The sequence below is a fragment of the Mesorhizobium temperatum genome (genome assembly GCF_002284575.1).
In the GTDB taxonomy this organism is placed as follows: domain Bacteria; phylum Pseudomonadota; class Alphaproteobacteria; order Rhizobiales; family Rhizobiaceae; genus Mesorhizobium; species Mesorhizobium temperatum.
Genome location: NZ_NPKJ01000022.1, coordinates 1 through 230686, shown reverse-complemented (window position 1 = coordinate 230686; position 230686 = coordinate 1). Strand labels below are relative to the sequence as shown.

The window sequence follows — 230686 nt, the reverse complement described above, 5'->3', positions numbered from 1 at the left end:
TCGCGAAATGGTTCAGTAACACCAAAAGCGCTGCAAAAATGCGCAAGAAGTCCATGACGTGGTAGTGGACATTGCGTTCCATATAATGTTTCCGAACCTTGCCAGAGGCCAAGGTCGAATACTATCGTGAAACGGTCAGTACACCTGCTACTACATTCGGACATAAGCCGAATTGATTAACCGTCGGATATGACCTGTTTCCTGCGGCAGATCCACCGATCTGCTACGCCTGGCCTTCTCCAGGTGAGGTTTGATAACTTATGGATTGTTCGGCGCCTTAATACGTTGAGTAGCGTTGCGACCGATCCTCCGATCATTGCTATTGACTGCGAATGCTACGCGCCGCCTTCAAGGCCGCATGGCTGTTGCTCATCGCCATCTTGGCCGCGACGATTGTTCCGATTCGCAAGCGCCCCATCCAGGCCATGGCCGGCTGGCTGCATCCTCGCAAGCTGGTTGAGACGGTGGATTGCGGTGACGCTCCCTCTGCTCCTACGGCTCCACCCGCTCTACTCCTAATTGGTGTCGCGCCCCTAAATGATGCCGTGCTAATGTTCTGGTCGGCTTGGGAGGTTCCGATCGACCTCATTGCGAATGTGTTCGCCGGCGCGTGGGCTGCCGGAGTGCTTGCCGCCATCTGGTATGTCCGGATGCGGCCCTCGCCGCCCATTGCCGAAAGTCAGCAAGACCGCGATTTGCGGGAATGGCTGGGCGGCCAACTGTAAAGATCGCTTCTGGCGATTTCCCACAGGGCCCAACGTCGCCGTTCACCGCCGCCCGGCAGGGATCGTTGTCGGTTGCGGGTCGCGTTCGGCCTCGTTGTCTGTGGGTCCACACTCATTGCGGCGCGAAGAGGTGCCTCCTGCGCTTGCGGAGTCGACCGGCTTAGCGACCTGGTGGCCGCGATGGCCGACCGCGCGCCTGCCCTTCCAGATCGGCATCAGCCTGATGCGGGTGTTGGCACTTCGCCTGACGGCGGTGCAATTCACCCTCGACAAAGCGATGGCGCCGGCTGGCGGCTGGGCGCCGCTTGGCCCGCGACTCTGGCCCTACGGTTCCCGACGGGGAGATCGCGACGCTGGCCGAAGCCGCCCGCACGGCCTTCCCCGAATGGTGGCAGTGACCGCGGTTAATCGAGTGCGCCTGCCGGCCCTGATCCAAAAGGAACAACAATGGCCTTTTCCGAATTTGACGCATGGCGGACTCGTGGTCATGCTGGGCCGATGACAAGGGGTGTACTGCTGGACCTCGCAGGCGTCATCTACGATAGCGAGATCGCCATACCAGGCGGGATCGACGCCGTCGCGCGTTTGCGTCAGGCCGGTTTGGCCATACGCTTCATAAGCAATACCACGCGCTCGTCGAAACAGAGGGTTCTCGAACGTCTGGAGGCGATGGGACTCACCGTTACCAATGCAGATGTTTTCACGCCGGCGCACGCTGCACGCGAATGGCTGCTTCGCAATGGCCGCGCGCCATACTTGTTGGTTCACCCCGGCCTTGCGCCGGATTTTTACGACCTGCCGGATCGCGACAAGCGCGCCGTCATCGTCGGCGATGCCGGAGAGGCCTTCACATATGCGGCGTTGAATGACGCGTTCCGCGAACTGAGCGCGGGGGCCGAATTGCTGGCCCTTGCCACCAACCGGACGTTTCGGGATGCTGACGGCGAGCTCAGCCTCGATGCAGGGCCATTCGTCGCGGCATTGGAATTTGCCTCCCTGAAACGCGCAACCGTTCTCGGCAAGCCCTCGCCGGAATTCTTTCTGTCGGCGCTGGCAAGCATGGACTGTCCGCCAGATCAGGCGATCATGGTCGGCGACGACGCCGAGGCCGATATAGCTGGCGCCCTGCGCGCCGGACTTTCGGGCGCGCTGCTGGTGCGGACAGGCAAATACCGGCAGGGCGATGAGAAACGGTTTGATCCGCGCCCGACCGCAACCGTCGCCGATCTCGCGGCGGCAACCGACTGGATCATTGCGCGCCGAGACTGATTGCGCGGGCTGAACCGGCCGTACAGCGGGCGCTTCGCTAGGTGATTTGGCGCTCCATTTCCACCTCGGCCCCTAGACTTTCGATGTCGCGGAAGATCGAAGCGACAGCCAGCGGGCGCCCTTCGCGCTTGAAGCGGAGCAGGCAATCCTTGGCAACGATGTCTCCATCGATCGCAATCTCGTCCCATTGCACGGCATGGCCGACGTAGTTGATGGGAACATCGTAATGCTGGCTCCAGAAGAACGGCACGGCGACGAATTTCTCGCGATGGCCGAGCATGTTGAGGGCCGCGGTTCGCCCCTGCCTCTCGGCAACTACCCAATGCTCGACCCGAATGTTCTCGCCACTGTGAGGATCTGGCCACCGCGCAATGTCGCCGGCCGCGAAGATGCCTGGTGCGCTCGTCTCCAAAAAGGCGTTTACTACGACACCGCGGTCAAGGATGAGCCCCGCTGTTTCGGCAAGCCCTGTCCGCGGTCGCACGCCGATGCCGGCGACCACGAAATCCGCCACCAACGTATCGCCACTGCTGAGTTTCACCTTGCTGCCTTCGATGCTGCTCGCGGTGTCCTCGAGATGGAATACGACACCATTCTCCTCATGGAGGACGCGGATGAAGTCGCCCATTTGCGGACCCATGATCCGTTCCATGGGCCGTTTTTCCGGTGCCACGACATGAACTTCGATCGCGCGCGAGCGCAGCGCCGCGGCAACCTCCAGGCCAATGAAACTGGCGCCAAGCACGACGGCGCGGCGGGCAGTCGTGGCTCGCTCGATGATCGCCTTGCAATCTGCGAACGAGCGCAGCGTGTGAACATGTGGTTGGTCGGCGCCGGGTATGGTCAGGCGAACCGGTTCGGCTCCGGTCGCAAGCAGCAGCCTGTCGTAAGCAGTCCGGGCCCCGTCCGCGAGTACAACTTCGCCAGAACGTGCATCGATGCTGGCGACGTTCGCATTGAGGCGCAGATCGATATCGTTCTTCGAGTAGAAGCTTTCTCGGCGCAGCGGAATCCAATCCTCCGGTGCTTTGCCGGCGAGGTAGTCCTTGGAAAGATTGGGCCGATCAACGGGCGGCGCTTCGTCGTTGCTGAGCATGACAAGGCTGCCTTGATAATGTTCGCGCCGCAGTGTTTCTGCCGCCGCGAAACCGGCCGCGCCGCCACCGACAATGACGATCTTCTCCGGAACCTGGCCGGAGCCTCCATCGCGCTGCTTGGGTGCCGTCCGTTTGCGCTTCTCGCCCACGAATATCCAATCATCGCGTTGTTCCACCGACCAGCAAGCGAGTGGACTGAAAGCTGGAGCGCGCAAGGCCTCGCCTGTACGCAAATCGAAGCACGCGTGATGCCAGGGACACCGGACGGTGTCTCCCACCACAAGACCGTCGACGAGCGGCCCGCCATAATGTGTGCATGTCGCCCCGATGGCGAAGATCTCGGCCCCGCGGCGCACCAGCAGCACCTGCTCATCGCCGCAATGGCCGAGGAGCTTTGCGCCATCGGCAAGGTCGGATAACGCGATGCCCTCGACCAGATCCGGCCCGGTTGGTTTGGTATGACCTTCAGCCATTTTCCTCTCCCTTGGCGCGATCCAGTGACAAGATCGCCTGTACGGCCGAGAAGCGGGAAATCTTCAGGTCACCAGCCTCGGAATACCTTCTGCCGGGCTGGCGCGCCTTCAGGTTCTCGGACACCGCTGGTGCCCAAACGTCCGGCCGCGCCATTCGTTGCCGGTTGGGCAGTACGCGCCGTCGATTTTCCTGGCGTTTTTGGTTCGCTGCGACGCCTGCTGCCAATTGGAAGGGCGATTCTCATCGGCGCTTTGTCGAAACCAGGTGGCGCTCATCACTCGTTGCCGCGGCTGCAACGGTCGGTTGTCGAGCGCATCGCGGGACTGAAGGAATGACGCCGTCGCGTAAACTTTTTCGCCGGACATGCGTTGTTCGTTCTCCAAGCCGAGGAGACAGCCATGCAGATGAAATCGGAAATCGCCGGTGAAGCCGCCAAGCAACGCCACATCCAGCGCGGCATCGATGCCAAGGACAAATCGAGGGGCAAGGGCAAGCAACAAGGCGCCATGCAGGCCGGAGCACGCAAATATCCCGAGCCGCCCTTTCCCGAACAGCATCAGCCGAAGCCGGGGCACGAATGGGCGATTGAGCCGGCGCCGCTTTATGACGCGCCCTTCTATATCGGATCGAAAAAACTCGATGGCAAAGTGGCCGTCATCACCGGCGGCGATTCCGGCATCGGCCGAGCCGTCGCCGTGCTTTATGCGCGCGAAGGCGCGGATGTGACGATCGTCTATCTTTGCGAGGACAAGGATGCCGAAGAGACGAAGAAGGCCGTCGAAGCCGAGGGCCGGCGCTGCATGCTGGTCAAGGCCGACGTCAGCGAACGCCGCCACTGCCACAAGGCTGTGGCTGAGGTGGTGAAGGCATTCGGCCGGATCGACGTGCTGGTCAACAACGCCGCTTTCCAGGTCCATTCCAGCGACTTCAGCGAGCTGACCGAAGAGCATTTCGACACGACGCTGAAGACCAACCTTTACGGCTACTTCCACATGACGCAGGAGGCCGTGCCGCATATGAAGCCCGGTTCGGCGATCATCAACAGCGGCTCCGTAACCGGCATCGAGGGCTCGAGGCAGCTGGTCGATTATTCGATGACCAAGGGCGGCATTCATGCCTTCACGCGCGCGCTCTCCGGCAACCTCATCGAAAAGGGAATTCGGGTGAACTGCGTGGCGCCGGGCCCGGTGTGGACGCCGCTCAACCCGTCGGACAAGCAAGCCGGTGACGTTTCGAAATTTGGCGCGGACACGCCAATGAAACGGCCCGCACAACCGGAGGAGATCGCGCCGGCCTATGTGTTCCTCGCCTCGCCGCATTGTTCAAGCTACATCACCGGCGAGATACTGCCGATCATCGGCGGCTACTAAGTTACATTTCCGATTTGGTGGCGCGACACAATTAGCGCCGCCAAACCGATCGGCAGAAAGACACAACGCAAAGGCAGACTTGCGTCTGGAGTGAAATCATGAAATCGCAACTCATCGCCGAAAGCGCCGGACAAAGGACATTCGTGGTGGTGCTTGATCCTGGCGAGGAAGCGTTCGCGGCGCTTACCTCTTTCGCAGTCGATCAGGACATTGGCGGCGCCTCGCTGACTGCGCTCGGCGCCTTCGAAACGTCGACCGTCGGCTGGTTCGACTTTGGGCAAAAGACCTTTCGCAAAATCCCGGTCCGCGAACAGTGCGAGGTGCTCAGCGCTATCGGCGATGTCGCGATAGGCGACGACGGCAAGCCCAGCCTTCACATTCACGCGGTGCTCGGGTTGCGCGATGGCACCACGCGGGGCGGACATCTGCTCGAAGGCATCGTTCGGCCGACACTCGAAGTCACATTGGTGGAAGCGCCCGGCCACCTGCGCCGCAGGAAGCGTCCGGAACTCGGCGTCGCCTTGATCGATCTGGATGCCTGAAGCCGGCCGCGGATCAAGCCAGGTCCGCTGAATTGCGATCTGGGCCGATTATCCCTTTTGTTTGATTTGTTCGACGTCCGCGGGGGCCTCGGGTGCGGCCTCCCAGCCGAACACGCTGCGACCGCCGAGCAGATGCGACTGATCGAACTCTCCGGCGACAATTTCTTTCAAGCTGGGACCTGTGACATAGCGTTCGACCTGCCGTGACTGGTCGTCGAGCCGCTTCAAGGCGCCGATTTCTTCGTCGCGTCCGAGCCTGGCTTTGTGGACGGCCGACTTCAGCACGCCGATCGTCTCGTCATAGACCTTCAGCGGCACAGGGAATGGATGCCTGTCCTTGCCGCCATGCGCCAGCGAGAAGCGGCCGGGATCGGAAAACCGGCATGGCGCGCCATGCAGAACCTCGGCGACCAGCGCCAGCGCCCGCACCGTGCGCGCACCGACGCCGGGGACCAGGAGAAGTTCGGAGAAATCGGCGGGGCCACGCTCGGCAGCTGCAGCCATGTTGCCATGAAGACGGCGCATGACGACATCGCTTTCGCGAACATCGTGGTGCGCCGGCATGACCAGGTGTGGCAGCATCGGCTGCTCGGGCTCCGGTTCCGTAGTCACGTCACGCTCGAGCGCGGCGAATTCCCTCAGGATGCGATCCGGTCCGAGGTCCTGCAGCAGCTCCAGCTGCCCCTTGCGCGACGCGTCGGCGCGGTGGTCGGTCAGGTTGACGATCTCGCCCTGGTTGGCGCCCTCGATGGCGGCATGCGGCTGGTTGACGAAACTCTTCAGGCCTTCGGACAGCCAGTGATAGCGGCGCGCCACTTTGCTGTCGCCGTTCATGCCCTGCTGCACCACGACCCAGTCGCCGTTGTCGGTCACGATGAAGCCATGCAAATAAAGATCGAAGCCGTCCTGAACGGCGGCGCTGTCAACCTTGGCGACGAGCCGGCTGGCCGTTGCCAGGCCTGTTCCGTCGAGGCCGACGCGCTCGCCGATGACGGCAAGCTCGTGCGGGGTCTTGCGTGAATGGGCGCCGCGGCCGCCGCACACGTGAATACCGAGTTCGCCGGAGAGCGGAGTCAAACCACGTTTCAGGGCGCCGATGACGCTGGTCGTGATGCCGGATGAATGCCAGTCCATTCCCATGACGGCGCCAAACGACTGGAACCAGAAGGGATGCGCCAACCGGCGCAGCAGCTCCTCGCGACCGTAGTGGTGAATGATCGCCTCGCACATGACCGCGCCAAGACGCGTCATACGGTCGCCGAGCCATTTCGGCACGCGTCCGCCGTGAAGTGGAAGGTCTGCGCTTCCCGATCGTTGTGCCAAATCTTGCCGCCTGTTGCCGATCTATGCCTGCGCTCAACAGATAGGTATCGAAAGCGGGGTGAAGAAGCGATGATGCCCGTTTCGAGCTGCCGATGCTGCCTGCTTGGTGCCAGGCCCGCTTGGCAATCAGTGTAGCGGTTATCAGGTAGATTCGCTGACGAGATTAAACTTCTCGATTTCGCAATGCTCACCTACCAGTGTCAATAAATCCGTCGGCGGCGGTCCCTTGTCAGACCGCCTCCAGCTGATGTCGAACGACACCACGGGGCTGTCGCGATCTGGGCGCCGCTCCATTCCAACCAGGCGCGCTCGATAACCGGAGGGCCCGATGATCGCGTCGAGGTCGTCATGATCCGCCGCCTTCCAGGTGAGCGCCAACACGGCGTGGTGTTCGCGCGGTATCACCAGATCGACCCATTTCAACACGAGCAGAATGATTAGCGTCAGCGCCGTCCCGGCTGCGCCCAAGGCGTATTGGCCACCCCCGAAAGCCAATCCGATCATCGTCATCATCCACAACGTGGCTGCTGTAGTGACACCGCTGACAAGACTGCCCCGGCGAAGAATGGCGCCGCCACCGATGAAGCCGACGCCTGTCAACACGCCCAGGGGAAAGCGAAGAACGTCCATACGGACGAAGGAATTCGGAGCTTTGCCGCCAACCTCCAGCAGAATGGTGGCCTGTGTCATTGCGATCGCGGCGGCCAGCCCGACCAGGATGGTTGTCCTGAGGCCGGCCGCCTGTCCGCGCGCCTCCCGGTCGAGGCCAATCAATGAACCGGCGAGCACGGTCAGAAGCAGGCGTGCCGCGATGTCTTGCCAAACCGGAATAAGAGACATCGGTAAACCCTGATCGCCGCTGGTGTTTGGATTACGAACTGATCGCAATTCAATTCGGCTAGGGCCATTCGGGTTCCATCGGCGGCGTTTTGCCGGTTACCGATCGGCTGGATTTCCGACTGCCGGATCGCGCCGTCTTGAATATCTTCCCACACGCGGCAGATCGTCACGAAATTCCACCCACGGCAGCTTCATATCCCAATAGGCATGGGCCTGCGGCGCAAAGCGTTCGGGGTGGTCGAAGAAGCCGATCGTCACATAGAGTTCTTCCGGAAGCCCTTGGTCGAGATAGGCTATGGATGTGCCGCAATCGGCGCAGAAGGTGCGGAGCACACCTCGGGTCCTTGAGAACGTTTTCGGCGTGCCGGTCAGCAGTCTGAATTGGGTCGGTCGATAGCCGACCCAGACGGTCAGCGGGCTCCCTATCGCCTTGCGGCAATCGTCATCGTGATCGGAGCAAATCCAAAACGGGTCGCCATCCATCTCAGCCGTTATCGAACCGCAAAAACAGGAGCCGGTCTCGATCCTGGTCATCGAACCACCACTTCTGACCGAAGCGACCGTTTCGGCCTCAGGGTCCGCAGGGTAATCGAATAGCGATGCTCGACAACCGGCGGGATGCTGTGCTGCCATTCGGTGCGCGCCGGTCCCGTCATCAGGTAAGCCGACCTTGGCTCGACGATGATGGTCTGGCGATCCCATCTCGTGCCGTTCTTCCGGCGGAGCCGAAAGCTGCATGGTGCAAGAAGAGAAACGCCGGCCACGACATCGAAATGCGGCTTGTCGCGATGCCAGCCGATACCCGCGCCGGGTCGGTACTCGTTGATCAAAACTTGCACGAAAGCATCGGCGGGCAGCCGCGCAAATGCCGCCACCTTGTCTTTGAGCGGCATCAGAAAAGCAGGGATCGCCGGCGCCTCGACGACTTTGCGTCGGTCAAAATCGTAGCGAAGGCCAAAACCGGCGACGCGCCGGTTTGCGAGATGGCCATGAAAGTCGAAAGGCTGGAAGGCGAGACTTTCGAGCTGCCGCACCAGCTCGGCCTCTTCCTCCGCCGTGATCAGCTCCGGCTGGTAGTGAAATCCTTCCGGCAGATCGTTGGGCGCGCGAAACAGGTCGCCTTGCCCAGCGAATTCCGGCTGCTTGGTTTTGAGCGATGGCATCAACCGTAATTGGTGAAGCCGGCCGGCGGCGGCAAGGTCTTGGAGGCGTCGAGCCGGCCGGATCACCGCCTCCATATCTCGGGCGAGACGGAACCTGGCTTGCCGGGGTGGGTTATTGCCCAGACGCGTCGAGTGCTGGGGTCGAGTGTTGGGAAATGCCTTCAGCTGCTATCCAACGTATGAATTACGATCCGGCGACAAGGACCCTCTCCGTATGGTTTGTCCCAAGCGGAAATCGCTACGATTACGACGACGTGCCGCCGCAGACCTACGCTGCATTCCGCAACGCCTCGTCAAAAGGCCGGTTCTTCAACGCTTTCATCCGAGACCGGTATAGCTATCATCTGGTCGAGCAGAGCCAGTCGGGGTGAGATCTTTTGCCCTTGTCGCGCGTAATGCATCCGGGAGAATCCGGTCGGCCGGCCGATCCCTCATTGCGCCGGCGGCGTTCCAGGTTGATCGCCGCCCGTGGTCGTCTTGGGCGTCGGATCCTTGTCGACCTCGGGATTTCGGACGGTGTTGGTGTTGTTCTGTGTCGGTTCAGTGCTGCTGGTGTTGCCCTGTGTCGGTTCGGCCTCGTTGCTGCAACCCGCTAAAGCCAGAGCCGACAAAACGATAGTCTCGTCAATAATGATCCCGTCATGGCCAACCGCTCCCATCGTGCTCGACAACGGCGGGTCGTGAATTTGGTTGCAGCGGAATGGTTCGGCTGTGGGCCAGGCCTTCTGATCCTCGCCGTGTAGGCGCCAAAGGAACAAATCTGCGCGCCGCCACGTTGCATTTCCAGTGCAATGCTTGTGACAGTGAGGCTGTTGTCTTGGCGCCGAGAGCAAATTGGAAGGGCTTCCTGAAAATTGGAGAACTTAGCTGTCCGGTCGCGCTCTATACGGCAGCCTCGACCTCCGAGCGGATCGCCTTCCACACGATAAACCGCACGACGGGCCATAGGGTGCATCGCGCCTTCGTCGACAGCGATAGCGGCAAACCGGTCGAGAAGGACGATCAGGTCAAAGGCTATGAGATCAGCTCGGGTGAGTACGTCGTGCTCGAACCGGATGAGGTCGCAGCCGCTGTCCCCGAGAGCGACAAGACGCTGTCGGTCTCGGCCTTCATCGGCTGTTCCGATGTCGACGACGTGTATTTCGACAAGCCGTATTACCTGGCCCCGCCGGACAAACACGCGGAAGAAGCGTTTGGGCTGATCCGCGAGGGCATGCGCAGGAAGAAGGTCGCCGCCATCGCCCAGACCGTCCTGTTCCGGCGCGTCCGGACCCTGCTCATCCGCGCCTATGACGAAGGCCTGGTCGCAACGACGCTGAACTTCGACTACGAAGTACGCTCGGCGGAGGAGGCCTTCGACGACATCCCAGACATGAAGATCGAAGGCGAGATGCTCGAACTGGCCGAACACATCATCAAGACCAAGAAGGGCAAATTCGATCCGACCAAATTCGACGACCGTTATGAGGCGGCCCTGGCCGAGCTTGTGAAGGCAAAGCTCGAAGGCAAGAAGATCGCCATTCCGAAGCCGGCCAAGCGGGAGAAGGTCGTCGATCTTATGGATGCGCTGCGCCAGAGTGCCGGCGTTGGCGGCAAGCAGCCTTCGACAAGAAAGCCCGCGGCAAAATCAAAGCCGGCGCGCCACGCGAAGGCGAAGGAGACGGCGCCGCGTCGGAAAGCCGGCTGACCGATGGCGCTCGAGACCTACCGCAAGAAGCGCGATTTTTCCGTCACCCCGGAGCCGCAGGGCCGCAAGGCGCCGAGGACCGGGAACAGCTTCGTCATACAGAAGCATGATGCGAGGCGGCTCCACTATGATTTTCGTTTGGAAGTGGACGGCGTCCTGAAGAGCTGGGCCGTCACAAAAGGGCCGAGCCTGATCCCCGGCGAGAAGCGCCTTGCCGTCCATGTCGAGGACCATCCTTTGGAATATGGCGGTTTCGAAGGCACCATTCCGAAGGGCGAATATGGCGGCGGCACCGTTATTCTGTGGGACAGAGGCACCTGGACGCCAATCGGCGACGCGCATCGCGGCTATGCGAAAGGCCATCTCGATTTCGAACTTCACGGCGAGAAGCTGGGCGGCCGCTGGCACCTTGTCAGGATGGCCGGAAAGCCGCGGGAGAAGCGCGAGAACTGGCTGCTGATCAAGGGTGACGATGACGCCGCGCGCACGGAAGACGACCCCGACATTCTGGACGAGCGGCCGGAATCCATTGCGACCGGCCGCAAGCTCGAGGATGTCGCCGGCGAAGAGCCCGGCTGGTCGTCCAAGACGGGGCGCATTGGCAAGCGCCGCGGCGGCCGCACGCGGGCAACTCAACCAGAAGAGCAGCCTGCCACCGTAAGCGTTCCCGAACCGTCAAAGATCAAGGGTGCCAAGAAGGCAGCGCTCCCCGATTTCGTCGAGCCGACGCTGGCGACCCTGGTCTCGTCCGCGCCGTCCGGCGAGCGCTGGCTGCACGAGATCAAATTCGACGGCTACCGGCTGCAGGCCAGGGTTGAAGCCGGCCGCGTCAAACTGTTGACGCGGAGCGGTCTCGACTGGACGAAGAAATTCGGAAAGGCGATCGTTTCGGCGCTGGCCGATCTCCCTGTCGGGACGGCGCTGATTGATGGTGAACTCGTGGTCGAGACATCCGCCGGCGCGTCGGATTTCTCCGAGCTGCAAGCCGATCTCAGCGAGGGCCGCAGTGACCGCTTTCGCCTGTACGTTTTCGATCTGCTCCATCTCGATGGATACGATCTGCGCGACGTTGCGTTGATCCAGCGCAAGGAACTGCTGGAAAAGATCATCGGCGGCGATAACGGCATCATCAGCTACAGCGGACATTTTGAGGAGGATGGCGCCCTTGTCCTGAGACACGCCTGTCGGCTGAGCCTGGAAGGCGTCGTCTCCAAGCTTCGCGATGCGCCTTACCGCTCGGGCCGCAGCAAGAACTGGGTGAAGTCGAAATGCTCGGCGCGGCAGGAATTTGTCGTGGCCGGCTATGTTCCCTCGACAACCTCGCGCAATGCGATCGGGTCGCTTGTCCTGGGTGTCTATGACGACGGCAAGCTCCATCATGTCGGGCGCGTCGGCACCGGCTACACGGCAGCGGTGGCCCAGAGCCTCTTCAAGAAGCTCGAGCGGATACGCATTCCATCGAGCCCGTTCGACGATCGGCTGAGCGCAGAGGAGGCTCGGCAAGTCCGCTATGTCAGGCCGGAACTCGTCGCCGAAATCGAGTTCCGCGCCTGGACCGCCGACGGCAATCTGCGCCACGCCTCGTTTCGCGGGTTGCGCGAAGACAAGCCGGCGAAAGAGATCGTGCGAGAAACACCGAAGACCAAGGCAGCAGCGAAACCTCAGCGCCGGACCGTCAAGCTCACCCATCCCGATCGCCTCTACTGGCCGGACCAGGGCGTGACCAAGGAAGGTCTCGCCGACTATTATACCGAGGTCTGGCGCTATGCATCGCCCTATCTCGTCGGCCGCGCACTGGCATTGCTGCGATGCCCCAGCGGTATTTCGGGTGAGCGGTTCTTCCAGAAGCACGCTTGGAAGGGTCTCAACCCCAACATCGTGCTGGTCCATGACCCCAAAGATCCGCCCGACGAGCGGCTGATCAGCATCAATGATCTCGATGGGCTGATCGGTCTCGTCCAGTCGGCGGCGCTGGAGATCCACCCCTGGGGTTCGATGGTGAGCGATTGGGAGCGTCCGGACACGATTATCATGGACCTCGATCCCGGCGAGGGCGTTACCTGGGAGGCGGTGATCGAAGCCGCCGTCGAAACCCGTGACCGGCTGAAGGATGCGGGGCTGGCCCCCTTCATCAAGACATCAGGCGGCAAGGGTCTGCACGTCGTGGCGCCATTGAAGCCGAAGGCCGAGTGGCCGGCGGCGAAAGCCTTTACCAAGGCGATAGCAGACTCCATGGCCGCCGACAGCCCCGGCCGCTACGTCTCGACCATCACTAAATCCAAACGGCGCGGAAAAATTCTCGTCGACTATCTGCGCAACCAGCGCGGTGCGACCGCAGTCGCACCCTATTCGACAAGAGCACGACCCGGTGCGGCGGTGTCGATGCCGCTTGCCTGGGACGAACTCGGCCCCGGCATCGGACCGGCCTATTTTACCGTAGAGAACACGCCGACCCGGCTTGCCTCGCTATCGTCGGATCCCTGGCAGGATTTCCGTGCCGCCGCAGTGCCGATCGAAGACCGTGCAAACCGGCGAGAGAAAGCGGCTTGAGGACGGCTTTACGAGGTGCATGCATCGGAATAATCAGGCGATCTGCTCGAACGTGCATTGCTCCGGTGCCTTGTCCGGCCGCCAGCGCAGGAACTTGGTGCCATGCCGGAAACGGTCGCCGGTGACGTGATCGAAGCGTACTTCGACCACCAATTCGGGCCGGACCGGCTCCCAGTCGCCGCTGCGCTCGGTGCTCCAGCGGCTCGGCCCGCCCGGTGCCTTTCCGGTAAATCCGGGTGGCTGTCGCATCGCTTCGAGTTTGCGGGTAAGCTCGGCCCTATCGTCCTTGGCAATGGTCGAGGTGAAGCCGACGTGATCGAGCTTGCCGGCCTCATTGTACAGACCCAGCAACAATGAACCGACCTGCCGGCTGTTGCTGAGATAGCGAAAGCCGCCGACCACGCAATCGGCCGATCGCAGCCGCTTTACCTTCACCATCGCGCGCACGCCCGGCTGGTATGGATCGTCCAGCCGCTTGGCGACCACGCCGTCCGTCTCGCCATGTCCGGCATCCCCTAACCAGGAGCGGGCTTCCTTCATATCGCGCGTGCAGTGCGAGAGAACAATGTTCTTGCGCTCTGCCGAAGTGACGAAAGCCTCAAGGATCGCTCGTCGTTCTTCCAGTGTCCGGGCCAACAGGACGGTTCCGTGCTCGTCGCAGAGCATGTCGAACAGGACGATGTGCGCCGGGGTTTCCGCGGACAGCTTGTGGATCCTGCTCTCGGCCGGATGAAGTCGCATCTGGAGAGCGTCGAACGACAGCTTGCCGTCGACCGAGATGACGATTTCGCCGTCGACGACAAAGCGGGACGACGGCAGTTCCCTCAGTGCCGCGACGAGTTCGGGAAAATACCGTCCGAGCGGCTTGCCTGACTTGGCGCGCAACTCCACCGCGTCACCCTGCCGGAATGCCAGGCAGCGAAAACCATCCCATTTGCGCTCGTATTGCCATCCAACTCCTTCGGGAATCGCATCAGCCGCCTTGGCTTCCATAGGAGGCGTGTCGAGCGGCAGGGCGAAGCCGCCGTCGCGGGGGATGACCTTCATTGTGCTGCCTTTGTCCTCCCGACCAAGCCTGCTCCCAAGCGCCTATTTCCGCTTTCCGGCCTCCGAGCCGATGCTCTTGCGCAGTGCATCCATGATGTTGATCACGTTGCTGGGCGGTTGCTCGGCCTTGGCCTTCGCCTTGGCCGGACCCTTCTTGCCCTTCTTCTTCGAGGCAATGATCTCGAGCAGCCGCGCCTGGACCGGATCTCCGGTCATGGCGGGATCCCACTGCCTGGTTCGCTCATCGATCAGGGTCGAGACCATATCCATCAGTTTCGGGTCGGGTTTGACGTCTTCGATCTTGCCGAAATAATCCTCAGGATCGCGAACCTCGTCGCCATAGCGCAGTGTCCACAGCACGATGCCCTTGCCTCGTGGTTCAAGCATGACGGCGCGCTCGCGGCGGTACATGACCAGTCGCGATATTCCGACTGTCCCTGTCGATTTCATCGCGTCGCGAATGACCGAGAATGCCTCCTCCCCGACCGGGTCGTCAGGGGTGAGATAGTGGGGCTTGTCGTACCAGATCCAGCCGATGCTGTCGGCATCGACAAACATGTCGATATCGATGGTACGCGTGCTCTCCAGCGCAACTGCGTCGATCTCATCGTCCTCGAGCAGGACGTATTCGTCCTCGCCGCGCTGATATCCCTTCACCTCGTCGTCTTCACCAACTGGCTTGCCGCTGACGGCATCGACATATTGGCTGACGACCCGATGCCCGCTCTTGCGATTCAGCGTACGGAACCGGACCTTTTCGCTCTCGGTGGTAGCGGGCGTCATCGCGACCGGACAGGTCACCAGCGAAAGCTTCAGATAGCCTTTCCAGAAAGGACGTGGCGCCATCGAGGACCCCGACAGGAGTAAAACAGTCGAACGCACCAAGGTGATCGATTGTTCCAGCAGCATTTTTTTCGCGCGCCCCAGGCTCGCCAGTAAGAATCCATCATTTTTCCGGTTCGAGACGGAACCGATCAGCGCAAGCGCAGTTCGGGACAGACAAACAGCCCGGCGGCAGCAAGGACCATTTCAATGTCGGAAGCGATCCGGATCGCAATTGGCGCGCCATTATCGGGAAATGCGGCAGCGCTTGGCGCCGAGATGAAGCAGGCGATCGAGCTCGCGGTCGAGGAGCAGAACGCCGACGGTGGCATTGCAGGCTTTCCCGTCATGGTTGAGGGTGCGGACGATCAGGGAAAGGTCGAGACCGGACGGCAAGTCGCGGACGACTTTTGCAACCGGCCGGATCTGCTTGGCGTCGTTGGCCACTACAACAGCAATGTCACCATCGCCGCGGCGGAGATTTATGCCGCCAACGACCTCGCGATGATCACGCCGATCGCTTCCGACACGGCGCTCACCGAGCGCTCGCTGCCGAATGTCTTTCGCTTCACCAATCGCGACGACCAGACCGGGGCAGCCATTGCCCGTCATCTCTACGACGTCACGGGCAAGCGCCGCGCCGTCCTGGTCGAAACTGAAACGATGTATGGCCACAGCATGGGCATCGCGTTCTCGCGGGCATTTCTGTCGCTTGGGGGACGTATCGCAGAGCGGCGGACGGTTCGCGAAGGGAGCCGCGATTTTGACCCCCTGGTCGCATCTCTGCGGGCCGATTTCGATCTGCTGTTCTACGGCGGCAGCTTCGAGGGTGCTTTCATCCTGCGCGCGATGCGCCGTGCAGGTCTCGGCCAGCTTTTCGCCAGCGGCGACGGCTGTTGGGACGCGGTGAATTTCCTTGAGCCTGCGGGAGAAACCGCGACATTGGGCGAAGGCGTTCTTGTGCTGTCCGCCACGCCCGAACTGGGTAAAGTCGCTGGTTCAAGCGATTTCGCCGGGCGCTATGCGGCGGTGTTCGGACCGATCGGCAACTATGCCGTGAACTCCTACGATTCAGCCCGTGTGCTGATCGCTGCAATCAAAAACGCGATCGCTGAATCCAAGGGAAATCCGAGCCGGCGCGACGTTCTGACAGCGATGCGGAAGCTCCGCTTCCAAGGCATTGCCTATAGCGATCCCGTGCAGTGGGACGAAAAAGGCGACAATTTGGCCGCCGTCACGGCACTCAATGTCGTGGAAAATGGCCGATTTCGACAGGTTGCCGAAATCCCGCAGATGCAAAGGGTCGGATAGCTGTGGCCTCACGAGGGCCGCGGCGCTTCGTCATCCCAGGGTCTCCGCGACGGCGCTTCGCTCCTGCTCCGCCCTAGGATGACGAAGGCGTGGTAGCCTGTGGCCAATCGCTAGCGTTGGCGATAGCCCACGGGATAACCCTTTGCCGGAGAGCATCCGGGCCCAGAACCGGGTTCTCAATCGCATCGTTCGCCACTTTTTACCAAGGGTTGATGAAACAATTGCCTCCGATCGCCGTTTCGCCAAGAAGGTGAATTTGGGCGAGGAGGAGGCCTGAGCAGCACCGATGCCAGGTCTCGCCCTTGCAAAGGTGAAGCCAATGATTTTTGACGCGCCGAAATTCAGGGATCGAACGGATGCGGGGCGCCAGCTTGCCGCCGCTTTGACCGGGTTCGCGGCAAGCGATCCACTGGTGCTGGCGCTGCCGCGTGGCGGAGTGCCGGTTGGCTTCGAAGTGGCGAAGGCACTCCGTGCCCGGCTCGACGTGCTGCTTGTGCGCAAGATCGGCGCGCCGGGCCATTCCGAATATGGCATCGGCGCGGTCGTCGACGGGGAAAATCCGCAGCTCGTCCTCAACGAGGAGGCGATGGCTTTGGTCCAGCCGTCAGACGAGTACGTCGAAGCAGAAAAACGGCGGCAACTGCTCGAAATCGAGCGCCGCAGAAACCTCTATCTCGGCAGCAGGCCTGCGGCTTCGGTCCTGGGCCGGACAGTCATCGTTGTCGATGACGGCATAGCGACCGGAGGCACGGTCAGAGTGGCGCTCAAGGCGCTAAGAAAGGATCGGGCCGCGCATGTTGTCTTGGCCGTTCCGGTAGCCCCCCAGGACACGCTGGACCTGATAAAAGCCGATGTGGACGAAGTGGTCTGTCTCGCCACGCCGGAGCCGTTTGTTGCGGTGGGCCGGTATTATAAGAATTTCGCGCAGACCACGGACGCGGAGGTGGTCCAGCTGCTGCAGCAGGCAGAGCAGTTCGAGAGCAAATCATCGATGCGATCTGCCGGTTAGCTCATCGCCGACAGCCGAAGGAGGCACGCCATGGCTAGCAAGGACCGACAACAGATGGAGATCGTCGAGCGCGGCGATATTTTCTTTCTCTACCGGCCCAGGGTGGGCGAAACCGATCCAGAAAGTCTTTCCGACGTGCAGCGCTTCTTCGTTGTGCTGCGGCCGGAGCACGCGACGAAGGTGCGGCTTCTCGTTATCGGGCGCAAGCGGCTGCCCGATGCGCATGAGCACGAGCGTAACTGGGGTTTCGTCGGCGCGATTGCGGGTTCCGCCGCCGCGTTGGAAAAGGGCCTCCGCGAAGAAACGTATGACACCAAGACGCGCGGCCGGCAGCATCTGCCTGCGGCGCGCCCGGCGGGCGAAGGCCGTTATCTTGTCACGCTGCTCAATGGACAATTGCATCTCAGCTACGCACTCGAGCTTCCAGAGCGGCCATCCGAGGTGCAACGCGACTTCAACATCGCACCACAGGCAAGCTTCGCGCTTTCGGTGAAGAATCCCGAAAAGCCCAGCCCTCCAGGTCTTGGATTGGGACAAGCCCAGGAGCCCGACTATCCAGACAGGCTTCAGCGGGAATTCCGCGGCCGCAGATTTGCTCGCGAGGACATAAAGCTGCTTGATGTGCAGGGCGCTGAATTCATCCTGGTCGGCGCGCGAACCGATCCGGAAAAGGCCTACAATGTCGAGCTCGACGTCGAGAAGGAGGATGAGCGCCATTCCGAGATGCTGCGCGAACTCAAAATGGCCAAGTCACGCCATCCGATAGAACCGCTTTTCAGTGGCGAATGGGCCTGAGCCGCACCGCCCTCCCCTTGAGCTTGCAGCCAACCTGAAAAGAGGGCCGCACGACCGCGCCCTCAGCGGCGGGTGAGCCGTCAGTCCCGCAAACGATTGGCAGCGTGATCCTGGCGCTGCTCGGTCGCGACCTGCTTGGAGTCTAGGCCGCGTTCCTTCGTATGCTGGGCCTTGTCGCGGTTGGACAGGACTTTGTTTTCCTCGAGCTTGTCCTTTGGGGTGGTGGTCATGGCGCCTGCACCGGAACCCTTTCCCCGTGAACCCGCTCCGATGTGCTTCTTGCTACCTTTTGCCATAGGCGTGCTCCAATTCTTAATCGTCGGGACGTTTCTTGTGATGAACGCTCTCCTGATTTTCTCCGCGAAGGATATTGCGGTCATCAGGGTCGACAAGATCGGGTGTCTTGGACCTGATTTCCGATCCTTTGCGCAGCGCTTCACGTTCGGCTGCTGATCGCTTCAGGTCCGCCTCTGCGTCGAAATCCTTGCCGGCGTTCTTCGTGTTCTCCCGCTTTTCAATGATGCGCATTTGCTGCTCATGGGTCTTGCGTCCAGTCATTGTTTCCTCCAGGTGCCTTGCATCCGGTTTGATGCCCAGATCGCCGTCGGCAATCGTCGATCTCCTGGTGATTGCAGGGGCCACGGTGTGCTTGCCGAGCGGACCGATCGGGGGTCAGCACGATCTGTGCCTGTCTCATGGCGATAATGGCAGGGCGGCGGGTTCGTTCCGAAACGGCGGTTGAAATAAACTGTCCATCGCCCTTCGGCTCCGGCTGCTCATCCACACCTGCCGTGATCCGTCAGTCTTTCTCCTCCTCGCGATACAGGCGCTCGGTCGCCCGCTCGCTCTCCCTGCGTTCTGCGGGACCGCGGCGGCGTCGCGTGAGGAGTGCGTAGGCGATCAGGATTGCCAGTATCAGAGGACCGCCTGCAACGACGAGCAACCACATGCTGTTCTCAAACATGGACCATCTCCTTTCCCTCACAACCGAGAAGGCGCCGTAACCGTTCCTGGGTTCTGCCGCCAATCGCCAATGTCTGCGATTGGCTGCCGCCCTAAGCCTTCGACCGCGGGAGCACTGCCGCGAGGTAACGACCCGCCGCCGAGGCGGGTTTTTTGTTTCGGCGCTATCTTGACGTCGCCGTTAGCCACTTCCGAGAAACCGAGATTGTGGCTTGCCGCTGCCGAGTCGCAACTCCTGCCGTTCCGATGGAACATCCCGGCATCTCCGTCGTTCGGCGACTGATCGCCGATGTCCACGCCTGCCGCCGCACGCCGCAGCGAGAGCGTAAAGCTGGAGGCCCAGGACAAAAGCAATACCAGACACAGGAGGCAACCATGCCCAACACTGCCGAGATCCTTGTCGACACATTGATCGCCTGGGACGTGCGTGTGATCTTCGGCCTGCCGGGGGACGGCATAAACGGCATCATGGAGGCGCTGCGCACAAGGCAGGACAAGATTCGCTTCGTACAGGTGCGGCACGAGGAATCCGCGGCCTTCATGGCGACGGCCTATGCCAAATGGACCGGCAAACTCGGTGTCTGCCTCGCCACCTCGGGGCCAGGAGGCACTCATTTGCTCACCGGTCTTTACGACGCAAAACTCGACCAGGCGCCGGTCCTTGCCATAACCGGCATGCAATTTCACGATCTGATCGAGACGTTCACGCAGCAGGATGTCGATCTCACCCGTGTTTTCAGCGACGTCGCCATCTTCAACACGCAAGTGACCGACGCAGCGCATATGGAAAACGTTGCCGGCCTGGCCTGTCGTTCCGCGCTTGCGGGACGCGGCGTCGCCCATCTTTCGATTGCAAGCGACGTGCAGGAGCAGACGGCGGCAAAGCGCTCGCCCCGTAACATTCCAAGACACACGCCCGAACGGTGGTTCGAAGGGGACAAGCGACCCGACGAAGCCCAGCTTGCTCTTGCAGCGGACATCCTCAACACAGCCTCAAAGGTGGCGATACTCGCCGGGCGCGGGGCGCTGCATGCCCAGGCCGAACTCGAGAGGACGGCGGAGCTCCTCGCCGCACCCGTCGCCAAGGCCTTGCTCGGCAAAGCCGTCCTGCCGGACGATCACCCACACGTCATGGGCGGAATAGGAATATTGGGCTCGCTGACCTCGCAGGAGATAATGGAGGAATGCGAGGCGCTGCTGATCGTCGGCTCGACCTTCCCCTACATCGAATACTACCCCAAGCCGGGCAAGGCGCGCGGCGTGCAGATCGACCGCAATGCGGAGCGCATCGGCCTTCGCCATCCCGTCGAGGCCGGTCTCGTCGGAGATGCGGCCCTCACGCTGCAGTTGCTCAACGAAAGGCTGAAGCCAAAGCAGGACAGATCCTTTCTCGAAGATGCGCAGCAGAGCCTACAACGCTGGCGCAAGATGATGGCCGAGGCGGAAAGCAGGGACGACGTGCCGCTCAAGCCGCAGCGCGTCGTTAAGGCATTCGGCGACCGAATACCGGCCAATGCGATCCTGGCTAGCGATTCCGGTCAGAACACCGAACTTGCCGCCCGTCATGTCGATATCAAGGCAGGACAGGATTTCGCCGTCTCCGGCTCGCTGGCATCGATGGCCTGCGGGCTGCCCTATGCGATTGCCGGCGGGATCGCCTTTCCGGGCCGGCCGGTTTTCGCGGTTGTGGGCGATGGCGGGCTGGCAATGCAGCTTGGCGAATTTTCGACGGCCGTGCGTTACAAGATTCCGCTCAAGCTCCTGGTGATCAAGAACAACATGCTCAACCAGATCGCCTGGGAGCAGATGATGTTCCTCGGCAACCCGCAATTTGCCTGCGAACTCCAGCCGATCGATTTCGCTTTGGCCGCTGAAGCCATGGGCGGCATCGGCTACAGCGTCACCCGGCCTGAGGACGTCGACGGGGTTCTTGATGCCGCTTTTGCCGCGGAAGGTCCGGTGATCATTGAGGCGGTCGTCGACGCGTATGAACCTATGCTGCCGCCGCGCATGCCGGACGAATATCGCAAGAACATGCGCACAGCGCTGCGGCAAACGCCAGGCCGTAAGGAGATTGAAGCAAACCTCGCTCGGGAGCCGCTGAAGACGATGATGGGCTGACTGCAGGTTCCCTGGGCCGGTCAGCCCTTGACGTAAGCGCCTGGCTGGCGGCGGCTCTTCGGAGCCTTAGCGTCCTTGGAACGCTCGGCGATCGACGGACCGGCGCCGGATGTCTTTTCGCTCTCGGCACTGGGCGTGGGCTGCCGGGGCGGGTTCTGCCCTTCGGACTGACGGGTCTTGTCCTCCGCCTCGTTCCTTGACCGTGTCAGGCCCATCCCGCCGGCAGGCTTCTTGTTGGCGGCCGCCTCTTGGGAGAATTGATCCGACGCGTCCGCATCGTTCTTGGCCGGGTACTTGGTCGCACCATGTTCGTAACGGGTCTCGTTTTCAGTCATGGCGTTTCTCCGATTGCCTCCTGCATGGCGGTTAAACAGTCCTGCGACGGTCCGAGTTCCAACTGCGCTAGAGCGGCGGCCGCCATAAGCGATGCGTGCAGCACCGCACCGTCAAACGGACGCGGCTGCCGATATTCGGCGACGCTCAGGCGTCCTGCGTCAGTCAGGCCTCTTGCCATGGCGTGTGAATGATATCGGCGCCCGGCTGCTCGTCGAACAGGACCGCGCAGCCGCGCTCCAGCGCCACCGGCGACAGGGCGTTGGCCACGATTTCGTCCGGCGAGATGAAATCTCCGGTCAGCACGCGCAACTCTTCCACGGCTTTGGCCATCGACACCAAACGCCCTACGGCGCGGCCGGTCGTGCAGGCATCGATGACGGAAACGAGATCGATCATATCGAAGTGGCCCATTATAGGCTCCGCAAACAGCATCCCTTCCCGGCTATGAACGCCGCAGCGATCGACAATGTTCCCGGCCGGGCCGAATAGAGCGACGTTCCGAATTTGCCGTCAACCACTCGGCTTCAAGCGCGGAGCATCACATCGCCTTTCAGAATTGCCAGCGCATACTCGCTAAATCTTGTCCATTCCGTCCTTGAGCTTGCTCAGGAATGCCACCAGGGCATCCTCCGGCCGATCGGCCTCCTCGGTCAGCATGTCGATGCCCCAGCGTCCGAGGACCGCTTGCTGGACAACGCTCGGTTGCGGCATGAAGACGAACGATTTCGGACGGTTCTTTTCGTAGCCAGACCGGCGCCACGTTTCCCAAAGCTGATACAGCAACAGACGGATGTTCATGTCGGACATGCTGTAGCCGATGAACAGGATGGTGCGCCCCAGTGCGTCGGCAAGAAACTTCACGTCCAATGGCGACTCGAACGAGAGCCGCTCGAAATAGTCGGATTCTGCCAGAACCAGGGACGCATCGTCGTCGAAATCGCCGTGGTATTTGATGATCTGGGTAACCTCGCCGTTCACCTTGGCGATATCCTTGGCATTGGCCACTTTTACGAACGGACGGTCGTAGATTTCGAATGCAACCTCGAGGTTCCGATCATAGTTGGTGGTGTAGATGATCGGGAAATCGAGTGACACGATCAGCTCGTGGATCGCCGATCCCTGGACTTTTTCCCGCGAGACGCTCCATTCGCGATCCATCCAGCTGCGCAAGGGGCCGATACTCCCATGCTTTAGCCGGTAATATTCGGCAAGAGCCTGGTAGCTGGGTTCAGGCATGTCGACCATGTCGCGGTCGAGGCCGAGTTCATCCTCCATATGCTCGATGAGCTTCTGCCAGGATGGCAGGCCGACGCTCATCGATACCCCGGCCCCAACGAACAAGATCGCTCGTCGCTCTTTCACGGATTGAGCCAATTGCTCGAGTGCAGACGGCATAGCCAACCACCAGGCAATGATCCAACACAACTGCGAAAGGCGTCCTCTGTTCCGGAGAGCCCCGGATCACTGCCAAGTGTGTTCGGCAAATGGGGTGTGTTCAGCAAATGCGGCGCAGACTGGAACCGCTGAGGCAGATTGAAGTTTGGTTGCCAGGGAGAAGACCATGATGGCCGCACAACGAGATCAGACGCCTGCCAAAGCGAGAGGCGCTATTCAGGGAGGGGCGACGCGGGATAAAACCCCGGGGTTCGACCCTGCCGCTGCACCTGAAGAGACCGACGCAGAAGCGGCAGGTGTGCCAAATCCTGTCGCCGAGGCTCGTCCACGGCGACAGCCAGAGTTCACGAATGAAGCAAGCTTCGCCAATGCGATGCGGCCGGTAGAAGGCGCGCCTGATCTTCAGCCTCGCAATAACTGGCCGCTGTTGGTGATTGCCGCAGTCGTCCTCATGGCGGCCGCGGTCTTCGTGATAGCAGCCATGCTGGGCTAGCGAGGCACGTTCCAGAGCTTATTCGTATCCGAGGGCAAAATCATTGTGCGACATCTGTCCGCGGCAAGGCGTTACCACTCGATCGCCGGTCGCGCGATCATCAGCCAGAAAATCCCGAGGACGGCAGCAAAGGCGGGAAAGCCGAAGGCGAACCACAGCCAGAAAAGCCTGATATACCGGGCCGGCAGAGGGCCCCCCGTTTTGGCGGCTTCGGACGCCAGATTGCGCATTTCCATCTGCATCCATACCACCGGCAGCCAGAACATTCCGGTGACGATATAGAGCGCGATGGACAGCACGATCCAGCCTTCGGAGAGCGAGTAGCCCGCCAGCCAGGCGAGCGCGACGCCGGTTATCGGCTGCGCCACGACGGCGGTTGCCGTGAAGAGAAAGTCGGCGACCACTACGATGCGCGCCACTGCCGCAATTGTTGCCGCATTGCCGGTCCTGTGGGCGAGAAGCATGAAGAAGGCGATGCCGGCGCCGGTGCCAAGCAGCACGCTGGCACCGATGACATGCAGGAACTTCAGCACGAAATAGAGCATCAGCGCTCCTCCAGGATCGCCAAGGCAACAAAGTGAAGGACGATGATCGGCAAGACCTTCAGGAATGGCCCAAGTGGTTCGTTCCACAGGTCCGGGCGCAGGAAAGTGCCCACGATCAGATAGAACAGCGAGAGCGCGATGCCGGCGTAGAGACCTTTTCGCGCCGTTGGCCGCCAGGCTATGAGTGCGCCGACGACGATGTCGGCAAGAGCGCCGGCGATCACGGCAGGCGCCGACAACATGCCAGCCCCCGTGCTTTGCATGAGGCCGATGCCGTTGCCGTAGCCAGTGGTCAGCGACACAACGCCCGTCATGATCCAGAAGAACGGCAGCACGACGAAGATTGCAGGCTTGGTGACATAAAGCCCGGCAAACCATTTTTCCTGCACCGTCGCAGGATTGAGCGCGAGGAACTGCGCCAGGCTTTGTGGCCGCATGCCGGTCAGGGAAATCCAGTCCGAGGGATCTCCGAGCGCGCCCCGTGCGATCTCCCTGGCGGCATTGGTGCGCATTGGGGGCCGCCAGCCGAGCATCGCGGCAAAATCGCCGAGGCGGTAGAGAATCCGCGCACCCCATCCCGGCAAGGCAAGCCTGGGCACGGGAGTCCAGCCGAGCCAGCGGCGGAAAGTGCCGACAATCTCGTCCATGGTCAGCTGTTCTGGGCCTGCAAGTTCCAGCGCCAGACGAGACGGACTGCCGGGATTGAGAAAGAAGAGCACCGTCGAGACCACATCCTCGAGCTGCACAACCTGCAGCCGGCCGGTATCCGGCATTGACGGCAGGACCGGCAGCGAGGCCAAGCCGCGAAACAATGCACTGGCCCCAAACACGGGCCGGCCGAGCACCACCGAAGGGCGAAGGATTATCCAGTCCAGGTCAAGCGCCATCAGCGCCTGATCGCCGGCATATTTCGTCGCCGAGAACGACGAAGGCTGTGCCCGATCCACACCCATTGCCGAGAAGTGGATCACCTTGGCAACGCCTGCGCGCGCGCAGGCGCGAAAAAGAGCCGCCGCCGCATCGCGATGGACTTGCCCGGTCTTTTCGCGCGGGCTGTCCTGCAGAACGCCGGCACAGTTCACGACGGCATCGACGCCAGTCAGATGCGGCAGCCAATCTTCTGGGCGTAGCGCGGCGGCCATATCCAGCACCAATGTCTGGTAGTCGCGGGCTGCATTTGCCCGAGGGCAACGGGCGATGCCGACCACCTCATGTCCTTCGGAAACAAGGCGGGCGCAGATCGAAGCGCCGATCAAGCCGGTGGCGCCAACAACGAGAATTCTCATCGGACCCCGATCTCCGGTGCCGCAGGGATATTGTTCATCCTACGCTCTGACTTGCGAATGTTCGACGTGCCCGCTCGCGCGAGAACCGTCGGGCAGCGCGGAACAAACCATCGATCGCGGGATTAGGAAAGCACCAGGAGGTCTATCATGGACAGGGAAGAGCGTATCAGGCGGCGAGCCCATGAAATCTGGGAGCGTGAAGGCCGTCCGGAAGGGCGGGAGCGCGAGCATTGGGATCAGGCCGTGCAAGAGATCGAGGCAGAGGATTCCGAAGCAGAACGTGGCCCGGTCGTGCCTGACCCGACCGTTGGCGCCGGCTCCGAACCCGATACGGGTGGCGCCCGAGGTAACGGCAAGCCGATGTCTTGACCGGTTGTTCGGCACGGAAAGGAAAATGCCATGCCTCGTCTGATCGCCTGGATCGTAATCGTACTGTCGGTACTCTTCATCGGTTGGCTATGGGTCGACCAGCCCGGCCGTACGAGCGACGGGACTCAGCCTGCGCCCCATGCAATAGACCAGGACGGATGACGACGGCAGTTGGAACTCCATTCCGGGCAGGACCTGCAGGTTTTCGCAGTGGATGCGATCCTCGCCTAGCTCGAGGGCGCGGGATCCTCGTTCCTGTACTCGTGAATGAGGCCGAGGATTTGCGATCGGACCAACTCGCGAGCCTCTGGCTGAACGAACGGCATCAAGAGTTCGACCCGCTCCTCGACCTTCTCGGGAAGATCCGCAGCAGGATCGATGAGGTCGTTGCCGTGCGCGTAGAGATTTTCCGTCAGCTTTTTGTCGAGGTCGGAAAAAATGCCCATTCATCTGCTCCAGGCCAGCTTCTCTGGTTAAATTGATAGGCTGACGAAAATGTTCCCCGGATGATCACAACAGCTGCTTCTCCGGCCGAAACGCGGGGCTAGTCCAGCTCTAGTGGTAGAAATCTGACGCTTGGTACGTGATGCGGATTACCTGTTCGACCCCAAACGGAAGTTCGCCTCCGCTCAGTCGAACTCACGCCCATGACCCTCGGTGACCTTCATTGTCCGCGTTGCGAATGGCAGCAATGCGCCGCATCTCAGCCGTTCGTCGACGCTCAGCTCGATCCCGAATCCCGCCGTTCGCTCAATCGTTTGTGATGGGCTCGAGTCAATACCGTGCAATCCAATGGATTGGCGGCTATCCGCCGGCATGATCCCGCCGCAGGAGCGAAGTCCGCCTCACGCAAGAAACGCGCCGGCCGATGAAGGCTGGCTCCCCGAGTTGGATTCGAACCAACGGCCGCCCGATGAACAGTCGAGATCTCAACCGGTGGGCTATCGGGGAGCTGCTGATACCAAACTCAACTTAATTTCGGATCGGGCTACAAGGCATTTGCCGAATATGGTGGCGGCGTGCGTGCTGCCCTATTTCACCAAGGACGGGGCCGCCGGAATGAAGGCCAGCTTTCGGGGACCGGCAAAGAGCCAGTCAGCGACTGACACTAGGTCATTGCCGGAATGCCGCCGTCGAAGAACGAGAAGGCTGGGTGTTGATGGCCACATCGGGAGGTGAACCCATGGAACCGCGCGCCAAGGAACAGGAGAATCTTTCCCGACTCGAACGGGCCGCGCAACAGACTGCTGATCCAAAAACTATGGAACAGAAGGCGAAAAAGCCCGAGGAAAAATTCCGCTTCAGCCTTCGCAAGGAAGACGTCTGGTGGACGGTTGGTTTCGCTGCCGCTGCCTTGCTGCTTTTTGGCATCCAAGTCCTGATCAATTGGCGCTTAGAATGGCTTGACGCGCCTTTGCGCGTTCGCGTGCTGAACTACGTCAGGGGCGGCCTTCTCATTTTCGTTATGCTGACCGTTGCGAATGTTATCGAAGTCTTTCTCATTGGCCGAATTCCCAATCGTGTTTCACGCTTCAACTTGCAACGTATTTTTCGATTAGTGGTCGTCGTCGCCATCATCTTCGTGGCCATTTCAGTCTTATTTGTAAACTGGTACGCTGCGGTTGTTTCACTCGGCCTGATTTCACTGATTCTCGGCTTTGCGCTGCAAATGCCGATCTCCAGTTTCATCGCGTGGATTTATATTCTGGCCAGGGCGCCTTATCGCGTTGGCGACCGCATTCGCATCGGCGATGCCCATGGCGATGTCATTGATGTCAGCTATCTCGACACGACGTTATGGGAATTCGGCGGCGAACATCTTTGGACCGATCATCCGAGCGGACGCGTCATCAAGTTTCCGAACTCCACCGTGTTTGACACGCCGGTCTTCAACTATTCCTGGCCGCTGTTTCCCTATGTCTGGAACGAAATCAAGTTCCAGCTCGCTTATGAAAGCGATCTGGAATTCGTAGCGAAAACCATGAGAGCGGTCGTCGACGAGCAGATCGGCGACATCATGAGCCAGAAGGTGAAGGTCTATAAGCACATCCTGTCGCAAACGCCGGTGGACGAACTCGAAGTGAAGGAGCATCCCGTGGTTCATTTTCGCGTCAGTGAAAACACCTGGCTCGAGGCCATCGTGCGTTACCTCGTGCCGCCGAAGGAAGCGGGGCGCACCAAAACACGCTTGATCAAGGAAATGCTGGCGCGAATGAATGCAAAACCCGATCGCGTGCTGTTTCCGAAGAGCAATTTGAGGTGAACTTCCTCAGGCCACGCCCGCGCGGAGCCACCCCCGCCCGCGTCGCGGCAGGCTGATGCATCTGGAGCGCCTATGATGAAGCCGACCGGATCCACCGAGGCAGTGAGGATCGAGGACCTTGACGACGCGGGGCTGGTTGAACACGCGCGACAGCGTGACCCCGCCGCATTCTGGTTAATTATCAAGCGTCACAATCAGCGGCTTCACCGGGTCGCCCGCACCGTCCTGAATGACGACACCGAGGCGGAGGACGTACTTCAGGAGACCTATATCCACGCCTTCACCCATCTGGCCGAATTCCGCGCGGAGGCGCGGCTGTCGACCTGGCTCACCCGGATCGCGCTGAATGAGGCGCTGGGACGCCGCCGGAAAAGGCGGCCCACCATCGACGTGAAAGCCATCGAAGGCATGGTCGCTCCGTTCAGCGCCCACAAGCCTGATCCCGAAGAGGCGGCCGCTCTCGCTGAAATCCGCAGCCTCCTGGAGCGAGCCGTCGGTGGCTTGCCAGAGCCCTTTCGCATCGTCTTTGTCATGCGGGACGTCGAGGAAATGAGCATTGAGGAAACGGCTTTTCTTTTGGCATTGCGACCTCAGACAGTGAGCACCCGCCTTTATCGCGCACGCCGGCTGCTCCGCGAGGCGCTGCGGGACGAACTCGCCACCGTGTTCACGGATACGTTTCTCTTCGCTGGCGCCCGTTGTGACCGCCTCGCGCAATCAGTCCTCGATCGGCTCGCAATCCGCCTAGCTCGAAAGGACACTCATTAGTTGAACGCGGCGACTGAGCGCACGTAGACGCCGTCCACGCCGAGATTACGCCGGCTCGTTTCGCGGAGCTCTTCTAGCGGGACGCGGGAATATTTTGGCGGCCCGGACCATCTAATCGTCAGGCAAATGCACTCGGCGCCGCGGTGCTGACAGCGGTGTTGAATCAACAAACATAGGAGACCGCCATGCAGGGCGCACTTCACCTATCCCGGCGTCAGTCGCTTCAGGGACTTGTCGTACTCGGTGCCGGAGCGGCACTCGGCGGAATCGCACGGCCTTCTCCGGTATTGGCACAGGACATATCGGACGAGGACATTTTCCGCTTTGCGCTCAACCTCGAATACATGGAGGCTGAATACTACCTCCGCGGCACCACCGGAATGGGCATCGAAGCAGCCGATGTCGGTTCGAAACCCGGCGACGTCGTTGGTGGAAAGCAAGTCTCGTTCGAGACGCCGGCCATCGGCGAATTCATGCAGGAAGTCGCGGAAAACGAACTCGCGCACGTCCGCTTCTACCGCAAGACGCTTGGAACAGACGCTGTTGACCGGCCGGCCATCGATTTCGATGCGGGGTTCAAAGCCGTCGCGGAAGCAGCGGGCCTCGGGCCGGACTTCGACCCCTTCGGCAACGAAACGAACTTCGTTCTCGGCGGGATGCTGTTTGAGGATGTCGGCGTCACTGCCTATGCCGGCGCGGCGACAGTTCTGAAAAACAAGGACTTCCTTGCGGCCGCCGCAGGCATTCTGGCAGTCGAGGCCTACCACATGGGGATGGCGCGATCTACGCTATACCGGAAGGGAGAGGAAGCCTGGAAGGCCGCCAATGCTGTCTCCGATGCCCGAGACAAAATCGACGGATCGGACGATAAGGACCAGGGTATTCAGGCGGACGGCAAAGCCAACATCGTTCCGTCGACGCCCGATGCGATCGCGTTCACCAGAACGCCGCAGGAGGTGCTCCGGATCGTCTACCTCACCGACAAGGATGGAGTGAGCAAGGGCGGCTTCTATCCGGAAGGGATGAACGGCACGCTCAAGAGCACCTGAGCCAGTTGCGACGAGTGACGATGCGCCGCCGGAAACCGAGCGGCCTCGCAGTGGCTGCTCTTCGAGAAAGACCATGAGTAAAGATGATGATGTGAACCACGGATCGGCAGCTTCAAGCCGAGTGCTGTCTCGCCGCAATTTCCTGAAGTCTCTGTGACCGGTGCGGCGATTGCCAGCGCCGGCGGCCTTTCAGCCTGTATGACTGGACCGATGGCAGCCGGAAAGACAACCAAGGCGCTGGCGCTGTACCAGGACACCCCAAATCGTGGCCGACGCTGCGGTGGGTGTACTCACTTCCGAGAGCCAAACGGGTGCGAGATCGTTGCCGGTGCAATCAGCCCAAATGGCTGGTGCCGTTTCCACGAGCCGCTGCCGGCTTGATGCAACAAATTGCGGTCTCCCGCCTTACGTCTCGGGCGGGAGCAACGTGACGTCAGCTTCCACGTCCAGAGCGGACGTTGGCCGGCCGGCGGTAAGGCATCTGCTTAGGGTCATGGGCGTGAATTCGTTCTCGGAGAGCGAACGTCCGCCATTGGGTCGATCAGCGGAATGGCCGCTTGTCTGTAACTTCGTCCCGAAAGCGGAAGGGCAGGTTTCGGCCCCCGTGCCGCAGGCAAGATCTGTGAGACGAAGCGTCCCGGCCCCTCGGCCATCAGGACCCGATGCAGCAGCCCATAGACCTCGCGATTGGCCATATTATTGGCTCCGATGACTTTCTGGTTGGCCGCCAGCCCGTTGGCGAACAACTCCTGATTGGATGCCATTTGCCGCCCGGGCTTGGAAAGTTGACGTTCTCCCGCGCAGTCCCATCCAATTGCCGCCCGCGTAGGTAACGCGGATATTTCACCAGGTCCCGAAATCAAATGATGCGCAGCCGCCGTCTCTGTCTGATCTTTGGAACTTAATCATATCAGTAGAAAATAACCGTAACCATCTTTCATCTTGCCGCGTATGGTCCGATCATCTGCCGGTGCTGGTTTGGGGACATGCAATGAAGAAGGTCGCTGCTCTCCTGGTACTTTCTCTCGTTACCATGCTGCCCGCCATGGCAGCCGCGCAGTCCTACGTGCCGGAGCTTGGGCCATCGCCGCCGCAGGATGCTATGCAGCTGTATCCGGGCGGCGTCGAGAAGGCGCTGGCCGCCCTGCCGGACATCGTCAAGAAAGTCAAGGAAGCATCCAACATTCCCGGCTTCGCCGTGGCGGTGGTGCATGGCGGCAAGATGATCTTTGACGAAGGCTATGGCCTTCGCGACAACCGGGACGACACATCTAAGGTCAGCAGCACCACCATCTTCCAGGTCGCCTCGGTGTCGAAGTCGATCTCGGCTACGGTGGCCGCCATCGCCATGACGAAGGACCGCAGCTTCGACTGGGATACCCCGGTCGGCAAGGTCTGGGACGGCTTCCGCCTCGATCTCGACTATGTCTCGGGCAACGCCACCATCGGCGATTTCTTCGCCCATCGCTCGGGCCTTCCGATGGCGGCGGGCGACGAGCTCGAGGATCTCGGTTTCCAGCGCAAGCAGATCGTCGGGAGCCTGTGGATGGTGCCGCTTGATCCCTTCCGCATCTCCTATCACTACGCCAACTTCGGCACGACGATCGGCGCCGAGGCGGTGGCCCATGCCGAGAAACAGGATTGGGAGCCGCTGGCCAAGAGCCTGCTGTTCGATCCGCTCGGCATGCGTTCGAGCAGCTATCTGCACAAGGACTTCATTGCCGCCGGCAACGACCGCGCTCTGCTGCATGCGCGCGTGGCGGACAAAGTCTTCGAGCCGCTCTACGACCGCGATCCCGACCAGCAGGCGCCGGCGGGCGGCGTCTCCTCCAGCGTCCAGGATCTTGCCAAGTGGATGATCCTGCTGCTTGCCGACGGCACCTATAACGGCCAGTCCATGATCGACCCGAAGATCCTGCAGCCCGCCATCACACCGCAGATCGTGACCTACCGCGGCGAGACGCCCGATACGCGGATCAGCTCCTATGGTTATGGCTTCAATGTCGGGGTGAACACCAATGGCCGCACCACCATGGGCCATTCTGGCGCCTTCCTGCTCGGCGCCGGCACCACCTTCCAGATCTTGCCCTCGGCCGATGTCGGCATCGTCGTGCTCACCAACGGTGCCCCCGTCGGCGCCGCCGAGGCGGTCGCCGCCAGCTTCATGGACATCGTGCAATATGGCCAAGTCACCCGCGACTGGTATCCCTACATCAAGCCGCGGTTCATGGTCTACTACAAGCCGGTGGGCGACCTCGCCGGCAAGGGCAAGCCGACGAACCCCGCCAAGGCGCGCAGTCCCTCCTTCTACGCCGGCCAATATACGAGCCACTATTTCGGCACCGCCACCGTGCTGGCCGATGGCGAAAAGCTGGTGCTCGAACTCGGCCCCAAGCCCATGCAATTCACGCTCGAACACTGGGACGGCGACACCTACGCCCTCACCCCCCGCGGCGAGAACGCCCCCATCGGCTCGCTGTCATCGGTGACGTTCGTCGGTTCCTCCGGCGGCGTTCACGCGCGGGTGATGACGGTGGACTATCTGAATGAGAACGGGTTGGGGCATTTTCAGAGGTAAGGGGTGGAGGCGTCGGGTGCTCCATACACCCCATGCCGTCGAAAAGCCGGACCGGCCATCTGCAAGGTGATGCCTGAGATGGCGGATCTGTGACGGTTCGCTTCCGAGCGTAGCAATTAGGAAGCCGGCATTTGCTCGGGAGCTTCCGACAAGCTATGTCCGCTTTGGCCAGCCGCTGATCCGAAGCAGACCGACGGCTCCCGGCCCAGACTGCAGGGCGGCAATGCCTCTATCTCTGCCGGAGAGATCACCTTTGCCGCTTCCTGAAAGCAGACATAACCAGCGACCACGCTGGAGGTCATGGATGCGCCAACTTCGGTCGTTCAGAGCGGCCGCTACAATGTCGGCTGCTGGGGCATTCATGACATTCAGTCAAAGAGAAGCGCGCGGCGATTTGGATCAATTCTGACCAGGACGGTACGTCACCTGAACGCACGTACAGCAGGCTATCCAATGGCGATTGCCATGACGCCTCGCGTGCAATAGGCCTTTGCCGGAAAAGCGCAGGGAGGATTGTCGTGAGAGAAACAGCCGGGACATGGCGCGTCGGTATCCTTTTTTCGCGCAGCGGCATCACCTCGGTCACCGAAAGCGAGCATTTCTATGGAACCGCGCTCGCCATTGAGGAGATCAATGCCAGCGGCGGCGTGCTGGGCCGGCAGATCGAGCCGATCGCCTACGATCCTGGCAGCGACCCCGAGGCGTTCCGCTCGCTGGCCCGCAAGCTGCTGACCGAGGACGATGTCAACGTCATCTTCGGCTGCTCGATGTCGGGCAGCCGCAAGGCGGTGCTGCCGATCGTTGAGCGCTACAACGGCCTGCTCTGGTACCCGTCGATCTACGAAGGCTTCGAATATTCGGAAAACGTCCTCTACACCGGCGCCACGCTCAACCAGAACACCTTCGCACTGGCCGACTTCATCCTGCAGCGTTACGGACCGCGCGTCTTCATGGCCGGGTCCGACTACATCTATCCGCATGAATCCAACCGGGTGATGCGCGACCTCCTGGAATGCAAGGGCGGCATCATTGTCGAGGAACAGTATGTGCCGCTCGACGCTGATGAACGCCGCATGCGCCGGCTGATGGCCGACATCGAGAAGGCCGCGCCGAACGCCGTCTTCTCGACCGTTATCGGGCGCAGCGCACAGATCCTCTACAGGCTCTATGCCGAAGCCGGCATCGACCGGACACGACGGCCGATCGCCAGCCTGACTCTCGCCGAAGGCGAGATTCGCGTGATCGGCGCCGAGCACTGCACCGGACATGTGCTGGCCGCCCCCTATCTGGCGAGCGTCGACAGCGGCGAGAACCAGCGCTTCGTCGGCGAGCTCGCTCGCCGCTTCGGCGACCGCACGACCGCGACCATGTGGTCGCAAACCGCCTATACGCAGGTGCATCTGTTCGCCCGCGCGCTGGAGAAGGCGGGAACCCTCGACACGTTCCGCCTCGGGCAGGCAGCCCTTGCCGTCGACTACGCGTCGCCGGAGGGCAGGATGATGTTCGATCAGGAAAACCGCCACGTCTGGTCGACGCCGCGCATCGGCATCGCCAACGCCACCGGGCAGTTCGACATCGCCTGGCAGTCGCAGGTCGCGATCCGGCCAGATCCCTATCTTGCTGCGACCCATTTCGAAGAGCCGTGGCTTTAGATGACGGCGACGCTCAAACGCATCCTCAACGACCTCCGGCAGGCGAAGATCCTCGTCGTCCACCCGAAGGACGAGGATGGCGCCGCCCTCGTCGATCACCTCAGGCGCCTTGGCTGCGAAGTCAGGGCGGCGTGGCCGCCGCCGGCCTCGATCCCGGGCGACATCGACACGGTGTTCGTGCAGGTGGGCGAGGCGCCGACCGACGCGATGGTGTCGCTCATCGAGGGCGCCAACGCCGCCGTGGTCGCCATCGTCACTTATGAAAGCCCGACCTCGATCAAGGCGATCATCGACCTCAACGCCCATGGCGTCATCACCAAGCCGCTCAGGCAGTTGGGCGTGCTGACGCAGTTTGCACTGGCCCGCTACCGCTACGGCTATGAAGGTCGACTGGCCAACAAGGTACGCAAGCTGGAGGATACGCTGAAGGGACGCCGGACGATCGAGAAGGCGGTGAAGGTGCTGGTCGAGATGAACGGCGTCGACGAGGAAACCGCCTACAAGCTGATCCGCGACCAGGCGACATCGAAGCGGGTCGCCCTGGTTTCGGTTGCCGAAGGCATCCTGGCCGCACAGGAAGCGATGCGGACTTTCGGCTTCGGGATTACCGCGCAAGGCAATCAGAAATAGCTGGACAGCCGACAGCGCGACAAGATTATCGCATCAGAAATTTCCTCCAACTATCTGTTTTTATAACTCTAACAGCCATTTCTTGTTCCGCAGACTGCCGGACTCTTTGGCCCTTGACGCGGCCTCCCGGCTGTGCAACTTCTTAAAGCACGAGCAGGTTTGCTCATCGGCAGGAGTGCCGTTTCACATTGATGGCTATGTAGCCCTTGGCTCGCGGATGACGTCCGCGCCAGGGGTTTTTTGCGTTTGGAGACTGGTCTTGGCAATACCTGAGAAAGCATCTGCGGACCTCCGTCTGGCCTGCATCCAATTCCAACCGGCCATCGGCCGGTTGGACGACAATCTCAAGTCGATGGAGCGGCTGATCCGCCAGGCCGCCGGGCTCGGCGCAACGGTGGTGGTGCTGCCGGAACTCGCCGACAGCGGCTATGTCTTCGACAGCCGGGAAGAGTTGGCCGCAATCGCCGCCCCCATCCCTGCCGGACGCAGTGCCTTGCTGCTGTGCTCGCTGGCACACGAACTCGGCATGCACATCGTCAGCGGCCTTGCCGAGCGCGATGGCGACCGGTTCTTCAACGCAGCCATGCTGTGCGGGCCGTCCGGCCCTATCGGCACTTTCCGCAAGCTGCATCTGTGGAACCGAGAGAAGCTCTATTTCCAGCCGGGCAATCTCGGCCTGCCGGTGTTCGATACAGCGATCGGCAGGATCGGCGTGGCGATCTGCTACGATGGCTGGTTCCCCGAGACTTACCGGCAGCTGGCGCTGAAGGGTGCCGAGTTGGTCTGTGTGCCGACCAACTGGGTCCCGATGCCCGGCCAGGGCCATCACCTCGAGCCGATGGCCAACATCCTGCACAAGGCGGCCGCCCACAGCAACGGCATCTACATCGCCTGCGCCGACCGCGTCGGCACCGAGCGCGGCCAGGCCTTTGTCGGCCGGAGCCTGATCGTCGGGCCGACCGGCTGGCCGATCGCCGGCCCGGCCAGCGAGCAAGACGAGGAAATCCTCATCGCCACGATCAGCCTCGGCGACATCGCCAAGAGCCGGGCGCTGAGCGAGCGCAACGACGCTATCGGTGACCGCCGCACCGACGTCTACGGATAACCAAGAAGAAGCCGGCACTACCCGGTACGATCAACACTGAGAAAGGGGAATACCATGAGAAACAGAACAGTGATCCTTGCATTCGTTAGCGCCGCCTTGGCCGGCGTCGCCCTGGCGACCACCGCCTTCGCCGAGGACGGGCCGATCAAGATCGGCATCCCGGTCGGTCTCTCCGGCGCCAACAGCGTCGTCGCGCCCTCGGTCGTGCAGTCGGCCGAACTGGCGGTCGCCGAAATCAACGCCGCCGGCGGCGTGCTGGGGCGGCAGCTCGCACTGGAAATCGCCGACGACGCCTCCGGTGCTGCCGGCGCGCAGAAGGCCTTCGATGCGCTGGTCTTCCAGAAGGAGGTCAACGCGGTCATCACCATGGAGACGAGCGCGGCGCGCAATGCCGGCCTGCCGATCATCTCCAAGGGCGACATCCCCTACATCTACACCTCGTTCTACGAGGGCAAATCCTGCAACGCCAACTTGTTCGTCAACGCCTGGGTGCCCGAGCAGCAGGTCCCGCCGATCGTCGACAATTTCATCAAGTCGCAAGGCGCCAAGAAGTTCTTCCTGATCGGCTCGGACTATGCTTTCGGCCGCGGCATGCTGGAGTTCGCCAAGGCTTACATCGAGAAGTCGGGCGCCAGCATCGTCGGCGAGGAATACCTGCCGATGGAAGGCAGCGACTGGACGGCGATTATCTCCAACCTGAAGAGCTCCGGCGCCGATGCCGTGATCACCTCGACGGCGGGCGGCGCGCCCAATGTCACCTTGACCAAGCAGTTGCGCGGGGCCGGTGTCACCATCCCCTACGGCAATCTGGCCGTCGATGAAGGAACCGCCAAGAGCATGGGCGCAGATGCGGCCGGAATCTTCATTTCCGCTTCCTATGTCACCAGCATCGACAGCGACGCCAACAGGAGCTTCCTTGTCGCCATGCAGAAGAAGTTCGGCGCCGAACTTCGCACGCCGAACGACCTTTCGGTGCCGGAATATGAAGGCATCTATCTCTACAAGGCCGCAGTCGAGAAAGCCGGGTCGACCGACACCGCCGCTGTGCTCGCAGCCCTCGCCGAGGTATCCTTTGTCGGCCCGCGCGGCACGGTCTCGATGAGCAGGCAGCACCATGCTCCGCTGACCATGTATCTCGGCCAGGTGAATGCGGACGGCTCGGTCACGGTGGTCGACACCTTCAAGGGCGTCGACCCCGGCGAACAGTGCCCGAACTTGTAGTCGCGCCTGCAATCGCTACGGGGTGGCGGTCGTCCGCCGCCCCGTTCCACATGATCGGGGACTTGCCATGACGCTTCTCCTGGACGTGGTGACGACAGCGGCGATCCTGTTCATCGTCGCCGCCGGCCTGCTGGCGATTTTCGGCGTGCTGAAGATCATCAATTTCGCGCACGGCGCCTGGCTGACGATCGGCGCCTATTGCGCGGTGGCAACGGCCGGCCTTGGGCTCAACCCATGGCTGGCGCTGCCGATCGCTTTTGCCGTGGGAGCGATCCTCGGCGGGATCACCGAGTTGGTCATCGTGCGACCGCTCTATCGCCGACCGCTCGACGCCATCCTGGCGACCTGGGGCCTGGGCATTGTCATCGGCCAGTTGATCACGCTGTGGTTCGGGCGCGACGTGCAGTTCACCCCCAACCTCCTGTCGGGCACCGTCGATGTCTTTGGCGTCGGGTATTCGCTCTACCGGCTGTTTGCCGTCGCCGCCGCGCTGGTGATCGGGCTCGCCTTCACCTTTCTTCTCGAAGGAACGCGGCTCGGCCTGTCGGCGCAGGCAGTGATCATGAACGAGATGCTGGCGCGCGCGCTCGGCATCGATACCGCGCGCGTACGGCTGGCTACCTTCATGGTCGGCACCGGACTGGCGGCGCTGGCCGGCGTGCTGTTGACGCCACTGACCAGCGTCGATCCCAACATGGGCGTCGCCTGGCTGATCGGCTCGTTCATGCTGGTCATGGTGGCCGGCTCGTCCTTCTCGACGTTGGCCATCGCGTGCCTCGTGTTCGGCGGCGCCCAGGTTCTGGTCAGCACCTTCGTCAGCCCCATTTTCGGCGGCATCACGGTGGCGGTCCTATGCGCCCTGGTGCTGCGCATCAGCCCGAAGGGATTTGCCCGTGCATGAGAACCGTTCCACCCCCGCGAGGGTCTGGCTGCTTGCCGCACTGGCGCTTGCGGCAGCGGTCGTCGTCATCATCGGGCCGGCGCTGTTCGACCGCTTTACGCTGAACGTGCTGACCCGCTCGATGATCTACGCCATGTTGGCGGTGACCGTTGACATCCTGTGGGGCTACACCGGCATCCTGACCTTCGGGCAGGCTGCGTTCTTCGGCACCGGCGCCTATGCCAGCGCCATGGTGCTCAGCCATCTCGGCGCCTCCCCGGCGCTGATGGTCCTGGCGCTTGCACTGGCGATCATCGTGCCGGTGTTGCTCGGTGCCTTCGTCGGCTGGTTGTCATTCGGCCACGGCTCGACTCCGCTCTATGCGACGGTGATTTCGCTCGTCGTGCCGATCGTTGTCACGCAGCTGGTGTTTTCGGGTGGCGTGTGGACCGGATCGAGCAGCGGGCTGGTCGGCTATTCCGGCCTGCCGCTCGGTCTGCCGGGCTATTTCCGGCTGACCGGCATCTGCCTCATCGTCACCACCGTTGTCGCCCTGGTCTTCACCCGCTCGGATGCAGGCAAGCTGCTCGTCGCCATTCGCGACAATGAAGCGCGCTGCGCCTATCTTGGCCTCAATCCGCAGCGGTTGAAGATCGTGCTGACAACGATCCTCGCCGGCGTCGCCGGCATTGCCGGCTTCCTCTATGCCAACGCGTCGGGCGTGGTGGCACCTGAGAACACCGGCTTCGTCTTCGGCACCGAGATCGTCATCTGGACGGCGCTGGGCGGCCGCGGCACGATCATCGGGCCGGTGATCGGCGCGATCGGCATCGATTACCTCAGCGCCCAGCTTTCCGGCGACCTGCCCTTCCTGTGGAACCTGGTGGTCGGCGCGCTGTTCGTCGTGATGATCATCCTGTTGCCGAACGGGCTGGCGCAACTGGCCAGGATGGTCCTGCCGCGCCGCAATGAAGAGCAGGCCAGCCCATCGGGCAGCCCTACCCTCGCCGCCGAACCGGCCGGCAACGGATCGGAGGCCGGCAACCGCGTGCTCGCCGTCAGCGGCCTCGGCAAATCCTTCGGCAGCCTGCAGGTGCTGCAAGGGATCGACCTCGACGTTCACCCCGGTGAGCTGGTCAGCCTCGTCGGTCCGAATGGCGCAGGCAAGACGACGCTGCTGCGCTGCCTGAGCGACGGCACCGAAGCCACGACCGGAACCGTCACCATCGCCGGCCAAGACATCAGCGGCATGACGCCGGATGAAATCGTCGCCCTCGGGGTCGGACGCAAGTTCCAGGTGGCGAGCGTCTTCGACAGCCTGACCGTCGCCGACTGCCTGCGCATGGCACGCGCCTCGCGCAACGCGCCGAGCCTGCTGCGCCGCTCCGCCACGCTTGGACTGCCGGCGGCTGCGACCGACATTCTGCGCTCCACCGGGCTCGACCGCATGCTGCTCGGCCGGCCGGTGTCACTGCTGTCGCATGGGCAGAAGCAGAGCCTCGAGCTCGCCATGGTCGTTGCGCTCGAGCCAAAGCTCATCCTGCTCGACGAGCCGACGGCCGGGCTGACCAAGGTCGAACGCACCACCATCGGCGCGACGCTGCAGAAGCTGACCGGCGAGCTCGGCTTCGCCGCCATCCTGGTCGAGCACGATCTCGATTTCGTCCGCGACATCTCGACCAGGATCGTCGTTCTTCACCAGGGCAAGCTCGTCCTCGACGGCAGCGTCGATCAGGTCGTCAATTCTGAAGTGGTGAGGACGATCTATTCGGGAGGCGCCCATGCTTGAGGCAAGACAGGCGGAGACCAAAATCATGGCGCCGAAACTGTCGCTGTCGAATGTATCGAGCGGCTACGGGCCGGTTGCCATCATCGAGGCGCTGTCGCTGGCCATCGCGCCCGGACAGATCTTCGCGCTGATGGGTAAGAACGGCATGGGCAAGACCACCGTGCTGAAAACCATCCTCGGCTTCGTGGCGCTGCGCTCGGGCGACATCCGCCTCGATGGCGCGTCCATGTCAGGTGTCTCGCAGGCCTCGCTGATCGCGTCCGGGGTCGGCTACGCGCCGCAGGAGCAGGCCCTGTTCCAAGATCTCAGCGTGCGCGACAATCTGCGCCTCGCCTTGCGCTCGGATCGCGGTTTTGCGCAAGCCGTGGAACGGGTTTACGGGCATTTTCCGTTCCTCAGGGAGCGCCTGTCGCAACGGGCCGGAACGCTGTCCGGCGGCGAGCAGAAGATGCTCATTCTCGGCCGCGCGCTGATGCTGCGGCCGAAGCTGTTGCTGATCGACGAGATTTCCGAGGGGCTGCAGCCCTCAGTCGTCGAACGCATCGCCGCGGCACTCAGGGAGGAGCGCAGGACGAACGGCACGACAATCCTGATCGTTGAGCAGAACCTGCCCTTCGCCCTCGGCATCGCGGACAGCTGGGCGGTGCTGAAGCTCGGCCGGATCGACGATGCCGGAGATGTGACGGCGGGCACAGCGGCCCGAGTCCTTCAGCACCTGAAGATCTAAGACACGTGCATCCGGAAGCGAGGTCGCGGCAACGGGAATGTCCGAACCGGCAACCAGGACGATAGTCCGGTTCGGGGCGCATTCCGGCCTTTCAGTCTGGAGATCCGAACGTCCGACTAGGGTCAGCTCACGACGACGCCCGCGCAGCAGGATCGATGAGGTCGTTGCCGTGTGCGTAGAGATTCTTCGTCAGCTTTTTGTCGAGGTCGGAAAAAATGCCCATTGATCTGCTCCAGGCCAGCCTCTCTGCTCTAATTGAAGGCTGACGGAAATGTTCCCGGATGATCGATCACAACAGCTACTGCTCCGGCCTAAACGCTGGGCTAGCGGTCAAAATCTGACGCTTCGTACCTAGGTCGGTTGTGTCTCCGGCTGGGTTGAGCAATGACTTAATCATCGTCATCGTCATCCTCATAGCGGCCACGGTCCCACTCGCGGTCGTGATCACTGTTCCAATCCTCGACAAAGACCCGACGCTTAACGTAGCGCTCGCAATAGCCGTCTTCGCAATAGGTTTCGACAATCCGCTCGCGCACCACGCCGTTGTTGGATGAGCTGTTCGAACTCGTATTCGACGATTGGCTCCCCGCCTGGGCCGAGCTGGTCGCCAAGGCCGCAACAGCAAACAGGACAAATTCGATACGCATGGCTCTCTCCTTCGCTAGCTATCACATTAGGCCATCGACCCTGAACCGTCGATGAACCGCGGCGGACGCCGGGACGATCCACTAGACCCTGACGCAATCCGCCATTTCCCAAGAGTTGGGCCAAGGGCTGCTAACCACCCTGAGCGGTCCTACGGCTCCGGTACCAAGCGTCAGATTTTGACCCCCTAACTATAGAATTGCGCCTGAGCTATTAACGGTTACCTTTAGTTTTGTACGCAACTCATCGATTAATGAAGGGTTCCGTAAAAAGGTCCGAAATGTTTGCTAGAAGGTTCCGAGCGGCATCAGATAACTACGCTAGATTAAACGGATATTAAATCGCGCTCATCAAAAGCCACGAACAGGCCCAGGGCAGTAGCCGCCTCGGCGATAGCCTCGGTTACCTCGTCGTTGGATGCGACCAAATCAGGCGCAGCCTGCCGAATTTGGTTCAATGCCGCTTTGATTGAGACGGTGTCCCCATGGTCTGCCCTATTGAGGATTGCAGTAATCGCCTGATCTAGGTCGTGAGGCACGTACCTTCGAAAGGATGAGTTCGGCTCTCAAAGGACGAACTTACAATGCCGATCGGCGGCCTCTAAGCTCGCTTTGACGCGCTCTGCTCAAAAACGGGTCCCCTTGCTGAGATCGCAATGCCCGGCGCAAGAGATCACTTCTCGAAGGCTATCAAATGAGTGATTTCGACTTACGAAGGCCCAACGCTCTAAGCTTCTTCCGGCTATTCTTTGCGTCGCTTGTTATTATATCCCACTCGCCGGAACTTATAGATGGGAACTCGAATCGTGAGGTGCTGAAGAACATCTTCGGTACGTTGACCTCCGGCCAGGTAGCTGTTTACGGCTTCTTCTTCATTAGTGGCTTCCTCGTGCTCGACAGCGCGATGCGAAGCAGCATCTACGCCTTCATGTCCAGACGTGTACTTCGTATAGTTCCGGGATTTGTTGTGGCATACTTGATCAGCATTAGTCTGGTATTTTGGCTGGGAGGTGGTTACTTTGATGAACTATCTCCGAGCCAGTGGGCGGCTAAGCTTTCCAAAATGGCGCTCTTGCTGAATCCGGCGCAGGTAGGATCGGCGTTTGCCGGGTCCCATGCACCAGATGTTAATGGATCACTATGGACTATAGCATACGAATTTCGTTGTTATGTGCTTGTGGCAATTGTGGTATTCTGTCTCGGTCGCGCCACGCTTGTCTTTTCGATCATGTCAGTGTCACTGGCCATAATCCTCGTTAGTTCCATTTCGCAAGGTGTCTACTTTCGCTACGATCTTGGAAACTTTGAGCCCATCGGTAACGTGGACGATGCCGTACGTTTTACGATGATATTTTCCATTGGGGCGTTGTTTCAGCTGCTCAAGGAGAATGTGAGGAGGAGCAATCGGGTAGCGCTTTTGTGCTGTATCCTTCTCATAGGCGGGATGTGCTCGGAACGGCTAGCGCCCCTCGCAGTGGGCGTGTTTGGAGGTTATCTGCTCCTGTATTTGGCGTTTCTAAACGAGAACAGCGTCTTAAATTCGATTAACCGAAGGAATGATATATCGTACGGCGTGTATCTCTACGCATGGCCGATTCAGAAGCTACTGATCATGTGTGTTCCGGCAATCACGCCTACGCAGCTAACGATCTTGACCTTGCCTATAGCAGTCTGCGCGGGCTTTCTCAGCTGGCATCTTGTTGAGAAACGCGCGATCCATATGCGGCTGGCGATCCTCCGCACTGCATAGTTCGGCTGTCGTTGGGCCGGTGCCCATGTTTGAAGACGACCTCGGTCGGAGGCGACGGCTCCGCCCGTCGGATAGACGCGGTTTCGCTCGCCGGACCGCCAGCACATGCTCGACGTGCCAGTTCCCATTGGCGTAGGAGGCGGGCAGAATGGTTACCCATAGTCCATCGATACCATAAACGACGCGATCGCCCGGGCCTTCCGCTGAAGCCCCTCGCGCCTGGCGTCGTCGAGTTCATAGATCACCTGTGGACGGTGCGCACTTAGCGTCTCACTCATGCCTTGAAGCACATCCATTTCCGCGCCCTCTACCTCGATCTTGACGAACGATGGCCCTCTGAGTCCGCGGATCCTGATCGCATCGTCGATGGTGTTCACGACCACGCTGATGCGGCCGGTCATGTCCGGCGGCGCGGCGGCTGTCGACAGCGCGGCGCCTCCGATGTGCCGTGCTAGAAGAAGTTCGTCGTGACCGCTTACCGGACCGGCCGCTTCGGCGAACACGCAGATGGTGTCGAACCTGTTGGGCCGAGCGCTCTGCTCAATCGCGGCAGCGCTTTGCGGCACCGGTTCAAATGCGTAGACGCGCCCTGCCGCCCCCACGCGGGCGCCGCAATCGATGTCGTAGACATACGTAAGTAGCTGCTGAATCGGCGGCTCGTAGGCGCCCCGCGCAAAATCTGGGTCGCCGCCTCGCGTTACGATCCTGAGGCCACCCGCCTCGCCACCAGCAATGCGTTGCGATTTGGAGAACAGGTTGCGGAGCGTTACAGCCAGGTTCACTCGGCCTCCTTCACTCCGCCCTTTGGGCTGGGTGCACCTGACGGCCATCAGGGGAGAGAACGGCGGGCCTGACGGGCCCATTCCAATCCGACATGGGTTGGCCGTAGACCGATACTCTCACCGGGTTGAGCGCTACACTGAGGGTCGCCGTATGCGCATCACATCGGCCTACAAGCTGCGAGGCACTTGGCGATCGCTGCCCACCGCTAAGGCTCAATGGCTCATGATTTTTGTGGAAACATGGACCCGTGTGCCTGGGCGCAGTTTCTGATAGACGGACTTGAGCCGTTCTGCGCGCGCCTCCCACGAATACAGCTCGACGGCACGCTTACGCCCTTCGCTTCCCATTTCGCTTGCCCGGACCGTATCCTCCAGCATCGTGATCAATGCCTGGGCGAGTTCGCCAGGAGCATCGACTTCGACCAGCATCCCGGTGCTGCCAGCTAGAATGGATTCACACATCCCGCCCACGCGCGTTCCCACCACCGGTATCCCGCAGGCCATGCCCTCCACGACCGATATTCCGAAGCTCTCGCTGAGTGACGGATTCACCACAATGTCGGCTTCATGGTACGTCGCTACGAGGTCCTTGTGGGGCACGTTGCCCACGAAGTGAACTCGATCACGTAACCCGTGGCGCTCGATGAGTTCCTCTAAGTGTTCCCGATATTTGCAATTGCCCCAGCAATCGTAGAAACGGCTCAACGCGGTAACCGGCGGATCCGACGAGAGGCTGGTCACGAAGTCCACCGGAAGCGGAGAATGCGGCCCGGCGATCCGAAGTTCCACGTCCGCGAACCTGGCCGCAACCTCACTGAAGGCCTCGATCAGTGTGTGAAGCCCCTTCTCTGGCGACACCCGCCCAACGAACAGGATGACACGTCGGGTTCTGGTGGATGCGGAAGCCCGCTGCTCGCTCGGCCGAAAGTAAGAAACGTCCACGCCGTTACCGACAGTGGCAACGACGCCAGGATAGTCCGGGAATGCAGAACGAAAGGTCCTTGCTATGTGGTCGCTGACGGCGACCACCGCATCCACCACCTTGAGCTGACGGGCCACCTGATCGCGGTCACGCTGTGACAGCCACTCACACTGCATCTCAAGCACGAGCCGATGAGATGAGCTGGCTGCCTTCAGTTCCCGGCACCATGCCCAGTAATTCATCAAATGGACGATATCTGGTTGATCTACGGCGAGGTAGCGACGAATCTTGTTACGATATTGCGAGTGGTCATCGGCCTTCCGATCCAGCCGCAGCCAGCGCGCCAGACGCGGAAACTGGTGGATGATCCGCTGCAGCGCGCGGTCACGCCGCGCCGGAGCCCGCCGCACCGCGAACGGCAGGTCCGCGGGCACCGTGTCGTCTCGGTAATGCTTGCCATAGAGCGTAATCTGCAGGCCTTCGCCAAGCCGCAGCGCCGTATTGTAGACGATCAGACCGATTGAGTTTTGAACAGGCGGAAAAAGTCTATCGTACGGCTGACCGACGTATACGAGCTTCATGTCACTCCCCACCGTCAGCTCGTTTAGGCGACTCTTCTAAGTGCAGGGCGGTCTTCCGGTCGGGAGAGGTGGTCGGCGAGGCGGCGAATGCCCTCTTCGAGCGGCACCAGGGGACGGTCCAATATAGCCTTCATCTTGTTCGTGTCAGGACAGCGGCGCGTCATGTCGCCCTCCGCAAGGGGCGGTCGGAATTCCAATTTCGATGACGAGCCCAGCACTTCGATGACAAACTCGGCCAGCTGTCGAATGCTCATTTCGACGTCGCTGCCCACGTTGATCACTTCGTTCTCGTGCGCGCGCGTTCGATGAACCGCGATGCAAGCGTCAACCGTATCGTCGACATAGCAGAAGGTGCGGGTCTGCGAACCGTCCCCGTAAATCGTCAGGGGCTCGCCGCGCTGGGCGGCACGCACAAATCGCGGCAGAACGAAATCCTCGCTCTGACGTGGTCCGTAGGTGTTGAAGAAGCGAAAAATGGTAAATGGCAGTCCAAACTCACGCTGAAAAGTGCGCAGATAGACCTCTCCGAGATTCTTCACCACTGCATACGGCAGACGAGAGTTAAGCGGCGTGGTGCTCTCGTTTTGAGGAATCTCGAAAGGCTCGCCATAGACCTCCGATGACGAAGCGAAGTAGACACGCTCGGCGCCGGTGTTCTTGCATAGCCTCAGCACGTTCTCGATCCCGGTGATGTCGCGCAGCACGAGCAACGGATTTGCCAAAGTCCGCTGCACACCGACCACGGCCGCGAAGTGGAAGACGTGGGTGAAATGGAAGCGGTAGAACAACGATGAGATGTCGTCGAAATCGTTCGCATCCGCCTTTACTACGGTCAGATTGCCCGCGTCTATTTGTACCTTGTCTCGACTTCCGGTCGACAGGTTGTCAGCGACGACCACCTGGGTCTGAGGTAGCTTGACCAACGCGCGAGTGAGGGCACTGCCGATATTGCCCGCTCCACCAGTTACCAGGATCGATTGCGTCATAATCCCCACCTCAACCGAACAGGTTTAATCGACTGACGCAATGTGCGTCCCTTCGCCAAACGCGGCATCCTCGATCTCGCGAGCGAAGGTGGCTCCCAGATCCTTTAGGACGTCGCTTGAAAGTTAAATGTGGCAGCGCAAGGTTTATTTGACAACGAGGCTTGGGGTAAGCATTTCGGCTGTTCTCCCAATGGTGCATCCATGCTATTTTCAGCTCTGGGGGTTGGCTAAGCGCATACATTTTGCTGATTGCTGTGAACTGCTTCCCCGCGGTAATTGAGGCGATCCTTTATTGTCGACATTGAAGCGAAAGTTGCCAGCATCTCATGCAGACTGCTCCAGACCTTCAGGAACTGGTTAACCGCATCCGAACGCGGGACTACACCATTGGCATCATGGGCCTCGGCTACGTTGGTTTGCCGCTCGCCATGATCTCGCTGGACGCGGGGTTCAAAGTCATCGGTTTCGACATCGACGCGTCTCGGGTTGCACTTCTTAACCGCGGAGAAACCGGCATAGATCATTTGCCTGGTGCTGCCATCAAAGTGGCTGTCGACAGCAAGCGGTTTCGCGCCACCGGCGATTTCGCCGACCTAAGCGAACCCGACGCGATCTTGATAGCGGTGCCAACGCCGCTTACCAAAAACCGGGAGCCGAACCTGTCGTTCGTCGAAAACAGCGCACGTGCGATCGCGGAGCGGCTGCGCCCTGGTCAACTTGTCGTTCTGGAGTCGACGACCTGGCCAGGAACGACGCGAGAGGTCGTGCAGCCGCTGCTCGAGGCGACGAATCTTTCTCTAGGAAAGGACTTTTTTCTCGCCTATTCGCCCGAACGGGTGGACCCAGGCAACGACGTACACACCACCGCCAAAGTTGCAAAGGTGATAGGCGCCGACGACCCATCGTCCCTACAGGTTGCCAAGGAACTGTACGACCAGATCATCGTGCAAACCGTTCCCGTGGCCTCCACCGCAACGGCGGAGGCTGTGAAGCTGACCGAGAACATATTTCGCTCTGTGAACATTGCGTTGGTCAATGAGCTAAAGGTGATTTTTGACAGGATGGGCATCGACGTCTGGGAGGTGATCGAAGCCGCCAAGACCAAGCCGTTCGGATATATGGCATTTTATCCAGGCCCCGGCCTCGGCGGGCACTGCATCCCGATCGACCCATTCTACCTGACCTGGAAGGCAAGAGAGTACGAAGTAACAACGCGCTTCATCGAACTTGCCGGTGAAATCAACACGAACATGCCGCATTATGTGGTTGACCGCCTTGTGGAGGCCTTGGACCGGCGAGCCAGCCGCGGCCTGAGCGGTTCGCGGATCTTGGTGATCGGGATGTCCTACAAGAAAAACGTGGGTGACACACGAGAAAGCCCATCGCTGAAGCTGATCGACATCATGGAGCGACGCGGGGCAGCCGTTGATTACCACGACCCCTACGTACCGGAGATACCCGGAACAAGAGAATACGCCACCCTGGCAGGTCGCCCATCTGTGGATATCTGCGCTAGCAGTTTGGCATCGTATGATGCCGTCGTCATCTCGACAGACCATGATGCGATTGATTGGCAGAACATCACCAAGCACGCAAAGCTGGTGATCGATACCAGAAATGCTTGTGCGCGTAATCAGTCACGCACCGACAACGTCATAAAGGCATGAGCGGCCCAGCTTGCGCACTGGCTTGGTCAACCTGCTATAAACAAAGTCGAATGGTTTAACACGTCGAGCGGTTGAATTCATTCAGCGCATCGCATTTTCCCGGACTTGAGCGTCGAGGCATGAGCGGCCCGCGCTGCCGTGTAAACAGGTGGTGCCGGACGAGGTCGCTACGGTTCATGCGGCGCGCCGGCCGATGCTCACCCCCTCCCCGTCAGCGGACCTTTTGGTCGCCATCAGCATCCTCGCCGGCCGCGTCATTCCGCCAGACATGGATCGCTTCGAATGCGTCCCATGCGATTGAGACGATGTCGAGATCCCCGTCACCGTCGAGGTCGACCGTCCTTGCTCCCAGATGGCTTTCCATCCCTTCGCCGACCAGCTGCTCGATGAACCGTCCCCCACCCAGATTATGCCAGCTCGAGAGGCGAAGTGCGCCGCGATGCTCGCCCATGATAAGATCCGGCCTGCCGTCCCCAGTCATATCGGACACTGAAAGGCTATTAAGGGAACCACGCGAGGTGATTTCGTGTTGCTCCCAGTCGGAGGAGCTGTCGCCGGGGTTGTGCCACCAATACGCCTTAGCGCTGTCGGCTTTGCCATTTTCCTCGGTCACGACGATGTCCGCACGTCCATCGCCATCAAGATCGGCGGCCGCCACGCGGTCGGGATAGACCATTTCAGGAACTTTTCCAACATGCCGAAGCTCCCAGTCTGGCGAGCCGTCACCTGGATTGCGCCACCATGCGGCCGTCTTTGCATCGCCGGTCGTGGCGACAAGGTCAAGTAGACCGTCGCCATCGATATCGGCGAATGCGATCCCTTCATCAGACGCTTCGGCGCAGATGCGGGTGCGCGGCCATGGCTCGACAGTTGGATCGTCAGGAATCTTAAAATAGAAAACCCCACCGCCACTCGAGACCGCCAGCTCCGGCTTCCCGCCTTTTACGACCTGGGCTAGCGCATGGCCCTGAGAGCCGAGCTCATGACTGGCGGCGGGAACCTCTCCGATCCCGTGCTCTTGAAAGCGGTGCGCTTCAATGTCCTCGGCATGGAGCCACACCAGGTGCAGCGCCCTGCCTCCGCCGCGCTGTGCTATGACCTCCCCGCGCCCATCGCCATCGAGATCCAGGGCTGCGACCGCGTCCACACCCTCAGCAAGCCGGGTCCGTTCCCATTCTGTGTTCCAGGCTTCGGACGGTTGACGGTACCAGAACGGACCCGAGATGATGTCTGTGCGACCATCACCATCCATGGCGGAAAAAGCGAGCCCAAAGGAGCGGACGTGCCCGTTCGTGATGCGATGATAGGTCCAGCGGTCGAGGCGGACCGATGCAGGCGGATCCAGCCGATTGATCCACACTCTGACAGGCGGGTTACCCACCCAGTTCGCCCCATAGATGTCAAAATCGCCGTCCCTGTCGACATCGGCGACGACGCCGTTGTGGAGACCCACATCGTCGATCACCTGACGGGCCCAGCGCGTTCCTCGCCCGTCGATATTGTAATGGATCGCGAGTTTGCGCTCCTCGGTCGTATGCATCTGCCCGACCACGACATCGTTGTCCCCGTCTCCGTCCATGTCGGCTGCCTGCAACGTATGGGCGCCCGCGACAGAAGGCTGAATGACATGGCGGATCCAGCGGCCCGTCGGTCCGGCGAGGGGCTGGAACCAGGCGACGTCGTCAGTGTGCTCGGAACTTGAAGTCAGAATGTCGGCGCGGCCGTCCTGGTCAAGGTCGGTGACGAGCGCCTTGAATGCAGGATTGAACGGACCAAGCTCGTAGCTGCGCCATAGTGCTGGATCGCGTGCTGCCGCTGCGCCTGGATTCGACGCCCATACTCCGTGCAGGACGAGATCGACATCAGCATCGCCGTCAATATCACCGATTGCCATTCCCTCTTCGCCAAAGTTGAAGAAGAACAAGCCCACGCGGGTCCAGGAGCTGGGGCTTTCTTGGAAGAAAATCATCACTTCGCCAGGCGCCCGAACGACGATATCAACGAGGCCGTCCCCGTCGAAATCGGCCGCCTTGATGTCTTTGCCCCAGCTGCCGACTGCACCGATTTCCCGACGCTTCCAGCTGGGACCGTGGGTCGGGTTATCATTCGGCCGCGGGTTCTCGAACCAGACGAGATTGACAGCATCGGGCCCATCGGCCGTGACGATGTCGGGATCACCGTCCCCATCGATGTCGGCAAGCACGCCGTCGGTGGTGAACTCGACGCGGGGCCTCGCGATTACGGTGTGGACCAGATCGGGCCACCGCCACCAAGACATCGCATCCTGGGGGAAGCCGCCAAGAACGAAATCTAGTCGACTGTCGCCGTCTATATCGCCAACAAGCTTTACGTCTCCTGAATAGGGGGCAATCTCTTTGCGTTCAAAAACAAGACCCGACTCTAGAATTTCTTCGGGAGGTCCCTTTCCCTGAGCGGCGTCGCAACTTGCGAGGGTGTACCCGATCATCAGGACCGCGATCAGGCGGCCAAACATGCTAAATGTTGATTTCGTAGCGTGTGAACATTTCGTAGTCGGCCAGCAATCGCCCGACGAAATCGCCCCCCGACAAGTCCGACAGCGTCCGCCATTCATCTTGGTTCTCCAGGCGCTGCATCTGCGACGCATGCGCCGCCAGCGCTTCACGTTTTACGCCGATAACATCGCCAACATAGGCGAGGCTATTGAGCGTGGACGGTGCCCGCAGCCCTGCCGCCGTCTTGATCGTCTGCCGCAAAGTAACACGCCACATATTCGGCAAATCGCCCCACAGACTTGTCCATGGCCAATGGTACCAATACCAGACTGGATACTCGAATACCGTGACAGGGCGACCATAGGCACGAAGCGCCGCGCGAACTGCTGCATTGACGGCGACATGATCGGAAGTCGGATCCTTTGCATGGTTCACGAAAACGCTCTGCGGCCGCCATGAGTTGAGCATCGACACGACCGCATCTGTTATCTCATGAACGTGATGATTGGCCGCCCCGTCTGGAAGGCGTAAGAATGTAACACTTTCGGATGATGCGCCCAGACGATGAACTGCTTCTATGGCTTCAGCCTCGCGTGTCGTCCGCAAGGTTTCGGGATGCATAAGGTGGCGATGAGACGCGGCGCCATCGGTGACGAAAACAAAACGGACCTGGGCGCCCGAGGCAATCTTTTTGGCCGCAACGCCACCGCAACCCAGCGTCTCGTCATCCGGATGCGGCGCAACAATGACAGCCGAAGCTGACCAGTCGCCTATCTCAAACGGCCTAAGTCGCAGTCGCAATTGACTATCAAGCATGGTGCTGAAGGTCCGCCTAAAGGTCCACATCGGTGCGCTTCCATCATCCGTTCGCTCGCGTCGTTGAACGCCGATGGCCCATGGTAACAGAACTCACGGGCGTTCGAGACCCGTGTTTGCTGGTGGGGGAGGCTTTATGAACGTGGGTATCCCCGCGGGGGATTTGGGCCACGGCTGGCCGAGGAAACAGAGAGCCGCCCAAGCCGATGGTCGAGATCGGTCCGATGTGCGCTGAAAGAGATGGTCGAGCAGGGATATAGCCTGGAAAGGTCACCGCCGAGCGGACCGAGACAGCTGCTAAGCCCGTTTCTTGATCGCCCGCGCGGGTGGGCGTGTGGAACGCGGGATGGTCAATCGGTAATCAGGCTGCACCAAACAGACATACGCCGTTTGGGGACGTTTACGTTCCCACGCTCCGGCGTAAGGTTTGGCACGAAGCACTCGAATGAATTCCAATCCCAGCAACGCGCCCGCCGCGATGACATCAGGATATCAGCCGTAACACCGCCTAATTTGATTGCGCTACAAAGAGGATCTCCAGAGGAGCTGCCTATGACCAATAAGAACTGGATGCAGCCACCCTTCCTCTCCAACCACGGTATCCTCAGCCATGCGTGCTTGTGGGGGGTGGAATAGAATGACGAGCAAGCACGCGAAACGCCGTCCCTGTCCCGCGACGGCTCTGCGTTCGCGAGGTTCCAGCTCGACAAACGATAGCTGGAGAGAGGTCGACGGCTCTCCTTTTTATTCACGTAGACCAGGCCAGATCGCTAGCGGCGCAGCCGTGAGACGAAGACGGAAAGCCTTGGCTGCGCGATCGAAAGTCGCAGGCCTGTCTGCCAACGGGCAAAGAGACGTGCGATGACATCGATCGGCGCGAAGATTGTCAGCGGCGCCGCCTGGGCAGCAGTCGAAACATGGGGTCGGCAAGCAGCCATGTTTGCCGTTTTTGTCGTATTGGCCAGGCATCTCGGACCTGAAGCATTCGGCCTCGCCGCCCTCTCCATGGTTGTACCCGTCATTCTTGCTGTTCCGGTCACGATCGGAATACCGGAGGCACTCATCCAGCATCCTAAAATTGAGCCCTTACACTTTGACTCGGCTTTCTGGCTTCTCACCGCGACCGGCGCGGTGATTAGCGGGCTCATCTGGATGTCTGCCGGTTTGATTGCTGCAGCGTTCAGACAGCCCATTCTCGAAGATCTCATCCGCTGGAGCAGCGTGGTCGTCGTAATTCAGGCCCTCTCGTCGGTACCTGCGGCTGTGTTGAAGCGCCAACTCGAGTTCCGCTTGTTCGCGTTGCGTACACTTGCCGGCACCGTCGTCGGCGGCACACTCGGCATCGTCTTGGCAATAGCCGGTTTCGGCGTATGGAGCATGATTTGGATGCACCTTGCAAAAGCGGCTGTGGAAACCGCTGTCCTTCTCCTTGGCAGTTCTTGGCGGCCCGGTCTGACCTTCTCCTATGCAAAGGTTCGTGACCTATTAGGATTTGGCGGCCCGCTTATCGTCCAGACTTTTTGGAGTTTTTTGAACGAGGAAATTCCAAAGGTCCTACTCGGTACGTTCCTCGGCCCCTATGCGGTCGGAGTCTATGCTCTCGCCCGTCGTCCGCTCGACCTTCTGGTGCAGGTATTCCTCAGTCCGCTGATGGCTGTCACTATGCCCACCGTGGCACGGATTCAAGATCAACCCGAAAAGATCGACCGTTTCTTCAACACGACCGTCCGCATGGCCGGGATAGCGGGATTTCCTGCATTCATCGGATTTGCCGCGATCGCACCGATCGCGGTTCCCTTTATCTTCGGCCCGCAATGGGCCAGCGGGGTCGTCGCTGTCCAGATTCTCATGCTGCTGGGCCTGCAACGCACGATTGACAGCCTCTGCGCGTTTACGATCCTTGCAATGGGTCACTCCAGGTTGATCCTGAAGTTGAACATAGCCTACTCTGTTGTCGCAACGACGCTGTTGTCCGTCACTGCGCAGATCAGCCTTGAGATGACAATGGTGGCGCTCGTAGCCTGCAGCCTGGTCCTCCTACCAATCTTCCTCTTCTACGCTCAGCGCATCGCGCGTATCGACGTGCTGAGACCCCTTGAGATCTTCCCACGACTGGCTCTCGCCGCCCTCCTGATGTTCGGCGCCGTCAGCGCGTGGCTACGCAGCGCGCCTGAGCACGCCGCCCAGGAGACGCTCCTTATTGGCGCAATTGTCCTTGGAGCCTCTGTCTATGGTACGGCTCTCTTCGCGCTGGTGCGCTCTGACCTGTTCAATGCGCGAGACTTGTTCCTCAGGCTTCGCGGCTAGTTGGTGTCGGGCGCGGCCTGTAGATGCGGGATTTCGAGGCGCATCCGCGCGAAGTACCGATACTGCCCTCCATCCTTTTTGATGCACCCTGGGCCTGCTTTGGCCAGAGCACGCAATGCCTGCGACTTCGCTGGGCGGCTTGGTGATCTGGCGGGATGTGTGCCGGGAAAGGGCAACGGGAAATGGGAGAAGACCTCGTGCCCGCGCTGCTGCAGCAAGGGTTTGCGAGATCGAACCGCTTTCCCAAACCGCAACCGCGTCTATCGGCGGAATACCGAATCGGCCGGCTGAGCCGTCGTTATCGGATCGGCATGACGATGCACAATCTTCCAGATCCATCTTCTGGGTGAAAGACACTCGTCGCTCTGATCCGGACTGGCGACTCCCGCAGGTCAATATGCTGTGTGTCCGCAGCGGTGAAGCAATTCCCCTAACTGCGAAGTAAAGTAGTGCAGGTTGGCTTGGTCAGTATAGTACGGCGTGAGACAAGGTTCGCGACAGCGTTTTGAGACGGCTCAGTAAATGGCCCCCCTCCACCCCAGGCGGTCCTACGGCTCCGGTACCAAGCACTGGAGCTATAGAATTGCTGCTGAGCTATTCGAAAGAATAGGTGAAACCTCCTTCGGAGGCTCCGACAGTCACTTTCGTCATCTTTTCGCCCTCGAGCGACCGGTTCAGCACGCCGCGGCTCAATTCCGGCAGAAGCGTGTTTGTCAAAATGGCGTCGATCATTCGCCCGCCGGATTCGATCTCGGTGCAGCGGGCCTTGACCAGATCCATGACACCGTCACCGATCACCAACTCGGCATCGCTGCTTAAGCGCAGCCGGCGGGCGATCTTGGCGAACTGATGGCGGGTGATCGCTTCGATCATCATGTCCGAGAGCGGGTAGTAAGGGATGGTTACCACCCGGCCAAGGAAGGCCGCGGGGAAAACCTTCAACAGCGGGGCGCGCAATGCGGTGTCGAGATCGTCGAGGCCCGCCCGTACCGTGCCACTGCTGGTCCGGTCCATGATGACTTCGGAGCCGACGTTCGAGGTGAGCAGGATCAGCGTGTTTTTGAAATCGATCCGCCGGCCTTCACTGTCGTCCATCATCCCCTTGTCGAAGACCTGGAAGAAGATTTCATGCACGTCCGGATGCGCCTTCTCGACCTCGTCAAGCAGGATCACCGAATAGGGCTTGCGCCGGACCGCCTCGGTCAGGATGCCGCCCTTGCCGTAGCCGACATATCCGGGTGGCGCGCCCTTCAAGGTAGAGACCGTGTGCGCCTCCTGGAACTCGGACATATTGATCGAAATGAGGTTCTGCTCGCCGCCGTAGAGCGTCTCGGCCAGGGCCAGCGCGGTTTCGGTCTTGCCGACGCCCGAGGGACCGCAGAGCAGAAAAACCCCCACTGGTTTTTCGGGCGCGCCGAGCCCGGCCCGGCTGGTCTGCACGCGCTTGGCAATCATTTCCATGGCGTGATCCTGACCGACCACGCGTTCGGACAGAGTGGCGGCGAGCCGCAGCGCCTTTTCGGTCTGGCTCGACAGCATCCGGCCAGTCGGGATGCCGGTCCAGTCCTGCACCACGGCAGCCACGGCGTTGCGGTCGACCGACGGCAGGATCAGCGGCGTCTCGCCCTGCGCTTCCGCCAGTTCGGCCATCAGCTCCCGCAGCCGCGCGAGATCGGCAGCCGGATCGGGTGGAGAAGGATCGGCAGTGGCCGTCTGATCCGCATCGGTTTCAGGCGTTTCGATCTCGGGCACATCGGCGCCTGCGCTTTCCACGACCGCCTCCGGAGGCTCCACGGCATCGAGCGGCACACCCTCGCCGCGCAGCCTTGCGCGCAATTCGAGTATCTCGCCAACCAGCGCCTTTTCCCGATCCCAACGTTCCTGCGCGGCCGCGAGCGTGAGTTCGGTCTCGGCAAGCCCGGTTTCGACCCGAGCCTGCCGGTCGGCCACGCCGATGCCGATCGCTGCCTCGCGGCCGATGATAGCGCGCTCGACCTCCAGCGCCTGGCGGCGGCGCATAATGTCCTCCACCTCGGCAGGAGTGGCATGCTGCGAAATGGCGACACGGGCACAGGCGGTGTCGAGAAGGCTCACGGCCTTGTCGGGCAGTTGCCGCGCCGGGATGTAGCGGTGGGACAGGCTGACCGCCGCCTCGATCGCCTCATCGAGGATCTGCACCTTGTGATGCTGCTCGAGGACACCGGCGACACCGCGCAGCATGAGAACGGCCACGGCTTCCGACGGCTCGTCTATCTTGACGACCTGGAAACGGCGAGTGAGCGCCGGATCCTTCTCGATATGCTGCTTGTACTCGGCCCAGGTCGTTGCCGCGATCGTGCGAAGCTCACCGCGCGCCAGCGCCGGCTTCAGCAGATTGGCCGCATCACCGGTTCCTGCTGCGCCGCCGGCGCCGATCAAGGTGTGCGCTTCGTCAATGAACAGGATGACCGGCGTTTCCGAGGATTGGACCTCGTCAATGACCGCCTTCAGCCGTTTTTCGAATTCGCCCTTTACGCTTGCGCCCGCCTGCATCAGGCCGACATCGAGCATGCGCACGCTGACGCCCTGCAGCGTCGGCGGCACGTCGCCCTCGGCGATGCGCAAGGCAAAGCCCTCGACGACCGCGGTTTTGCCGACCCCGGCCTCGCCGGTCAGGATCGGGTTGTTTTGCCGGCGTCGCATCAGGATATCGACGATCTGCCTGATCTCAGGATCGCGCCCGACGACCGGATCGATCTTGCCGTCGTGAGCGCGCTGGGTCAGGTCGGTTGCATACTTCGCCAGCGCCGAATCCCCGCCCGGAGCCCGCCGCGGTGTTTCGGAGGCGGGAACCGCAGTCGAGGCGCCAGCTTCGAGTGAACCCTCCATGACATCTGCGAACCGCGCAATGACGGCCTGCGCATCGATCTTGTCGAATTCGCCGCTTATCTTTGACAGCAGCCCTTCCAGCACCGGCGTCTTCAGGCAGGCGAGCAGAATATGCGCACTGCGGACTTCCTCGACGCTGAATTCCAGCCCCGCCAGGCTCCACGCTTCCTGGATGGCGTGAAAGATGTGATCGGAAAATTCCTCGATTGAAGTGGCGCCGTAAGGCAGCTTGTCGACGGCGCGGGTCATATCGGCCGTGAGCCGGCTCGCATCCACCCCGGCGTCTGCCAGTATCAGTTGCACATCCGAGCGCTCGGAAAGCACCAATTGCTCGACGAAGTGGACGAGCTCGACATAGGGATTGCCGCGCAGTTTGGCGGTGTCGGCCGCAGCCTTGAAGGCGCGCAAACAGACGGGGTTGAGCTTGCCGACCAGTTCCTTGCGTTTAAAGCTCTGCGACGACCGGCGCTGTTCCATCGAACTTGCCCCTCCAATCTGCCAGCCAACAAACTGCCACATAAGCAGCGACTTGACAAAGAGCGTTTATGAGCGGGGCGTCCGGGTGTTCGATTCAATCGACTTCTTCCATCCCGGCACGAGCCGGCGACATCGGCTACGACAGCCATGGAACGCCCCGCCTGTTTGCGATGCATTCACATACGGGGTTCGACAATCGCGCCTGCGATTTCGAGCTCAGGCACCGGCTTGCAAGCTTCCATTAAGATTGAGCGACAACTAAATTGTGGTAAACTGTCGCAGTGTGGTAACGTTGGGTCACGCACGGCCCAAGAGCCGCTCGCTGGGGGATGGTGTGATCGATCTCGCACTCTGGCTGAATCCGCTGGACGGTGAAAATCCGTCAGGGGAAGATTTGCGCAACGATCCAGCCTTTCATGAGCTGGAGCGTCTGACGGAGCAGCAGAAAAAGGTCGAGTATCAAGGGAACGCTAAGTTAGAAGTTGCCGTTCCGATCGACTGGTCCACCGTGCTCACCAAGGCCGAAGAGCTGCGTCCACACGGCCGGGACCTGCGCCTCCTCGTCATCGTTACGCGTGCTCTGGCCAACGAGTATCGGCTGGCCGGGCTGGCTGAGGGCCTGACCCTCATAGCGCAGACCTTCGATCAGCACTGGGCAACCATGCACCCGGCCCTGCGGTCCGGTGCTACGCCGCGCGACGCCGCCCTGCGCCGCATCAATGCGCTGACTGACCTCCAGAACAGTCAGGATGGCCTGCTCAAGGATTTGCGGAAAATGACGTTTTTCGCGCCGCGTGCAATCGGCCCGATCCTCGGCGAGGATCTGGAGAAGGGCGCGCTCGACGAGCGTGTCATGCTTCAGGAAGCGGCCTCGGGACTGAACGCGACCGAAAAGGCGGCTCTGGCGAGCGCACACAGCCAATTGGTGAACCGGGTGCGCAGCGCATGCGTCGCACAGATCGATCAGGCCGGCGCGGAGATGACGTCGCTCTTTGCCAATGCGCGCGCCGCGATCGCGGCCCTCGAGGCGGTGGAGACCGCCCTCAATGCCCGCATCGAGGGCAGCGGCGCCACCGTTCCGGAATTAAAGCGGTTTCTGCAGCGTTTGCTGACGACCCTCGAACGAAACTCGGCCGCCGGCGCCACCGCAAAGCCTGTTTCCGCGCCTGCAGAACCAGCAACGCCTGTTCGAAACGGTAATGGAGCCGATCCGATGGCAAGTATGGCAAGTTACGCGGAACCGAGCACGGGGCTCCCTGATCGGATTGCCTCGCGCGACGACGTCGTGAAATGCCTCGACCTCGTCGTCGCCTTCTATGACCGCACCGAACCGTCGAGCCCGATCCCGCACCTTGCCCGCCGCGTGCGCCGGATGGTGCATATGGATTTTGTTGAACTGATGGAAGATCTCGCCCCGTCGGGGCTGAAGGAATTCCGGCTTCTTGCCGGCGTTCCCGATGCCAAGAAGACGGCTCAGAAGGATGAAAGGTAACAAGCCATGCCAGCCGAAAGTAAAGCGAAGGTCATCGAACGAAATCGCGCACCGCGCGTGCAGATCGCCTATGACGTGGAAACCTACGGCAGCCCGACGACGATCGAATTGCCGTTCGTCATGGGCGTGATGGCGGACCTTTCCGGCGCTTCACAGACCAGGGAAGCGATGAAATCGGTACTGGACCGCTCCTTTGTCGAGACTGACGCCAACCGCTTCCCCCGTTTCATGGAGGCGCTCGGGCCGCGCGTCAAAGCCCGTGTGAAGAATACGCTGCCTCAGGCTGAGGGCGCCGAGCGGGACGAAGAGCTGGCACTCGATCTCACCTTCACCAAAATGGGCGATTTCGCCCCGGACAAGATCGCCGAGCAAGTCCCGCAATTGGCCGAGATCCTCAAGATGCGTCGTCAGCTCGAGGAGCTGCTCGGTTTCATGGACGGCCGTGTCGACGCCGAAAAGCGCATCGCGCAACTTCTGAACAACGAGCCGCTTCTCGGCAAGATCGCCAACCAGGCATTATCCGACGACGACAAGGTTCAGGAGTAAATCATGGCCGAACAACAAAAAACCGCAGCCGTCGCCGCTGAGGCGGAAGCCATCGACCTCGGAGAATTCAGCGGGCTCCTCGAGAAGGATTTCAAGGTCAAGAAGGACGACAGCGAGAAGCTGCAGCAACTCGTCCGTAATCTCGCGCTGGCGGCGCAGTCCCGCTCCGATACCACGACCATCTCGTCCAACGCGATCAAGTCGATCAAGTCGCTGATATCAGGCATCGACAAGATGCTGACGACCCAGGTGAACGAGATCCTGCATGCGCCGGAAGTGCGCGAAATGGAAGGCACATGGCGCGGCCTCTGGTATCTCGTCAACAACACCGAGACGGATCAGAAGCTGAAGATCCGGGTGATGAACATTTCCAAGGTTCAGCTTGCCGACACGCTTGAAGACTACGAAGGCCAGATGTGGGATCAAAGCCCGATCTTCAAGAAGGTCTATACGGACGAGTATTCGATGCTGGGTGGCGAGCCGATCGGCTGCCTGATCGGCGCCTACGAATTCTCGAACCATCCGCGTGACGTCGGCCTGTTGCGCAACATCTCGGGCATCTGCGCCTCCGCGCATACGCCGTTCATCGCAGCCGCCGACCCGCGGCTGTTCCGCATGGATAGCTGGCAGGAACTGCCGAACCCGCAGGACCTGCAGATGATCGTCTCGAACCCGGCCTATGCCTCGTGGCAATCGCTGCGCGAGAGCGAAGACGCGCGCTACATCGGCCTGACCATGCCACGTGTTCTGGCGCGACTGCCGTATGGCTCGGAAACCGTTCCGGTGAAGGGCTTCACTTTCGAGGAAGAGGTCCAGGGCGACCACAACAAATATGTCTGGATGAACGCCGCCTTCCCGATGGGGGTGAACATTAACCGCAGCCACAAGCTCTATGGCTGGGGCACACAGATCCGCGGCGTCGAGAATGGCGGCACGGTCATCAACCTGCCGGTGCACAGCTTCCCCACCGATGACGGATCGGTGGCGATGAAATGTCCGACGGAAGTCGCCATCGACGACCGGCGCGAGGCAGAACTGGCCAAGCTCGGCCTGATGCCCATCCTGCACAGGAAAAATACGGATCTGGCGGCTTTCATCGGCGCGCATTCGCTGCAGGACGACGAGACACGTGCCGGGCGGCTGGTCGATCCCGACGCACAGTCGAACGAGCGGCTAAGCGCCAATCTCCCTTATCTTTTCCCGGTTTCCCGCTTTGCGCATTACCTCAAAGCCATTGCGCGCGACAAGATAGGGTCGTTCAAGGAGCGGTCGGATATGCAGATCTGGTTGACCGAGTGGATCAACCGATACGTGCTGGCCAACCCGGCCTTTGCCGACGACAAAGCGCGCGCCAAGCGCCCGCTTGCTGCCGCTGAGGTCCAGGTGGACAGCGTGGAGGGGCGGCCGGGCTATTACAATGCTCGCTTCTATCTGCGCCCGCATTACCAGCTGGAGGGCATTAACGCTTCGCTCCGGCTGGTGTCGGAACTGCCGTCCGTAAAGACTTGATTTGCAGCAACCACACCTTGTTCTGTTTGAAAGCGGTGGAGAAAGACAATGCCAGTGAAAATTGATGGTTTTCTAAAGGTTCCGGATATCAAAGGTCCAAGCGTTCGAGACGGCCACGAGGATGAAATCGAAGTCCATGGGGTCGATTACAAGATAATCGCGCCGTACGATCCGAATTCGCTCTCACGCCGCGGTCGTGTGTCCCTGGGGATGATCAAGTTCACCAAGCACTATGACAAGTCGTCGCCCTATCTGAAAAAGGCGCTGTTCGACAACAAGGCGCTGGACGAAGTTGTGTTCTCCGCCCGCCGGACCATCGATGGGGAGACCAGCGACTATCTGGTCGTTACCCTGACCGACGCATCGATCATGGAATACGACATGTCGCAGGCCGAGGACGAGGAAGACCTGATCGAGGAGGAGGTCAGCTTCGCCTACAAGAAGATCAAGTTCGTCTATGACAAGGATGACGAAATCGAAATGGATGTCTATGTCGGCAAGTGAGGCCCGGCGGCCCGGCTCGGACAAGTTACAGATCACCGGCAGTTCGCGAGCGAAACGCGAAGCGGTCCAGCCCTCTCTTTGGGACCGCCTCGTCAACGACCTGCCGGGCGTGACCTCCGAGATAGACGGGCTGCGCCAGACCTTACAGGACGAGCTTGGCGAGGACCGGCTGGATACCCTGCTTGCGGACAGCACGCGGCTTATCGATGCCGACGCGGAGCTGACACCCGATCAGAGGCGGCGTCTGCATCGCCTGGCCCTTCAGACCCAACACCGCGCGGAGATCGAAAGCCGTGGCGTGGTCGTATCGGCTCGCGTCCTCAAGGAGGCTGTGCGGCGCGACATCGAGGCCTTGTTCAACACCGAGCGTTTCGAAGCTGTTCCGCTTCTTTCCGATTTCGAAAGCGAACAGGTCGCAGACAATCCGCCATCGCTGGCCGATTTTCCGGAGGTGCGCCGAAGTGTGGTCAACTACGGCGTGCCTTCCTTTTCGGGCCGTTCGTCGCGCGACTTTGATCGCGAGACCCTGGCGCGCGAGATCCGCTCGGTCCTTGCCACGTTCGAGCCCCGTCTCAAGGAAAGCGCAACCAAGGTAACGGTGACCCTTGGTGACAAGAGTGTGGGCCTGAAGATCGAGATAGACGCTGTGCTGATCATGACGCCGACGCCGGAACGCATGCGCCTGCGCACCACGATCAATCTCGATAACGGCCTGGCGCGGACCGAATTCAGGGACAGCTGAGATGGATCGGGTCTTCGTAGAATATTACGAGGAGGAACTGACCCATATCCGCGGACTCGCGGCGGAATTCGCCGACATGCATCCGGCGGTGGCGCGCAATCTTTCGCTCGATACCGTGCCCTGCCCGGATCCCTATGTCGAGCGGCTGCTTGACGGCGTCGCTTTCCTGGCTGCGCGCACCCGGTTGAAAGTCGATGCCGAGCGTTCGCGGTTTTCACGCAGCGTGCTCGATGTCCTCTATCCCGATCTGGTTACGCCGGCGCCGGCAACGGCGATGGCAGTGCTGAAACCCGGCCAGCAGGTCCAGTCGATGATTGCCGGCCATGTCGTCAAGCGGAACACGCGGCTGGTGTCCAGTCTGCAACCCGGACCGTCGACGCGCTGCACATTCACCACCGCGCAGGAAACGACGCTGTGGCCGATAACGATTACGTCGGTCAGCTATTTCCAGGATCGCAGCGGGTTGGCAGCGGCCGGCATAACACCGATCGGCGGCGTTGGCGGCGAGGCGGCGCTGCGTATCACGCTGGGTCGGGCCGGGAAAGGCAAGCTCGACGAACTGGCGCTTGATCGGCTTGATTTCTATTTTGCCGGGCGCGCCAAAGCGCCATTGCTGTTCGACGCGATTTTCGGCGCCTGCTCGGCCGTTGGTGCACGCGCCGAGGGCAAGGCCAATCCGCTAGCGCCTTTGCCAGGGCCCGAAATGGTCGGCATCAGCGACGACGAGGCGTTGATGCCTCGTACCCGTCCGACATTCGAAGGGTACCGTCTGCTGCGCGAATATTTCATGATGCCCGAGCGCTTTCACTACGTGCGGGTTTCAGGACTGCAATCGGTCGTGCGCAGATGCGTCGCCGGGGTCGAGATCATCTTCATGTTCCGGCGCCCAGTACCCGAACTTGCCGATGTGACGCCGGCGGATTTCGAACTTTTTGCGACGCCGATCATCAACCTCTTCGAGCGTGACTGCAACGTCATCGAGCTTGATCCGCGCAGAACGCGGCAAGTGCTGCATGCCGACCGCACGCGGGCGCGCGACTTCGAAATCTATCGGGTGACCCGCGTCGAGGACGCCGACGCCGAAGGCCCCGACGCCGAAATTCCGGAGCTCTTCAGCCTGGGGCAAAACCGCAGCAATGGCTGGGTCTATTCCACCGAACGGCGCCCTCGCCGGGCCACCGAAGATGAACGACGCGACGGGCTGACCCGCACCTCATACACCGGAGACGACGTTTTCCTATCGGTTTCACGGCCGGTCGGAAGCCCGGCGAACCGGCCGCTGAAGCGTCTCGACATCATGGCGCTTTGCACCAACCGCGATCTGCCGATCCTCGACGACAACCCTACGTTGACGCTGGAGACAGGCGATCCGGTCGAAACGGTCCGGCTTATCGGTGCGTTGCGCCCGCCCCAACCGGCCATCCCAGCCGCGCTGCCGGCGGGCGCCGAAGGCGAATCCCGCGCCGACAATCTCGCCTGGCGGCTGGTGGCGCAGCTGGCGCTCAACTTTCTCAGCCTTGCCAAGGAAGGCCGCGGTATCGATCCGCTGCATGCGCTGCTCGATCTTTATGCCGACCGGGGAGATCCGAGCCTCGCCCGCAATGTGCACTCGATCATTCGCATCGACTCGCGGTCCGTCATCGAACGGCTGCAGATCGATGGGCCGATGTGCTTCGGACGGGGCACGGAAGTGACGCTGCATGTGGACCAGTCGGTCCTGGCTGGGCAAAGCACATTGCTGCTTTCAGCCTTGCTTGCACGGCTGTTTGCCCGTCACGCCGGAATAAACGGCTTTGTGCGGACCCGCACGCGGCTGCTGCAGAAGCAGGAGGATGTGCCATGGCCGATGACGCCCGGCAATCGCTACCTGATCTAGACAAATTCGACCTGGACCAGGTCGAAGAGCTGGATGATACGTTCGATTTTTTCGAACTGTTGCGCCGGCTCGAGCGCAAGGGCGGGCTGTTCGGCTATTCCGGCCATGCGGATCGCGAGCCGGCAAGGCTCGGGCAGCATGTGCGTCTTAGCTTTTCCGCCAAGGACGTGGTTGCGTTCCGCCAAGCGAAGGACAAGACGCCGGCCCGGGTTACCGTTGCAAATCTCGGACTGATGGGACCGGAAGGCCCGATGCCGCTCCATTTGACACGTTGGGTGCTCGATCGTCTGTCGCAGCGCTGGTTCACCGGCGCTGACGCACGGCAGACCGCCGACACGACGTTCGTGGATTTCGTCAATATTCTCCAGCACCGCATGATCGCCCTCTACTATCGGGCCTGGGCGGACGCGCATCCGGCGGTACAGGTTGAACGTGCGGTCGGCGGCCGCGTAAGGGCCATGCTTGAAGCCATGGCAGGAATCGGACTTCCCGGCACCCACAATCCCGATCTCGACGCCGTGAAGCTTCGCCAAGCGGCGGCGCTCGCCAGCCAGGTTGACGGTCCGGAGCGGCTGACGCTGTTCCTGGCGGAAGCGTTCAAGGTGCCGGTCCAGATCAAGGAGTTCGTTGCCGCCTGGATGACCATACCGGCGACGCTCCAGACCCGACTTGCCCAAGCTTACGCAATGCTGGGTCGCGGGGCGACGATCGGCCCGCGCGTTTTCAGCCGCCAAAGCAGGATCGAACTCCGCGTCGGCCCACTCGGGTATGAGGAGTTCAAGGCGTTCCTGCCGGGCGGTCAACGTCTGAAGATGTTCAAGCAGGCGGTTCGCGACATGGTCGGGGAATCGCTCGACGTCGATCTGCGGATCGTGCTCGCGCGCGAAGCAGTGCCGCAGCCGCGTATCGGAGCGGTACAGCTCGGCCGAACCACTTGGCTTGCGCGGCCCGCTGAAAGGGGCGATGCTGACGACATGCGGCTGCGGACAATCGTCGGATGGCGGCCGGAAATGGCGGAGGTCGCGGCATGAGCCTGCTGCTGACGCTGGAGCACGGGCCACGCACCCAGGCGGTACGGCAGACCCGGCTGGACGAGGGTGAACTGGTGATCGGCCGTAGCGCGGACGCGGGCTGGCAGATCGACGATCCCGACATGTTCGTTTCGCGCGCCCATTGCAGGATCACCGGCGGGCGGGATGGGTATTTTGTCACCGACACATCAAGCAGCGGCTTGTTCATAAACGACTCCGACAGCCCGCTCGGCGCGGGCACCTCGGTCCGTCTTCAAAACGGCATGCGGCTGAGGCTGGGCGACTACATCGTATGCGTCGATCTGCAGACGCCGGACGCTCAAGCACCGGCAGCCAGCCAATCGTTCGCGGAACGGTCGCCGCCGGCATCACGAGCGCCGGTAAGCATCGGCCGCGATGATTTCTTTTCGGCCACGGTCGAAGAAGAGCCGCAACGACCGCGTCCGGCCGATCTGCCGAACCCGTTCGAGCAGCCGATTCCAGGAGCGTTCGAGCGCGCCAGCCAGCGCAGTTCGCCGGCCTTCGACGACCCGTTCAGCCTCGATCCGGTAGCAACGCCCGCGCCGAAAGGCGCTGGCTATCCCGAACCACGTGGTGCGCCAGGCCCCGCAGACCCCTTCAGCTTCGATCCGACGCCTTCCGGTGCAACCGAGCCCGTTCCAGGCCAGTCCGCTCCAAGAAGATCATTCGATGACGATTTCGGTTTCGGACCGGCCGCATCGCCCGATTTGAGAAACGGCGCCGGCTCGACCGGTCACCGCAAACATGTCGCCGGAAGCCCACAGCCGGGCAATCCCTGGGATTTGCCCGGCCAGGCGCCAGATATCCCGCCTCCGCCACGTGCCGGCGTCGCTCCCAGACCCGCCCCCTCCCTGGCAGCGGCGCAACAGGCGAACATGGCCCTTCGCACTGCGTTCTTGCGTGGCATGGGCATCGAGGAAGCCGATTTTCCCGGACGTGACAGCGTCGCGGAAATGGAGAAGTTCGGTCGCGAGTACCGGCTCATGATGGAAGGCCTGATGCAGCTGCTGCGCAAGCGAGCCGAGGAAAAGGGAAGCGCTCGGGTCGCCCAGACGGTGGTGGGGGCCTCTGAAGTCAATCCGCTCAAGTTTCTGCCGACGGTCGACGACGCCATCGTGACCATCATCGCGGAGCGCAGCCCCGGATTTCTGGCCGGCGAAGCGGCAATCGCCGACGCCGTCCGCGATCTCGCGCAACATCACGTGCGCGCCTGGCGAGGCGTGCAATCCGCCTTGCGGCGAATGATTGACCGTTTCGACCCGGCAACGATCGAGGAAGAGCTCAAATCGAGTTCCGCGATCGGCACCCTGCTTTCGGGCGGGCGCAGCGCCAAGCTGTGGGAGCTATACCAGAAACGCCATCGTGAAATCGCCCAGAGTGCGGAATCGAGCTTCCTCGGCGAAATCGGCGCTGATTTTCGGGACGCATATGAGGAGGAGTGAAAAAATGATCGATCGCCGCGAATTTATCGTTGCCCTGGGCGCAACCGGGCTGCTTGCAGCTTGCCAGAGCGGTCCGCCAAAACCATCCGCGGTCACCGTCAACCTGACCGGCGCGGCCGGCATGAACCCGGGACCAGGTGGCGGCGACCGGCCCGTGACGGTCCTCGTGATGCGGCTGCGCAGCACCGGTAAATTCAACTCGGCCGATTATTTCGCGCTGCAGGGGGATGCCGGCTCCGCACTCGCAGGCGATCTCATTGGATCCGACCAGATCTCCATCGGACCTGGAAAAACCGCATCCAAAACCATCACGGTCGAGCCGGACGCGGCTGCGCTGGGCTTCGTTGCCCTCGTTCGCGAGCCTGGCGGCCGGAACTGGCGTACAACCAAGTCGGTGTCGCCGGGGTCAAAAGTAACCGTCAACGTCACGCTTGGCAGTGGCGGCATTTCCGCCTAGCGGCCAGGGCAAGGGGTGCTCGATGCAGGAAGTAGCGGCATGAGCGATGCAAACAGGGTGCTGTGGTCCGAAGGCCTGTTTCTCCGGACCCAGCATTTTCAGCAGCAGGATCGCTTTTTCGAGGCGACCGTGCGCGGCGCGTTGCAGGCCGGGCAGCTCCATACGTTCGGCTTTCAGCAGCTGGCGCTGGACCAGGCAATGCTCGATGCCGGCCAGGTCTCCATCCTGTCGGCCCGGGGCATCTTTCCGGATGGAACCCCCTTCTCCATCCCTGACCTGATGGACGCGCCACGACCGCTGCCGGTTACTGCCGATACAGGCGCCGGACCGGTGCTGGTCGCCCTGCCGCTCGAGCCTGCCGGCGGTGTCGGCTTCGATCCGGCGCACGCCGCATCCACCGGCGCGCGCTATCATGGGCGCATCGTTTCGGTCCGCGACGCGGTCCAGGGCGGTTCGGATCCTGAAGAAATCGAAATCGCCCGTCCGCAGGCGCTGCTGCTTGCACCCGGAAAATCGGTTGGTGGCTACACCGCCCTGCCCATAGCCGACATCAAAGGGGTTCGAGCCGATGGCGGCGTCTCCCTGGATGAGACGTTCCTGCCGCCGACATTGGTTACCGGAGCGGTGGCCTGGTACCGGCAGTTGCTTCTGGAAGTTGTCACCGGCCTCGACCAAATCGCCGAGGCGCATGGCAAAATGGTCATGGGCGGGCCAGGGCGCAGCGTCGAAGACCTGTTGATGCTCAATCTCGCCAATGCGGCGCGTCCGCGACTGGCCCACATGCTGGCGCAGGATGTTTTCCATCCGGCCGAGCTTTACCTGGAGCTTGCCGGTCTTGCCGGTTCAATGGCGACCTATGGCTCGAGCGCGCGGCGGCTGAGCGAGTTGCCGGCCTACGATCATATGGCGCCCGGCCCCGCCTATTCGGCGCTGGCGGACGCCTTGCGCTCACTCATCCTGAGTTTGCGTTACATCGAGCCTAAATCACGCGCACTGCCCGTCATGCGGCATTCGACCAACGTCTGGAAAATCCGCATCGACAACCCGAAGCTGCTGGTGGCTAGCCGGATCGTCATCCGGGTCGGCTCCGAGCTGTCGGAAGACGCCTTGCGCAAGATTTTCGTCAACCAGGCGACTGTCGGTTCGGCCGATCAGTTCGAGGGCCTGTGGAAATCCCGTCTACCCGGCATTCCGCTGAAACCGCTTCATTCCCAGCCCCGCGAAATCCCCTACGATGGCGATCGGCTGTGCCTTGAGCTGGATCAGAAAAGCGAGCACTGGGCCTCGCTGCTCGATGCCCCCGGCTTCGTCATCGGCGTGTCAGGTGTACTGCCGAGCGAGCCGCAGGTGGACTGCTATTCGGTAAACAGGTGAGATGATGAGCCGGGATGATCCTTTCGGACTGTCGGAGGATCGCGAACGCACCCGCATACGACTGACCAGTGCGCCGATGCCGCGACCGATGACGCCACTCCTGTCGGGTGCGCCAATCAAACGGTCGCGTACGCATCCCAACACGCTTGTCAACGCATTCGCGCCCCTGCTCGAGTTCGCGCCCGAGCTTGAAAGCGCGCTGCCGCCGGAAAACCCGGAGGCGTTGCGCACCCGGTTGCTCGATGAGTTGGTTCGGGCACGTGACGCGGCAATGGCGGCGGGGTCCTCTCTGGAGCGCGCCGACCAGGCAGCCTGGGTGGTGGCGGCGTTGCTTGATGATCTGGCCTTGAACACGCCATGGGGCGGAGCCAGCGCATGGCCGCGCCAGCCGCTTGTGGTGATGCTTCGAGGCGATGTCGATGCCGGCACGCAGTTCTTCACGCGTCTCGACGAACTGGAGCGGCATCCGAACCGGGATCGCGAACTGCTCGAACTGCAATATCATTGCCTGGCGCTCGGCTTCCGCGGCAAATATCGTGTTCCGGGCCGGTCGGGCGACCGCTCGCTCAATGCCGTTCGCGTTGCTGCGGCGCGCTTTCTGCGCGATGCCGACGCCGACGGCGCGCCGCTGTCGCCGAACTGGAAAGGCGTGATCGCATCCGACGAGCCGCAGCGCTTCATCGTTCCGATCTGGGTGATGGGGCTCGGTGCGGCGGTTATCGCCACGGCAATCTATCTCGGGCTGTCGATGGGACTGAGCAGTCAGGCGGTCGAGCTTTCGACGCTCGTTCGTGCTCTGCCGCCGCCAACGCGCGGCGATATCAGCCGCACGTCGCCACCGGCCGACGCGCCGCCGCCGGAGGCAGTGGATTTCGCGCTGGTGCCGGAGTTTCAGGCCGGAGCGCCGGCAAATCTCAGAGCCGCGCTAAGCGGCACCGAGAGCGTTTCGCTGGCCAGGCTGATCATTCAGGCCTCCAACCCCGAACTGTTCCAGTCGTCGCGGCCGAAACTGACCGAAGGCTTCGAACCGCTGATTGGTTCAATCGCCAAAGTGATCCTGGCCAATCAGGAACTGATCGGCAACATCACAGTGGTCGGCCATACCGACAGTGTTCCTTTGCAACGGTCCAATCCGCTTTCCACCAACCAGAGATTGTCTGAAGCGCGCGCAGCAACCATTGCCGAGATGCTGGTCCAGAACGGTGTGCCGCAGGACCGCATTCGCTTCGAAGGACGTGCAGCTACCGATCCAGTGGCCGACGACAGCACCCGCGCGGGACGGGCCTTGAACCGCCGCGTCGAGGTGCTGGTCGAAAAGAGGCTGTGAGATGTTCATCCTGCGCTTCCTCTGGGCGGTTCTGACATCGCGCTGGCTGTGGACGCTGATCGGCATCGCGCTGCTTTCTCTGGTTATCTGGGTGTTCGGCCCGATCGTCAGGGTCGGTGCTTACGAACCCTTCGCCTCGGAAAATGTGCGCATTGTCATTATTGCGCTCCTGGTCATCTTCTGGCTGATCTGGCTGATCGTCGCGCAGCGCCGGGCGATCCGAGCCAACCGCATGTTCGTCGCCGAAATCGCTGCGCCAGCGGTTGAAAAGCCGCTGAGCCCCGGCGAAGAGAACGTCGCCGCCGTCGGCGCCAAGTTCGCCGAGGTGATGGCCGAATTGAAGCGCCGCAAGCTGGGCGGACGCAAGTTCCTGCGCGAGATGCCGTGGTACGTGATCGTTGGGCCGCCGGCCACAGGCAAGACCACGGCTTTGCGCCAGTCCGGCCTGACCTTTCCGATCGACCTCACCGACGACCTGCAGGGAGTTGGCGGCACGCGCAACTGCGACTGGTTTTTCTCCGAGAACGCGGTTCTGATCGACACGGCGGGCCGCTACGTGCAGCAGGAGAGCCAGCCGGACGTCGATGCGGCGGAATGGCTGGGCTTCCTCGACCTCTTGAAAAAGCATCGCGGCCGCCGGGCGCTCAACGGCGTGATCGTCGCGCTTTCGATCGATGCGCTTTCAGAGGGCGACGAAGCCATCAAGGCTCATGGCCGCAAGATCCGTCGGCGCCTGGCAGAGCTCAACGACCGGCTCGAAATCCGCCTTCCAGTCTATCTGATGCTGACCAAGGCCGATCTGATCAAGGGTTTCGAGGCTTTCTTCGGCGGCCTGTCGACGGCCTCGCGCGAGCAGGTGTGGGGCACGACCTTCGCGCTGGATGCGCGTGTCGACGCAAAGACCATTGAACGGGAAATCGCAACCCTTGCGACGGAACTCGAGCGGCGGCTGGTGCCGCGCCTGGAGGACGAGGACAAACTCGCCGCCCGCGCCGAGATTTTCAGGTTTCCCGCCCAGCTCACGAGCCTGTCCGAGCCAATCCAAGTGCTGGTCGAGGCGATGTTCGGCGAAAGCCGCTACGAAGAAGCCGCCTGGCTGCGCGGCCTCTATCTGACGTCGGCGACCCAGGAAGGGGCGCCTATCGACCGGCTGACCGCGGCGCTGTCTTCATCATTCGGTCTTCCGCCGCGACGGGCGATGCCGGCGCCGCGCGTTGAAAAACGCAGCTTTTTCCTGAAGAACCTGCTGACCGAGGTCATTTTCAGGGAAGCCGGCCTGGGAACGTTCGATCCGCTGGCGCAGCGCCGCCGCGCCTGGATCTGGCGTGGCGCAGCGGCCGCCTGTGCCGCCGCAGCCCTGTTGGCCGGTGCGATGTTCACCTGGTCCTACTATGACAACCGCAACGCGATCGCAGCGCAGGCGGGCCAGTTCGAAGCGCTGCAGGCGCCATTGACCGCGGCAGCCGCGAGCCCGGCATCGGTGGAGCAGCCCGCCATCGACAGCGCGCTCAATGCTATGGCCGAGGTCGCAAATGCCCGAACCGCACCGCCGAGCAGTGCGCAGGACCTGCTCGGGCCGTCGGCGTCGGCAGAGCTGCTGCGGGCGCAGGCCGACACTTACGACCACGCTCTGCGCAACGTCCTCGAGCCGCACATGGTCGCTTTGCTCGAGGCGACCATGTGGCGGCAGATCCGCGATCCGGATTTCATGCTGGGGGCGCTGAAGACCTATCGCATGATGACCGGCCTGTCGCAGATGGACGCCGATTACGTCCAGAGCTGGTGGGTCAACGACTTGCCGGAATTCGCACCGGCGGCGCCCTTTCCGACCGCCGACGCGGAAGAGCACCAGCTTGCCGCGATCCGCCGCATGGCGGTCGACGACAGCTACATCGCCGCGGATCAGGCGCTGGTTGCCGAGGCGCTGAAAACAGTTTGCACGATTTCGCTGCCGGCGCGTGCCTACAGACAGTTGCTGGCCGATCCGGCGGTGGCCGGACTCAAGGAATGGATCCCGGCAAATTTCGCCGGCCCCAACGGCGCCAAGGTCTTTGCACGGCGTTCCGACAAGACGCTGCGCGTCGGCATTTCAGGCGCGTTCACCTATTCCGGCTTCCACGATGCCATTCTCGACCGGATCGAGGATGTCGCCGCCCAGGCGGCGCTCGATCGGGCGGTCTTCGCCGGAGGCTGTTCGGAAAATTCCGAAACCTCGGTTTCGGCGCTCTCCGAGGATATTCTAAAACTCTATTACGAAGACTACATCGCGCAATGGGACAGCATCCTGCGCGACATCAGGCTCGCGCCATTGGCCGACCTGAATGTCGCCAGCGAGAACCTCAAGGACCTTTCGAGTGCCGACTCTGCGCTGAAGCGCCTGCTTACGGCGGTCGTTCAGGAGACCGAGCTGATCCGATCCGATGAAGCGCCGGCCGACAACAAGGCGGCAGCCAAGGGCGGCTCGAAACTGCTCAGCAAACTCGGCAAGCTTGGCAAGCTGGCCAAGACAGGCGCAAAATTGCTGCCGCGCGCAGGATCCGCCAACGAGGTAGACCTTACCGGCAATCTGGTGGCCGAACATTTCAAGCCGCTCAAGGGGGCGATCGCCGAGGTCGACGGCCAACCGCCGGCACTCGACGCCGCGGTGGTGGCGCTGACCGCACTTTCGAACGTGCTGCAGACGGTCACGGCCAACCCCGACCCGCAGGACGCCATCAAGAAGCAGGGTGGCCTGGCCGAACTGACGGGAGCAGTCGCCAGGCAAGCACAGATCCTGCCCGATCCGGTCGACGACTGGCTCGGCGGCATTGCCGGCGACACCAGCGGCCTGACACAGAAGGCGGTCACCTCGGAACTCAACGCCATCTGGCGCGCCGACATCCTGCCGTTCTGCCAGGCGGCGCTGAACGACCGCTATCCGTTCAGCCCTGAAAGCGCGGTCGACGTCAATGTCCGCGATTTCGCCCGCCTGTTCGGGCCGGCCGGGATGATCGACACCTTCATCAACGACCACTTGATCAGCTATGTCGACACCGCCAGCCAGCCATGGAAATGGCGCGCCGATTTTGGCCTCGACGCGGCGGCCCTGGCGGCGTTCGAACAGGCCAGGCGGATCCGCGACGATCTGTTTCCAGGCGGTACCGGGCCGGTGATGAGCTTCACACTCCAACCGACGGACCTGTCGCCCAACGTGACGCGCGTGACGCTCAATCTTGATGGCCAGAACCTCGTCTATTACAACAACGCGACGCGGCCGCAACCGATGACCTGGCCCGGCAAGGACGGCACCGGCGTCATCTCGCTCGCATTCCAGCCGATCGACGGCTCGCCCGAAGTCATGTTGAACGAAACCGGCAGCTGGGCGTGGCTGAGGCTGCTGCGCAGCGGCCGCTTCACCGGCACCTCGCTGTCCGACGTCTACAGCCTGCGACTGGGGACGCAAGGCATGTACGCCGACTTTGAGCTCAAGGCCGCGAGCGTCGAAAACCCTTACAATCTCCAGATGTTCAAGAAATTCTCATGTCCGCCGCAGATATGAGCACCGGTTTTTTCGGCAAGATTCCGGCGAACGGAGATTTCGTCGCCTCGAACCTGCCGCGAACCTTCATCGATCGCTGGGATCGGTGGATTTCGATGGAGCTGCGCGCGCGGCCCGACGAGGGTGAACTCGATCCGCGCGCCTGGCGCTTTATTGTCCAGGCCGGGATTTTTGGCGATCAGCCTTGCGCCGGCGTCTGGCGCATGAGCCAGGACCGCGTCGGACGGCGCTATCCGTTTGCCATCGTGCGGCTAGGGTCGGCGCCCGACGCGAGCGATCCGTGGTTCGATGCGGTGGCCGACCTTCTTCAACGATGTGTGGAGGAGCATTCCTCGCAGACGCGGCTGGCCGATTATCTCCAGGAGCTGGAGCCGCCTGGCGCAGGCGCGGACGCGCAAAGGATCGCATTCTGGAGCGATGATTGGGAGGTGAAGGAGTTCAGTTTCAGCGACATCCACGATCTTGCGGCCAATGGCCTGCCGGCCATGCGGGCGGCGCGAACTGAAGTCGGGGCACCCTGACGATGGGCAACACCGTGTATGCCGATGGCATGGGCTTCTTCCACCAGGGCAGCAATGGCAAGGGCATCGCGCCGGGCGACGTATGCCTGTCGCCTCCTCCCCCGCCCGCCGGCCCGGTGCCGGTTCCGTATGTCAACATGCTGTCGGCAAGCGATCTCACCAAGGGCAGCAAGAGCGTCAAGATCGAGGGCAATCCAACCGCGCTGGAGAGTTCTTCGGAAATCGCCACCAGCACCGGCAACGAGCCGGCCACCCAGGGCCTCGGCGCGGGAGTCATAACACACAAGATCAAGGGCAAGGGCGCGTTCAAGCTTTGGTCGTTCACCGTGAAGGTGGAGGGCAAGGGCGTCGACCGTCACGGCGACCCGATGGGTCAGAACGAGATGAGCGACCCGCCCAACTGCATAGACAGTTCGGCGCTGGTGAATTTCTTCAAGAGCCTCCCCAAGGGGGACCGCTTCAGGAAATGCGCGCGCAAATACAACGGCCGCAAGCATCGCCCGAGCCGGAAGTCGAAACAGGCCAAGAAGGTTAACGGCAAGGCTTGTTGGGAATGCCAGCGCGACCTGGCGAACATGCGCAAGCGGCTTAAGAACGGCGCCAAGCTCCAGACCAGGATCGACAAGCTCGAGGCCAGGATCAACAGGCAGAAAACCAAGGGACATTACATGATCCATGACCACCAGCCACCGCTGGTGGTTGCCTGGAGAATGGGCGGCTGCCACATGGGGGCGGCGGAGTTCAAAAAGCATTTCTCAAAGCCGCAAACAGTGAAGCCGCACTGCACCAGCCACCAGCGAAGCCAAGGCTCGAAAGCCAGGGCCTATTCCAAGCGCATGAACGCATCGCACTTCACCTAGAGGGACCAGAAATGGCTGCACTCGACGACGTTCAGACCCGCTACGTGGCAGAGTTACGCGCCATCGCACCGGAGCTCCGTGCCTGGTGGAAACGCATGTGCGCCCTGAGAGGCGAGCAGACCATGCTCACGCGGTGGCCAACCGGCATTGCGGGGCATCCGCGCACGCTTGCCGTTTTCCGCAAATACTACTTCGAGATCGAGGCGCTGAACGACGAGGCGATCCTGGCCGAGGAGGAAGAGGACGACGAAGACGAAGACATCACCGAGGAGATGTGGGGCGAGGAGGAGGACGACGAGGGGACCGACATAGGCGACCATGCCGAACTGCTGATCTATGATATCGAGGATCTGGCGCCCGACATTTACGAGCTTGTCGACGGCATCTGCTACGTGCCGGTCGGTTTGACCCCGGATGAGGACCCTGTGTGACATGGCTCTGATCACCCTTTACAGCACCGAGGACGGCATAGAGAGACTGCTCGCGCAGCCCGGTGACGTGCGCAGCCAGGCCGTGCCTTTCGCCGACATATCTTTGGAACAGGCCGCGCCCGAACACCGGCAAGTGTTTGCCGACTATGTCAACGATCTGAAGCTGGCTTACGATATCGCCGAAGCCTGGTGGGAAGATACGATCGAGACCCAGAAAGACCTTGGCCTCAGCCGGAAGAAGGCCATCGCCAAGGCTTTCGATGAGCGCCTTGCCGGCCCCGCGTCCAACCCTCATGTCGTCTGGGCCGTCCGCGGCTATTGGCTGGAATGCGACCGCGTCAACAGATCGATCGAAGCCAATAGGGCGGTTCCACCCGAGAAATTGCTTCTGAAATGGCTGATCGAGGCGGGCGAAACCGATCTCGTCAAGCTGATCGCGTGCATGCCCTATTGGCCGGTCGGCCTTGATGAGAAGGGCGAATGGTGCTGAATCATGGCCTTTGACGTGTGGCTCGAGAACCGCACCCCCTTTGCCGCTGCGACCCATGTGCAAGCGAATGCGGAGGGCCAGGAAGTCTTGCTTGCGGTGTTTTCCGCAAGCTTCGAAGCGCCCGATCAAAGTGCCGAGCTGAAGCCCGCTGAGGAACAGCTGCAAGTGACGTTCGGCGACGTGCCTTTTGGCGATCCCGGTTTTTCCTCGAACCGCTACGAGGCCGATATCGTGCCGGTCAAGCCCGTTGCCGAAGTGATCGTCAACGGCACTGCTCACGCACCGAAGGGAAACCCCGTTCGCGAAATGCAGGTCGGCCTGAGCATCGGCAGCGTTCACAAAGTGCTGAATGTCGCCGGCGACCGCATGTACGATGCCGGCAGCTACAGCGCCCCGCATCCTTTCAGAGCCATGCCGGTCGTTTACGAGCGGGCCTATGGCGGAACCACGTCGGACGGGAAGATGGACCCGCGCAATCTGGTTGGCGTCGGATTCCATCATGCGCGGTCGGCCGATCCGGCCGTAAAGACGCAGGCCCCGAACATCACCTACCCGGGAGAACCTTTCCTCAGTCCTTCCGATCGACCCAAGCCCGCCGGGTTTGGCGCGCTCGGCCGCGGCTGGCAGCCCCGCATCGGCTACGCCGGCACTTACGATCAGGCATGGATCGACACGCAGTGGCCTTTGCCGCCGAAGGACTTCGACCCGAGATACAATCTTTGTGCCCCGGCAGATCAGCACTTGCCGCAGTTCAGCGGCCGCGAGGACGTTTCGCTGGTTGGTCTCACGCCGACCGGCCGGTGGGATTTCCGGCTGCCTCGCATCGTAGCTCCGGTGCGGTTGGTCTATGACGACCGCGTCGAGGAACACGCCTTCCGTGCCGATACGGTGATCATCGAGCCGGACCTGTGGCGCGTAACGCTGAAAGCCCGGCTGTCCATTGTCACAAAACGCAACGCCCCTGCCCTGCGTGAGATTGTTTTCGGTCACGTCTCGCCGGTGCTGCTCAGCGCGTTGCGCAAGCGCAAATCCTACTTGAATCCGCTCGGCGGCGACGGCACGTTGCGCGGCCAGCCGGTTTGGCAGCCGTGAAGCGGCCGCTGTATGTCGCGGGCGGCGGCGCGGTTACCGCTGCCGGGCTCAATGCCCGGCAGACGCTCGCCGCAATCCGGGCAAGCCTTTCGGCATTCGAGGAAATGACCCTGGCCGAACCTTTTGGCGCTCTTCAGATCGTGGCGCGCATTCCCACCCATCATCGATTGCGTCGGACCGACGGCGAATGGCTGGTCAACATGGCCGCACGCGCCACAAACGAAGCTCTCGGCACCGGCACAAGCGCTTCGGAAGCGACCGCTATCCTGCTCACCCCGCCCGAAAGTTTTCGCAAACACCCGGCCTATCATGATATTGCGCCGCCGGAGTTCCTCGCTGCCGTGATCAGGGCCACCGGGCAGCGCTTTCATGCCGCTTCGCGGGCAACCGACGGCGGCGCCGCCGCAACCATCGGCCTGCTTGAACGCGCCTTGGAAATCATGGACCAGCAAGGTGCCGAGCAGGTTCTGCTCGGCGGTGTCGACAGCCTCGTCAACGACACGGACCTGGCTCGACTAGGGCAGGCCGGGCGCCTCAAGGGAGAAGAAAACGCACAAGGTCTCGTTCCTGGCGAAGCGGCGGCCTTCGTCCGGCTGACCCGCAACCCGGAAGGCAAAGCGCATGTCCATGCGGCTATCCATGGCTTCGGGTTGGCCCAGGAGCAGGACAGCGTTCTTTCCGATCGCTACAGCCAAGGTCGCGCCCTGCTCGGCGCCCTGCGCGACGCCGTGAACGGATCGGGGCCGTCCGAACCCGATATCGATTTCGTCGTCAGCAACGGCAATGGCGAACGCTACAGCGGCTGGGAGCAACTGATCGCACGGCCGCGCTTCTACCGTACCCGGCGGGAAACCCTGCCCACTGCCTATCCGGCGATGACGACCGGCGACATAGGAGCGGCTGGCGGGGCCCTTGCGCTGATGCTGGCCGCCGACAGTTTTCTCCAGGACTACGCGCCCGGAAAGACCGCCATCTGCGAACTCGCATCGGAGAACGGCCTGCGCGCCGCAGCGGTGATAGCCCGCATGACCCGGCGCTGAAACTCAGATCCAGGCTGGGAAGCGGCGGGTAACACGCCAGTCGGCGAGCGGCGTATCGGCAGCGGCCAGTGCGGCGCGCAGTGCGTTGAGCCGCAACAAGCGCATCGATCGGAAAGGCCGATGATTGCGCCCGCCCCGCCCCTCGTCCCACCACGTTTCGACCCTGTCGGCCACCGGCAGCGAGGTGTCGTCCAGATGGGCGAAATCCTCGCCGAGCAGAGCCGGGTCGACGACAAAGAGGCTGGTATCGCCGAAATCAACTTCGAACAGGTCGCGGAGCGCCGCACCGGCAGCAGCGACAAGGTCCGGCTCGCGCATTTTCTCGATCAGCCAAGGCATTACGGCGCGATCGCCGAACAGGCCCACCGACGCTGTCGCCACGCTGCGAAGCGCGGGCTGATCGAGATGCTTCTGCAGCCAGCCCTTGCCGGCCTTCGTCGGCATCGTCAGCAGGCGGATCTCAATCGCCGCCTGCGCCAATTCCGGCTGCGACGCTACGATCTTGTCGATCAAGGGTTGAGGGGACCGCGTCTCGCCGAGCAGGCAAGCGGCCAGCGCTGCGGTCAAACGTTCCTTGGGCGTCTCGCCGTCTAGTGCGGCAAGCACGGATGGAAGGAGGTCGCGGCGCTTGATCGCGCCGGCCAGCCTCACGGCGCGGCTGCGTATCCTGGCATCGGAATGGTTCGCCAGGGCAGGAAGGCGCGGCCCCGGATCGACACGATGGTGCCAGAGCGCCGACAGCCCAAGGCAGCACTGCACCACGTCCCGCGTGTCCAGCCATTTCGCCACCAGCGGCCGCAGGCTTTCGCGCGGCGTGCAGGCAATCGCGGCGGAAAGGCTCGACAAGCCGGCATCGCCAAGGACCGCCGCGCCATCGATCGCCGCCGCTATCGCGCCGCTATCGCCCCAACGCAAGGCCAGCACGCCAAGCACAAAAAGCTCGCTTGGCTCGGCATAGTCCGTGAACCTGGCCTGGGCAGCTTCCCAGCCGGCTTTGCCGGCGGCCATGAGCCCTTCGAGATTGGCTTCGAGACGCTGGTCGATGCGGCCGATGTCGGTCTCGTCGAGAATTGGACCGTCGATCTCCCGGCGGCGGCGAAACCAGAGGAAAGCCGCATCTTCGGCGTGCTGATGCACAATGGCAGCGATCGTCGCGACGCGGTGCATCGGCAATCCCTTAGTTGAGATGCACGGCTCCGCCGCGAATACGATTGGTCCCGCTCGCCTGGCTGGTCAATTGGGTGCCGCGAATGGTCACCCGGCCATCCTTCTCCAGAATGATCGACGCCAGTCCGCAGCGCAGTTCTATGCGCTCTTCGCCGGTGATGACGACACGGTCGCCTTCGCGGATAATCGGCAGTTTCTTGTCCTTGCTGGCAGGATCGACGATGCGTCCGACGACCAATGGACGCGTGGGATCACCATCCTCGAACAGGAGAGCCAGTTCCGAACCGATCGCGGCAACGTCCAGTTCAGTCAGGCTGCGCGCTGCAATCGCCGTCTCGCGCGGATTGCCGACGAAGACCACCAGTGGCGCTCCGCCCTCAAAGCCAATGAGCAGGCCGATTACGACGCCCTCAATGCGATCCAGCACTTTCATGATGAAGCCCTCAATTGTTGTTGATCGTGCTTCCCTTGACGACCACGTCGCCGTCGGCCTTGACGGTAATCTTGCCGCTGCCCTTAAGCGTAATGTCCTTCCCGTCGGCGACAATGGTGCCGTCCTTTTTCATCGTGATCGACGCATCGCCGCATTTGAGCGTGATGGAGTCGCCGGCTTCGATGACCAGATTCTTGCCGACCTTGATCGAACTGTCTTCGGTAATGTCGATGCCGCTGCCCTTGCCGACCTTGAGAGCATGCCCCCCGCCGATTTCGGTGGCATCGTCGGCACCGATATTGGCCGTCCGTGCCTTGCCTATCGTGGACGACTGCGCCCCGCCGACAGTGAAACTCTGATCCGCTCCGACAGTAACGGTTTGCGCCGCACCGATATTCCAACTGTCCTCCGCACCGATATTGTGGCTCTGCCCCGCGCCAACCGTCACCGACCGCGACGCGCCGATGGTGTTCGTCTGGACGGCACCGACACTGCGCGTCTCGGCTGCGCCAACCGAGTCAATGCGCGCCGCGCCGACGGTGATCGTCTGCACCGCGCCCACCGTCTGCGTATGCGCGATGCCGATCGTTTCGGTGGAGTTAGAGCCAATATTGATCGTCTCGTTCGATCCCACCGTTAGCGAGCGATTGACCCCCACCGTCTCGGTGTCGTTGTTTCCGATATCCGTGGTCTGGTCTACGCCGACCTTCACCGTCTTGTTATTGCCGACGTCCTCGTCGAGGTTGTGGCCGACTGAGTGCTTGGCGTCGTGGTCGATGCGGTCGGACTGGTCGTGCTGCACCAGCTTGGTGCGGTCGTTCTTGATCAGAAGGTTGTGATCCTTCTGCGCCTGGAAATTGACCAGTTCGGAGCCGGCCTTGTCCTCGAACATCAGCTCGTTGTAACCGCCGCCGCCTTTCGATGAGTCGGATTTCCAGCCGGATTGCGTGGCGCTGCCCGGCAGTCCGTAGGGCGGCATCTGCGAGGCGTTGTAGACGCGGCCGGTGATGATCGGCAGATCCGGGTCGCCTTCGATGAAGTCGACGATGACCTCCTGGCCGATGCGCGGTATCTGGATGAAGCCCCAGCCGCTGCCGGCCCAGGTCTGCGAAACCCGCACGAAACAAGAACTGTTCTGGTCCTTCTTGCCGAGACGGTCCCAGTGGAACTGGACCTTCACCCGTGCATATTTGTCGGTGAATATTTCCTCGCCGGACGGACCGACCACCGTCGCCGTCTGTGGACCGCGCATGATCGGCCGGGTCGTGACCCGCGGCGGGCGATAGGCCAAGGCGGTCGGCGCCACGCCGAGGATCACCTTGAAGTTCTCGCTTTCGACGTCGGCAAGCGCTCTGTAGCCCGGATCGAACAGCCGGTATTCGGCGCTGACCACCAGATATTCCTGGTTCTGGTCTTCCCTTGGGAAGCCGTCCAGTTTGAACGTGCAGCCGGAATACAGGCCGCGCACGGTGCCGACTGCAGCAATGCGCTGGTGCACGGCCTGGATTTCCTCGCGCCGGATCGCGGCCAGGCTGTCGCCGCGACCGACGTCGAGATGCGCACCGGGCTGGCGGTAATTCTCGCCCGCGGCCAGCTTGTGACTGAACGGCTGGGCGGATTTGGCCATCAGATCGGCGCCCGGCTTCTTGAAATCATAGTCGGTATGGACATAGGCGCCCGGCCGCACTGAGCTGCCTGGAATCCATTCCGTGATGTATTCGACATCGCGCCGGGAACCCTGCCCTTCAAAGTGATAGGGCACCTTTTCATAGCCCGGCGCCGGCTTGAGCTTGTTCATGGCATCGGCCAGCACAAGCGTGTGCTTGCCCTCGTCATGCTCGAAGAAATACAGGATGCCTTCGTGCTCGAGCAGCCGCTGGACGAAATCGAGATCGGTCTCGTCATACTGGACGCAGTACTCACGCGGCGGATAAGACCCTTGCAAGCGCTTCTCGAATTTTGCCGTGCTGTATTTCGAGAAAACCTCCTCGACGATTTCGATGACGCTCATGTTCTGGAAAATACGGCAATCGGTCGTATTGCCGAGAAACCAAAGCCATGGCCTGATGACGGCTTCGTAGTATGCCAGACGGTCCTCGATCCGGGTCAGCCGAAACTCGGAGACAAGGCCGCTGAACCAGCGTTTCGGATCGGATTCACCTTCGATCGAAACAGCACCGCCCAGCATCTTCAGCGGATCGATGTCGGGGCTGCTGCTTACGAACCCGACCGTATAGGCCAAACAACGGCTGATCTCATCGCGCCCGACAAGATGCGTGAAGGTCAACAGATCAGCGCCAACCGGCGTCTGCACAACCGTAGCACGTTCGTTCGGCATGGGTCGTGCCCCCTCCCGCCGCTCGTTTCTGCTTAAGCCTAGCACATGTCTTCCGGCGACCAAAGAGGACCGTTTGGTGACTGCAGCGTGTTCACGTTCAGATTCTCGACTTGAACGCTTCTGTGCCGCCGCGCTCACAAATTGCTGGTATAATGGGGTGTCCTGGGTGAGTTTCCCGACAGGATCGACGGCGATTTTGAATGTTCATCAGGCTGCAGATCAACAATGTCGTCTCGCTGCCCGCCGGTATGTCGACCGGTTACTCCGCTCGTGATCGCAGCTTCGAAATCGGCCGCGAGGCCTGTGACTGGACCTTGCCCGACCCCGACAAGTTCATCTCCGCCCGACACTGTGAAGTTCGTTACGAGGCAGGCGCGTTCTGGCTGTACGATATCTCGCGCAACGGGACCTTCATCAACGGATCGACCCAGCGCATGGCCGGCCCTCACCGGCTCGGTCAAGGCGACCGGTTGCTGATCGGCCGTTATGTCGTCTCCGTTTCGATTGATGACGAGCGCGCCACGGCAGGTCATCCTCGAAGCACCCACGGTTCGACGCAGCGACAAATGCCGATCACGACAGGCCGGCCCGTAGACTTCGGAAACCAGCCTTCCTTCGAGCCGGTGGAGCAACGGCTCGGGCAGAGAGCACCCGTGTCGACGTCGCCCGCGCCTCTCCCTTCGACGAGAGACGAGGTGCTGCGGGAAATCGCGATCGCAGCCGGCATCTCGCCGGAATTGCTTCAATCGCGTGATCCGCATGAAGTTGCTGCTGAAATCGGCGCGGTGCTTCGAACGGTTGTCGAGGAACTGGCCTTGCTGCTGAAGGCACGTGCGGCTGCGAAAATACTGGCCAAGAGCACACATCGGACGATGATCAGCGCTGCCGATAACAATCCCTTGAAGTTCGTCCCGGGAACCGATGACATCCTCGAAATCATGTTCGCACGGCGTAGAGCCGGCTACCTTGATGCCAGGCACAGTGTCGAAGACGCATTCCGCGATCTCAAGACGCACGAATTTGCCACCTATGCAGCCATGCAAGCTGCGCTCTCGCGGCTGCTTGACGATCTGTCGCCTGAGGCGATCGGCAAAAAACTCCCACCCACGTCATTCACATCGAAGAAGAGCCTGGCTTGGGACGCCTTTGTCGCCAAATGGCGGACCATGGAGGAAGCACACGAAAACGGAATGCTGGACATATTCCTCGCCTATTTCAGCGAAGCCTATGCCAAAGCCGACAAGCAAAAATAAGCCGGGGAGATTGAACCTGGCCCATGCCCCGGAAATCGGATTGGTTTGCTGCGCTGACCTTCGGCCGCGGTACGGATCACGCGCCACGTGGAAAGTATTAGAGCATCCTTTGCGAGCCCAAAGATGCGGCGCTGTAGTTGGCGAAGAAAAATCCTTTCGCAGCGCTGCATCTGGTTCCAATCGACCGTTTCTAAGCTTACGATCACTTACGACAGTTCGCCAGCGGGTAAGGCTGATTGACCTGGGGGTCTGCGGCACATGTCATGTTACGGCGGGATAGAATTTTATAGCCGACCTTCCTCCAGACACTGCCCTCGCCAGCAGCGCCTGCATTTCCTGCGCCTGACCAGGGACCGTTTTGCTCGCCTGTGGCGCACACGCAGCAACCAGGTGTGGACGGACGTTTGGCGATGAGCTCGAAGGACGATCCTTTCGGCCCAGCGGGCAAGACCGTCATTCGCGCACCGCGCCGCGCTGAAAAATCAGCGCCCGCTCCTCAGCGGCCCGTTCCCGACAGCGGGCACCCCGGTCCCTCGCGGGTTAAGGATTCAACGATTTTCGATCCGGGTGTCGGTCGGCATGCACCGCCGGGCTGGGCATCGGGAACCGTGATTTATCAGGGTGCAGACCCCGGCGCAGCGGCGGCAACCGGCTCCTTTGCGGCGACGCCGGGCATTGAGCAGGAAATCCTGCTGAATGCCACGGACAGCGTCAGATATTCCGCAGCAAATCAGATCCTCGCTGCGGCCGCTCCTTTGCTGATGCTGTTTGGCCAGCTCAGGCTTATGCCTGTCGAAAGACAGGCGGAACAACTGGCGGAACATGTTGCCGAGGCGATCGAAAAATTCGACCGGACAACGGAGAAAGCCGGTGTTCCCGAAGAAGATGCACGGATCGCAAAATTTGCTCTCTGCGAAACCGCTGACGACCTTGTCGGCAACCTGCCTTGGCCCAAGAAAGACGCCTGGGCGCAGCACAGCATGCTGTCACAGTTCTTCCACGTCGTGCCCACCGGCTCGGGCTTCTACGAAGCGCTGAACAAGGTACTGGCCGCGCCGGAGGCACACTACGACTTGCTTGAATTGATGCATGCCTGCCTGTCGCTGGGGTTCGAAGGCCAGTATCGAGGCCTTACGCGCGAGGACAACAATCTCGAACGCGTTCGACGCGACGTCTACGAGACGCTTCGCTACTTCAGGGCGCGCGCCGACGAAGACATCTCGCCCCACTGGCAAAGCCTGGCGGTTTCAAGCGCACAGTCGTCGACCCGGTTGCCGCTCTGGGTGATTGCGGCCGCAGCGTCGGCACTGCTGACGGCGGCATTCTTCGCATTGCGGGTCTTCATCACCAACGAGGGCGAGGCCCTTGCCGGCAGGTTGCTGGCGCTCGATCCATCGACGCCGATCGCCATAGAACGCGCCAGCGTGGTGCCGTCGGCTGCGCCGGTGAAAGTCGCTCCGCCTGTCGCCACTACCCCCTCTCAGATCGATCGCATCCATGCCGCACTGGCCGAGAATATCGCGCGCGGCGGACTGACCGTCGGCACGCAGGGCAAGTTCATCGTCGTGGAGATCAACAATATCCTGCTGTTCCCGTCCGGAAGGGCCGAGATAAAGCCGGAGTTTGGACCGATCGCCGCAGACATCGCCGCCGCGCTGGAACCGGAGCCCGGACCGATCATGATCGTCGGCCATACGGACAATGTGAAGCCGCGAAAATCGAGCGCGTTCAAATCCAACTTCGACCTTTCCATCGCCCGGGCGAAGGCTGTCGAAGCGATGATGGCGCCGCGGTTCAGCAAGCCTTCCCGGATCACGGTCGACGGCAAGGGCGAAGACGAACCGATCGCCGACAATGCGACGCCGGAAGGCCGCGCCCAGAATCGCCGTGTCGACTTGATGATCCCCAAGGAGGAAACGCTATGAGCACGGCCATTTGGAAGCGCCTATGACGCGTTGGCTGCTGCGGATATTCAGCGCGATCGCGTTGGCCGGTTTCGCGGCAGCCGTCTGGTTTGCCGGACCATTGATCCGCTTTGCCGATACCCGCCCGCTGGCACCCGTCTGGCTCCGCGTGACGATCATCGGCGTGATCGTTGCCATCGTGACGCTGTTCTATGGATTGCGCCTCTGGCAAAAGCGAAAGGCACAAAAAGCGCTCGAGACGATAGTCGCCCACAATGGCGACAAAGATGACGACTCGCAGGTGCTCGAGGCTCGCATGAGTGAGGCCATCGCTGCGCTCAAGCGGTCGAGCGGCAAGCGCAATTTCCTCTACGAGGTCCCCTGGTACGTCGTCATCGGCCCGCCTGGTGCCGGCAAGACAACGGCGTTGGTCAATTCGGGTCTGAATTTTCCGCTTGCCGGTTCGGGGGAGGCCCAGCCGGTGGCCGGCGTTGGCGGGACACGATCCTGCGACTGGTGGTTCACCGACCAGGCGTTGCTGATCGACACCGCCGGACGCTACACGACGCAGGATTCCAACGCGCAGAGCGACAAGAAGAGCTGGCTCGCCTTCTTGTCGCTGCTAAAGAGATACCGCACCAGGCAACCGATAAACGGGGTTATTCTGGCCATCAGCCTTGCCGATCTCATGAGCCTCGATGATCGGCAGCTTGACGTCCATGTCGTTGAAATACGCAGCCGCCTGCGCGAAATCCACGAAACACTGAAAATCCAGTTCCCGGTGTACCTGCTCTTCACCAAGGCCGACCTTGTCGCCGGTTTCATGGATTATTTTGGCGGTTTCGACGAGCAGCGCCGCCGCAAAGTATGGGGCGCGACATTCCAGACTGCCGATCGCAACAAGAACATGGTCGGCGAGGCACCGGCCGAATTCGACGCATTGGCAAAACGCCTGGCGCAGGAGATGGCCGACCGCCTGCAGGAAGAGACCGATCCGGTCGCACGTATAGCCATCTTTGGCTTTCCAGCCCAGTTTGGCGCGCTGAAGGGCCGTATTGCCGGTTTCGTCGCCAGCATATTCGATCCGGCCCGCAGCCAGGTGAACGTCAGCCTGCGTGGACTCTATTTTTCGTCAGGCACGCAGGAGGGAACGCCGATCGACCAGGTGCTGGGCGCAATCGGTCGCAGTTTCGGCAGCGCTTCTCGCGCCCATCTTTCCGGCACTGGCAAAAGCTTCTTCTTGCACGATCTTCTGACCGGCGTCATTTTCGCGGAATCCGGCTGGGTTTCATACGACAAATCGGCTGAAAGACGTGCAGCGATTGCCAGATATGGCGGTCTTGGCGCAATAGCGTTGATCGCTGCCGCGGCTCTGGGCACCTTGGCCCTGAGCTTTACCGCCAACAGGTCGCTGATCACCTCTACAGCGCAAGCTGTAAGCCGGTATCGCGAGACGGCGGACCCGCTGCTCAAGACCCTGACGGTCGCCGACGTAGACCTCGAAAACGTCATTGGCCCGCTCGACCAGTTGCGCGAGCTGCCGGCCGGGTTCGATACCAGTGACTTGCCGACCCCGATCGAGGCGACGTTCGGCCTCAGTCAGCGGGAAAGACTTCTTTCGGCATCAAAAACAGCTTACCGGCAAGCGCTGGAGCGCATGTTCCGTTCGCGCCTGCTGCTTCAGGCCGAACGGACGATCCAGGCCAGGATGGCTGATCCCGCCGCGCTTTACGAACCGCTGAAGATCTACCTGATGCTTGGCGGCAAGGCGCCGAAGGTCGACGACGAGTTGATCGTTTCCTGGATGAGGCAGGATTGGGAGCAGAACCGGTATCCGGGCGAAAACAACCGCGAGGGACGGGCGCAACTCGAAAAGCATCTGCGGGCCATGCTTGCGTTGGACGACGCCTACGATCCGGTTTTCGAACTCAACCAGCCACTTATCGAAGCCGCTCAACGCTCGCTCGGACGCATGAGCCTTGCCGATCGTGCCTCCGCCTTGGTCAAGTCGGCGGTATACGCGGCAGCGCTGGATGATTTTTCCGTCTCCGTGAAAGGCGGCCCGGAAGCGCAGCTGTTGTTCGAGCGTGTCGATGGTGGCGATCTGTCAGGCCTTCGCGTTCCCGGTATCTATACCTATAGCGGCTTCAACAACTTCTATCTCGGACACCTCTCGCGCATTGCGCAGATGCTTGTCGATGACCAGTGGGTTCTCGGCGGCGGCGGCGAGCAAGGTGGCATCGACCAGGAACTGCTTAAACTCGGTCCCGAACTTGTCGATCGCTATGGGAGGGAGTTCGCCGCGGCGTGGAACGGCGTACTCGACAAGCTGAAGTTCAAGGCGATGCTGAAGGACAAGCCGCATTATATCGCGCTGTCCGCTGCCGCGTCACCAACCTCGCCAATCGACCAGCTTTTTACGGCGATCGCCGGCGAAACAGCTCTGACGCGAGAAGCTGGTTCCGGCAAAGATTCCGGCTCCGAGGTCGAAGCCGACATGCTTCAAAACCAGCCGCAGAACGCTGCAGATGTCGCCAGGGGATTGGCCCGCATCGGCCTTCAAGTCGCCAGCGGCAAATCGCAAAGCCGGGCCGGTACAGGGTCCGCTAATGCGCAAAACCAGAATCCTGGGGCGAACGTCGAAGCGCAATTCAGATCATTCCAGGCTTTGGTGAACGGTCCCGCCGGACGCCGCCCAATCGATGCATTGACCCAGAATTTCCGCGACATCTATCAAAGCCTGCAACTGGCGGCCGATGTCCCTTCGCAAACGGAACGCGTCAACATGAATCTGCAGCTGCAGATATCCACCCTTCGCGCCAATGTCTCGCGCCTGCCCAAGCAACTCGCCCGAATGGTCACCGCGACCGCCGACGAGCTTGACGGCAACGTCGCAGAAACCTCGCTAACGAATTTGAACCAGATGCTCGACCAGACGGTCACGCGCGCCTGCGAGGAGATGGTCGAGGGCCGTTATCCTTTCGCCAGCGATGGCTCGGAGGATATTGCGATGGCGGATTTCGCGAAACTGTTCGCTCCAGGCGGAATGATGGACCGGTTCTTCGCACAGAATCTCGCATCGCTGATCGACATGACCGGCCAGGACTGGAACTGGAAACAGGATGCGCGTTTCGGGCGCGACCTGTCGAAGTCGACTTTGAAAAACTTCCAGCTGGCCGCGGAAATCCGCAACGCCTTCTTTCCTTCAGGTGGTTCGGTGCCGTCGGTCAGTGTCACCTTTACGCCGTTTTCACTGCATGGCGATGCCGATACGGCGGAACTCGACGTCGATGGCCAGATTGTCCAAAGCAACCAGGCGGGCAACGCGCCAAGCACGGTGACCTGGCCGAGCGGCATGGCTTCCGCGTCCGCGAGCCTGAGCCTCATTCCGGAAATGCCGGGCCGTGAGTCCGCGATCAAGTTCGACGGTCCGTGGGCACTGAAGCGCCTGCTGGACAAGGCTGATATCACCAGCACCGGCGGCAACACGGAAGCCCGCTTCGTGATCGGCGGACGCGATGTCGCCTATACGGTCCAGACCAGTTCGGACCCCAACCCTCTCTTCCTTCCCGCGCTTTCCGGGTTCAGCTGTCCAAAGGCGTTTTGAGATGACCTTTGCATGTTCCAGTACGGTGAGGCTGTCCATCGGCAACAGATGCGCGGACGTTGATTTCGATACTTTAATATTCGAGCCTGTGGCAAACTGGCGCGAGCGAGCGCCTGACGGTGCGCCGCAGAGGACGCTTGAGAAGCGCTTGGTGGCAAAGTGAACAATGTCGCCCATCCCTTTGAAAGCTTCGGCGTTAGCCACAGAGGCTGTGTCCGCGAGCTCAATGAAGACAGCTATCTGGTCGAGCCGGAAACTGGCTTGTGGGTGGTGGCCGACGGAATGGGTGGACATGATGCCGGGGAAGTCGCTTCGGCCAGTATTGTCGATCATCTGGCAACGATCGGCATTGCAAGCTCTGCACCGGATCTTCGCGCGCGCTTCGAGGACCGGCTGAGCCGGGCCAACGCCGAAATCCGCAGGATATCGGAATCCCGCGGAGTAACCATTGGCTCCACTGTCGCCGCCCTGCTGGCGATGGATGGGCGGTTTGCCTGCCTGTGGGCGGGCGACAGTCGCGTCTATCTGATCCGCAACGCCTCGATCTCCCAGATTTCGAAGGACCATACCGAAGTTCAGGAACTTCTCGACAAGGGCGTGATCAGCGCAGCCGAAGCGCTAACCTGGCCGCGCCGCAACGTTATCACGCATGCGGTCGGCGTCAGCGACGAGATCGTCATTGACTTCCAGCAAGGCGAGATCATGCCGGGCGACATATTTGTGTTGAGCACCGACGGGCTGACAGCGCATGTCACAGACGCCGAGATCGAAGCGGCGGCGGTGTCGGCGACGCCTCAGGCGGCATGCGAAAACCTGCTACAAACGGTGCTGGCGCGCGGGGGAACAGACAATGTCACGATCGTGCTCGTGAAGATTGGAGATGGGCGCAATGGGGCCCGTCCTGATCCTTCCCGAGCGGAAGGTTGAGGCTGATGAGCGCCGACGACAAAACGCGAATATCGCCTAACGTGGCCAACACAGCCGTAGGCACGCAACTCAGCGGCATCTATGAACTAGACGAGCGGATCGCATTCGGTGGCATGGGCGAAGTCTACCGGGGCCACAACATCCAGACCGGCGACCACGTCGCGATCAAGATCGTCTTGCCCGAGTTCGCCCGCGATCAGACGATCCTGTCGCTGTTCCGCAAGGAAGCGTCGATCCTCAATCACCTGTCGCACGACGCGGTCGTGCGATATCACGTCTTCACGATCGACCCCGGCATCGGTCGCCCCTATCTTGCCATGGAATTCGTCGACGGCCAGTCGCTGTTCGATATCATGCGACGTGGCCCGATGCCGACGGAAGACGTGCGCAAGCTCTGCCATCGCCTGGCTTCCGGCCTGAGCGCCGTGCACCAGGCGGGAGCAATACACCGCGACCTCTCCCCGGATAACATCATCCTGCCAGGAGGCCGGGTCGAACGCGCAAAGATCATCGATTTTGGCATCGCTCGGTCGGCGACCGTCGGCGGAGAGACCCTGATCGGCGGAAAGTTCGCGGGAAAGTACAACTACGTTTCTCCCGAACAACTCGGGCTGTACAGCGGCGACGTCAGCGAGCAATCCGACATCTACAGCCTGGGGTTGGTGCTGGCCGCTGCTCTGCGCGGAAAACCGATCGACATGGGCGGCTCCCAGTTCGAGATCGTGGAAAAACGCCGAACCGTTCCGGACCTGTCAGACATCGACGGCGATTTTCGTGGAATTGTCGAAGCCATGCTGCAGCCGGATCCACAAGACCGGCCGATCAGCATGGCGGACATCGCCAGGGTGACACGTGACGATACGGACGAGGAGACAACGCCGCCAACGTCGATCACACCGCGCGACCGGACGGGTTTGCTGCGAGCGGGGGGGACCGCCGCGCCTGGCCCCAAGCTCCCAAGTCAGCCTCCGGCGGCTCCCGGTGAACAGCGCTTCGTTCCACATGTCCGGCCGGCGCTTCTGTCCGAACCACGGCCTTCGCCAGTTGCCGGTCCTCGGGCAGTTTTGCCAAAGGTCCCTGCAAAGTCCGCCAAGACCCGATCGATCGCGATCGCTGCCTTGGCGTCATTAGCTGTCGCGTCCGGTGCAGGCATCTATCTGAGCGGCTTGATGACGCCTTCCACGCCGACCGCCGGCGATACATCGTTTTTGTCTCCAAAAGCATCACAACCGGCCCCGACGGACAGTGCTGCAAATTCGCCGGGCGATGAGCCGGCAAAGGCAGTTCCACCTGAGCAGTCACAAACAGAAGCCACTGCGCCGCCAGCTGAAAATCAGGCAGGTGCCGCGGCGGATCAAAAGTTGGAGCCGACACGGCCCGCCGAAGTCCTCTCACCAACCGAGGAAACCCCGGAACCGGCGGCATCCGAGGAAACCTCGGAGCCGGCGGCATCCGAGGAAACTTCGGAGCCGGCGCCAGCCGAGCCGCTGTCGCCAGCTGAAAATCAGGCAGATGCCGAGGCGCAAAAGTTGGAGCCGGCACGGCCCGCCGAAGTCCTCTCACCAACCGAGGAAGCGTCGGAGCCGGCGGCATCCGAAGAAACCCCGGAGCCGGCGGCAGCCGAGGCACAACCACCGCCGGCAATTCAGCCGGATAGCGTGACCAGCGACAGCCAGCAAGGCGTTCCGCCGCGCGTCCAGGTCGCGCCGGTGGCGCCGGCCGACAAAGTCTCACCGCCCCCAGCGGTCCAGCCCGACGTGATGGAGAAGCCCGAGCAGCCGGCCAGCCAGCAGGCCACCACCCAGGTGCCTGACCCCGCGGCAGGCCAGGCGGACGACGCGAGCGCAAAGGGGCAACAGGACGAACCGGCGGCAGGCAAACAGCCGGACGGGCCCGCCATCGCCTTGAACGTGCCGAAACCGGAACTAGAGCTGCCGCGGAAAAATGCCCTCGACAAGGCCGCGCAACGGGTCTCCTGGGTGCGCGAGTTCAACGGCGGCGACTGTTTCTATGCGACGTTGACGTCGGCAACCGAGACGGCCGTCGCAATCGAAGGATTGGGCACAGAGGTTCAGCCCTTCGAACGAATGTTGTCCGATTTCCAGGCAAGATTCCATGTCGAACCGGACATCAGCGTCCGCCTCATTGAACCGGCTCAATGCGAAGTCACAAACTTTCTGCGTTTTGTGGACCAGACGGCAGCTGACAAGCCTCAACTTGTTCTCGATCGAACGACGGTGCCGAGCGGCTCGCCGATCGGCGGCACGCTGGTGACGCGTGGCGGCCTCATTTCCAGCGTGCTGCTGATCGACCACAGGGGTATGGCATTCAACCTCGACGGTCGTATCTTGGCGCAAGCCGACAAGGCCACCTTCAACTTTCCGATCGATCTCGGCGCAGCCGACAAGGCGGCCGGCAAGATCGTACCGCAGATCATAATGGTCATCACGGGTCCTCAGGATATTCAGGCTGCGGCGTTCTCCTCGCCGACACCAGCCGCGCTGCTGTTGCCCAGAATTCTCGAAGAGATCGAGACCACCCGATCTGAGTTCTCCGCGACTGCAAAGTACTTCCGGCTCGGCGGATAGCATGAACGCCGATGGACCGCCGCCGCTCGCGTTTTTCCTTCCCGACCGCTGCCCCGCCGAGAAATCTGCGTGACCGGCTTCGCGGCCTGCTTACCCTGAGAGGCCGTATCAGACTTACGGTCATCTCGGGCGCGACATTGCTGGCTCTCCTGTCGTCCAACGAAGCGCGTGCCGAATTCACCGTCTGCAATCAGACGCTCGACGTCGTTAATCTCGCTGTCGGCCAAAAGGTCGACAATGCGGACCAGACCGATGGCTGGTGGACCATCGGCGCAAATCAGTGCGTGAACGTGATCCGCGAGGAACTCACCAACCGCTACATTTACATCTATGCGACGGACGTTTTTGGCCATGCAACCCTGAACGGGTCGACCGAAATGTGCATCGACCGGCGGCGTTTTTCGATACGCGGCATCGATGAATGCTGGCAGCGCGGCCATATCGCCGCACGATTTCTCGAAGTCGATACGCTTGAACAGGCGCGGTGGACCTTTTTCCTGACCGGAAGCAATCCGTGACGCACAGTATCGACACAAGCTTCAGGTTGAAAAAGCAGGCGCGCGCCGCCCTGCGCAGACGCAGGCTCTGGCGCAGACTCCTTGCCGGTCTTGCTGTGGTTGTCCTGTTGTCGATCGCTGCCGGCTTCTATCTCACCGCGGACTATTGGTCGTTTGGTGATGAAGATGAGGAGTTGCACGCGGTCGAGGGAACCGACGATGTGCCAGCCGATGCATCGGTCTATGTGCCTGCCATCATCGATCTCGCAGGCGACCCGATGTGGATCACCCTTGCGCCCGACACCGGCGCCGCAACAAAAAGCCAAGTGATCCCGCGCCCGGCAGAACTCGATCAGGCTGGAGTTTCTCCCCAGATCGAAGTTCTGTCTGACGTGATGCTTAGCGCCAGCGAAAAATTCATGACAACGATACCGTCCACGCAAGAAGATTTCGCATTCTTCCAGGCACAGCGACAGGCCGCGCCGGCGCCATCCAACGATCTGCAAAACGATGTTCAGCCACCGCCCGTTCTAAACGAGGCTCCGGTTGCTTCGGACCCGCAGGTGGACGCCGATGATGCCGAAGCAGGTTGGGGCGAAACAATCGATGCAGGCGAGGCAGCCCTTCCCGCGTTCCGGAAAACCCAGATCGAAAACAACACAAGCGTTGCAAATGTCACCAGCGAATATCAACGATACGAGGCTACCGAGGACACGTTCGTAAAGATTCTCAACGACCGCAGCTTGGACAGCGTTGCCCTGGATGCGCGTTTCTCCGCCGAGGATGCCAAGCTGGCAGGCGAAGCCCTGAATGTGCTTTTCAATCGGGAAAGCCTTGAGCCGGGTTATGTCGTCGCCATGCGCGGTTTCAGGCCGGCGCGCGAGACGACAACCATGTCCCTTATGCAGGTTTCGATCTACGCCAAGAACGTATTTGTCGGCACGCTGACCCGCGATGCCGCTGGTGTGTTTGTGTCTGGTGTGGACCCCTGGGTCCGCGAAGACCTTTTCAACTATTCGGGTGCGCAGGCGCAAGGCACGCACAAAAGGCAATACCGGCTGCTCGACGCAATCTACTCGACGGCGGCACGCAACAAAGTCCCGACCGGCGTGATCGGAGAAGCGATCATGTATCTTTCGCGAGGACAGGATCTGGATGCCTTCGCCAGCGAAGACCAGCGGTTGGTCCTGATCTATTCGCAAAGGCCACGCGGCAAGGAAGAGACGGCCGGACGGGTGCTGTATGTTGGCGTCCAGGGTAGCGAAAAAAGCCTCGACTGTTTCGTCTTCCAGCAGACCGACGGCCAGTTTGCATGCGTTAGCGGCGACGATCAGGTTCGCTCGCTGACAGTCACCAACGGCATGGTTACCCCGGTCAACGGGGTCATGACGTCCACCTTCGGCCCACGCAAGCACCCAATCCTCGGGACTGTCCGCATTCACAAGGGCGTGGATTGGGCGGCGCCTTTGGGTACGCCGATTGCAGCCGCCTTCGACGGCGAAGTCGTTTTTCAAGGCGATGGAGGGGGTTACGGCAACCTGGTGAAGATTTCGCACGGAAACGGGCGCGAGACGCGCTATGCGCATATGCAGAAATTCGCGGTCAAGGGCGGTGTCGGCGCGAAGGTGAAGGCAGGCGATATCATTGGTTACATCGGCACTACCGGTCTTTCGACTGGGCCGCACCTGCATTTCGAACTCTATCGCAACGGCGAGGCGATCGATCCCCTGGGTACGGTTACCGCCATCGCAACGGATGATTCCGCTGTCGAAACGCTGACCGACCGTATCGTTCAAGTCGAGAGTGGCGGCAGCGCCCGCGCCAAGAACCCACTTTCTTCGGCGACCGGCGCCGGTCAGTTCATAACGAAGACCTGGATCAGGATGATGAACACCTACCGTCCCGAACTTGCGCGGACACTGTCAACCGCCGACCTGCTTGCTCTGCGTTATGACGCAACCATCTCGCGCGAGATGGTCAGCAATCTGGCGCGCGAAGGCGAAGCTTATCTTCGGGCGCGCGGCCACCAGATCACAGCCGGCCGGCTTTATCTCTGTCATTTCCTGGGGATGGAAGGCGCCCATCAAGTGTTGTCGTCGCCGGGTTCGGTGCAATTGAGCGCCGTGCTCGGGTCGGCCGTCATTCAAGCCAACCCGTTTCTCACCGGCAAGTCCGCCAGCTATGTCGTGAGCTGGGCCGAAAGGAAAATGGGGCGGAAGCTGAGCCCGGCGATGGTTGAAGTGAGCCAACGGACAACGACAACGACGGAAGTCCGGCAGACATCGCCCGAGTTCGAAAAATACAAGCAGGCGATCACGACTATGGTGAGTTCCGTTCAGAATGCGCTTTGAGCCAGCGCATGGCCCGGAAATCGGAATCGGTTTGCTGCGCTGACCTTCGGTTCGCGTCGAAAGGGACGCGCGGGTCTTAGTCCAGCGCACCCGCTCCAGCTACTCAGTCCTTATCCGCATTTCCACCCGGCGGTTTACCGGATCGAATGGGTTGGGGCTGCGCGGATTCGCTTCGCCCAAGCCTGTCGCTTTGATGCGGGCAGGATCGATGCCGTTAGAGGTCAGGAAGGTTGTTACCGATCTGGCTCTTCGTTCCGAAAGTCCCTCGTTGTAATCAGCCGAGCCGGTTGCATCGGTGTGACCCTCAACAACGAAGTTCAGAGTGCTCAGTCGGCTGTCCTTCAACGCCTTGGCGAACTCGTCCAGTTCAGCGCGCGCAGTCGCATCGAGTTCCGCAGAATCCAGGCCGAAATTGATCAGCATGTCGAGGCTGGTTTTTTCGGCAGGCGCTTGCTTGTTCTTGCTGTTGCACTCTTCCTCGGTGCCGACGCAAATTCCACGCGACGGGCCGAACTCGCTCGCCCCGTCAAAAAACTTCACGATGTCTTCTGATTTCTGAAGCGGATCAGCAAAAGCGTGGGTCGAAAAAACCGCGACCGTAAACACGAAGGCTAAACTGCCCAACTGCATGACGGTTACTCCCGTTTGAGCATCCGATCTTGTCGGCTGCGGATTATACCAAATCCCCAAGCGATTGTCTGTCAATAAACGTCAAGCATACGGGTGGTGGAGGGCAGTTGCATCTTGCCAGGGACTGGAGACTTGACCCGCGCCCTGTCCAGGGCTTCAGTGTCGATTGTTCCCTGGGGAAAGCGTGGCGGCCATGGCCAATGAGCTTCGATTCAAAACGGCACGGGATCTTTTCATGGCCTGCCCCGCTGTTTCCAGGGACATGGTGGCACTTCCGACCGAACAGCCTTCAATCGAATTTTGCCGCGCCCTGCTTGCCGGGCGGGTGCCCGAGGAGGCGATTACGTTCTGTGCCTATCTGCTTCCCGAGCGGGCTGCGGTGTGGTGGGCGCATGAATGCCTGAGCCATCTCACCGTTCTGCTCGACCGCGGGGATCAGGAGTTGCTTGCGCTTGTTCGTGACTGGGTCAGCGAACCGGATAGCCCTCACCATCGCCCAGAAATGAGCAAGGCTGCGGCAATGCCGCCAACAACGCCGGCCGCCTGGATTGCCCTGGCTGCAGGACGGCATGGCAACGGTTCGGCTATGGAGGCGTCAGCGGTAGCGGCCTTGCAGCCAATACCTCCCGCCCGCGCTGTGAGTGCGGGGGTTCTCGCCGGATTGGCACGCGTTGCACTAGAGGACCGCTTTTCAGTTCTTTCCGCGTTTGTCGAAATGGGCATTCAGATGGCGGAGATCGAGGCGCTGCGCCAATCAGCGGATGCGAATTAGACCGTAGCCCGGATCCGCGAGCGGGATACGTTCAAATTGAACTGAGCATCCGGCTCTATCTGTTTGATTTAGCCGCATTCCTGCGACGCCAAGTGATTCCACTTGGCCGTAAATGCTCTAATTACTTGGCTTACTTGCAGCCGCCATTCAGCGCTATCCTCCCCAGCCGCCTCCTCCTCCGCCGCTCCCCCCACTCCCGCCACCCCCGCCACCTCCCGAAGAAGGAATGATTACGGGAGGTGCGGCAGCAGGCTCGTCCGCGACCGGTTTAACCACTTTCTTGGCGGCCACCGGTTTGGGAGCGGGGTTGACGACCTTCCGCGGCGCAGGGGCTCTGCGAACGACCTTCGGCGGCGGCGTGGGCGTCGCCACCAGCGGGGTCGGTTGAAGGGGTGACCAGGATGTGCAGCCCATGACCCCCGCCAGGACGCCGGACAGAGTTATTCCGATGATTGCCTGCTTCCAATTCCTGCTCACCATCACCTCCTGGTTGGTCAGAACACGTCCCGACGCGGGTTGGCTTGTTCCCAGACCCGCCTGGCCGCGTTAACCAGTTGATTGTCCAACGAACCGGATGCGGGAACCTTCGACCTGAGCTCCTGGCGCAATTGCTTCAAAGCCGTCGTTTTCACCTTCGTGCCGAAATTCGCGAGGTTCTTCTGGGCTTCCGGCAGCTGGTCGCGAGTGTCCAGTGCGGCTGCGAATGCCAGAAAACGGACGGCGGTGGCCTGATCGGCCTTTTCGCCCTTTTCCATTTCGAGAACCGCGCGATCGAATGCACCGGACGGGTCGCCCCGCATGGTCGCCATCTCGAACAGTCTTTGCGCTTCTGCCAGGTTGCGCTCCACCCCCACGCCGTCGCGATACATGCGCGCGAGGTTACCCGGAGCGTAGGGCTGGCCAAGTTCGGTGGCTTTCTGAAACAGGGCCAGCGCCGTTTCCGGATTTTTTTCGACGCCCGCGCCGGACAGATAGTTCCGGCCAAGCAGGTTCATCGAATACATATCCTGGCGCTGGACGCCAGCCTCCAGGAAGGCAACGGCACGGGCCTGATCGGCGGGCACGCCGTTGCGGCCTTCGGTGAAGATCGCGCCGAGATCGTTCATGGCATAGGTGTGCCCCATTGATGCCGCCTTGAGCAGCAGGTCCAGTCCTTTGCCGGTGTCGCGCTCGACGCCGTAGCCATTGAACAAGGCACGGCCCCACGACGTCATCCCGTAGGGATCACCCTTGTCGGCTGCAGCCGCGTAGAAGGTGTTGGCCTGCTTGCGGTCGACAGCCAGGCCCGTTCCGGTCGCGTAGAGGTAGCCGAGTTCGAACACAGCGCGCACGTGCCCCCTGTCGGCGGCCTGCTGGATGGCTTTCCTGGCCTGGTCGACCTTGCCGGCTGCAAGCAGCGCGCGACCCAGTTCATAGCGGAAGCGGGCGACATCGGGATACGCCTTCACCGCAGTCTCGCAGAGCTTCACCGCGTCGGCGCCGATTTCATTTGGCAGCAGGCCGGGGACCACGCCTTGAAGGTCGAGAGGTTCGCCGGCAGCCAAGTCGCACGGATCGACGCTTGGCGACAGTTTCATTTTGGCGGGTTTGGATACGCCGCTGTCCGCCCGAATTTCGAAGGCAACCTCGACCGGTGCGCTGGCTCCGATCTGGGGTTCATAGCGCAGCCCCTCGACTTCACCGACCGTCAAGCTCGATTCGGGCGTCAGGGCTCGATCCGGCAGGGAGAGCGTTCCCGTTGCCGGATAGTTCGCAACTTTCAGGCTGACCGCCGAGTCATCTGTCGGGAGATCCAGGCTCAAGGCAACCGCGCCCACGCCGACCGGAACGTCGATCTCCCGGTTTTCTATCGCCTCGGCGGCACCGGTGACATGAATGCCGCGCTGCAGCACCTGCTGCTTCTGCTCGGCTTCGAGCGAGGCCATCACCTGTTCGCCCTGGGTTCCTTCGCCGCTCTTGACCCGGAACACCAGCATGCCCTTGGCTTCGCCGCCCCAATTGTCGCGTGCGGCGTAGGCCAGCATATCCATCTCTTCTGGCTCGCCAACTCCCTTGGGGACATCCATCTGCAGATGCGGCAGATCCTTGCCCTGGATCAGATCCCCCGCTTCGACAACCTTGCCATTCAGCATCAGGCGTCCCAAGGCGGGCGGTCTTTCGATGCTGACGGTGATTGATCCGCCGTCGACCTCCACCGGTTCCGGGAGGTTCAGGTCGACAGGCCCGACCCCCGACAACACGACTTTCTCCAACACGGGCGGTAGAGAGGGGCGGCTGCTGCGACGCATCAGAACGACTTCGTCGATCAGCGAAGAGTTCTCCCAGGGAACCTGCAAGCCCTTGGTAGCCTCAACCACATCCCGGCGGACGGCCGACATGACCGTGCGGATCTCCTGGTTCGGGGCGAGCGCGCGACGAGAAAACGCCAATGAAAAAGGACTGAGGTCGCCGGCGCCGTCATAGGCAACCGCGCCGGGTTCGGTGGCGAAAGCAATCAGCGTGTTCAGCGAGCTCCTTACTTGCGCAAGGCCGGTGCCGCTGGCGGTAAGAAGCTGGTCCCTGAGCCAATAGTCCTTGCGAGGGAATGGATTGTTGCGGCAGGCATCGAGGATGATCACCTGGATCTTCGATTTCGAACGCATCTGCTGCAGCACGTCGTTCAGCTTGATAGCCTGGACCTCGACGTCCGCCGCATCTTTCAATGAGGCATCGACAGGGATCAGGAAATTTTCGCCGCCGATCTGAAAACCGTGACCGGAATAGTAGACGACAGCCACATCCGCGCCGTCCACGGCGGCAAGATAGTTGCGGAACTGATCTTCAAACTGCAGCTTTGTAAGGTTTCTGGCGACGAAAACATCAAAACCAGCCGCTCGAAACGTGTTGGACACGTCCACCACGTCTTTGGCCGGGTTCTTGAGCGCCGAGATTTCTTGGTAATCGGAGTTGCCGATTACAAAGGCGACCCTTCGTTCGACTGCAGAAGCCTCGAAAATCGTGAAGCTTGCGAGCATCAAAGCTGCAACGAATCCGCAACGTCGGAGCATGGCAAATCCCTTAACCCTGTTACCTAGCGACCACAAGAACACAGCTGCGGTATCAAGGTCCGTTAGAGAGCATGCTATCTGCCGAGACAGAAAAGAGAGAAAAGCCGTCGCGACAGCGGTATATTCCTCACTTGATCAAACCATAAATTACATCAGAGGCCGAGTGTCCGCAATGATGTCGAACGGTTTCTCAACCTGGCTATTTGGACCCGTGGTCGATATGGTCCCCTCGGGCCACGCGCGGCCGGCATACCCTTGACTTGCGCACACGCATCACGCGTCAGGCGCCTGAGGTTTTCCCCTACTAATGTCGGTCTACCCCTGATTTTCTCTACCCACCATTTCCGCGACTCAATTAGCGTCTGCTTATGGAGCATCGGCACGCCATTCGACGGATCAAGGAAGGGCTTTGGGAGGTCTATGACATAGACGACGACAAGGTTGTCTTCGCAGACGGGGTGGCTCTGACAAATTTGCTGGATGACGAGGCGCTCGATGCCCTGGAGTTGCTAAAGGGTGGATTCCTCGTTCCGAGCAGCGCTCCCAAGGCCGGTTGACGGTTCCTTGAGGGATACGCTGAGGCCACACTGTCCGCGAGATGGAGCACTGAAGGCGGACAGCTGACACGCAAAAGCGCCGCCGCTTGGCGGGCTCCTGGATGCGTTCGCTCGTCGAGATCTGCCACCCTATTTCGGCGACACTTCGCGATGCTCAGCGCGCCGCAATGTGTCGACACGAAAATTCTCCTTGTTTGGTTGATGCCGGAACAGTGCTCCGTCCGTAAGTTCGTGCTATATATTAGCAGGTGCTGTTATGAGGTTTTTGCCCGTTCAGGAACCGACCAACACATGGGCCGTGTTCGATACCACCGTGGATGTGCCTGCGGACTTCGCTGGCACTTGCCTTATCGGCTTGACGCGGGAGCGGGCGGAGTGGCTCGCAGCGAGAGCCAATCAAGATGCATCGGTGAGGAGCTATTGGATCGGCCGGTTATCATCCCTGGAGCCTGAGCACGGCGTGGTTCCCATACGCAAATGTCAGAAATGGCTTATACCCGCAGGAGTATTTCAGTGACGGGCGACGAGGCCGCTGCTGGCAGCCAGGGATCAGCAGCCAACGTAAGTCCGACATCACCAGCAAAGCCGATGCAGCGATTGGTTCCCGGCGTTCCGGAAGTTGCGGCTGTGGGCGCGAGAGGCGGCCGTCAAGCTTTGGGTCTGTTCGCATGATGGCCAGCCCTGCGGCAAACCAAGCGAGCGGAAGCATCCCTTCGCTCGGACCGGGCCGTCTATGACCGGCCGTTATCCTTAGCCGCCTGCTCTCGCTGCTTTTTGAGGACTTCGTCAGTCCCGACCAGCTTTTTCGACCCGCCGGAGATTGCTGTGGATACTACGGCAGGCGGGTCGCTCGCGGGGAAAGAATCCTCAAGCCCGGCCTGCAACTGGTCTTCCAAGGTTTTTGGCTCTTCCGACCGACCAGGTGTCCTTCGGCTTTCTGTTTCCTCCAGCGGCTGTTTCATCTTCGGTGAAGACTTGACCTCTCGAACGCAGGCGTAAAGCTGTTCGATGGCAAATTCTTTCAGTGTTTCGAAGTTGGCTCTATCATCATCATGCATTGCCTCGATCTGATCGATCATGGTTTTCTCGAACCGGTCAAGGCTGTCGGCTCCGCAAGCCTGGCAAAGGCGCAATAGTGCTTCATTGAGCATTTTCGGGCCAAAGTAAGCCGACGCCTCGAGCTTGAGCCGTTGCAAATCCTCTGAAGTTGCTGCCTGAAGTTTTGACATGTGCAGCCCTTTCGCCTGATGAGCATATCAACGGCAATTATCGGCAGATGTTCCATTCATCCGGCACTGATACGCCTTCCGCACGGTTCAGCGAGTTGCCGCCGCCTACCCGATAGATCCGAGATCCACATCACCGGAACGCAGACTGGTCTACGCGATTTCTGGCCTGTAGATGCGGCAAACGGCGGTAACGACGTGGTTTGAGCGCTTGGTCGAGAATGCCGCAAGCGCCAAATGGCGGTGTCTGTGGGCTATCGGTCATTTGCAGCGACGGGTGTCTATCCCCGTGCTCGGCCGTCTTCGAGTTCGAGCGTCGAATCGAAGTAGGTCATCCAGCGCGTATCGTGGGTCACAACGCAGATCGCGACATTGCGACTGTCCGCCAGATGCCTGAAGACCTTCATCACCATCTCCGCCCGCGTGCCATCCAGCGCAGCGGTGGGTTCGTCGGCCAGAATGACGGTGGGATCGTTGGCCAGGGCCCTCGCGATCGAAACGCGCTGCTGCTCGCCGCCGGAAAGCTGGGACGGATAGTTGGAGCCGCGATGTCCCATGCCCAACGCATCGAGCAGCCTCGCGGCTCGCAACTGCGCCTGCTGTCGGCCGACATCGTTGACCTGCAAGGCGATGGCGACGTTCTCGGCGACCGTGAGGAAAGGGATCAAATTCGCCCTTCTGGAATACAAAGCCAAGATGGGTCCGCCTGAAGGTCCGCAGCTCGTTGAGCTTAGCACCGGGACGCGAAATTACCTTGCCGTCGAACAGAACCTCTCCCGTAGTCGGAGCCTCCAGCAGACCGGCGATCATCAGCAGTGTCGTCTTGCCCGAGCCGCTGGGGCCGACGATGCCGCTGACGGCGCCGCTCTCATAGACTTTGCTGGCGCTGCGGACCTCCAGCGTGGCGAGGCGGCGCTGCGACGGCTAAGCGCCGCCAGGTCCAATTGTGAAATTGGAGCATCGAGGGCGATCCGCCATATATGGACATTGAAGCCGAGAACTGGCGTCGCCCGCCCGCCATCGTCTTGCAAGACAACACCGCTCTGCTTCATCTTACGCTTTCCTCGCCGACCGAAGAGCGCGGCATGGCGTCGGCTCGATCGACGCCAATGGTAGCTGGTGATGAGCCATTAAGGAACGCTAGCAGATTTTGCCCCAGCTCAGGATAGAGGTAAGCGCGCTCTTGGCGATGGCCATCCGGGTTGTAGAAAGCACCGGTCAAGTGCCGTGCCAGCAAGTGAGAAAGGAACCTTTTCTGAAACACGCCGTTTGCCAGCAGGTCGTTGCATTAGCGACCAGTAAACAACGGAAGGATCTTGTCATGAACTACAAGATGATCTGTTTGGGCGCGATGGCGCTTTCTATGGTAAGCGGCGTTTCTCTCGCGGCAGGCGAAAAAGGCACGTCTGCCTTGGATGACCCCGCAAAGATGGAGCCGTTCTACACAGACGCTAGCATGACGACCCTGCGGTCCGACGACGAGTTCACGGCAGCTTGGAAAGCGCTGACGGACGAGGACCGCATGGCAATGACAAAAGTCTGCGATGAGGAGGCGGCAAACGCCAACGCCGCCAACACCCACCCTGAATTCTGCAGCAGTGTCAAAAAGCTCGGCGGCGGGAGTAACTGAACCATGGAAGGCGGGCAACGGCCCGCCTTTTGATTAGCGACTGTGAGGCAGGAGCGAATGGATAGCCGCGTGGGGTGGGCTATCTTAACGGGTCGCTCCGCCACTCACGGCCATGCGAATGCCCAGGCCAATGATGAGACAGCCGGCGATGCGCTGCTGCCAGAGCCGTATCTTTGGTTGCTTCAGGATCCACTCGCCAACCGCACCGGACGCGAGCGCGTATGCGCCTAGCACCGATACGCCGGTGATTTTTTGCGTGCCGCCCAGCAACAGCAATTGCAGGGTCACCGATCCTCGAGCCGGTCAACGAATTTCGGAAGGAACGTCGGGGCCGGGCGGAGCCTGCATCAAGATGACTGTCCCTAGGGAAGCTATCCACAACACGGGATCCATCATCCTGCTCTTTCACCTAATATCTGCGCAGTGCCCTTGAACCCATTGGTGTCCTTGAATTGTCAGCTAACTTAGCTTGGCAGTTGCAGGCGAATTCCCTGCAACTGCCGGTCAGTCAGGCCGGTTCAAGAATCTCGGATGGCAAGCCCGATACCCTGCATCTTCGGAGCGGAGCCGCTGGCGATCCCTTGCCGGGGCTCCGCAAGCCGGTGGCCTAAGAAATTACGCGGCCGCTTGAAGAGCACGTTGGTTGACACCACCCTCGCCAAGACCCGTCAGCGCTTCATCCGTCGCGACCTCTTCCTTGAGCGTCGCTTTGAGAAGGGCGGCAACATCGGCCTTTCCCATCTGTTCTGCCCAGGCGATAAGAGTGCCATACCGGGCGATCTCGTAATGCTCGACGGCTTGCGCCGCTGCGACCAGTCCGGCATCGAGCGCAGGAGCGCCCTCATAATCTTCGAGGATCTCAGAGCCTTCTTCGATGATGCCGTCGATTGCCGGACAGGTCTTGCCGCGTGCTGCCTTGCCGAATTTCTCGAACACCTCCTCGAGACGATCGACGTGGGCTTCCGTTTCCACACGGTGTTTTTCAAATGCAGCAGTCACTTTTTCCGACTCCGCACCTTTCGCCATTTTCGGCAGCGCCCTCAGTATCTTCTTTTCGGCGTAGTAAAGGTCTTTGAGTCCGTCGAGGAACAGGTCCTCAAGACCCTTGGTTGTCGCTTTCGCGGATTTCTTCGCAGTTGCCATGGTCGTCTCCCGCTGGGGTTGGAGCTAGCCTCCCTAACTATGAAGGCGTCCGATAACCCCGCCGGTCGGCAACAAGTTCCCTGACGATTCGAGCCGCTGGAAATTTTCCGACGCTTCGGGGTCGAATGGTCAGGTGCTGCAAAGGGTTACGCTGGTGAGCGGATGCGCAAGCGATGGTCGATATCTCACGGGGTGGCCCGCTCCCGCGCCCCGGTCGGCCCGGGCGCAATCGGCTCAATCGATCCGCCTGATACGGCCCTTGTCGAGACGGAATACTCCATCCTGTCCGCCCTGCCTCTCAAAATCGGTAAGCAGATCGTCCCATGTACCCAGGAACTCGCCGCAGTCGTCGCAAAAGATCCGGTCGTCAGGGCCGGCGTCGGCCGGAATCCTCAGGGCACTCCAACTGGTGGTTGAGATATTGTTTGATCATGGACGATGGCGAGAAATGCACTGGAAATGTGGCCCCTGCAACCGCGCTCGCGCTGGTCTGACGAGCTCGGTCAGAAATGTAGGGCGACAGGGCATCACGGCGATCGTTGCGATCCGGGAATAACGAGCGCGCCTTCGTCAGGGGCCGAATATTCAAAGCCGATGAAAAACGCGGCAAGAATTAGCGCGCAGATAATTGCAATTGCTGCCAGTGCGGTTCTGGACAACAGCTTACGCGGTTCGCGGTTTTGCAACACTGAATCGGTCCGCTCTCTGTTCGAAGACGGAGGGGCAAGACAGCTCAAACTCACTATACGCCGTTTTTGGTTGGAGGCCAGCCAGACTGGGCCGTCGGGGGAATGTTGTCGGATGTCAACTCACCCCGCTTGAGTTTTCTAATGGCTTCGTCGGCTTCGATTTCATCCAGGCCGCAAAGTGGCAAACCGTCGACTATGACGGCTTCCTCGCTCTCGCGGTCATAGACTTCCCACAAGCCCTCCGAATCCTGTCGCTTGCTGTAGATGGTTGGCATGGCCACTCCCTAAATGGTCTGAAGATGATCAGATGGATGCTGCTATTGGACACCGGCTACTCACTCCAACGCCTGGGTCTTTTCGCCCGCCGGGAACACCCGCGCCTCGATCTGCGGGAAGAAAAGCGCGCCCGTCATCTCCGTAGCTGCCTTGATCCACTGTTTTTCGGTCACCACCGCGGCACGCTGGAAGCGGTGGAATTCGCCAAGTTTGCTCAAGCCGTACTGCAGATCGCGGCGCAAGGCGTCGCCCGTCATGTCCTCCAAATCCGTAAGGTCGGCTAGGATGCCGATCTCATCATGTTCGCCCAGTTTCTCTTCGATGGCCGGGATGACTTTATCGTAGTCCTCCGCGGTCACGGTACCGGCAACGCGAAATGCGGCGACATTCTCAGGGAGCAGAAATAACCTCGATCACTTTTTCCTCCTTCGGATCGGCTTTCAGGGTTATGCCGAACAACTCAAGCCGCCCACGGATGTTCCCCGGTCCTAAGCGTTTTGCGATCTAAATTTGACGCTCATGAGCCGGCGCAGATGGCACAGGGTTCTACAGCGACTATCGACAGTGTGGGGCAAATCCGACAGTGCAGACGACACCAACCCAAGATGTTAATCGGCCGCTTTCTTTGGCGGCTCCCGGGTCACATGCGTGACGACGGTATAGCGCGTAATCGGACCCTCGTCGGGGTCTTCTCCTTGAAAGTGAACGTCCGCATTCACTGGTAGCCGGCTGCTATTGCCGAACCGCTTAACTGCGGACGCCCGGACGAGTTGGATGTCCGGGTCCTGCTTCATGATGGTTATTGCTGCAAGCTCGGCAGTACTGCTGCCGCCAATGCGCCAGCTGGCTTCGAGCACACCGGATCGCCAGATGCCCGACGAATCGACGCCCTGGCCGATATCGTAGTTGCGCCGCGAGGCGAAAAATCCAGGATACTCAGCCATCGCCGCGTCATAGGCCCTCGCCTGCACCGTTGCCAAAGTCAGTGCGCGAGGAAGCTGAAGGTCTTCGAGAGCTTCCCACCCGCCGCGCACGACGATGAGATCGGATCCGCCATAAACGGATTGTCCCGCATTATCGATCGTCGTCCTTTGAGTGCCGTAGTAGGCGACCATGATTTCATCGATTTCCGTTCTGCCAACGCTCAGCGTGACAATATCACGAAGGTCCGCTTCGAGCACAAGACCGCACTCATCCAGGTCGGAGGAGCGGTATCGCTCGAGCAGTCTCTCGACGTCAGCGACCGTCCGAACGATGTGCTGGTCTTGGCCTCGCGAGGAAAGCGGTGGCTTAAGTCTGGCAACCCCGAGCCTCAGCAGACGTTCCGCTGCTCGCAGCGCATCGTGCCGCGAAAACACGGTGTAGCCAGGCAATACTGCCGCGCTGACAGTTCTCCCGAAGCCGGTAGACCATTCTTTCGGTCGCTCGGCCAAGCCGTCGACCAGTTCATGGGTTATGGCCTTGGTCATTGCGAAGCGCCAAGGCACCACGCCGCCGAAGAGGTCTTGCGGCCCGTTGATACCCAGCCGTGCCGCATCGGCGGCAAGCAAGCTGTCGTCCGGCACGAAATACAAGCCCCCGCCGTTGCCGCTGCTGTGGCCTAGACCCTGCTGGAAGGCAAATCCCTTGAGGCTCGCAATCGTGCGGGCAACGGCAGCCATGGCTTCCCGTTCGTGAGCGTAGAGGGGCTCGCAGCCCGGCGCGGAGAATGCGATCACGGTCCCTTTTGCCTCGCTCGGCTGACTGCCTCTGTGCTCGGTCATGTTGCTCGTTCTTGGGTTGCTACCTCAATCGCCGCGGGTTGCCGATGTTTCGGCCCGCGACTCGCTCCGACCCAAGAGAACGCGCAAGATGGCAGAAACGTTCAGCCTGGCTTGGCCGGCTCGCCGTCTTCTGCGTCCCCTCGAACGATATACCTCGGGAACCGCTACCCCGAGCGCGCAATTAGAGGGGGTAGACGTCAGGTCCAGGTCGTGTCTGAGGTGAGCGCCTAGTGGCGAAATTCGAAAACAGTATCGGGTGGATTCGGTGACGTTGCTGGTTCAGCCGCGTCTGGTCAACGACCCCTTCTCGGATGCGGGGCTTCTTCTGGATTTCCGATTCGGCAACCGGGCGATGCTCTTCGACATTGGCGATCTGTCGCCACTTTCGCCGCGCGAAATCCTGCGCGTCAGCCACGTATTCGTATCACATATGCACATGGACCATTTCGCCGGCTTCGATCGGCTGCTGCGGTTATTTCTATACAGGAATAAAACAGTGCATTTCTTCGGCCCGCCTGGGCTGACCGAGGCCGTGCAAGCCAAGCTCAACGCATACACATGGAATCTCCTCGACGAACAGTCCCACGACTTCATGATAGCCGCCTGCGACTGGACGCCGGCCGGATTTCGTCATTCCCGCCTCTTTCGGGCGCGATCGGGCTTCACTCGGCAGGACACGGCATCAAACCCAGCCGAGGGAAATACCCTGCTCGACGATCCCGATTTCCGTATCGAAGCAGCAATGCTCGACCACGGCGTTCCATGCCTTGCATTCGGGTTTCAGGAAAAGATCCGGGTCAACGTGCAAAAACCGCAGCTGGAAGCATTGGGTTTGCCTGTCGGACCGTGGTTGAGCGAAGCCAAGCGTGCGGTCCGGCGCGGAGCTGATCCGGGAACGACGCTCGCCCCAACCGCGGATCGGCATATCTCGATCGGCGAGCTGCTCGGTGCCGGAGCCCTGAGAACCGGCCCCGGACAGAAGATCGTCTATGCGACCGATCTCGCATTCAACGAGGCAAATCTTGCGCGTGTCGTTACGCTTGCGTACGGCGCGAACCAGCTGTTTATCGAAGCGGGCTTCCTGGAAGAAGATCGCGAGCTGGCCGCCGCGAAGCGCCATCTCACCGCAGCCGAAGCCGGCACGATCGCCAGGCTCGCCGGTGTTGAACACGCCGTGCCGATGCACTTTTCGCCCCGCTATCTCGGACATGAGGATGAACTGCATGCAGAGTTCGCGGCAAATCTAGGCGTCGGAAGCCCTTCTCAACCGGGACGATGAACACCAGCGTCTAAGCAAGAGCCGGGATGGCCGCGCTTTCGATCACGCACGTTGAAGATCCCGGCGGATCGTTCGTCGACGTCGGCTAGCAAGGATGGCGGAAAGGGTGACCGGGCGAAAATCCCAGCTGTCGACGCCCGTGTCGTACTGGCGCTTAACCGGGCTTAGTCTGCCGTGGGAATGGCCATGCAGATCGATCGATTTCTTGCCGATCTGATTCCAGGTGCGAAAAGGATAGTGGCAAAGGATCAGCAACCTGCCGTCTATCGTCAGCTCCTTATAATGTTGAGTGCTGGCCCAACCAGCGGCGCCGACGGTTGCTGCGCCGTCGTTGTTGCCGATAATCAAATGCTTCTGGCCATGAAGCGACGACAGGAGCGATGAAACGAATTCGGCCGACCCCTTCGCAAAGTCGCCGAGATGCCAGACCTCGTCGTCCGGACTGACGGTTTCGTTCCAGAGTGAAATCAGTGTTCGATCGTGTTCTGCCAGCGAGCCGAACGGGCGACGATCGATACGCAGAATGCGGGGATCGCTGAAGTGTGTGTCGGCCGTGAAATAGATCATGGTCGTTCACAGCCTTGCGGACGATATCGACCAACGAGCCCGAATTTCGGCATGCCGTCATCGAGCCTGTCGAGCCGGATGAGATAGCGCGCCGTCGCGCTCTGGCCACCTCTGCTTGTGTTGGGAGAGCCCGGCGGCTTTGATCAAGGGCAGTGGCAAGTCCGACGGCAATTAACATTTGGGGTGGCGACAAAGATCAGACGCGGCTAACACATTGCCGCTTTGTGCGAACGAAACGTTTCAGAAAGCTGATTGTTGTTCAACCTGGCCGGATCGATCGCGACAGGGTTGTTGTCTCGGTCTCCGACGCGGCTGAGGTGCTGCTGAGGGACTGGCCGACGCCAGCCTCCAAGACGCGGCTCGCTGCAATCGAAGCCTGCCTTGCGGTTATCCGCGGCGAAAAGCCGCCAAGGGTCGCGCGCCAAGCATTCATCGTCGCGGCCAAGGATGCGAGAATCCTGCTTGGCGAACAAATCTAGACCGGCGCCGTCAGGCAGAGCCCCGTCCAGGCAACTCGATCTCTTCCTTGACCTGCTCCTGCAGATCGTCACGCGCGCGCTTCGCCTCGCCAGATGCCGAAGTCGAGTTGCTCAGACAATCGCTCGATCCCAACCGCCATAATGCTGGTCGCTGCGCGTGCCGCGCGGCAGGCTGAGCACGATCAGCGCCAGACCGATCGCAATGTCCGCCACGATCGCCGCGGTTCCACCGCCGGCAAGCACGAAGGGGGACACCGCGATCCATGCGCCAAGCACGACATTGAAGAAGCGCACCGGCCGGACAACCTCGGCCATGGCCGTGACTGCGACCATGATAATGAGACAGCCGAGGACATGATCGCTGAAGTAGAGCGGTGGCTGCGTGCCGAAGATCAATGGCGTGGTCATCAGCAAGGCGCCAAGCAGCGTGCTCGCTACCAGCGTCCACGGGAAGTTGACGCCGCCGGTGAGAAATTCCTTCAGCAACTCGGAAGCCGGACGGTCGAGGTCGGTCCCAGGTGTCTGGTTCTCCGACAGTGCCGGTCCGCCCATCCAGAAGGTACGCCAGAACGGCTCGCCCGCCCTCGTGGCGCCCCAGAGATACTGGATCGTCGCCAGCACCTCATCGACGGAGTAAGGGATCAGCACCACCGTGATGGCGGCCTGGAGGATGCAGAGCGTGCACAGCGCACCAATAAGCGGTGGCTGGATGATGATGAAGGAGACGCTGACCACGCCAAGCGGAATGATCAGCAAGCCGAAGAGGAGCACCATCCACGGCATGGTGCGCCAGCGCCGGCGGTCGCCGATCGCGCCGGCGAGGATATCGAGGCAATAGGCAAGCGCGCCGAGCCCGGCATCGGCGATCGGGAAACCCTTCGAGACCCATGACGTCACCACCGCCTCGCTGCCGTTGCGCACCGGCGCACCGCCGGGGCCGAAGAACGGATCCCACAGCCCATCCGCGTGGCCCATCTGGAAGGCGGCGAGATAGCGCGAGACGAACAGGCCGACGAAGGCCAGCGCCACGATCGGAATCCGCTGCGTGAAGGTCGATGGCGAATAGGTCCAGCCCAGCGGAATGTCGTCGTCGGCCGCCAGCGCGCGGCGGCTGATGCCAGGGGTTGGCGGGATCATCACCGCAAAGGCGACGATCAGCATGCCGACGAGCGTGTCGATGGCATAGGCGGCGGCGCTGGTCGTCCAAAACAGCAACGGCGCTAGCATCACCCATAGACCGAGCGACGCCGTGATCCACTGCACCCAGCGCCAGCGTCGGGACATGCCCATCAACGCAAAGACCGTCACCAGCAGGCCGGAAACGATCTCGCTGACACCGAGACCGGCGTTGCGCAATTGTGGCTCCGCAATAGCGTGCCCCAGAGCGGGGGGTATTGCGGCTGCGACGGGATCGAACAGGCCAACTGTCATCGGCGATGTGACCAGCCACAGTCCGAGCGCAGCGTTGGTCATCGGCGCCCAGAGCGTCCTGGACCGATGCCGTTTTATCGCCGCTTCGACGTCTTCCTTGCTTCGCTCGAGCGGTCCCTTGAGGCGCCTTTCGGCCTGTTCGATCTCGGGGTCCGAAGCCGCGACAACCGGCGGATCGAGCTTGTTGGCCGCATACCAGTCTGTGGGGTCCTGTTTCAGCCGGCGGATCATCTCCGGCAATGTGTCCAACAGATTGTGTCTAGGCGCCCAGCCCAGCAGAGTTTTGGCCCGCGAGATGTCGATCTCGTAATGATCGTCCGAGTTCTCGATCATCCACGGTTTGATGTCGGTGTCCTGATCGAGTACCTCCGTCTGCACCCACGCGCCCAGCTTCGTCAGCTGCTTCGGCAGCGCCAGCGTCCGCCAGTCCTCGCCATGGATAAGCCGGCCGATGCGCTTCTGCATCTCCTCGTATGACGGTGTGTCTTCTTCGCCGATCAGAAGCACGGTCTCGGCCGGAAGTTCGGCGCGCCGGTCGACGGTACGCACCACCGCATCGACGAGATCGTCCTTGTGCAGATAGGGCTGACCGGCGGTGATATCGCCGGCGAACAAATAGGCCGTCGGCAAGCGCTCGAAGATGCGAGCGATCTGCTGGGCAATAAAGGCCGCCCGGCAGTCTTCGTCATAGACGCCGGCGAGCCGCAGGATCACCGTCTTGATTTCGCCGCGCTCCCTCGAAATCAGCGCCTCTGTTTCGGCTTTCGATTTTGGGTAGGCCCAGGCCGGGTCGAGCGGCGAGTCCTCATTGATTTTCGTGCCCCTCCCCGGGCTTGGGGCATGGACGAGAAGCGTGCTGGAGAACACGAACTGCTCGGTCTTGATCGCCGTCAGCGCATTCAGGAGCCGGCGCGTGCCCTGCACGGTGACGGCGTCATATTTCGGATTGTCCTTGCCGGTCGTGTCGTAATAGGCCGCGAGGTGGATGACCGAGGCGATGCGACCGCCGCGCTCCCGCGCCGCCTCCACAGCCCTGCTCACGCTCTCATCGGAGGTGAGATCGATCTCGATCGTCTCCATGCCGGCGGGGGGATGCTTCGGTTTTGCAACGTCGAGGCCGATGACCCGGTAGCGGTCAATCAAGCCTCGCGCAATCGCCTGCCCCAGGAAGCCGCTGCTGCCGGTGATAAGAACCGTCGGAAGGGGCGCGCCGTGATTTGCCATAAGTCAGGCCCGTTCGCGTTGGAAGGGAGGCCCGATGGCGTCGTGCGCTTCGACCTTCCTCGGCTCGCTCAGCACCTTCGAACTGGATTCGATTTCCTTGTCTGCATCGAGTTCTAGCCTGCCCAGGATCATTGCCTCGGCCCTTCCGGAGGCGCGAGATGCTCGAGGAACCATCGCGTGGCGTGTCTGACCACTTCGTCCATTGTGCCCGGCTCCTCGAAGAGGTGGCCGGCACCGTCGATAATGATCAACTGTTTCTCGCCTTTCAGCGCGGCAAGGGCGCGCTCGTTCATCCCGATCACCGGCCCGTCCAGGCTGCCGACCAGAAGCAGTGTCGGGGCACGCACGGCCGGCAACGCGTCCATCGCCAGATCGGGCCGGCCGCCGCGCGAGACGACAGCCGCGATACCTGCATCCGGGCGTGAGGCGGCCACCAGCGCGGCTGCCGCGCCAGTGCTTGCCCCGAAATAAAGTGGGACAAGCCTTCTGGTCCGTGCTTCCGCAGCCGCCCAATGCGTCGCCAGCGCGAGCCGCGATGCAAGCAGGTCAATGTCGAAGACATTTCGCCTGTCGCGTTCCTCGATCGACGTCAAAAGGTCGACGAGAAGGGTCGCCAGTCCGGCCTGCCGAAGTGCGGCGGCCACGTGGTTGTTGCGCGGACTGAGCCGTCCACTTCCGCTGCCATGAGCGAAGATGACGATGCCTTGCGCACCGTGCGGCACGCCCAGCAGCCCAATGAGCCCGTCGGGCTCGATCCTGACCTCCTCGACCTCTGTCATTGCGGATGCCGGCATCTTTACACTCCAAAGGGAGGATCGCCTCACAGGCAGAGGAACTGCGCCTCGCGCCCACTCAATGCGTTAAACACTGGCATGCCGGAAATGTTTCCGAGTCAGGCCAGAAAAATGTGGCTATCCCATCGGGAGCGACGGATCTGTTCCGCCCGCCTATTCAGAATTGTGGGCTCCCTTGGCGCAACGCTCTCCGCGGCCGAGGCTCAAGATTTGTTTGGCATCTAGAGCCATTGTCGCCAAGCACGATACAGCGTTCGATTGGCCACTCCGCAATGAAGCGAACTTGGTGCAGCGTCGCATCGCCGGGCTCGCGATTTTCAGCTAGCGCCTTTTATGGGTGGCTTGTCTGTGTCGTTCCATTCCGCCTTGCGTGCCCGCGCTTCCTCGAAGATCAGCTTGAATTCCCGCATCATCGCACTCTCGATGGCGAACGCACTGCTTGGCAGCGCGCCGGGGTCTTCCTGATTATTCTGAAATTGGAAACGGGCCTCTAGTTCGGCCCATATTCGCTCGAAAGTCGCATCGCGGCCGGCAAGCAGCGCGACGACCAGCGCCAGAGTCTCTCGCTGGGCGTTCAGCCGCCCCTCGATCTCTTCATTCGGCAACTGGGACATGTGGATCGCTTCCAGTTTCAGGCGAAACGGCAAAATCGCGTCGTTGTTCCGGAGTTCAGCTCGTCGGCTCGCCCGGAGACGCGGCCTATTCTTCCCTGAATGCCCGTTGGATTTGGTTCGCCAAAGGTTTCACGAGATAGGACAGCATGGTGCGGCTGCCGGTCGAAAAGAACACCTCGACAGGCATTCCAGGCGCCAGGGCCAGGCCCTTGAGCCTGGTAAGCTCTGTGCGCGGTAAAACAACATGCACGGTGTAAAAGCCGGCGCCTGTTTTCTCATCGACATTGAGGTCGGCGGAAATCTTGCTGACGGCACCATTCAGTTCCGGCGTTGTTTGCTGATTGAATGCCGACAGCCGCAGCGTCGCGTTTTGCCCTGACGTCAATTGATCGATGTCTTGGGGTGCCACGCGCGCCTCGACGGTCAGGTCGTCTGTCACCGGGACAATCAGCATGATGAGCTCGCCCGGAGAAATAACGCCACCGACCGTGTGCACACCAAGCTGATGAACGACGCCGGTCTGCGGACTGCGTATATCGATCCGCTTGAGCTGATCTTCGGCCGAGACCTTGCGCTCGACGGATTCAGAGATCTTTGCCTGGACGTCACGCAGTTCGGTCGCCACCTCGCTGCGCAAATCCTGGTCGATCTGAATGATCTGCAAACGGATTTCGGATGTACGACCCTTCGATTGCGCTATGGCCGCGGTCAGTTGCCCGTGCTCACCTTTGAGCCGCACGGCATCGCGTTCAAGCGCAGTTATGCGATCGATTGAAACCAGCTTGCGTTGCCAAAGGCTGCGCATGCCTTCGAGCTCAAAGCCGATCAACTTGATTTCCTGGCTCTTGGCATCTCTTTGCTCGGTCAAGCCGGAAACTTCTTCGGCAAGCTGCGCAATACGCTCTTCCAACTGAGCCTTCTGGCCAGCGCGTGCCTGTCGGCGAAATTCGAACAGAGATTGCTCGCCGGCCATCGCCCGACCAATCTCAGGGGCATCCTGCCGTGACACAAGCGAAGTTGGAAAGATGATGCTTCCTTTGCCGTCGCGCTCGGCCTCAAGGCGAGCCAGGCGCGCCTCGAATTCGTCCAGGCTCTTCGTGACGATCGCCAAATTGGCCCGGGTGATCGTCTCATCGAGGCGGATCAAAACCTGGCCCGCCTTCACGGCATCGCCTTCTCGGACGAAGATTTGACCGACAACGCCACCCGTCGGATGCTGCACCTTCTTAACGCTGGAATCGACGACCAGCTTTCCCGAAGCAATCACGGCCCCGGAAATCTCGGTGACGGCGGCCAAGCTTCCGGCCCCACCAACCAGAAGGACGCAAGCTGCGACCCCACCAAGCAGATAGCGCCGAATGGTCCGGTCAATCGCGGATGCAGTGCGTTCTGCCATCAGGATGCAGGTTCTTCAGGGCCAGAGACGACCTTCAGAGGAACGCCTCCCGGACGGGTTACCTTATTCAAGACGTCATTCTTTGAGCCAAACACTTGGATCCGGCCGTTTGCCATGACCAGGACCTGATCCAGGCTTGCAAGCGCGCTCGGCCGATGTGCCACCACGATGGCAATACCGCCTCGCGCGCGAACGCCCTGGATCGCCACCGTCAGTGCAGCCTCACCCTCCGAATCGAGATTGGAATTGGGCTCGTCGAGGATGACGAGGAACGGATCGCCATAGAGCGCCCGTGCAAGTGCAACCCGCTGCCTCTGGCCGGCCGAAAGTGCCGACCCGGCCTCGCCGACCCGCGTCTCGTAGCCTTCCGGCAGATGGATGACGAGATCATGAACGCCAGCCGCGCGCGCAGCCGCAAGTATCTTGTCCGATGGCGCTTGCGGTTCGAAGCGCGCGATATTCTCGGCAATGGTGCCGTCGAACAATTGCACATCCTGAGGGAGATAGCCGACATGCTTGCCCAGCTCTTCCGGCGACCACTGGTCGAGCGTTGCGCCATCCAGCCTGACGGTGCCGCGAACTGGGAGCCATATGCCGGCAATCGCGCGCACGAGCGATGACTTGCCGGAAGCGCTCGGCCCCACAATGCCGAGGCCGACGCCCTTTTCCAATGCAAAGGTGGCGTCTTGCACGACCATACGACGCTCCCCCGGCGGCGTGACACTGATACCTTCGACCGAAAGAGCAGATTTCGGCGCAGGCAGCGAGACACTTGTCGCAGTTTCGGGAAGCAGGACCAAAAGCTGGGTCAATCGGGCCCAGGCCTGGCGGGCGGTGACGAAACCCCTCCAGTGCGCGATAGCCAGTTCGATTGGTGCGAGTGCCCTGCTCATCATGATCGAACTGGCGATCATGATGCCGCCGGTCGCTTCCTGATGGATGACCAGATACGCGCCGATCGCCAGGATACCCGATTGCAGCATCATTCGCAGGATTTTCGAGATCGTTCCGAGTGTCCCAGCAAGGTCGCTCGCTGTTGCATTGGTGTCGAGATAGTCAGCATTGATCCCTGACCAGCGCTCGGCGATGCGTGATCCAAAGCCCATGGCCTGCAGAACCTCGACATTGCGACGCGTCGCTTCGGCAAGTGTATTGCGCGCCGCCGCTTGACTGTTTGCCTTTCTGGCGGGCTCTCTCGTGCGAATTTCGGCAAGCAATGTCAGGCTGAAGAGAATGACCACGCCGGCCAGCGCCGTCATGCCGATCCAGAAATGGAACAGGAAGCAGATTGCGAGATAGAGCGGCATCCATGGCAGGTCGAAAAGCGCGGTCGGACCGGCGCTCGACATAAACGAGCGCACCTGATCAAGATCGCGCAGCGATTGAAGGCCGTCGCCTGCGAGCTTGGTGCGCAACGGCAAACGCATGAGGGCGGCATAGACCTGTCCGCTCAGGCGCGCGTCCAACGCCATCCCGATGCGCACCATCAAACGCGACCGGATGAGTTCAAGAGCACCCTGAAAAACAAAAAGCGTGCCGGCAAACACGGCGAGCCCGACGAGCGTCGGCACGCTGCGGCCGGGTATGACGCGATCATAGACCTGCAGCATGAAGAACGAGCCGGTCAGCGCCAGAACATTGACGACGCCGCTCATCAACGCAATTCCGGCCAACGCTCGCCGGAAGGAAGCCAGAACCGCTGCGAGGGTCGTTCGCGGCTCGGATGGATGGGGATGCGACATCGCCTTCACATCAGTCCCGGTTCACTCTCAGGCGGCAATGACCGCGCCCGAAATCAGGCCTGATGACGAACGTGTCCGTGCCGAGCCCCCGGTCAGGTGTTACGCCTAGATAATCCAATCGTTCAACGCATAGGCATGGATGTAGTCGATCTGCATTTCCGCAGGCGTCGCAAGCCCGTCGGCGGGCGCTCCCGCTTGGCCACCAATCCCCATATTCACCAGCATATACATCGGGTCGTGCATGTCGGCAGGCGTTGCGGCACGAGCGACTTCGACGTCGTCGAAATACCAGACGAGTTCGTCTTCTGTCCAAAGCACGCCGTATGTGTGGAACCCTTCGGTATCCGAGGCATAGGCCGTCGAGCCCACTGTTGTGTGAGTTCCCGTCGCGTTCGAGTGGCCTGTCAACATGAGCTTGTTTGGATTCTGACCGAACATCTCTATGACGTCCAGTTCCGGTGGCCAGGAGCCGTCCTCCGGGAGAAGCCAGAAGGCCGGCCATGCACCTTGTGTTTCGGGCATATCGGCCCGAATCTCAAAATAGCCGTAGGTCTGCGCGAAGGATTCGTAGGTCGTCAGCAAACCTGACGTGTATTGGTAGTTATTTATATAGGGACGGATCGCCTCAGGAGCCCGGGCGGCGGTAATGGTGAGAACACCGTCCTCAACGCTGAACGGATTGACGGAGCGCGTCGGGGCGTAGTCGGTATCGATGTACCATTGAAGATCGTTGTTGCTCGTGAGCGTGCTGCCGTTCTCGGCCCCCCACCAGTAGTTCGAATCCCAGGTGCCGCTCGAGCCGTTCCACAGATCCAGCGTGTCGAACTCGTCCGAAAAGGTGAGTTCCAGAGCCGACCTGTCCACGGCCAGCTTGAACTGGCTTGCGGTGAAATCGCCGATGGTCTTGTTGGCGAAGACGAGAAACTCGTCGTCGGACAGATTAAGTCGGACGTTTGCGCCCGACTGGACCATGTTGACGCGAACCTCCTCGAAGGAGGTGAAGCCGTAGCTCCCGACGCGAACGGTATCCGTCGCGCCAAAGTCCAGGATCAGATCACTGCCGTTGCCAGGGGTCACGACGAAAATGTCCGCCCCGGATCCGCCCTTGAGAACGTCATCGCCCTGCAAGCCGTCGAGCGTCTGTTGGCCGGAGCCGCCGGTAACGATGTTGTCTAGCGCATTTCCGAAAGCATAGCGTTTGTCGCCGGTGACCGTCAGGTTCTCGAAATTCGCTGGAAGCTCATAGCTCATCCAGGTCGAGATGGTGTCCACGCCCTCGCCGGAAAGCTCAACCGCCTTGTTTTTCGAGGCATACAGATAATAAATGTCATCGCCCTTGCCGCCACGCATTGTGACGGTGACGTTAGCGTCGCCATACATCGAGTCGTTGTATGTGCTGCCATACAGTGTTGGGCCGGAATTCGTCGCCGAGTACCACCTGACGGAGGACCCGCTGTAGGGAAGTGGAACGCCCTTGGCGTTCAATACCGTGGCCATCCCGGTCTTTTCTCCTTGTTTTGTCCCTATGTCAGCCTAACAGCTATCGAGGGCAAAAGGAGCCAGTACTTTTTCACTTTCGAGTTCGGAAGGTTACCAAATGGTTATCACGTAGTGAGAGCACTTGCCGGGGAGCTTCACTGCCTCGAGTGCATAAGGTTGGGCCACTGCAACATGATCGAAGATGTGGTGAGGCAGATCGAGACCGACCCTCACCGCATTTCGCATCTCGAATAGCATTACCGCTGACCGGTGATGAAGAACTGCTAGTAGACTTTGAAAGCGCCCGCATCGGCTCGTGCATCCACATCGGTGATCAGCATGTGCCCCGGCGATACCGTGATCGAGGTCGCGAGTTCGGCACGAGCAAGTGCATCCTGTGCGGTGATGCTGCTGGCCCAGAATACAGGGACCTCCCAATCCATGATTTTGACCGCATCGCCCCAGTCGGGAGCCATCAAGTCGGCAATCACCGGCTCATTACGCGCGGCGGGCGACCTATTCTTCGCGAAACGCCTTGCCGAAAGAATCCAGGAAAGGCCGCAGGAGATAGTCCAGAAAGGTCCGCTCGCCGGTTCCGATAAAGGTTTCAACAGGCATTCCGGGATAAATCTGTTCCTGCTTGATCTCCATCGGAAGCTGCTCGTCTATCTTCATCCTTGTCGCATAGAAGGATTGGCCAGTCTTGTCGTCGACGATGCGGTCGGCTGATATGTAGATGACTTTTCCACGCACTTGCGGCGTAATCCGCGCATTGAGCGCGCTGAACATCATCTGTGCTTGCTGCCCGAGCCTGATTGAATCGATATCTTGCGAGGAGACGCGTGCCTCGATGATCAACTCGTCAGTAGTCGGCAGCAGTTCCATTACGACGTCACCAGGCCGGACAACCCCATCCTCGACATTGTATGATGAGTGAACCACGATGCCGTCGGTCGGGGCCTTCACAATCGTCCGTTGAAGAATGGATTGGGCAGCGTTAATCTGCTCTTCGAGGTCGGCTAGTGATGAGCGGATCGTATTCAGCTCGCCGACGGCCTCCTCCACTCGCGATGTCGTTAATCTCTCGATTTGTTGACCGGCCTCGGCAAGTTGCGTTGCAGTTCCAGCGATCTGCGATTCTATCGCCCCAGCCTGACCGACAAGCGAAGCACTGGTTCGCAAGAGTTCGGTATACTCGCTGCGGTTTGTCAGGCCTTTTTCAAGCAATTGCTTCTTGCGCTCGGCTTCTTCCCGCACGATCGTCAACTGTTCTTCAGTAGCCTTCTTTTGTGCCCGAAGCCCGGTGACGGATTCCTTCAAAGTTTCGATCCGCTGCCGCAGAATTTCCTGCTCGGCATGATAGCGTGCCAGACGTGCCTCAAATTCCTTTCGTTGCTGGGCGATAACGTCCTGAACATCGAGTCCACCCGATGGACGCTCCAGGTCAGGAGGCACGTCGATTTCGGACAGTCCGTCGCGCTCAGCTTCAAGCCTCGCTGCTTTGGCTCTCTGGGATATCGACTGTTTGACAAGACGGTTGACCTGCGTCTCGGCGGCTGTTGCGTCGATGACGAAAAGCGGGTCTCCCTTCTCCACTCTGTCGCCTTCCTTAAAGTGGATCTTTCGTATGACTCCGCCTTCGAGATGTTGGATCATGATGTTCTTGCCGGCAGCGGCAATAACACCTGGCGCAATTGCCGCGCCGGCTATGGGCACGGTGGCTGCCCACACGCCAAATCCACCAATGAGGGCTGCTATCGCTGAATAGCCGGCGATGGCGATCTTCCCAGTTTGCGTGGGAATTTTTCTATGCCAGCGAAAATTCTCAGCTTCGTTTTGCATACATGTCCTCTAGGCAGCCGAGCCCAAACGCCGTGGCTCAGTTCTGCAGGCGAGACGGCGTCGATTGGTCCAGCAAGCCTTGGCCTTCGTTCGCCGTTCCAACAGAGGAAATTGCAGCCGTAGCCTGTGTCATGGGTTTGTTTTGTCCTTGAGCCAATCGGTGCAGCACATCCTGGGCCGGGCCGTATAGCTCGATCTGTCCATCTCGAAGCATCAGGATCCGATCGCATTTCGCAGCAAGTGACGGGCGATGCGTGATGAGCAGAACTGTTCTTTTGTCTGAACGGGCATTAAGTATCGCTCGCTCGAGGGCAGCTTCACCTTCTGCGTCCAGATTTGCGTTTGGCTCGTCGAGCACAAGAATTCTGGGGTCGCCGAAGAACGCACGGGCTAGCCCGATGCGTTGTCTTTCTCCGCCGGAGAGCCTCACTCCCATCGGGCCGATTACCGTAGCGAAGCCGCGGGCAAGACCGAGCACCAGTTGTTGCACCTGAGCGCGTTGTGCAGCTGCTATCATTTCCTGATCGGACGGATCAGCTTCAAACCGGGAAATATTCTGGCCAACGGTTCCGGGAAAAAGTTCCACTTCCTGCGACAGATAGCCGAAATGCTTGCCGAGTTGGTCGGGCCGCCAATTCTGGATATCAGCGCCATCTATCCGCACGACGCCAGAGCGAGGCTTGATAGCACCGACTATCAATCTGGCAAGCGTCGACTTGCCAGCCTGGCTGGGTCCGATGATGGCAACGCACTCGCCGGCGTTGACGGAGAAACTCAACCGCTTGATCAGTGGATGACCACCAGGGTCGGTGTTGGGCAGGAAGTAGACGACCTTGTCGAGCGTCAGCGCGCCGACCGGCGCGGGCAGCTCCACATCGCGGGGCCGTTCGCCAGAAACCTGGTTTTGCAATGCGGTGACACGTTTCCAGGCCTGGCCTGTTTCAGCGATTTGCCGCCAGCTGCCGACGATCTGATCGATGGGTTGCAGTACACGTCCCGAAATGATCGAAGCCGCGAACATCATGCCCGCCGTCATTTCTTCAGTCAGGACGAGATAGGCACCTGCGGCAAGCACCGCCAGTTGCAGCAGGATGCGGATCGTCCGTGACAAACCGCCATAAAACGCATTGTTTCGCGCGACCTTGTCTGATGCTCGGAGCGACTTTGAAAAGCGATCGCCCCAGAACTCGATGATGCTGGAGACCATCCCAAGCGCGCGCACGGTTTCGAAATTGCGTGCAAAAGTCTGCGCAGCATTCATCGTGGCGGCGAGCGTGTCGCCAGCCTCCCTGCCGCTTCGGCTTGTAACTGCCTGATTGAGCAGCGCGATGATGACCATGACGACCACACCGACAAGCGTGATCGCAAAGAGTAATGGGTGAACAAAGTAGAGCAGAACGAGGAAAAGCGGTCCGAAAGGCAAATCGAAGAGGAAAAACAACGAACGCGAGGCAACGAAAGTGCGGATTGTCGCTAAGTCGCGCAACGGTTGGACGTCGCCGAAGCCGGCTCCCGGGCCATTCATCGCTGCGAGAAATGCCGCAGATCCCAATCGAGCGTCAAAGCGTGCGGCCAGCCGATTTGCGTAAAGCGATCGGACTATTTCCAAAATCCCAAGGACCGCAAGTCCGGTGACCGAAAACAGCGACAGATAAATGAGAGTGTTCATGCTCGACGACGGCAGAACGCGATCGTAGATCTGTAAGAGATAGAGCGGAGGTACAAGCAGCAATACATTGACGACCGCGGAAAACACCCCGATCTCGAACAGGCTTTTCGACAACGGCAGCCTGCCGTTCGAAGTCGACATTCCCCATCCTCCCGAAGTAACGCTCGTCTCCCGACTATCGAAATCTATATCATGATGACCTAATGTATCGCATTGCGCCAGAGCGTTGTCCGCGCGAACTCCTTCTCCATCGCGCACCGTCGAAATCGAGGTACGGAGTGTCGTTGGGCGATGGTCGAGGCATGGTGAATGGCGGATACATCGTCATCACCTTTTGAATGGCGTGCCGCGCCCAGTCGACCCGTTTTGGATTTGGAGGTGTTGGCACATAGGGCCTTCCGCCCACTGTGAACCGGCACCACAGCGTGACCCCCACCCGTCACTGACATTTCAACCGCTTATCCTGCCGATCGGCGCGGAGACCCCACGCCGATTGCCGCTTGCGAAGCGTCCTGGGGCGGTCGCATTCCAGACTGCCATCTCACTTCGTCATGATGTAGGTCCGAAGCCAGATGGACTGCTAGTAGACCTTGAAAGCGCCGGCATCGGCTCGTGCATCCACATCGGTGATCAGCATGTGCCCCGGCGATACCGTGATCGAGGTCGCGAGTTCGGCACGAGCAAGTGCATCCTGCGCGGTTACGCTGCTGGCCCAGAATACAGGGACCTCCCAATCCATGATTTTGACCGCATCGCCCCAGTCGGGAGCCATCAAGTCGGCTATTCCGATGACCGTGGGATCTCCGACATGGATGGGAGAGCCGTGGGCATGCGGGAAACGTGCGGTAAGGGCGCGAACCCTGTCGACATCGCAACGCCTTATCGGACGCATCGAAACGACCATTTCGCCACCAAACGGTCCGACGCGACACGTCTTGATCCTGGTTCGGAACTTGGCTGAGGCCTTGCCGTAGCCGATGCGGCGGAGTTTCACGCCCTTTTCGGCAAGTGCGGCTTCGACGGTCAGCGAACTGCCGAGCGCGAAAGCGGCAAAATCATCCCGCCACAGGTCGATAATGTCCGTTCTCTGACGCGTCAGTTCCCCGAAGTGATAGATGTTGTACTGGGGGGCATCGGTGCGGATGTCGATATCGCCCAGCGCTGGGATCAATGGACTGCCGGCGCGATTGACGCCGACCAATGGACAGGATTTCGGGTTGCGGATGCAAAACTGGTGGAAATCGCCGGCAAAGCTGCGGGGCACAATCACAACATTGGCCTGGAGCTTGCCGCGCGCCAGCCCCCCTGTATGTCCCTCATAGGCGCCCATTCTGACAAGCCTGCGCAGCCTATCCGCATCGACCAGTCGCAGGTCCTCGAAGATCGGTGAAGTGGTCAGGCGAGCCATGGCTTCCGAGGGATATGCGCGTTTCAGAGACAAGTCGGGAGGGCGTAAGATCGTTGGCGGCTCGGCTGCTTGTCAAATTGTCAGAATCTTTCCTCAACGATAAATTGTATTTATTGGCCGGCCAACGATTGCTTCATTTAGGACCGACGCTTGCGCAAATCTTCCTGTTGTCATTAACAGCTGCGGCAGCCGATCGCTTCTATCTGTCGGCCTGCCTCGTGCAGGAATCCAAGGTCTCGGTTCATGTAGAAGAGCAGGAAAGCGGCATAGAGTACAAAGACGAGGCTAAACACCAGCGTCTTCACGATCAGCGAAAGCGCAAAAACATTCAGGTGCGGTGAGGCGCGCGCCAAGAAGGCCAGCACAATGTCGGACAAGAGCATGCTGATGATGAGCGGAAAAACGAGGGTCAATGCCATCATCAGAATGCGGTTCAGCAGATCGAGGAAGATGCCGGCTGCATCCTTGCTGAACACGGGCAGAAGTTGGTCGATCGGCCACAGGCCATAGCTGTCGTAGAGACTGGTCAAAGAAAGTTCGAGGCCGCCGGCAGCCAGGTAGATCGTGACCATGATGACGGCGAGCAAGGTGCCGGTGGCACTCGTCTCATGGGTCATCATCGGATCGATCAGAGTCCCCATCGTGGAGCCGCGCTGCAGGTCCAGGATATCGCCGGCAGCCTCGGCCGCCCAGAACGGTATGCCCATCGCCAGCCCGAGCGTTACCCCGACCACGACCTCCTTGAGCATGTACACGACGATCATCGTCGTCGCGATGTCAGTGTTCGTCAGTTTGCTGACGATCATCGGAAAGACCGGGACCGCCAGCGCCAGAGCAACGCCGTTGCGCAGAAGGCCCGATAGCGGCACACGCGAAAAGAGCGGCATCAGGAGCATGAAACCGGTCATGCGTGCGAGCGCGAAAGCTCCGGCCAAAAGATAGAACTGAAGCTCTTTGACCGACGCGAAGAATGGTTCGACCGGCATCTGCGTGCCTCAACGCGTGACGACGGGGAATTCGTCCAGCGCCGTTGAGGCCTGCTCGGCGATCTGCTGGCCAAGCAGCGGGCCGAAGACGATGATGACCAGCAGGATCACGACGAGCTTAATCGTCTGCGGCAGGGACTGGTCCTGAATTTGCGTCAGCGCCTGGGCAAGCCCGACAAGGATGCCGACGGCCATCGCCGCGATGATCGCTGGGCCGGACGCGAACAGCACCGTCAGAAGCGCGCTTTGGACCTTCGCCAGGATGAAGTCATTGCTCATGCAAACCTCCTAACGGCGTCAGACGTAACTCAGGATGAGGCCGTGCATCAGCCGCGACCAGCCATCTATGGCGACGAAAAGGAACAGTTTCAGCGGGATCGAAATGAGGACCGGCGAGACCATGATCATGCCGAGCGTCATCAGGATGTTCGCAACAACGATGTCGATGATGAGGAAGGGAAGATAAAGCAGAAAGCCGATTTCAAAAGCGCGCGTAAGCTCGGACGCGACAAAGGCAGGAACAAGTATCGAAAGATCATCGTCTTTCAGATTTTGACGTGCCTGTTCCGGCCACAGGCGGTTCGTCCCGTCAAGAAAGAACTGCCGCTCTTCCGGCTGGGTGAATTTGATGAGGTGCTGCTGTAATGGTTCCCTGACCAGTTGCGCCGCCCTGGCGAGGTCGTCCGTAGTCTGGAACTGAACCTGCCCTTCCTGAAGCCGGCCCGTCATCTCGCTCAGCAACGGCGTCGTGACATAGACCGTGAGCACGAGCGCTATGCCGTAGAGGACCAGATTGGGCGGCATCTGCTGGACGCCGAGTGCATTGCGGATGAGGAACAGCACGACCGAGATTTTCAGGAACCCGGTCATGGTGACGACTGCCAGCGGCAGCAAACCGACGAAGCCGACGGCAATCAGGATCCCAAGCAGGTTGGGCGAATTGTCAAGCATTGTCGAACATGCGGGCGATCCGCACGCCCAGGCTCTCCCCAATCCGCACGATCTCGCCACGGCCGACGCGTTTGCCATTGGCGATGATGTCGACCGTCTCCTTCGACACATTGGCGAGCGGAACGATAGCACCGGGCGCAAGCTGCCTTACCTCGCCGAGAGGCATGGCCGTGCGGCCGAGCTCGAAGGCAAGCGCAACCGGCAGTTGGTCCAGAGTTGCCTCTTCCAATGTCTGGTCGGCGTGCGGCGGCGTGTTCTGATTCATAGTCCACTCCCATTTCGATCCAGCGATTGCAGTCGGGGCGGCAAGCAGTTGCGGCCCGCTGGCAGTCAGCACGGCCGGGGCATAAAGGCGCTCGGCAATGACGAATGCCGCCTCTTCCTCTTCGTCATCGAAGAGCACCACATCGTCGGGCTGCAGACTTTGAAGCTCACCAAGGCTGATTGTAAGCGCGTTGCGCCAAACGCAGACCGGCAACGGGAATTCGGCAGGAACCGGGGGCCTTGCTTTCCCGATCTCGTCGAGAAAGCGCCCGGCCTGGACGGCCAGATCGACGCTATCGGTGTGCAAGGCGCAATCTATGGTTTCGTCCTTGCCGCTCAGTGCGAAAGCGAAAGCGGTTTCTTCCAAAACGGTGTCTTTTTGTTCGACCGACGTAATAGCGATCGTCTCGCCCAGCTTGCTCTCGATCCATTCGAGATCTTCTTCGAATTCGGATTCCAACAGCAGTGCGGCGTGAGCGGGTGCCAGTCGTTTCACGTCGACTAACTCGTCAGCCTTGGCAAGACCCCGTTCGACAACAGAAAGCGGCAGGCGCAATTTGCCCGCCGTGTCTCCAACCGTGAACGCAATCGTGCACAATGGCTGGTCCACAGGGTTCGGTGCCGGCCAGACGGCAGCGATCGCCATTGTTTTCCCGGCAATCGTGATCTGCGCGGGAGCACGACGGCGGTAGAAGGCGTTCAATGCCCCAATCTCCACGGCCGCAACAGATTCCAAAGTCAGCGGCTCGCCAACGCTCGAGCGTGTGCGTCTCACCGGCTCTGCGCGCGCTTTCTTTTTTGCCGACGCCAAGGCCTGAGGCATCACACTTCCATATTCACGATCACGGATTGGACTATCGCTCTGTAGGCAAGCGCAGCGGACTGCGCTCGTCTTCCTCGGAAAGCTCGGCAAGCGCGAGGCGACGACGCGCAGTGCGTTTGGTCAGACGCTCCAACAGCCCGTCCAGCTTCGTCACGGCCTTCATGCTCGCGCGATGACCCTTGCGGGCTGCCGATAACTCCGCTTTGCGTCGTTGCTCGGTGACGCTGGCCATCTTCTCGTTTTCCCGAAGCTGCTCGGTTTTTCTGGCGGCGATCTCGAACTGTCCCTGAAGCCTATAAAGGCTGGCGGCCTTCACCGGTTGTCCAACAAGTGAACCGAACGCTGCATCCTCGGCGTCGGCTGTGCGCTCGAGGTGTTCCCTGACCGTGGCGGCCGCCTCCTGAACCTCCCCGGCGGCACGCTGCGCAGCGGCGTATCTCCTGATGACCGCTTCGTTTGCGCGCTGTTCACCGTGGCGCCTGAGGTCGCGCAATCGTGCGATTATGTCACGATCTTTCATTGACGATTCCCCGCATGCGTTCGCGTGTCCTCTCGATGGTCTCGTGCGTAGCGGAGGGCTGTCGCAGGAAGGCGTTGATGGTGTCGATCTTCGCCACCGCCTCGTCCGCCACCGCATCACTGCCCTTTTCGTATTCACCGACGCGCAGCAGCAATTCGACGTCGGCGTAGCGGGCGAGCAACTCCCGTAAACGGCCGGCGTCCGATCGATGCTCAGCCGGCACCACCGTGTCCATGAGGCGGCTGCGGCTGCGCAGCACGTCGATGGCCGGGAAATGATTGCGCTGCGCAAGTTCGTTTGACAGAAAGACGTGGCCATCGAGAAGCGCCTGGATTTCTTCGGCAACCGGATCCAGCGTGCCATCGCCCTCCAGAAGTACGCTGTAGAGGCTTGTAATGGAGCCGACGCGGCCAGGCCCTGAGCGCTCGAGCAATCGGGGCAAAACTGCAAAAAGCGAAGACGGAAAACCGCGACGCGTAGGCGGCTCGCCTGAAGCGAGGCCAATCTCGCGCTGCGCACGGGCAAACCGCGTGATGTTGTCCATCGCCAGCAACACATGCTTGCCCTGGTCGCGAAAATATTCGGCAATGCTGGTTGCCACATAAGCGGCCTTGACGCGCTCGATCGCCGGCCGGTCGGACGTCGCGACGACGATGATTGCCCGCGCCAGCCCTTCCGGCCCGAGCTGATGCTCGATGAATTCGCGCACTTCACGTCCGCGTTCGCCGACAAGAGCAACCACGGCAACATCTGCGTCGGTGCCGCTGACGATATCCGAAAGCAGGATCGACTTGCCGACGCCAGGCTCGCCGAAGATACCTACGCGCTGCCCACGCGCGCAGGTGAGAAGCCCATCGAGGGCGCGGATTCCGAGCTGGATAGGCTCGGAAATCAAACTGCGCTCCAGCGGAGATGGCGGATAGGCATTGACCGGATAGCTGCCGGTAATGCCATCCGGCGAAAGCGGCTTGCCATCCAATGGCCCGCCGAACGCGTTGATCACCCGACCAAGCAGGCCGGGGCCGACGGACACCGTTTGGGTTTTTCCGGTCGCAATAACCTCCGTAAGGCTTGAAAGACCGGTGAGATCGCCAAGCGGAACAAGGACTGCCATGTCGTCCATGAGCCCGACGACTTCCGCCTTGGTCGCGCTGCCGGTCCTGGGATCGACGAGTTCGCAGATCTCGCCGATCCGAACCTCCTCCACCGTCGCGTGAATGACCGTGCCGGTCACTCGCCGTACACGCCCTTTCCTGGGTCGGCTGGCATCGTCACGCAGGCCGGAACGCAGGTTCGGAACGATCGATGCGAGGCGGCTCTCGATCTTGGTGGCGGGACTTGTCATGCCGGCGCCTCGGCCTTTGATGAAATCGCAGCGGCAAAGGCATTGAGCTGTGCGTCGATACTGGCGTCAATGACGGCAATATCGGTCGAGAGGACGCAGGCGTCCCTGGCGAGCGTATCATCCGTGTCGATCTCGACCGTCATGCCCAAGTCACTCTCGCGCAGGACCGCATACAGTTCGTCGCGAACCCTGTTAACGGAAGCGGGATGAAGTCGGACCTTCAGATATTTGGCGCGGCGAATTTCAGCGACGGCCTGCGCGGCCGCCTTGGCGACCAGCATGCTGACGTCGAATTCTCCCAGCACTCGCCTGACGACATCGAGGGCTAGATTGATGATTTCGGCTTCCAGCCCACCAAGATAACGATCGACCTTGACCGCGGTCTCGCTCACCAAACGCGCGGCATCCGCGTCGCCTTGCGCCTTGCCGTCTTCATAGCCCTGCGCATATTCGGCCGCATAGGCTCGCCGCGCGGCGTCACGCAACTGCTGCGCATCACGCCTGGCTTCGTCGAGAAAGGCGTGCCCATCTTGCCAGGCGCGTGCCTCAGCAGCGCGCAGGATGCGGCCGTTAGGACGCCTCGGCACGCCAGTGGTCGCTTTGCCCGGTTCGACCATCTCGCCTAACCCATCGCCCGTCGAACAATTGCCGGACCAGCTTCGGAAAATGGTTTGGCCGTCGTCTGATCAACAAGCTCATGCGGCATCAGTTTGAGGCGAACGCGCATGCTCGTTTCGCCGGACATCGACCGACACCAGGCGCCAAGGCAACTCAAGCCGTCGGCATAGACACGAGGATGAATATCTTCCAGGGGCTTCAACGGCTGCATTGGGCCGGTCAGATCGCGGTTGGCCACTGCGATAGCGCAGAGATCCGCGCCAAGTGCGGCCTGCAACGCGGCCGCCTCGCGTCCAGCAATGACGGCGGCCAGACTGCTGGCCCAGTAGATCGCGCCCGCGCGAAGCGCAAGTTCCTCCAACTCCTCACCCGACGACAAGGCGATCGCCCGGTCCACCTCGTCGGCAGGCTCGTCGGAAACTGCGGCAGTGAGTCCATAATGGTCGAGCAGAAGCTCCGACAATCGCTCATGCAGGCGTTGCGACCGCAACATACGCTCGCAGGCAGCCTCGCCGATCGTGCCGTCAAAGCATTGCGCCAGCCGGGCCGCATCCGCATAGCCTGCAGGATTGGACATGAATGTCCGCCATTCCGGGCTGGCGGTTTGCTTCGGGCCGGTCTGGATCATGTCTTCTTCACAGGCATTGCCGAAGCGTCGAGCGCATAGACACCGGGTCGTCGATACCACTGGACGTAGGCCAGCCGGGCAGCCAGCGCGAGTATGGCCGCCGTCATGCCGTAAAACAGCCACATCGCGGCGACGAGGCTGTCCGGATGCAGCCAGAGGCCGAGGAATGTTGTGAAACCTGCCTCGCCAGTTGAGAACTCGGGCACTGCCGCGGTCACCGGAATGAGCGTGACGGATACATTGTCATAGGTCAGCCCGGCGATGCCTTTGGTCACCAGCATCTTAACCTGCGGGATCAGCTCATTCATCGGAACGGATGCGCGGTGCCGGATGAAGACGGAGGCGGACGATGGCACCAGCCGCTGTCTCAGCGGATCATTTTCGGGCAGGACGAGATGAACGCGCGCGGAAAGCACGCCGTCGATGTCCGAAATCGTCTGCGACAGTTCCTGGCTCAGGCCATAGATCATCGTCGCCCGCTCTTCGACCGGCGAGGATACAAGCCCGTCTCGCTTGAACACGTCGCCGAGCGTCTGGAATTCCTGTTTGGGCAATCCGCTTTCGTCGAGAATAGCCATGGCTTCGGCGAAACGGTCCTTCTGCACCGAAACCGTCATTTTGCCGTCCTTGCCGGCCTCGCGTTGGGCCGGAATCCCGTGACGCATCAGCGTGGCCACGATCTCGTTGGCCTGCCGCTGGTTGAGGTTGGAATACAGCTCAACCGAGCACGCCTGGAGCACAAGCATGCCCACCACAACGAGCGCGACGCGGCACCGGACGCCGCATCGATTCAATAGTGGTGACCGCCGCGGCGAGGATAGTATGTGCACGAACACTCCGTAGCGCTTACTGTTGCTTGATAAGCGTGCTGGTGGACGACGTAACGGCCGTCACGCTGCTCGTGACCACCTCGAGATTGGCGGCTGCCCACATCACCGAAATGGATCGCTCGAGGAGTTGCTCGGCATTTTTTGCGGTGGCGTTTTCGCCTTCCTTGGCTGACGGGACGGTCTTGCCGGCGCCATCCTGCATGGCGCCCGTTTCAGCATTCACGGGGGCATTTGCCTGGCCAAGGGCCTTCTGGACCTGCTGCATGGTTCCTTCCAGCGACTGAACGGCAGAACCGAACAATGCCGACGGATCCGTAAACGCCGCCCCGCCCCCTGCCTTTTCCATCTCGGCCAGATAGTCGAAGAGTTTGTGTTCGGCGACCGGTTCGGTCCTTTCCAGTTTGGAGGATTGTCCGGCCATTGCCGGATTGGCTCCCGAAGATGCCTGCGCCACCTGCTGGCCTGCCCGTGTGGCGACATCACCGCGCTCAGGCATAGTAACTTTCGCGGCATCATGTTTTTCCTGATTGGCACCCACCATCCGATTACCCGGCTGCGCTGCCGTGCCGGTGGTGATCTGCTGCTGCGAAGCTATGCTGGTGGTCAAGTTTGCCAGTGTAGCTTCCAGGGCTCCAATCGGCGCGATTTGCATGAACCTGCCCTCCTGCTTGCTTAGTTGGATTTGCCGGAGGGGACATTCTGCGCCTCCGCCTGCCTTCCGCGGAAAACGCGGACCGGAACGACTTTGCCAGGATCCGGCTTGGTGCTCGGCGTCGCAGGAACTCCCAGTGTTTTCCTGACAAGTTCAACATAGGACGGCGGCCCCGATACCGAGACAACATCGTCTTGCTTGGAAACCTTTATCGGAAACCTCGGATCGACGACCCCCAGCCGCGAAAGCCGATCTTCCGCACTGGCAGCCGCCGTGGCATCAAGCGGGATCATTTCCGTGCGGACTTCAGCTTCGGTCGCGACGTTCATGACGATGCCGTCGAAATGCCAGACCAACCCGTATCGATTGCAGATCTCCTGCAGAAACTCGCGGGCCGTTCCAACCGGCATGCCGGCGCTTAAACGCCCCTTTACGAGCTTGCTGACACGCATGGGCGCCCGCATGTTGCGGCCTAGCTCGACCAGCGCGTCGGCCACCGATTGATCGACGGTGATGTATTTGTACGGGCCGGCAGGCCAGCGCGGTTCGGCGGCGTTAGCCTGCGACGAGGCAAGGCCGACCGCCAGGATCATCGCAAGACCGCGGGCGACGAAAGCAGCCCTGGCTCCCGAAAACCTATCCGCATGGCAGGTATCGCGTCCCGTCAACATTGGTCCTATCGCAAAGGGACGCACCAGCGATGGCCCGCGTCGCTTGTCTCATAATCTACCCGCCGATTCACTCTATCGTGCACATCGCAGAATTGGAAGTCCAATTGGATTGCGCATGAGCATTTGGTGCCAAATGTTGCGAACCGCCAGCAAAGCGATATGGTGCGCGCTGGAATCAGGTGATCGCCGGCTGAACGCCTGGATGCAGAAGGGATCGGTCCTGGTGGCGGCAAAGATGATCCTGCTTGCGAACTTGCCTGTTGGCGTCAGCGCTGCGGGAAGCAAAATCCTGGTCAGCCCGCGCCTCTTCCAGAGATTGTGTGCATCAGTTCTGATCGCGGCCACGTCGATTGCCGCCATGACGCCGGCGCAGGCCCAATCGAATAGTGGTTATGACCCACGAAGCTGGACTTACGATCCGGCAAGAAATGTGCTGGTCTCCCCTTCCGCTCCCGACCAGACTTCGGACGCAGAAATCCGGCCCGATTGGTCAGCAATCCCCAGGGAGATCGTGCGTTTCAGCGAGGCTCAACCGAAGGGATCGATCGTCATCAACACCACGGAGCGGCGCCTTTACTACATCTTGGGGGACGGCAGGGCGCTGCGCTACGCGGTGGGCGTTGGAAAGGAGGGATTGGAGTGGTCTGGCCGCGACACGATTTCGAGCAAAAAGAACTGGCCAGATTGGCGGCCACCGGCCGAAATGCGATCCAGAGAAGCATCAAAAGGCCGCTTCCTGCCCGCGCATGTCGAGGGAGGACCGAACAACCCATTGGGGGCGCGCGCATTGTATATCGGCAACACGCTTTATCGCGTCCACGGTACTAACCAGCCATGGACTGTCGGACAGGCCAACTCCTCCGGCTGCATTCGCATGACCAATGAGGATGTCATCGATCTTTATGACCGCGTAAAGATCGGTACCCAGATCATTGTACGGCGTTGATGGTTCGACCCCTCCTCCCCCGAAAGCCGCAAATGAGTGACCTGCCGTCGTGATACCTTTCAACATCAAGCAGCTCGAAACCTTTCTCCTGGTGGCGACCTTCGGCAGCTTTCGAAAGGCGGCGGAACGCCTGAACACCACGCAGCCGGCGGTGTCCACGCGAATTGCTGGGTTGGAGGAAGCGCTTGGTACCAAGCTGTTCGAGCGGCAGAGCAGCATAGTCAGGCTGACCGCCGAGGGACAACGGCTGCTAATACCTGCTCAACGGGTTCTGCGCGTAGCGGAGCGGCTGCAACTGATGGCCAGCTCTCTTTCAGAGACATCAGAGACGACGAGGGTGCTGAGGCTTGGGGTTGCCGAAACGATCGTGCACACTTGGCTGCCGGATTTTCTCACGGCACTGAAAGCGAACTATCCGCTTGTCGACACGGATATCGTCGTCGATGCGACGACGACCCTTCGCAACGAACTCATGTCACACCGGCTCGATCTTGCGGTGCTGATGGGCCCTGTCTTGGAGTACAGCATCGAGAATATCGAGATGCCGTCCTTTCCTCTTGTCTGGGTCTGCTCGCCGCAATTGGAATTGCCCAACCGACGCAAGGTGACGCTGAACGACCTGATGCAGTTTCCAATCATCAGCTACGCGCGCACCACGCGACCCTATAGCGAACTCTACCGCAAGCTCACCGGCGAATTCGAAGAGACGCCGCGCATCTTTCCGGCCAATTCGCTGGCCGCTTCCATCAAGATGACACTCAACGGAATCGGAATAGCCTCCCTGCCTGAGGGAGTCGTCCAAGATTATATCGCAAACGGTAAGCTGCGCATCGTCGAATGCGAATGGCACCCGTCCGACTTGCAGTTTACCGCCTCCTACTCCTCCGAACCATCCAATCCGATAGCGGAGCGGGCGGCAAAGCTGGCCGCCTGCGTTGCGCATGCATACGCTGCGAGGACCGATAAGCTTAGGCCCGCGGTTTCTCAGCCGACCAAGGCGGTCGGCAGATAGATGCGGTCGCCTGAGAAGATCACATCCGGGCTCAGGATATGATCCATATTGAGCACTACCGTCTCCGCCACATCCGCAGAATGGGTCTTGGCGATCAGGCGAATGCTGTCGCCGTTCTGGACCTCGACCCACTGGTAGCCGTCTTTCTCTAGCGTTGGATTCGTGCGGCCCTCAGGATTGCTGCTGCCGTCGGGATGAACCTCGACGTGGTCGCCAGAAACCCAGCCGCTATGCATATCGCCATCGGGCCCGAACCCTTCGACGGGTATCCAGTTCTGCCCTGACTGATCGGTCGAAGGCTTCGCGGTCTGTTCGATGAATGTCCCGGGTTGCAGAACCGTCACCACAGTCGAATCCTCGTCGGGCTGGGTCCGCAAATTCAGGCCGTCATCGGCGATCACGACAAGTTGCGGGAAATCCTCCGTCGGGATCTGCGGCCCATCTGGGACATCCGAAGGATCATCGGGTTGCTGCGACGAGGCATCGCCATCCGGTTTTTTCGGATCGGGTGGAGGGGGCGTCTTCGGGCTTTCCCAAGGCTCCGCGAGCAGGGCGTCCAGCGAGAAGAGAAGCATTCCAACGCCGAAGGTGACGCCCAGAGTCCACCGATCCCATGCAGCCCATTTTTTGTCGGACTTTTCCGCCGCCGCGATATCAGCATCGGTTCGCGGCACTGAACGGCTATTCATCCGGTCCGTCCTTCTGGCCGACGCATAGAATTCCGCGCAGCCGAACGTGAACATGGTGCCGGCGACTGTGGCGATCGGCGACGGCCAGGACTGCACGGTATAGGCGGCGCAGCCAAGCACATAGCCGGGTCCAGCCAGATATTCGGCCAGGTTTCGGATCACCGGTCTGCCGGTGAACGACTGCAGCATCGACTTCGTGCCATAGACGATGTTGCCGACCGTGAACGTGCTGTTGACGATAAGATCCTTACCCTGGATCATCCCGGTCGCGGCACCTGGCGCTGCGGCAATGAATGTGGCTCCGCCGAGCGCGTTGAGGAATCGCCCGAACGGCTTGTGACTTGCGGTTGCGTTGGGGAAGAGCGCCTGCGCACCGAAAACGACGCCTCGCACGCCAAATGCCACCGCTCCGGCGGTGGCGGTCCAGGTAGGCGGCAGCGAGCTCCACAGCATGTAGGACGTGCCCGCCATGGTGCCGAAGGTGTCCAGCGCGGCCTGATATTCCTTGGTCCGCGAATAAACCAGCGCGCCTTCCACAAGTGTCCGCTGATCCGGCGTCATCGAGTTTTTGTGGGTCGCCCGAAATGTCGTCAGCTGCAGCACCGAGAGCGCATTGGTCTGATCCCCACTCATCCACCCGAACTGCTCAAGCGTGAACTTGCGGAACTGGCCGGGGCTCATTTCCCCGTACTGTCTTGGTGTCACCGCTTCGACCTGCGGCTGGGTCACGGCTTCGGTATGGTGGATCGTGAAGGCACCCCATTGATCGCGAGTCAGCAGCGGAATCTGCTTCTCGGTCAGCCACGGCACCTGCTTGGGATCGAGCTTGGCCACGTCCACGGAATCGATCATGGTTTCGGAGATCGCCGGAACCTGGCGCTCGGTGAGGTTCTTCAGCAATCCGGCCTCGCCCAGATCCTTGAACTGCTGTGACGTGAACTTCGTGACCTGGGTGGGCTTGAACCATGGAACCTGGCGCGCTTCCAACTTCGACATGTTAACGAGCTCGACCATGTCTCCTTTTATCGCCTGCAACTGTGGTTTCGTCAGGTGAGGCGTCAGACCGGTCTTGCCGAAATCCCGGAACTGCTGGTCGGTCACATTCCGGATGTGGCCCTCGGTCAGCCAAGGAACCTGTTTCCCGACGAGGCCCGCGATGTTGACCTGGCCTATCTTTGCCTTCGGGATACCGCGCAGTTGGCTCTTGGTCAGATAGGGCAGCAATCCGGCCTGATCCATGTCGCGGAACTGCTGTTCCGTCAGCACGGCCACCTGCTCGCGCTTAAGCCATGGAATCTGGGTCGGCTGGAAATCGCCCATGACGAGATCTGGCACCTGGTCAAGCGGGGTTGCTCTGACGCCGTCACGGGTGAGCGGTCCATTGTTCGGAGCGGGTTGGCCCTTGTTTGCTGGTGCGGCAGCGCGCGGTTCACCCACGACATGCGATGCGTTGGAAGCAACATCGCCTTCGTGGCCCGGCGCGACATTCGCTGCCTGATATGCCGCGTCCGCGAAATGTCCGTAGTAGTCTGCGTAGGTGCCGCCGTCCGCAATGCTCGGCTCCATGCTCCTGTAGAGCGCCGCCATCTCGTGGACAGCCTGGGTGCGGTCGATCTCGCCGGCGGTGAAGCGGTCAAAGATATCGGCCTGCGCCTGGTCGGCTTGCAGCGCGAGATTCGGCTTGCCGCCGTTGGCAGCAAGCTCATCGGCTACGATGTATTGAACCAGCGCCGCTTCGCCCTCCGACTTCAAGCGGGCGTCTACGGTTGCGTCCCTATGGGCTTGGCGGTTCGCGAAATCCTGGGGCAGCACGTCGATCGGGGCGTCGGTCACATGCGACAGTTCATGGCTAAGCGCATCGACGAATCCGGCGACGACCGCGTCATTGTCCGCGTCCGGCGTGCGGAACATATCGGCATCCACGGAAATCACGTCGAGCCGTCGGTCCAACCCTGATCCGGTTGCAGTCAGATCCTGTTCCAAGCTCGGATCGAAAATCCGCAGATCGCGCCGCGCCGGGTTGACGATGCGCACGCCTTTCGCGTGGGCATTCCGCAAGAGTCCCATCATCTCGGGCGACCGGCTGACCTGATCGGCAAGATCGGCCCTCATCTCGGGCATGCCAAGATCCTGCTGGAGCATATCGTCCAGCATGCTCGATGCTTCCTGGCGGTTGGCCGCAATTTCAGCTTGTGTCAGCGGTTTTGCCGTCGACGGTCCCCACGACCCTTCAGCCGCCGGACCCTGTTCCCGTCGCGGCGCCGGACTCCTGGGAACAATCGGGCCGTCGCCCGCCGGGGCCGGCGCGGTGTCCGGGGGCGGCGAATTGTGCTGCACGTCCTGCTCGAGCAGCCGGTTGAGGTAATGGGCCTGCGTGGGCGTCAGTTCGCTGCGGGCCTGCTGATCCAGCTGTTGCCGCAACGCTTTCCATGCAGGCCTGCCCATCCCGTCGGGCCGTCCGCCGGTGGTGGCGAGTTGGTCCGGATATGGCGCCATGCCCAGTTCCGGGAACACATCCGCCACGCGCTGGCCAGCGAACCTTAAATCGCCGTGCGGCGATGCCGCAACCTCGGCGAGATAGGTGTCGAGATGTTCCAGGACGTCCGGCGTCAGCCGCCCGTCCGAGGCCTCCAGTGCTGAGAAAACCTTTTGCGCGCCTTCGGAGGATCCGGGGTGTGCGCGGGCGGAGCGCGTGTGCGGCACCAGGTCCTTCCTCACCGTGCCGAGTTCTACCGTCGTTACCGGCCATGATCCAAGGCTCGCAGCGAAACCGACGCCGCGGTCCGTGCGGTCCAGGCGGTTGAGTGGCCCGGCGCCCGCCTCGCGCGGAACGCCCTCGAAGGCAGGGCTACCGCGCCAGGGTTCATTGCCACCTCCGAAGGGCGCAATGAGGTTGTAGTTCCGGTAGAGGACACGATCCTCGAAACCGGGCACCTTGCCTTCGGAGCTATAGTGGCTGGCACCACCTCTGGCAGCTTCTTCCCAGAAGGAGGCTGCCCTTTGGCTGAGCGGGCCAGATTCTCTACGCGTATACCCCGGCCGGCCGCCTTCGCCACCGAGATAGAGCAGCGTGCGTTTGACGTAGGCCCCACTCAGAGAGAAGCCAAAGAGGGATAGGGAAACTCCAACGGCGTTTTCTTTCTGGAACGTGTTCTTCGACAGCATCGGGGCCGATGCGACCCACCGGGCAGATGGAGCCGCAGCCTCGTCATAAGCGAAATTCGGCCGGTATCCATTGACGAAAAGTTTCTGGCCCTTCGCGTCGTTGGGATGGACCGGGAGCAGAAAGCCTGTGCCGCCCGGGCCCGGGCCGTTGTTCTTCAGGCTGAGTTCCCCATAGACCTGCCGGCTGGGCAGCGGCATCTTGATGCCGAACATCGATCCGCCGAGGCCGACTGCGGTGGTGGCCTGGTCATTCAGGATCGGCCCACCCACGACATTGGCTTCGTGTTCCTGCAGGAACCAGGAAACGGTGGCGCGGTCGGACCGCCAGACCCCTTGTGCGTCGGTGAAGAATGTCGGGGCGCGCCACGAACTCGCCTTGTCGGCATCCAGCAACCGCTCCAGCAGGACGGGCACCTCGCTGTTGATCTCGGTCCCGGCCTTGGGCTTGCTTGCGGGCAGCGCGTTCTCCAACGCGTGCGCTAGCGACCGGACCGCGGAATCCGCGGATTTCTGCTGGTTGGCGGCGTAACCGCGCATCTCTCGCCACAGATACGGCGTCCAGGTGTCGTGGCCGGACAGGACCTTCTCATTGTAGCGGCCTTCCGGCGAAAGCTCCCCGGCGGGTTTGAACGAAGTCTCCGGCTGAAGCTTCGGACCGTAGACCCACGTGCTGCCACTGTCGGCCTGCAGGACCTGCATGAGCGCATCCTGCTGCGCGGCGGTCACGGCCTTGCCGGGCTTCGTGGCGCCCCCCTTGAAAAACGGCGAGGCGGCATTTGCCGCGGCGGCAAGGTTCGGGTCAGTGGAGCCTGACGCAGCCTTGAGGTAATCGCCGACGATGCCACGGCCGGCATTGGTCCAGCCGGCTTCTCCTGGCAGCGCCCCGGCGGTAAGGTACTGCTCGCCGCGGGGCAGCCTGGCGTCGGTCGACAGGCCGAGTTGGTCGATCACTTCTCCCGGCGAGAGATGCGGCAGCTTGCCCTGAGCGCTGAACACCTGGAGGGTCGTCAAGCCGTTCATCGAGAGCTGGCCGACCGGCTTGGAGCCGGTGAACGGGCTGTTCTGGTCGGCGTTGAGCATTTCGCCAAGCGCATTATGCTGAGCCTGCGTTATTTCCGTGCCGGACTGAGGCAAGCCCCTGCCCCCAAGTTGCACTCTGGTCATGGTCACCGCATCGCGGACGACAGGATCGCTGGAACGTTCGAGGGACTGGAGGTAGTCGCCGACCAGTTCCACCTGCTCGGGCGTCCACGTCGGCGCGGGCGTCGCCGCCGCATCGTCGGGAAGCGCCGGCAAGGTCGCGGTCAGGGTCTCGCCGAGCGCCGAGCGATGGCTGACTTCCGGGTTCTTGGCAGGATCGAACGTGTGGACTTCCCGTGCCGGGGTGTTGACCCTGAGCTGGCCGTTCGGCGTGGTTATCGACCCGCGCTTGGCGCGTTCGACCGTCGGGCCGGAACCCAGGTAGCCGGCATCCGTGGCATGTTCGCCCAGGACGATGTCGCGGGTCATGCTCGCCTGCGGGCCGGCCACGATGACCTTGGCCGGCAGGTATTTGCCGCCGGCCTCGACATAGATGTCCTGTCCGGCGGTGACGCCGTCCTGCGGAACCGGCCGGTGATAGATGCTGTCGACCAGCTCGCCGAGCTTCGGATAGTCATAGCGGGGTTCGGTGTTCAGGTAACGCGTGCCGATGCGCCGCAGGCCGGCTTTGACGGCATTGAACGTCTGGCCGAAGCTGTACGGGTTTGACGAGAAACGGTTGATGATCGGCGTGCCGTCGGGCCGAGCCGGGCTGGGGTGCCCGGTGTCCGTCACGGCAGGTGGCTCGGTGCGGGCGTTCGGATCGGCTGTCCAGCGGCCGTCGGCGCCGAGATAAAGCACCGGCAAGGAAGGGTCGAGCTCGACAGGGGCCGGCACCGGCTCCGGCGCGGCCGTGATCGCCTTGGGTTCGGGTATGGCGACAGTCCTCTGCCCTTCCGGCAGGTTGAAATCGACGAGCATCTCGCCGGTATGGCGGTTGCCGAGAGTGTAGCGCATCAACGGGCGGGTGCCTTGCGCCCCACCTTCCGGCAGCTTCGCTCCGGAAGGTCCCTGCCGCTCGGTGGTTTCGCGGCTCGAACCGTCGCGTGTTTCCGTTTCGGACTGGAGCAGGACCTCGTCCGGGGTGGCCAGCACGGCCGGGTCGGAAGGGCGTGCGCCGTCGAGGTAGCCCGTCTGCTGCGGATCCTTGCCGCTGGTGTAGGTGTATTCGCCGGCGTCCGGCTTCGGCATGCCGGTGAACGTCTTGGTCGCCGGGTCCCAGACGAGCCGCAAGCCGCTCTCGGCCGGGCGCGTCGTTCCGTCGCCGCGGACCGGCGGAACCACAATCGGATCGCTGTCAGCGGGCTGGCGCACATTCTGCTCACGCGCTCCCTGGGCGTCTCGGTCGCTGGCATTCTCGGGATCGCCGCGCTCGCCCGGGGCGCTCGGCCCTTCATCGTGGACGTTGACAACCGTCCCCTCGACGACGGGGTGGCTGGGATCGTGGAAGACCAGTTTGTCGGTCGGGCGATAGACGCCGTCGGGGCCGGCTTCGTGCACGACCATCGGCCGCGACGATTGTCCGTCGCCTGATGGATCACCCTTGCCGCCCGGGGGTGGCGGTGGGTTCGGACCGTCGGACTCGCCGGCCGGCAGCGCCCGTGGACCGGTTGGACGGTTAGCCCCTCCCGTGTTGTCAAAACCGTTCCGGGCACCGAAACCAGGCCCCTGCTGGCCGGACGTTTCGCCGACCACGTCGCCATCGATGATGATTTCATCTGGGTCCGGCATGACCTGTTCGCCGGTGGGCCTGTAGACACCGTCAGGGCCCATCTCGTAGACGGCCCGCGGTTGCGGCCCCGAATCCGGAAAAGCTCCGCTCCGAGTACCGCCCGTTCCAGGCATGTTGGACAACAGCGAGCGGCCGCCCAATCCTGTGCCGACAGTGCCGACGCCTATGCCCACGACTGCGTTCGCGAGCTCGAGCAGGGACATCTCGCCGCCATGCGCCGCCAGATCTTCCACCGATTTGCCGAGCAACGGAACACCGGTAACCACGGCGCCGGCATCGAGGCTCCACGCAGCGGTAGTCAGCCTGTTGCCGCTTTGCATAAACTCCGAGACCTTACCAGCATAAGAGGCCTCCTCTACGTTCACCTGGAATCTGCCGATGCCCCAGCTGGCATCCTTCATGCGGGTCATCCCGAAGCCGCCCGCGAAAGCCTGGGATCTGGACAGGCTTGTCTTTGCCAAGCCGAATGTGCGCAGGGCACCCGCGCCCACTGGCAGGAACGCGGTTACGCCGGTGGCGATATTCCAACCCGACTGGCTGTCGAAGTCGCCGCCCTGCAGGAAGTGATCACCCTCTTTGATCAGAGCCTTGCCGCCAAGGACTGAACCGGAGCCGATCGCGATGGGAATCGCCCATTGGCCGCCCGGCACGAACGAGACGATGGTGGAGACACCGGCGACGATGCCAAGGCCAATGTCGGTAGCCTTGTCCCAGAAACCCACCTTGCGCGCGTCGGCCACTTCCAGTTCGTCGAGCGAAAAACCACCCTTGCCGAGCGACATGTCGCCGCCCTTGGCCATGACCAGATTGCCCTTCTCGCTGAAGATGCGATTCTCGTGCTGGAATTCATCGAAGGTGCTGTAATATTTACCAGAACTGTCGACATAGCCGATTTCGTCGCCGCCGCTCTTGATCGCGAACAAAGCCGTCGTCGATTCCTTCCCGCCGTCGAGGGAGAAGATCGGCACGATCTTGACCTCGGCGTCGTCGCCGGCGCGGTCGGTGATTTCTTCGGTGACCTTTTGGACGTCTTCACTCGACGCGTCGGGCCCGAGGGTCTGACCAACGGCAGTGCTGAGTTGGTCTGGCGTATACGTCTCGTATTCGCCGGTGAAGCCGGCCTCGTAGAGGTTCTCGAACTGGACCTGATATCCAGCCAGCGCCTGGTCCTTGTGTTCTTCAAAATACTCGTACTTGAGTTTCGCCTCATGCTCGGCGGAACCGTATTCGAGAAGCTTGGGGTGGCTTGCGGAAAAAGCGTACCAGTCGCGCCCCGCAACCATCGCCGGCCGCACGTTTTCTTCCCAGTCCTCCAATTGGTTCTTTTCGGTCTCCGCCTGGCCTCGATCGATTTCCGCGGCCGCTACTTCAGGGTGCACCCACAGCTTCTGGCCGTCCATCTCGATCTGGACCCATTTGCCGCTGTCGCCGATCGCGCCCGGCCCCTGCTCTTCGAAGGCCGCGGCAACCTCCGGCGCGACCCACAGGGCGCGATCGTTCACCGTGATCTTCACCGCCGTTTCGCCTGGCTTGAGCGTGCCAGCGGGCGCCTCTACGGTTCCCGGCCCGTAGTCGGTGATCGCCTGGTCGCGTGCCGCGGTCGCGTCGACGAGCCCCGTCTTCGCATCTCTCAGCCCCGCATCAAGCTGATCGACCTGCACGCCGACAATCTTCGACTTGGCCGCGTCCAGCGCCGATTGCGATCCCGTTCCGTTGGCTGTGCATACCGACGCCGACGAGGTGTCTTGCGTCGAGGCCATCATCTCCTGCCACTGCTTGTTGAGCGGATCGTTGCGGAAATCTTCCCTGATACCCTCGTCGTTGAGGTCATATGTCAGGGCAGATTTATGTATGTTCGTGTCATCACCGTTCTCGTCGGTGAAAGTGGCGTGCTCATAGACGGTAACGACATAGAGCTGACCGTTCTCCTCGACTATGTCCTGCGATTTTATCTTGCCGGTAAAGTCACCATGTCCATTGGTATACCCTTCCCAATCGAAATGATGCGGGTTCCTTTCCTGCGCCTGCGCAAGCAGTTGCTGCTTGAGAGGCTCCATGGTTACGGCAAGATCCGCCGCCTCTTTCTGTGCAACCCCATACTCCTGATATGCCTCGGCCAGGGTCACCTGATTGGCCGCGGCCCCCTGGAGCGTTTGCAGACCTTCAAGCCGCTCCTCGATGGCCGTGTATTCGGGGCTTCCAGGCTTGGCATCGGTAAGCTTCAGCTCCAGCTCGGTCGAGCTGATCATTTGGTCGATCGTGGCCTTGTTGCCGTTGGCGGTGTGTAGAGAAACGTTTGTAAAGAGCTCGGCGACCTCCGCGTGCGCGGCCTTTCCTTGCTGGTTGGTTTCCTCGGCACTGGGACCACCCGGGCTGCTGACAGCTGTCTGGTTGGGATCGCTGAGCGTCGGCAGGTCTACCTGTTTGTCGATCGCTTCGAGAAGTGACGTCTGGCCCTGCTCGTATTCGGCCCGGGCGGTGCTGGCGCTTTCAAGCGCGTTGTTGGCGAGGGTCAACCGGTTTTGCGCATCTGCCAGCGTGCCCTTCGGCTCGGGCGGCTTCCACTCCAGTCCATAAGGCGCCAGCACCTCGTCGAGCGTTGACTCGGCGCCCTCCATGGCGTTCTTGTATTCAGCGTCCAGCGCATAGACGTCGAGCTGTGCCGCGCTCTGCGCAGCCTTTGCTTCTGCCTCACCGAAGTTCGCAATCGCCACGTTCTCGGCTGCGATCGCCTTGGCCACCTCCGGGTCGAACCATTTCCAGCTGCCGTCGACCAGCAATGGCACCCACTTCCCGCCCGAAGGAGCCGTGGCTGATGGCGGGTTCCCGTAGGGACCAACCGACGTGGGGCCACCGTCGAGAGTCGCGCCGGTTGCGTCTTGTCCCGGACCATATAGTGCCATTGCATCGACCACGGCCTGCTGCTTTTCAAGCGCTTCCGTGGTCAGCTCTGGCGTTGCTCCGCCGAATATGCCGTCCAGCGTCGTCTTGACGACCAGATCCTCCTTGGCCTGCTCCGGGTCACTGCTGTTCGGATTGATGGAAAGCAGCAGCTCGGCCAGCGCCTGTTGTGCGGTGCCGGCCGCGATATCCGTGACGGCGCCGGTCGTATCGTTGGTCAGCGTGATCTTGCCGTCTGGCGACGTGGTCAGCGTGTAGCCGTTAAACGTCACTTTGACGGTGGTCTTGGTGGCACCCTCGATCACCACGGTCTCTCCCGGATGAATAAGGTCGGGGTCGCGCGGAGAGGTGAACAGTTCCGGATTGCTCTCGGCGAGTTCCTCCAGGGTCACGCCGTGGGCCTCGGCGATCTCGGTCAGATTGTCGCCCGGCTGGACCTCGTAATCGATCGGTTCGCCGTCATTCAGCGTCTCGACGATGGTTTCGGTGCGTCGCCCGTCTTTGTCGAAGACGATCGTCGTTTCGGTGTTGTTCTTGGGATCGACGATGGTGGTGGTCTGCTCGCCGGTCTCCGTATTGCGTTCGGTGTGGCTGGTTCTGCCGTTGCCGTCGACCGAGTCGGTTGTCTCGGTGTTGCCGTCAACCGTCGTTACCGAGCGCGAACCATGTTGGTAGTCGTTGTTGTAGGTGACCGTCTTGCCGGTCTCGGGATCGGTGACGACGATCTGGAGGGTCTCGCCTTCGTCACCGCCCTGCGTCACCTCGAGGCCGGCGGCGTTCAGCTCGGCGATCACCTGCTCCGGCGTGAGATTGCTTTCCTCGGCGATCTCCTCGATGCTCTTGCCTTCGGCAAGCTGTTCCTGGATCGACGGCGCGCCCGAGCCGTCCGCTGCCTGCGAATGCGCCAGGACGGTTTCCTCGCCGCCCGGACCCGTGACCGTGGTCACCGGCAATGCGGGGCCGCCGGCGGGCGTCACCGTCTCCACGGTCGACCCATTCGGCAGGTTCTTGGTGACGGTGACGGCACCGTCACCACTCGTTTCGGTCGTTGTGGTTATACGGGTTTGGGGATTCGTCGTGCGTTCGGTGACTGAGCCGTCGCCGAGATCGTCCACGAACGTGGTCGTGATCGCGCCGGTCTGCGCGTCGACACTGGTGGTTTCCTTGCGGCCGAGATCGTCACGGATTGGCGAGGAGGTCGCCTGTCCGTCGCGACCCGTCACTTCGGTGTAATAGCCGCCATGTTGATAATCCTGGTTTTCGGTGATCGTGCGGCCGCTGCCGTCGGTGATCACCACCGTACGGGTGTCGCCGTTGGCATGTTCAGTCGCTATCGCCGTCATTTTGCCGGCATTCAGAGCCGCCACCACCTTCTCGGGAGACATCTTCCGCTCGGCAGCGATGTTGTCGATACTTTTGCCGCCTTCGATCGCCTTGAGAATGTCCTTCGCTTCCGGTGAAACATCGCCGCCGTCGGGCTCACCACTGGTCAGCAGGAGGTTTGGTGTACCGCCGAAATTCTGCGTCGTGAAAAGCGCAGGCGCGGCGGTGGTGCCGCCGTTGCCGTTTGCTGCGGTGACTGCGGCAGGCAGCTCCGGTGCTGGCCGCGCCGTCGCGGCAGTCGGCTGTGCCGTGGTCAGTTGCGTGTTCACCTGCGCCAGATCTTGGCGGGCCTGTGCTGCCCAATCGCGCTCGCCCATCCTATTGGCAAGCTTGATCTGTTCCCGCAGCTTCGCAGCCTGCGCCTCTAGCCGGGAAACCTGCTCGGCTTTCGCTGAGGCGTTTACCTTTTGCGGCTGAACCGGCGGCTTGGCGGGCGTTATCGGGCGAACCATTTAGACGACCTCCGGAAAATCAGCGTTGCCGGCAGTCTGGCTGCCGTCACGCCCGCCCCGATAGCAACCTTTCCGATGTTATCGGGGGGGCTTCCAATAAATGCCGAAAGCAGCGAGTTGCCCTTCCGACTGTTTTACTCGTTGCGCAGCATTCACTTCAGACCGCGCAGCCGTCAGCGCCGCCAGGATCTCGACGGCAGCGAACGCCGGCGCCATGCTGCGAAAGAACGACTGCGAATTTGATGTAACGATGATTGTTTCCCGCGCGATCCGGGCCAGCGGCGACACGCTGCTATCAGTGATTGCCACCACGCCGACACCCTGCCGCGCCGACTGGCGCGCCACGTCGATCGTCATGCGTTCATAAGGCGACATGCCGACAGCAAGCAGCACGTCGTCGCGTCCCGCACCCTGCAAGGCATCCAGACCATGTCCGCCCATCTCGCCGACAAGCGTCACCTTGCGGTCACCGCCAGCCAGAAACGACATGATGTGGACGAAGTGGCTCGCGACCGGATAACCGGAGCGCGAGCCGAGACCGAACAGATTGCGTGATCGTGCAAGGAGGGCGGCGGCGGCGATGAATTGTGAGGCATTGCCGTATTCACCTAAACTTGAAATCTGGGCCGCGAGCGTGTCCGCAATGACCCCTGCCGTCGAATATCCCGGATCGCCACCCTGTCCGGCACCCCGTCGCCCCGGCTCACCGGCGACTGTCTCACGCAGCGCGCGCGCATAAAGGCTGCGCATATCCTCGTAGCCTTGCAGGCCAAGCCATCGCGCCAACCGCATCATCGTGCTGTGCGAAACGCCGGCCTGATGCGCCTGCTCGCGCATCGACATCAATGCGACATCCTTAGGATGATCCAGCACGAAACGCGCGGCGACCCGCAGCTGCGGCGGCATATGCTCGAATCGTGCGACCAACAGCTCCGCCAAGGGACCTTGTTCCATTCTAAAATACCCCATTCACCCCGATGGCAGATTACTCCCCCAATGTCGGCAATGCAACAGTTGGAACTGAAGTGGTTCATATATTCCAAGTGGACTTTCATTTTCGAACATGCTGCCTTAAGCTGCTTTCGCAACCTGCCGGATCGCATCGTCGTGATTCCGGAGTTTGTAACTTGAATGGTCCCTCAAGGAGACAATGATGGCGCCTACCCCTCCCGTTACGTCTGGCTCTGCCGGGTCGCCGGAACAGAACCTGGACAAGATGATCAAGCATCAGGAGCGCATGTTTAGCCTCGAGATCACAAAAGAGATCGCGAAGTCCCAACATGACATGCTGATGAGCACCGCAAGGACGCTCGGCCAGTCGGCTGAAAAGGCCTAAGGCGGGGATTCTCGAACCCCTACGCCGCCGCAAGCAACCGGCGGCGTACTTTGCACGGCAGGAATGTTTCGACGCCGCTGTCAGGCTGCGTCTGAATTGTCATCGGCGGGAGATGAAGTGGCATGACCGCTAATTCTATCGGCAAATATTGGGATGCAGCGCCCGCGCGCCGGCTCCGTTCGATTATCGCCCACTCCCCGGCATCCGGACATTCCATTGCGCTCAGCGTAACTCACGGATTTCACGCGGGAGCCGAACTCAGTCTGGTCGAGCCTCTGTATACGGTTGGCTCCAGCACGGAGTCGGACATTGTCCTCAGGGATGCCGGCATCGCGCCGGTCCACGCAAGGTTGCGGCGCAAGGGTAGCCAAATTGAAATCGAAGCCGTGGGCGGCGATGTCACACTCGCCACCGGCGAGACCATCCATGAAGGCCAAGGCAGCCGCTGCAAGCTGCCGCTCACGATAACTGTCGGCGATGCCCATATCCGGCTGGTCAACCTAGAACGCCCGCCGAATGGCTGGTCTGTTTCCAATCGCCCCCTCCTGGTTGCAGGCAGCGTTCTGTTTGCCGTATTCGCTGTTTCCGTCGCTGCGAATGGGTTCTCTTTCGCCAAGCCCGACATTGGCAAAAAGATATCCGCTCAAGAGGGTGAACCGATCAGAGTGGCCTTCGCTGGCGAGGCCGGGCAAAGTGTCCTGGACGATTCATCGCCAACACAAATACACAGTGCCACTGACGCGGAAAGCCAGCTCAAGCTGCGCCTCGATCAATCTGGCATCAGCACATTGACCGTTCAGCGATCGCCTGGACGGCTCGTGGTCTCGGGTATGATCCCCAATGACAAGGATGGTGTCTGGACGGAAACGCAATCCTGGTTCGACCAGACGTTCGGCGCGCACATCCCCCTCGTCTCCAATGTCATGATCGGCAACGCCGAGCAGGCTCCGCGCCTGAGGCTGCAGGCGATCTGGTATGGCGAGCGGCCCTATGTCATCGCCGCCGACGGCGCACGCTATCATGAAGGTGCATTCACGAATGACGGCTGGACCATCAAGCACATTGGCGAGACGGAACTTCTCCTGACGAAGGGCGGCGCCAGGGTCGCGCTGAAATATCCGTGAACCGCCGGCTTGAAGGGCCGCGATTCGATACGGCAAGGATGGACACTGCCGGCCGCGAGGTGCGGCAGGCGGAAGGTGTGCGCGGTCAGGCAATCAGCCGGCGGCGGATGAATGGCGTCGACAAAGCCGCAAGCCGCGCTCAGGGGACGACATCGGCCGCTGACACGGAAAAACCACAAAACGCGGAGTTCCAGCCCTCTCGAGGCACGAACAGCGAATCGCTTGACGAGGCGCTCATCAACTTCGTCATGCCGCGTATTCCCGAGCCGGCCATCCTGCGTCGCTCGGTACCTATTCTCCAGCATTTTGTAACGCATCTGGTTCCCGATCTTGAGGGTGGCGAGCAACTCAAGACACTTGCCAGAACGCTGATGGAGGATGAAATCGAGCGTCATCGCGATCTGCTTGGCCGCATGCAGGAAGGAATCGAAACCTGACCGATCCGCGTGACACAGTGCATCTGCTGCATGTCTTGGGTTATCTCTACGGATGTCACGGGCAGGCAAAGCGGGGCGCGGCATACCTGCTTATCGCCGCACAGCTTTCGCCGGGAAATGCCGGTGTCCTGCGCACATTGGCGCATCTGCTCATACTCGATGGCGAAGCGGACAAAGCGCTTGCCACGATTGCCAGGCTGGAGACGCTGGAGGGAATGGACCACCCGACGCTAGCGTTGCTGAAGAGCCGCGCGTTGCTTGTGGCCGGCCGCAGGGCCGAGGCGCACAATGCCTTGCGGAGCTTCCTATCGCATCGAGCCGCCGAATGACGGTGTCGGAACGCCTTCTGCACTTCCTTGCCAAGCTGTCACGCCGCAGCGATCTGGTCATTGCCGTCTTGATGCTCGTCGCAGTGGTGATGATGCTCATTCCATTGCCGACTTTCCTCGTCGACATTCTCATCACCGCCAATATCGCCGTCAGCGTGCTTATCCTGCTGGCTTCGTTTTACGTTTCTCATCCGCTCCAGTTCTCGTCGCTGCCATCGGTCATCCTCATCGCTACCTTGTTCAGGCTGGCGATCACGATCACGACCACGCGACTGATCCTGCTTCAGGCCGACGCAGGCGAGATCGTTTCCGCCTTCGGTACTTTCGTCGTCGGCGGCAGTATTGCGGTGGGCCTCGTCATCTTCCTGATCATAACCGTCGCGCAGTTCATCGTGGTCGCGCGGGGTGCGGAACGCGTTGCCGAGGTTGCCGCGCGCTTTACGCTCGATGCGCTACCGGGCAAGCAGATGAGCATCGATGCGGAGTTGCGCAACGGAGACATCGATCAGGCGGAGGCACGCCGTCTGCGCCAGCAGCTTGAGCGCGAGAGCCAGTTGTTCGGCGCGATGGACGGCGCCATGAAATTCGTCAAGGGCGACGTCATCGCCGGCATTGTCATCATTCTGGTCAACCTGATCGGTGGTTTCGCGATCGGAACGCTGCAGCACGATATGTCGCTGGGAGACGCCGCCGCGACCTACTCGCTGCTCACTGTGGGTGACGGGCTGGTTGCGCAGATACCGGCACTGCTCGTCGCTGTGGCCGCCGGCACGATGGTGACGCGCGTCGGCAGCGCCGACGGCACGAGCGATCTTGGCAGGCAAATAACCAGCCAGTTGCTACGCGACTCCCGCGCGCTCGCGCTCGCGGCGGTGATCATGGTCGGCCTTGCCGTAGTGCCGGGCTTTCCGTCAATTGTATTCCTGATCCTTGGCGCCTGCTTCGGCGCGGGCGCCTATGCAATCAATCGCCGCACCGCCCGCGAATCCGGGATCAAAGACATCGGCCAGTTCGCCATGGCCGAACAACCGGGAAATCCGGCGCTTTCAGCCACTCCCGTCGGACTACTGCCTTCTTCATCCCGCATCGTCGTACGCTTCGGAACCGAACTCGGACGCTCGGTCCCGGAACCCGAATTCGCCACGCTCGCCGATGGCGTGCGCCGCGAACTCTTCGGCGATCTCGGTGTCGACGTTCCCGCTATCGGCCTGCAGGTCGACGAGATGCTTTCAGCGCGAGGCATGCGAATCGATCTGGAGGGGGCGCCCATCCTGGATGCCGAAATCCCCGCCGACCGCGTTCTTGTCGAAGCGGACCCAACGAATCTCGATCTGCTCGATGTGACTTACGAAAAAGGTTCTCCGATTGCCGGTCAGCGCAAATTCATGTGGGTCGATGATCGCCACATTTCGGCATTGAAGGAAGCCGGCTTCGTCTTCTCCACACCGGCGCAAACAGCGGCCAAATGGACCGGAAATGCACTTCGGCTCTATGCCGGCCACTTCGTCGGGATCCAGGAGACGCGCAGGCTCCTTTCGGACATGGAGCTGGACTATGCGGATCTGGTCAGACAGGCGCAGGAGATCGTGCCGCTGCAGAAAATAGCGGAGGTGCTTCGGCGACTCGTCGGCGAAAACGTGCCGATCCGCAACCTGCGCCTGATCCTCGAGGCGCTGATCGAATGGGGTCAACGCGAACAGGACGTCGTCATGCTTACGGAATATATCCGCACGTCCTTGAAACGCCAGATCAGCTTCCGCTTCGCTGGTCGCAACAACATCATCGCAGCCTATGTCCTGCAGCGCTCGGCCGAGGATATCCTGCGAAACGCGGTGCAAAGCACATCAACCGGTACGTTCCTGAACCTTTCGGATGATGCTGCACAGGCATTGATCGCCGAAATCGAACGAGCCTTGTCGCAGAACGCCACCGATGTCTCACCGGTCGTCCTTGCGGCGATGGATGTACGCCGTCACATGCGAAGCCTGCTCACGCACAACGCCCTCGAACTTCCGGTTCTGTCCTTCCAGGAACTCGCACAGGAATTCAACGTCCAGCCATTGGCGACGATAGCCGGCCGCTCGGGCATAGCACGCAATGTCTCTCAGTCGCTGCCATCGGCTGAGGCGAAAGCCGGACAAGAGGCAGCCTCATGACGCCGGCCGGGCGGATTGGGACAGTTGGGGGCTCTACATGCTCAAGAGGGGAACGGCATGACAATCCACGATACCGCAGCAGGCGTTCGATCCGCCACTTTCGCCGGGCGGACGGCTATGCGCTGGCTCGCTATCGCGACGGGCGTCTTGCTGGCGTTTTTGTTCACACTTGCCGACGCGATGGCACAGGACATGTCGCCATTGCCGAGCAAGCCAACCGTCGACCTGCCGGTCGGGCAAGGACGCCTGCTGCGGTTCAATGAACCCGTCGAATCCGTCCTGATCGCGGACACCACGATCGCGGACCTTCAGGTCGTGTCGCCGGGAATAGTCTATGTCTTCGGCCTAAAGCCCGGCCTGACCAACCTCATTGCAATCACATCCGATGAGCGGGTCGAGGCAACGGCCCAGTTCCGCGTCACCCCCGATGTCACGCCTGCCAACGAAGCGAAACACGCAATGCAGCCGAACTCGGCGACAAATCTCTCGATTTTCGGGACCCGCATTGTTGCGACCGGCGAGGCACGAGGCGTCGAAGAGGCAACGGATGTCGACAACATCGCCCGCACGTTCTCGCCGCCGGATCAGCCGCCGCTGAACGACATGACCGTGCAGGGGTCGCAGCAGGTCAACATCCGGGTCCGTTTCGCCGAAGTCTCACGCACTGAACTGCAGTCGTACGGCGTCGATTGGTCTGTCGGGTACAGGAGCGGCGGCTTCGAATTCAACATGTTCCAGGACAATGGTGTGCCCGCCGGCATCGGGAATTTCGGTTTGAACATGGACCAGACGCATGGCATCAACTTCGACATTCTCATCGAAGCGCTGCAACGCAACGGCATCGTCAAGATACTGGCCGAACCGAACCTGACTGCGATGACCGGTCAGACCGCAAGCTTTCTCGCCGGCGGAGAAATTCCGGTTCCGATTCCGCAAGGAACTGACGTCGTTACCGTTCAATACAAGCCCTTCGGCGTTTCCCTCGGGTTCACCCCTACGCTGATCGGCCGCAATCGTATTGCGCTCCATGTCCAGCCGGAAGTCAGTTCCTTGTCGGAAGCAGGCTCAGTAAGCGCCAATGGCTTCGCCATGCCGAGTTTCGTCGTGCGCAGGGCCGACACCACGGTCGAAGTGGCGAGCGGCCAGACCTTTGCGATCGCCGGTCTTTTTCAGCAGCGGACCTCGCGTAATCTGGAAAAGTTTCCGGTTCTCGGCGATGTGCCGGTCCTTGGCCCGCTTTTCCAGTCACAGCGTTTCCAGCGCGAAGAGACGGAACTGGTGATCCTGATCACGCCTTATCTGGTCGAGCCGGTGCGCGACAGCCTTGCCACGCCGCTCGATCGTCCGGCAGCCAAACGCCACAGCCGGAAGCGCGCCAATGACGCGGCGGCGATGGGCCTGATCATCAAGTAGTGGGGAACCGAACATGACATTTCGCATCGCTTTGTGCTGTGTTCTTCCAGTGCTGCTTCTGGCCGGCTGCGCTAACAGCCCGCAACAGCCGCAGGAATATTCTCCCGGCTACAGCTATGTTTCGACCGACACCGGCGGCTCAGAGAAGGGCGTCAGCGGCTCCGTCCTTGCTCCCAATGCATGTCTGAACGAACCGGCCGATGACGACCGTTCTGCCGCTGCGACCGATCTGACGATCGTTTCCGGCGTCGGCTCCCACCTGCCGTCCGGTTGCGCCAACGCCTACAATCTTCAACGCATGGCCGAAAGCCAGCGTGACCTCGTCGAGGGCCGCCGCATGGGGGCGGCGGCGGCCGCACCGACTGCAAATGCCGCCCGGCGCTACCTCAATGGCGAAGAGGCTCCCATGGGTGGAGCCAATAGCGGGCCGCTGACGCCGCAAACAACGCTCCCGGTCGAGTGAGCCGATGCGGCCTTGCCCGCGGTGCACTACTTTATCCGGTTGTTTTGGCGTCGAACTCGACCCAAATCGGCTTCGCGCTTTCCGGTCCGCTGCGCTAGCCGAGGATAGAGCCGAGCGCTTTCGCCCTGGCCTGTGTGCTACCCTTCGAACGGATGGTTCTAGCACGCGCAAGCAAGGTATCCACCTCCTTGGTCGCCAGGCCGATCGGCGGCGAGGCCCTGACCTGATCGGCCTGGCCGAGAAGTCCGTAGACCACCACGACATTGCGCTTGTGATGCAACCGCGCATTGGTTGCGGCGGAGATCTTCTGGACCAGCGGGAGTGCTGTGGTGGAATTGCCTTCGAGCGCTGCGGCCAGCGCCATGTTGCTCTCGACGTCGAGATCCCCCGGCGCGAGTTTCAACGCCTGAGCAAAAGTAGTCTGCGCCTCCGCCGTCTGACCCGCGAATGTCTGCGCCACGCCCAACCGATTGTAGGCGCTGCTAGTATTGACCAGCGGCGCTGCCTGCGCGAGTGCGCGCATGCCGGCATCGATATCACCCGTTTCCATCATCGCCGAGCCAAGCCCGAGCATTGCCCCCCCGTCATTGGGGGCTTTTGCGAGCGCGGCCTGATAGGCTCTGGCGGCCTCGGCGGGATAGCCGGCTCGCATATAGGCTTCGCCCGCCTTGACGAAGGCGCTCGGCTTGGCGTCCGGCATCGCTGCCGCACGCTGGTAGAGCGCGATTGCGGTGTCGCTATCTCCCTGCGCATCTATATCGTCCGCAAGCTTGATCAGACGCTCCGATTGCGACGACGGGCCCTGCGCCTTTGCCTGCTCGGCGTCGGTTTTGGTCGTCTGGCAACCGGCCACCGCCAGCACGGCGACGACGGGCAAGAACACGACATGCAGCCGCATATACACCTCTCCGTATTCAAGCCCGCCGCACCTTACACACGGCCCTGGCCGACTGGAACCACAACAGTGCGATAAGATTGCAACATGGCCGAAGAAGCTGAGGAAAAAAAACTACCGGCGTCCGACAAGAAGCTTCGTGACGCTCGCCGGAAAGGCCAGGTTTCGCAAAGCCGCGACCTGGTCTCCGGCTTCACTCTTTTCGCAGCGCTTGGCTATCTCTATTTTGCCTGGCCAACGCTCGTCGAGCACCTTTCGGAACTCGTGCAGACCGTGACCGCCCCCGGCGATTCGTTCGGAGAAATCAGCCAGCGGGCCATCCGCCATTCGTTCTCATTGCTGATGCTTGCCACATTACCGCTGGTCGGAATCGTTGTCGTTCTCGCCGTGGCCTTCGGCATGCTGGGGACGTTCGGGCCGGTCTTCTCGTTTGAGCCGCTCAAGCCGCAATTCGATCACATAAACCCGGCGAAGGGCCTTCAGAAGATTCTGTCGCTGCGCAACGTCATCGAGTTCACCAAAGGCCTGGCCAAGGTGGTGTTGCTGGCCAGCCTCTTCGCATTCATTTTGATCGCCTGGCTGCAGCCGCTCTTCGATGCTCCAGGATGCGCTCCGTCATGCCTTGAGCCGATCATCAAGGCGGTGCTGACACCACTTGGAATTGCCGCCGCCCTGGCCTTTGTCGTCATCGGCGTGATCGATGTTCCTATTCAGCGCTGGCTGTTCCTGCGCGACATGCGCATGACGACAACCGAATACAAGCGCGAACACAAGGACCTCGAAGGCGACCCCTTGATTCGGCATGAACAGCAGCGACAGCGGCGTGAGTCCGTGATGCAACCTGCGAAGCTGGGCGTAAAAAACGCCGTCATCGTCTTCGTGTCTGGTGACCGCGCAGTGGCGTTGCGCTACGTCAAGGGTGAAACGCCGGTGCCGACGGTCGTCGGCAAAGGCCAGGGCCGAGCGGCCGACGAGATGATGGCTCAAGCACGCCAGACAGGTATTCCCGTGATCGAGGATGCGGCCGTCGCCAGCCCACTCTTCGAAAATGCGAACACCGGAGTTTACATCGGTCAGGATATGTTCTCACCGGTCGTGCGCCATCTCGTCCGGCTCGGGCTCACTTGAGGCAGGCAAGATTGGGGCAAAAAGGCGCGAACCGACCTTGCCGCAATGCCTGAACAGCGCGGCAAGGTCAGCAGCGACCTATTTAGCTGGACCCAATAGGAGATCGAGATCGACCGCGTCCGCCATCGCCTTGTATCCCGCGTCGTTGGGATGGAGGTTATCGCCGCAGTCGTAGTCGTCGCGCAGGTATCCGGGCTTGCCCGGGTCTTCCATCGCCTTGTCGAAGTCGATCACGCCATCGAAGCCACCGCCGGTGCGTATCCATTCGTTTACAGCGACGCGTATCTTTTCCTTCTCTGGTGTGTAGTAACCCTCGGTAGGAAGTCCTTTGAAGGTGTCGGCAAAAGGGGTCAACGTCGCGCCTACAATGCGTACGCCATCGGCATGCGCGCGGTCGATGAGCTGTTTGTATCCGGTGATAATCTCTTCGGCAGTCGGTTCCTTGTCGTCCGGCGTGATTGCATTTTCGCCGGGCCAGCCGATATCGTTGATGCCCATCATTACGACGACGGTCGAGACCTTGGGATGGCTCAGGATATCAGAATCGAAACGTGCCAGAGCATTGACACCCATACCGTCGGTCAACACCCGATTGCCCGAAAAGGCTTCGTTAACCACCGCGACCTTGCGGTTGGCCTCCTGCAATCGCCTGGCGACATGGTCTGGCCAGCGATTGTTGGCGTCGGGAGTCGAGCAATTCCCATCCGTGATGGAATCGCCGAAAAACACGATCGCCTGGGATTCCGGCGCGGCGTCAACCCAAATATCGCTCAGAAATAGGCGCGATTTGAGCGTGCTTTCAGCCTTGAACGCTGCGTCGTTTGTGAAATTGCCCGGGCCGGAGATGTAGGCGGTTTGCACACCGTCCCAATGCACCGACGAGAGCGCCGTCTTCTTCGGCAGGAAAATGCTGACCGAGATGTCGGAAAGCGCTTCTGCCGGGAGGGCGACGGGGTCGCTGAGGATCGGGGCTCCCGGCGGAACGACCACAGAACTCTTGCCGCCCCAGGTTAGGGGCTTCAGGGTCGCCTGGTCGACCTCGCCGTCCTTGCCCGCTATTCCCACGCTGCCGGCGCCGATAGTCAGCGGCTTGTCGCCGAACGCATTCGACAGCACGACCCGGACGCTATTGCCGCCAACACTGATGCGGGCAACTTGGCGCACGGTCTGATTCTCCAGCACCTCCGGCACTCCGAAAGGCGCAGGAAGATCATCCGACCAGCGCGGAGCAGGTGTGGCAGCCCAAGTGGTGATCCAGTCTCCCGTTTCCGCACCTTGTGCCGAAAAACCTGCGATCGCGGAACCGGCCGCCACAGCTGCACATATCAGGATAGTCTGACGTCGACGCCGTTTCCTCCCTGCCGCGGCAGAAAGCACCGATGAAACTCTATCCGTAAAAACAAAAGGGCTAATGAGCCGCATTTTTATCTCCTCCTCGAGACATGCTGGTAATGCCGCCGCCGGCCTTATTATGACGGGCTGCCTAGGGAATGAAATTCAACTTCCGTGGCAATTTTGGACCAGCCTCAGGGGCAAGGATTGCGAGCGTGGAAACTGGTGCTGCCTTATGGTCAAAACTCGCGTGCTGAAACGTCCGCTGCGCCCGGATTCACTGGCGGACATCGATTTTGGGCCCCAATGTCTGGGCCATGACCCGCCGCACAACCTTGCCGTCTGCGACATCCAGGCAGACGGTATCGACCAGGTATCGATACGCCACGATGTATCGAGGCTCCAACGCCTCAAAAGCGTGGTGCAGGAACGGCATGGAATAATGATGGTGTGGATAGAAGTTGTAACCGACCGCAATAGCCGAGTTCGCCAAGTTCGCGGCGCGATTGTGCTGTCCAAGAATAAACGGCGTCGGTCGGGCCGCATCGTAGTCAGGCGGCGTGATTGGCAGTTCGACTGGATAGGCGCACTCTTTGGTAAGCTTCATGACCTCATAGTTGGACGAGACAACGTCCGACGACTTTGGCTGCACCTGCCTGATCCCGATCTGGCCCCAAGCTGAGGTCGGAACGTGGCCGGATTCACGACGATATTCCTGATAGCCGAAGTGACGGCCATAGAGCAGATAGGAGGCGTCGCGAAAAAAGCTCGGCGCGACCCGCACCCAGTCACCTTCTTTCGTGAGGGCCTCGAAATGTGCTTGCCGGATTTGCCTTGAATCGTACCAGCCGAGCCGCGCGTTATAAAAGACCGCGTGGCCGAATATGGTAACGAGAATCCCGGTTACGATGGCAATTGTGGAAAACGAATTTTCCTTCATTCTCGTCAGAGCCGCGACGATCAGACTGTTCAAGATGATCCAGTGCAGAAAAAGAGCGCCGCTCAGAAGGAAGATCCCGACATGCATGATATCGAAGAACGCGGTCAGTCCGATGAGCCATCGCCGGCGCAAAAACGCGAGAAAGCATAGAAGCTGCGCAGCAAGGATAACGACATTCATCGGAATCTGGACCGCCCTGAATGCTTGATAAGCAAGAGCGAGCAGGGATTCGGAAAAGCCCAACGGGGCCGCGCCTAAACTGTACCCGGCCAGCATTATGGAACTGGTCGGGTTCTCGAGCATCCAGCTCATAGGCCCTCCGTCAAGAGTGACCTTGGCCATCCCGGACATGAAGTAGTTGCCAAAATGGGCGCCGATCCCGGCAAGCAGCAGTATGCCGGCAGCTTGGGCCGCGAAATCCCTGGTTCCGAGTTCGTTAAGGCTGGGCCGGTTCCTGGTGAAGAGCTTCAGCCGGCTCAAACTCTGCAGCAGGCCAAGGGCCAACAGGCCACAGGCCAGGAAGAGACCGGCCTCAATCAAGGGCGCATAGTCGTTGCGGCCAAGTTCCGCAGCACCGGAAACTGCCCGTGTGACATCCTTGTGGAAGGCGAAATAGACCATCGGGAAAATGGCAAAAGATGGCCGCAGGATCGAAAAAGGGCCGCCACAAGCGCGATCAGGCGAGAATAGATAAGTACATTGCCCAACGCGTCGGCGCGAGCTGCGTCGGCAATGCCGAGTTCGTCTCCAAGCCCGAAGCTGAAGAGGCCCAGCGTTATCGCCAGGCCGACGACGATAATTCGCGCAGCCCGCGCCTCGGCGGGATAGCGCACGAATGAAAAAAGGCAGCATAGTAGAGCCAACCCGAAGGCGCTGGCCGTGGCAAAGGCAGGATCGTGCCACGCCACGCGGGATGCCGCCTTTTGGTAGAGCAGGATCGGAACGAGCCCGCACAGAAATGGGAAAAAAAGAAGGGCTGCAAGGACACAGCGCTCAACGGGTGAACGCTCGATGGCGACTGACGGCCAAGGCGGGGCGCTGCCCGCTCCGATGCTCATACCATGCTTCTCCCGTCTTCCGGAATTTTCGCCTCACCTCTTCGGTTTTCGGTGCTCACCTTTCCGGTGACGGGATGAGCCCTCACGCGGCCGCACATTGCGGTCGGGATATTGCTGCACTGCAATAGGACGCGTACTACAACCTAAACGCACAGGCAACGACGAAAGTTCAAGATGCCCCTGGCTCAATGCGCGCGCGCAATTACACCAATTGTCGATAAATGCCCGCGTTAAATTGCCGACCTGTCGCAAATCTAGGTACAATACCGCAACAGCGATCGCCCCAGCCCTCGTCACCATGCCCGGTGTCGAGCCGGGGTACTTGGAGGCTCAAAAAAATGTTGCCTAACTACCCAAAGTAGTGGCAAATATTATGTTGCAGTGCCTAAGAGTGCGACGCAACATTGAATTGTCTCGCTGACCTGCAGGAAGCCAATCGCATCGGCGTCAGGTGCGGGGTCAGTGGCTGAAGAGGCCATGGACAATGGTACTCGACACCCGGGCCAAACAGGTCGCCAACGAGCACCATGATATCGTCGTGATCGACGCTGGCTTCGATTCAGCCTTTTTCCTGCACCCGTTCGTCGGACGGAGGAAAGCTCGCGTTCTCGTCCTCGAATGGGGGCGCCACAACACGGATGATCGGCAGCTCGAACGAGGCGCAGACAGCAATATCCGGGACGAGGACACCTACTCCGGCAGACCGTGGAATTACACGATCGGCCTGACAGGCGGAACCAACTGCGGGTTCGGGCAGACGCCGCCATTCCATACTAACGACTTCAGGCTGAAAGGCCTCTGCGGCATCGGTCTCGACTGGCCGATCAGCTATGACGATCTCGAGCCTTTCTGCTGCGCGGCCTAGGCGGTGATGCCCGCGAGAAGCTTTGCCAGGTGGAGAAAATACTATGACGGTGTTCTATGATAGCAGCCGTCCAGACGCTTTCGCCGGCGGTGCCGGTTCAGACGCAGTCACTTACGGCGCTTCGTCCCGTGGAGTCATCGCCGATTTGGCTTCCGGTCATGCTTACAAGTTGCTGTCGATACTGCCGCTGGGCGATTCCATTACATATGGAGTGATCGCGAGCTCTTCCGATACCGAAAGCGGCGGATATCGGAAGTACATGCTGGAACAGTTGGACGCACTCAATGTGAAGATCGACTTCGTCGGTTCCTCGTCCAACGGCCCCGCCAGCATGGGCGATCGGGATCACGAAGGTCACCGCAACTGGACGCTCAATCAACTGAACGGCATCGACAACGATGTTGTGGCAGCTACGAAACCCGACGCCGTGCTGCTGATCGCCGGAACAAATGACAGCTCGACCGATAGCGTGCCAACAATGCTGCAGGATCTGCGCACCCTTTTGCTCAGCCTGACCTCCAGCGATCCCGCTTTAACCGTCTTCGTCGGATCCTTGCCTCCCGTTCGCGTCGGCCAACAGTCACAAGCGCGTGCAGACCGCGTCGACGCCTACAACGATGCAATGCCCGGTCTGATCTCTGAACTGGCCGTCCAAGGGCATAAGGTCATCTTTGTCGACATGCGTGATCTGACACCAGATGACATCACAGCACCGCCGCTTGACAGCGGACTGCATCCGACTGCCGATGGCTATGCGAAAATCGCCGCGCACTGGATAGATGCCCTGGAGGAACACTTCAGGCTGGACGGGACCGGCATCGGAAGAGACCGCGATACCTTCACCAGCATTGAAAATCTTACAGGGTCTTCCTTTGCCGACCAACTCGGCGGAAACGAGGGAGCCAACGTGCTGGATGGGCTGGCGGGCGATGATTTGCTGGAGGGCCGCGGCGGCTCCGACCAACTCATCGGCGGGGTCGGCGCCGACACGCTTGTCGGCGGCACGGGTAACGACGTCTACTATGTCGACAATGCCGGTGACAAAACCATCGAGGCGACCAATGGCGGCATTGACGAAACGCATGCTTATAAAAACTGGACCCTGGCCGACAACGTCGAAAACCTCTTCCTGAGGCCGGCTGCCAATCTGGCGGCAAAAGGCAACGGGCTCGCCAACGCCATGGTGGGCAACGGCGGAGCGAACACGCTCGAAGGCCTCGGCGGCGTCGATCGGCTGGATGGCCGGGGCGGATCGGACCGGCTCGTCGGAGGTCTCGGCGCCGATGTCCTCACCGGCGGAACGGGAAACGACAGCTTCGTCTTCACCGCCGGCCACGGCCATCACCGACTTCGACCTTTCCGGCGATGATCTCCTGGAGATTTCTGGATACCAAAACTACAGCGAACTCCGGCAGGTCGGGAGCGACACGCTGGTCGTCTTTTCCGACAGTGACACTGTTCTCCTGAAAGACGTAGCTAGAACCTCCTTGAGCAGTTCGGATTTCGTCTGGATCGATCCACTCGATGAGCCGCCGCCGGGGTCAATCGTAGGGGACGACGGCAACAATACGCTTACCGGCGGTTCCGGTGCGGACGTCATTTATGGAATGGACGGCAGCGACATCTTGAACGGAAAAGCGGGCGCCGACACGCTTGTCGGCGGCGCGGGTGATGACGTCTACTATGTCGACAACGCCGGTGACAAAACCATCGAAGAGACCAATGGCGGCTTCGACGAGACGCACGCCTATCTAAACTGGACCCTGGCCGACAACGTCGAAAACCTCTTCCTGAGGTCGGCTGCCAATCTGGCGGGAAAGGGCAACGGGCTCGCCAACACCATGGTGGGCAACGGCGCAGCGAACACGCTCGAAGGCCTCGGCGGCGCAGATCGGCTGGACGGCCGAGGCGGGTCGGACCGGCTCGTCGGTGGTCTTGGCACCGATATCCTCACCGGCGGAACGGGAAACGACAGCTTCGTCTTCGCCGCCGGCGATGGCCACGACACCATCACCGACTTCGACCTTTCCGGCGATGATCTCCTGGAGATTTCAGGATACCAAAACTACAGCGAACTCCGGCAGGTCGGGAGCGACACGCTGGTCGTCTTCTCCACCAGTGACATGCTTTCACTAAACGGTGTCCTCGTTGCAAGCATCTCGAACAGCGATTTTCTCTTCGTGTAGAGCGGCATCTCCCTACGCGATGTCAAAAGATAGTCGCTGACATGCGGTCTCTTCGCGCAATTGCCCTTCGTCGTTGCCTCGACCTCTTTTGCTTTATTTGCCCGTTTCGGTCTCGATCACGATAAGGCGGTCGGTACCGGACTCCGCGCCCCATATCTCGCCGGAGCGCCCGTTGAGCTGACGCACGTTGGCGTTGTCGCGGTCGGACGGGAAGCTCGCGAAGGTCTGCGTTTCCGGGTCGAAGCGGACGATGGCGTTCGCGCTGAAATCGGTGAGCCAGACCTTGTCGCGTTCATCGACATAGACGGCATAGGCCTGGGGCTCGTCTCCGGGCAGCTTCCAGCTACGCCAATCATTTGCTGCCGGATCGAAGACGCTAACCTGGCCGGCGTTCCATTCGCTGACCCAGATGCGGCCTTTGGAATCCGACCAGACGCGGCGGGCGCCCTGATCCGCGGTCGGCGGGTCGATCGGGGAAGCCTCGCCGGTCGAGACATCGATCCTGGCGATATGGTTGCCGGCGAGCGAGGCGTAGTAGACCTCACCGGACGGCGTGGTCGTGATCCCGTAGGGGCCGCGACCGCGTGGCGCGTTCCAAACATCGACCTTGCCGCTCGCCGGATCGAGCCTGCCGTAAATGCCGTCCTGCCCAGTGAACCAGAGCCTCCCGTCCTTGTCGAAGGAACCGGTGTTGAGGTTCGCGTTGCCGTGCCCCTCGGGGAGCGGAAAGGCCTTCACCGCTTCCGTCTCAGGATCGACGCGCACGATGGCGTTGAGGCCGCCGTCGGTCACCCAGGCGGCGCCGTCGGGACCACCAACGATCACCCCGTGCGGCGCCGAGCCGTCGCCAAGGGTGATGTGCTTGACCGCGCCTGTATCAGGATCGAGCCGCCCAAGCGCGCCTTGTCCCTGGGCGGTGTACCATACGGAGCCATCCGGCGCCGGAGCGACATCGTGCGGGCCGGCGCCCTCCGGAACAGGATAGTAGCGGACTTTCTCCGCGGCGGCACGCGCGACCACCGAGCAGAGCAGCGCGACGAACAGCGCCGACGCAATCGTACGAAACATGGCGAACTCCTCACATCGCGAGTTTCAGTTTGCACAGCGAGCGGTCCACGTACCCTTTTCGCGCCACTGCGGCGCCGAGCCGCAGATGCCGAGCTCGCCGTGCCGCTTGCTGATCAAAATCAGGAGCTAGCGTAGCCCCTGCCCTCATCTAGGCCTGCAAGCCCAGAATCGTCGATAGGCATAGCATCGTAGAAAAACGTGCATACGACGACGGGATCGCGGCCAAAACCAGACTTGGCGTGCGGAAGGCGTCAGCTTTGCCCCAAAAGTGCACGCGCCAACTCTTGCCATTCCTCATCAAGCGTCAAGATCGACGGCGCGGCGTTGCAGCGACGATACCAATATTCCGCATTCGATTGATCGCCTTCCTTGCGATGCAGGTAGGCATGCACGCGCATACCCGCCGTATCGTCGCGCACCTGTGCGCGCTCGTGCGCCTTATCCCAATCGCCCTTCGCATCCCACCACAGCGCCTGCAGGGCAGGGCTCAAGCCGGCGGGCGGTTGCGATTTCGCAATCGAATTTCTGAAGGCTTGCAGATCCATTCTTCCCCCGACGTGAGGTACATGGGCGGAGCCGACGATAGTGTAGTCCCGGATTCTCCAACAGCAAAGTCGCGCCGAGCACAGCAAAGAGGCGGTGCCCTGGTGCGTGCCATCGTCCAATCTCGGGCGCAGTCGACGCAGTCTGCACGGCAGTGAGCGGTGTCTCGTTACCTAGGAAGGCGCACATGTCCGGTGCGGCGACCTACGACGCCGACGTAAGGACTTTACCGAGCGATCCGAGCACGACCGGCACCACTTCCGGTTCATTATCTTCCCGGAGGATGGCGTGGAGATGCCGAGCACACGGGAAAGGCATCATTGAACGATCAAACGCGAGTAGCCAAGAGCAACAGACTCTAATGCGGTGCGATTGAGAATTGTCAGCGAGCCGTGGTCGTATTGGGTCAGATACCGCCGTTCCCATTCTCTCAGGCAACGATTCACTTTCGCTCGAGACGCCGGGATCATTGCCGCGAGGTCGGTCTGCGAAATGTGGATGCTCAGAGCTCCATTCACGGTAGCCGTGCTGTGCGGGGTCTCAGTCAATCGCAAGAGCGTGCTCGCCAATCGAATGGATAGGGCACTGGACGCACTGTGGATCACTCGCTCTTGCGCGTCGTGCGTTGCTTGGCATAAGTACGGGATCACCTTCAGTGCGAGATCTGGGTGCTTGTCGAAGACACTAGCCATGAAAGCTGCTTCGATTTGGAGCAAGTCGCTGTCCACAACTGACGCAGCGTTCATGTTACTGTGTCGCGCGATGAACAATCTAGTCAAGTCGAAAGTGTCACCGGGACCAAGATCGGAAAAGATGAATTCTCGGCCGTCTGAGAGGGGAACACTAAGACGAACTTTTCCGTGAATTATGTAGTAAATATAACGCGGTATGTCGCCAAGATGAGTTAAAACTTTATTCTTTGGAACCCTCCTTAGGATGGCTGCTTTCGCCATTTCACTAAGAGTATCTTGCCCAAATTGCCGAAATAAACGTATTTTGTTCAGCTGTTTGACCCGAACCTCAGCGCCATTCTCTGCCATGGCTCCCTCTCCCTGATAGGGTAAGCGCCCCCGGCCCCCTAAAGCGTTGCCTTGACCACCTCTTTGAACGAGTCCGACTTCCGGTCCGTTCTCGCGCAGACGCGTTAAGGCAGAAAATATTAGCACATTAGGATACGATAAAATAGAGACTCGTCTGTGCCCGGGGTAACAGCGGCATGTCTCTGAGACATTTAAATCAAATCTAACCGACTGGAAGCCGTTGGGATAACCCCCTCCTTATGGGATGGCGTGTGCCATGAGCCAAGAAGGAGAAGGGATGCAACAGGATTCGGGGGGTTCGTCTCTATGCGGCATGCACCAACCGAGGCGTCGCGTGCGCTCTGGAAGCGAAGCGTAGAGCCGCTACGGCTCCCCGTGGGAGCAGTTTGCGTGTTTCTCGCAACTGCTGATTTCCTCCTTGGACAGACAATACTTCTTGCGTCAATTGAGCTCTACCATAGGGCCTTCGGCGTGAGGCCGCCAGATATCTGGGATTCGATCTGCCTAAGTGTTACCGCCGGCCTATTGCTGGTCGCATTCATGACCGCCAGGGGCGCCTACACGGTTAGTGGCATCCTGGACGATCACTGCAGGATCAAAACACTCTTCAGCGGCTGGCTGTTTGTTTTCTTTTCAATTCTCTGGCTCGCCTTTCTCACGAAGACGACGTCGACGTTCTCGCGCGGCTCCTTGACGCTGGCGTTTGCGGTCGGATTTCCAATCCTGCTGCCTGGCCACGCGGTTCTAGCGCGTGGGCTGAAACGGCTTCTGGCGGCTGAGAAACTCGTGTTGCGCACAGTTTATCTGTTTTACTCTGGCGTTCCTGGAAAGGAACAGGGGATAATCAACAAGCTTGGGCAACAGGGTATCGCGGTTTGTGGTGTTTCGAACATCGAGAACGACGATGGCACGATCGCAGCACGATCGGTGCATGCCGCCGTCGCAGCTGCACAAGCTGCGTTCCGTAATGGCTCGTATGGGGCAGTTTATCTCTTTTGCTCTTGGGACCAGCGGAAGTTGATCGAACGCATCCTGGAGGAAATGTCCCGCCTCCCGCTGCCGATTTATCTTTTCGCCGACGCCTACATAGATAGAATTCTGGCTGGATGCCCGCTGCACACCGGCTGGCAGCGAGCCTTCGAAGTCCAGCGTATGCCGTTGAGGCCTGCCGAACGCCTGCTCAAGCGGTTGTTCGACATTGCTGTTGCATCCCTCCTCCTACTGTTCCTGTGTCCGTTGATGGCCTTGGTCGCATGTGCCATAGCGATCGAGAACGGTCGCCCTGTGCTGTTCCGGCAGATGCGACGAGGTTTTGGTGGTAAGCCGTTCAATATTTACAAATTCCGATCGATGACGGTGCAGGAGAACGGTACACAAATTCGCCAGGCTCAGCGTAATGATGCGCGGGTTACCCGACTTGGCCGAATATTGCGCCGGTCAAACATCGACGAGCTGCCGCAATTATTCAACGTGCTTCGGGGGGAGATGTCTCTGGTTGGGCCCCGACCTCACGCCATCGCTCATGACGATACCTATAGTGTGATCATTGCGAGCTATGCTTATCGTCATCATGTAAAACCCGGTTTGACAGGCTGGGCTCAGATCAATGGCTTTCGAGGGGAAACGAAGGAACTCTGGAGGATGGAAAAGCGCGTTGAGCACGACCTCTGGTATATAAAATCCTGGAGCATGCTTCTCGACGTTAAGATAATTTGGAAAACTGCTCTACTGATCTTTTCGGATCGTAATGTCTATTGATGTATAGCAGCTTCTCAGGAAGCTAAATGGATTTATGTAGTCTATCCTCCGGCCGATTGAACGGATAATTTTGATTCTGATGCTTCGGGCGATCCGGCCGCCAGCGAGTACATCGAGCCTCACAATCGGGTTCGCGCCGGTTCAGTCGCGGACAGTGGCGCATCTCGCAGGCTAAATTTAGCTCAATGCGAAAATCAACGCGACGCGGGGAGATGGTCGGAGCAACGCATGACGGAACGTCAGCAAAAAGCCGGGGGCAGTCGGATCTGCCATTCAACGGTTCAGGACGGACCACGGGCTCATTGCGGCGAACGGAAAGCAGGCTTGCTGGCGGCGCAGCCGCCTTCAACAAGAGAAATTGTGCAGTCCTATGAGCTTCCGCTCGACGGCATCCGGCTCTTGATTTCCGCTAGAATGTTGGTTGCGCGTGCGATGCGGCTGTACCTGGCCAGAAAGTCTGCCTTCGCCTGCCGACCAATCTGATCCCGAAGCGCCTTGTTTTCGCGCAGGCGCTGAAGAGCTTTGACCCAGTCGGACGGGTTGTCTGGCGACACCAGAACGCTGTTGACGCTATCCCTCAAAACTTCTCGGATAACTGACAGGTCGGAGGACACTATGGGTTTGCCATGCGCCATATATTCGAAGAGCTTGAGCGGCGACATTCCCTCAGCGATATTTCGACCGCCGCCCTGGCCCTCTACATTTCTAAGATAGGGCGCGAGTACAACGTCCATTTCGGCCAAGTAAGCACATGTCGCGGCGTGAGGAACGTAGCCATGAAACACTGTGTTCGGGCATTTGGCCAGCTTCGATGTCCAATACTCTATATCGCCTGGTGTTCCCCCGACGATGTGAAATGTCGCCCAGCCGCATCGAGGCGCAATAGCGCTTATTATCTCCATGCCTTTTCCCTTATACAGATGTCCGACATAACCAACCTTGAACGTGCCGCTGAGGCTGAATGGCTCGCCATTCGGCGGAACAGGATCCGCGCCATTGGGCGCGATGAGAAATTTTCCCGCATGTTGAGGAAAGAGGCGGATGCTGTCGTCTCGCAGACGTTGCGACGTGACGACCAGCATACGAAATGCCTCTAGGCCTATCACTTTGGCAAGGCGCTGACGCTGACGTCTGCTCAAACTGCCAATCGGGTCGTGAAGCTCAAAAACGGTCGTGAACCCGAAAAGTCCGGCAGAAACAAGCGCTACAGTAGCCGAGCGTGTAAAGACGACATGCGGCCGCAGCCAGACCGCAGCAAGCAGCGCCAACACAGCAAAAAAAAGCTCCCGGCCGGGCACAGGCCAAAAGGGTACAGGGAGAACGCGGAATGGGAACTCGGTACCGAATCCGTATTCGCGCGCGATCTTCTCATAATGATCCCGTGTATTCATGGAGGCGCGTGGAAGCGCTAGTAGGACCTCCGCTCCGGCAACCCGAAATGCATGGCACATCTTTGCGACTTGTACCGCATTGGCGGCCGGCGCCGGGACGTGCGCAGAATGTATATAGAGAAGCCGCATCCACAAAGCCTATCTTTCACGCGTCGCGGCTGGTCTAGTTCTTCGCCTCTGAGCCGCAAGTTCGGAGACCACGGGCTGGGCAGACGCACCCAAGTCGAACGACGAAAGCCCCCTCCGCCCCGGTGGCTCCATGGGTTGCGATAGTACCACTCTCCGGTTGCCTCACCAAAATCGAGCGTCGCCCTTTTTCGCGAACTGAGGGCAGGCCCAGCGACAGCACACGCCGCCCTTCACGGACAGGTTCTGACCACAGCCGTCATCAAAGCCCCAGCCAGCCAGCAATAATGTTGCGCTGTATCTCCGAAGTTCCGGAATAGAGTTTGCTGCCGATGGCATCACGCACGGCACGTTCGACGTCGAATTCGCTCAAGAAACCATAGCCGCCGAAGACCTGGACGACATCGAGCGTCGTGCGAACTAGCGATTCGCTCACAAAGAGCTTCGAAACGGCGGCGTCGAGGGATACGGACTGGGAACGCTCAAGGCCCCACGCCGCCTTGTAGACAAGCAGTCGGGCCGCCTCCACCTGCATCTTCATGTCGGCAATCTTATGGGCGACGGCCTGGTGCTTGGAGATGGCCTGACCGGACTGACGTCGGGTGCGCGTATAGGCCACTGCCTTTTCCAGAAGCCGCTCCATGGTGCCTACATGACTAGCGAATAGGCACGCCCGCTCCCAGTCCATGCTATGAGCGAACAGCCTGGAGCCGCCGCCCACTCCACCGAGAACAGCGTCCTTCGAAACAAATACGTCCTCGAAGACAAGCTCCCCGATCGGAGACGTCCGCAGTCCCATTTTTTCGAACTTTTGCGCGACCCGATAGCCGGGCAGCGCGCGGTCCACGAGGAAGCTCGTGATGCCGCCGAAATACCCCTTGGCGCGGTCAGTGACAGCAAAGACGACGGCAACATCTGCCACCGGCCCGTTGCTCACGAAGGTCTTCGTGCCGTTGATTAGAAAGCCGTCGCCATGAGGCTCCGCCCGGGTTTGCATCGCAAATGCATCGGAGCCCGACTCCGGTTCGCTCATCGCATTGGCTGCGATCAAAGTGCCATCACAGAGCCCCGGAAGATATCGAATCTTCTGCTCTTCAGTGCCGAACTTCCAAATCGGCACCACGCACGCCAGAAGGTGGGCGCAGATCGAGAAGACCAAGCCGGAGTCCTCGCAGCCGTAGCCAAGCGCATCGATTGCAATGGCCGTGGACAGGGAATCAAGACCGGGTCCCCCGTAGGCCTGGGGGACTGGCAGGCCGGTCAGGCCCATCTGCGCGCAAGCCCCCCACAACTCGCGCTGGAATACTTGGTCTCGGTCGCGCTGCCTGACATCTTTATTGAGCTTATCTTGCGCGAAGCGAAGGATCTGGCCACGCAGGATACGCTGCTCCTCGTTCAGCGCGAAATCCACTACTCCATCCTCATCAGATGCTGGTAGTCGATTTTATCTGTCGATGTCTTGGGAAGTAACTGCTGATGCGAGAACCAGTCCGGGGCCATGTAGGCCGGCAAGTTGTGGGCGCAGAACCGCTTCAGCTCGATGAGTGACAGCGCATGGCCGTCGCGCGAGGCATAGAACACCTTTATGGAGACGCCCGACTCCTCCGAGCGAGCGATCGCCGCCACCTCGGAGATCGCTGGATGGCGATAGAGCGCCGTCTCGATCTCGCCGAGTTCGATCCGATATCCCCGTCTCTTCACCATCCGGTCGCGTCGACCGCGGAAGGTGTAGACTCCGCCATCGCCTTCGATCACTACATCGCCGGTACGGTACCAGCGACCGCTTGAATCGACATGAAAAGCGGCGCTTGTTCGCTCAGGCATGTTCCAATAGCCCAGCATCACGGGAGCACCGCTGATTGCGAGCTCGCCTTCCTGGCCTCGCGGCACGTTGCGACCATTCGGATCGATCACGCGTGCCTTAACATGCGAGCAGGCGCGCCCGATCGGAAACGGCGCCGAGCGGTCTTCGGCGATCGTCTGCGGGATTTCGTAGTAGGTACAGACGTTGGTTTCGGTTGGGCCATAGAGATTCAGGTAGCGTGCGCGTGGGACCACAGCCTTTAGCCTGCGCAGATGCTTGACCGGAAAAACCTCGCCGGCAAATAGAATGAACCGAAGAGCGTGGTCGTCGCGAGCATCAAGGCTGCCGTGCTCGACCAGAAGCGTGAGTACGGAGGGCGTGGAATACCAGACGGTCAACCGCCGCTCGGCGATAACCGACGCCATCCGGGTCGGATTCTTGCCGAGCTCCTCACCGATGAGGAATACGGTCGCGCCGTGCTTCAGCGGTACGAAGATGTCGAGAATAGACAGGTCGAAGTGGAAAGGCGCATGGGAGGAGAAGCGGTCGTTCTCGTCAGGGGCGAGGATATCGGAACACCAGTCCACGTAGCTCGAGCCATTACGATGCGTCAGCATCACGCCCTTCGGCTGGCCGGTCGAGCCCGAAGTGTAAAGCACGTAAGCGAGGTTGTCCGGCCCCGGCCGCGCCGATTCGTCCTCCACTGCCAAGCCGCCGGCCTCTACGCGAGCCAGGTACGTCGCGAGCGGCGAGGGACCGTCGGACCAGTCGAGCGGTAAGAGACAAGGTTCCGCAGCCAAGCGCGCCAACTCACAGCGCAAAGTTTCGGCTCGGGACGCCTCCACGAAAATCGCGCGCACGCCGCAGTCGTTAAATATGAACGCGTTACGCGCAGGCGGTGCCAGAGAGTCGACGGGCACATACGCCGCGCCCACCTTTAAGATGCCGAACAGAACAGCGAGCGAGGCGATCGATTTTGGAAGGCAAATGCCGACGCGGTCCGCCGGCCGGACGCCGATCCGACGCAGATGGTCGCGGACTTGGTCCGACAGCGCGTCGAGCTCGCAGTAGGTGATCTGCCGCCCAGAGCTCGCCTCGACAGCGGCGCACGTCTGGGGATACCGCCTCGCGCTCTGTTCCAGATATTCGTGTAAGGCAGCGACCGTCATGGCGGGCTCTATGTGGACGGCTGCTTCGACTGGACGAAATTGGCAATTTGGGCGATGGAGTTCAGGTTCTCCGGCACGAGTTCGTCAGGGGCGATTTCGATGCCGCAGGATTTTTCCAGGTAGGCAACGAGCTTAAGCGTCGCCAGCGAGTCGAGAATGCCGTCAGTTATCAGCTCCGTTGAATCCGTCAGATTCTCCGGCCTTTCACCGGGCAGAAATTCCTTCAATATGAAATCCCTGGCCATCGTCCTGATCTGGATCGCGTTCATTGTTTCTCCTTTTGTGGAGCAACCGCAAGGTTCAGGGGAATTAGATCCTGGTGTTGCTGCAGCACTTCGTAAAGCTTGTCGGCGACGAGCCGATGGCCGGCGGCGTTTGGGTGATCGTCCCAAGGTGCTACAAGAAGGGTCCGCCAGTCGTGCCCGTCATACACGTTGGAAAGATCGAGAACGTTGAATCCAGCCTCGGAAGCGAGGCGCCTCTCCAGCTCGGGACTGGTCCTCTCGTCTGGTCTGGGTAGATAGATCCAAAAGACCCCGACACCTTCTCGCTTCGCGGCTTCCACGATTCGAGAATAGATTGCACGCAGAAGTCTCTCTCCGTAGGGCGTGAGCTTTCTTTGAAGCACCTCGCGGTCGGCGCTGGGATCGATCCCGCTCTCGCGTACAATGTCACTCACGAAGTCGTAGCGATATGCTGAGCCATTCTGGATTGCTTTCCCGAGACGCTTTAGCGTTCGTGGAACAAGCGCGCTGTGCTCGAAGTAAAAGATGTACTTTGGTTTGAATGCGAGCACTCGATCCTCGATGATGGCCAGAATGTCCAGAGGAAGATAACCCCCAACGGCAAAGTTCAGCACCTCGTAGTGTCGATACCCGCTGTCGGCTGCCTGCGCATTCAGCCGCCGCTCCAACAGGCCCTCGAAAGTCTCGTCATCCGCGACGCCCTCGCCGAAGACATGCGAAGAGCCGACGATTGCGATTCGTGGGGTGCCGGGAGTAGGAATCTTTTCGTAGTCCCGATCTCGCATGCCCCAGCGGTTGATGTGGACCCGCGTTCCCTTAAAGTCTGCTTGGGAGAGTGGTCGCAGATAGGTCGTGGGAAGCGCACCCGTGAACTCGCTCAGTGGCGTCTTGTCCAAATTGTCCCAACCGTCGTGTCGTCGTTGGCCATAGACAATCCAGAGTTCTGGGTTAAATGCGCCGACATTGACGAGGTTCTCGTAGTAGCCGCGCTCCAGGTTCGCGTTGTCGCGGCTATTGAGGTTCGGCACTCTAATGTCGGCCATTGCGGTACTGACCGTCTCCCCGAGGCGATCGTGAACCACGGGGAGCGAGATGCAAACCGCGATCAACCCGCAGACACCGACCGACGCAACCGACCGTCGGAAACTGTACTGGCGGTCGGCGCCGCCGCGCGCGAGCGCAAGCGCAGGAATGCCAATGATAGCTGCCACCGCGACCAGTACGAGGGCGGGCGTCATTTTGCCAGGGCCTTCCACGCCCACAGTGTCGAAGACCGAGAACCATTGCGGGACCGAGCTCGCGCTCCAAAACGACCACAGGAGCGAGATGACGACGAATACGCCAATGGTCCGGCTCGCAGTTTGCAGCGCACCGTTCCAGCTTAGTGCCCCGCCACGCAGGCGCCGCGTGCGACCGTGCCGCATTTCATAGAGGGCGTTGACCGTCACGAGCACTGCGAGGATCATCCAGAAGAGGAAGTCGTTCCAGGTGAATACCCAGGTGCCACGTAACCAGAACCACTGATAGTTGTGCAGCAGCCAAGTCGCGAGGAACGCGAGGAGGGTCGCGCTGACCAGCGCTACGCTCTCTCCCCAGCGTCGAAAACGAAAATACAACGGATAGTATACAATTTTCATTATGAAGTCCTTCCAGTATATATTTATTCGACGCCAGAAATCTGTGAAACTTGAGGAAAGAAAGTACAGATTGTGGGTTTCTGGAAGGTTGAATCCAAATAAATGCAAAATCCCGGTGATTATGTGAAAAGTTCCTGAAACCTTCAGATAAAGTAAAAATGGCCATATGATAAATTGCAAAAGCTCAACCTGATTGTGTACGTCCGCAGCATCGATCACAAACCGCTGGTACACGATACGGTAGCATATTAAATGGATAGCGCCGCGAAACATCCACTGAACACCTGTTTGATAGATATAATGCCGGTCAGCATTGTAGTAGCTGCTACGGAAAGTTCTAAAATCTACGACCGGAAAGAGCGGGAAGCACACGTTCGGCAACATGAAAAAATACGCGAGACGTTCCGAAACCGTCGCCATCCTCTGGTCACGCCGCATTTCGTACGCATAGACAATGAGACGGAACATAAACATTGAAGCGAGCACGGGCCAGACGGCGCGCGTCCACGGGATCGCAATCCAGTCCATTCGTGCGGCGGCGAGCCCGCAACCGGCGCCAACCAGCGCCAGCACTCTCCATCCAAAAGCGATCGGTAGGTGGACAATTCCGATCAGTACAAGCCCAATGGCGACGATCCAGGCGGCATCGATGAGGCCCTCAAATCTCCAGTGGTGCCAGTTGGGCCCAAGGTTCGCGAAAACTGCGGCGATAGCCGCGAATGAGAGCAGCACGAAAAACGGCAGCCGGTAACGCTGTGGCAGGAAGTAGTGCACGCACCAGCCGGCGAGGGCAACGAGCAGGACGCGGACAAGCGCAGTAGTCTCGAGCCTGAGGAGATAGACCAGCGCGATGAAGAGGGCCAGTTCGCCGGCTATGGCGAACCAAGCCAGGATGCTTCTCGACTCAGTCCCCGCAGGATCCGCCGACCAGGGAAGAGACAATGTCTTGATCGAATGCACGCTCGCGCGCCTCAACCAGCTGCCAGCGGACATCGACAAGAAGTAGCTTTGGGGCATGCGAAAGATCCGCAAGCTGCTGGTTCCCCCCTCCCATGACTCCCATCTCCTGACGGGTAAGCGCCCGGTCCTTAGAGCGTTGCCTTGACTTCTTTGAACGAGTCCGGTTCCGCGCAAACGCAGAAGTTCCAGTACATAAGTTTATCACGATAAAATCGCTCCGCTGTGCCCGGGGTAACAGCGACCCGTCTCTAAGTCGCTTAAATCCAACAAGCTAAATCTGACCGATTGAAAGCCGATTCCGAATGGGATCGATCTGCCCCGCAATCCGCGCCGCGAGCCGAACGCCGATGGCAGTCGACGCTCTATCTGCCTTGGCCATCTTAATCCGGGAACGCTCGATCACATAATCGACGAGTTCGCGGCACTTCCCGCCGAGGCAAAGGCGCAACTCACCATCCTGGGCGATGGCCAATGCCGCGCCACTTTCGAGGAACAGGCGGCCCGGTTGGGCCTTTCCAGCAGGGTCACATTCGCCGGCGCGGTCGAAGATGTCTTTCCCTTCTGCGGGAGGCTGATTTCTATCTTTCGACCTCGGTGTCGGAAGGCATGTCAAACGCCTTGCAAACAGCCTCTCTTCCTTGAGCATCGTTGAATGGATTCCGTTTGGCGAACGGGCATCCGAGTCTGATGCATCCGCACAGGAATTTTCTTCACCGTTTCCCCGATGCGAGCCAATCGAGACCAAGCGAGCCCTGTCGATCTTGAACCGCCTGTCCCGAGAAACGCTGGAATCTCTCCTTTGAGCCAAAGCTCACAGCGCCACAGGGAACGCCGCGCGCGTTTTTAGCCGTCGGGGCATCAGCGGGGGCGTCCGCCACCCCGTGCGCGGGCTCTGTTGGATCTGCTTGACCTCTGGACAGGAAGCTCCGTGCTGTATCGCGATCATGACCTCATTCGCAAAGCCAGCAAGCTCGGCACATTCGTCGATCGTTAAGCAGCCATTTCAGGCCATACTTCGTATACCGACAATAATGATGAGCTGCGTCATGAACGCCAAGGAGAAATGGAGTGCTCAGGATCAAAATACCTCACGGCATCCGGGTACACTTCACGCTGTCAAAAAGTCCGATCCATCGCCTTTGTGCGCGTAGTATCTTTCTCCAAACCGCACGCTGAGCTTCGCCAGAAACGTACTATTGCGTTCTGCAGGCAAATGGTTGAACGGCTTGAGTTCCGATCCAATCTCAGATGTTTTCCTGAGCATCGCAAGGCCGGTACTACCGAAGTCTACCGTCATCTGAAGCTGGTCTAAGTTGTCGTAGAAAACGCTCTGAACTACATAAAAAATCCTTCGGTTAGCAATCTCAATTTGGGGATTGTCCTTCCTTCGCCCTCGCATATATGGGTTCGGATCAATGTCATCGAAGCAGATTGTGCCTCCTTTTCGAACCAGGCTGAACCACGTATACACTTCATTCAACACGTGTTCTGGCGTGTGCAGACTATCGACATAGACTAAATCGATCCCATCCTGCAGAATGGGCGCTTTGTTTAGGATGGTCTTGCGATCTGTGGAGTCTGCCTGAACAAAGGTCCAGCGACAGCTAACTGCCGCACTTGAGCAATCCCGGATATCGACCGAGACCAGGTTCCCGCCGTTCTTCTCGCAGGCAGCAAGAATCATTTTAGTGGCCTGCCCCCGATCCGTCCCAAGTTCTAGAAATGTGCCATTCGGTCGCGCAGCCGCTGCGTCGTACAGCCGAACCAATTGCAGGGCTGCAATGGCCGCCTCACCGCCCGATTGGGTCCGCTCCTGGGTTGCTCTAAGATATGAGATGACTTCCATTTTTGTCCTTCCTCACCAAAGCTGATCGTGTAGTCACACCGCTACGATCGTTTAAACTGGCGATCCGTTGGACCTTCGCCGCGCAACACATTTAAGACGACAAGAAGTAGCTTTGGGGCACGCGAAAGATCCGCAAGCTGCTGGTCCCCTCCCATGGCTCCCATCCCTGACGGGTAAAGCGCCCCGTTCATTAGACCTTGACTTCTTTGGACGAGTCCGGTTCCGCGCAAACGCAGAAGTACCAGCAGAAGTACCAGTACATAAGTGTATCAGAAAAAAATTGCTCCGCTGTGCCCGCGGTAACAGCGACCCGTCTCTAAGATTGGCAGCCGATTCCGAATGGGATCGATCTGCCCCACAAGTCGCGCCGCGAACCGAACGCCGATGGCAGCCGACGCTCTATCTGCCTTTGCTGCCTCGATCCGGAAAAACGCCCGAGCAACATGATCGGTGCGCTCGAGGCAAAGAGCCTTATTGTAGATGATGCACCGAACGGGAAGAAGCTCCGAGTACCCCTTCAAGCGACCGTGACAGTCGTGTGTAGTGTTGCATCGCATTTTCTACAATCACGGGGCTAATAGCCTCGCTACCGTCGCGTATGATCTTTTGTATGGCGCCTGGAAATAGAAACAGAAAAAGCAGCTTATGAATATCCCCGATTCTCCAGAAAAAAGAGGATCTGTTGATACGCTTGTACAATAGTCTTGTTTTCTCCGCTCCCGAATATGCAATACATGGCACGCCGTAGCTCATTGCAATTACGCCAAAGTGCAGTCGAGTGGTAATCAGCAGGTCAAGCGAAGACGCCTCGCCACATGCATCTTCCACGTCAGTTAAAATTTTGCTGCTGCAATTGTCTTGTGACAGGTTGGCGCAAAATGCTCCGAAATATCCATCTTTCTTTGGATTGATTTCATAGAAAATGAAATCTATATCTTTGCGAATTCGTGTTACAATCTGCAGTATGCGTTTTGCCAACCGAGACCGACGGGACGAACCAAGGTAGATGTTGAGCCCCACACGTAGACGCGAGCGCCCTTTGTCATATCTACTTCCAGAAATTCTGCGGGAGGTCGTCCATACGACATCATCCAAGAACTCGCCTTCGGTGCTCGCTTGTGCAAGGAGTTTTAGATCCTCGCGATTTCTCAGTGTTACATAGTTTAGGCGTCTTATAAGTTCTTGGCGCGCAACGGGTACAATTTCATCGATGTCTTTTCCTGCGCCTCCTATGGAAAATGCAAATAACTGCATGGATTTTTCTTTAGTGTATTCTAGAACAAGACCAAGATCATCGTTGAAATCCTGCACAACTTCGGAAGGTTGCGGTCTCGGGATGAGTAGTCCGCCTCCTCCAAATATAATTACATCGACTGACTCGACAAATTCTTTGATATCAGAGCATATCTGAAAACCCCAATCCATTTTGTCGGAGCGCTGCTTCGCATAAACTATTGGATCATGCCCCTCATCTTTTACACACTTGGAAAAAAGATAGGCCATGATATTGTCGCCGAGATTCTGATAGCTGTAAAAGCCAAATATCCCGACCCGGAGAACCGTCGTCATGCTGCGCTCCTCTGAGGTGCTCGGCGCTCGGGCTTATGCGCGAACGGGGAGCGCGACTACTTTTTTGAACGAGTCCGGTTCCGATCCGATTTTCGCGCAAACGCGGTGAGGCAGAAGTATTGGTGCAAGGTATACCACAAAATAATCACTCCGCTGTGCCCGGGGTAACAGCGGCAGTTCTCTGAGACGTTTAAATCCAACAAGTTAGATCTGATCGACTGGAAGCCGTTGGAATAACCCTCCTTACGGACTGTATGGCCCAAGAAAGATGGGCACACTTAGGATTCGGGGTTCATCTCCATACGGCATGCACCCACCGGGGCGTGGCATGTCACTCCAATGCAGTAGCACCGATATCGCGACACATGGACCAAAAGCGCGGCTGGGGGTGGGAACGCACCCAACGGGTAAATTCAGCGCGATCGGTGCGGCGATATGAAAGTACAGGATGCGGAAGGCAAGATTGACTTGGGGCGTCGACTGCGTATCGCTCATGTCATCACCCGTCTCATCAATGGCGGTGCCGATGAGAATACTGTCCATTCCTGCAATTGGGCCGCGCAAGGGGGGCATGATGTTGTCCTGCTACATGGCGAGACGGTCCAGCCGGAAATCATAGCTAAAGTGGACCCGCGGGTGGAACTCATTGGCGTCCCGGGCCTGACTCGGTCCATATCGCCTGTCTCCGACATGAGGGCATTGTTGGCGCTCACCCGGAGATTCCGCGCCTTGAATGCCGACATCGTGCATACGCATACCAGCAAGGCAGGCATTCTCGGGCGTTTCGCCGCATGGGCGGCGGGAGTTCCAGCGATCGTTCATGGCGTGCATATCGTGCCTTTTGTCAATGTCGGCGTCGCCGAGCGGTTTGCTTATCTCGCCTTGGAAAGGCTGGCAGCGCCGATCACCAGCGCGTTCATCAGTGTGAGCGAGGGCATCCGCGACTTATGCTTGAGCGCAGGAGTGGGACATCCAGACAAACATTATGTCGTCCATTCCGGATTCGATCTCGATCGTTTCCGCAACGCCGGTCCGCCCGACGATTGGCGCAATTTGTTGCGCTTGACCCCGGGCGCGCCGCGCCCGCCTGTGCTCTTGATGATTGCGGCTTTCGAGCCACGCAAGCGACACACGGAATTTCTGGACGCTTTCAACAAAGTCGCCGTCCGGTTACACGACGCGGTGCTTGTGCTCGCGGGCGACGGGCCGCTTCGCTCGACCGTGGAATCGCGGGCCAAGCGGCTTGGGCTCGAGCGGCAAGTGGTCTTGACCGGTTATCGGGACGACCCCGAGCGGCTGATCGCGCTCGCGGATCTCTGCCTGCTCTGTTCCATGCGGGAGGGATTGCCCCGCGTGGTCATTCAATATCTCGCCGGTGGCAAGCCCTGCATCGCTTGCGATCTGCCAGGTCTTCGCGAAGTGCTCCGCCCTGGTATCAACGGTGTGATTACACCCGCGGATGATATGGCAGCCATGGCCGACGCCATTGCCGCCCTCCTGGAGGATCGTGCAAGACTGGCCAGCCTCGCCCAAGGTGCCGCGGCGACGGATCTTTCGAACTGGGACGTCAAGCTGGTGGGCAAGCGGACCGATGCCATTTACCGGGAGGCTCTTGACCAGCATCGGGCAAGCAAGGGAGTATCAACAACACCTCCTGTCGGAAATGTGGCGCTTCCGCGGTGAACGGGTGCAGCCTATGCGTTTGACGGTGATCGGGCAGCTTGCCGGATTGGTTAGCGGTGCATACTTCGCCGATTTCGGGGATGAGGTGGAGTGCGTCGATCTGGACGACAAGGGGATCGATGCGCTGAAAGGCAGTGAGATGCCAAAGAGGCATCTTCTTTTTTGCACATGAGACGGGTTGTAAATTTGGTGGCCGCCTTGGCTCCAGGAACGCTATCCGGCGGATTGATATGATTGCAGCAGAAGTTGCCTCCGCTTATCCGATGAAGACCCCGCGAGCCGAAGCTCTTCCCAGCATACGTGTTCTGCTCGTGCTCCCAACCTATTTTCCTGAGTCATATGGCGGCGGCGAACAACAGGCGCGGCGATTTGCTCGGGTGCTGGTTGAAAGCGGCGTTTCCGCAACCATTCTGGCACCCAGACTGTCGCACTCGACCCCGAAACGGTCCGCCATCGACGGGGTGCCTATCCATCGCCTTCGTTTGCGCGCGGCTCCGTATTTGGGCGGGCGGCATATGCTGTCGTTCCTGTCGTGGTGTGTCCAGGTTGTGATCTGGATGCTGCGCCGCCGCGACGAATTCGATGTCGTACATATCATTCATGCCCGACTTCACGCTGTTCCGGCGGCATTGACAGGAGCCCTCCTGCGCAAACCGGTTCTCGCAAAATTGGGCCGGGGCGGACGGTGTTTCGATCTCGACGTTGTGCGCGAAAAGAAAATCATCGGTCGCTGGGCGTCCGCCTTGATTAAACGTCACGTCACGGCCTTCATCGCCAATAGCCGCCAAATCGCTGGTGATCTGGAGAGACATGGCATCGGCGCGGATCGCATTCATATGATTCCGAATGGGATCGATCTGCCCCGCAGGCCGCGCCGCGAGCCGAGCGCCGATGGCAGCCGACGCTTTATCTGCCTTGGCCGTCTGGATCCGGAAAAATGCCTCGAGCACATGATCGATGCGTTCGCGGCACTTCCCGCCGACGCAAAGGCGCAACTCACCATCCTGGGCGATGGCAAGTGCCGCGTCACCCTTGAGGAACAGGCGGCCCGGTTGGGCCTTTCCGGCAGGGTCACATTCACCGGCGCGGTCGAAGATGTCTTTCCCTTTCTGCGGGAGGCTGATTTCTATCTTTCCACTTCGGTTACGGAAGGCATGTCAAACGCACTGCTCGAGGCCATGAGTTGCGGCGTGGTCCCGATCATCACCGATGTCAGCGGTGCGTCCGACGTTGTGGAGCATGAGCGCAGCGGCTTCTTGGCTCGCTCGCATGCGGAGTATTGCGGACTTCTTCTTCGCACGCTCGGCCTATCGGAAGCCGAGCGCGATGAGATGGCGCGGCGCGCAGTACAAACAGTCAATGCGCGATTCAGCATGGAAAGCGTCGCAACACGGCAAATGAGGTTGTATGCCACTCTTGTGGGACACTGCCACCCAGATCGTAAGGCGATAGGTTATTAAGGAGCAACCCCGAAGCCGGCCTAAGCAATGACGACTATTGATGCCGAAGAGAGGCGCTGAACGAGATTCTTGATCGCCTGCAACGCAGCAAAGAGGCCAAGTAATCAGCCATGACGGTCGACTTTCGCGAAAAGCTGAGCTTCGTGGCTAGGGAAAAGTGCCTGGATGCGGCAGTATCCGCTGCCATAATGACTTAGGTTGATGAAGCGATGGAGAAAAGCGATGGAGAAAACGGTGATTGGGCGCCTGAGGGATCCACCCGCGAGGCGTGGGCGAGAAAATAGCTCATGAGGGTTGGAGCACGCTTGCATGCACTGAAGCGTGGCAGTCCAATTGGACAGTCCGGAGCAAGTCAACTTGAACGAGGTAACTGGACATAAAAACCTGACACGAAGGGCAGCCAACGGCCTCTCGTGGTCGGGTACCACATTGCTGGCCCGAACCTTTTTGAATGTCCTGGTCACGGCCGTTCTGGCGCGCCTGCTTTCCCCCCAGGAGTACGGCGTTGCCGGCGCTGCGCTGATCATCGCAGCCGTCGGCAATAACATTGCCAATCTCGGCATGTCGCAAGTCCTGGTCCAGCGACGGGACGTCGACGAGCGCCATATCGGAACCGTAATTTTCTTGTCCATGACAACCGCTGCCATTCTCGGCTTGCTTCAATGGGCGTTTGCACCGCAGATTGCCGATTTTCTTCATGTGCCGGAATTGGTCCTCATTTCGCGCCTCCTTGCGGTGATGATGGTCGCGAACGCGTTCAATCTGACCGCCGAGGCTATTTTGTCGCGGCACCTGAAATTCAAAATATCCTCGATAGCGAGTCTGGTCGCTTGGATTGCTTCCCATGTCGGCCTAGCCATTCCGCTTGCCTATTTTGGACTCAGCTATTGGGCCTTGGTGGTCGCGTATATGGCCGAGGCATCGATCCTGGCCAGCATCTATTTCTTCATCGCCAGGGACTATCTCGTGAGGCCCAGTTTCGACATGCAGTCCTATCGCGATATCCGCAGACAGAGCCTGGGCTATTCGCTGGCTGGTATATCATCCGTCACCGCCAAATATATCGATAATGTCATTGTCGCGCGCTTGATCGGCACTGCAGAGCTGGGCATTTACTCGCGAGCGTATTATCTGATCGCGATGCCGGCAACTCTGTTCGGCAATCTGAACAAGAGTGTGGTTTTCCCGCTCCTGTCGAAGGTTCATCACGATAAGGCGAGACTCCGCACGGCTCAGCTTAAGGGTTATGCTTTGACCGCGGCGCTTTCTCTACCGACTAGCGCATTTCTATGCTGTTTCGCAAAAGAGATTGTTCTGACAATCCTCGGCCAGAAATGGACGGATGCCGTCGTTCCTATTATCATATTCTCTGCAGTAATTTATTTCCGCGTGGGTTACAGAGTGTGCGGAGCAGTGACGCTTGCGACGGGCCAAAGTTACCGAACGGCCTCCATGCAGATCATTTACATGGCCCTTGTCGCTTCATTCGCGTTCTTCTCGGCGCCCTACGGCGTGAACGCAGTAGCCTTTTCAGTGTCCGGCGCTATTGCGACGAGTTTTTTCCTTTATGCGGCGATGACTTGTCGGATAACGGGATTATCAGCTCTGGATTTCGCGCTCGTCCATGTGCCGCCTGTCGCATTCGCCGCTGTGGTGTTCGCCACCGGCTTGGCGGTCAAAATGCTGCTTGCCGGATCGCCCGACTATCTTGTACTCGCGACCGGGCTTCTCGTTATAGGTACATTGTCCGTTGTCACTGTCTATCTGAGAGCGTCGCTACTCTTCGGGAAATATGGCGCGGAAGTCCTGCAAACCCTAACATCCAAGAAAACGAAATGGATTAGATTTGCATAGCCAACGGTACTGCACACTCGGCGCCTCTTCGACTGCCCATCCGACGATTTAGGGTGCGCAATCACATCATATAGGTACGGGGATTGGAGACACAGTCGGCGGCCTTGAGACGGTAGGCCTCCTTGACGAGGAGGCGATTGCCGTTTTCTCTCATCGGAACGGCTGCTCCTCCAAGCGGCAAACGCCGTTAACCGCGCAAACTCAGAAATTGTCACCTCCATAATCGAACAATTCCGCGGTTGCGCGGGTGCCTGCACAAATCCGCTGTCGTGCTGAACGATCGAGGCGGGCAACCGCTCGGGTGTTGACATCTGGTGCGATGTGATCGGATGCTTCGTCCAATTTTATCCGCAGCTTTTCGCCAGTTGCGGCGTCTGCGTTTGCCTTTCGCGCCGTCCCAAATGATTTAACCTTAAACCTGATTTTTCCGTCCTCCGCTGTCGCTATGCCGAGCGCGTCGTAAAGGCTTCTAACAAACGCATCCGGTGATTGGATCAAATCCTCGAATCGAAGCGATAGCGCATCACGCTTCCTCGACGCTTTGAACATCAGCCTAGTCACATCATTGTACCATTTGATCGCGCTCGCCTCGCTGAGACCGCTGCGTATCAGCCCTTCGCACATCGGCAATGGATGCCGCGTAAGCACAAGGTTCCGCGCTTCCATAAAGCCGCGCGCAATCGCGTCGTCGAATGCGATGTAGTAATCCATCACCTTCAAAACGACGTAGCGTGCTTGGGGCTTTTCGTTGCGCTCCCCAGGGAGGACGGTCTCGGCAGTCGCTGCGCGCATATGCCGCCAAAAGACGGGAACAGATGCCCAGTTGACGGCCCCGCCAATACGGCACGCAGCCTTGCGCAGCCTGTAGAAACGTCCGAACACTCCCACATGCCATTCGTACTTTGGCATCAACACATCCGGCGAACTGCCGATGATATTCCAGACAATGCTTGACCCACCTCGGCCAAAGCAATTCAATAGAAGCGCATTGGGCGGAAGAGCCTTGCCCGGCCTGGTGAGAGGCGAAGCACCGATCCTGTCGGCGGTCTGCATCTGCTTTCTCCGTTATCGCATCAGGCGCGACACACTTTCCCTGGCTGTCGTTGAAAGGCTAAACTGAAACCTATGATATGCTGCGGAGCTTGTGAGGAGAAGCGCGATATTAAGAAGTCACATCCCGAAACCAGCAATTATTGGCACACGACAATGACCAACCGCCTTTCTCGCCGGGACCTGGCGCGGGCCGCATGCGCCGCCCCTTTGCTGACGGCATCCGGTCGCCCAGGACGGGATGCTCGCCGCCGCCGGTCCGGCGCAAGGCTCGCAGCCGAAAGCTCACTCCTGGCATCCTGGTCTGTTCCCGGAAATGATTGTGAAATCCTGGTTGATGGTTCGCTGCATTCTCTGATGTGTTCTGTGATCAATGGCGTGACTTATCGGCTCGGCATGTACTTGCCGAGTTGCAAAAGGCGCGCGCTGGTGCTCGGTTCCTTGGCGGTTGGGCCGGTTCCAACCGGAGACCTGAGCATCACGCGCTCCGGTCCTCGGACACGGATGGGATCGTGTTCGTAAGCGGCCGCAATGACGAGAGCCAGAGGAAACTTACTGTCTAATGAGGTGTTAGCGGGTTGGCTGCACTGCCGCGCGTAACTTTTTGATCTGATCCCTAACCAACCGACGAGCAAGGATAGCGGTTTTGGTAGCGTGCCGGGACAGAACAGACATAGTCAGCGGCCGCGGCAGCTTGGCAGCCTCATACAGACTGACCACTTCAAAGCGTTGCAGACCCCCTACCATCCTTTCGATTTCTACATCGGACATTCCATCAAGATGGATGCATGACGTGTAGACGCCGAGTCGCCACCCGTGCGGTCGCGCGAATAGCTGCGGAACCATTATAAGTTCACCCTCCGAATATGGCCAAAAGCCGTAGCCATCGGTAACATAACGGAAGCCAGTGCGCTCCAAAGCTTTTAGAGTAGTGTTGTCGAATGTATGCCAAGGTGCCATGAACACGTCGGACCTTAGCCCTTCGGCAAGCAATATTTCGGCCCCCGCCGCAAGTCTTTCGGCCTGTATGTCAAGCGGATGACCTGCGAACTCGCTTCGATTTCTGATGCCAAGGTAGTTGGCGTGGCTGATGTCGTAGACGTGCCTGTACCCATGCTGTGCAACTATCCATCCCTCGGTGGAAAGCTGGCGTATCGTATCCCAGAATTCCTTCCTCGGGGCATCGTGGCAAAGCTGGGCGTCCATGCACTCCGGGATAACGCCAAGTGTGGCCGTCAAGCCGCGGCGCGACAATCCTTCGACGAAGCGCATGAAAGTTGCCCACTTCATTCTTGGGTGGATGTCGTCCACCCTGATCACGAGTTTAGTCAAACGCTTTCCTCACCAGATCGGTTATTCGGCGAAAACACTCTTCGTAAACGTCTGAGGACCTGCCGTCCGGGTCCGCCACATCTCCGCTTTCTCCAGCGAGTTCACTCAGCAGAAATACCTTATGGCGCGGGACCCTCCTACGGACCTCGTTGACATGGCGACTTTCGAATACGACGACGTTCTCTGCTCCCGAGATCGCACGCTCCAGAACTGTCGTACGGTGACCCGCTGCGCTCGTGCCAAGAGTTCCTTCGATATACCTTTCGACTTCAATTGAAGCGCGCCGGTCGGACCTTGTCAGTAAACATCCCGATTTGGCCGGAATGCCCAATTGATTGGCAACATAGGCGGCCACAACACTGCGATTCACATTGCCCTTGCAGATAAATACCACCCCTTTGGACACATCAATCGCATGGCGCTCCGTCCGATGCGGAAGGCGAAGGACGGCTTTTGAGTACAAGGGACGAACTGCAGTGACAAACTGATACATTCCTGGCAAAGGATCTGATAATCGCTCAACGTCGAATTGCTCTGTCCCAGAGAACACCATTCGGAAAGAAGCGAGCCAATGAAATAGTTTCTGGGGATTTCGAAGAACCCAGCCAATGTCCTTCTTTAGGTGCCTGGCGAAAACGTTTTCACGCGCCACCACAAGTTTACCGGTTCCCATACCCTGAAAGGCGTTCAAAACTAAGGTGGGATAATCCGCGCCGGCAAAGAGGGAGAGATTGAACGAACCCCAAGGACGACAATTTAACTCCATCAGGTAAAGTTCTCCATCGTGGCGCTTGCATTCAATCATCATCACGCCCGTCCACTCAAGGGCAGCGCTAAGGCCGCTAGCAACCTCTATAATAAGGTCTGTTACCTTCCCAGAGCGCCTGTAGGAGCTCCCGCCACCATAGCCCGGCTCGTGCAGCCGTTCCGTGACGGAGACACCGAGAAGCTGTCCCTGATATGAGGCGAAGTTTATCCCTGCGCCCGGGCCCGAGATGGGCTCCTGGATCAAAAGAGGCACAGGCGTGTCTCTGATCTTGCGCTCTAGCTCATTAGCTGTCTTGACGAAAGAGACCGATGTTCCGATCAGTCGATCGTCAACAATGTGAGACGAGAAGATTGGCTTGGCAAAGCAGGGGAATTCGATTCCAGAAATGTCGCCGTTAGGCGGAACCAGCGACGTTGGCGGGGCCTTCAACCAAGGCGCTACCAAGGAAATCGCGGCGAGCTTGTTCTTTGCCTTCTGAAGAGAGCAGAATGGAGGGCCAAGTATCGTAGTTTTTATATTATCACGAGCATAGTATACAAGTTCAACAGCGCCATCTGTTATAGGAATAACATAGTCAATATCTTCAAGTGCCGTTATAAGATTTAATGCTGATCGAGGCAAATCAATATTTGGATTTCCGATTGCAACCCGATTGCGACAATACCTTGATAAATCGGCTACTCTCTTGTTGTTTCCAAACTGCACGTGTGTAATATCGTGCCCGGCTCGACCCAAGGATCGACACACCGCAAGGCCGGCTCGATCGGTTGCGTCAACTAAGGCAATCTTCATAATCGTTAATAATCGGGAGTTGTTATTTGGGGGGTCTTGTCATAGGGCGCGCCAACGACTTTTTTTTCAGTCCAGTTCGAGGCTCGAGAGTGGGGCCAGTGTTACTTGCCTGTTAGCAGGTTGGACGTTCTGACTCATCGCCTCGGGCTCCGACACGCTCACCGCCTGCACGACTTGAGTTTTAGGGCGGTCCGAAAACATGCCTCGCAAATACAGCTTGATGGATGACCCCGGAGCTTCGAACAACTGGGCGAAGACAAAGGCGATGGCCATCACCACGGCAAGGGTTGCTAGGTAGATGCGTAGATGCTGAAAGTTCCGGCGCTAATATATCCCGGAAAGGGGGTGTAACGCAAGCAGTGGCCGGGGATCAAATACAGCTGACCTGCCCCTGAATTTTCATCCGGCTGCAATTAGAGCCTCGGCGGGTTTTACGCCGTATGGCGAGGGTGTGCAACGGACGATCGGCGGGGCTGGTCGGGGTTGCGCAGCCGATCGTCCGTTGCGGTGAGATTGGCGGCTGTTCATCCTGCTCAGACGTGACGGCGAGCCATCGGAAATCAACCGCGTCTATCGGCTCTATCGCGAGGAAGGGCTGGCGGTGCGCAAGCGGCGGTCACGACGACGCGCCGTCGGCACGCGGGCACCGATCCTGGTCGAGGCAAGGCCCGAACGCGCGCTGGTCGCTGGATTTCGTCCACGACCAGTTCGCCTGCGGCCGCCGCTTCCGCGTGCTCAACATCGTCGACGACGTGACGCGCGAATGCCTGGCGGCGATGCCGGACACCTCGATCTCGGGACGTCGGGTGGCGCGCGAGCTGGCCGAGCTGATCGCCCGCCGCGGCAAGCCGGGCATGATCGTCTCCGATCACGGCACCGAGTTCACCTCGGACGCTAGCCTCGCCTGGTCGAAGGATCATCGGGTGGAATGGCACTACATCGCACCGGGCAAGCCTATGCAGAACGGCTTCTGCGAGAGCTTCAACGGCCGTATGCGCGACGAGCTCCTGAACGAAACCCTGTTCTTCGGCCTCGACCATGCCCGAACGACGATCGCCGAATGGGCCGACGACTACAACCGGTCGCGCCCCACATTCTGCAATCGGATACATCACGCCTGCGGCCTATGCCGCCAATCTCACCGCTACGGACGATCGGCTGCGCAACCCCGACCAGCTCCGCCGATCGTCCGTTGCTCACCCCGCGCCATACGGCGTAAAACCCGCCGAGGCTCTAATTGCAGCCGGATGAAAATTCAGGGGCAGGTCAAACGCTATGAAGTCGGGAAAACGAATTCTCGCTTGATGCAAGCGAGGCGTTTGTATCGAGATTATCGCGCGCCTCATTGGCTCGACGGATGGTATAATAGGTGGAGCGAATATATCAACGCTGTGCCGAGCGCCACTACGATCCGTGGAACCGGGCGCTGCTTGATTAAGAGAATGTGAAAGACGAAGATTGTAGTCCAGCGCGGGCTGGTGGCGGGGTCGCAGGCCGTGGTGAATGTGGCCAGGACAATTGGCTAAAGCTTCCTTACGGCTAGTTTGAGCGAACGGGTCAGAAGTTGTCGGCTCCATAGCCGAACAATTCCGCGGTTGCCTGTCCAAATCCGCTGCCGCTCTGAATGATCGAGGCGGGCAACCGCTCGGGTGTTGACATCTGGTGCGATGTGATCGGGTGCTTCATCCAACCTTATCCGCAGCTTTTCGCTTGACCCACCCCGGCCAAAGCAATTCAATAGAAGCGCATTGGGCGGAAGAGCTTTCTCCGGCCTGGTGGGAGGCAAGGCACCGATCCTATCAGCGTCAGCATCTCTTTCTCCATATCGGATGAGGCGTGCGACCTACTTTCCCTTGTTGTCGCTGAAGCCAACCGGAAACCCTATGATATGCTGCGGAGCTTGTGAGGAGAAGCGCGATAATGGATAACAGGTGTCCATGGTGGAGTCTTACCCCGAAACCAGCGACTATTGGCGCGACGTGAGATAAGTAAGGCACACGATAATGGCCAACCGCATCTCTCGCCGAGATCTGGCGCGGGCCGCATGCGCCGCCCTTGTGCTGACGGCGTCCGGTCGCCCAGGACGGGATGCCCGCGCCGCCGGTCCGGCGCAAGGCTCGCAGCCGAAAGCTCACTCCTGGCATCCTGGTCTGTTCCCGGAAATGATTGTGAAATCCTGGTTTCAGGAGGATCTGGCCGAAGGCGAAGTCTCCTCGTGGAAATCGGGCGGCGTGAAGCCGCTGGCTGCGATGCAGGCCGAGCCCTCCCTGCGGCCGACAAAGCTTCCGAATAACGGCGGCGTTCTCTTCAAGAAGGGCACGAAACAGGCATTGACTTGGCCCGCCGATAACGATGCGCCGTACCTTCACCGCTGGTGGCTCGTGATCGCCCGGTGCAATTCGGCGATCAATGCCGACGCGGAAAACGTTTCCGTTCTTTGCGTCAATGGCGCGGAGGGTGGCCCGGTGCATCGCCAGCCCCAGGTCTGTTTCAAGCCCTCGGCCGGCATATTCGTTTCGCGGCTCCATGACGGAAAGCTCAAGAGCGAGGAAGGGCAGTGCTCGACCTATTTTGACGACTGGAATGTCATGGTCGGGTACCGCCGCGGGTTCGTGATGCAGGCTGTGGTGAATGGGGTCAAGACGGCCGGCCAGACGGTTTATGCATTGGCGCCCAACCGGATGAAATCGCAGAGCTTCATGGGCGATGTGAACAATCCGATGAGGGCCGATGTCGCGATCGACTGCGTCATCATCGGGCAAAGCGAACTAAATGACTCGCAGATCGAGAAGTTGATGGGATGGGGCATGTGGCGCGCCGGCCGGCAAGCCGACCTGCCCGACGATCATCCCTATCGCCAGAGCCCTCCTTCAGCCCTGGATGCGAACGACAAACCCGCTCGTTATGAATTCGATTCGGCCTCGTGGGCGTCCTGGGCAGCTATCGGCAAAGAGCGGCGATATGCTCATCGTGGTGAGGCGGCGCCGCCGATCCGCGCTTACACAACGGTTTTTTTTGACGACTTCGAATCCAACTCGGTTGTCGATGATTCCAAAGGCGAGCAAAGCAGCATCTGGTATGCGCCGACCCATCTGACGACCGTTGGTGTTGACGCCGTTACCCCGCCGATCTCGGCGTCGCCCTCCTCCTATGTGCACGACGCCACCAGCCACACGCTGGCGCTCCGGCTCTTGCATAAGGGCCGTTGGAGAACAGGTGCGTTCTCTTCCGTGAACAACAATGGCCAGGGGCGGTGTTGGGGAAAGGGGATCTTTGAGATCCGCGCCAGACTGCCGAAGATACTCGCGCCCCGCCCGGGATTTTTTCCTGCTTTCTGGGCGTATGGGAAGGAGCAGCTATTCTGGCGGACGCGCAATCGTCTTGAGACGGACTTTTGGGAATATGACGGTCTCAACGGGGCCTATATCAACATCAGCCAGCACGTGCACAAACCCAGACTCGGCTATGCAGATCCACATATCACGCCACGTGGCGTGCACCGGAAAATCGCCGGCTATCAAGTCGATCCATCGAATGGCTTTCCCGCGACGATCGACATATACGATGGCGAATTTCATACTTGGTACGCGCAGATCGAGGATGATTACACGTATTTTGTGATCGACGGCTATGAAGTAGCGCGCGTTCCGACGACACCGGAACTCGCAGCGAAAAAATACATCATGGTGGATTTCGCCTATGACGACAAAAAGGGTGGTGCTTCACCGGATCCATCCCAGACCTATGACATGGTCATCGACTATATAAAGGTCCGGCAGAAAGAAACGGATCTGGCCGAGGTCCCGCCGGGGTTCATGGCTTTGCCGGCTTTGTCGGGCCAGGCTTCATCAGGCCAAGCGCTGACCGTCGTATCGGACGTGGTCGCGTCGCAAATAGAGCATCTCTGGTATCGCGACGGCGTTCCGATCGTGGGCGAAACCGGCACAAGCTATGAACTCAGCTCGCGGGATGTCGGGCATAAGATTCGCTGCCATGTTCGCGCGGTCTCTGTGCTCGACCAGCCAGAAGCCTGGACCCCGGAGAGCGAGACCGTCGGCTAGAACGCATCGACTGCGCGACGCCAGCATGCGTCATCACTCTCGTCGGACTGCTGATGAGCTCTGCCACCAGTAAGCCTCCCCGCAGCCGAGGAGGGTGAGTTTTCCCAACAGGCGGAAACCTCTTCGATATGCGATGCCACAGCGGGCGGAACGATGAGTTCGTCGGCTGATACATCCAATAAGTTCTGTTTCCGGGGAAGAGAACATGCTAAAGAAGATCGCGCCCAGCGAGAGAGCTGTGATGCGTTATCTTCTCACATTCGCGGTACTGAGCCTCTTCCTGCCAATCAGGCTCGAGACGGATCTTGTACTGCTGCGTCCGTTCGAGCTGATCGCATTGCTGACGCTCTTGATTGGCCTGGCGACGGGGCGTTGGCGAAGATTGGCTTTTTCAGCCGGTTTTCTACTGCTCCTGCCCTTCTTGGGCTGGCACATGGTCTCGGCCTTCAGCGTGGACGCAGAGAATGGCCTGCGCGAGCTGTTGCAGATGTCCGCTGTGGGCGCCTTTGCGTTCGCCTTGGCACAGGAGGCCAGCCGGGTCGACACGCACAAGGCCGTCAACATCTTGCTTTTCGGCATGGTGCTGATCCTCGCCTATACGATCACCTGGCATGTCGCCCATGGCTACTTGGTCGGCTGGAAGCATCTGTTCGATCCGAAGCTCGCGTTCAGCTTCGTTCCAATTGCGCTCGCGGGGCTCCTCATCTTCTCCAATCGGGCCAAGCGGCGCACCCTTTGGCTTGCATGGGCAGGGATACTTCCCCTGCTCGTGCTATCTGGGGAACGCAAGGCGTTATTGATCTATCTCTTTCTGACTGCTGCGCTACTGATGCGCGGACGGCTCGCTGCGATTGTACCGGCGATCGCCGTCGGCTTCGTGGGTCTTTTCGTGCTGGCGACCACAGTGGAAAACTCATATGTCGGAAAGCAGTTGCAGACCATCCTCCATCCGCTGAGCATGGGGCAACACGAATATCTGGCGGCGACGGGGAAATATGCCCCTGGAGACACGCCGAGCAATGTCCAGCGCGCGTTTGCTTTCACTCTGTCCAGACAACTCATCTCCGAACATCCACTGGTGGGCGTGGGTACGAACCAATTCAAGAATATTATCGAAACGGATTTCAGCGGACTTCCTGACGAGTTGCGGCTTGCGATACATGGCGAGTTTCAACGTATCCTCACCGAGAACGGCATCATTGGGCTCAGCCTCTATGTTCTCATATGGATTGCTGCATGGTTTCGCTTAAGCCGTACTCTAAGCTGGGCGCTTTCTCACGGATTGATCGGAGCGGCCCAGGCACGGGTTCTGCCCCTCGTGCTCCTTGTTCCTTGCGCCTTTTACGTTGGAACAGAAGCCTCCGGCACACGAGCTTTCGTTACGCTGAGTCTTGTCTCGCTCCTGCCTGAATTGACGCGGCACGGGCTTTGCCTATCATTGCACAGGATGCGGAGGAGCCACCCCAGGAGCATGAGACATCCTCGATTTCTCGCGAGCCCCTTGCCAGGAAACACGAGATGAGTGTTTCGGTTATCATGACATGCCACAATGAAGAACGCTTCATCGTGCAGGCAGTGGAAAGCGTGATTAATCAGACCGCGTCGAGCCACATCAAAGAGATCATCATTGTCAATGATGGCTCGAAGGACGGCTCGTCGGAAGTGATTGCATCGCTGGGTCGCAGGGAGCCGCGCGTACATGTCCTGACGACGGCGGGTATCGGGCTTTCATCGGCGAGGAATCTTGCCATCAGACATGCTGCCGGCGATCTTATCGCAATTCTCGACGGCGATGACTTCTGGGCCGAGGACAAGCTTGAGCGTCAATTAGCCGTCTTGGGCAATGGCTGCAAGGCAGGTCTTGTCTATGGCGATTTTGTCGATTTTTCCGCTCCGGATCTATCCGATGCTCTACACGTCGCCGTGCGCCGCTATCGCGCGGACCAATGCGATACGCTGCCGACATATTTTCTGCTTGATGGGCCTATTATTCCTTCCAGTATGGTTATGCGGCGGGAGATGGTCGAAGATATCGGGTTATTCAACGAGGCATTCAGGGCTGGAGAGGATACAGAGTTTTGTATGCGCGCAGCCGAGCGTTGGACATTTCAACATGTGGCCGAAGCACTCGTCTATAAACGGCGCCATGGCTCGAACATAACCCGCAGACTCGACGCGCTTCTGCCGGTAGCCGAACGCCTCACGCGAGAATGGGCCATGCGACGGCGGGAACTTACGCACCTCGCGCGTCGACGCAACGCGCGTTTGTACGCAAAGGCGGGCAATGATTGCGTGGCTCAAGGCGAAAAGAAACGCGGAGCGCGCTTGCTCATTCGCGCGATGTGGCACGATCCATTGTCATGGCGGGTGTACGTTTACTTTTTTCTTTGCGCCCTGCCGAGGGGCATGGATCCGCAGGTGCGCCGTGCAGCCAAGCTATTGTTCTACCGCGCCTTGCGCAAAGACTTTGCTGACGGCTCTTAAAGATGCTGGCGGAATGGCGAGAGTTCGAGCATCTCAGGCGGCAGCCCTGGAATCCTTCCGTACCGATTATTCTGTACCGCGACACAGGACCATAACGGAGGCGAAATCAGAGCTCTCCGCGGTCGCCAAGTCTCTCTTAACGCGGGTAAGAACTTGAAAGGTCTCCAGACCCCAGCAGTGAGCCCTCACCACAAGCGCAGGAGAATTCCACACAAGATCGGGCAGTTATTTGCGACAGTAAATGCGAGGTGCAAGAGAATCGGAGCGCTTCACTATTACAATGCGAATTCTTTACTTCATCAACGGATTCGATCCCGGTGGCGCCGAGCATGGGCTGCTCACCTTGCTGCAAGCAGGATTTTTCAGCGGCCACGAGCTGAAGATTCTCGCCTTTTGCCGTGGTCGCGGGGCTCTTGCCGATGAAATCGCCGCAAAGATCGGAGAGCACAATCTTATCCTGACGTCGCAGAGTGAAGAGCCTTCCTTGCGCACCTTTGTGGGCACGTTCTTTGTAATGTTGCGCCTCATCCGGGAGTGGCGGCCGGATATGGTTGCGTTGTCGCTCAAGCAGGCCAATCTCCTGGGACGGCTAGTTGCGATGTTTGCTCCTCGGCTGCACTGCGTTTCATTCGAACACACTACCCGCTACCGCTCCCGGCGCGCCGCAGGTATTTATGGCCCTGTGCTCAAGGCCCTGTCCTGGCGCGTTGACGAAATCTGGGCTGATTGCGAAAGTACGCTGCAAGAGACGCAAGCCTACTTCCTGCCGCGCAGGCGCCGCTCGCATATCGTGCCTTTGTTTTGCGCCGATGAGGCTTCCAGCCACAAGCGCGATTACGCGCTTCACACACCCTTGCGCCTTGCTGCTGCCGGACGGCTTATCGCGCTAAAGAACTTTGACCGCCTGATCGAGGCCATCCGAATGCTGCAAGACCGCGGCGTTTCTGCAAGCCTCGATCTTTACGGCGATGGGCCGGAACGGCAGGCGCTTTCACGGAAGGCGGATGAGCTCGGCGTTGGAGATCGCGTGCATTTCCATGGCTATGTCGCGCGCTGGTCCGAGCTAGCCTGTGATCGTGACGTGTTCATCAACTTGTCCGATACGGAAGGGTTCTGCATCGTCGTCGCCGAGGCGATGCTTGCCGGCCTTCCGATTATCGCGACCGACGTCGGCGGTATCCGGGATTACGGCAAGCACGGAGAGAATATGCTGAAGCTTACTGTTTCCTCAGCGGAGATGGCGGTGACGCAAGCATTGGTGTTGGCGGGCGATGAAACGCTCTGCAGGAGGATTGGAATGCAGGCGCGACAGGATACGCTGCAGGCCTATTCGCAGGATGCTTTGCGTGCCCGCGCTACGGCGGTGTTGGGTGGCGGAATGTAAGGACCGGCAACGGACTGGCGACCAGGATAGCCGGGCCGATCGTGAATTCTGACTGCTCGGCATCCCACCTGTCCGACATGGTTCTCGACCTGGCCCTTCTCCCAGTCCGATGCCAGCGTGCAGCCCACCGGCTGGAGGAAGCGACGATGTATCGCCCGTCCTTGCCGACGAACACCATCTCCTGCGTCTCGCGCGGATAGGCCCGGACGGAGTTGTTCGTCAAAGCCCTCCTTGGGCTATCTGCTCAAGACAAAACAATGCCTGCTCCACAACTAGGCCTGGTAATACCGATGATAACGTTCACTGTAAAATTCGGCGCTGCCGAACTTTTGGTACCGCTTGATTCTTTTGATATCGACCTTGTTGAGCAGCACGCCGATGCATTTATCCGCCAGGATCGGGTTGTTGTCGAGGATTTCGCGCACGAATGTACGAGCGGTCACACCCCATTCAACAACCAGAACAAGGCCGTCGAGGTGCTGGACAAAGGACCTCACGTCCGCGACTGGAGCCAACGGGGGCAAATCAACGACGACGTAATTGAACATAGGGCCCACCTTGAGCAGAAAGTCGCCCATTTTCTCGATAGGCTGCATGGTGTTTGCGAGCTTTTGTTGGCTCTCGTTCACGCCGGGCAGGAACCTCAATGGCAATGACTGATGGGCCAGCAAATCTCTCGGATTGAGTTCTCCAGCCAACAAGTTGGCCAGGCCTCGTTCCCAGCCGTTGGCTAACATAGGGGACAAGCCCGGATTGTGGATATCGGCATCGATCAACAACGTCTTACAACGCTGCATAGCAAGAACCATCGCTAAATTAGCAGCGACCAGAGACTTCCCTTCTCCCGGGAGGCAAGAAACGATGCCGAGCACCTTGGTGCTCTTCCTTGGTAACTCGACGTCAACAGCGACTTTCACAGTTCGCATCGCTTCAGCGAATTCCGAGCGCGGATGTTGCTCTACCCAGTTGAAAGCGCTGTTCCCCACCTCGATGAATGACGGCTCCCCGGCCGCACGATCGTGCTTGTTTCGGCGAATTGGCTTCCCGTCCAGCAAAGGGATCATTCCGAGCGTCTGAAGTCCGAGCTCATCGCGCACTTGAGCCGTCGTGCGGAAAAAGCGCTCCCGGTACTCCCGAATTCCGCCCACACCGGCGCCAACCATGCCGGCGAGCACGACGCAGAACGCCAACGTAAGACTGCTGTTCGGAGAACTCGGTCTGCTGGGGGTTGCTGCCTCCGAGATAGTCCGCGCCTCCGTCAACGCCATCGAAAGGTTCTGCAGGCTCGCTTGGTACTGCTGCAGGACCTGTTCATATTGCGACTTGAGAGAGGACGCCTCAAGTTCGAGCTGGCGCAAGGTAACCAGCGTTTCCTTGGTCAGCGTATTGTCTGTTCGGAACCTGTGGATTGCGAGCTCGGCATCGACCGATCGCTTCCGCACCGTCTCGAGCTCTTCCGCCAGTGCGCCGCGAGCTCGGATAATCGACTCGTCTTTGGCTCCGACTTGGTCAGAAATATAGATTTCTGCATACTTACTGGTTATTTTTTGCGCCATTTCGGCGCTAGGCGACCGAAATTGGACTTCCAGAATGTAAGAATCCCCTACACGAGCTACCGTTATATTCTCAGCCAGAATGCCAAATGCCTGCCATCGAGGATCGGATCCTCGCGCGGCACTCGATTTCACCGGCGCTCCGCTTGCTTCGGAACTGCCGATGAATGGCCAAACCAACCGAGCGACCGATCCTGTGAGACTGTTGAGCAATGAATATGGCGCTGACAAGAAAGAGCGATCGGTAGCAAGACCGAGGCTGTCAACGACTTTTAGCCCGATGCGGTCGGAACGCAACAATTCGACCTGACTCAGCATCATCGGGTCAAGCGGTGCGGAGCTTCCGCTCTCTGTTAACTTCGTCACGACGGATGGCTGGTTCTTGTCGATCAGGATTCTGGCGGTCGACTCGTACAAGGGCACCTCGGCCCAAAGATACGCCAGCCCCAGCACAAGTCCTGTGAGCGCGCATGTAAGGACGAACCTCAACTGCCGTTGCGCTGCCGCCACGAGTGTTTCGAGATCAATCGTTCCCCACTGAGGATCGCCAAATGTGAAGGCAGAATCCGGGTGCTTTTCAACTTCGCGGAGCATAAGCCTTCAAACCCGTGGGATGAGACTGGCAGCGCATTGCTAGTGACAACACCATACCACATTATCTGACTAAATGTCTGCAAATTCAGTATCGACGCTCGCGGAGCACCGGCGCACCGCTCGGGGCGGGCATCAGCCCGCTTTTCGTCAAAGGCGCAACTCCTAACCTCGATGCTATAAACGAAACCTCACGCGGCCCATGCTCCGACTGCCGCAATTCCGCTGCATGTCGTAAGCTCCAATTGAAGGAAGAAATTGAGTCGTGCCAAATGGCAAAACATCTGAGCAAGAGATTCCGGCCTCAGGTTGAGCCTGTCCTGCGGGAAACAGGAATGGCTCGTCGATCACAGACGCGCGATAACGATCACCTCAAGGGTCTTGCGCGCATCTGGCGCCTCGCGGAAAGCCTCTCCGCTGCCCGAATGAGACAGGTTGCAGTCACATTTTGTTTCGTGGTGTGGGGTGTCATCTTGCTGATCGTCCTACTCTAGCAGCCAGAGCCTATAAAGGGGGGAGAGTGGCCCGCCTCACTTACTAAGTGGCTCGGCAGTTGCTCCCTTTCGGACTCATCGCGCGATGTGTTACTTCGGAATCATCGATTCTTTGGTGACCGAGCGGCGGCGCACCAGCAGCATGATAGCAACAAAGTACCCGATCTGTACCAAGATCCCACAAATTAGCGTTTGGACAAACGTGCTCCAGAGGGAGGCGGTGAGCAAATATGTACTGATGGCGAATGCCAACAGTACTATGATATACCCTCGCAAAAAAAGCAAAAAGGACATCGTCCCACTCGCAGCCGCTGGTGTGACGCGCTTCTTGGCTATCCAGGCCTCAGCGCGTTAACCATCATAACATATCGGAACGGGTCAGGGCGACCAATATATTAGCAGGTGCGAATAAAGACGCCCCAACCTGTGCCGGGACGCTTGCTTCCAGGCGCGACCAACTCCCGTTCGGCGGCCTGAAGAGGTTTGCCACGCGGATTGGCCATGCCATGCGATCTGGATTAGGCAGAGGCTGAGTCGAGGTGTGTGCGCCGAGTTGAGCAAAATGGGATGGCTTCGACGTTGGTGTGTCCGCCGCGCAGCTTCCGTGTTTAGCGGAGCGGCGGACATGGCGGCCGCGCCTCAGGCGGCCAATGCCGCTCAGGCCACCAGAACGCGACTGCCATCAGGTAGCGCGCGATCGGCTGCTCGCTGGCCGGCGGTGTCGCTTCCGATCGGCGACACGATGGTGACGTCAGCCATAGCGTTTGCGGCTCCACGACTGCACCAGATTGACGACCAGGAGCATCGCGAACGATAGCAAAACCATGATCGCCGCGATCGCGGTGGCCGCCGGATAGTTGTATTCTTCCAGCCGGATGACGGTCAGAGTGGGGCGATCTCGGAACATCGGCTGCCTTGTTGCCGTTGTTCAGAGCGTAAATTCGCCTCAAAGGAATGGCATTGTGAGAAAGGTCTGCGTCGATGTCATGCTCAAGCATTGCGGGGTGATCGCGAATGTTGAATAGATCGGTGCGCTGGATGCGGGCAGGCAGCTGCGCTGCGCTCGCATGCATGTTTCTGTTGTTCGCAAACGCGAATCTGTCGAATGGCCTTGCCCTAGCAGAGGAGTACAATGTCGGCGAGTACCGTCTGCAGACTGGCGACGTGATCGGCTTCGCTGTCATGGGCTATCCCGAGATGCAAAAGCGAGCTGTGATCGACCAAAGCGGTGTAATTATGTTGCCGGTCCTAGGCCCCCTAAAGGTTCTCGGGAAGACAATAGAGGATGTTCGCAAGGAGGTAATCGAAGTTTTAAAACCAAAATCCCTTCCGCAACGATCCGCCGACGGCACTGAGACTTGGACTGGTTTTTACCCAGATCAGATTATTGTTGATATTGAGGAATACCGACCCGTCTATATTGACGGGGACATTGCCTCTCCTGGGATTCAGCCCTTCAGACCAGGAATGACTGTCCGACAAGCTGTGGCGGCTGGCGGCGGCTACAAGCTCGGTCGCGGTGAGCTTGAAAACCCTGAAATGACAGCAGCGGACCTTGGCGGCCGCCTCCACATTCTGCGCATCAAGTACCAGGAAAGCGAAATCAAAGCTGCTCGCATAGAGGCGCAGCTGAGCGGCGCCAGAGCGATTGAGGTTCCGGACGCAGAACGTGACCCGAGCCTCGAACCTCGTCGCGACGAAGCTTTGCAGCAGGAGGGGAAGCATCTTGAAGCTGTCTATGCGGATCAGGAGAAGGAGCGCGCTTCGATTAAGTTGGCCACAACCAAGGCGGCAGAACGAATGGGCTACCTGAAGGAGCAGCAGAAGGCGGATCAAGCGGGCGCAGCCGCAGATGCGGCGGAACTTGATCGCCTCAAGAAGCTCTTCGAAAAAGGTCTGATCCAGATCACGAGGGTCAACGATGCTCAACGCGCAGTGCTCTTGTCAGCGACCCGCGCTTTGCAAACCAACGCTGAGATCGCTCGACTTGAACGCGACCAAGGGGATTTGCAGCGCAGTCTTGATAAGCTTATCGACCAGGGTCGAATTGACCTGTTGGCTGACTTGCAGACTGAACGCGCGGCGATGACGCAAATGCGCGCTGAGATGGATTCATTGACCAAACAAATCGCCTACGTGATGCAGATGCGCAGCGACCTTGTTGGCGAAGGGGACCGAATTACGATCGGTGTAACCCGCTCCACTGACGGACAAGCAGCGACGACCGAGGCGACTGAAGATACTCTGCTCGCTCCGGGTGACACCATCACAATTACGCTGCAGGCCCCACCAGGGGCGGCGGCCGCGAACTAACTAAATATTGTAATAGAGCGGCGCGCAGTTACACCGTGTCCTATCGAGATGTGATCTGGACCAAGAGAGTTCTGGTGGCCGCTCAGGGTCCGGGCAATGACGTGGTTGCCGCGTGCGCCGCCAAAGCCTGGGATCAAGCATCTAGCCTCAACAGCTCCGGCTCGGTGCGCCCGAACAGGGGACGCGCTCACCTCTCCAGATAAATCTTTCCATAAAGAGACCGAGACTCGGCGTTTCGCATCCGTTTCACTCGAACCTTGATCCAGCGAGGAACCAGCCCCCGGCAGCAGACGTCGACCGTATGAGGCAGACGTGAAATGGCCGTGCGCGGCTCCAGGACAAAGAGCTTCTTCGACAGGTACCAGGCTGCGGAAGGCCGCCCTTGAACCAAAGCTCTCACGGCAAGCCCATTGATCGTGTCAAGCAGATGGGCATTGAGATCGCTCCCAAATTGCGGATATTTCTCGCGAAACTCGGCTAGGACAATTTCATACGAACGAAACATCTGCATGACATCGCTCGACATGTTGCCGATCGTCCTCCGGTAACCCACTAGATGTTGGGGCACGACACGAAACTCGTAATTCTCCGCTATTCTGAGGCACATTAGAAGATCTTCGCAGCCTTGTGCGTTCCTCGCCCTCAGGGAAGGATCAAACTGTCCCGCCCGCTCGAATGCGGAGCGACGTAGAAGCATCGAACTTCCGTTACCGACAAAGTTGTTTCTGCACATGCGTTGCAGCACGCGACCATCGGCATCGGGCTGTTTGAATGAAAATATCCGACCGTCCTCGTCGATCTCCGCAAACCAGCAATATGCCAGGCCAGCTGACGAGCCTCCTTCCTGCAGGACGCGCAGTTGCAGTGCGATTTTGGACGGAGCCCAAAGATCATCCGCGTCCACGAACGCTAGAAACTCCGCATCGGTGGCAGCGGCGCCGCTGTTGCGTGCGTGCGCAACACCCGCGTTCGGCTGCCTGAAAAGGCGTATACGCCGATCTTGCTCGGCATAGGCGGCCACGATTGACGCGGACCGGTCCGTCGACCCATCATCCACTACGATAATGTCCAGCGCCTGGTGGCTCTGCTGGCAGATGCTGGTCAGCGTCGGGAGAATGGTTCTCTCGGCATTGAACATGGGCACCACGACGCCTATTACAGTGGCATTGTGCTGGCTCATTTGCCTTCGTCTTCTCTCACGACGTGGTAAAATGGCACATCAGGGCCGGTAGTTCCATCAGATTTCACTACTTTAGCTGATGAGGATTCAACCACGACGGCCGAGCGGCAAGGCAGAGGCCCCGGCGAGCTCCACTCAGCACTCCTGGAAGCGATAAGTAGCGGCTTCCGGACTTTAGCTGGATATTTAGGAACTCCGATTGTGAAGGTGAGTGAGGAACCTCCCGAACCGCCCGTCGCGGCATTCCGCTGCCGAAGCCATGCAGCAGTCGCAGCATCGGTGAAACAGGCGTCCACGACTACAACGACAACGCCCCGGTCGAGATCGCCGGCTGCCCACGCATGCACGCGATTCAGCCGTTCATCGTTCAATCACCGCGATCCAGGACATACCGCTATGGCGATATGGCACGCGATCTCCAGGGCCGCCGACCATTTCTACCAAGACGCAACGCCAAAATTACCTCCGGTCGCCGTGGGCCACCCGCAACTGGAAACGATGGCGGGCGTTGCTGTGACGAACAGGATATAAGCCTATCTGGCAGCAAGCCTGGTTGAAGAAAGCCCGACGGTCATGAAACCAATGAACGAAGAGCATCTCGCAGTGNGCTGTGACGAACAGGATATAAGCCTATCTGGCAGCAAGCCTGGTTGAAGAAAGCCCGACGGTCATGAAACCAATGAACGAAGAGCATCTCGCAGTGCTACGCAGGCACATGGTCGAGATGATTGCAATCCATACCGACCTTGCAAGCGAAGAACTCGGCAAGGCGGCGCTCGATGAGCGCGTGATGGCTGCGATGCGGCGAGTGCCGCGGCATCTCTTCGTGCCAGCCTCGGTTGCGCCTTATGCCTACCAGGACATGCCGCTGCCGATCGGCTTCGATAAAACCGTCTCGCAACCGTTCATCGTCGCTCTCATGACCGATCTCCTTGCTCCCCAACCGCACGAGGCGGTGCTCGAGATCGGCACCGGGCTGGGCTACCAAACCGCAATCCTCGCGGAACTCGCCGGGCACGTTTGGAGCGTTGAAATCATCGAGGAATTCGCAAGCCACGCCGAGACTCTCCTGCAGCGCCTCGGTCTATCCAATGTCAGCATTCGTGTCGGAGATGGGTCTCGCGGCTGGCCTGAGCACGCCCCATTCAACAAGATCCTGGTCACCGTGGCGGCCGAGCGGGTGCCGCCGGCTTTACTTGATCAGCTCAAGCCGGGGGGACGCCTGGTTCTGCCTGTCGGACCTGAGGAAGTGCAGTTGCTGACGGTCATCGACAAGGATTCGGCAGGGCAACTGAAGACTCGCAAACTCATCCCGGTTCGGTTCAGCCGGCTCGAAACGGTCTAATGAGGGTGCGGACATCTGGCCCCACAGGGTCAGCAACTTCGCTATGGCCAGAGATGACGCAGGCCGCGCGAGGATTGTTTTTAATCCGACTGTGCCCGCGACAGCGCCTCGCGTTTCCGCCGCCCAAAATCAGTATGGGGTCTCGCGGTCTCACGGCTGCTTCGCGTCCGCTCGTTTGAGCATCGCAAATGCGCGATTGATCCGTTGCACAGCTGTGGCGTTTGCCAGCAGTGCGTAAAGCGCGAACCCGCCCGTTAGAATCCAGGGCGAAGCGGCGCTCATGGCGGTCGCCAATCCGTCGGCGACTAGCAGCACGCAAATGAACACCAGGCGCTCCATCCGTTCGAAGAAATCGGGCCACGCGTGGTTTTCTATAGGGATTTCGATCGCCGTCCGCGCCTTGGCGTAGCTGGTGAGGATCCCGCCGGCGAATGCGATCATTGCGATCGCCCACAGATCGGCGACCCAGCCTATTGCCGCAAAAACGGCAAGCTCCTGATAACGGTCGGCCATGGCGTCGAAATAACCACCGGCCTTGGTGCTCATATGTCTGCGACGGGCAACCGCGCCGTCCAGCGCGTCGAAGGTGAAGGCAAACGCGAGGCAAAGGCCAAAGGCAAGGCTTGACTGGTGGTATAGATAGGCGGCGCACGACAGGGCGACGAGCACTAGCCCGCCTGATGTAACCTGGTTCGGGGTCATGCCGATCCCGACCAGCGGAGAAGCGGCATGCTCCCATAGCGGGTCGATACGACGTTTCATGAGACCGGCGATCATGATTACTCGGCTCCTCTGATGATGTCGTTGCGCGGAGCTTAACCGGCAAATTGCGGGTTCGTTCCAGCCAATCGGCACCGTTCGAGTTGGTCAACGCGGGCCGAGACCGGCTCAGACGTCTTTCCCGGCTCAACCCAGCAGGGTTTCCTTGGCGAATGCGGCCAATGGATTAAGGTAGCCAGAGGCTGTCAAGTTGGCGGCGAAACGGAAAATTCGCAATTCGTGGGGAGGCCGTCCGAAACTCCATGCGTAAATTTCTGCCCAAGTTTGCTTACCTGCTCGCGACCTCTGCCGGCGCAGGATTATCTCCGGTATGGCCGGGCACGGTCGGCGCGGGCGTCGGAGTGGCTCTTGCCGCGGTCCTGATACCTGCATCGCCTTGGCTGATCGTGCTTGCCTACATGGCCGTATTTGCCGTGGGAGTATGGGCGTCGTCGCATGTCATCTCCCGTACCGGGACGGAGGATCCGCAGATCGTCGTCATTGACGAGACTTTCGGCACCGCCGCAACGCTTTCCATGCTGCCGCTCGACCCGGTCTGGTGGGCAGCAGGTTTCCTTGCTTTCCGGTTTTTCGACGTCGTCAAGCCTTGGCCCATCGGCGTCGTGCATGAGAAAGTAAGGGGTGGGGTCGGCATCATGCTGGACGACGCGGCTGCGGCTCTGGTCGCCGGCGCGTTGCTGCTTTTGCTGAACGATTTGATTCAACGTTTGCCGTAACCTGCCACAGTCGAGGGAAAAACAGACCTCTCTCCACTAAAATCTGCCGCAGCAGCGCTAGGCCGCAGCACCGCGCGGCCGCGCCAAATCGTTCGTTCCCTCCGGATCCGGCGCTTGGCCATAGCTCATCTTCTTCATCTGCTCGATCACCCGCGCCATCTCCTCGTCGGAAAGGACCGGCGGCTCGCCAAGGGTAAGCGCCTGGACATACATGCGCGAAAGGGTTTCGACCTCGTTCGCCAGCCACAAAGCGGCTTCCATGGTCTTGCCGAGCGAAATCTGGCCGTGCTGGCCGAGCAGGCAGGCGAGCCGATCCTTGAGTGCAACCAAGGCATTGTCGGACAAGGCCTGCGTGCCAAAGGTTGCGTACTCCGCGCAGCGGATGGTCGTACCGCCCGCCACCCCTGTCATATAATGGAAGCTCGGGATCGTCTTGTGATGGCAGGCCAGCGTCGTGGCGTAGAGCGAGTGACAATGCAGTACGACGTTGATCTCCTGCCGCTCCCTCAAAATGTCACGGTGGAAGCGCCACTCCGACGAGGGCCGTCGGCCGACATAGGTACCGTCAAAGTCCATCTCGACGATGTCTTCGGGCGTCATCGTTTCGTAGGGCAGCGACGAGGGCGTGATCAGGAAACCGTCGCTGGAGCGCACCGACAGGTTGCCGGCATTGCCCTGGTTGATACCGCTGGAGTTCATCCGGCGGCAAACATCCACCATTTCGCGGCGCAGAGCGCTGTCATCAGTCATCGATCGTTCCTTTTGCTGGTCTTGCCCTGTTGCAAGTTGTTTCGCTTGATCAGTTCGCGCCACCGCTGTGCATAGGCTGCGAGGGCCTCCTGCTCGCCGGCAAAGGCGGCCGGCAGGCTGAGCGCGATCGGAGCCGGCGTGTCACGAGTTTCATGCTCGCCAAGTAGCGCCGCACCCGAAGCGGTGCCATAGGAGTCGAGGTTGTAGACCGTTTCGGCGTTTGGCCGCAGCGCGGCAACCAGTGTGGCGTAGAGCGGGTCTCGCAGGAAGGTGCCATCCAATGCAACCAGCCCGTTTTCGTTCAGCGCATCGATACATTCCACCGTCAGCAGCGCGGCGTAGAGCACTGCGAGCGCCTTGCGCTCTGCAGGGGTTTCTGCGGGCGGCCCCTCAAACCGGCCGCGCCCGGCGCTGCCTGGAAACAGGCCGTCATCGTCGCCGAACGACGGCAATGCGAAAGTGCCCCGCTCAATCAGCAAACTGACCAGCGCAGCGTCGGCGGCATTTCCTTCTTGCCCCTGCCCTGCCACATGACTGAACTCACGTCCGCCCATGGTCAAAACGCCGCCGACCGGGCGTCCTGCCACGTCGCTGTTCAGCACCATTCCGCGATTTTCATCGAGTTGGTCGAGAGGTGTCGCCGCGCACATTCCGACAATCCAGGTTCCGGTAGAGATCACGCAAGCGTCGCGCATGCCTGCCGCCTGATAGCGGTAGAGGTTCAGGCTGCTGTCGTGGCCGCCGGTCAGGATAGAAAGCTCTTCCGGTATGCCGTGCCGGCGCGCCAGATCCTGCCGGATTGGCCCCAACCTCTCCCAGGCCGGATGAAATGGTGGCATGAGGCGCTGCCATCCCTGCCCCGCCACAATGGGCGCCCACTGCTTGCGCACATTGTTCCACAGATGGGATTGCGCCGAGAGGATCGTCGTTTCAGCCGATGGCACGCCTGACAGCCGCCAGGCCCAATATTGGGGCAAGCCGAGATACCAGCGAGCCTGAGCGACGCGCTCCGGATAAACCTGCTGCATCCAGTACAGCTGGCGCGCCTGGTGGGCGGCCTTCAGCATGATCGAGCTGCCGCGATCGAAGAAATCGCCCGAAAGCGGCGCATAGCCATCGCGAATTGCCGGCGGCAGATCCTGCTCGTAGTCAATCATCGGCAGGGCGGAAGGCTCGTCGGGATCTGCGTTCACCAGAACTCCCGCGGAGCCATGTCCGGTGCCGACCATTTTTTCCAGCGGATGATGCCGGCACAAAGTGGCGAGCGAGCCGAACAGCCAGTCGCTGATGCCGTTGAGATCGTGCTGCCGCCAAGGTGGACCGGGCCGCACTTCGTTGTGGACAGAGAGGCTCTCCACGAGCACGCCGTCGAGCGTCATCGCGGAGAGCTTTATGTTGGTCTTGCCGACGTCGAAGACGGCAATCCTTGCACCGTCCGCCTTCTGCCCATCACCCATCGTGTCAGATCAGACCGTATTGGCGAGCCTTGTTGCGCAGGAACGGCAAGCCATTGCCCATCACTTCGGCCTCGTCCTTGGCGACTGGCCGCCAGACCGAGAGACCGTAGGAGACTTCCGGCGGCATATTGATGAAACTTTCCATGGCAAGTCCGCCCTTGAAGCCGATCGCCGCCAGCGTTGCGTAAATCTCGTCCCAAGGGCAGTTGCCGGTGCCTGGTGTGCCGCGATCGCTCTCAGACAAGTGGATGTACTTCAGGTGGTCGCGGGCGGCCAGAATGCCATTGGCGGCCCCCTTCTCCTCGATGTTCATATGGTAGGTGTCGAGATGAACAAAGATGTTGTCGGCCCCGACTTTCTCGACCATCCAGACGGCCTGCGCGCCGGTATTGATCAAATGGTTCTCGTAGCGATTCACCGCCTCGATTCCGAGCTCGATGCCGCGCTTCTTGGCGTGCTTGGCGGCGACGGTCAGCACATGGGCGATGTTGTCGTATTCCTTGTCGGTGGGTGGCAGGCCGGTGCGTTCGCCGATACCGCCGAAAATCACGCCGGAAAGCGCCAGCGCGCCCATTTCCGCAGTCTTGTCGATCGCCACTTCGAGATGTTCGATGGCGGCATCCGGCCGCACCGAGGCCCAGGCGCGCTCCGGCAGGCCAAGCGAGCAAACGGCAGGAAGATTGTGCTTTTCGAGCAAGGCGCGTGTATGCGCGGCATCAACCGCCGGCGCGTTCAGAAGCGCGATCTCGATAAAGTCCATCCCGTATTTGACCGAAGCCGCGATCGCCTTCTCGGCGCCGGCCCGGTCCCAGTTCATCGTCCACATCGAGGTGTGGACCCCAAAACCATGCATCTAACTCATCCTCTGTTTGTGTTTAGGAATTTGAGGCGCCCGGCAAGCCAGCGCAGGATCATCACGGTGATCATCAGGATGCCCCAGACTGCCGTCGCAAGATGCTGGCTTGCGCCCATCAGATTGAGTCCCGAGGACAGGAGCTGGAGCACGACCAGCGCAACGAAGACCGGGATCACCCGACCGAAGCCGCCGAACGGATTGACCCCGCCGAGAAAGCAGGCAAGCACGGTGATTAGCAGGTAAGACTCGCCGTGGCCGACACGCACCGAATTGAAGCGCGCCAGCATGATGATGCCGGCGACTGCGCACATCGCGCCGGACAATGTGTAGACGAGAACCTGCACCTTGCGCGTGTTGATACCGGAATAGCGCGTGGCCTCGATGTTGGAGCCGATCATGTAGGTGTTGAAGCCTAGCTTCATGCGCGTCAGCAAGACGTGCCAGATCAGCACGCAAGCGATGAAGATGAGCAACGGCACCGGGATGCCAAAAATCGAACCGTAGCCGATCGGCGCGAGGAAGCCGGGAATGCCGGACACGTCGCCGCCGCGCGTCAGGAATTCGCCGAGACCGCGCAGGAAGATCATCATCGACAGCGAGACCAGGATCGGGTGAGCCTTGGTGTAGGCGATGACGAGCCCCATGATCAGCCCGCTCAGTGCGCCGACCGCGACGGCAAGGACCGAGCCAAGCACAAAGGCGCCGATGCCCGCGTCGACGCCTCCCTGGCTTTGCAGTACCCAGGCCAGCGTCAGGCCGGCCATGTTGGCCGTGAAGGTGATGGCCAGGTTCAAGCCGCCGGTCAGGATCGGCAGCAGCATGGCAAGTGTGAGGAGGCCGAGTTCCGGCAGCTGGAAGGCGACGGATCCAAACGTAGCGCGGGAAAGAAAGTTCGGCGCGGCAAAGCCGAATACGATCATGACAGCTACGAACGCGGCAAACGGACCTGCAAGTTCGGGGCCGAGCGCGTTGCGGACGCGTTCAATCAAAACCGTCATGAAGGCACCCGTCGGCTTTTCAGGAACGGCAGCAGGCGTTCGATGCTGGTGTTCGACAGGGTGATTGCGGCAAGAATGATGGCGCCGACGATCATCTTGAACGCGAAAGGCGACACACCCATCAAATTTAGTCCGTTCTGGGTAATCGAGACCAACAGAACGCCCAGAATGCAGCCGAGCACGCTGCCCTTGCCGCCGCCGAGCCGCGCACCGCCAAGGACTACGGCTGCCAGGACGTCGAGTTCGCGCCCATAAAGGGCATTCGGCACAACTTCCTGCGCGTAATGCGCTTGGACGAGGCCGGCGATGCCCGCCATCAGGCCAAGCCAGCCGAAGGCGATAAATTGCATGGCACCGATATTGATGCCGAAACGGCGCGCGCCCTCCGGATTGTCGCCAAATGCGTAGAGTTGGCGACCAGTGGTGGTGCGCGTGATCGACGCCCAGGTAGCGAACACGCAGATCGCCATAATGAGCACAGGCAGGGTGATCTCCGCCCAGGTCCCGTCAGCCATCTCTCGCTCGAACAACACGACGCGGGTGGTGAGCCAGTCCGGCAGGTTGTAGATCGACACACCGCCTGTGAAAAACATCAGCAAGCCGAAGAAAATGTTGAAAGTCGAAATCGTGGCGACGATCGAGATGATCCTGAACCCGTGGATCAGGAAGGCGTTGATGCAGCCCAACGCGACGCCCAATGCGCCAGCGATGATGAAGCCGACAATCCAATTCCCGCCGCCGATCCAGCCGAGGACGGTCGCGGTCAGATATTGCACAACGGAGGCAGCAACAGCGAAGGAGATGTCAATGCCGCCGGCGATCAGCACGACCAGCAGGCCGACGGCGAAGATGATGTTGACCGAGCTGGTGTTCAGAAGGTCAAACGCGTTGCCGAGGGTGAAGAACCGGTCTGTCGCGAACGAAAGGAAGACGCAGATGACTGCGATAACGGCGAGCAAAGCCAGTTCCGTTGCGTGGGAGCGGACAAACCTACGCATAGACCGCCTCCTCCATCGCCTGGAGGGTCGTAGCGCCCGGCGTAAATTCGCCGACAATGCGCCCCTGAGCCATGTGCAGCACACGGTCCGCGTTGAAGTAGACTTCAGGCACCTCGTCCGAGATCAGGATAATCGCCAGGCCGCTGTCCGCCAGCTTGGAAACAATATCGAAAATGCCGGCGCGCGCACCGACATCGACGCCGACCGTCGGTGCGTCGAGGATAAGCAGCTTCGGATCGGTTGCCAGCCATTTTGCAATGGCGACACGTTGCTGATTTCCCCCTGACAGGGTCGAGATCGCGTCGTCCTGCTTTCCGATCCTGACGCCGAGATCCCTTATCCAGCGATTGACCAGAGATCGCTTGCGCTCGCTCGAAATGAAACCGCCTGAAAGGATCTTGTCCAGCGAGGCGATGACCATGTTGTCGGCGATTGCCTGGGGCTGAATGAGACCGAGCGACAGCCGGTCTTCCGAAAGATAGGCGACGCCGGCGGCGATCGCGTCACGGTTGGAACCGAAGCGAACGGGTTTGCCATCCAGGACGACAGAGCCCGATTTCGGCTTGCGCATGCCAAACAACGTCAGCGCCAGCTCGGTGCGCCCTGCCCCGAGCAACCCGGTGATGCCGAGCGTCTCACCGCGCCGGACTGTCAAGGACACGTCTTCGAATTCGCCGGGCCGCGACAGCCCCTTAACCTCGAGCATGACCGGGCTCTTGCTCAAATCGCGGTGCAGGACGGAATAGTCGAAGGTCTTGCCCGTCATCAACTCGGTGATGTGCGATTGGGTCAGGCCTTTGGTTGGATAGACGCCAACCAGCGCGCCGTCGCGAAGTACGGTGACGCGGCTGGAGATTTCGAGAACCTCCGCCAGGCGGTGACTGACGAACACAACGGCGACGCCCGACGCCGACAGATTGCGCACAATGTCCAGCAGATAGTCGGTTTCGGATTGGGTGAGCGACGCCGTCGGCTCGTCCATGAAGACGAGCTTCGCCTCGCCGACGAGCGCGCGCGCGATTGCTACGATCTGCCGCTGTGCGATGGGAAAGTGGTGGAGTGCTAGATCGACATCTAAGGTAACACCAAGACGTTGCAAGGCGTTGATCGCGACACGGCGCATCACGGCATAGTTCACCAGCCGCGGCCAGCGGCCGATGACGGTCTGGAACGCGATATTCTCGGCGACAGTCATCTCGGGAAACAGGGCGAGGTCCTGCCAGATGACCTGAATTCCGCCGGCCTGCGCCGTAACCGGCGACATATGGGAGTAGCTCTGGCCATCATAGTCAATCACGGCGCCCGCCTCGGGCTTGTACACGCCCGTAATGACCTTGATCAGCGTGCTCTTGCCGGAGCCGTTCTCGCCGGCCAGGCAATGCACCTCGCCCGGCAGCACCTCAAAGTTGACATTCTTCAGCGCCTTCACGCCGCCGAACGTCATATTGACGTTGCGGAGCGACAGCAGCGGCCGTGATGCGGCGCCATCGAGTGCCTGATCAGCCATCGAGTTGAAACCCTGGATCCAATCGCGTTTGCAATCCTGCAGCCGGGCCGGCTCGACGCCGGCCCGGCTGCCATTAGTTTGAGGCCTTACAAGCCCATCGCCGCGAGATCGTCGACAGTGTCCTTGTTGATTGGGACCAGCTGATCGACGATGATGTTACGGTTTTCGAAGTCCGGCTTGACTGTCCCTAGCCCTTCGATCGTATCGCCGTCCTTGATCTCGTTGCCCTTCATGAGATGGTCAGCCAGCGTGACGAAAACCTCGCCCGCCTGCTTCGGATTCCACATGAAGCCGCCGGAGATCGCGTCGCTTTTGATGAGCTTCCGGCCCTGGCCTGGCGAGAATGGTCCGAGCACGAAAATTTCGCCCACCTTCCGGCGCTCTTCTATTGCGCGGCCAGCGCCGATCGGGCCTTGGCTGCCGAAGGCGAGGAAACCTTTCAAGCCTGGATTGGCGGAAATCAGGTCAAGCGCAGTGCTGCGGCTCTTGTCTACATCCTCGGCGACGCCATAACGTTCGCCGACAAGCTTCATCTCCGGGTTGTTCTTCTTCAGATATTCGATTGCCGCATCGGCCCAGGCATTGTGCAGCGGCACCGTCAGCGAGCCGACGAACACTGCGTACTCACCCTTGCCGCCCATCTTCTCCGCCAGGAGCTTGGCATGAGCCTCGCCGAAGCCGGTCGCGGACGCGAGTTCGAAATCCCAGTCGGCGCCCTTCTGGCCAGGCGATTCATGCGTGATGACGATGATGCCGGCGTCCTTGGCCTTCTGCAGGACTGGTTCAAGCACTTTCGCATCATTCGGCACGACGCCGATGACCTTGACGCCCTGCGCGATCAGATCCTCGATGGCGCGAACCTGCAGTGCTGGATCAGCGCTGGTCGGGCCGACCATGAATGCGTCGATCCCGAGCTTCTGGCCGCGCTCCTTGATACCCGCCTCCATTGCGTTGAACCACGGAATGCCGCCGATCTTGACGACGACGCCGACCTTGCCGGCCTGCTGTGCCATCGTAGCGAATGATCCGCCAATCATAAGGGTCGCGGCAAGCGCCGCGATCATGAGCTTTTTCATCTGTACTCCTCCCATAACGTTCCTAGTGGGAACACACTCGGGCCGTCGAACGACGGCGGCCGTTAGAAACCTCCCCGAAAGAGACGGGGCACTTCCCCATCGATCATCCACCGGTTTTCGCTTGCACAATCGATGGTGCAGAAACTATTGTGCATCGAGAAGCTCTCGTCAAGCGGGATATTGCTCTAAATAGACGCGCCGGAGGCGCCAGATGGATCAGCGGGTCAAGAAGAAGGCGACGATCTATGACCTATCCGTGCTATCGGGCAGTTCGCCGTCGACCGTGAGTGCCGTGCTGAACGGCACTTGGCGCAAGCGCCGCATCAAGGAAAGTACGGCGCAAACAATTCTCGGCCTCGCCGAACTCCACCAATACACCACCAATCTGCAGGCGCGAGGCTTGCGACGCTCGCGATCGGGCCTGGTCGGCCTGATGCTGCCCGTCCACGACAATCGCTACTTCTCGTCCATGGCGCAGACGTTTGAGGGGCATGTGCGCAGCCGCGGCCAGTGCCCGGTCGTGGTTAGCGCCAGCCGCGATCCGGAAGAGGAACGGCGGACCGCGGAGACGCTGATCTCCTATTCAATCGACCAGCTCTTCATCGTCGGCGCCACCGATCCGGACGGCGTCCACGAGGTCTGCGAACCGGCGGGGCTGAGGCATATCAACATCGACCTGCCGGGAGCGAAGGCGCATTCGGTGATCAGCGACAATTACGAGGGCGCGCGGATGCTGACGGAAGCAATCATCCGCCGCTTCGGCAATGATGATCCTCTGCGGCCGGACGAGCTGTTTCTGTTTGGCGGCCGCAACGACCACGCCAGCCGCGAACGCATCGCCGCTTTCCATGCGACCAAGAAGGCACTGCTGGGCGCCGACCCTGAAGACGGTGTGCAGTCCTCCGGGTACTCGCCTGATATAACCTTGCGTGCCTTCGAGGCGTTTTACCAACGCCATGGCAAGCTGCCGCGCGCGCTGTTCATCAATTCGTCGATCAATTTGGAAGGTCTGCTGCGTTTCATGGCGGGCCGGCCGGCGGAGATGTTTAGTGAGCTCGTCGTCGGTTGCTACGACTACGATCCGTTCGGCTCCTTCCTGCCCTTCTCGGTAATCATGGTGCGGCAGAATGTTGAGGCGATGATTACGAAGGCGTTCGAGCTGATCGATGGACCGACGACGACGCCACAGACCTTCCTGATTGCGCCAGAGTTGATCCAGCCCAGGTCTGCGCTGAAAGGGCCGCTCGACACTCTGAAGGATATAGCGTGAGTGCGAAATGGCGCGACAGGACGACCCTGCACGCCCTGAGATTTCAATGGTTTATCATGCCCCGATCGGCATTGAGACCGATGCCGAACCGCCGCAGAACCTGTTCTCCGAAAGTGCCATCGGCCGCCTTCTCCTGGCTGCTTCGCTCACAGTGATCCCATATTGGAGCCACGGTCGCCATCTCCCGTGCAAACCTATCACGAAAGTGTCGCCGTCTTCACTGTGAGCCCAATACGGGGCACGTGGGCGCAGGCAAAAGACCGACAGCAGCGAGCATTAGAAGCGATATCGGATTCCAAGAGTGTTCGCATTAGAACCCTCTTTCATATCGCCAATTGTGCCATTGGCGCCGGATCTATGGTGGAGTTGGTAGACAAGTTCGACATTGGGAGCTTGCCTGACTCTGAAAGAAAGCTCCGCACCAACGAAGCCGAGGAATGATGCATCGCCATCGTAGCGGATTTCGCGATCGCGCTCGATCTCGGTAGGGGCTGTAACGGCACTGAATCCAGCTGTCAGTGCGGGCGCAATCGCCAAATCACCAATGACAAGGCCCTGGTGGCGAAGTCGCGCTCCGACCCAAAGTTCGCCGGACGTATCATCGTCTTCGCCAAACCTTATCGCCGCGCCGGTGACGCCACCAAGAACGAAACCAGCGCCTATATCGACGAGATCGCGACCGTATGCGGCCCCGATTATATAGTTGTTCGTGTAGTCGGCACCAAAAACGTTGATCGTATCCCCGAAGGCCCCGCTCGCAAACACGCCACCAAAGACATAGACATCATTCTTCGTCGGCAGACCCTCTGTGAAAGGATCTTGGGTCGCAAAATAAATAAAGGGAGAATTGTCATCGGCAAGTCCAGAACTGACTGAAGTGCTCAAGATCACCGCAGCCAGGGCCACTTGCAGTCCACGCATAGACAAGCTCCGAATCAATCCATTTCCATGGTTGGCAATTGCACAGGGAAAAACAAGGTACGAGTTGGTTTATCGCCAAAATACTGGATGCGGGTACATCCTAGTGGCTCGAACCATTCTTTAGGCTTTGCCGGGCGCGCGCAGGTGACCTTCGCCACAGGCCGTAACGGGCGCAGTCTTCGGCCGCCGGCCTAACAGTAATGGCATCAGCCTATACCAATTCACGTCCGTTGCAGCGTTCGACTGACCCGATCATCATTGATGGATAGGATTCCTGTGCGCCTTTTTTCCGGACGGCAATCGCCGACGCCGCGACGCCCCAGCAAGCGGCGTCGTAGGCGGACTTGCCGTCGAGCAAGGCGACGGCCATTGCCGCGATAAACGCGTCGCCTGCACCCGTCTTGTCGACCACATCGACCGACGGGGCGAGAATTTGCATTGCGTCGTGATCCAGTGCGAGAAAGCAGCCACCGTCTTCGAGCTTAACGCATGCTATCTCCACCCCGAGCGCATTCAGTTGGAGCGCCGCTCGGGCCGCATCGTCATTGGTGGCGATCGGCAGGCCAAGCAGATCCGAAGCCTCCTGCTGGTTTGGCGTAATCGCGCAGAAGCGACAGAGTTGCGACCGATCGATTTGGTCGGCGAATGTCGGGTCGACCAGGACTCTGAACCCACGTTCTTGCGCTGTCGCGAAGGCGGCATTCAGGACTGGCAAGGGAATTTCAAAGTCAGCAACGAGTATCGATCGATCAGGAGAATTCCTGATGGCTGCCACGACGTGGTCAACGGCCGCGTCATTCCAGGACATGTTGGCATTGGACGCGGATAGAATGGCTTTCGTGCCGTCCTTCGGAACCGCCACGATGGCAATGCCAGTCGGGACGTCGCGGGCGACGCCGACGGACCCGAGGTCGAGCTCCGCCGCCTTCAGCGGACCGACTGCGATCTCCGCGAACTGGTCGTCGCCGACGCGCCCGATAAGCCTCGTCGGAACGCCGAGGCGATGGGTGAAATACGCAACGTTGGCGGCTTTGCCGCCGGCGCGTTGGGCGAAGCCGCTGGCCCTAACGGTGCCGCCATCGCCAAGGGAGCCCTGAGCGTCGAACTGCAGATCGGCATTGATGCTGCCAAGCGAGAGCACGATCGGGCGCGGCAATGAAACCTCCTCAACCATTTCGTGCGGAAGTGAGCGACTGACCAAGGAACTCGTGAACAGACGGAGGGTTCCGGGGTCGGGCCGGCGGAACGCGCTGGTGCCTATTGCGACGGCCAAGGAACCCGCCGCCGACCAGATCGTTTGCGATCTGACCCAGACTAATCGCAACGGAGGCAGACATGCTCGACATGCCGCATGCTCGCAACTGCGACGCGCACATAGCCGGTCGGCAGTCCGCTTGGGCCGAAGCATGCCAAGGCCGGAGCACCCGATACTTATCCGTTCGGGCTCTAGATCAGCGTTATGCTGCGCGACGTTGACTATGTCCTGCGAAAACTCGACTGGATGCGCGCCGAAGGCATCTGGCCCAACGGCCTGCGCTATCTCTGGACCGATGCTTTTGGGGTCGTGCTCTATGTCTCGCTTTACAAGGAGCTCGGCGAGGAACATTGGCTGGGTGAGGCTGAGCGGCTGGTGGCGGAGGTCGAGCGTGTGCTCGGTCGTCCGCGCGGATTGAGGATCGGCGAAGCGGCATATCGCGACGGACAGTATTTCCACTACCTGGCGATGTGGCTGTTCGCCTTGGCGCGTCTCGGCGATCTGAAACCGCAATACCGCGCGCGCGGCATTGAGCTGGCGCGCGACATTCATCCGGCCTTCGTGATCCCCGGCCGCGGCGTGATCTGGAAAATGCAGGAGGATTTGAGCAGTCCTTATCCCGGTTACGGTCTCGGCAGCATGGACGCCTACGATGGTTACGTCTCCTACCGGATGCTCGATGAAGACGCACTGGCGCCCGAGATCGCGCAGATGCATGACCTGATGGAGCGCGACTGGCGCACCCTCGACATCGAACAGGATCTCGGCCTCGGCATGATGCTGTGGCTCGCCCACTTCTTTCCCGCCGAGCCATGGGCCAAAGCGCAGACGAAACGTTCGCTGCGGAATTTGGAAACGATGTGGGTCGACCCGCCGGGCTATTTCAGCCGCGCGCCGTGGCTGCCCGATACGAAGTTCGCCTTCACCAATTACGGCGTGTCGCTGGGCCTGCAGGCCGCCGGCGTCTGGCCCGAGCTTATCGGGAGGTTGAACACTTTCTTCGAGAATTGGCGCTCCGGCGACGAATACGATCGCGAGGCGATCACCTGGGTGATGGCTTGCACCTCGCATCTTCCCGGTGCGTTTGTGTCTTCCGGACGGCCAAACAACGACTAAAGACGGTAAATCCGGAACGTTTTCGCGCCGGCGCGGGTTGTCGATGGAGATGCCTCGAAGCGCATGGGACGCCGGTGAAATGGCCATTCTTTCGGGAAAACCGGGAAGCTGTTGGGTGGCGGCAGCCACCGCTACGAACTATCCCCCGCTCGAGGGCTCGATCCATGCGGAGGCCGTTGTCGTGGGTGCCGGGATTGTCGGGCTCACGACGGCGCTTCGCCTTTGCGAGGCCGGTCGGTCGGTGATCGTCGTCGAAGGCCTGCGGACAGGCGGCCAGGTGACCGGCCGCTCGACGGCCAAGATCACGACGCAGCACGCGCTGATCTATCGCCATCTCATCGACACTTTCGGGCGGGAACTGGCGCAAGCCTATGCCGATGCGAACTCCGCCGGCGCAGTCCAGATCCGGGAATCGGTTCGCAATTATGCAATCCCCTGCGATCTCGAGAACAAGGACGCCTATACCTACACCTGCGATGCAAGCCAGCGCGCGGAGATCGTGGCCGAGGCAGAGGCCGCGCGCCAAGTTGGGCTGGACGCCGATGTTCTCGAGCGCGCGCCGCTGCCTTTCGAAACGGCTGCCGCTTTGCGTTTTTCCGACCAGGCGCAGTTCAATCCGGCGATGTATCTGGTTGGCCTGGCTCAAGCCGTGACGGCCCGTGGCGGACGGATTTTCGAAAACAGCCGCGCGATCTCGATCGGCGAGGCAAGCCGCTGGCGCGTCGTCACCGACAGCGGAACCGTTCACGCCGAGCATGTGGTTGTCGCCACCAACATGACGGTGAAGAGCCCCGTCGGTATGGCGAACCGGACCCAGCCGCGCTGCCACACTGCCATGGCGTTTCGGATCGATGACCCTCTTGCTGTCGACGGCATGTTCATCGGCATCGACGATCCGACGCATTCCATCCGCACCGGCCGCGATGCCGAAGGCCCGCTGCTGGTCGCGCTCGGCCCCAAGTTTGACACGGGCCAGGACGGCGACGTGGCGAATCGGTTCGTCGAACTGGAACAATGGGCAAGAATGAGCCTTCCAGTTGGGGACGGTGCGTGGCGCTGGTGTAACGAGGACTATGATACGGCCGATAGAGTTCCGTATGCCGGCGAACCCGATCCGGACAAAGCCTCCGGTTTTCATATCGCCACGGGATTCAACGCCTGGGGCATCACCAATGGAACAGCCGCAGGCGCGATGATCGCGGATTTGATCTGCGCTCGGCCGAGCCCATGGCAAAAACTCTACGATCCGGCGCGGTCTTACCCCGAGGACTTTCATAAGAATGGCGGCAGCCAATCGATTGTCTCAAGCTTCGACGACATCGTGCCCGGCATGGGCGGTGTGATCGTCAGGGGTGACGAAAAGATCGCGGCGTGGAGAGACACTGAAGGGGTACTGCATCCCGTTTCGGCGACATGCACCCACAAGGGCTGCACCGTGACCTGGAACAACGCGGACAACACCTGGGATTGTCCTTGCCATGGCTCGATTTTCGCCGCCAACGGTTCGGTTATCCACGGCCCGGCTCGAGAACCGCTTGCCCCGGCAGCGCTGTAAAAAGCCGGCGACTGGACTGACCCGGCCCGGCGTTACCGTGCGTAGGTTCCGACCAGCTCGGTCTGCTCCAGCGCATGCTTCTGGGCTTCCTTCCAGACATGCTGCACGCCCGCCTGTCCCGGCACACTGAGGCTCGGCACGTCGAGCGCGGCCAGCCGGAAATGATAATGATGGACGCCATGTCCCACTGGCGGCTGCGGGCCGTCGTAATAGGCATTGCCGAAATCGTTGGTGCCTTGCCGAAGTGCCGAGGGCCCTGGCTTGCCATCTTGCGCCTCGGCGAGTTCGCTGGCATCAGGCGGGATATTGAACACCGCCCAGTGCCCGAAAATCCCGCTCGGCGCGTCGGGATCCTGCACGACAAGAACAAGGCTCTTCGCACCATCCGGGACACCGGACCACTTCAGCGGCGGCGAGACGTTCTGGCCGTCACGGGTATACCTTTCAGGGATTTTCCCGCCAGCCGGGAACGCCGGGCTGATAAGGGTGAGTGGCATTTCTATTTCCTCAAAGAAGCGTTACTGCCGAGATCTGGCGCTGTTCACGCCGCTTGCTGAGCTTCCGCGACGCGCCTGATTTCTGCCGGCAGGGATTCCCAAACCTTGATCATCTGGCCCTCTCCCACATGGTGAGCGAGCACCTTGGATACGACCCTGAATGCATCCTTGGAATCGACCGGTCGGGTGAATTCCAGCTCCGCCTTGATTTTGGCTAGAAACTCGTCGAGCGACCGCAACTTCTCAGGGGTCTTGGAAGGCTGATATTGGTCGTAATAGGCGCCGCGCACGAGGATCGGCAGCTGCGAGCCGAGGTGGGCTGCAAGATCCGGTTGCATGCGGTCCCGCAGGGCGTGGAGCACCGCTCCAAGAACATGCCATGCGACCTGCCGATCCGGTCCCATCTCGGTCATGATCTCGTCGAGCCAGATGTTTGTGGTCTGCAGCGTCTTGTCGAATACGTCGAGTCCGGTGGCGCTCATCGAAGCCTCCTTTTCAACAGTTTGAATGACTCATTAGACGAAACGACCGTGGTCGGCTGTTGTTCCCGTTGCCAGCCCCGTTTGTCAGCCTAAGAGGCGATCTCTCGCGAAGGAATGTGATCTATCCGGCCAAGCTTGCGCTTCAATGTGTTCCCGTCAAGATTTGGCCCGTCAAGATTTGGGCATGGCCACGGCAACGAAAAGCGACTCCCCTTGTCTGTCGATGCGGAACAGGATGGGCTTGTTCTGTTGGCGGGATTTCGCCCACTCCTCTTGGACGTCCGATGGCTGTGTCACATTCCGGTTGTTGGCCGAGACGATCACGTCCCCAGGCCGGAGGCCGTTTTGGCCGGCGAGGCCGTCCGGCGCCACTTCTTGCACGAACACCCCGGTGGTGCCCGGCTGGAGTCCGAGCTGCTGGCGCGCCTCGTCGGGGATCGGGCTGAGCGACAATCCAAGACGCGCATCCGCCGTTTCCTGCTTTGGAACGGCGCCACTTTGTACCTCCTCATCGTCGCGCTGACCGACGGTCAGAGCTATTTCCTGTTGGTTGCCCCCGCGGTTCCTTGTGAGCGTCGTCTTCGTCCCCGGCTTTTGGCTCGCAACCGCGAGCGTCAGATCGTGGACGGTCCGGATGTCCTTGCCGTTAAAACGCGTAATCACGTCTCCCGCCTGTATGCCCGCCTTCTCCGCCGGACTACCAGGTTCGACCGAAGCGACCAGCGCTCCATTGCTGCCAGTTACTCCAAGCGCCTCGGCAATCGACGGAGTGACCTCCTGGAGGCGCACCCCAATGAAGCCACGCTCGATCCGGCCGGTGCGGATCAACTGGTCGACGATGCTCCGGGCGGTGCGGGATGGAATCGCAAAGCCAATTCCTATGCTGCCGCCTGAGGGAGACACGATGGCCGAATTGACCCCGATGACTTCGCCGCGCGCATTGAACAGGGGACCGCCGGAATTGCCCCGATTGATTGAGGCGTCCGTCTGGAGAAAATCGTCGTAGGGACCGGCCTGAATGTCGCGCGAACGGGCCGAAAGCACGCCGACGGTGACGCTCCCACCGAGCCCGAACGGACTGCCGATCGCGATCGTCCATGCGCCGGGTTGTACTGCATCGGAGTCACCCCAGGCGGTCGTCATCATATTGGGCCGTGGATCGACCTTAAGCACGGCGATGTCGGTTCCCGGATCGCGGCCAACCAGCTGGGCGGGCGAAGTTTCCTTGTCCGAAAAAACAACGTGGATCTCAGTCGCGTCGGCAACAACATGGTTGTTGGTGACGATATAGCCCTCTGGACTGATCACAAAGCCGGAACCAAGAGCCTCCCGCACCTGCGGTTGCACCGGTCCCGGGCCGCGGCTATCGAAAGGACTAAGAAAGTCGTTCAACGTCGCCTGGCCTTGGATAATCTGTCGGGTGGTTATTGCGACCACGGCCGGAATTTTCTCGCGCACGATCGCCGTGAAGTCGTTCGGGATTTCCTCGGCTGCGAGCCCGCCGACCGAGAACATCAGAATTCCGGTGATCAGGCCGGCGCAGAGTCTTTTGTTCAACACCGGAGACATGGTCTGCGACTCCTTCAGCGTTCAGTGATCAAGCATACGACCGTTCCAGCATGAGCCAGCGGTTCACCAGCGGATTACGACAACCTTGTCGTTTCCGTTGGCGAGCTCGACAGCTTCGGTGCCATCCGGTTTGCGGCTTTCGATCCGGGCACTGTCTATTGTTTCTATGCCAGCAATGTTGGCCCCAAAGGCCTCGTCGATCTCGGCGGCACAGACCAGAGTATCCGGTGGCAGGTTCTTCACTTGGTCCATCAACTCGCGAAGCCTCATGGCAAACCTCCTTGGCAGGGCTACGGGCCCGGATTCTTTCGGCCGCACACTCCAACCATGTCCCTCCAGAAAAGTTCCCTGACGAGATTGCGGGAATGTCACAGGATGATCTCTGCGCAAGGTCTCTCGTAGAGCCCGAGAGAACGGTCTTTGAACGCCACGACCGACCCCGGAAGTTCATTGGAACTTCCAGCCCGCAATCCGGTTAGGTGGGCAAGGATTTGAAAGCGGATTGAGTGGAAGATGATGTCCCAGTGCTTGGTGAAAATCCGCGCTCGACTGCCAGGATCGCCGGGTATCCCATTCACCCGATGCTCGTCCTGTTTCCGGACCTGCGCTGGACCCCGAAACGAGGAGGAGACCCATGGCGACCATGAAAGCAGTCCGTATTCATAGTTTTGGCGGGCCAGAGGTTCTGTCGCTGGACGAGGTCCCCATGCCTCAGCCCCTTGACGACGAGGTCACGCTCAAGGTCTGCGCAGCAAGCGTCAATCCTGTCGACTACAAGACCCGCGAGGGTTCGGCGGGCGGGGATTTGCCCGTTACGCTCGGCCGCGACGTGTCCGGCGTGGTGGAGCTGTGCGGCACGCGGGCTCATACGTTGAAGCAGGGCGATCCGATGTTTGCCATGCTTGGTCATGGCCGGGGCGGCAATGCCGAATACGTCGTCGTCAAGGCGACGGAAGCGGCAGCAAAACCGGAACGTCTAAGCCATGTGGAAGCCGCCGCCGTTCCGCTTGCAGGGATTGCAGCATGGCAGGGCCTTTTCGACCATGGTGACCTCAAATCCGGGCAGCGGGTTCTCATCCATGGCGGCGCCGGCGGCGTCGGACATCTGGCGATTCAGTTTGCCAAGGCTGCCGGCGCATTTGTCGTGACGACCGTTGCTGCCGAAGATTTCGATTTCGTCCGCGAGCTTGGCGCCGACCAGGCCGTCGACTACAAGAACCAGCGCTTCGAGGATGAGGTCGAAGACATCGATATGGTTTTCGATCTGGTCGCAGGCGACACACAGGACCGCTCCTGGAGTGTGCTGAAGCCCGGCGGGACACTTGTTTCCACCGTTTCTGAGCCCTCAGCCGAACAGGCACGTCTGCATCAGGCGCGTGGCGTTTCCTATCTGGCTGAGCCAAATGCGGCGCAGCTTGCGAGGATCAGCCGCCTTATCGACGCCGGCAAGGTAACTCCATTCGTGCAGGCAACTTATCCTCTGGAGGAGGTCGCCAAGGCCGAGGAACGGCTAGAGAGGGAGCATACACGCGGCAAGATCGTGCTTCAGGTGGCCACCTGAGCCCGGAGTGATCAAAGTTCCCCGGAATGCTCAAAGTTCAAAAGTGAACCAATTCTGCGGGCAAGCCGTTCAGTCGGCGATCGGCGCGTGGCGCCGACGGGCAGCTAACAACAGGAGATTGCATTATGACCAGCGAAGCAGATTGTGACCCGCGTCATCACACCACGAAAATGAAAGCCCGCTTGCAGGAAACCATTGACCACCTCCGCGAAGATGTCGAGAAGGTGGACGAACCCCAGTTGAAGGCGATGTTCGAAACCGCCGCTGAGGTTCTCAACGGCCTGCGGACCGCATTCAGCCATTACGAGCAGAAGAATGAACCTGCTTGGCGCTAGTTCATCCGTAAGTGCCGATTAATTCCGCCTCACCCAGCATGTTTTCACGGGCAGCCTGCCATACTACCAGGGCATCGGGTTCCGAACCGATGGGAAGTTTGGCAATGCCAAGGGCCGCGAGCCTGAAGCGGTAGGTGTGTGGTTTGTCGCCGGGATGCTGGTCGGGTCCATCATAGTGAAGATTGCCGAAATCATTGAAGCCGTGAGGCAGGTCTTCGGTTCGCGCTTTGGAACTCCGCCCTTCGGCCAAATGACGCCGGTCGCCGCCGATGTCGTAGACGACCCAATGCCGGGACGCCTGTGACGCTGCATCCGTATCTTCCATGACGAGCACGTAGCTCTGAGTGCCCGGTGGCGGATCGTTCCATTCCAGAAACGGGGAGAGATTATCGCCGCGCCGGGCATGACGATCCGGAATGGGCTGGCCGTTCTGAAAGGCGGGACTGGTCAAAGTGAACGCCATCACTTTCTTCCTTGCTAGACTCGTCGAAATAGAGGCTTTGGGCGCGCCCGTAGCGGCCTTTTTCCGTCAGACGATCCCAACAACCACAACCGGCTATTGTTCCTCCGAGAACGATGCACATGAGGTGGTATAGATCGTATGAGCGCGGGCCGTGTTCACTTGAAATGGGGCTTCACCCTGGTCACCCTCCGCACGGGTCCGCTCGGATTGCTTCTCTATGTGCTCGCCGACAAGGGGCCCCCGACCGGGCGAGCATGAGGTCTTCACCCGGCCGCTCTGAAAGCACGGCATCGGCTCCACCATCCACTGCGTTGCCGGCGATGCCATCAGCATTTGGCGGCCAGCCGCTAACGAGAACGATCAAGACTTGTCGTCACCGTTCTGGGCTGGCCTCAATGCACAAACCTTGCCCTCAGCCAAGCCAGAAGTCTGTTCCCGGTAATAGTCCGGCGGACTCTGGCGGCAGCCCATCGCGCTTGCATCGTAGCACCAACGTGGCAGTGACAGACGATGTTGTGCAACTGCCAGTCACTTAGCTCGAAGAAGCGCTTTGCCTCACCGTAAGTATCATCTTTCAGACCCATGGCGCGCAGCACCGGATCCTCATAGGCAACGGTGATCGGCGACCCCGCGCCACGCGCTACGGCACGAGCTTCAGGACTGAGATATTCGGTGCCTGAAAGCGCTCCGAGGCAACGCCGTGGATTTTGTTCGAGAAGCTTTGCCCAACGCTCGATCCGCTGCGTCCGAGACATGGTCGGGTATGTCGCCGAGGGCTCAACTTTTGCAATTGTCTGCAGTTGGTCGAGTGTTTGGTGTTTCATGGTCGGCTCCTTTCGATAGGTCGAAGCGCCCACGCCCTAACAAAAGATTATTGCGCTGCGACGCGCCGACAAGGCCGCAATTGGCAATGTTAGGAGTTTGCCTCACACGTCGGCCTCGGACTGACAGGCTGCGCATGGAAACGCGATTTTGACACGTCGGGCAACCGGGCCGAGATACGCCGCCTGCAATCGCGATTGAAATCACTGGCGAGGATGCAGGAGCGGGGAACGAAAGTCAGACCGTCAACGACCGGAATCGGAGCCGTCGAGATCCATCGAAAACGTCGGAATGGCGCGCATTCAGATGATCTTCCCGGCCAAGCCCGACGAGGCGACAAGGCGGGCGATGAAAGCCAATGGCTTTCGATGGTCGCCGTCGAAAGGCGCTTGGCGGCGCCATCTTAATGAGGCCGGACGATGGGCGGCCGAACGGGTGATGAAAGCCATCACCGCCGAGGGCGCCGCGTGAGCGGCGCCCCATGATCCAAGCGAAGTCGGAGCAATCACCATGACCACGGACAACGGCCAGAATGGCGATCCTTCGTCGGTGGCGATGCCGAGGGGAAATAATCGATCGAAAAGTTTCGCGAGGTGCCGATCCGCGCGGTCGGGCCAGCCGTGCCCTGGCTGCAACGCGGCCAACGGTGCGATCCATCCTGACATGAATGCGCCGACAGTCGTGCTACGGTGAGACACCGATCTGGCAGCCTGCCATGAAGTGAAGAGGAGAGTTCACCATGTCCAGGATCAATCGCCGCGCCTTGCTTCTCAACGCCAGCAGCGCCGTTATTGCGTCGACGGTTGCGGCATCGGCTCTCGCCACAGAGCCGCGACGCCGGGACCGGGAACCGTCCCGCGATCTGCGTGCGCTGATCAAGGCGCACAAGGCAACGTACGCGGCGTTCGGTAAGACAATCCACGAAATGGACGGCAGTAACCGTGACCACGACAGAGCCAGCCGGGCTGAGGAAAGGGCGCTGCTGGCTGTATGCGCCTATCCTGCGGTCAGGGAAGGTGATCGCAGGGCCAAGGCCCGATATCTTCTGAAGATCGAGGCGCGCGGTGAGCTCGACTTGGCAGAGCATATACAGGCTCTTCTCCGTTCAACGATGTGGAAAGGATAGGACCGGCGCTTGCGCGTCGTGTATTGGCTGCCAAACGACAGGCGCGCTCATGCCGTTGACACGGACGAGCCGCGGGTGGAGGCTTGCGAGCCGCCGGAACCTCAAGCCGACATCACCGGGGTACTTGCTCAAGTCACCGCGACGAAGCGATAGGCGTCGTCCTTGCGTTCGGCGTAGCCGACACCTGGATAGATCCAGTGGAACCCGAGCAGGCGCGTTTTGTCGGTCGCAGCGCGCTCCAGCAGGGCCTTCTTGTTCTGGGCAGCCAAATCGTGAATGGCATCGACGCCGGACCGCCACTCTGGATGGGCGAAGAAAACCGTCTGATGGGTGATCGCGTCAGCGACGATGATCAGGCCGTCCTCGCCGGCGACCTCGAGCGAGATGTGGCCGGGCGTGTGGCCGGCGGTGTCGAGCACCTTGATGCCGGTTACGATGTCGTCACCCGGCTTCATCATCACCGCCCGCTCTTTGACGGCGGCGAGGTCGCGCTGCGCGCCGCGGGCGAATTCGTGGAATTCCTGAGGCATCTTGGTCAAGATGTCCGGGTCCATCCAGAAGTCCCATTCCGCCGAATTGACGTAATACGTCGCATTCGGGAAGGTGAGTATGCCATCGTCCTTCAGCGTGCCCCAAATGTGATCGGGATGGGCATGGCTGAAAACCAGCTTGGTCACGCTCTCGGGCTCAATGCCGGCCGCCTTCAGGTTCTCCACGAGCTTGCCGGCAGTCGGCTGGAACTTGTTGCCCGATCCATTGTCGATGAGGATGATGTCGTCGCCAGCGCGGATCACGGTGGGGTTGGTGGCGGCGGTCACCTGTTCCGGACCCTGCCCAGTGGTCTCGAGAAGCGCCTTCAACTCCTCGGGCGGGGCGTCCGGCGCAAGCAGGCTGGCCGGCAAAGTGAGTTCGCCGTCGCTGACGACGAGGATTTCGAAATCACCTTGGCTGAATCTGTAAGGCGTCGCGGCAAACGCCGGCCACGACCAGAGCGGCGCGGATGCCAGCACCGACGTGGCGGCGAGAAACTGGCGACGGCTGATAAAGATTTTTGATGGATCGAGTTCGTGAACAGTCCTCATGGCTTGGCTCCATCGTGGGCGGTCCCGCGGAAGCCCCCGGCGCCGCAAACGATACTCCCGGCTGCTGGGCTTGTCATCGCCGAAGAACCTGTTCCTAGGCGGGAGGGTTGCACCGCTATGAGAGCAAGGGTCCTGTACTCCCGTTGCTTGCGTCGAATCCAGACTCAACCGGAACCCATAGGCAGCTTTGAACGTTCGGGTCTGACGGAAATTTGTGCTGTAGGGGCATGATCGTTCTTTCCAAGAGAGAAATTCGGCCCGACGTCTCGCCGATGAGTATGGGGAACGACGTGATGGCCCAGGCGCGAAAGTCCGCTGCGACGGCGAAGGCGAAGAGCCCGACACGCACGGCCAGGAAAACAACCACCGGCAGATCGAGAAACGCCAATCAGACCGCCGCGAGCTCCGGTCGTCCCGTCTATTTGATCGATGGCGCACGGACGCCTTTCCTCCGGGCTCGTAGCAAGCCGGGGCCTTTCACGCCGGTGGATCTGGCGGTCCAATGCGGGCGGCCGCTTCTCACGCGCCAGCCTTTCTCTCCGGACGAACTCGACACCGTCATTCTCGGTTGCGTCAATGTTATCGCCGACGAGATGAACCCCGCACGGGTGGCGGCGCTCAGGCTCGGCATGGGCGCGGCAATGACGGCCCTCACGGTCCAGATAAACTGCGGCTCCGGCATGCAGTCGATCGATACCGCCTTCCGCACGATCGAAGCCGGCAAGGCCGATCTCATTTTCGCAGGTGGAACGGAAGCGCTGTCTCACGCACCCTTGGTGCTTCGCAAGCAAGCGGTCGAATGGTTCAGCCACTTCGCAACGGCGAAGACCGCCTGGGAAAGAACCGCTGCGCTGGCGGGCTTGAGACCGGAGATGGCGAAGCCCGTAATCGGGCTCGAACGCGGACTCACCGATCCGATCACCGAGCTCAATATGGGCCAAACGGCGGAAGTAATCGGCCATCTCTTCGGCATCACGCGCGAGGCGGCCGATGCCTATGCCCTGCAAAGCCATCAACGCCTGGCGCGCGCGCAGAACAACGGTTTTCTCAAGGGCGAGGTCATCCCGGCGGTAGCCCGCGACGGCGTGCTCTACGACCACGACGATGGCGTGCGGCCGGACACCTCGATGGGCAAGCTCGCGAATTTGAGCCCGGTTTTCGAAAAGCCTTACGGCAGCGTCACCGCCGGCAATTCCTCCCAAATCACCGACGGAGCGTGCTGGGCCGTTCTGGCTTCGGAACAGGCGATGAAAAAGCACAGGCTGACGCCCCTCGCCCGCATTATCGACAGCGAATGGTCGGCGCTCGATCCCTCGATCATGGGGCTTGCCCCGACATTGTGCTCGACTGGAATCATGAAACGCCGGGATCTTTCCCGCGAAGACATTGATCTCTGGGAACTCAACGAAGCCTTCGCCGCACAAGTGCTCGCCTGTCTCGCCGCATGGGAGGATGAGGAATATTGCCGCAACGTGCTCGGCCTCGACGGCGTCTTCGGGCACATCGACCGCGACCGGCTCAATGTGGACGGAGGGGCGATCAGCCTCGGCCATCCCGTCGGCACAAGCGGAAACCGCCTCGTGCTTCATCTCGTCAATGCCATGCGCCGGCTCGGGCTTAAGCGCGGCATAGCCACCGAATGCATCGGCGGCGGGCAAGGCGGCGCGATGCTTCTGGAGGTTGCATGATGCCCGTCACAAAAGCCTCCGTCTGGAAGATACTCGCTCCCCGCAACATGGAGCTCGGATCTCGGACCGCCCCAAAGGTTTTCACGCACTCGCGGCTAAGCAAGGGATCAGATGATATCGCCTGGCTTGTGCTCGACAGGGCCAGCGAAAGCACGAACACGCTGTCGGGGGCAGTCCTCGCCGAACTCGACACGGCGCTTGGCGATGTCGAGGGCATCGGCGCCAAGGGCCTCGTGATCCGCTCGGCCAAGACGGGCGGCTTCATCGCCGGCGCGGACATCCGCGACTTCAAGGGAGTTACCGAGTCGCGCGAGGTCGAGACGCGCATGAAGCGGGCGCATGAGATCGTCGACCGGCTGGCGGCGCTCAGCATCCCGACGGTGGCGGCTATCCACGGGCATTGCCTCGGTGGTGGGCTCGAAATCGCGCTCGCCTGCAAATACCGCATCGCCTTGGGCGATGCGAAGCTGGGCTTTCCCGAGGTCAGGCTTGGCCTGCATCCGGGGCTCGGCGGGACGTTCCGGCTGACGGCGCTGATCGATCCCGTCGAAGCGATGACGATGATGCTGACGGGAAAGACCGTGCATGCGAAGAAGGCGAAGGCGCTCGGTCTCGTCGACGCGGTTGTCGAGGAGCGCCACGTCGAAAACGCAGTGCGAGCGGCCGTGGCCGGCAAGATGAAGACGGAACGCGGCAACTGGAAATCAGGAGTATTCGGCCTCTCGCCGGCACGCCAACTCGCCGCCCGGCAGATGCGGACCGAGGCGGGGAAACACGCGCCGAAGAAGCACTATCCGGCGCCCTACCGCCTCATCGATCTCTGGGAGGAGCATGGCGGCGACACCAAGGCAATGCAGAGAGCCGAGATCACCTCATTTTCGGAACTGCTCGTCAGCGAGACCGCGCAGAATCTCGTCCGTGTCTTCTTCCTGCGCGAGAATCTGAAGGGCTCCGCCAAGGGCGAAAGCGGCATCCGGTACGTCCACGTAATCGGCTCGGGCACGATGGGCGGCGATATTGCGGCCTGGTGCGCGGCGCAGGGACTGCGCGTCACGCTCAACGACCTAGACCGCAACGCCATCGCCAGAGCGATTGGCCGCGCCGCGGAGTTTTACGACAAGAAGCTTCATTCGGGCATCGAGCGGCGCGACGCGCTCGACCGCCTGATCCCCGATTTCGACGGGTCGGGTGTCGCCAGGGCGGATCTCGTCATCGAGGCGGTTGCGGAGAAGGCAGACGTCAAGCGCAAGGTGTTTGACGGGATCGCAGCGAAAATGAAGAAGGACGCAATTCTCGCCACCAATACGTCGAGCATTCCGCTCGAGGTGCTGCGGGATGACCTGGCTTTTCCGGATCGGCTGGTCGGCCTGCATTTCTTCAACCCGGTTGCCAAGATGGAGCTTGTCGAGGTCGTCGCGCACGACAGAGCGAGCCAGTCGACGCTCGATAGGGTGCACGCCTTCTGTGGCGCGATCGAGCGGCTGCCCGTTGCGGTGAAAAGTGCTCCTGGCTTCCTCATCAATCGGGCCCTGACGCCGTATCTGACCGAGGCATTCGTGATGCTCGATGAGGGAACACCCAAGGAGACGATCGACCACGCGGTGGAGGATTTCGGCATGCCGATGGGGCCAATCGAGCTCGCCGACCGCGTCGGGCTCGACATCGGCCTGGAGGTTGTCCGGATGCTCAGGGACAAGCTCGATGACCCCATTCCCGAGATTCCGGCGTGGCTCGAAGAGAAGGTCGAAAGCGGCGAGACCGGCCGAAAGGCGGGCAAGGGCCTCTACGCCTATGACGACAAGGGCAAGCCGAAGAAAGCGTCCGACGCGCCGGCGCCAGGCGCGGAAATGTCGGACCGCCTCGTTTTGCCCATGCTCAACACCTGCGTGCGCTGCCTGCGCGAGGGCATCGTCGAAGACGAAGACACGCTGGACGGCGCGATGATCTTTGCGACCGGTTTCGCGCCGTTCCGCGGCGGGCCGATGCACTATGCGCACAGCCGCGGTGTGGCGGACATTCTGGAGGCGCTGAAGCAGCTCGAACAGAAGCACGGACCCCGGTTTGCCCCCGATAAGGGCTGGGAGGCCCTGGGCGGAAAAACGTGACGGGCAAGCCGGACCAGCACCAACAGGCCGAAAGCGTCGCCGACCGCATTATCGAGCGCCTTGGCGGGCGCATCGTGCTCGCGCTTCCGCTCGGGCTCGGCAAGGCCAACATCGTCGCCAACGCGCTGTTCAAGCGGGCAGTCGAGGACAAGGCGATCGATCTCGAGATATTCACCGCCCTGACGCTGGAGAAGCCCCCCTGGTCGAGAGACATGGAGCGCCGCTTCATCGAGCCGCTGAACGAGCGGCTCTACCCAGGCTATCCGGGTCTAGCCTATGCCAAGGCGCTGCGCGACGGCTCGCTGCCGGAAAATGTCCGCGTCAGCGAGTTCTTCTTCGTCGCAGGACGCTGGCTCGCGATAGAGACCGCTCAGCAGAACTATGTTTCGGCCAACTACACGCATGCCGGTCGCTACGTGCTCGACCGCGGCATCAATGTGATCGCACAACTTGTGGCAAAGCGCGGCGATGGCGCCGACGCCGAGTACAGCCTGTCCTGCAATTCCGACATCACGCTCGACCTTCTGCCGGCGCTGAAGGCCCGCCGGGAGCCGGTCCTGCTGGTGGGCGAGGTGAGTTCGCAATTGCCGTTCATGCCCGGCGAGGCGGTGCTGCCGGCCGGTGAATTCGATCTCATTCTCGATGGACCTGACCGCGACCGGCCGCTGTTCGTCGTGCCGAGGGAACCGGTGTCGGCGGCCGATCACGCCATCGGCATCCATGCGGCAAGTCTGGTGAAGGACGGCGGAACGCTTCAGATCGGCATCGGCTCGCTCGGCGACGCGCTGACGGCCGGCCTGATCCTGCGGCAGCGGCAGCCCGAGCTATTTGCCGGCGCGCTGCATCGCCTCTCTTCTGACAGCCAGACCGCGAAATGGGAGACGGGGACCTTCGAAACCGGCCTCTACGCCGCCAGCGAGATGTTCGTCGACGGTTTCATGGATCTTTACCTGGAAGGCATTCTCAAGCGCCGCGCGTCCGATGGGGCGATCCTCCATTCCGGCTTCTTCGTCGGCAGCAATGCGTTCTACGGGTTTCTCCGCAGCCTGCCCGAGGAGGAACGTGCGCTCTTCCAAATGCGCGGCATTTCGTTCGTCAACGAACTTTACGGCGAGGAGGAAAGAAAGCGCGCCGATCGCGTGAACGCCCGTTTCGTCAACAATGCGATGATGGTCACGCTACTGGGAGCAACGGTGTCGGACGCTCTTGCAGACGGCCGCGTCGTCTCCGGTGTCGGCGGGCAGTACAATTTCGTCGCCCAGGCTTTCGCGCTCGAAGGCGCGCGGTCCATCATCACGCTAAATGCGGCGCACCGGACGCGCGGGCGCCGTGAGTCGCGCCTTGTCTGGTCCTACGGGCACACGACGCTGCCGCGGCATCTGCGCGACATCGTCGTGACCGAATACGGCGTTGCCGACCTGCGCGGCAAATCCGACCGCGACTGCGTCGCCGCCATGCTTGCAGTCGCCGATTCGGCCTTCCAGGAAGAATTGCTCGACGCGGCAAAATCCGCCGGCAAGATCGAGAAGAACTACGCCATTCCACAGGCTTTTCGCAACAATACACCGGAGCGTATAGCCGAAGCGCTTGCTCCGCTGCGCAAGGAAGGCTGGTGCGCCGGGTTTCCATTCGGCGCAGAGTTTACCGAAGAGGAACAGCGCTTGATTCCGGCGCTGCGGCATCTGAAGCACGCAAGTGCGTCTAGACCATCGCTCGCCCGTGCAGCCCTCGCGTCGCTGGCCGAAGGTAGGCCCGACCGGAAGGAACGCGCGGCCCTCGAGAGGATGCAGCTGGCAGCCCCCGCAAGCTTGCGCGAACGCGTCTATGCAAAACTGCTTCTCTGGGCGCTCAGGCACGGCGAATAGTTTGCACCGGTCTGGGGCGATCCGGTTACCGCGCGCTGACCGCGTTGACGATCGAAGCGGCGTCGACGCCGCTCGTCTCTATTCCGCGGCCTCGGAGCGCGTGGGGCGCTTGCCACGCGTCGCCTTTTTCCGTCGATGCTGCGCAGCAATCGGCGAGATCTCTTCCATGGGAAACGCGTCGACTGCCACCACGCGGTCCGCCACCGCCTTAGCTTCGGCGAGTTGCTCGAACTCCGCCGCGCTGATGACGCCCCTGTCGCGGGCCTCTTCCGGATCCAGCACATGCTCGTCGCGCATCTTCTTTTCAATGTGTGCTGCGACGGTGACGAGCCTGAATGCCTGCTCGAGATCCCTCAGAGGGTGCTCCTTGTGTCCTTCGCCGAGATAGACATTCGGCGTCAGCCGGTCACGCTGAGGCGAATCCTTCATCAGCGTTTCAGCCACCTCGCTCGTCAGTTTGTCGGACGGCATCGGAGCGGGAATGCCCGCGGGGAAGGCGAGCAGCCTGACAAGGAAAGCCGCCCAGCGTGCTGGCAGATTGTCGAACACGCCGGCAAAAGCGGCCGCCATGCGGCCCCGACCTTGGTGCATCACATAGTCGACGATCGGCCGGTCTTCCTCATGCCGCCCCTCCGTCTCGAAGCGCTTCAGAACCGCGCCGAGCAGGTAGAGTTCCGACAGGATGTCGCCCAGTCTGGCCGAGATCATCTCCTTGCGCTTGAGCGCGCCGCCCAGCGTCAACAGCGAAAAATCGGCGAGCAGCGCGAAGGCCGCGGCATGCCGCGAGAGCTGTTTCCAGTTGCCGGGCATCGCCGCCCTGTCCGGAGCCGGCCCGATGCGCCCGCCCGACCAGCCGCGCACGAAGGCCCGCCATGCGGTGGCGAACGTATGACCGACATGGCGCCAGATTGTCTTGTCGAAGGCGTCCAGGCCCTTCTTCTCGTCCTCGTCGGCCAGCGCCAGCATTTCCTCCAGCATGTAGGGATGCGAGCGGATGGCGCCCTGCCCGAAGATCATCAGGTTGCGCGTGAGAATATTGGCGCCCTCGACGGTGATGCCGATCGGCGCCGATCTGTATTGGCTGGCGAGATAATTCTTCGGGCCGTCGATGATCGACTTGCCGCCATGAATGTCCATCGCCTTTTCGACCGACTCGCGCATGCGTTCGGTGGCGTGGAATTTCATGATGGCCGAGACCACCGATGGCCTGTGCCCCTCGTCGAGGGCGGCAATAGTGAGCCGCCTTGCAGCATCGATCAGGTAAATATTGCCGGCAAGATCGGCGAGCGGTTTCCGGATGCCCTCGAACATGCCGATCGGCAGGTCGAACTGGGTCCTGACCCGCGCGTAGGCTCCGGTGGCGCGCGCGCATACGGCGGCCGACGCCGCCGACTGCGAGGGCAGCGAAATGCCGCGGCCGGCGGCAAGTGCGGTCATCAGCATCTTCCAGCCTTCGCCGATCTGCTTCTCACCTCCCAGAATCCGGTCGAGAGGCAAAAACACGTCCTTCCCGTAAAGCGGGCCGTTCTGGAAATGGGTGAATTGCGGAATGTGCCGCTCGCCGTAAGTTACGCCCGGCGTCGACGTCGGCAAAAGCGCAACCGTGATGCCGAGTTCTTCTCCACGGCCGAGATGGTTTTTCGGATCGTACATCTTGAACGCGAGGCCCGTCACGGTGGCGATCGGGCCGAGCGTGATGTAGCGCTTATGGAAGTTGAGCCTGACGCCGAGAACCTTCTCGCCCTCCCACTCGCCATATTCGACGATGCCAGTGTCGGCCATCGCCGCCGCATCCGAGCCGGCATCCGGCGAGGTAAGAGCAAAACAAGGAATCTCGCGCCCGTCGGCGAGCCGGGGCAACCAGTAGTGCCGCTGCTCGTCTGTGCCGAAGTGCATCAGCAATTCGCCCGGACCGAGCGAGTTCGGCACCATCACCGTCACGCCGGCCACCACGCTACAGGACGAGACGGTGCGGACGACTTCGGAATGCGCGGTGTTGGAGAAGCCGAGGCCGCCGTATTTCTTCGGGATGATCATTCCGAAGAATTTCTTCTCGCGCAGGAAGTCCCAGACCTCACGGGGCAGGTCGCGGTCCTCCCAATTAATCTTCCAGTCGTCGACCATGGCGCAGAGTTCGTGCACCGGCCCATCCATGAAGGCCTGCTCCTCCGCTGACAACTTGGCGGGCGGCATGACGAGCAGCTTGTTCCAGTCGGGATTGCCGGTGAAAAGCTCGCCGTCCCACCAGACCGTGCCCGCGTCGATCGCGTCCCGTTCGGTCTCGGAGATCGGCGGCACGACGCGTGAGGCCCATTTGAAGACCGGCCTGGTGATGGTGTCGCGGCGGAAAGTGCGCAGGCTCATGGGAAAACGCCTCCCGTTCCTCATGCCATCATAGCTGGAATGCCGCGCATCGCGTTCAGTTCCAGCCTGCGGGCTCGCTGGCAATCCCCAACAGATTGTCAAGGCTTGTGATATCCGGTCAAGGAAGCGCCATTTCGGAGCTTCGTGATCGGCCGGACAAATCTGGTGTTCGCGGTAAGGCCGAAGTCGCTGGCGATCAAACTGCGTTTCCGTCGAGTTGCGAACTGCGTTTCTACGCCTTGCCTGACGCGTCGCGTTTTCACACAGGCTCCACCCGAAGCGGACTTTGCCATTGGTTGAAGATCCCGCATTCCCGACTTCGACTTGCTGCTAGTTGGTGTCGCAAAGCCACCCGATTGAGACGTAGAACGCTCCATAGCGGTAAAATCCGAGCCCGATACCCCCGGTCGGCTCGGTTGCGCCATTTCTTGACACTCCCGGCGCATCCCCGAAGCTGACGTTCGCGCTGCGGCGCATTCCTCCGCTAAGGACTACCCCAATGAGCCCGTTTCTGGGACCGGACTTCACGGAAGTATGCCACGGCTGCGATTGCGGATCAGGCCGGATATGAGCGCACGCTGAACCGGACCCGCGCCCTGTTGGAACCACACTACCGGGTGTTGGAACTGGGCTGCGGAACAGGAACAACCGCGCTCCGGCTTGCAGGCCATGTGCAAAGCTATCTTGCGACGGATATTTCCGCTGGAATGATCGCAAAAACGCCGCCGACGCTAACCCAGCGCTTTTCTTTCGTACCGCGACCGCGGAGGCGCTTGCGTCTGAGGCCGGGCAGTTTGACGCAGTTCTGGGGTTCAACTATCTCCATCTGGTCCGCGACCTGCCCGGGACGCTGCGCCACATCCATGCCTTACTTGCAGCTGGGGGCCTATTCATCTCCAAGACACCCTGCCTCGGGGATATGAATCCGCTCATACGGCTTGCCTTGTTGCCCGCGATGCGTGCGATCGGAAAGGCATCCTATGCCGGCGTCTTCCGGGCGGCGGAGATGAGCGAGTATATATGTGCCGCAGGCTTCGACATTCTTGCAACTGAAGTTCACGCAACCAAGGGGAACGAGGCCCGTCCCTACATCGTGTCGCGCAAGAGATGAACTCTACGGCCGGTTGCGACGTAGGGCGCCCCATCGCGGTTTAATTCGAGCCGATGCACCGGCCGGC

Annotated in this window: 194 protein-coding genes, 1 tRNA gene and 6 pseudogenes (1 of these 201 cut by a window edge); 97 read left to right on the top strand and 104 right to left on the bottom strand. The window is 60.4% G+C overall.

What is annotated here, in order from left to right:
• Window positions 1-82: the 5' portion of an acyltransferase family protein gene (locus CIT26_RS06985; protein WP_095491876.1), read on the bottom strand. 1130 nt of this gene lie to the left of the window's left edge; only the first 82 of its 1212 coding nucleotides appear in the window; its start codon is at window positions 80-82; its stop codon lies off the left edge, out of view.
• A 250-nt stretch (window positions 83-332) separates the two neighbouring features.
• On the opposite strand from CIT26_RS06985, the gene CIT26_RS06980 reads away from it, so the two are divergent.
• A complete protein-coding gene (locus tag CIT26_RS06980) occupies window positions 333-725 on the top strand; it encodes a hypothetical protein (RefSeq protein ID WP_095491875.1) in 393 nt (130 codons plus the stop codon).
• A gap of 498 nt (window positions 726-1223) precedes the next feature.
• Complete coding sequence (locus tag CIT26_RS06970) at window positions 1224-1994, top strand: TIGR01458 family HAD-type hydrolase (protein WP_095491873.1); 771 nt, start codon at window positions 1224-1226, stop codon at window positions 1992-1994.
• A 37-nt stretch (window positions 1995-2031) separates the two neighbouring features.
• On the opposite strand, the gene CIT26_RS06965 is transcribed toward CIT26_RS06970, so the two are convergent.
• Both CIT26_RS06965 and CIT26_RS35675 read right to left on the bottom strand, forming a co-directional pair.
• Window positions 2032-3564 carry an FAD-dependent oxidoreductase gene (locus CIT26_RS06965; RefSeq protein WP_095491872.1) on the bottom strand — a complete coding sequence of 511 codons (1533 nt, stop codon included), beginning with the start codon at window positions 3562-3564 and terminating at the stop codon, window positions 2032-2034.
• The gene (locus tag CIT26_RS35675) at window positions 3557-3790 is read right to left on the bottom strand and encodes a hypothetical protein (RefSeq protein ID WP_143747797.1); all 234 of its coding nucleotides are present in this window, start codon (window positions 3788-3790) and stop codon (window positions 3557-3559) included. The genes CIT26_RS06965 and CIT26_RS35675 overlap by 8 nt, the downstream gene beginning before the upstream one ends.
• Before the next feature lie 173 nt (window positions 3791-3963).
• Between CIT26_RS35675 and CIT26_RS06960 the strand changes: the two genes are divergently transcribed.
• On the top strand, window positions 3964-4935 hold the full coding sequence (locus tag CIT26_RS06960) for an SDR family oxidoreductase (RefSeq protein WP_095491871.1): 972 nt from the start codon (window positions 3964-3966) through the stop codon (window positions 4933-4935).
• Window positions 4936-5033: 98 nt separating this feature from the next.
• On the top strand, window positions 5034-5477 hold the full coding sequence (locus tag CIT26_RS06955; protein ID WP_095491870.1) for a PPC domain-containing DNA-binding protein: 444 nt from the start codon (window positions 5034-5036) through the stop codon (window positions 5475-5477).
• Window positions 5478-5525: 48 nt separating this feature from the next.
• Here CIT26_RS06955 and CIT26_RS06950 read toward each other — a convergent pair whose 3' ends face one another.
• The 4 genes from CIT26_RS06950 to CIT26_RS06935 all read right to left on the bottom strand — a co-directional run bounded on the left by CIT26_RS06950 (window position 5526) and on the right by CIT26_RS06935 (window position 8803).
• Window positions 5526-6800 carry a DUF763 domain-containing protein gene (locus tag CIT26_RS06950; RefSeq protein WP_095491869.1) on the bottom strand — a complete coding sequence of 425 codons (1275 nt, stop codon included), beginning with the start codon at window positions 6798-6800 and terminating at the stop codon, window positions 5526-5528.
• Window positions 6801-6941: 141 nt separating this feature from the next.
• Complete coding sequence (locus tag CIT26_RS06945; RefSeq protein ID WP_095491868.1) at window positions 6942-7640, bottom strand: MgtC/SapB family protein; 699 nt, start codon at window positions 7638-7640, stop codon at window positions 6942-6944.
• A 96-nt stretch (window positions 7641-7736) separates the two neighbouring features.
• Window positions 7737-8174, bottom strand: a complete 438-nt coding sequence (locus CIT26_RS06940; RefSeq protein ID WP_095491867.1) for a GFA family protein — start codon at window positions 8172-8174, stop codon at window positions 7737-7739.
• Window positions 8171-8803, bottom strand: a complete 633-nt coding sequence (locus CIT26_RS06935; protein ID WP_095491916.1) for an alpha-ketoglutarate-dependent dioxygenase AlkB — start codon at window positions 8801-8803, stop codon at window positions 8171-8173. Before CIT26_RS06935 ends, CIT26_RS06940 begins: the two co-directional genes overlap by 4 nt.
• Here CIT26_RS06935 and CIT26_RS38455 point away from each other — a divergent pair.
• Entirely contained in the window at window positions 8797-9174 is a 378-nt protein-coding gene (locus CIT26_RS38455; RefSeq protein ID WP_342586993.1) for a KTSC domain-containing protein, read from the top strand. The two genes, CIT26_RS06935 and CIT26_RS38455, sit on opposite strands and share 7 nt — an antisense overlap.
• A 60-nt stretch (window positions 9175-9234) precedes the next feature.
• Here CIT26_RS38455 and CIT26_RS06925 read toward each other — a convergent pair whose 3' ends face one another.
• A complete protein-coding gene (locus CIT26_RS06925) occupies window positions 9235-9474 on the bottom strand; it encodes a hypothetical protein (protein ID WP_245319212.1) in 240 nt (79 codons plus the stop codon).
• A gap of 146 nt (window positions 9475-9620) precedes the next feature.
• On the opposite strand from CIT26_RS06925, the gene ku (CIT26_RS06920) reads away from it, so the two are divergent.
• Together ku (CIT26_RS06920) and ligD are read left to right on the top strand one after the other, a co-directional pair.
• Window positions 9621-10490 (top strand): non-homologous end joining protein Ku, encoded by an 870-nt coding sequence (ku, locus tag CIT26_RS06920; RefSeq protein ID WP_095491865.1) that lies wholly within the window; start codon window positions 9621-9623, stop codon window positions 10488-10490.
• Window positions 10491-10493: 3 nt separating this feature from the next.
• Window positions 10494-13040, top strand: coding sequence for a DNA ligase D (gene ligD / locus CIT26_RS06915; RefSeq protein WP_095491864.1), 2547 nt, complete (start codon window positions 10494-10496; stop codon window positions 13038-13040).
• A 33-nt stretch (window positions 13041-13073) separates the two neighbouring features.
• Here ligD and CIT26_RS06910 read toward each other — a convergent pair whose 3' ends face one another.
• Window positions 13074-14087: an ATP-dependent DNA ligase gene (locus tag CIT26_RS06910; protein ID WP_095491863.1), complete on the bottom strand. Its 1014-nt coding sequence runs from the start codon at window positions 14085-14087 to the stop codon at window positions 13074-13076.
• Between the two features lie 42 nt (window positions 14088-14129).
• Window positions 14130-14933 (bottom strand): non-homologous end joining protein Ku, encoded by an 804-nt coding sequence (gene ku / locus CIT26_RS06905; RefSeq protein WP_095491914.1) that lies wholly within the window; start codon window positions 14931-14933, stop codon window positions 14130-14132.
• 186 nt (window positions 14934-15119) lie between these two features.
• Here ku (CIT26_RS06905) and CIT26_RS06900 point away from each other — a divergent pair, with 186 nt between their 5' ends.
• The 4 genes from CIT26_RS06900 (at window position 15120) to CIT26_RS06890 (ending at window position 18024) form a co-directional block, all read left to right on the top strand.
• Window positions 15120-16220: a branched-chain amino acid ABC transporter substrate-binding protein gene (locus CIT26_RS06900; protein ID WP_095491862.1), complete on the top strand. Its 1101-nt coding sequence runs from the start codon at window positions 15120-15122 to the stop codon at window positions 16218-16220.
• Window positions 16221-16362: 142 nt separating this feature from the next.
• Window positions 16363-16497, top strand: a complete 135-nt coding sequence (locus CIT26_RS38220; RefSeq protein ID WP_280951098.1) for a hypothetical protein — start codon at window positions 16363-16365, stop codon at window positions 16495-16497.
• 42 nt (window positions 16498-16539) lie between these two features.
• Complete coding sequence (locus tag CIT26_RS06895; RefSeq protein ID WP_095491913.1) at window positions 16540-17229, top strand: phosphoribosyltransferase; 690 nt, start codon at window positions 16540-16542, stop codon at window positions 17227-17229.
• A 30-nt stretch (window positions 17230-17259) separates the two neighbouring features.
• Window positions 17260-18024, top strand: coding sequence for a hypothetical protein (locus tag CIT26_RS06890; protein ID WP_143747796.1), 765 nt, complete (start codon window positions 17260-17262; stop codon window positions 18022-18024).
• 80 nt (window positions 18025-18104) lie between these two features.
• On the opposite strand, the gene CIT26_RS06885 is transcribed toward CIT26_RS06890, so the two are convergent.
• From CIT26_RS06885 to CIT26_RS36440, 3 genes are all read right to left on the bottom strand, one after another.
• Window positions 18105-18320: a hypothetical protein gene (locus CIT26_RS06885; RefSeq protein WP_095491860.1), complete on the bottom strand. Its 216-nt coding sequence runs from the start codon at window positions 18318-18320 to the stop codon at window positions 18105-18107.
• A 16-nt stretch (window positions 18321-18336) separates the two neighbouring features.
• Window positions 18337-18582: a hypothetical protein gene (locus CIT26_RS06880; protein ID WP_095491912.1), complete on the bottom strand. Its 246-nt coding sequence runs from the start codon at window positions 18580-18582 to the stop codon at window positions 18337-18339.
• 241 nt (window positions 18583-18823) lie between these two features.
• Window positions 18824-18988: a hypothetical protein gene (locus CIT26_RS36440; RefSeq protein WP_095491859.1), complete on the bottom strand. Its 165-nt coding sequence runs from the start codon at window positions 18986-18988 to the stop codon at window positions 18824-18826.
• Between the two features lie 374 nt (window positions 18989-19362).
• On the opposite strand from CIT26_RS36440, the gene CIT26_RS06870 reads away from it, so the two are divergent.
• A complete protein-coding gene (locus CIT26_RS06870; protein WP_095491858.1) occupies window positions 19363-21108 on the top strand; it encodes a thiamine pyrophosphate-dependent enzyme in 1746 nt (581 codons plus the stop codon).
• Window positions 21109-21128: 20 nt separating this feature from the next.
• Here CIT26_RS06870 and CIT26_RS06865 read toward each other — a convergent pair whose 3' ends face one another.
• The 3 genes from CIT26_RS06865 to CIT26_RS06855 form a co-directional block, all read right to left on the bottom strand.
• The gene (locus CIT26_RS06865) at window positions 21129-21443 is read right to left on the bottom strand and encodes a hypothetical protein (RefSeq protein WP_095491857.1); all 315 of its coding nucleotides are present in this window, start codon (window positions 21441-21443) and stop codon (window positions 21129-21131) included.
• 163 nt (window positions 21444-21606) lie between these two features.
• The gene (locus tag CIT26_RS06860) at window positions 21607-21855 is read right to left on the bottom strand and encodes a hypothetical protein (RefSeq protein ID WP_095491856.1); all 249 of its coding nucleotides are present in this window, start codon (window positions 21853-21855) and stop codon (window positions 21607-21609) included.
• 162 nt (window positions 21856-22017) lie between these two features.
• Entirely contained in the window at window positions 22018-22839 is an 822-nt protein-coding gene (locus CIT26_RS06855) for an SIR2 family NAD-dependent protein deacylase (protein WP_095491855.1), read from the bottom strand.
• A gap of 166 nt (window positions 22840-23005) precedes the next feature.
• Here CIT26_RS06855 and CIT26_RS06850 point away from each other — a divergent pair, with 166 nt between their 5' ends.
• Window positions 23006-23332 carry a hypothetical protein gene (locus tag CIT26_RS06850; RefSeq protein ID WP_245319210.1) on the top strand — a complete coding sequence of 109 codons (327 nt, stop codon included), beginning with the start codon at window positions 23006-23008 and terminating at the stop codon, window positions 23330-23332.
• A 71-nt stretch (window positions 23333-23403) separates the two neighbouring features.
• Here CIT26_RS06850 and CIT26_RS06845 read toward each other — a convergent pair whose 3' ends face one another.
• Together CIT26_RS06845 and CIT26_RS06840 are read right to left on the bottom strand one after the other, a co-directional pair.
• Complete coding sequence (locus CIT26_RS06845) at window positions 23404-23877, bottom strand: DUF2269 family protein (protein WP_095491854.1); 474 nt, start codon at window positions 23875-23877, stop codon at window positions 23404-23406.
• On the bottom strand, window positions 23877-25163 hold the full coding sequence (locus CIT26_RS06840) for an SDR family oxidoreductase (RefSeq protein WP_095491853.1): 1287 nt from the start codon (window positions 25161-25163) through the stop codon (window positions 23877-23879). The genes CIT26_RS06845 and CIT26_RS06840 overlap by 1 nt, the downstream gene beginning before the upstream one ends.
• Window positions 25164-25310: 147 nt before the next feature.
• Here CIT26_RS06840 and CIT26_RS06835 point away from each other — a divergent pair, with 147 nt between their 5' ends.
• On the top strand, window positions 25311-25532 hold the full coding sequence (locus CIT26_RS06835; RefSeq protein WP_095491852.1) for a DUF2934 domain-containing protein: 222 nt from the start codon (window positions 25311-25313) through the stop codon (window positions 25530-25532).
• Between the two features lie 227 nt (window positions 25533-25759).
• On the opposite strand, the gene CIT26_RS06830 is transcribed toward CIT26_RS06835, so the two are convergent.
• Window positions 25760-25978, bottom strand: coding sequence for a hypothetical protein (locus CIT26_RS06830; RefSeq protein ID WP_095491851.1), 219 nt, complete (start codon window positions 25976-25978; stop codon window positions 25760-25762).
• A 430-nt stretch (window positions 25979-26408) separates the two neighbouring features.
• Window positions 26409-26483, bottom strand: a tRNA-Asn gene (locus CIT26_RS06825).
• Between the two features lie 232 nt (window positions 26484-26715).
• On the opposite strand from CIT26_RS06825, the gene CIT26_RS06820 reads away from it, so the two are divergent.
• From CIT26_RS06820 to CIT26_RS06810, 3 genes are all read left to right on the top strand, one after another.
• A complete protein-coding gene (locus CIT26_RS06820; RefSeq protein WP_095491850.1) occupies window positions 26716-27795 on the top strand; it encodes a mechanosensitive ion channel family protein in 1080 nt (359 codons plus the stop codon).
• Between the two features lie 72 nt (window positions 27796-27867).
• Window positions 27868-28563 (top strand): RNA polymerase sigma factor, encoded by a 696-nt coding sequence (locus CIT26_RS06815; protein WP_095491849.1) that lies wholly within the window; start codon window positions 27868-27870, stop codon window positions 28561-28563.
• A 185-nt stretch (window positions 28564-28748) separates the two neighbouring features.
• Window positions 28749-29612, top strand: a complete 864-nt coding sequence (locus CIT26_RS06810) for a ferritin-like domain-containing protein (RefSeq protein ID WP_095491848.1) — start codon at window positions 28749-28751, stop codon at window positions 29610-29612.
• A gap of 491 nt (window positions 29613-30103) precedes the next feature.
• Here CIT26_RS06810 and CIT26_RS06800 read toward each other — a convergent pair whose 3' ends face one another.
• The gene (locus CIT26_RS06800; protein WP_095491846.1) at window positions 30104-30376 is read right to left on the bottom strand and encodes a hypothetical protein; all 273 of its coding nucleotides are present in this window, start codon (window positions 30374-30376) and stop codon (window positions 30104-30106) included.
• A gap of 227 nt (window positions 30377-30603) precedes the next feature.
• On the opposite strand from CIT26_RS06800, the gene CIT26_RS06795 reads away from it, so the two are divergent.
• The 8 genes from CIT26_RS06795 to CIT26_RS06760 all read left to right on the top strand — a co-directional run bounded on the left by CIT26_RS06795 (window position 30604) and on the right by CIT26_RS06760 (window position 40194).
• Window positions 30604-32190 carry a serine hydrolase gene (locus tag CIT26_RS06795; protein ID WP_095491845.1) on the top strand — a complete coding sequence of 529 codons (1587 nt, stop codon included), beginning with the start codon at window positions 30604-30606 and terminating at the stop codon, window positions 32188-32190.
• Window positions 32191-32702: 512 nt separating this feature from the next.
• Complete coding sequence (locus tag CIT26_RS06790) at window positions 32703-33842, top strand: transporter substrate-binding domain-containing protein (protein WP_425350325.1); 1140 nt, start codon at window positions 32703-32705, stop codon at window positions 33840-33842.
• Window positions 33843-34472 carry an ANTAR domain-containing response regulator gene (locus CIT26_RS06785; protein ID WP_095491843.1) on the top strand — a complete coding sequence of 210 codons (630 nt, stop codon included), beginning with the start codon at window positions 33843-33845 and terminating at the stop codon, window positions 34470-34472.
• Between the two features lie 259 nt (window positions 34473-34731).
• On the top strand, window positions 34732-35577 hold the full coding sequence (locus CIT26_RS06780) for a nitrilase family protein (protein ID WP_245319209.1): 846 nt from the start codon (window positions 34732-34734) through the stop codon (window positions 35575-35577).
• Between the two features lie 54 nt (window positions 35578-35631).
• Window positions 35632-36798 carry a substrate-binding protein gene (locus CIT26_RS06775; RefSeq protein WP_095491842.1) on the top strand — a complete coding sequence of 389 codons (1167 nt, stop codon included), beginning with the start codon at window positions 35632-35634 and terminating at the stop codon, window positions 36796-36798.
• 67 nt (window positions 36799-36865) lie between these two features.
• A complete protein-coding gene (locus CIT26_RS06770) occupies window positions 36866-37699 on the top strand; it encodes a branched-chain amino acid ABC transporter permease (protein WP_095491841.1) in 834 nt (277 codons plus the stop codon).
• Complete coding sequence (locus tag CIT26_RS06765; protein WP_095491840.1) at window positions 37692-39467, top strand: branched-chain amino acid ABC transporter ATP-binding protein/permease; 1776 nt, start codon at window positions 37692-37694, stop codon at window positions 39465-39467. Before CIT26_RS06770 ends, CIT26_RS06765 begins: the two co-directional genes overlap by 8 nt.
• Window positions 39460-40194 carry an ABC transporter ATP-binding protein gene (locus CIT26_RS06760; protein WP_425350324.1) on the top strand — a complete coding sequence of 245 codons (735 nt, stop codon included), beginning with the start codon at window positions 39460-39462 and terminating at the stop codon, window positions 40192-40194. The genes CIT26_RS06765 and CIT26_RS06760 overlap by 8 nt, the downstream gene beginning before the upstream one ends.
• Window positions 40195-40583: 389 nt before the next feature.
• Here the strand turns inward: CIT26_RS06760 and CIT26_RS06755 are convergent, their stop codons facing one another.
• Window positions 40584-40841: a hypothetical protein gene (locus CIT26_RS06755; RefSeq protein ID WP_245319208.1), complete on the bottom strand. Its 258-nt coding sequence runs from the start codon at window positions 40839-40841 to the stop codon at window positions 40584-40586.
• Window positions 40842-41532: 691 nt separating this feature from the next.
• On the opposite strand from CIT26_RS06755, the gene CIT26_RS06745 reads away from it, so the two are divergent.
• Window positions 41533-42588: an acyltransferase family protein gene (locus CIT26_RS06745; protein WP_095491838.1), complete on the top strand. Its 1056-nt coding sequence runs from the start codon at window positions 41533-41535 to the stop codon at window positions 42586-42588.
• 152 nt (window positions 42589-42740) lie between these two features.
• On the opposite strand, the gene CIT26_RS06740 is transcribed toward CIT26_RS06745, so the two are convergent.
• The 3 genes from CIT26_RS06740 to CIT26_RS06730 form a co-directional block, all read right to left on the bottom strand.
• A complete protein-coding gene (locus CIT26_RS06740) occupies window positions 42741-43370 on the bottom strand; it encodes an FkbM family methyltransferase (RefSeq protein ID WP_245319206.1) in 630 nt (209 codons plus the stop codon).
• Window positions 43371-43583: 213 nt separating this feature from the next.
• Window positions 43584-44873: a glycosyltransferase family 4 protein gene (locus CIT26_RS06735; RefSeq protein WP_095491837.1), complete on the bottom strand. Its 1290-nt coding sequence runs from the start codon at window positions 44871-44873 to the stop codon at window positions 43584-43586.
• Between the two features lie 23 nt (window positions 44874-44896).
• Window positions 44897-45859, bottom strand: a complete 963-nt coding sequence (locus CIT26_RS06730; protein ID WP_167391307.1) for an NAD-dependent epimerase/dehydratase family protein — start codon at window positions 45857-45859, stop codon at window positions 44897-44899.
• A gap of 326 nt (window positions 45860-46185) precedes the next feature.
• Here CIT26_RS06730 and CIT26_RS06725 point away from each other — a divergent pair, with 326 nt between their 5' ends.
• Window positions 46186-47526 (top strand): nucleotide sugar dehydrogenase, encoded by a 1341-nt coding sequence (locus CIT26_RS06725; protein ID WP_095491836.1) that lies wholly within the window; start codon window positions 46186-46188, stop codon window positions 47524-47526.
• Window positions 47527-47737: 211 nt separating this feature from the next.
• Here CIT26_RS06725 and CIT26_RS06720 read toward each other — a convergent pair whose 3' ends face one another.
• The gene (locus CIT26_RS06720; RefSeq protein WP_245319204.1) at window positions 47738-50020 is read right to left on the bottom strand and encodes an FG-GAP repeat domain-containing protein; all 2283 of its coding nucleotides are present in this window, start codon (window positions 50018-50020) and stop codon (window positions 47738-47740) included.
• A 1-nt stretch (window position 50021) separates the two neighbouring features.
• Window positions 50022-50846 (bottom strand): PIG-L deacetylase family protein, encoded by an 825-nt coding sequence (locus tag CIT26_RS06715; protein WP_095491835.1) that lies wholly within the window; start codon window positions 50844-50846, stop codon window positions 50022-50024.
• Between the two features lie 831 nt (window positions 50847-51677).
• Here CIT26_RS06715 and CIT26_RS06710 point away from each other — a divergent pair.
• Window positions 51678-53123: a lipopolysaccharide biosynthesis protein gene (locus CIT26_RS06710; RefSeq protein WP_095491834.1), complete on the top strand. Its 1446-nt coding sequence runs from the start codon at window positions 51678-51680 to the stop codon at window positions 53121-53123.
• 594 nt (window positions 53124-53717) lie between these two features.
• Here CIT26_RS06710 and tssH read toward each other — a convergent pair.
• Window positions 53718-56468, bottom strand: a complete 2751-nt coding sequence (gene tssH / locus CIT26_RS06705) for a type VI secretion system ATPase TssH (RefSeq protein ID WP_095491833.1) — start codon at window positions 56466-56468, stop codon at window positions 53718-53720.
• A 334-nt stretch (window positions 56469-56802) separates the two neighbouring features.
• On the opposite strand from tssH, the gene tssA reads away from it, so the two are divergent.
• The 18 genes from tssA to CIT26_RS06615 are packed head-to-tail and all read left to right on the top strand — an operon-like array spanning window position 56803 to window position 76761.
• On the top strand, window positions 56803-57960 hold the full coding sequence (gene tssA, locus CIT26_RS06700; RefSeq protein ID WP_095491832.1) for a type VI secretion system protein TssA: 1158 nt from the start codon (window positions 56803-56805) through the stop codon (window positions 57958-57960).
• A 6-nt stretch (window positions 57961-57966) separates the two neighbouring features.
• Window positions 57967-58506 carry a type VI secretion system contractile sheath small subunit gene (gene tssB, locus CIT26_RS06695; protein ID WP_095491831.1) on the top strand — a complete coding sequence of 180 codons (540 nt, stop codon included), beginning with the start codon at window positions 57967-57969 and terminating at the stop codon, window positions 58504-58506.
• A gap of 3 nt (window positions 58507-58509) precedes the next feature.
• Entirely contained in the window at window positions 58510-60015 is a 1506-nt protein-coding gene (gene tssC, locus CIT26_RS06690) for a type VI secretion system contractile sheath large subunit (protein ID WP_095491830.1), read from the top strand.
• 48 nt (window positions 60016-60063) lie between these two features.
• A complete protein-coding gene (locus tag CIT26_RS06685) occupies window positions 60064-60519 on the top strand; it encodes an Hcp family type VI secretion system effector (RefSeq protein ID WP_023801311.1) in 456 nt (151 codons plus the stop codon).
• The gene (gene tssE / locus CIT26_RS06680) at window positions 60506-61261 is read left to right on the top strand and encodes a type VI secretion system baseplate subunit TssE (protein ID WP_095491829.1); all 756 of its coding nucleotides are present in this window, start codon (window positions 60506-60508) and stop codon (window positions 61259-61261) included. Before CIT26_RS06685 ends, tssE begins: the two co-directional genes overlap by 14 nt.
• Before the next feature lies 1 nt (window position 61262).
• Entirely contained in the window at window positions 61263-63137 is a 1875-nt protein-coding gene (gene tssF / locus CIT26_RS06675; protein ID WP_095491828.1) for a type VI secretion system baseplate subunit TssF, read from the top strand.
• Window positions 63101-64168, top strand: a complete 1068-nt coding sequence (gene tssG / locus CIT26_RS06670) for a type VI secretion system baseplate subunit TssG (RefSeq protein ID WP_095491827.1) — start codon at window positions 63101-63103, stop codon at window positions 64166-64168. The genes tssF and tssG overlap by 37 nt, the downstream gene beginning before the upstream one ends.
• Window positions 64165-65631: a type VI secretion system-associated FHA domain protein TagH gene (gene tagH / locus CIT26_RS06665; protein WP_095491906.1), complete on the top strand. Its 1467-nt coding sequence runs from the start codon at window positions 64165-64167 to the stop codon at window positions 65629-65631. The genes tssG and tagH (CIT26_RS06665) overlap by 4 nt, the downstream gene beginning before the upstream one ends.
• Before the next feature lie 4 nt (window positions 65632-65635).
• On the top strand, window positions 65636-66088 hold the full coding sequence (tssJ, locus tag CIT26_RS06660; RefSeq protein ID WP_095491826.1) for a type VI secretion system lipoprotein TssJ: 453 nt from the start codon (window positions 65636-65638) through the stop codon (window positions 66086-66088).
• Window positions 66089-66127: 39 nt separating this feature from the next.
• Window positions 66128-67462: a type VI secretion system baseplate subunit TssK gene (tssK, locus tag CIT26_RS06655; protein WP_095491825.1), complete on the top strand. Its 1335-nt coding sequence runs from the start codon at window positions 66128-66130 to the stop codon at window positions 67460-67462.
• Window positions 67463-67466: 4 nt separating this feature from the next.
• Window positions 67467-68789 (top strand): type IVB secretion system protein IcmH/DotU, encoded by a 1323-nt coding sequence (gene icmH, locus CIT26_RS06650; RefSeq protein WP_095491905.1) that lies wholly within the window; start codon window positions 67467-67469, stop codon window positions 68787-68789.
• A 1-nt stretch (window position 68790) separates the two neighbouring features.
• Complete coding sequence (tssM, locus tag CIT26_RS06645) at window positions 68791-72327, top strand: type VI secretion system membrane subunit TssM (RefSeq protein WP_095491824.1); 3537 nt, start codon at window positions 68791-68793, stop codon at window positions 72325-72327.
• Window positions 72309-72848 carry a type VI secretion system-associated protein TagF gene (gene tagF, locus CIT26_RS06640; protein ID WP_095491823.1) on the top strand — a complete coding sequence of 180 codons (540 nt, stop codon included), beginning with the start codon at window positions 72309-72311 and terminating at the stop codon, window positions 72846-72848. The genes tssM (CIT26_RS06645) and tagF overlap by 19 nt, the downstream gene beginning before the upstream one ends.
• A gap of 2 nt (window positions 72849-72850) precedes the next feature.
• A complete protein-coding gene (locus tag CIT26_RS06635) occupies window positions 72851-73708 on the top strand; it encodes a DUF4150 domain-containing protein (protein ID WP_095491822.1) in 858 nt (285 codons plus the stop codon).
• An 11-nt stretch (window positions 73709-73719) separates the two neighbouring features.
• Window positions 73720-74139: a hypothetical protein gene (locus tag CIT26_RS06630; RefSeq protein WP_128167958.1), complete on the top strand. Its 420-nt coding sequence runs from the start codon at window positions 73720-73722 to the stop codon at window positions 74137-74139.
• Between the two features lies 1 nt (window position 74140).
• Entirely contained in the window at window positions 74141-74629 is a 489-nt protein-coding gene (locus CIT26_RS06625; RefSeq protein ID WP_095491820.1) for a hypothetical protein, read from the top strand.
• Window positions 74630-74632: 3 nt separating this feature from the next.
• Window positions 74633-75721 carry a DUF2169 family type VI secretion system accessory protein gene (locus tag CIT26_RS06620; protein ID WP_095491819.1) on the top strand — a complete coding sequence of 363 codons (1089 nt, stop codon included), beginning with the start codon at window positions 74633-74635 and terminating at the stop codon, window positions 75719-75721.
• Entirely contained in the window at window positions 75718-76761 is a 1044-nt protein-coding gene (locus tag CIT26_RS06615; protein ID WP_143747795.1) for a hypothetical protein, read from the top strand. The genes CIT26_RS06620 and CIT26_RS06615 overlap by 4 nt, the downstream gene beginning before the upstream one ends.
• Window positions 76762-76764: 3 nt before the next feature.
• On the opposite strand, the gene CIT26_RS06610 is transcribed toward CIT26_RS06615, so the two are convergent.
• From CIT26_RS06610 to CIT26_RS06600, 3 genes are read right to left on the bottom strand one after another with little or no spacing between them, the layout of a single operon-like run.
• Window positions 76765-77928: a hypothetical protein gene (locus tag CIT26_RS06610; protein ID WP_095491817.1), complete on the bottom strand. Its 1164-nt coding sequence runs from the start codon at window positions 77926-77928 to the stop codon at window positions 76765-76767.
• A 10-nt stretch (window positions 77929-77938) separates the two neighbouring features.
• Entirely contained in the window at window positions 77939-78361 is a 423-nt protein-coding gene (locus CIT26_RS06605; RefSeq protein WP_425350323.1) for a DUF6484 domain-containing protein, read from the bottom strand.
• Between the two features lie 10 nt (window positions 78362-78371).
• Window positions 78372-80699 carry a type VI secretion system Vgr family protein gene (locus CIT26_RS06600; protein ID WP_095491816.1) on the bottom strand — a complete coding sequence of 776 codons (2328 nt, stop codon included), beginning with the start codon at window positions 80697-80699 and terminating at the stop codon, window positions 78372-78374.
• Window positions 80700-80899: 200 nt separating this feature from the next.
• Between CIT26_RS06600 and tagH (CIT26_RS06595) the strand changes: the two genes are divergently transcribed.
• The 7 genes from tagH (CIT26_RS06595) (at window position 80900) to CIT26_RS06565 (ending at window position 93826) form a co-directional block, all read left to right on the top strand.
• Complete coding sequence (gene tagH, locus CIT26_RS06595; protein WP_095491815.1) at window positions 80900-81952, top strand: type VI secretion system-associated FHA domain protein TagH; 1053 nt, start codon at window positions 80900-80902, stop codon at window positions 81950-81952.
• 410 nt (window positions 81953-82362) lie between these two features.
• Window positions 82363-83877 (top strand): type VI secretion system protein TssL, long form, encoded by a 1515-nt coding sequence (tssL, locus tag CIT26_RS06590; RefSeq protein WP_095491814.1) that lies wholly within the window; start codon window positions 82363-82365, stop codon window positions 83875-83877.
• 22 nt (window positions 83878-83899) lie between these two features.
• Window positions 83900-87463 carry a type VI secretion system membrane subunit TssM gene (gene tssM / locus CIT26_RS06585; protein ID WP_095491813.1) on the top strand — a complete coding sequence of 1188 codons (3564 nt, stop codon included), beginning with the start codon at window positions 83900-83902 and terminating at the stop codon, window positions 87461-87463.
• 159 nt (window positions 87464-87622) lie between these two features.
• Window positions 87623-88390, top strand: coding sequence for a PP2C family protein-serine/threonine phosphatase (locus CIT26_RS06580; RefSeq protein WP_095491812.1), 768 nt, complete (start codon window positions 87623-87625; stop codon window positions 88388-88390).
• Between the two features lie 5 nt (window positions 88391-88395).
• A complete protein-coding gene (locus CIT26_RS06575; protein WP_095491811.1) occupies window positions 88396-90978 on the top strand; it encodes a serine/threonine-protein kinase in 2583 nt (860 codons plus the stop codon).
• 11 nt (window positions 90979-90989) lie between these two features.
• Window positions 90990-91496: a DUF1036 domain-containing protein gene (locus CIT26_RS06570; RefSeq protein WP_167391306.1), complete on the top strand. Its 507-nt coding sequence runs from the start codon at window positions 90990-90992 to the stop codon at window positions 91494-91496.
• Window positions 91493-93826: a M23 family metallopeptidase gene (locus CIT26_RS06565; RefSeq protein WP_095491810.1), complete on the top strand. Its 2334-nt coding sequence runs from the start codon at window positions 91493-91495 to the stop codon at window positions 93824-93826. Before CIT26_RS06570 ends, CIT26_RS06565 begins: the two co-directional genes overlap by 4 nt.
• 99 nt (window positions 93827-93925) lie before the next feature.
• Here the strand turns inward: CIT26_RS06565 and CIT26_RS06560 are convergent, their stop codons facing one another.
• The gene (locus CIT26_RS06560) at window positions 93926-94456 is read right to left on the bottom strand and encodes an OmpA family protein (protein WP_095491809.1); all 531 of its coding nucleotides are present in this window, start codon (window positions 94454-94456) and stop codon (window positions 93926-93928) included.
• 193 nt (window positions 94457-94649) lie between these two features.
• On the opposite strand from CIT26_RS06560, the gene CIT26_RS06555 reads away from it, so the two are divergent.
• The gene (locus tag CIT26_RS06555) at window positions 94650-95228 is read left to right on the top strand and encodes a DUF6931 family protein (protein ID WP_095491808.1); all 579 of its coding nucleotides are present in this window, start codon (window positions 94650-94652) and stop codon (window positions 95226-95228) included.
• Window positions 95229-95722: 494 nt separating this feature from the next.
• Here the strand turns inward: CIT26_RS06555 and CIT26_RS06545 are convergent, their stop codons facing one another.
• The 4 genes and pseudogenes from CIT26_RS06545 to CIT26_RS38215 all read right to left on the bottom strand — a co-directional run.
• A complete protein-coding gene (locus tag CIT26_RS06545) occupies window positions 95723-98242 on the bottom strand; it encodes a caspase family protein (RefSeq protein ID WP_245319202.1) in 2520 nt (839 codons plus the stop codon).
• 1321 nt (window positions 98243-99563) lie between these two features.
• The gene (locus CIT26_RS06530; protein ID WP_095491803.1) at window positions 99564-100061 is read right to left on the bottom strand and encodes a hypothetical protein; all 498 of its coding nucleotides are present in this window, start codon (window positions 100059-100061) and stop codon (window positions 99564-99566) included.
• Window positions 100062-100339: 278 nt separating this feature from the next.
• Window positions 100340-100726 carry an ABC transporter ATP-binding protein gene (locus CIT26_RS06525; protein WP_280951097.1) on the bottom strand — a complete coding sequence of 129 codons (387 nt, stop codon included), beginning with the start codon at window positions 100724-100726 and terminating at the stop codon, window positions 100340-100342.
• A gap of 79 nt (window positions 100727-100805) precedes the next feature.
• A pseudogene (locus CIT26_RS38215) lies at window positions 100806-100868 on the bottom strand (hypothetical protein); the annotation flags it as partial.
• Between the two features lie 511 nt (window positions 100869-101379).
• Here CIT26_RS38215 and CIT26_RS06520 point away from each other — a divergent pair.
• The gene (locus CIT26_RS06520; protein ID WP_095491902.1) at window positions 101380-101688 is read left to right on the top strand and encodes a hypothetical protein; all 309 of its coding nucleotides are present in this window, start codon (window positions 101380-101382) and stop codon (window positions 101686-101688) included.
• An 84-nt stretch (window positions 101689-101772) separates the two neighbouring features.
• Here the strand turns inward: CIT26_RS06520 and CIT26_RS06515 are convergent, their stop codons facing one another.
• From CIT26_RS06515 to CIT26_RS06490, 5 genes are all read right to left on the bottom strand, one after another.
• Window positions 101773-101976 carry a hypothetical protein gene (locus tag CIT26_RS06515; protein ID WP_245319201.1) on the bottom strand — a complete coding sequence of 68 codons (204 nt, stop codon included), beginning with the start codon at window positions 101974-101976 and terminating at the stop codon, window positions 101773-101775.
• Window positions 101977-102303: 327 nt separating this feature from the next.
• Window positions 102304-102831: a YciE/YciF ferroxidase family protein gene (locus CIT26_RS06510; RefSeq protein WP_095491802.1), complete on the bottom strand. Its 528-nt coding sequence runs from the start codon at window positions 102829-102831 to the stop codon at window positions 102304-102306.
• A 742-nt stretch (window positions 102832-103573) separates the two neighbouring features.
• On the bottom strand, window positions 103574-103795 hold the full coding sequence (locus CIT26_RS06500; protein WP_095491801.1) for a hypothetical protein: 222 nt from the start codon (window positions 103793-103795) through the stop codon (window positions 103574-103576).
• Between the two features lie 60 nt (window positions 103796-103855).
• Entirely contained in the window at window positions 103856-104197 is a 342-nt protein-coding gene (locus tag CIT26_RS06495; RefSeq protein WP_095491800.1) for a SpoIIAA family protein, read from the bottom strand.
• A 207-nt stretch (window positions 104198-104404) separates the two neighbouring features.
• Window positions 104405-105559 (bottom strand): DUF3182 family protein, encoded by a 1155-nt coding sequence (locus CIT26_RS06490; RefSeq protein ID WP_095491799.1) that lies wholly within the window; start codon window positions 105557-105559, stop codon window positions 104405-104407.
• Window positions 105560-105824: 265 nt separating this feature from the next.
• Between CIT26_RS06490 and CIT26_RS06485 the strand changes: the two genes are divergently transcribed.
• A complete protein-coding gene (locus CIT26_RS06485) occupies window positions 105825-106838 on the top strand; it encodes a ribonuclease Z (protein WP_206072731.1) in 1014 nt (337 codons plus the stop codon).
• A 42-nt stretch (window positions 106839-106880) separates the two neighbouring features.
• Here CIT26_RS06485 and CIT26_RS06480 read toward each other — a convergent pair whose 3' ends face one another.
• Entirely contained in the window at window positions 106881-107405 is a 525-nt protein-coding gene (locus tag CIT26_RS06480) for a metallophosphoesterase family protein (protein ID WP_095491797.1), read from the bottom strand.
• Window positions 107406-107557: 152 nt separating this feature from the next.
• Between CIT26_RS06480 and CIT26_RS38210 the strand changes: the two genes are divergently transcribed.
• The gene (locus CIT26_RS38210) at window positions 107558-107884 is read left to right on the top strand and encodes a DUF982 domain-containing protein (protein ID WP_342586990.1); all 327 of its coding nucleotides are present in this window, start codon (window positions 107558-107560) and stop codon (window positions 107882-107884) included.
• A 111-nt stretch (window positions 107885-107995) separates the two neighbouring features.
• Here the strand turns inward: CIT26_RS38210 and CIT26_RS06470 are convergent, their stop codons facing one another.
• From CIT26_RS06470 to CIT26_RS06370, 21 genes are all read right to left on the bottom strand, one after another.
• Window positions 107996-110539 carry an NAD-dependent epimerase/dehydratase family protein gene (locus tag CIT26_RS06470; RefSeq protein WP_095491795.1) on the bottom strand — a complete coding sequence of 848 codons (2544 nt, stop codon included), beginning with the start codon at window positions 110537-110539 and terminating at the stop codon, window positions 107996-107998.
• A gap of 128 nt (window positions 110540-110667) precedes the next feature.
• Window positions 110668-111333: a dienelactone hydrolase family protein gene (locus CIT26_RS06465; protein ID WP_095491794.1), complete on the bottom strand. Its 666-nt coding sequence runs from the start codon at window positions 111331-111333 to the stop codon at window positions 110668-110670.
• Window positions 111334-111650: 317 nt separating this feature from the next.
• A complete protein-coding gene (locus CIT26_RS06460; RefSeq protein WP_206072730.1) occupies window positions 111651-111980 on the bottom strand; it encodes a hypothetical protein in 330 nt (109 codons plus the stop codon).
• 52 nt (window positions 111981-112032) lie between these two features.
• A complete protein-coding gene (locus CIT26_RS06455) occupies window positions 112033-113343 on the bottom strand; it encodes an HlyD family type I secretion periplasmic adaptor subunit (RefSeq protein WP_095491793.1) in 1311 nt (436 codons plus the stop codon).
• Window positions 113343-115085: a type I secretion system permease/ATPase gene (locus tag CIT26_RS06450; RefSeq protein WP_095491792.1), complete on the bottom strand. Its 1743-nt coding sequence runs from the start codon at window positions 115083-115085 to the stop codon at window positions 113343-113345. Before CIT26_RS06450 ends, CIT26_RS06455 begins: the two co-directional genes overlap by 1 nt.
• A 105-nt stretch (window positions 115086-115190) precedes the next feature.
• A complete protein-coding gene (eglC, locus tag CIT26_RS06445; RefSeq protein ID WP_095491791.1) occupies window positions 115191-116582 on the bottom strand; it encodes an endo-1,3-1,4-beta-glycanase EglC in 1392 nt (463 codons plus the stop codon).
• A gap of 266 nt (window positions 116583-116848) precedes the next feature.
• Window positions 116849-117055, bottom strand: a complete 207-nt coding sequence (locus CIT26_RS06440; RefSeq protein ID WP_280951096.1) for a D-glutamate cyclase family protein — start codon at window positions 117053-117055, stop codon at window positions 116849-116851.
• A gap of 25 nt (window positions 117056-117080) precedes the next feature.
• Complete coding sequence (locus CIT26_RS06435; RefSeq protein ID WP_095491790.1) at window positions 117081-118406, bottom strand: HlyD family type I secretion periplasmic adaptor subunit; 1326 nt, start codon at window positions 118404-118406, stop codon at window positions 117081-117083.
• A 37-nt stretch (window positions 118407-118443) separates the two neighbouring features.
• Window positions 118444-120216 (bottom strand): type I secretion system permease/ATPase, encoded by a 1773-nt coding sequence (locus CIT26_RS06430; RefSeq protein ID WP_095491789.1) that lies wholly within the window; start codon window positions 120214-120216, stop codon window positions 118444-118446.
• A 439-nt stretch (window positions 120217-120655) separates the two neighbouring features.
• Window positions 120656-121483: a D-glutamate cyclase family protein gene (locus tag CIT26_RS06425; RefSeq protein WP_095491788.1), complete on the bottom strand. Its 828-nt coding sequence runs from the start codon at window positions 121481-121483 to the stop codon at window positions 120656-120658.
• A gap of 173 nt (window positions 121484-121656) precedes the next feature.
• A complete protein-coding gene (gene sctT, locus CIT26_RS06420; RefSeq protein ID WP_095491787.1) occupies window positions 121657-122469 on the bottom strand; it encodes a type III secretion system export apparatus subunit SctT in 813 nt (270 codons plus the stop codon).
• A gap of 9 nt (window positions 122470-122478) precedes the next feature.
• Window positions 122479-122748 carry an EscS/YscS/HrcS family type III secretion system export apparatus protein gene (locus CIT26_RS06415; protein WP_095491786.1) on the bottom strand — a complete coding sequence of 90 codons (270 nt, stop codon included), beginning with the start codon at window positions 122746-122748 and terminating at the stop codon, window positions 122479-122481.
• 18 nt (window positions 122749-122766) lie between these two features.
• On the bottom strand, window positions 122767-123420 hold the full coding sequence (gene sctR, locus CIT26_RS06410; RefSeq protein ID WP_065006906.1) for a type III secretion system export apparatus subunit SctR: 654 nt from the start codon (window positions 123418-123420) through the stop codon (window positions 122767-122769).
• Window positions 123413-124597: a type III secretion system cytoplasmic ring protein SctQ gene (gene sctQ, locus CIT26_RS06405; protein WP_167391303.1), complete on the bottom strand. Its 1185-nt coding sequence runs from the start codon at window positions 124595-124597 to the stop codon at window positions 123413-123415. The genes sctR and sctQ overlap by 8 nt, the downstream gene beginning before the upstream one ends.
• The gene (locus tag CIT26_RS06400; protein ID WP_095491784.1) at window positions 124539-125027 is read right to left on the bottom strand and encodes a hypothetical protein; all 489 of its coding nucleotides are present in this window, start codon (window positions 125025-125027) and stop codon (window positions 124539-124541) included. Before CIT26_RS06400 ends, sctQ begins: the two co-directional genes overlap by 59 nt.
• The gene (locus CIT26_RS06395) at window positions 125014-126372 is read right to left on the bottom strand and encodes a FliI/YscN family ATPase (protein WP_095491783.1); all 1359 of its coding nucleotides are present in this window, start codon (window positions 126370-126372) and stop codon (window positions 125014-125016) included. Before CIT26_RS06395 ends, CIT26_RS06400 begins: the two co-directional genes overlap by 14 nt.
• On the bottom strand, window positions 126369-126989 hold the full coding sequence (sctL, locus tag CIT26_RS06390) for a type III secretion system stator protein SctL (RefSeq protein WP_095491782.1): 621 nt from the start codon (window positions 126987-126989) through the stop codon (window positions 126369-126371). The genes CIT26_RS06395 and sctL overlap by 4 nt, the downstream gene beginning before the upstream one ends.
• Window positions 126990-126994: 5 nt before the next feature.
• The gene (locus CIT26_RS06385; RefSeq protein ID WP_167391302.1) at window positions 126995-127567 is read right to left on the bottom strand and encodes a SctK family type III secretion system sorting platform protein; all 573 of its coding nucleotides are present in this window, start codon (window positions 127565-127567) and stop codon (window positions 126995-126997) included.
• 47 nt (window positions 127568-127614) lie between these two features.
• A complete protein-coding gene (sctJ, locus tag CIT26_RS06380; RefSeq protein ID WP_280951095.1) occupies window positions 127615-128448 on the bottom strand; it encodes a type III secretion system inner membrane ring lipoprotein SctJ in 834 nt (277 codons plus the stop codon).
• A gap of 16 nt (window positions 128449-128464) precedes the next feature.
• Complete coding sequence (locus CIT26_RS06375; RefSeq protein ID WP_095491780.1) at window positions 128465-129100, bottom strand: hypothetical protein; 636 nt, start codon at window positions 129098-129100, stop codon at window positions 128465-128467.
• Window positions 129101-129120: 20 nt separating this feature from the next.
• Window positions 129121-129771 carry a type III secretion protein gene (locus CIT26_RS06370; RefSeq protein ID WP_245319195.1) on the bottom strand — a complete coding sequence of 217 codons (651 nt, stop codon included), beginning with the start codon at window positions 129769-129771 and terminating at the stop codon, window positions 129121-129123.
• Between the two features lie 133 nt (window positions 129772-129904).
• Between CIT26_RS06370 and CIT26_RS06365 the strand changes: the two genes are divergently transcribed.
• Together CIT26_RS06365 and CIT26_RS06360 are read left to right on the top strand one after the other, a co-directional pair.
• Complete coding sequence (locus tag CIT26_RS06365; protein WP_342586989.1) at window positions 129905-130717, top strand: L,D-transpeptidase; 813 nt, start codon at window positions 129905-129907, stop codon at window positions 130715-130717.
• Window positions 130718-130766: 49 nt separating this feature from the next.
• Window positions 130767-131729, top strand: coding sequence for a LysR family transcriptional regulator (locus CIT26_RS06360; RefSeq protein WP_095491779.1), 963 nt, complete (start codon window positions 130767-130769; stop codon window positions 131727-131729).
• On the opposite strand, the gene CIT26_RS06355 is transcribed toward CIT26_RS06360, so the two are convergent.
• Window positions 131702-143131: a LysM peptidoglycan-binding domain-containing protein gene (locus tag CIT26_RS06355; RefSeq protein WP_095491778.1), complete on the bottom strand. Its 11430-nt coding sequence runs from the start codon at window positions 143129-143131 to the stop codon at window positions 131702-131704. The genes CIT26_RS06360 and CIT26_RS06355 overlap by 28 nt on opposite strands.
• A gap of 78 nt (window positions 143132-143209) precedes the next feature.
• Complete coding sequence (locus CIT26_RS06350) at window positions 143210-144058, bottom strand: MurR/RpiR family transcriptional regulator (protein WP_245319194.1); 849 nt, start codon at window positions 144056-144058, stop codon at window positions 143210-143212.
• A 226-nt stretch (window positions 144059-144284) separates the two neighbouring features.
• On the opposite strand from CIT26_RS06350, the gene CIT26_RS06345 reads away from it, so the two are divergent.
• From CIT26_RS06345 to CIT26_RS06315, 7 genes are all read left to right on the top strand, one after another.
• On the top strand, window positions 144285-144467 hold the full coding sequence (locus CIT26_RS06345; RefSeq protein ID WP_095491776.1) for a hypothetical protein: 183 nt from the start codon (window positions 144285-144287) through the stop codon (window positions 144465-144467).
• A 122-nt stretch (window positions 144468-144589) separates the two neighbouring features.
• Window positions 144590-145591, top strand: a complete 1002-nt coding sequence (locus tag CIT26_RS06340; protein ID WP_095491775.1) for a SctD/MshK family protein — start codon at window positions 144590-144592, stop codon at window positions 145589-145591.
• 38 nt (window positions 145592-145629) lie between these two features.
• On the top strand, window positions 145630-146028 hold the full coding sequence (locus CIT26_RS06335; protein WP_095491898.1) for a hypothetical protein: 399 nt from the start codon (window positions 145630-145632) through the stop codon (window positions 146026-146028).
• A gap of 35 nt (window positions 146029-146063) precedes the next feature.
• On the top strand, window positions 146064-146357 hold the full coding sequence (locus tag CIT26_RS06330) for a hypothetical protein (protein WP_245319192.1): 294 nt from the start codon (window positions 146064-146066) through the stop codon (window positions 146355-146357).
• Entirely contained in the window at window positions 146354-148513 is a 2160-nt protein-coding gene (sctV, locus tag CIT26_RS06325) for a type III secretion system export apparatus subunit SctV (RefSeq protein ID WP_095491774.1), read from the top strand. The genes CIT26_RS06330 and sctV overlap by 4 nt, the downstream gene beginning before the upstream one ends.
• Window positions 148514-148570: 57 nt before the next feature.
• Window positions 148571-149926 (top strand): type II and III secretion system protein family protein, encoded by a 1356-nt coding sequence (locus CIT26_RS06320; RefSeq protein ID WP_245319190.1) that lies wholly within the window; start codon window positions 148571-148573, stop codon window positions 149924-149926.
• 13 nt (window positions 149927-149939) lie between these two features.
• Entirely contained in the window at window positions 149940-150389 is a 450-nt protein-coding gene (locus CIT26_RS06315) for a hypothetical protein (protein ID WP_192362438.1), read from the top strand.
• 94 nt (window positions 150390-150483) lie between these two features.
• Here CIT26_RS06315 and CIT26_RS06310 read toward each other — a convergent pair whose 3' ends face one another.
• Window positions 150484-151287, bottom strand: a complete 804-nt coding sequence (locus CIT26_RS06310) for a tetratricopeptide repeat protein (protein WP_095491772.1) — start codon at window positions 151285-151287, stop codon at window positions 150484-150486.
• Window positions 151288-151371: 84 nt separating this feature from the next.
• Here CIT26_RS06310 and CIT26_RS06305 point away from each other — a divergent pair, with 84 nt between their 5' ends.
• Entirely contained in the window at window positions 151372-152412 is a 1041-nt protein-coding gene (locus CIT26_RS06305) for an EscU/YscU/HrcU family type III secretion system export apparatus switch protein (protein ID WP_095491771.1), read from the top strand.
• A gap of 78 nt (window positions 152413-152490) precedes the next feature.
• On the opposite strand, the gene CIT26_RS06300 is transcribed toward CIT26_RS06305, so the two are convergent.
• Both CIT26_RS06300 and CIT26_RS06295 read right to left on the bottom strand, forming a co-directional pair.
• Window positions 152491-153834: an SGNH/GDSL hydrolase family protein gene (locus CIT26_RS06300; RefSeq protein WP_245319189.1), complete on the bottom strand. Its 1344-nt coding sequence runs from the start codon at window positions 153832-153834 to the stop codon at window positions 152491-152493.
• Window positions 153835-154021: 187 nt separating this feature from the next.
• Window positions 154022-155305 (bottom strand): hypothetical protein, encoded by a 1284-nt coding sequence (locus CIT26_RS06295; protein WP_095491770.1) that lies wholly within the window; start codon window positions 155303-155305, stop codon window positions 154022-154024.
• A 17-nt stretch (window positions 155306-155322) separates the two neighbouring features.
• On the opposite strand from CIT26_RS06295, the gene CIT26_RS06290 reads away from it, so the two are divergent.
• From CIT26_RS06290 to CIT26_RS06275, 4 genes are all read left to right on the top strand, one after another.
• A complete protein-coding gene (locus CIT26_RS06290) occupies window positions 155323-155523 on the top strand; it encodes a hypothetical protein (protein WP_095491769.1) in 201 nt (66 codons plus the stop codon).
• Between the two features lie 703 nt (window positions 155524-156226).
• Window positions 156227-156607 carry a hypothetical protein gene (locus CIT26_RS06285; RefSeq protein WP_095491768.1) on the top strand — a complete coding sequence of 127 codons (381 nt, stop codon included), beginning with the start codon at window positions 156227-156229 and terminating at the stop codon, window positions 156605-156607.
• Between the two features lie 43 nt (window positions 156608-156650).
• The gene (locus tag CIT26_RS06280; protein WP_095491767.1) at window positions 156651-157976 is read left to right on the top strand and encodes a GDSL-type esterase/lipase family protein; all 1326 of its coding nucleotides are present in this window, start codon (window positions 156651-156653) and stop codon (window positions 157974-157976) included.
• Window positions 157891-158793: a calcium-binding protein gene (locus tag CIT26_RS06275; protein WP_095491766.1), complete on the top strand. Its 903-nt coding sequence runs from the start codon at window positions 157891-157893 to the stop codon at window positions 158791-158793. The genes CIT26_RS06280 and CIT26_RS06275 overlap by 86 nt, the downstream gene beginning before the upstream one ends.
• A 93-nt stretch (window positions 158794-158886) precedes the next feature.
• On the opposite strand, the gene CIT26_RS06270 is transcribed toward CIT26_RS06275, so the two are convergent.
• The 3 genes from CIT26_RS06270 to CIT26_RS06260 form a co-directional block, all read right to left on the bottom strand.
• Complete coding sequence (locus tag CIT26_RS06270; RefSeq protein ID WP_143747793.1) at window positions 158887-159861, bottom strand: Vgb family protein; 975 nt, start codon at window positions 159859-159861, stop codon at window positions 158887-158889.
• A 251-nt stretch (window positions 159862-160112) separates the two neighbouring features.
• Entirely contained in the window at window positions 160113-160406 is a 294-nt protein-coding gene (locus tag CIT26_RS06265; RefSeq protein WP_095491765.1) for a hypothetical protein, read from the bottom strand.
• 315 nt (window positions 160407-160721) lie between these two features.
• The gene (locus CIT26_RS06260; protein WP_095491764.1) at window positions 160722-161444 is read right to left on the bottom strand and encodes a Crp/Fnr family transcriptional regulator; all 723 of its coding nucleotides are present in this window, start codon (window positions 161442-161444) and stop codon (window positions 160722-160724) included.
• 390 nt (window positions 161445-161834) lie between these two features.
• Here CIT26_RS06260 and CIT26_RS06255 point away from each other — a divergent pair, with 390 nt between their 5' ends.
• Window positions 161835-163202 (top strand): exopolysaccharide biosynthesis polyprenyl glycosylphosphotransferase, encoded by a 1368-nt coding sequence (locus CIT26_RS06255; RefSeq protein ID WP_167391300.1) that lies wholly within the window; start codon window positions 161835-161837, stop codon window positions 163200-163202.
• A gap of 368 nt (window positions 163203-163570) precedes the next feature.
• Here CIT26_RS06255 and CIT26_RS06250 read toward each other — a convergent pair whose 3' ends face one another.
• The 5 genes from CIT26_RS06250 to CIT26_RS06230 form a co-directional block, all read right to left on the bottom strand.
• Entirely contained in the window at window positions 163571-164722 is a 1152-nt protein-coding gene (locus CIT26_RS06250) for a glycosyltransferase (RefSeq protein WP_095491762.1), read from the bottom strand.
• 259 nt (window positions 164723-164981) lie between these two features.
• On the bottom strand, window positions 164982-166130 hold the full coding sequence (locus CIT26_RS06245; protein ID WP_095491761.1) for an acyl-CoA dehydrogenase family protein: 1149 nt from the start codon (window positions 166128-166130) through the stop codon (window positions 164982-164984).
• The gene (locus CIT26_RS06240; protein WP_095491760.1) at window positions 166130-167692 is read right to left on the bottom strand and encodes an amino acid adenylation domain-containing protein; all 1563 of its coding nucleotides are present in this window, start codon (window positions 167690-167692) and stop codon (window positions 166130-166132) included. Before CIT26_RS06240 ends, CIT26_RS06245 begins: the two co-directional genes overlap by 1 nt.
• An 8-nt stretch (window positions 167693-167700) precedes the next feature.
• Window positions 167701-167961 carry an acyl carrier protein gene (locus CIT26_RS06235; RefSeq protein WP_206072729.1) on the bottom strand — a complete coding sequence of 87 codons (261 nt, stop codon included), beginning with the start codon at window positions 167959-167961 and terminating at the stop codon, window positions 167701-167703.
• Window positions 167958-170534 carry an SGNH/GDSL hydrolase family protein gene (locus CIT26_RS06230; RefSeq protein ID WP_143747792.1) on the bottom strand — a complete coding sequence of 859 codons (2577 nt, stop codon included), beginning with the start codon at window positions 170532-170534 and terminating at the stop codon, window positions 167958-167960. Before CIT26_RS06230 ends, CIT26_RS06235 begins: the two co-directional genes overlap by 4 nt.
• Window positions 170535-170829: 295 nt before the next feature.
• Here CIT26_RS06230 and CIT26_RS38650 point away from each other — a divergent pair, with 295 nt between their 5' ends.
• Window positions 170830-171186 carry a glycosyltransferase gene (locus tag CIT26_RS38650; protein ID WP_143747800.1) on the top strand — a complete coding sequence of 119 codons (357 nt, stop codon included), beginning with the start codon at window positions 170830-170832 and terminating at the stop codon, window positions 171184-171186.
• Window positions 171187-171642: 456 nt separating this feature from the next.
• Here CIT26_RS38650 and CIT26_RS06220 read toward each other — a convergent pair whose 3' ends face one another.
• Together CIT26_RS06220 and CIT26_RS06215 are read right to left on the bottom strand one after the other, a co-directional pair.
• A complete protein-coding gene (locus tag CIT26_RS06220) occupies window positions 171643-172380 on the bottom strand; it encodes a class I SAM-dependent methyltransferase (protein ID WP_095491757.1) in 738 nt (245 codons plus the stop codon).
• 471 nt (window positions 172381-172851) lie between these two features.
• Window positions 172852-173949, bottom strand: coding sequence for a polysaccharide pyruvyl transferase family protein (locus tag CIT26_RS06215; protein ID WP_095491756.1), 1098 nt, complete (start codon window positions 173947-173949; stop codon window positions 172852-172854).
• 435 nt (window positions 173950-174384) lie between these two features.
• Between CIT26_RS06215 and CIT26_RS06210 the strand changes: the two genes are divergently transcribed.
• From CIT26_RS06210 to CIT26_RS06200, 4 genes are all read left to right on the top strand, one after another.
• Window positions 174385-175632, top strand: coding sequence for a glycosyltransferase (locus CIT26_RS06210; RefSeq protein WP_095491755.1), 1248 nt, complete (start codon window positions 174385-174387; stop codon window positions 175630-175632).
• 13 nt (window positions 175633-175645) lie between these two features.
• A complete protein-coding gene (locus tag CIT26_RS36435) occupies window positions 175646-175804 on the top strand; it encodes a hypothetical protein (protein WP_167391298.1) in 159 nt (52 codons plus the stop codon).
• Window positions 175805-175862: 58 nt separating this feature from the next.
• Window positions 175863-177092 carry a glycosyltransferase gene (locus CIT26_RS06205; RefSeq protein WP_095491754.1) on the top strand — a complete coding sequence of 410 codons (1230 nt, stop codon included), beginning with the start codon at window positions 175863-175865 and terminating at the stop codon, window positions 177090-177092.
• Window positions 177093-177449: 357 nt separating this feature from the next.
• A complete protein-coding gene (locus tag CIT26_RS06200; protein WP_167391297.1) occupies window positions 177450-178946 on the top strand; it encodes a lipopolysaccharide biosynthesis protein in 1497 nt (498 codons plus the stop codon).
• Between the two features lie 201 nt (window positions 178947-179147).
• Here CIT26_RS06200 and CIT26_RS06195 read toward each other — a convergent pair whose 3' ends face one another.
• The 4 genes and pseudogenes from CIT26_RS06195 to CIT26_RS37010 form a co-directional block, all read right to left on the bottom strand.
• Window positions 179148-179999, bottom strand: a complete 852-nt coding sequence (locus CIT26_RS06195; protein ID WP_095491752.1) for a sulfotransferase — start codon at window positions 179997-179999, stop codon at window positions 179148-179150.
• A 567-nt stretch (window positions 180000-180566) separates the two neighbouring features.
• A complete protein-coding gene (locus CIT26_RS06190; RefSeq protein ID WP_095491751.1) occupies window positions 180567-181328 on the bottom strand; it encodes a DUF2334 domain-containing protein in 762 nt (253 codons plus the stop codon).
• Window positions 181321-182802 carry an ATP-grasp domain-containing protein gene (locus CIT26_RS06185; RefSeq protein WP_167391296.1) on the bottom strand — a complete coding sequence of 494 codons (1482 nt, stop codon included), beginning with the start codon at window positions 182800-182802 and terminating at the stop codon, window positions 181321-181323. The genes CIT26_RS06190 and CIT26_RS06185 overlap by 8 nt, the downstream gene beginning before the upstream one ends.
• A 486-nt stretch (window positions 182803-183288) precedes the next feature.
• Window positions 183289-183410: pseudogene (locus CIT26_RS37010) on the bottom strand (IS3 family transposase); the annotation flags it as partial.
• Here CIT26_RS37010 and CIT26_RS06175 point away from each other — a divergent pair.
• From CIT26_RS06175 to CIT26_RS06155, 5 genes and pseudogenes are all read left to right on the top strand, one after another.
• Window positions 183407-184140, top strand: a pseudogene (locus CIT26_RS06175) (IS3 family transposase); the annotation flags it as partial. The pseudogenes CIT26_RS37010 and CIT26_RS06175 overlap by 4 nt on opposite strands.
• Before the next feature lie 752 nt (window positions 184141-184892).
• On the top strand, window positions 184893-186950 hold the full coding sequence (locus CIT26_RS06170) for a hypothetical protein (protein ID WP_095491748.1): 2058 nt from the start codon (window positions 184893-184895) through the stop codon (window positions 186948-186950).
• 205 nt (window positions 186951-187155) lie between these two features.
• Complete coding sequence (locus tag CIT26_RS06165) at window positions 187156-188472, top strand: O-antigen ligase family protein (protein ID WP_095491747.1); 1317 nt, start codon at window positions 187156-187158, stop codon at window positions 188470-188472.
• Window positions 188469-189434, top strand: coding sequence for a glycosyltransferase family 2 protein (locus tag CIT26_RS06160; protein WP_095491746.1), 966 nt, complete (start codon window positions 188469-188471; stop codon window positions 189432-189434). Before CIT26_RS06165 ends, CIT26_RS06160 begins: the two co-directional genes overlap by 4 nt.
• A 280-nt stretch (window positions 189435-189714) precedes the next feature.
• Window positions 189715-190818, top strand: a complete 1104-nt coding sequence (locus tag CIT26_RS06155) for a glycosyltransferase (protein WP_167391295.1) — start codon at window positions 189715-189717, stop codon at window positions 190816-190818.
• A gap of 272 nt (window positions 190819-191090) precedes the next feature.
• Here the strand turns inward: CIT26_RS06155 and CIT26_RS06150 are convergent, their stop codons facing one another.
• The 3 genes and pseudogenes from CIT26_RS06150 to CIT26_RS06140 all read right to left on the bottom strand — a co-directional run.
• The gene (locus tag CIT26_RS06150) at window positions 191091-192965 is read right to left on the bottom strand and encodes a Wzz/FepE/Etk N-terminal domain-containing protein (protein ID WP_095491744.1); all 1875 of its coding nucleotides are present in this window, start codon (window positions 192963-192965) and stop codon (window positions 191091-191093) included.
• 581 nt (window positions 192966-193546) lie between these two features.
• Entirely contained in the window at window positions 193547-193750 is a 204-nt protein-coding gene (locus CIT26_RS06145) for an exopolysaccharide production repressor protein (RefSeq protein WP_095491743.1), read from the bottom strand.
• A gap of 457 nt (window positions 193751-194207) precedes the next feature.
• Window positions 194208-194348: pseudogene (locus CIT26_RS06140) on the bottom strand (molybdate ABC transporter permease subunit); the annotation flags it as partial.
• 122 nt (window positions 194349-194470) lie between these two features.
• Between CIT26_RS06140 and CIT26_RS06135 the strand changes: the two are divergent.
• Complete coding sequence (locus CIT26_RS06135; protein WP_095491742.1) at window positions 194471-195769, top strand: polysaccharide biosynthesis/export family protein; 1299 nt, start codon at window positions 194471-194473, stop codon at window positions 195767-195769.
• Window positions 195770-195956: 187 nt separating this feature from the next.
• On the opposite strand, the gene CIT26_RS06130 is transcribed toward CIT26_RS06135, so the two are convergent.
• Window positions 195957-196949, bottom strand: a complete 993-nt coding sequence (locus CIT26_RS06130) for a glycosyltransferase family 2 protein (protein WP_095491741.1) — start codon at window positions 196947-196949, stop codon at window positions 195957-195959.
• A gap of 670 nt (window positions 196950-197619) precedes the next feature.
• On the opposite strand from CIT26_RS06130, the gene CIT26_RS06125 reads away from it, so the two are divergent.
• A complete protein-coding gene (locus CIT26_RS06125) occupies window positions 197620-198294 on the top strand; it encodes a protein-L-isoaspartate(D-aspartate) O-methyltransferase (protein WP_095491740.1) in 675 nt (224 codons plus the stop codon).
• A gap of 150 nt (window positions 198295-198444) precedes the next feature.
• On the opposite strand, the gene CIT26_RS06120 is transcribed toward CIT26_RS06125, so the two are convergent.
• Complete coding sequence (locus CIT26_RS06120; protein WP_280951099.1) at window positions 198445-198996, bottom strand: CDP-alcohol phosphatidyltransferase family protein; 552 nt, start codon at window positions 198994-198996, stop codon at window positions 198445-198447.
• 320 nt (window positions 198997-199316) lie between these two features.
• Here CIT26_RS06120 and CIT26_RS06115 point away from each other — a divergent pair, with 320 nt between their 5' ends.
• Complete coding sequence (locus tag CIT26_RS06115) at window positions 199317-199790, top strand: phosphatidylglycerophosphatase A family protein (protein ID WP_095491738.1); 474 nt, start codon at window positions 199317-199319, stop codon at window positions 199788-199790.
• Between the two features lie 57 nt (window positions 199791-199847).
• Here the strand turns inward: CIT26_RS06115 and CIT26_RS06110 are convergent, their stop codons facing one another.
• The 7 genes from CIT26_RS06110 to CIT26_RS06080 all read right to left on the bottom strand — a co-directional run bounded on the left by CIT26_RS06110 (window position 199848) and on the right by CIT26_RS06080 (window position 207432).
• Window positions 199848-200540 (bottom strand): class II aldolase/adducin family protein, encoded by a 693-nt coding sequence (locus CIT26_RS06110; protein ID WP_095491737.1) that lies wholly within the window; start codon window positions 200538-200540, stop codon window positions 199848-199850.
• Window positions 200537-201997: an FGGY family carbohydrate kinase gene (locus CIT26_RS06105; RefSeq protein WP_095491736.1), complete on the bottom strand. Its 1461-nt coding sequence runs from the start codon at window positions 201995-201997 to the stop codon at window positions 200537-200539. Before CIT26_RS06105 ends, CIT26_RS06110 begins: the two co-directional genes overlap by 4 nt.
• 4 nt (window positions 201998-202001) lie before the next feature.
• A complete protein-coding gene (locus CIT26_RS06100) occupies window positions 202002-202850 on the bottom strand; it encodes a sugar phosphate isomerase/epimerase family protein (protein WP_095491735.1) in 849 nt (282 codons plus the stop codon).
• 5 nt (window positions 202851-202855) lie between these two features.
• Entirely contained in the window at window positions 202856-203851 is a 996-nt protein-coding gene (locus CIT26_RS06095) for an ABC transporter permease (protein ID WP_095491734.1), read from the bottom strand.
• Window positions 203848-204849 carry an ABC transporter permease gene (locus CIT26_RS06090; RefSeq protein WP_095491733.1) on the bottom strand — a complete coding sequence of 334 codons (1002 nt, stop codon included), beginning with the start codon at window positions 204847-204849 and terminating at the stop codon, window positions 203848-203850. Before CIT26_RS06090 ends, CIT26_RS06095 begins: the two co-directional genes overlap by 4 nt.
• Window positions 204842-206356 (bottom strand): sugar ABC transporter ATP-binding protein, encoded by a 1515-nt coding sequence (locus tag CIT26_RS06085; protein ID WP_095491732.1) that lies wholly within the window; start codon window positions 206354-206356, stop codon window positions 204842-204844. The genes CIT26_RS06090 and CIT26_RS06085 overlap by 8 nt, the downstream gene beginning before the upstream one ends.
• A gap of 86 nt (window positions 206357-206442) precedes the next feature.
• A complete protein-coding gene (locus tag CIT26_RS06080) occupies window positions 206443-207432 on the bottom strand; it encodes an autoinducer 2 ABC transporter substrate-binding protein (RefSeq protein WP_095491731.1) in 990 nt (329 codons plus the stop codon).
• 211 nt (window positions 207433-207643) lie between these two features.
• Here CIT26_RS06080 and CIT26_RS06075 point away from each other — a divergent pair, with 211 nt between their 5' ends.
• On the top strand, window positions 207644-208702 hold the full coding sequence (locus CIT26_RS06075; RefSeq protein ID WP_095491730.1) for a LacI family DNA-binding transcriptional regulator: 1059 nt from the start codon (window positions 207644-207646) through the stop codon (window positions 208700-208702).
• Between the two features lie 276 nt (window positions 208703-208978).
• Here CIT26_RS06075 and CIT26_RS06065 read toward each other — a convergent pair whose 3' ends face one another.
• Both CIT26_RS06065 and CIT26_RS06060 read right to left on the bottom strand, forming a co-directional pair.
• Window positions 208979-209623, bottom strand: coding sequence for a hypothetical protein (locus CIT26_RS06065; RefSeq protein WP_095491728.1), 645 nt, complete (start codon window positions 209621-209623; stop codon window positions 208979-208981).
• Window positions 209624-209834: 211 nt separating this feature from the next.
• Entirely contained in the window at window positions 209835-210779 is a 945-nt protein-coding gene (locus CIT26_RS06060) for a PfkB family carbohydrate kinase (protein ID WP_167391293.1), read from the bottom strand.
• Between the two features lie 303 nt (window positions 210780-211082).
• Here CIT26_RS06060 and CIT26_RS06055 point away from each other — a divergent pair, with 303 nt between their 5' ends.
• Complete coding sequence (locus tag CIT26_RS06055; protein WP_095491726.1) at window positions 211083-211994, top strand: hypothetical protein; 912 nt, start codon at window positions 211083-211085, stop codon at window positions 211992-211994.
• Window positions 211995-212073: 79 nt separating this feature from the next.
• Window positions 212074-213549 (top strand): FAD-dependent oxidoreductase, encoded by a 1476-nt coding sequence (locus CIT26_RS06050; RefSeq protein ID WP_095491725.1) that lies wholly within the window; start codon window positions 212074-212076, stop codon window positions 213547-213549.
• 32 nt (window positions 213550-213581) lie between these two features.
• Here the strand turns inward: CIT26_RS06050 and CIT26_RS06045 are convergent, their stop codons facing one another.
• The 4 genes from CIT26_RS06045 to CIT26_RS06030 form a co-directional block, all read right to left on the bottom strand.
• The gene (locus CIT26_RS06045; RefSeq protein WP_095491724.1) at window positions 213582-214046 is read right to left on the bottom strand and encodes a YbhB/YbcL family Raf kinase inhibitor-like protein; all 465 of its coding nucleotides are present in this window, start codon (window positions 214044-214046) and stop codon (window positions 213582-213584) included.
• A 44-nt stretch (window positions 214047-214090) separates the two neighbouring features.
• Window positions 214091-214528, bottom strand: coding sequence for a DUF2267 domain-containing protein (locus CIT26_RS06040; RefSeq protein WP_095491723.1), 438 nt, complete (start codon window positions 214526-214528; stop codon window positions 214091-214093).
• 171 nt (window positions 214529-214699) lie between these two features.
• Window positions 214700-216097: a Do family serine endopeptidase gene (locus tag CIT26_RS06035; protein ID WP_095491722.1), complete on the bottom strand. Its 1398-nt coding sequence runs from the start codon at window positions 216095-216097 to the stop codon at window positions 214700-214702.
• A 63-nt stretch (window positions 216098-216160) separates the two neighbouring features.
• Entirely contained in the window at window positions 216161-216367 is a 207-nt protein-coding gene (locus tag CIT26_RS06030; protein ID WP_095491721.1) for a sugar phosphorylase, read from the bottom strand.
• A 364-nt stretch (window positions 216368-216731) separates the two neighbouring features.
• Between CIT26_RS06030 and CIT26_RS06025 the strand changes: the two genes are divergently transcribed.
• Together CIT26_RS06025 and CIT26_RS06020 are read left to right on the top strand one after the other, a co-directional pair.
• Complete coding sequence (locus tag CIT26_RS06025) at window positions 216732-217658, top strand: NADP-dependent oxidoreductase (RefSeq protein WP_245319187.1); 927 nt, start codon at window positions 216732-216734, stop codon at window positions 217656-217658.
• Between the two features lie 125 nt (window positions 217659-217783).
• Window positions 217784-217993 carry a hypothetical protein gene (locus CIT26_RS06020; RefSeq protein ID WP_095491720.1) on the top strand — a complete coding sequence of 70 codons (210 nt, stop codon included), beginning with the start codon at window positions 217784-217786 and terminating at the stop codon, window positions 217991-217993.
• A gap of 1 nt (window position 217994) precedes the next feature.
• Here the strand turns inward: CIT26_RS06020 and CIT26_RS06015 are convergent, their stop codons facing one another.
• A complete protein-coding gene (locus CIT26_RS06015) occupies window positions 217995-218456 on the bottom strand; it encodes a YbhB/YbcL family Raf kinase inhibitor-like protein (protein WP_095491719.1) in 462 nt (153 codons plus the stop codon).
• A 159-nt stretch (window positions 218457-218615) separates the two neighbouring features.
• On the opposite strand from CIT26_RS06015, the pseudogene CIT26_RS38645 reads away from it, so the two are divergent.
• Window positions 218616-218733 (top strand): annotated as a pseudogene (locus CIT26_RS38645) (DUF4396 domain-containing protein); the annotation flags it as partial.
• A 115-nt stretch (window positions 218734-218848) separates the two neighbouring features.
• Here the strand turns inward: CIT26_RS38645 and CIT26_RS06010 are convergent.
• Window positions 218849-219280 (bottom strand): hypothetical protein, encoded by a 432-nt coding sequence (locus CIT26_RS06010; RefSeq protein WP_095491718.1) that lies wholly within the window; start codon window positions 219278-219280, stop codon window positions 218849-218851.
• Window positions 219281-219569: 289 nt separating this feature from the next.
• Between CIT26_RS06010 and CIT26_RS06005 the strand changes: the two genes are divergently transcribed.
• Window positions 219570-219749: a hypothetical protein gene (locus tag CIT26_RS06005; RefSeq protein WP_095491717.1), complete on the top strand. Its 180-nt coding sequence runs from the start codon at window positions 219570-219572 to the stop codon at window positions 219747-219749.
• Between the two features lie 268 nt (window positions 219750-220017).
• Complete coding sequence (locus CIT26_RS06000; protein ID WP_095491716.1) at window positions 220018-220404, top strand: hypothetical protein; 387 nt, start codon at window positions 220018-220020, stop codon at window positions 220402-220404.
• A gap of 128 nt (window positions 220405-220532) precedes the next feature.
• Here the strand turns inward: CIT26_RS06000 and CIT26_RS05995 are convergent, their stop codons facing one another.
• Complete coding sequence (locus tag CIT26_RS05995; protein ID WP_095491715.1) at window positions 220533-221486, bottom strand: MBL fold metallo-hydrolase; 954 nt, start codon at window positions 221484-221486, stop codon at window positions 220533-220535.
• A 293-nt stretch (window positions 221487-221779) separates the two neighbouring features.
• Between CIT26_RS05995 and CIT26_RS05990 the strand changes: the two genes are divergently transcribed.
• From CIT26_RS05990 to CIT26_RS05980, 3 genes are read left to right on the top strand one after another with little or no spacing between them, the layout of a single operon-like run.
• Window positions 221780-223174 carry an acetyl-CoA C-acetyltransferase gene (locus tag CIT26_RS05990; RefSeq protein ID WP_095491891.1) on the top strand — a complete coding sequence of 465 codons (1395 nt, stop codon included), beginning with the start codon at window positions 221780-221782 and terminating at the stop codon, window positions 223172-223174.
• The gene (locus CIT26_RS05985; protein WP_095491892.1) at window positions 223174-225279 is read left to right on the top strand and encodes a 3-hydroxyacyl-CoA dehydrogenase NAD-binding domain-containing protein; all 2106 of its coding nucleotides are present in this window, start codon (window positions 223174-223176) and stop codon (window positions 225277-225279) included. Before CIT26_RS05990 ends, CIT26_RS05985 begins: the two co-directional genes overlap by 1 nt.
• The gene (locus CIT26_RS05980) at window positions 225276-227144 is read left to right on the top strand and encodes an acetyl-CoA hydrolase/transferase C-terminal domain-containing protein (protein ID WP_095491714.1); all 1869 of its coding nucleotides are present in this window, start codon (window positions 225276-225278) and stop codon (window positions 227142-227144) included. The genes CIT26_RS05985 and CIT26_RS05980 overlap by 4 nt, the downstream gene beginning before the upstream one ends.
• A gap of 78 nt (window positions 227145-227222) precedes the next feature.
• Here the strand turns inward: CIT26_RS05980 and CIT26_RS05975 are convergent, their stop codons facing one another.
• Window positions 227223-229508 carry an acyl-CoA dehydrogenase gene (locus CIT26_RS05975; RefSeq protein ID WP_095491713.1) on the bottom strand — a complete coding sequence of 762 codons (2286 nt, stop codon included), beginning with the start codon at window positions 229506-229508 and terminating at the stop codon, window positions 227223-227225.
• A 548-nt stretch (window positions 229509-230056) separates the two neighbouring features.
• Here CIT26_RS05975 and CIT26_RS05970 point away from each other — a divergent pair.
• A pseudogene (locus CIT26_RS05970) lies at window positions 230057-230619 on the top strand (class I SAM-dependent methyltransferase).
• The last annotated feature ends 67 nt before the right edge of the window (window positions 230620-230686 follow it).

Excerpts from the sequence above, each read along its gene's own strand:
- CIT26_RS06870 (WP_095491858.1), top strand. The coding sequence starts at position 19,363 with ATGCCCAACACTGCCGAGATCCTTGTCGACACATTGATCGCCTGGGAC.
- CIT26_RS06845 (WP_095491854.1), bottom strand. The coding sequence starts at position 23,877 with ATGCTCTATTTCGTGCTGAAGTTCCTGCATGTCATCGGTGCCAGCGTG.
- CIT26_RS36435 (WP_167391298.1), top strand. The coding sequence starts at position 175,646 with ATGCGTTTGACGGTGATCGGGCAGCTTGCCGGATTGGTTAGCGGTGCA.
- CIT26_RS06760 (WP_425350324.1), top strand. The coding sequence starts at position 39,460 with ATGCTTGAGGCAAGACAGGCGGAGACCAAAATCATGGCGCCGAAACTG.
- CIT26_RS06885 (WP_095491860.1), bottom strand. The coding sequence starts at position 18,320 with ATGGCAAAAGGTAGCAAGAAGCACATCGGAGCGGGTTCACGGGGAAAG.
- CIT26_RS06865 (WP_095491857.1), bottom strand. The coding sequence starts at position 21,443 with ATGACTGAAAACGAGACCCGTTACGAACATGGTGCGACCAAGTACCCG.
- CIT26_RS05990 (WP_095491891.1), top strand. The coding sequence starts at position 221,780 with ATGGCCCAGGCGCGAAAGTCCGCTGCGACGGCGAAGGCGAAGAGCCCG.
- CIT26_RS06260 (WP_095491764.1), bottom strand. The coding sequence starts at position 161,444 with ATGGCAGAGAATGGCGCTGAGGTTCGGGTCAAACAGCTGAACAAAATA.
- CIT26_RS06730 (WP_167391307.1), bottom strand. The coding sequence starts at position 45,859 with ATGACGCAATCGATCCTGGTAACTGGTGGAGCGGGCAATATCGGCAGT.
- CIT26_RS06210 (WP_095491755.1), top strand. The coding sequence starts at position 174,385 with ATGAAAGTACAGGATGCGGAAGGCAAGATTGACTTGGGGCGTCGACTG.
- CIT26_RS06075 (WP_095491730.1), top strand. The coding sequence starts at position 207,644 with ATGGATCAGCGGGTCAAGAAGAAGGCGACGATCTATGACCTATCCGTG.
- CIT26_RS06085 (WP_095491732.1), bottom strand. The coding sequence starts at position 206,356 with ATGGCTGATCAGGCACTCGATGGCGCCGCATCACGGCCGCTGCTGTCG.
- CIT26_RS06850 (WP_245319210.1), top strand. The coding sequence starts at position 23,006 with ATGATGGCCGCACAACGAGATCAGACGCCTGCCAAAGCGAGAGGCGCT.
- CIT26_RS06010 (WP_095491718.1), bottom strand. The coding sequence starts at position 219,280 with ATGAAACACCAAACACTCGACCAACTGCAGACAATTGCAAAAGTTGAG.
- CIT26_RS06320 (WP_245319190.1), top strand. The coding sequence starts at position 148,571 with ATGACAATCCACGATACCGCAGCAGGCGTTCGATCCGCCACTTTCGCC.
- CIT26_RS06370 (WP_245319195.1), bottom strand. The coding sequence starts at position 129,771 with ATGTTGACGGGACGCGATACCTGCCATGCGGATAGGTTTTCGGGAGCC.
- CIT26_RS06240 (WP_095491760.1), bottom strand. The coding sequence starts at position 167,692 with ATGACGGTCGCTGCCTTACACGAATATCTGGAACAGAGCGCGAGGCGG.
- tssM (WP_095491813.1), top strand. The coding sequence starts at position 83,900 with ATGACGCGTTGGCTGCTGCGGATATTCAGCGCGATCGCGTTGGCCGGT.
- CIT26_RS06385 (WP_167391302.1), bottom strand. The coding sequence starts at position 127,567 with ATGTCCAATCCTGCAGGCTATGCGGATGCGGCCCGGCTGGCGCAATGC.
- CIT26_RS06355 (WP_095491778.1), bottom strand. The coding sequence starts at position 143,131 with ATGGTTCGCCCGATAACGCCCGCCAAGCCGCCGGTTCAGCCGCAAAAG.
- CIT26_RS06570 (WP_167391306.1), top strand. The coding sequence starts at position 90,990 with ATGGACCGCCGCCGCTCGCGTTTTTCCTTCCCGACCGCTGCCCCGCCG.
- CIT26_RS06725 (WP_095491836.1), top strand. The coding sequence starts at position 46,186 with ATGCAGACTGCTCCAGACCTTCAGGAACTGGTTAACCGCATCCGAACG.
- CIT26_RS06415 (WP_095491786.1), bottom strand. The coding sequence starts at position 122,748 with ATGAGCAATGACTTCATCCTGGCGAAGGTCCAAAGCGCGCTTCTGACG.
- CIT26_RS06205 (WP_095491754.1), top strand. The coding sequence starts at position 175,863 with ATGATTGCAGCAGAAGTTGCCTCCGCTTATCCGATGAAGACCCCGCGA.
- CIT26_RS06095 (WP_095491734.1), bottom strand. The coding sequence starts at position 203,851 with ATGACGGTTTTGATTGAACGCGTCCGCAACGCGCTCGGCCCCGAACTT.
- CIT26_RS06220 (WP_095491757.1), bottom strand. The coding sequence starts at position 172,380 with ATGGAAGTCATCTCATATCTTAGAGCAACCCAGGAGCGGACCCAATCG.
- CIT26_RS06960 (WP_095491871.1), top strand. The coding sequence starts at position 3,964 with ATGCAGATGAAATCGGAAATCGCCGGTGAAGCCGCCAAGCAACGCCAC.
- CIT26_RS06955 (WP_095491870.1), top strand. The coding sequence starts at position 5,034 with ATGAAATCGCAACTCATCGCCGAAAGCGCCGGACAAAGGACATTCGTG.
- CIT26_RS06500 (WP_095491801.1), bottom strand. The coding sequence starts at position 103,795 with ATGCCAACCATCTACAGCAAGCGACAGGATTCGGAGGGCTTGTGGGAA.
- CIT26_RS06465 (WP_095491794.1), bottom strand. The coding sequence starts at position 111,333 with ATGCCGGCATCCGCAATGACAGAGGTCGAGGAGGTCAGGATCGAGCCC.
- CIT26_RS06510 (WP_095491802.1), bottom strand. The coding sequence starts at position 102,831 with ATGGCAACTGCGAAGAAATCCGCGAAAGCGACAACCAAGGGTCTTGAG.
- CIT26_RS06035 (WP_095491722.1), bottom strand. The coding sequence starts at position 216,097 with ATGTCTCCGGTGTTGAACAAAAGACTCTGCGCCGGCCTGATCACCGGA.
- CIT26_RS05975 (WP_095491713.1), bottom strand. The coding sequence starts at position 229,508 with ATGAGCCTGCGCACTTTCCGCCGCGACACCATCACCAGGCCGGTCTTC.
- CIT26_RS06345 (WP_095491776.1), top strand. The coding sequence starts at position 144,285 with ATGGCGCCTACCCCTCCCGTTACGTCTGGCTCTGCCGGGTCGCCGGAA.
- CIT26_RS06170 (WP_095491748.1), top strand. The coding sequence starts at position 184,893 with ATGGCCAACCGCATCTCTCGCCGAGATCTGGCGCGGGCCGCATGCGCC.
- CIT26_RS06395 (WP_095491783.1), bottom strand. The coding sequence starts at position 126,372 with ATGACAAGTCCCGCCACCAAGATCGAGAGCCGCCTCGCATCGATCGTT.
- CIT26_RS06250 (WP_095491762.1), bottom strand. The coding sequence starts at position 164,722 with ATGCGGCTTCTCTATATACATTCTGCGCACGTCCCGGCGCCGGCCGCC.
- CIT26_RS06150 (WP_095491744.1), bottom strand. The coding sequence starts at position 192,965 with ATGCTCCGCGAAGTTGAAAAGCACCCGGATTCTGCCTTCACATTTGGC.
- CIT26_RS06830 (WP_095491851.1), bottom strand. The coding sequence starts at position 25,978 with ATGGGCATTTTTTCCGACCTCGACAAAAAGCTGACGGAAAATCTCTAC.
- CIT26_RS06555 (WP_095491808.1), top strand. The coding sequence starts at position 94,650 with ATGGCCAATGAGCTTCGATTCAAAACGGCACGGGATCTTTTCATGGCC.
- CIT26_RS06795 (WP_095491845.1), top strand. The coding sequence starts at position 30,604 with ATGAAGAAGGTCGCTGCTCTCCTGGTACTTTCTCTCGTTACCATGCTG.
- CIT26_RS06160 (WP_095491746.1), top strand. The coding sequence starts at position 188,469 with ATGAGTGTTTCGGTTATCATGACATGCCACAATGAAGAACGCTTCATC.
- CIT26_RS06575 (WP_095491811.1), top strand. The coding sequence starts at position 88,396 with ATGAGCGCCGACGACAAAACGCGAATATCGCCTAACGTGGCCAACACA.
- CIT26_RS06770 (WP_095491841.1), top strand. The coding sequence starts at position 36,866 with ATGACGCTTCTCCTGGACGTGGTGACGACAGCGGCGATCCTGTTCATC.
- CIT26_RS06425 (WP_095491788.1), bottom strand. The coding sequence starts at position 121,483 with ATGGCTCGCCTGACCACTTCACCGATCTTCGAGGACCTGCGACTGGTC.
- CIT26_RS06235 (WP_206072729.1), bottom strand. The coding sequence starts at position 167,961 with ATGAACGCGATCCAGATCAGGACGATGGCCAGGGATTTCATATTGAAG.
- CIT26_RS06900 (WP_095491862.1), top strand. The coding sequence starts at position 15,120 with ATGTCGGAAGCGATCCGGATCGCAATTGGCGCGCCATTATCGGGAAAT.
- CIT26_RS06945 (WP_095491868.1), bottom strand. The coding sequence starts at position 7,640 with ATGTCTCTTATTCCGGTTTGGCAAGACATCGCGGCACGCCTGCTTCTG.
- CIT26_RS06940 (WP_095491867.1), bottom strand. The coding sequence starts at position 8,174 with ATGACCAGGATCGAGACCGGCTCCTGTTTTTGCGGTTCGATAACGGCT.
- CIT26_RS06300 (WP_245319189.1), bottom strand. The coding sequence starts at position 153,834 with ATGCGGCTCATTAGCCCTTTTGTTTTTACGGATAGAGTTTCATCGGTG.
- CIT26_RS06480 (WP_095491797.1), bottom strand. The coding sequence starts at position 107,405 with ATGATCTATTTCACGGCCGACACACACTTCAGCGATCCCCGCATTCTG.
- tssM (WP_095491824.1), top strand. The coding sequence starts at position 68,791 with ATGTTCATCCTGCGCTTCCTCTGGGCGGTTCTGACATCGCGCTGGCTG.
- CIT26_RS06520 (WP_095491902.1), top strand. The coding sequence starts at position 101,380 with ATGAACTACAAGATGATCTGTTTGGGCGCGATGGCGCTTTCTATGGTA.
- CIT26_RS06965 (WP_095491872.1), bottom strand. The coding sequence starts at position 3,564 with ATGGCTGAAGGTCATACCAAACCAACCGGGCCGGATCTGGTCGAGGGC.
- CIT26_RS06435 (WP_095491790.1), bottom strand. The coding sequence starts at position 118,406 with ATGCAAAACGAAGCTGAGAATTTTCGCTGGCATAGAAAAATTCCCACG.
- CIT26_RS06490 (WP_095491799.1), bottom strand. The coding sequence starts at position 105,559 with ATGACCGAGCACAGAGGCAGTCAGCCGAGCGAGGCAAAAGGGACCGTG.
- sctV (WP_095491774.1), top strand. The coding sequence starts at position 146,354 with ATGACGGTGTCGGAACGCCTTCTGCACTTCCTTGCCAAGCTGTCACGC.
- CIT26_RS06045 (WP_095491724.1), bottom strand. The coding sequence starts at position 214,046 with ATGCCACTCACCCTTATCAGCCCGGCGTTCCCGGCTGGCGGGAAAATC.
- CIT26_RS06720 (WP_245319204.1), bottom strand. The coding sequence starts at position 50,020 with ATGTTTGGCCGCCTGATCGCGGTCCTGATGATCGGGTACACCCTCGCA.
- CIT26_RS06340 (WP_095491775.1), top strand. The coding sequence starts at position 144,590 with ATGACCGCTAATTCTATCGGCAAATATTGGGATGCAGCGCCCGCGCGC.
- CIT26_RS06855 (WP_095491855.1), bottom strand. The coding sequence starts at position 22,839 with ATGCCGTCTGCACTCGAGCAATTGGCTCAATCCGTGAAAGAGCGACGA.
- CIT26_RS06055 (WP_095491726.1), top strand. The coding sequence starts at position 211,083 with ATGCTGCGCGACGTTGACTATGTCCTGCGAAAACTCGACTGGATGCGC.
- tssL (WP_095491814.1), top strand. The coding sequence starts at position 82,363 with ATGAGCTCGAAGGACGATCCTTTCGGCCCAGCGGGCAAGACCGTCATT.
- ku (WP_095491914.1), bottom strand. The coding sequence starts at position 14,933 with ATGGCGCCACGTCCTTTCTGGAAAGGCTATCTGAAGCTTTCGCTGGTG.
- CIT26_RS06125 (WP_095491740.1), top strand. The coding sequence starts at position 197,620 with ATGAAACCAATGAACGAAGAGCATCTCGCAGTGCTACGCAGGCACATG.
- sctT (WP_095491787.1), bottom strand. The coding sequence starts at position 122,469 with ATGCCGGTCGAACCATTCTTCGCGTCGGTCAAAGAGCTTCAGTTCTAT.
- tagH (WP_095491815.1), top strand. The coding sequence starts at position 80,900 with ATGTTCATCAGGCTGCAGATCAACAATGTCGTCTCGCTGCCCGCCGGT.
- CIT26_RS06560 (WP_095491809.1), bottom strand. The coding sequence starts at position 94,456 with ATGCAGTTGGGCAGTTTAGCCTTCGTGTTTACGGTCGCGGTTTTTTCG.
- CIT26_RS06315 (WP_192362438.1), top strand. The coding sequence starts at position 149,940 with ATGACATTTCGCATCGCTTTGTGCTGTGTTCTTCCAGTGCTGCTTCTG.
- tagF (WP_095491823.1), top strand. The coding sequence starts at position 72,309 with ATGTCCGCCGCAGATATGAGCACCGGTTTTTTCGGCAAGATTCCGGCG.
- CIT26_RS06065 (WP_095491728.1), bottom strand. The coding sequence starts at position 209,623 with ATGCGTGGACTGCAAGTGGCCCTGGCTGCGGTGATCTTGAGCACTTCA.
- CIT26_RS38455 (WP_342586993.1), top strand. The coding sequence starts at position 8,797 with ATGGCATCAACCGTAATTGGTGAAGCCGGCCGGCGGCGGCAAGGTCTT.
- CIT26_RS06710 (WP_095491834.1), top strand. The coding sequence starts at position 51,678 with ATGACATCGATCGGCGCGAAGATTGTCAGCGGCGCCGCCTGGGCAGCA.
- CIT26_RS06005 (WP_095491717.1), top strand. The coding sequence starts at position 219,570 with ATGGCGCGCATTCAGATGATCTTCCCGGCCAAGCCCGACGAGGCGACA.
- CIT26_RS06285 (WP_095491768.1), top strand. The coding sequence starts at position 156,227 with ATGGTACTCGACACCCGGGCCAAACAGGTCGCCAACGAGCACCATGAT.
- CIT26_RS06365 (WP_342586989.1), top strand. The coding sequence starts at position 129,905 with ATGTTGCGAACCGCCAGCAAAGCGATATGGTGCGCGCTGGAATCAGGT.
- CIT26_RS06020 (WP_095491720.1), top strand. The coding sequence starts at position 217,784 with ATGACCAGCGAAGCAGATTGTGACCCGCGTCATCACACCACGAAAATG.
- tssB (WP_095491831.1), top strand. The coding sequence starts at position 57,967 with ATGCCAGCCGAAAGTAAAGCGAAGGTCATCGAACGAAATCGCGCACCG.
- CIT26_RS06755 (WP_245319208.1), bottom strand. The coding sequence starts at position 40,841 with ATGCGTATCGAATTTGTCCTGTTTGCTGTTGCGGCCTTGGCGACCAGC.
- CIT26_RS06910 (WP_095491863.1), bottom strand. The coding sequence starts at position 14,087 with ATGAAGGTCATCCCCCGCGACGGCGGCTTCGCCCTGCCGCTCGACACG.
- CIT26_RS06625 (WP_095491820.1), top strand. The coding sequence starts at position 74,141 with ATGGCTCTGATCACCCTTTACAGCACCGAGGACGGCATAGAGAGACTG.
- CIT26_RS06145 (WP_095491743.1), bottom strand. The coding sequence starts at position 193,750 with ATGTCCTTTTTGCTTTTTTTGCGAGGGTATATCATAGTACTGTTGGCA.
- CIT26_RS06620 (WP_095491819.1), top strand. The coding sequence starts at position 74,633 with ATGGCCTTTGACGTGTGGCTCGAGAACCGCACCCCCTTTGCCGCTGCG.
- CIT26_RS06015 (WP_095491719.1), bottom strand. The coding sequence starts at position 218,456 with ATGGCGTTCACTTTGACCAGTCCCGCCTTTCAGAACGGCCAGCCCATT.
- CIT26_RS06100 (WP_095491735.1), bottom strand. The coding sequence starts at position 202,850 with ATGCATGGTTTTGGGGTCCACACCTCGATGTGGACGATGAACTGGGAC.
- CIT26_RS06265 (WP_095491765.1), bottom strand. The coding sequence starts at position 160,406 with ATGGATCTGCAAGCCTTCAGAAATTCGATTGCGAAATCGCAACCGCCC.
- CIT26_RS36440 (WP_095491859.1), bottom strand. The coding sequence starts at position 18,988 with ATGTTTGAGAACAGCATGTGGTTGCTCGTCGTTGCAGGCGGTCCTCTG.
- CIT26_RS06310 (WP_095491772.1), bottom strand. The coding sequence starts at position 151,287 with ATGCGGCTGCATGTCGTGTTCTTGCCCGTCGTCGCCGTGCTGGCGGTG.
- CIT26_RS06135 (WP_095491742.1), top strand. The coding sequence starts at position 194,471 with ATGTTGAATAGATCGGTGCGCTGGATGCGGGCAGGCAGCTGCGCTGCG.
- CIT26_RS06935 (WP_095491916.1), bottom strand. The coding sequence starts at position 8,803 with ATGCCATCGCTCAAAACCAAGCAGCCGGAATTCGCTGGGCAAGGCGAC.
- CIT26_RS06890 (WP_143747796.1), top strand. The coding sequence starts at position 17,260 with ATGGCTAGCAAGGACCGACAACAGATGGAGATCGTCGAGCGCGGCGAT.
- CIT26_RS06895 (WP_095491913.1), top strand. The coding sequence starts at position 16,540 with ATGATTTTTGACGCGCCGAAATTCAGGGATCGAACGGATGCGGGGCGC.
- CIT26_RS06715 (WP_095491835.1), bottom strand. The coding sequence starts at position 50,846 with ATGTGGACCTTTAGGCGGACCTTCAGCACCATGCTTGATAGTCAATTG.
- CIT26_RS06455 (WP_095491793.1), bottom strand. The coding sequence starts at position 113,343 with ATGGCAGAACGCACTGCATCCGCGATTGACCGGACCATTCGGCGCTAT.
- CIT26_RS06305 (WP_095491771.1), top strand. The coding sequence starts at position 151,372 with ATGGCCGAAGAAGCTGAGGAAAAAAAACTACCGGCGTCCGACAAGAAG.
- CIT26_RS06430 (WP_095491789.1), bottom strand. The coding sequence starts at position 120,216 with ATGTCGACTTCGAACGGCAGGCTGCCGTTGTCGAAAAGCCTGTTCGAG.
- CIT26_RS06335 (WP_095491898.1), top strand. The coding sequence starts at position 145,630 with ATGGACACTGCCGGCCGCGAGGTGCGGCAGGCGGAAGGTGTGCGCGGT.
- CIT26_RS06400 (WP_095491784.1), bottom strand. The coding sequence starts at position 125,027 with ATGAAAGATCGTGACATAATCGCACGATTGCGCGACCTCAGGCGCCAC.
- CIT26_RS05985 (WP_095491892.1), top strand. The coding sequence starts at position 223,174 with ATGCCCGTCACAAAAGCCTCCGTCTGGAAGATACTCGCTCCCCGCAAC.
- CIT26_RS06155 (WP_167391295.1), top strand. The coding sequence starts at position 189,715 with ATGCGAATTCTTTACTTCATCAACGGATTCGATCCCGGTGGCGCCGAG.
- icmH (WP_095491905.1), top strand. The coding sequence starts at position 67,467 with ATGAGCCGGGATGATCCTTTCGGACTGTCGGAGGATCGCGAACGCACC.
- CIT26_RS06130 (WP_095491741.1), bottom strand. The coding sequence starts at position 196,949 with ATGAGCCAGCACAATGCCACTGTAATAGGCGTCGTGGTGCCCATGTTC.
- CIT26_RS06610 (WP_095491817.1), bottom strand. The coding sequence starts at position 77,928 with ATGCACCGCGTCGCGACGATCGCTGCCATTGTGCATCAGCACGCCGAA.
- eglC (WP_095491791.1), bottom strand. The coding sequence starts at position 116,582 with ATGGCCACGGTATTGAACGCCAAGGGCGTTCCACTTCCCTACAGCGGG.
- tssE (WP_095491829.1), top strand. The coding sequence starts at position 60,506 with ATGTCGGCAAGTGAGGCCCGGCGGCCCGGCTCGGACAAGTTACAGATC.
- CIT26_RS06820 (WP_095491850.1), top strand. The coding sequence starts at position 26,716 with ATGGAACCGCGCGCCAAGGAACAGGAGAATCTTTCCCGACTCGAACGG.
- CIT26_RS06375 (WP_095491780.1), bottom strand. The coding sequence starts at position 129,100 with ATGCAAATCGCGCCGATTGGAGCCCTGGAAGCTACACTGGCAAACTTG.
- CIT26_RS06295 (WP_095491770.1), bottom strand. The coding sequence starts at position 155,305 with ATGGTCTATTTCGCCTTCCACAAGGATGTCACACGGGCAGTTTCCGGT.
- CIT26_RS06785 (WP_095491843.1), top strand. The coding sequence starts at position 33,843 with ATGACGGCGACGCTCAAACGCATCCTCAACGACCTCCGGCAGGCGAAG.
- CIT26_RS06275 (WP_095491766.1), top strand. The coding sequence starts at position 157,891 with ATGTCCTCACCGGCGGAACGGGAAACGACAGCTTCGTCTTCACCGCCG.
- CIT26_RS06810 (WP_095491848.1), top strand. The coding sequence starts at position 28,749 with ATGCAGGGCGCACTTCACCTATCCCGGCGTCAGTCGCTTCAGGGACTT.
- CIT26_RS06025 (WP_245319187.1), top strand. The coding sequence starts at position 216,732 with ATGGCGACCATGAAAGCAGTCCGTATTCATAGTTTTGGCGGGCCAGAG.
- CIT26_RS06450 (WP_095491792.1), bottom strand. The coding sequence starts at position 115,085 with ATGTCGCATCCCCATCCATCCGAGCCGCGAACGACCCTCGCAGCGGTT.
- tssH (WP_095491833.1), bottom strand. The coding sequence starts at position 56,468 with ATGGAACAGCGCCGGTCGTCGCAGAGCTTTAAACGCAAGGAACTGGTC.
- tssC (WP_095491830.1), top strand. The coding sequence starts at position 58,510 with ATGGCCGAACAACAAAAAACCGCAGCCGTCGCCGCTGAGGCGGAAGCC.
- tagH (WP_095491906.1), top strand. The coding sequence starts at position 64,165 with ATGAGCCTGCTGCTGACGCTGGAGCACGGGCCACGCACCCAGGCGGTA.
- CIT26_RS06030 (WP_095491721.1), bottom strand. The coding sequence starts at position 216,367 with ATGAGGCTTCGCGAGTTGATGGACCAAGTGAAGAACCTGCCACCGGAT.
- CIT26_RS06470 (WP_095491795.1), bottom strand. The coding sequence starts at position 110,539 with ATGGCAAATCACGGCGCGCCCCTTCCGACGGTTCTTATCACCGGCAGC.
- CIT26_RS06835 (WP_095491852.1), top strand. The coding sequence starts at position 25,311 with ATGGACAGGGAAGAGCGTATCAGGCGGCGAGCCCATGAAATCTGGGAG.
- CIT26_RS06980 (WP_095491875.1), top strand. The coding sequence starts at position 333 with ATGCTACGCGCCGCCTTCAAGGCCGCATGGCTGTTGCTCATCGCCATC.
- CIT26_RS06530 (WP_095491803.1), bottom strand. The coding sequence starts at position 100,061 with ATGTCAAAACTTCAGGCAGCAACTTCAGAGGATTTGCAACGGCTCAAG.
- tssJ (WP_095491826.1), top strand. The coding sequence starts at position 65,636 with ATGATCGATCGCCGCGAATTTATCGTTGCCCTGGGCGCAACCGGGCTG.
- CIT26_RS06685 (WP_023801311.1), top strand. The coding sequence starts at position 60,064 with ATGCCAGTGAAAATTGATGGTTTTCTAAAGGTTCCGGATATCAAAGGT.
- CIT26_RS06000 (WP_095491716.1), top strand. The coding sequence starts at position 220,018 with ATGTCCAGGATCAATCGCCGCGCCTTGCTTCTCAACGCCAGCAGCGCC.
- ligD (WP_095491864.1), top strand. The coding sequence starts at position 10,494 with ATGGCGCTCGAGACCTACCGCAAGAAGCGCGATTTTTCCGTCACCCCG.
- CIT26_RS06090 (WP_095491733.1), bottom strand. The coding sequence starts at position 204,849 with ATGCGTAGGTTTGTCCGCTCCCACGCAACGGAACTGGCTTTGCTCGCC.
- CIT26_RS06860 (WP_095491856.1), bottom strand. The coding sequence starts at position 21,855 with ATGGGCCACTTCGATATGATCGATCTCGTTTCCGTCATCGATGCCTGC.
- CIT26_RS06880 (WP_095491912.1), bottom strand. The coding sequence starts at position 18,582 with ATGACTGGACGCAAGACCCATGAGCAGCAAATGCGCATCATTGAAAAG.
- CIT26_RS06115 (WP_095491738.1), top strand. The coding sequence starts at position 199,317 with ATGCGTAAATTTCTGCCCAAGTTTGCTTACCTGCTCGCGACCTCTGCC.
- CIT26_RS06840 (WP_095491853.1), bottom strand. The coding sequence starts at position 25,163 with ATGAGAATTCTCGTTGTTGGCGCCACCGGCTTGATCGGCGCTTCGATC.
- CIT26_RS06280 (WP_095491767.1), top strand. The coding sequence starts at position 156,651 with ATGACGGTGTTCTATGATAGCAGCCGTCCAGACGCTTTCGCCGGCGGT.
- CIT26_RS06605 (WP_425350323.1), bottom strand. The coding sequence starts at position 78,361 with ATGAAAGTGCTGGATCGCATTGAGGGCGTCGTAATCGGCCTGCTCATT.
- CIT26_RS06195 (WP_095491752.1), bottom strand. The coding sequence starts at position 179,999 with ATGCAGACCGCCGACAGGATCGGTGCTTCGCCTCTCACCAGGCCGGGC.
- CIT26_RS06735 (WP_095491837.1), bottom strand. The coding sequence starts at position 44,873 with ATGAAGCTCGTATACGTCGGTCAGCCGTACGATAGACTTTTTCCGCCT.
- CIT26_RS06800 (WP_095491846.1), bottom strand. The coding sequence starts at position 30,376 with ATGGCATCCAATCAGGAGTTGTTCGCCAACGGGCTGGCGGCCAACCAG.
- tssG (WP_095491827.1), top strand. The coding sequence starts at position 63,101 with ATGGCCGATGACGCCCGGCAATCGCTACCTGATCTAGACAAATTCGAC.
- CIT26_RS06050 (WP_095491725.1), top strand. The coding sequence starts at position 212,074 with ATGGCCATTCTTTCGGGAAAACCGGGAAGCTGTTGGGTGGCGGCAGCC.
- CIT26_RS05995 (WP_095491715.1), bottom strand. The coding sequence starts at position 221,486 with ATGAGGACTGTTCACGAACTCGATCCATCAAAAATCTTTATCAGCCGT.
- sctR (WP_065006906.1), bottom strand. The coding sequence starts at position 123,420 with ATGCTTGACAATTCGCCCAACCTGCTTGGGATCCTGATTGCCGTCGGC.
- sctL (WP_095491782.1), bottom strand. The coding sequence starts at position 126,989 with ATGGTCGAACCGGGCAAAGCGACCACTGGCGTGCCGAGGCGTCCTAAC.
- CIT26_RS06775 (WP_095491842.1), top strand. The coding sequence starts at position 35,632 with ATGAGAAACAGAACAGTGATCCTTGCATTCGTTAGCGCCGCCTTGGCC.
- CIT26_RS06110 (WP_095491737.1), bottom strand. The coding sequence starts at position 200,540 with ATGACTGATGACAGCGCTCTGCGCCGCGAAATGGTGGATGTTTGCCGC.
- CIT26_RS06635 (WP_095491822.1), top strand. The coding sequence starts at position 72,851 with ATGGGCAACACCGTGTATGCCGATGGCATGGGCTTCTTCCACCAGGGC.
- CIT26_RS06120 (WP_280951099.1), bottom strand. The coding sequence starts at position 198,996 with ATGACCCCGAACCAGGTTACATCAGGCGGGCTAGTGCTCGTCGCCCTG.
- CIT26_RS06630 (WP_128167958.1), top strand. The coding sequence starts at position 73,720 with ATGGCTGCACTCGACGACGTTCAGACCCGCTACGTGGCAGAGTTACGC.
- CIT26_RS06215 (WP_095491756.1), bottom strand. The coding sequence starts at position 173,949 with ATGACGACGGTTCTCCGGGTCGGGATATTTGGCTTTTACAGCTATCAG.
- CIT26_RS06165 (WP_095491747.1), top strand. The coding sequence starts at position 187,156 with ATGCTAAAGAAGATCGCGCCCAGCGAGAGAGCTGTGATGCGTTATCTT.
- CIT26_RS06815 (WP_095491849.1), top strand. The coding sequence starts at position 27,868 with ATGATGAAGCCGACCGGATCCACCGAGGCAGTGAGGATCGAGGACCTT.
- CIT26_RS06745 (WP_095491838.1), top strand. The coding sequence starts at position 41,533 with ATGAGTGATTTCGACTTACGAAGGCCCAACGCTCTAAGCTTCTTCCGG.
- CIT26_RS06600 (WP_095491816.1), bottom strand. The coding sequence starts at position 80,699 with ATGCCGAACGAACGTGCTACGGTTGTGCAGACGCCGGTTGGCGCTGAT.
- CIT26_RS06040 (WP_095491723.1), bottom strand. The coding sequence starts at position 214,528 with ATGAGCGCCACCGGACTCGACGTATTCGACAAGACGCTGCAGACCACA.
- CIT26_RS06270 (WP_143747793.1), bottom strand. The coding sequence starts at position 159,861 with ATGTTTCGTACGATTGCGTCGGCGCTGTTCGTCGCGCTGCTCTGCTCG.
- CIT26_RS06970 (WP_095491873.1), top strand. The coding sequence starts at position 1,224 with ATGACAAGGGGTGTACTGCTGGACCTCGCAGGCGTCATCTACGATAGC.
- CIT26_RS06080 (WP_095491731.1), bottom strand. The coding sequence starts at position 207,432 with ATGAAAAAGCTCATGATCGCGGCGCTTGCCGCGACCCTTATGATTGGC.
- tssK (WP_095491825.1), top strand. The coding sequence starts at position 66,128 with ATGAGCGATGCAAACAGGGTGCTGTGGTCCGAAGGCCTGTTTCTCCGG.
- CIT26_RS06105 (WP_095491736.1), bottom strand. The coding sequence starts at position 201,997 with ATGGGTGATGGGCAGAAGGCGGACGGTGCAAGGATTGCCGTCTTCGAC.
- CIT26_RS06290 (WP_095491769.1), top strand. The coding sequence starts at position 155,323 with ATGGCCGCAGGATCGAAAAAGGGCCGCCACAAGCGCGATCAGGCGAGA.
- CIT26_RS06545 (WP_245319202.1), bottom strand. The coding sequence starts at position 98,242 with ATGCTCGCAAGCTTCACGATTTTCGAGGCTTCTGCAGTCGAACGAAGG.
- tssF (WP_095491828.1), top strand. The coding sequence starts at position 61,263 with ATGGATCGGGTCTTCGTAGAATATTACGAGGAGGAACTGACCCATATC.